Origin of the sequence: Paenibacillus sp. 481 (assembly GCF_021223605.1) — a bacterium.
Classification (GTDB): domain Bacteria; phylum Bacillota; class Bacilli; order Paenibacillales; family Paenibacillaceae; genus Paenibacillus_B.
This window is the reverse complement of the sequence record NZ_CP075175.1, coordinates 5078334-5309019: the sequence shown is the minus strand read 5'-3', so window position 1 is coordinate 5309019 and position 230686 is coordinate 5078334. Positions and strand designations below refer to the sequence as shown.

Annotated in this window: 169 protein-coding genes and 7 pseudogenes (2 of these 176 only partly in view); 122 read left to right on the top strand and 54 right to left on the bottom strand. The window is 42.9% G+C overall.

Annotated features, from left to right (window positions below):
• Both KIK04_RS22805 and KIK04_RS22800 read left to right on the top strand, forming a co-directional pair.
• On the top strand, nucleotides 1–1198 hold the 3' portion of the coding sequence (locus KIK04_RS22805) for an ABC transporter permease (RefSeq protein WP_232278866.1). The gene continues 1133 nt to the left of window position 1, outside the view; 1198 of the gene's 2331 nt are visible here — the last part of the coding sequence; its start codon lies off the left edge, out of view; the stop codon is at nucleotides 1196–1198.
• 328 nt (nucleotides 1199–1526) lie between these two features.
• Nucleotides 1527–2273: a GNAT family N-acetyltransferase gene (locus KIK04_RS22800; RefSeq protein ID WP_232276045.1), complete on the top strand. Its 747-nt coding sequence runs from the start codon at nucleotides 1527–1529 to the stop codon at nucleotides 2271–2273.
• Between the two features lie 280 nt (nucleotides 2274–2553).
• Here KIK04_RS22800 and KIK04_RS22795 read toward each other — a convergent pair whose 3' ends face one another.
• The 4 genes from KIK04_RS22795 to KIK04_RS22780 form a co-directional block, all read right to left on the bottom strand.
• Nucleotides 2554–3762: a cytochrome P450 family protein gene (locus KIK04_RS22795; protein WP_232276043.1), complete on the bottom strand. Its 1209-nt coding sequence runs from the start codon at nucleotides 3760–3762 to the stop codon at nucleotides 2554–2556.
• Nucleotides 3763–3775: 13 nt separating this feature from the next.
• A complete protein-coding gene (locus KIK04_RS22790; RefSeq protein WP_232276042.1) occupies nucleotides 3776–4639 on the bottom strand; it encodes a pentapeptide repeat-containing protein in 864 nt (287 codons plus the stop codon).
• A 14-nt stretch (nucleotides 4640–4653) separates the two neighbouring features.
• On the bottom strand, nucleotides 4654–4983 hold the full coding sequence (locus KIK04_RS22785; protein WP_232276040.1) for a PadR family transcriptional regulator: 330 nt from the start codon (nucleotides 4981–4983) through the stop codon (nucleotides 4654–4656).
• A gap of 625 nt (nucleotides 4984–5608) precedes the next feature.
• Nucleotides 5609–5980: a winged helix-turn-helix transcriptional regulator gene (locus KIK04_RS22780; RefSeq protein ID WP_232276039.1), complete on the bottom strand. Its 372-nt coding sequence runs from the start codon at nucleotides 5978–5980 to the stop codon at nucleotides 5609–5611.
• A gap of 210 nt (nucleotides 5981–6190) precedes the next feature.
• On the opposite strand from KIK04_RS22780, the gene KIK04_RS22775 reads away from it, so the two are divergent.
• The 13 genes from KIK04_RS22775 (at nucleotide 6191) to KIK04_RS22715 (ending at nucleotide 21331) form a co-directional block, all read left to right on the top strand.
• Nucleotides 6191–6751: an NAD(P)H oxidoreductase gene (locus KIK04_RS22775; protein WP_232276037.1), complete on the top strand. Its 561-nt coding sequence runs from the start codon at nucleotides 6191–6193 to the stop codon at nucleotides 6749–6751.
• 969 nt (nucleotides 6752–7720) lie between these two features.
• Nucleotides 7721–8602 carry an aminoglycoside phosphotransferase family protein gene (locus tag KIK04_RS22770; RefSeq protein ID WP_232276036.1) on the top strand — a complete coding sequence of 294 codons (882 nt, stop codon included), beginning with the start codon at nucleotides 7721–7723 and terminating at the stop codon, nucleotides 8600–8602.
• A 252-nt stretch (nucleotides 8603–8854) separates the two neighbouring features.
• Nucleotides 8855–9868, top strand: a complete 1014-nt coding sequence (locus KIK04_RS22765) for a thiamine pyrophosphate-dependent dehydrogenase E1 component subunit alpha (RefSeq protein WP_232276034.1) — start codon at nucleotides 8855–8857, stop codon at nucleotides 9866–9868.
• 12 nt (nucleotides 9869–9880) lie between these two features.
• Nucleotides 9881–10864: an alpha-ketoacid dehydrogenase subunit beta gene (locus KIK04_RS22760; RefSeq protein WP_232276033.1), complete on the top strand. Its 984-nt coding sequence runs from the start codon at nucleotides 9881–9883 to the stop codon at nucleotides 10862–10864.
• A gap of 18 nt (nucleotides 10865–10882) precedes the next feature.
• Nucleotides 10883–12205, top strand: coding sequence for a dihydrolipoamide acetyltransferase family protein (locus KIK04_RS22755; protein ID WP_232276031.1), 1323 nt, complete (start codon nucleotides 10883–10885; stop codon nucleotides 12203–12205).
• 43 nt (nucleotides 12206–12248) lie between these two features.
• A complete protein-coding gene (locus KIK04_RS22750) occupies nucleotides 12249–13388 on the top strand; it encodes an acyl-CoA dehydrogenase family protein (RefSeq protein WP_232278865.1) in 1140 nt (379 codons plus the stop codon).
• A 14-nt stretch (nucleotides 13389–13402) separates the two neighbouring features.
• Nucleotides 13403–14749, top strand: coding sequence for an acetyl-CoA carboxylase biotin carboxylase subunit (locus KIK04_RS22745; protein ID WP_232278864.1), 1347 nt, complete (start codon nucleotides 13403–13405; stop codon nucleotides 14747–14749).
• A gap of 76 nt (nucleotides 14750–14825) precedes the next feature.
• Nucleotides 14826–15047, top strand: a complete 222-nt coding sequence (locus tag KIK04_RS22740) for an acetyl-CoA carboxylase biotin carboxyl carrier protein subunit (RefSeq protein ID WP_232276029.1) — start codon at nucleotides 14826–14828, stop codon at nucleotides 15045–15047.
• A 22-nt stretch (nucleotides 15048–15069) separates the two neighbouring features.
• Nucleotides 15070–15972, top strand: a complete 903-nt coding sequence (locus tag KIK04_RS22735) for a hydroxymethylglutaryl-CoA lyase (RefSeq protein ID WP_232276028.1) — start codon at nucleotides 15070–15072, stop codon at nucleotides 15970–15972.
• A gap of 60 nt (nucleotides 15973–16032) precedes the next feature.
• Nucleotides 16033–16815 carry an enoyl-CoA hydratase gene (locus KIK04_RS22730; protein WP_232276027.1) on the top strand — a complete coding sequence of 261 codons (783 nt, stop codon included), beginning with the start codon at nucleotides 16033–16035 and terminating at the stop codon, nucleotides 16813–16815.
• Nucleotides 16816–16867: 52 nt separating this feature from the next.
• Nucleotides 16868–18406, top strand: coding sequence for an acyl-CoA carboxylase subunit beta (locus KIK04_RS22725; protein WP_232276025.1), 1539 nt, complete (start codon nucleotides 16868–16870; stop codon nucleotides 18404–18406).
• A 153-nt stretch (nucleotides 18407–18559) separates the two neighbouring features.
• The gene (locus KIK04_RS22720; protein ID WP_232276023.1) at nucleotides 18560–19453 is read left to right on the top strand and encodes a LysR family transcriptional regulator; all 894 of its coding nucleotides are present in this window, start codon (nucleotides 18560–18562) and stop codon (nucleotides 19451–19453) included.
• Between the two features lie 372 nt (nucleotides 19454–19825).
• Complete coding sequence (locus KIK04_RS22715) at nucleotides 19826–21331, top strand: thiol-activated cytolysin family protein (RefSeq protein WP_232276021.1); 1506 nt, start codon at nucleotides 19826–19828, stop codon at nucleotides 21329–21331.
• Between the two features lie 141 nt (nucleotides 21332–21472).
• Here the strand turns inward: KIK04_RS22715 and KIK04_RS22710 are convergent.
• A pseudogene (locus KIK04_RS22710) lies at nucleotides 21473–22628 on the bottom strand (IS1182 family transposase).
• Nucleotides 22629–23309: 681 nt separating this feature from the next.
• On the opposite strand from KIK04_RS22710, the gene KIK04_RS22705 reads away from it, so the two are divergent.
• The 6 genes from KIK04_RS22705 (at nucleotide 23310) to KIK04_RS22680 (ending at nucleotide 29002) form a co-directional block, all read left to right on the top strand.
• A complete protein-coding gene (locus KIK04_RS22705; protein ID WP_232278863.1) occupies nucleotides 23310–23963 on the top strand; it encodes a M48 family metallopeptidase in 654 nt (217 codons plus the stop codon).
• Between the two features lie 298 nt (nucleotides 23964–24261).
• A complete protein-coding gene (locus KIK04_RS22700; RefSeq protein ID WP_232276020.1) occupies nucleotides 24262–24591 on the top strand; it encodes an ArsR/SmtB family transcription factor in 330 nt (109 codons plus the stop codon).
• Nucleotides 24588–24980: an SRPBCC family protein gene (locus tag KIK04_RS22695; protein ID WP_232276018.1), complete on the top strand. Its 393-nt coding sequence runs from the start codon at nucleotides 24588–24590 to the stop codon at nucleotides 24978–24980. Before KIK04_RS22700 ends, KIK04_RS22695 begins: the two co-directional genes overlap by 4 nt.
• 142 nt (nucleotides 24981–25122) lie before the next feature.
• Nucleotides 25123–27378 carry an ATP-binding cassette domain-containing protein gene (locus KIK04_RS22690; RefSeq protein ID WP_232276016.1) on the top strand — a complete coding sequence of 752 codons (2256 nt, stop codon included), beginning with the start codon at nucleotides 25123–25125 and terminating at the stop codon, nucleotides 27376–27378.
• 181 nt (nucleotides 27379–27559) lie between these two features.
• The gene (locus tag KIK04_RS22685; protein ID WP_232278862.1) at nucleotides 27560–28153 is read left to right on the top strand and encodes a YdeI/OmpD-associated family protein; all 594 of its coding nucleotides are present in this window, start codon (nucleotides 27560–27562) and stop codon (nucleotides 28151–28153) included.
• A gap of 57 nt (nucleotides 28154–28210) precedes the next feature.
• Nucleotides 28211–29002 carry a phosphotransferase gene (locus KIK04_RS22680; protein WP_232276014.1) on the top strand — a complete coding sequence of 264 codons (792 nt, stop codon included), beginning with the start codon at nucleotides 28211–28213 and terminating at the stop codon, nucleotides 29000–29002.
• A gap of 94 nt (nucleotides 29003–29096) precedes the next feature.
• On the opposite strand, the gene KIK04_RS22675 is transcribed toward KIK04_RS22680, so the two are convergent.
• Nucleotides 29097–30143 carry a hypothetical protein gene (locus KIK04_RS22675; protein ID WP_232276013.1) on the bottom strand — a complete coding sequence of 349 codons (1047 nt, stop codon included), beginning with the start codon at nucleotides 30141–30143 and terminating at the stop codon, nucleotides 29097–29099.
• Nucleotides 30133–30708 (bottom strand): sigma-70 family RNA polymerase sigma factor, encoded by a 576-nt coding sequence (locus tag KIK04_RS22670; protein WP_232276011.1) that lies wholly within the window; start codon nucleotides 30706–30708, stop codon nucleotides 30133–30135. Before KIK04_RS22670 ends, KIK04_RS22675 begins: the two co-directional genes overlap by 11 nt.
• Before the next feature lie 425 nt (nucleotides 30709–31133).
• On the opposite strand from KIK04_RS22670, the gene KIK04_RS22665 reads away from it, so the two are divergent.
• The 39 genes from KIK04_RS22665 (at nucleotide 31134) to KIK04_RS22475 (ending at nucleotide 106625) form a co-directional block, all read left to right on the top strand.
• Nucleotides 31134–32894, top strand: coding sequence for an amidohydrolase (locus KIK04_RS22665; RefSeq protein ID WP_232276009.1), 1761 nt, complete (start codon nucleotides 31134–31136; stop codon nucleotides 32892–32894).
• 149 nt (nucleotides 32895–33043) lie between these two features.
• A complete protein-coding gene (locus tag KIK04_RS22660) occupies nucleotides 33044–33232 on the top strand; it encodes an ArsR/SmtB family transcription factor (protein ID WP_232276007.1) in 189 nt (62 codons plus the stop codon).
• A 163-nt stretch (nucleotides 33233–33395) separates the two neighbouring features.
• On the top strand, nucleotides 33396–34112 hold the full coding sequence (locus KIK04_RS22655; RefSeq protein WP_232276006.1) for a lipoprotein BA_5634 family protein: 717 nt from the start codon (nucleotides 33396–33398) through the stop codon (nucleotides 34110–34112).
• Nucleotides 34113–34137: 25 nt separating this feature from the next.
• Complete coding sequence (locus KIK04_RS22650) at nucleotides 34138–34845, top strand: ABC transporter ATP-binding protein (RefSeq protein WP_232276004.1); 708 nt, start codon at nucleotides 34138–34140, stop codon at nucleotides 34843–34845.
• 2 nt (nucleotides 34846–34847) lie between these two features.
• Nucleotides 34848–36839, top strand: a complete 1992-nt coding sequence (locus KIK04_RS22645; RefSeq protein ID WP_232276002.1) for an ABC transporter permease — start codon at nucleotides 34848–34850, stop codon at nucleotides 36837–36839.
• 86 nt (nucleotides 36840–36925) lie between these two features.
• A complete protein-coding gene (locus KIK04_RS22640) occupies nucleotides 36926–37621 on the top strand; it encodes a response regulator transcription factor (protein ID WP_232276001.1) in 696 nt (231 codons plus the stop codon).
• Nucleotides 37622–37625: 4 nt separating this feature from the next.
• A complete protein-coding gene (locus tag KIK04_RS22635; RefSeq protein ID WP_232278861.1) occupies nucleotides 37626–38861 on the top strand; it encodes a sensor histidine kinase in 1236 nt (411 codons plus the stop codon).
• A 435-nt stretch (nucleotides 38862–39296) separates the two neighbouring features.
• A complete protein-coding gene (locus KIK04_RS22630; RefSeq protein WP_232275999.1) occupies nucleotides 39297–39845 on the top strand; it encodes an RNA polymerase sigma factor in 549 nt (182 codons plus the stop codon).
• Complete coding sequence (locus KIK04_RS22625) at nucleotides 39793–41526, top strand: DUF4179 domain-containing protein (RefSeq protein ID WP_232275998.1); 1734 nt, start codon at nucleotides 39793–39795, stop codon at nucleotides 41524–41526. Before KIK04_RS22630 ends, KIK04_RS22625 begins: the two co-directional genes overlap by 53 nt.
• A gap of 194 nt (nucleotides 41527–41720) precedes the next feature.
• The gene (locus tag KIK04_RS22620) at nucleotides 41721–42485 is read left to right on the top strand and encodes a hypothetical protein (protein ID WP_232275996.1); all 765 of its coding nucleotides are present in this window, start codon (nucleotides 41721–41723) and stop codon (nucleotides 42483–42485) included.
• A 223-nt stretch (nucleotides 42486–42708) separates the two neighbouring features.
• Complete coding sequence (locus KIK04_RS22615; RefSeq protein ID WP_232275995.1) at nucleotides 42709–43359, top strand: GNAT family N-acetyltransferase; 651 nt, start codon at nucleotides 42709–42711, stop codon at nucleotides 43357–43359.
• Nucleotides 43360–43666: 307 nt separating this feature from the next.
• Complete coding sequence (ppsA, locus tag KIK04_RS22610; protein ID WP_232275993.1) at nucleotides 43667–46282, top strand: phosphoenolpyruvate synthase; 2616 nt, start codon at nucleotides 43667–43669, stop codon at nucleotides 46280–46282.
• Nucleotides 46283–46362: 80 nt separating this feature from the next.
• Nucleotides 46363–47742 carry an AraC family transcriptional regulator gene (locus KIK04_RS22605; protein ID WP_232275991.1) on the top strand — a complete coding sequence of 460 codons (1380 nt, stop codon included), beginning with the start codon at nucleotides 46363–46365 and terminating at the stop codon, nucleotides 47740–47742.
• A gap of 84 nt (nucleotides 47743–47826) precedes the next feature.
• The gene (locus KIK04_RS22600; protein WP_232275989.1) at nucleotides 47827–48216 is read left to right on the top strand and encodes a BlaI/MecI/CopY family transcriptional regulator; all 390 of its coding nucleotides are present in this window, start codon (nucleotides 47827–47829) and stop codon (nucleotides 48214–48216) included.
• Between the two features lie 17 nt (nucleotides 48217–48233).
• Nucleotides 48234–50078: a M56 family metallopeptidase gene (locus KIK04_RS22595; protein ID WP_232275987.1), complete on the top strand. Its 1845-nt coding sequence runs from the start codon at nucleotides 48234–48236 to the stop codon at nucleotides 50076–50078.
• A 238-nt stretch (nucleotides 50079–50316) separates the two neighbouring features.
• Nucleotides 50317–51123, top strand: coding sequence for a hypothetical protein (locus KIK04_RS22590; protein ID WP_232275986.1), 807 nt, complete (start codon nucleotides 50317–50319; stop codon nucleotides 51121–51123).
• A gap of 59 nt (nucleotides 51124–51182) precedes the next feature.
• Nucleotides 51183–52007: a hypothetical protein gene (locus KIK04_RS22585; protein WP_232275984.1), complete on the top strand. Its 825-nt coding sequence runs from the start codon at nucleotides 51183–51185 to the stop codon at nucleotides 52005–52007.
• 421 nt (nucleotides 52008–52428) lie between these two features.
• On the top strand, nucleotides 52429–52794 hold the full coding sequence (locus tag KIK04_RS22580) for a TraB/GumN family protein (RefSeq protein ID WP_232275982.1): 366 nt from the start codon (nucleotides 52429–52431) through the stop codon (nucleotides 52792–52794).
• Entirely contained in the window at nucleotides 52730–53134 is a 405-nt protein-coding gene (locus tag KIK04_RS22575) for an erythromycin esterase family protein (protein ID WP_232275980.1), read from the top strand. The genes KIK04_RS22580 and KIK04_RS22575 overlap by 65 nt, the downstream gene beginning before the upstream one ends.
• A gap of 649 nt (nucleotides 53135–53783) precedes the next feature.
• On the top strand, nucleotides 53784–54389 hold the full coding sequence (locus KIK04_RS22570; RefSeq protein ID WP_232275979.1) for an anthranilate synthase component II: 606 nt from the start codon (nucleotides 53784–53786) through the stop codon (nucleotides 54387–54389).
• Nucleotides 54390–54416: 27 nt separating this feature from the next.
• Entirely contained in the window at nucleotides 54417–56216 is a 1800-nt protein-coding gene (pabB, locus tag KIK04_RS22565) for an aminodeoxychorismate synthase component I (protein WP_232275977.1), read from the top strand.
• Nucleotides 56217–56238: 22 nt separating this feature from the next.
• Entirely contained in the window at nucleotides 56239–60015 is a 3777-nt protein-coding gene (locus KIK04_RS22560) for a condensation domain-containing protein (protein WP_232275975.1), read from the top strand.
• A gap of 16 nt (nucleotides 60016–60031) precedes the next feature.
• Nucleotides 60032–62506 (top strand): non-ribosomal peptide synthetase, encoded by a 2475-nt coding sequence (locus KIK04_RS22555; RefSeq protein WP_232275973.1) that lies wholly within the window; start codon nucleotides 60032–60034, stop codon nucleotides 62504–62506.
• The gene (locus KIK04_RS22550; RefSeq protein WP_232275972.1) at nucleotides 62499–76109 is read left to right on the top strand and encodes a non-ribosomal peptide synthetase; all 13611 of its coding nucleotides are present in this window, start codon (nucleotides 62499–62501) and stop codon (nucleotides 76107–76109) included. The genes KIK04_RS22555 and KIK04_RS22550 overlap by 8 nt, the downstream gene beginning before the upstream one ends.
• Before the next feature lie 93 nt (nucleotides 76110–76202).
• On the top strand, nucleotides 76203–90314 hold the full coding sequence (locus tag KIK04_RS22545) for a non-ribosomal peptide synthetase (RefSeq protein ID WP_232275971.1): 14112 nt from the start codon (nucleotides 76203–76205) through the stop codon (nucleotides 90312–90314).
• Between the two features lie 44 nt (nucleotides 90315–90358).
• Complete coding sequence (locus KIK04_RS22540) at nucleotides 90359–90508, top strand: hypothetical protein (RefSeq protein ID WP_232275969.1); 150 nt, start codon at nucleotides 90359–90361, stop codon at nucleotides 90506–90508.
• Between the two features lie 223 nt (nucleotides 90509–90731).
• The gene (locus KIK04_RS22535) at nucleotides 90732–91952 is read left to right on the top strand and encodes an MFS transporter (protein WP_232275968.1); all 1221 of its coding nucleotides are present in this window, start codon (nucleotides 90732–90734) and stop codon (nucleotides 91950–91952) included.
• 635 nt (nucleotides 91953–92587) lie between these two features.
• Nucleotides 92588–95068, top strand: a complete 2481-nt coding sequence (locus KIK04_RS22530; protein ID WP_232275966.1) for a peptidase G2 autoproteolytic cleavage domain-containing protein — start codon at nucleotides 92588–92590, stop codon at nucleotides 95066–95068.
• Nucleotides 95069–96255: 1187 nt separating this feature from the next.
• Nucleotides 96256–96441: a hypothetical protein gene (locus KIK04_RS22525; protein WP_232275964.1), complete on the top strand. Its 186-nt coding sequence runs from the start codon at nucleotides 96256–96258 to the stop codon at nucleotides 96439–96441.
• A 223-nt stretch (nucleotides 96442–96664) separates the two neighbouring features.
• On the top strand, nucleotides 96665–98986 hold the full coding sequence (locus KIK04_RS22520; RefSeq protein ID WP_332329986.1) for a glycosyltransferase family 4 protein: 2322 nt from the start codon (nucleotides 96665–96667) through the stop codon (nucleotides 98984–98986).
• 511 nt (nucleotides 98987–99497) lie between these two features.
• Complete coding sequence (locus KIK04_RS22515) at nucleotides 99498–100343, top strand: STM4015 family protein (protein WP_232275961.1); 846 nt, start codon at nucleotides 99498–99500, stop codon at nucleotides 100341–100343.
• A gap of 10 nt (nucleotides 100344–100353) precedes the next feature.
• Entirely contained in the window at nucleotides 100354–101625 is a 1272-nt protein-coding gene (locus KIK04_RS22510) for an STM4014 family protein (protein WP_232275960.1), read from the top strand.
• Nucleotides 101618–102403 (top strand): STM4013/SEN3800 family hydrolase, encoded by a 786-nt coding sequence (locus tag KIK04_RS22505; protein ID WP_232275959.1) that lies wholly within the window; start codon nucleotides 101618–101620, stop codon nucleotides 102401–102403. Before KIK04_RS22510 ends, KIK04_RS22505 begins: the two co-directional genes overlap by 8 nt.
• Before the next feature lie 19 nt (nucleotides 102404–102422).
• Nucleotides 102423–103799 carry an STM4012 family radical SAM protein gene (locus KIK04_RS22500; protein WP_232275957.1) on the top strand — a complete coding sequence of 459 codons (1377 nt, stop codon included), beginning with the start codon at nucleotides 102423–102425 and terminating at the stop codon, nucleotides 103797–103799.
• The gene (locus tag KIK04_RS22495; RefSeq protein ID WP_232275956.1) at nucleotides 103796–104653 is read left to right on the top strand and encodes an STM4011 family radical SAM protein; all 858 of its coding nucleotides are present in this window, start codon (nucleotides 103796–103798) and stop codon (nucleotides 104651–104653) included. Before KIK04_RS22500 ends, KIK04_RS22495 begins: the two co-directional genes overlap by 4 nt.
• Before the next feature lie 14 nt (nucleotides 104654–104667).
• Nucleotides 104668–105177, top strand: a complete 510-nt coding sequence (cysC, locus tag KIK04_RS22490) for an adenylyl-sulfate kinase (RefSeq protein ID WP_232275954.1) — start codon at nucleotides 104668–104670, stop codon at nucleotides 105175–105177.
• 286 nt (nucleotides 105178–105463) lie between these two features.
• A complete protein-coding gene (locus KIK04_RS22485; protein WP_232275953.1) occupies nucleotides 105464–105829 on the top strand; it encodes a DUF2089 domain-containing protein in 366 nt (121 codons plus the stop codon).
• Between the two features lie 13 nt (nucleotides 105830–105842).
• The gene (locus tag KIK04_RS22480) at nucleotides 105843–106274 is read left to right on the top strand and encodes an SHOCT-like domain-containing protein (RefSeq protein ID WP_232275951.1); all 432 of its coding nucleotides are present in this window, start codon (nucleotides 105843–105845) and stop codon (nucleotides 106272–106274) included.
• Nucleotides 106275–106280: 6 nt separating this feature from the next.
• Nucleotides 106281–106625, top strand: a complete 345-nt coding sequence (locus KIK04_RS22475) for a hypothetical protein (RefSeq protein WP_232275949.1) — start codon at nucleotides 106281–106283, stop codon at nucleotides 106623–106625.
• A 381-nt stretch (nucleotides 106626–107006) separates the two neighbouring features.
• Here the strand turns inward: KIK04_RS22475 and KIK04_RS22470 are convergent, their stop codons facing one another.
• A complete protein-coding gene (locus KIK04_RS22470; RefSeq protein ID WP_232275947.1) occupies nucleotides 107007–107609 on the bottom strand; it encodes a cysteine hydrolase family protein in 603 nt (200 codons plus the stop codon).
• A 1130-nt stretch (nucleotides 107610–108739) separates the two neighbouring features.
• On the opposite strand from KIK04_RS22470, the gene KIK04_RS22465 reads away from it, so the two are divergent.
• Both KIK04_RS22465 and KIK04_RS22460 read left to right on the top strand, forming a co-directional pair.
• Entirely contained in the window at nucleotides 108740–110179 is a 1440-nt protein-coding gene (locus KIK04_RS22465) for an NAD(P)-binding domain-containing protein (RefSeq protein ID WP_232275945.1), read from the top strand.
• Nucleotides 110180–110251: 72 nt separating this feature from the next.
• Nucleotides 110252–111175, top strand: coding sequence for a DMT family transporter (locus tag KIK04_RS22460; protein ID WP_232275944.1), 924 nt, complete (start codon nucleotides 110252–110254; stop codon nucleotides 111173–111175).
• An 88-nt stretch (nucleotides 111176–111263) separates the two neighbouring features.
• Here KIK04_RS22460 and arsC (KIK04_RS22455) read toward each other — a convergent pair whose 3' ends face one another.
• Genes arsC (KIK04_RS22455) through KIK04_RS22445 form a run of 3 tightly spaced genes read right to left on the bottom strand, consistent with a single transcriptional unit; the run spans nucleotide 111264 to nucleotide 113302 of the window.
• Nucleotides 111264–111686 (bottom strand): arsenate reductase (thioredoxin), encoded by a 423-nt coding sequence (gene arsC, locus KIK04_RS22455; RefSeq protein ID WP_232275942.1) that lies wholly within the window; start codon nucleotides 111684–111686, stop codon nucleotides 111264–111266.
• 20 nt (nucleotides 111687–111706) lie between these two features.
• The gene (locus tag KIK04_RS22450) at nucleotides 111707–113002 is read right to left on the bottom strand and encodes an arsenic transporter (RefSeq protein WP_232275941.1); all 1296 of its coding nucleotides are present in this window, start codon (nucleotides 113000–113002) and stop codon (nucleotides 111707–111709) included.
• Between the two features lie 15 nt (nucleotides 113003–113017).
• On the bottom strand, nucleotides 113018–113302 hold the full coding sequence (locus tag KIK04_RS22445) for an ArsR/SmtB family transcription factor (RefSeq protein WP_232278860.1): 285 nt from the start codon (nucleotides 113300–113302) through the stop codon (nucleotides 113018–113020).
• Between the two features lie 420 nt (nucleotides 113303–113722).
• Here KIK04_RS22445 and KIK04_RS22440 point away from each other — a divergent pair, with 420 nt between their 5' ends.
• The 4 genes from KIK04_RS22440 (at nucleotide 113723) to KIK04_RS22425 (ending at nucleotide 116776) form a co-directional block, all read left to right on the top strand.
• The gene (locus KIK04_RS22440) at nucleotides 113723–114070 is read left to right on the top strand and encodes an ArsR/SmtB family transcription factor (protein ID WP_232275940.1); all 348 of its coding nucleotides are present in this window, start codon (nucleotides 113723–113725) and stop codon (nucleotides 114068–114070) included.
• 104 nt (nucleotides 114071–114174) lie between these two features.
• Complete coding sequence (locus KIK04_RS22435) at nucleotides 114175–115554, top strand: NAD(P)-binding domain-containing protein (protein WP_232275938.1); 1380 nt, start codon at nucleotides 114175–114177, stop codon at nucleotides 115552–115554.
• A gap of 116 nt (nucleotides 115555–115670) precedes the next feature.
• Nucleotides 115671–116384 carry an alpha/beta hydrolase gene (locus KIK04_RS22430; protein WP_232275937.1) on the top strand — a complete coding sequence of 238 codons (714 nt, stop codon included), beginning with the start codon at nucleotides 115671–115673 and terminating at the stop codon, nucleotides 116382–116384.
• Nucleotides 116385–116551: 167 nt separating this feature from the next.
• A complete protein-coding gene (locus tag KIK04_RS22425) occupies nucleotides 116552–116776 on the top strand; it encodes a hypothetical protein (protein ID WP_232275935.1) in 225 nt (74 codons plus the stop codon).
• Nucleotides 116777–117024: 248 nt separating this feature from the next.
• Here KIK04_RS22425 and KIK04_RS22420 read toward each other — a convergent pair whose 3' ends face one another.
• The gene (locus KIK04_RS22420; RefSeq protein WP_232275934.1) at nucleotides 117025–117663 is read right to left on the bottom strand and encodes a Crp/Fnr family transcriptional regulator; all 639 of its coding nucleotides are present in this window, start codon (nucleotides 117661–117663) and stop codon (nucleotides 117025–117027) included.
• A 180-nt stretch (nucleotides 117664–117843) separates the two neighbouring features.
• On the opposite strand from KIK04_RS22420, the gene KIK04_RS22415 reads away from it, so the two are divergent.
• The 6 genes from KIK04_RS22415 to KIK04_RS22390 all read left to right on the top strand — a co-directional run bounded on the left by KIK04_RS22415 (nucleotide 117844) and on the right by KIK04_RS22390 (nucleotide 122755).
• Nucleotides 117844–118269: a DMT family transporter gene (locus tag KIK04_RS22415; protein WP_232275932.1), complete on the top strand. Its 426-nt coding sequence runs from the start codon at nucleotides 117844–117846 to the stop codon at nucleotides 118267–118269.
• 43 nt (nucleotides 118270–118312) lie between these two features.
• Nucleotides 118313–118783, top strand: coding sequence for a DMT family transporter (locus tag KIK04_RS22410; RefSeq protein WP_232275931.1), 471 nt, complete (start codon nucleotides 118313–118315; stop codon nucleotides 118781–118783).
• A 534-nt stretch (nucleotides 118784–119317) separates the two neighbouring features.
• On the top strand, nucleotides 119318–119872 hold the full coding sequence (locus KIK04_RS22405; RefSeq protein WP_332330022.1) for a TetR/AcrR family transcriptional regulator: 555 nt from the start codon (nucleotides 119318–119320) through the stop codon (nucleotides 119870–119872).
• A 26-nt stretch (nucleotides 119873–119898) separates the two neighbouring features.
• Nucleotides 119899–120222 (top strand): DUF2834 domain-containing protein, encoded by a 324-nt coding sequence (locus KIK04_RS22400; protein WP_232275927.1) that lies wholly within the window; start codon nucleotides 119899–119901, stop codon nucleotides 120220–120222.
• A 332-nt stretch (nucleotides 120223–120554) separates the two neighbouring features.
• The gene (locus KIK04_RS22395) at nucleotides 120555–121397 is read left to right on the top strand and encodes a hypothetical protein (protein ID WP_232275926.1); all 843 of its coding nucleotides are present in this window, start codon (nucleotides 120555–120557) and stop codon (nucleotides 121395–121397) included.
• A 344-nt stretch (nucleotides 121398–121741) separates the two neighbouring features.
• Complete coding sequence (locus tag KIK04_RS22390; RefSeq protein WP_232275924.1) at nucleotides 121742–122755, top strand: hypothetical protein; 1014 nt, start codon at nucleotides 121742–121744, stop codon at nucleotides 122753–122755.
• Between the two features lie 237 nt (nucleotides 122756–122992).
• Here the strand turns inward: KIK04_RS22390 and KIK04_RS22385 are convergent, their stop codons facing one another.
• Nucleotides 122993–124333: an alpha/beta hydrolase family protein gene (locus tag KIK04_RS22385; RefSeq protein WP_232275922.1), complete on the bottom strand. Its 1341-nt coding sequence runs from the start codon at nucleotides 124331–124333 to the stop codon at nucleotides 122993–122995.
• A gap of 998 nt (nucleotides 124334–125331) precedes the next feature.
• On the bottom strand, nucleotides 125332–126159 hold the full coding sequence (locus tag KIK04_RS22380) for a MerR family transcriptional regulator (protein ID WP_232275921.1): 828 nt from the start codon (nucleotides 126157–126159) through the stop codon (nucleotides 125332–125334).
• 127 nt (nucleotides 126160–126286) lie between these two features.
• Here KIK04_RS22380 and KIK04_RS22375 point away from each other — a divergent pair, with 127 nt between their 5' ends.
• The 10 genes from KIK04_RS22375 (at nucleotide 126287) to KIK04_RS22330 (ending at nucleotide 137631) form a co-directional block, all read left to right on the top strand.
• Complete coding sequence (locus KIK04_RS22375) at nucleotides 126287–127786, top strand: MFS transporter (RefSeq protein ID WP_232275920.1); 1500 nt, start codon at nucleotides 126287–126289, stop codon at nucleotides 127784–127786.
• Nucleotides 127787–127917: 131 nt separating this feature from the next.
• Nucleotides 127918–128070, top strand: a complete 153-nt coding sequence (locus tag KIK04_RS22370) for a hypothetical protein (RefSeq protein WP_232275918.1) — start codon at nucleotides 127918–127920, stop codon at nucleotides 128068–128070.
• 148 nt (nucleotides 128071–128218) lie between these two features.
• Nucleotides 128219–129838 (top strand): ABC-F family ATP-binding cassette domain-containing protein, encoded by a 1620-nt coding sequence (locus tag KIK04_RS22365; protein ID WP_232275916.1) that lies wholly within the window; start codon nucleotides 128219–128221, stop codon nucleotides 129836–129838.
• A 188-nt stretch (nucleotides 129839–130026) separates the two neighbouring features.
• Nucleotides 130027–131244, top strand: a complete 1218-nt coding sequence (locus tag KIK04_RS22360) for a DUF418 domain-containing protein (protein WP_232275914.1) — start codon at nucleotides 130027–130029, stop codon at nucleotides 131242–131244.
• Nucleotides 131245–131572: 328 nt separating this feature from the next.
• Nucleotides 131573–132271, top strand: coding sequence for a response regulator transcription factor (locus KIK04_RS22355; protein WP_232275913.1), 699 nt, complete (start codon nucleotides 131573–131575; stop codon nucleotides 132269–132271).
• A 3-nt stretch (nucleotides 132272–132274) separates the two neighbouring features.
• Nucleotides 132275–133738 carry a HAMP domain-containing sensor histidine kinase gene (locus tag KIK04_RS22350; RefSeq protein ID WP_232275911.1) on the top strand — a complete coding sequence of 488 codons (1464 nt, stop codon included), beginning with the start codon at nucleotides 132275–132277 and terminating at the stop codon, nucleotides 133736–133738.
• Nucleotides 133735–134847 (top strand): hypothetical protein, encoded by a 1113-nt coding sequence (locus tag KIK04_RS22345; RefSeq protein WP_232275909.1) that lies wholly within the window; start codon nucleotides 133735–133737, stop codon nucleotides 134845–134847. The genes KIK04_RS22350 and KIK04_RS22345 overlap by 4 nt, the downstream gene beginning before the upstream one ends.
• 181 nt (nucleotides 134848–135028) lie before the next feature.
• Nucleotides 135029–135889, top strand: a complete 861-nt coding sequence (locus KIK04_RS22340) for a polysaccharide deacetylase family protein (protein ID WP_232275908.1) — start codon at nucleotides 135029–135031, stop codon at nucleotides 135887–135889.
• 475 nt (nucleotides 135890–136364) lie between these two features.
• Nucleotides 136365–137072, top strand: coding sequence for a nicotinamide riboside transporter PnuC (gene pnuC, locus KIK04_RS22335; RefSeq protein WP_232275906.1), 708 nt, complete (start codon nucleotides 136365–136367; stop codon nucleotides 137070–137072).
• Nucleotide 137073: 1 nt separating this feature from the next.
• Nucleotides 137074–137631, top strand: a complete 558-nt coding sequence (locus KIK04_RS22330) for a CGNR zinc finger domain-containing protein (RefSeq protein WP_232275904.1) — start codon at nucleotides 137074–137076, stop codon at nucleotides 137629–137631.
• Between the two features lie 641 nt (nucleotides 137632–138272).
• Here KIK04_RS22330 and arsC (KIK04_RS22325) read toward each other — a convergent pair.
• Nucleotides 138273–138695: pseudogene (gene arsC / locus KIK04_RS22325) on the bottom strand (arsenate reductase (thioredoxin)).
• Between the two features lie 23 nt (nucleotides 138696–138718).
• A pseudogene (gene arsB, locus KIK04_RS22320) lies at nucleotides 138719–139598 on the bottom strand (arsenite/antimonite efflux transporter); the annotation flags it as partial.
• A 124-nt stretch (nucleotides 139599–139722) separates the two neighbouring features.
• Here arsB and KIK04_RS22315 point away from each other — a divergent pair.
• From KIK04_RS22315 to KIK04_RS22250, 15 genes are all read left to right on the top strand, one after another.
• Nucleotides 139723–143661 carry an ATP-binding protein gene (locus KIK04_RS22315; RefSeq protein WP_232275903.1) on the top strand — a complete coding sequence of 1313 codons (3939 nt, stop codon included), beginning with the start codon at nucleotides 139723–139725 and terminating at the stop codon, nucleotides 143659–143661.
• A 745-nt stretch (nucleotides 143662–144406) separates the two neighbouring features.
• Nucleotides 144407–146995, top strand: a complete 2589-nt coding sequence (locus KIK04_RS22310; RefSeq protein WP_232275901.1) for a zinc-ribbon domain-containing protein — start codon at nucleotides 144407–144409, stop codon at nucleotides 146993–146995.
• A gap of 34 nt (nucleotides 146996–147029) precedes the next feature.
• Nucleotides 147030–147806, top strand: a complete 777-nt coding sequence (locus tag KIK04_RS22305) for an HNH endonuclease (RefSeq protein WP_232275900.1) — start codon at nucleotides 147030–147032, stop codon at nucleotides 147804–147806.
• Between the two features lie 106 nt (nucleotides 147807–147912).
• Nucleotides 147913–148215, top strand: a complete 303-nt coding sequence (locus KIK04_RS22300; protein ID WP_232275898.1) for a hypothetical protein — start codon at nucleotides 147913–147915, stop codon at nucleotides 148213–148215.
• Between the two features lie 33 nt (nucleotides 148216–148248).
• Nucleotides 148249–149532 (top strand): hypothetical protein, encoded by a 1284-nt coding sequence (locus tag KIK04_RS22295; protein ID WP_232275896.1) that lies wholly within the window; start codon nucleotides 148249–148251, stop codon nucleotides 149530–149532.
• Between the two features lie 24 nt (nucleotides 149533–149556).
• On the top strand, nucleotides 149557–149787 hold the full coding sequence (locus KIK04_RS22290; protein WP_232275894.1) for a hypothetical protein: 231 nt from the start codon (nucleotides 149557–149559) through the stop codon (nucleotides 149785–149787).
• Between the two features lie 207 nt (nucleotides 149788–149994).
• Nucleotides 149995–150798: a Shedu anti-phage system protein SduA domain-containing protein gene (locus KIK04_RS22285; protein WP_232275893.1), complete on the top strand. Its 804-nt coding sequence runs from the start codon at nucleotides 149995–149997 to the stop codon at nucleotides 150796–150798.
• Between the two features lie 258 nt (nucleotides 150799–151056).
• A complete protein-coding gene (locus KIK04_RS22280) occupies nucleotides 151057–151329 on the top strand; it encodes a hypothetical protein (protein WP_232275891.1) in 273 nt (90 codons plus the stop codon).
• Between the two features lie 726 nt (nucleotides 151330–152055).
• Nucleotides 152056–152268 (top strand): hypothetical protein, encoded by a 213-nt coding sequence (locus KIK04_RS22275; protein WP_232275889.1) that lies wholly within the window; start codon nucleotides 152056–152058, stop codon nucleotides 152266–152268.
• Nucleotides 152268–153221 (top strand): hypothetical protein, encoded by a 954-nt coding sequence (locus tag KIK04_RS22270; RefSeq protein WP_232275888.1) that lies wholly within the window; start codon nucleotides 152268–152270, stop codon nucleotides 153219–153221. The genes KIK04_RS22275 and KIK04_RS22270 overlap by 1 nt, the downstream gene beginning before the upstream one ends.
• 4 nt (nucleotides 153222–153225) lie before the next feature.
• Complete coding sequence (locus KIK04_RS22265) at nucleotides 153226–153711, top strand: hypothetical protein (protein ID WP_232275887.1); 486 nt, start codon at nucleotides 153226–153228, stop codon at nucleotides 153709–153711.
• Nucleotides 153695–155722: a hypothetical protein gene (locus KIK04_RS22260; RefSeq protein WP_232275885.1), complete on the top strand. Its 2028-nt coding sequence runs from the start codon at nucleotides 153695–153697 to the stop codon at nucleotides 155720–155722. Before KIK04_RS22265 ends, KIK04_RS22260 begins: the two co-directional genes overlap by 17 nt.
• Nucleotides 155723–155760: 38 nt before the next feature.
• The gene (locus KIK04_RS24280) at nucleotides 155761–156066 is read left to right on the top strand and encodes a 5-methylcytosine restriction system specificity protein McrC (protein ID WP_442951194.1); all 306 of its coding nucleotides are present in this window, start codon (nucleotides 155761–155763) and stop codon (nucleotides 156064–156066) included.
• Nucleotides 156060–156761 carry a 5-methylcytosine restriction system specificity protein McrC gene (locus tag KIK04_RS22255; RefSeq protein ID WP_269670974.1) on the top strand — a complete coding sequence of 234 codons (702 nt, stop codon included), beginning with the start codon at nucleotides 156060–156062 and terminating at the stop codon, nucleotides 156759–156761. Before KIK04_RS24280 ends, KIK04_RS22255 begins: the two co-directional genes overlap by 7 nt.
• Nucleotides 156762–157220: 459 nt before the next feature.
• Nucleotides 157221–158600 (top strand): hypothetical protein, encoded by a 1380-nt coding sequence (locus KIK04_RS22250; RefSeq protein ID WP_232275884.1) that lies wholly within the window; start codon nucleotides 157221–157223, stop codon nucleotides 158598–158600.
• Between the two features lie 249 nt (nucleotides 158601–158849).
• On the opposite strand, the gene KIK04_RS22245 is transcribed toward KIK04_RS22250, so the two are convergent.
• Together KIK04_RS22245 and KIK04_RS22240 are read right to left on the bottom strand one after the other, a co-directional pair.
• On the bottom strand, nucleotides 158850–158987 hold the full coding sequence (locus tag KIK04_RS22245) for a fibronectin type III domain-containing protein (protein WP_232275883.1): 138 nt from the start codon (nucleotides 158985–158987) through the stop codon (nucleotides 158850–158852).
• Nucleotides 158984–160087: an OmpL47-type beta-barrel domain-containing protein gene (locus KIK04_RS22240; RefSeq protein ID WP_232275881.1), complete on the bottom strand. Its 1104-nt coding sequence runs from the start codon at nucleotides 160085–160087 to the stop codon at nucleotides 158984–158986. Before KIK04_RS22240 ends, KIK04_RS22245 begins: the two co-directional genes overlap by 4 nt.
• Before the next feature lie 698 nt (nucleotides 160088–160785).
• On the opposite strand from KIK04_RS22240, the gene KIK04_RS22235 reads away from it, so the two are divergent.
• From KIK04_RS22235 to KIK04_RS22220, 4 genes are all read left to right on the top strand, one after another.
• Nucleotides 160786–161901, top strand: coding sequence for a hypothetical protein (locus KIK04_RS22235; protein WP_232275880.1), 1116 nt, complete (start codon nucleotides 160786–160788; stop codon nucleotides 161899–161901).
• A gap of 1634 nt (nucleotides 161902–163535) precedes the next feature.
• Nucleotides 163536–167933: an ATP-binding protein gene (locus KIK04_RS22230; protein WP_232275878.1), complete on the top strand. Its 4398-nt coding sequence runs from the start codon at nucleotides 163536–163538 to the stop codon at nucleotides 167931–167933.
• A gap of 188 nt (nucleotides 167934–168121) precedes the next feature.
• Entirely contained in the window at nucleotides 168122–169552 is a 1431-nt protein-coding gene (locus KIK04_RS22225; protein WP_232275876.1) for a hypothetical protein, read from the top strand.
• 229 nt (nucleotides 169553–169781) lie between these two features.
• On the top strand, nucleotides 169782–170810 hold the full coding sequence (locus tag KIK04_RS22220; RefSeq protein WP_232275875.1) for a 3'-5' exonuclease: 1029 nt from the start codon (nucleotides 169782–169784) through the stop codon (nucleotides 170808–170810).
• Nucleotides 170811–171068: 258 nt separating this feature from the next.
• Here KIK04_RS22220 and KIK04_RS22215 read toward each other — a convergent pair whose 3' ends face one another.
• A complete protein-coding gene (locus KIK04_RS22215) occupies nucleotides 171069–171413 on the bottom strand; it encodes a helix-turn-helix domain-containing protein (RefSeq protein WP_232275874.1) in 345 nt (114 codons plus the stop codon).
• Between the two features lie 136 nt (nucleotides 171414–171549).
• Between KIK04_RS22215 and KIK04_RS22210 the strand changes: the two genes are divergently transcribed.
• Complete coding sequence (locus tag KIK04_RS22210) at nucleotides 171550–171843, top strand: hypothetical protein (protein WP_232275872.1); 294 nt, start codon at nucleotides 171550–171552, stop codon at nucleotides 171841–171843.
• 2 nt (nucleotides 171844–171845) lie between these two features.
• On the opposite strand, the gene KIK04_RS22205 is transcribed toward KIK04_RS22210, so the two are convergent.
• Complete coding sequence (locus tag KIK04_RS22205; RefSeq protein ID WP_232275871.1) at nucleotides 171846–172061, bottom strand: helix-turn-helix domain-containing protein; 216 nt, start codon at nucleotides 172059–172061, stop codon at nucleotides 171846–171848.
• A gap of 160 nt (nucleotides 172062–172221) precedes the next feature.
• On the opposite strand from KIK04_RS22205, the gene KIK04_RS22200 reads away from it, so the two are divergent.
• The 5 genes from KIK04_RS22200 to KIK04_RS24500 all read left to right on the top strand — a co-directional run bounded on the left by KIK04_RS22200 (nucleotide 172222) and on the right by KIK04_RS24500 (nucleotide 177987).
• On the top strand, nucleotides 172222–172878 hold the full coding sequence (locus tag KIK04_RS22200) for a TnsA endonuclease N-terminal domain-containing protein (RefSeq protein ID WP_232275869.1): 657 nt from the start codon (nucleotides 172222–172224) through the stop codon (nucleotides 172876–172878).
• Nucleotides 172871–174829, top strand: a complete 1959-nt coding sequence (locus KIK04_RS22195) for a hypothetical protein (RefSeq protein WP_232275868.1) — start codon at nucleotides 172871–172873, stop codon at nucleotides 174827–174829. Before KIK04_RS22200 ends, KIK04_RS22195 begins: the two co-directional genes overlap by 8 nt.
• Before the next feature lie 17 nt (nucleotides 174830–174846).
• On the top strand, nucleotides 174847–175803 hold the full coding sequence (locus tag KIK04_RS22190; RefSeq protein ID WP_232275867.1) for an ATP-binding protein: 957 nt from the start codon (nucleotides 174847–174849) through the stop codon (nucleotides 175801–175803).
• 25 nt (nucleotides 175804–175828) lie between these two features.
• The gene (locus tag KIK04_RS22185) at nucleotides 175829–177307 is read left to right on the top strand and encodes a hypothetical protein (protein ID WP_232275865.1); all 1479 of its coding nucleotides are present in this window, start codon (nucleotides 175829–175831) and stop codon (nucleotides 177305–177307) included.
• Nucleotides 177308–177768: 461 nt separating this feature from the next.
• A complete protein-coding gene (locus tag KIK04_RS24500) occupies nucleotides 177769–177987 on the top strand; it encodes a hypothetical protein (protein WP_442951193.1) in 219 nt (72 codons plus the stop codon).
• A 194-nt stretch (nucleotides 177988–178181) separates the two neighbouring features.
• On the opposite strand, the gene KIK04_RS22180 is transcribed toward KIK04_RS24500, so the two are convergent.
• From KIK04_RS22180 to KIK04_RS22170, 3 genes are read right to left on the bottom strand one after another with little or no spacing between them, the layout of a single operon-like run.
• Nucleotides 178182–178592 carry a hypothetical protein gene (locus KIK04_RS22180; RefSeq protein ID WP_232275863.1) on the bottom strand — a complete coding sequence of 137 codons (411 nt, stop codon included), beginning with the start codon at nucleotides 178590–178592 and terminating at the stop codon, nucleotides 178182–178184.
• 53 nt (nucleotides 178593–178645) lie between these two features.
• Complete coding sequence (locus tag KIK04_RS22175) at nucleotides 178646–179548, bottom strand: hypothetical protein (protein ID WP_232275862.1); 903 nt, start codon at nucleotides 179546–179548, stop codon at nucleotides 178646–178648.
• Between the two features lie 4 nt (nucleotides 179549–179552).
• Nucleotides 179553–180137, bottom strand: coding sequence for a hypothetical protein (locus KIK04_RS22170; RefSeq protein ID WP_232275860.1), 585 nt, complete (start codon nucleotides 180135–180137; stop codon nucleotides 179553–179555).
• Between the two features lie 633 nt (nucleotides 180138–180770).
• Between KIK04_RS22170 and KIK04_RS22165 the strand changes: the two genes are divergently transcribed.
• On the top strand, nucleotides 180771–181898 hold the full coding sequence (locus tag KIK04_RS22165) for a PLL family lectin (protein WP_232275858.1): 1128 nt from the start codon (nucleotides 180771–180773) through the stop codon (nucleotides 181896–181898).
• Nucleotides 181899–182255: 357 nt separating this feature from the next.
• Here the strand turns inward: KIK04_RS22165 and KIK04_RS22160 are convergent, their stop codons facing one another.
• The gene (locus KIK04_RS22160; protein WP_232275856.1) at nucleotides 182256–183125 is read right to left on the bottom strand and encodes an ATP-dependent DNA ligase; all 870 of its coding nucleotides are present in this window, start codon (nucleotides 183123–183125) and stop codon (nucleotides 182256–182258) included.
• A 153-nt stretch (nucleotides 183126–183278) separates the two neighbouring features.
• Here KIK04_RS22160 and ku point away from each other — a divergent pair.
• A pseudogene (ku, locus tag KIK04_RS22155) lies at nucleotides 183279–184105 on the top strand (non-homologous end joining protein Ku).
• Between the two features lie 1265 nt (nucleotides 184106–185370).
• On the opposite strand, the gene KIK04_RS22150 reads toward ku, so the two are convergent.
• Nucleotides 185371–185787 (bottom strand): hypothetical protein, encoded by a 417-nt coding sequence (locus KIK04_RS22150; RefSeq protein WP_232275855.1) that lies wholly within the window; start codon nucleotides 185785–185787, stop codon nucleotides 185371–185373.
• 619 nt (nucleotides 185788–186406) lie between these two features.
• Here KIK04_RS22150 and KIK04_RS22145 point away from each other — a divergent pair.
• Entirely contained in the window at nucleotides 186407–187006 is a 600-nt protein-coding gene (locus KIK04_RS22145; protein WP_332330021.1) for an acetylglutamate kinase, read from the top strand.
• Between the two features lie 290 nt (nucleotides 187007–187296).
• On the opposite strand, the gene thrC is transcribed toward KIK04_RS22145, so the two are convergent.
• Together thrC and uvrA are read right to left on the bottom strand one after the other, a co-directional pair.
• Nucleotides 187297–188553 (bottom strand): threonine synthase, encoded by a 1257-nt coding sequence (thrC, locus tag KIK04_RS22140; RefSeq protein ID WP_232275854.1) that lies wholly within the window; start codon nucleotides 188551–188553, stop codon nucleotides 187297–187299.
• Between the two features lie 233 nt (nucleotides 188554–188786).
• A complete protein-coding gene (uvrA, locus tag KIK04_RS22135) occupies nucleotides 188787–191291 on the bottom strand; it encodes an excinuclease ABC subunit UvrA (protein ID WP_232275852.1) in 2505 nt (834 codons plus the stop codon).
• Nucleotides 191292–191589: 298 nt separating this feature from the next.
• On the opposite strand from uvrA, the gene KIK04_RS22130 reads away from it, so the two are divergent.
• Together KIK04_RS22130 and KIK04_RS22125 are read left to right on the top strand one after the other, a co-directional pair.
• Nucleotides 191590–192117 carry a TlpA family protein disulfide reductase gene (locus KIK04_RS22130; RefSeq protein ID WP_232275850.1) on the top strand — a complete coding sequence of 176 codons (528 nt, stop codon included), beginning with the start codon at nucleotides 191590–191592 and terminating at the stop codon, nucleotides 192115–192117.
• 52 nt (nucleotides 192118–192169) lie between these two features.
• Entirely contained in the window at nucleotides 192170–192688 is a 519-nt protein-coding gene (locus KIK04_RS22125) for a DUF3841 domain-containing protein (protein WP_232275849.1), read from the top strand.
• A 177-nt stretch (nucleotides 192689–192865) separates the two neighbouring features.
• Here KIK04_RS22125 and KIK04_RS22120 read toward each other — a convergent pair whose 3' ends face one another.
• From KIK04_RS22120 to KIK04_RS22095, 6 genes are all read right to left on the bottom strand, one after another.
• The gene (locus KIK04_RS22120; RefSeq protein WP_232275847.1) at nucleotides 192866–193285 is read right to left on the bottom strand and encodes a thiol-disulfide oxidoreductase DCC family protein; all 420 of its coding nucleotides are present in this window, start codon (nucleotides 193283–193285) and stop codon (nucleotides 192866–192868) included.
• 152 nt (nucleotides 193286–193437) lie between these two features.
• The gene (locus KIK04_RS22115) at nucleotides 193438–194931 is read right to left on the bottom strand and encodes a serine hydrolase domain-containing protein (RefSeq protein ID WP_232275845.1); all 1494 of its coding nucleotides are present in this window, start codon (nucleotides 194929–194931) and stop codon (nucleotides 193438–193440) included.
• A 7-nt stretch (nucleotides 194932–194938) separates the two neighbouring features.
• Nucleotides 194939–195625 (bottom strand): ABC transporter permease, encoded by a 687-nt coding sequence (locus tag KIK04_RS22110; RefSeq protein WP_232275844.1) that lies wholly within the window; start codon nucleotides 195623–195625, stop codon nucleotides 194939–194941.
• Complete coding sequence (locus tag KIK04_RS22105; RefSeq protein ID WP_232275843.1) at nucleotides 195618–196541, bottom strand: ATP-binding cassette domain-containing protein; 924 nt, start codon at nucleotides 196539–196541, stop codon at nucleotides 195618–195620. Before KIK04_RS22105 ends, KIK04_RS22110 begins: the two co-directional genes overlap by 8 nt.
• A gap of 153 nt (nucleotides 196542–196694) precedes the next feature.
• Complete coding sequence (locus KIK04_RS22100; RefSeq protein WP_232275841.1) at nucleotides 196695–197630, bottom strand: sensor histidine kinase; 936 nt, start codon at nucleotides 197628–197630, stop codon at nucleotides 196695–196697.
• Between the two features lies 1 nt (nucleotide 197631).
• A complete protein-coding gene (locus tag KIK04_RS22095) occupies nucleotides 197632–198330 on the bottom strand; it encodes a response regulator transcription factor (RefSeq protein ID WP_232275840.1) in 699 nt (232 codons plus the stop codon).
• 271 nt (nucleotides 198331–198601) lie between these two features.
• Here KIK04_RS22095 and KIK04_RS22090 point away from each other — a divergent pair, with 271 nt between their 5' ends.
• From KIK04_RS22090 to pdxR, 3 genes are all read left to right on the top strand, one after another.
• A complete protein-coding gene (locus KIK04_RS22090) occupies nucleotides 198602–199531 on the top strand; it encodes a DUF2268 domain-containing putative Zn-dependent protease (protein WP_232275839.1) in 930 nt (309 codons plus the stop codon).
• On the top strand, nucleotides 199506–200276 hold the full coding sequence (locus tag KIK04_RS22085) for a MerR family transcriptional regulator (protein ID WP_232275837.1): 771 nt from the start codon (nucleotides 199506–199508) through the stop codon (nucleotides 200274–200276). Before KIK04_RS22090 ends, KIK04_RS22085 begins: the two co-directional genes overlap by 26 nt.
• Nucleotides 200277–200434: 158 nt before the next feature.
• Nucleotides 200435–202105, top strand: coding sequence for a MocR-like pyridoxine biosynthesis transcription factor PdxR (gene pdxR, locus KIK04_RS22080; RefSeq protein WP_232275835.1), 1671 nt, complete (start codon nucleotides 200435–200437; stop codon nucleotides 202103–202105).
• A 23-nt stretch (nucleotides 202106–202128) separates the two neighbouring features.
• On the opposite strand, the gene KIK04_RS22075 is transcribed toward pdxR, so the two are convergent.
• The 7 genes from KIK04_RS22075 to KIK04_RS22045 all read right to left on the bottom strand — a co-directional run bounded on the left by KIK04_RS22075 (nucleotide 202129) and on the right by KIK04_RS22045 (nucleotide 209599).
• Nucleotides 202129–203022 (bottom strand): alpha/beta fold hydrolase, encoded by an 894-nt coding sequence (locus tag KIK04_RS22075; protein WP_232275834.1) that lies wholly within the window; start codon nucleotides 203020–203022, stop codon nucleotides 202129–202131.
• Between the two features lie 183 nt (nucleotides 203023–203205).
• Nucleotides 203206–203838: a DUF2306 domain-containing protein gene (locus tag KIK04_RS22070; protein ID WP_232275832.1), complete on the bottom strand. Its 633-nt coding sequence runs from the start codon at nucleotides 203836–203838 to the stop codon at nucleotides 203206–203208.
• A gap of 230 nt (nucleotides 203839–204068) precedes the next feature.
• Nucleotides 204069–204662 carry a TetR/AcrR family transcriptional regulator gene (locus KIK04_RS22065; protein ID WP_232278858.1) on the bottom strand — a complete coding sequence of 198 codons (594 nt, stop codon included), beginning with the start codon at nucleotides 204660–204662 and terminating at the stop codon, nucleotides 204069–204071.
• 23 nt (nucleotides 204663–204685) lie between these two features.
• On the bottom strand, nucleotides 204686–205378 hold the full coding sequence (locus KIK04_RS22060; RefSeq protein WP_232275830.1) for an LrgB family protein: 693 nt from the start codon (nucleotides 205376–205378) through the stop codon (nucleotides 204686–204688).
• Complete coding sequence (locus tag KIK04_RS22055; protein ID WP_232275829.1) at nucleotides 205375–205758, bottom strand: CidA/LrgA family protein; 384 nt, start codon at nucleotides 205756–205758, stop codon at nucleotides 205375–205377. Before KIK04_RS22055 ends, KIK04_RS22060 begins: the two co-directional genes overlap by 4 nt.
• Before the next feature lie 108 nt (nucleotides 205759–205866).
• The gene (locus tag KIK04_RS22050; RefSeq protein WP_232275827.1) at nucleotides 205867–208461 is read right to left on the bottom strand and encodes a flippase-like domain-containing protein; all 2595 of its coding nucleotides are present in this window, start codon (nucleotides 208459–208461) and stop codon (nucleotides 205867–205869) included.
• A 211-nt stretch (nucleotides 208462–208672) separates the two neighbouring features.
• Nucleotides 208673–209599: a tyrosine-type recombinase/integrase gene (locus KIK04_RS22045; RefSeq protein WP_232275826.1), complete on the bottom strand. Its 927-nt coding sequence runs from the start codon at nucleotides 209597–209599 to the stop codon at nucleotides 208673–208675.
• Nucleotides 209600–210095: 496 nt separating this feature from the next.
• Between KIK04_RS22045 and KIK04_RS22040 the strand changes: the two genes are divergently transcribed.
• Nucleotides 210096–210881: an alpha/beta fold hydrolase gene (locus tag KIK04_RS22040; protein WP_232275825.1), complete on the top strand. Its 786-nt coding sequence runs from the start codon at nucleotides 210096–210098 to the stop codon at nucleotides 210879–210881.
• 263 nt (nucleotides 210882–211144) lie between these two features.
• Here the strand turns inward: KIK04_RS22040 and KIK04_RS22035 are convergent, their stop codons facing one another.
• The 9 genes and pseudogenes from KIK04_RS22035 to KIK04_RS22000 all read right to left on the bottom strand — a co-directional run bounded on the left by KIK04_RS22035 (nucleotide 211145) and on the right by KIK04_RS22000 (nucleotide 222502).
• Nucleotides 211145–211924 carry a formate/nitrite transporter family protein gene (locus tag KIK04_RS22035; protein ID WP_232275823.1) on the bottom strand — a complete coding sequence of 260 codons (780 nt, stop codon included), beginning with the start codon at nucleotides 211922–211924 and terminating at the stop codon, nucleotides 211145–211147.
• A 63-nt stretch (nucleotides 211925–211987) separates the two neighbouring features.
• On the bottom strand, nucleotides 211988–212326 hold the full coding sequence (nirD, locus tag KIK04_RS22030; RefSeq protein ID WP_232275822.1) for a nitrite reductase small subunit NirD: 339 nt from the start codon (nucleotides 212324–212326) through the stop codon (nucleotides 211988–211990).
• A gap of 33 nt (nucleotides 212327–212359) precedes the next feature.
• Complete coding sequence (gene nirB / locus KIK04_RS22025) at nucleotides 212360–214801, bottom strand: nitrite reductase large subunit NirB (protein ID WP_232275820.1); 2442 nt, start codon at nucleotides 214799–214801, stop codon at nucleotides 212360–212362.
• A 266-nt stretch (nucleotides 214802–215067) separates the two neighbouring features.
• Nucleotides 215068–215319 (bottom strand): annotated as a pseudogene (locus KIK04_RS22020) (ATP-grasp domain-containing protein); the annotation flags it as partial.
• Nucleotides 215303–215428, bottom strand: a pseudogene (locus KIK04_RS24275) (MFS transporter); the annotation flags it as partial. The pseudogenes KIK04_RS22020 and KIK04_RS24275, both read right to left, overlap by 17 nt.
• Before the next feature lie 67 nt (nucleotides 215429–215495).
• Nucleotides 215496–215771, bottom strand: a pseudogene (locus tag KIK04_RS22015) (methylated-DNA--[protein]-cysteine S-methyltransferase); the annotation flags it as partial.
• A gap of 254 nt (nucleotides 215772–216025) precedes the next feature.
• On the bottom strand, nucleotides 216026–218122 hold the full coding sequence (locus KIK04_RS22010; RefSeq protein WP_232275818.1) for a sigma-70 family RNA polymerase sigma factor: 2097 nt from the start codon (nucleotides 218120–218122) through the stop codon (nucleotides 216026–216028).
• A gap of 249 nt (nucleotides 218123–218371) precedes the next feature.
• Nucleotides 218372–220879 carry a heavy metal translocating P-type ATPase gene (locus KIK04_RS22005; RefSeq protein WP_442951192.1) on the bottom strand — a complete coding sequence of 836 codons (2508 nt, stop codon included), beginning with the start codon at nucleotides 220877–220879 and terminating at the stop codon, nucleotides 218372–218374.
• A gap of 678 nt (nucleotides 220880–221557) precedes the next feature.
• Entirely contained in the window at nucleotides 221558–222502 is a 945-nt protein-coding gene (locus tag KIK04_RS22000; RefSeq protein WP_232275815.1) for a hypothetical protein, read from the bottom strand.
• 395 nt (nucleotides 222503–222897) lie between these two features.
• On the opposite strand from KIK04_RS22000, the gene KIK04_RS21995 reads away from it, so the two are divergent.
• Nucleotides 222898–223176 (top strand): CD3324 family protein, encoded by a 279-nt coding sequence (locus KIK04_RS21995; RefSeq protein WP_232275814.1) that lies wholly within the window; start codon nucleotides 222898–222900, stop codon nucleotides 223174–223176.
• An 80-nt stretch (nucleotides 223177–223256) separates the two neighbouring features.
• Entirely contained in the window at nucleotides 223257–223994 is a 738-nt protein-coding gene (locus KIK04_RS21990) for an MBL fold metallo-hydrolase (RefSeq protein WP_232275812.1), read from the top strand.
• Between the two features lie 131 nt (nucleotides 223995–224125).
• Here the strand turns inward: KIK04_RS21990 and KIK04_RS21985 are convergent, their stop codons facing one another.
• Nucleotides 224126–224710, bottom strand: coding sequence for a LysE family transporter (locus KIK04_RS21985; protein ID WP_232275811.1), 585 nt, complete (start codon nucleotides 224708–224710; stop codon nucleotides 224126–224128).
• Nucleotides 224711–224824: 114 nt separating this feature from the next.
• On the opposite strand from KIK04_RS21985, the gene KIK04_RS21980 reads away from it, so the two are divergent.
• Nucleotides 224825–225382, top strand: a complete 558-nt coding sequence (locus KIK04_RS21980) for a helix-turn-helix domain-containing protein (RefSeq protein ID WP_232275810.1) — start codon at nucleotides 224825–224827, stop codon at nucleotides 225380–225382.
• Nucleotides 225383–225915: 533 nt separating this feature from the next.
• Here KIK04_RS21980 and KIK04_RS21975 read toward each other — a convergent pair.
• Both KIK04_RS21975 and KIK04_RS21970 read right to left on the bottom strand, forming a co-directional pair.
• Nucleotides 225916–226359: a MarR family winged helix-turn-helix transcriptional regulator gene (locus KIK04_RS21975; protein ID WP_232275808.1), complete on the bottom strand. Its 444-nt coding sequence runs from the start codon at nucleotides 226357–226359 to the stop codon at nucleotides 225916–225918.
• A 224-nt stretch (nucleotides 226360–226583) separates the two neighbouring features.
• Nucleotides 226584–227633, bottom strand: a complete 1050-nt coding sequence (locus tag KIK04_RS21970) for an NADH:flavin oxidoreductase/NADH oxidase (RefSeq protein ID WP_232275806.1) — start codon at nucleotides 227631–227633, stop codon at nucleotides 226584–226586.
• A gap of 324 nt (nucleotides 227634–227957) precedes the next feature.
• On the opposite strand from KIK04_RS21970, the gene KIK04_RS21965 reads away from it, so the two are divergent.
• Both KIK04_RS21965 and KIK04_RS21960 read left to right on the top strand, forming a co-directional pair.
• Nucleotides 227958–228359 carry a hypothetical protein gene (locus tag KIK04_RS21965; RefSeq protein ID WP_232275804.1) on the top strand — a complete coding sequence of 134 codons (402 nt, stop codon included), beginning with the start codon at nucleotides 227958–227960 and terminating at the stop codon, nucleotides 228357–228359.
• Between the two features lie 93 nt (nucleotides 228360–228452).
• Nucleotides 228453–228923: a GNAT family N-acetyltransferase gene (locus KIK04_RS21960; protein ID WP_232275803.1), complete on the top strand. Its 471-nt coding sequence runs from the start codon at nucleotides 228453–228455 to the stop codon at nucleotides 228921–228923.
• 120 nt (nucleotides 228924–229043) lie between these two features.
• Here KIK04_RS21960 and KIK04_RS21955 read toward each other — a convergent pair whose 3' ends face one another.
• Complete coding sequence (locus KIK04_RS21955; RefSeq protein WP_332329985.1) at nucleotides 229044–229841, bottom strand: alpha/beta fold hydrolase; 798 nt, start codon at nucleotides 229839–229841, stop codon at nucleotides 229044–229046.
• Between the two features lie 198 nt (nucleotides 229842–230039).
• On the opposite strand from KIK04_RS21955, the gene KIK04_RS21950 reads away from it, so the two are divergent.
• Nucleotides 230040–230537 (top strand): GNAT family N-acetyltransferase, encoded by a 498-nt coding sequence (locus KIK04_RS21950; RefSeq protein WP_232275801.1) that lies wholly within the window; start codon nucleotides 230040–230042, stop codon nucleotides 230535–230537.
• A 34-nt stretch (nucleotides 230538–230571) separates the two neighbouring features.
• Here the strand turns inward: KIK04_RS21950 and KIK04_RS21945 are convergent, their stop codons facing one another.
• On the bottom strand, nucleotides 230572–230686 hold the 3' portion of the coding sequence (locus KIK04_RS21945) for an FAD-dependent oxidoreductase (protein WP_442951118.1). It continues 1430 nt past the right edge of the window; 115 of the gene's 1545 nt are visible here — the last part of the coding sequence; the start codon falls outside the window, past its right edge — the gene reads right to left on this strand; its stop codon occupies nucleotides 230572–230574.

Genomic DNA, 230686 nt, shown 5'->3' with positions numbered 1-230686 from the left:
GGCTCAGGCGATGCGTCCCAAACCACCTAAGAAGATGAAGAAGCTGCTCATCGAACGAATTCCGGGCATTTGGAGTCATATTTCCTACAGCTACAAAATCATTTTAAGAAATATATTTTTAAATAAATCAAAAGCGATAGCAAGCTCCATTGGGGTTGTGGTGAGCACGGTTTTATTGATTACTGCTTTTGGTACTCAAATGGCTTTGCAAAAAGTAGCTGATCAGATTGAAGAGGTGAATACGTATGATTTAAGAGTCGATTATAAGAGAGGAACTGCTCCGGATACGTTACAGCTACTCGATGGTATTAAAAGCAATTATGATTTATCCACCTTTCCCGTGGAATTTATCAAAGGTGATGATAACAAAAATGCCACGTTAGTTGTGACGAAGAAAGAAAACAATCTCATTCATTTCTTCGACGAAGATGACAAGCGGATTGCTTTGGAAGACAGTGGGGTGCTGGTACCCAAATCGTATGCCGACCACTATCAGATTGCAGAAGGGGATATCGTCCAAATCAAGTTCACCGCGCCTGAGTTTGCGAATAAAACGGTCGATATGAAGGTTTTACACCTATCCAACCAGTATTCGAATCCGTCGTTCTATATTACGCCAACGTATCTAGCGAGCTTTGGCATCAAGTACAATCCGACATCGCTGTTAGTGGAAGCGAATAGCGCCACAGATACAGGCCTTACAAGTGTTCGTAAATACTTCGAACAAGATAAACAGATAGAAGCAATCTCAGATAAGAATGATTTAAAGAAATCCGCAGAATATATGTTAAAGCAAAATCAATTTATCTTTATCATGTTTATTATTAGTGCGGTTGTGCTTTCCTTTGGTGCGATCTATACGATATCTTCCATAAACATATATGAAAGAAATCGTGAGCTAGCCACACTAAAAGTATTAGGCTATCCCAAGCATAAAATAAGCCGGCTTATCTTCTTTGAGAATATCATTCTCACCACCTTTGCGGTTCTTGTAGCGTTACCGATCAGTGGCTATATGTATGCCTTAGTTGTCAAGGCATTGTCGAGCACCCATCAGCAAATTCCGAATCAATTAAGTCTGTTTGTCATACTGATAGCTGTTATTCTTGCATACGTGCTCACCATTTTCTCGAACTTACTGCTTCAAAGAAAAGTGTCACGAATCAACATGATAGAATCCTTGAAAAGTGTAGAATAGTGGAAGATATTTAGGAATTACAAGTTGTGGATTAAAAAGTTGAACCATCACCAAGACATTGATACGATAAGAAAAAGTGTATTCGATAGGAGCGAATGTGTCATGATTTTTGTTGTTCTTAATCCGTTGACTTTTTTGCACGAAAACCGTATATGATCGATCTCTTGATGACAAGGTAAGCAGCATACATCATTTAGTTAATATCGTTAAAAATTATCGATAGTTTCAGAGGGTTGTTTACCAAACACCTAAAATTTTCTATTATTAATAAGTAAGCGCCCACATGTATGTAGGAGATTATAAGGTTCAAATGAAGGGGGTAAGAAGTATGCCTTTATTTTCACACACGATAACTGACTTTTGGCAGGCACCATTTTTGAGCGGAGACGTCCTCTATAGCAGTGAAGACTTTACTGTCGCGACTAACCCTCACCTGAGCGAAGAACGTCGAGTCATGGTGCTGGAAACCGCCGAAGGCCGGGTTATGGCGGTCCTGACGCCTGCGCTGGCAGATAGGTTAGGCCTTTATCAACGAAAAGAGCTGTCTGAGCTGGCCTTTCGTCAGCAATTACATGAAGCGGGCGTCACTCTGCATGGCGCAGATTATCTTTTTTATTTTTCAGAAGCCGATAAGAACGTATTGCTGCAAGAACATGTGGAAGGCGTCTTGCGTCGGTTAACCGAGCAAGATAAGGCGGTGTTCTCCGAGTTCCAGTCCTCCGCTTCCGAACAAGACTTGGATGACGCTTATGTGGAATTGGATCACTGGGCAGTGTTCGGCTCTTTTGAGCAACACAGCCTGGTCAGCGCCGCCAGCATGTATCCCTGGGGAAATGCGCAAATTGCGGATCTCGGCGTACTGACGCTGGCTACCTGTAGAGGAAAAGGCCACGCCCGCAAAGTGGTGCGTTCCATCTGCAAGTATGCCTGTGATCAGGGATACGAACCCCAGTACCGATGCCAGCTCGATAATCAGGCGTCTACGTCACTCGCTAGAGCGGCGGGTTTGACGCTGTTTGGAAAGTGGGAAGTGATTTCTCCTGACTCCACTGACTTAGATTCCGACTCCAAATAAATGTGAGGGTGTATTCAAGTATCGATTTATATATCAAGCGTAGTTGAAGTAACGTTTGGAAAATAAGTTAGAGGAGACCGATTGAAGTGGTCTATAGATATGTGTGAATGACTCTCTCTTAGTCTCATATTGCGAAAATAAACGCCAAGCCTATGATTCTATCCACCGGCTTGGCGTTTTCCACACAAACAATACCTAAGTTATAGTCATAGAAGTAGAAATAGCAGCAGCTAACCAGGCGAAAAGCCGTGTAAGATACACAACCACATACCATCGAAGGTTAGAAAATCATTGGGATACTAGCGATGTGACGTATTACAGCATTGTTGTTATAAATCAACTCATCTGGATCATGCGCCAATTTTAAATCTGGGAAGCGTGTCAGCAAAGTGCGAAAGGCAACTTTTGCTTCTAATCTTGCAAGTGGCGCACCTAGACAGTGATGAATACCTTTGCCGAAGGCAAGATGAGCATTTTCACTTCTCGTAATATCGAAACCTTCAGGATGGGAAAACTTTGTTGGATCAAGGTTCGCAGTGCCAAGCGAGAATAGAACCATTTCCCCTTTACGGATGTTTTTCCCATGCATCGTGATATCTTCACCTGCAAAACGCCAGCTGATCATGATCGGTCCAGCATAGCGAAGCAGCTCTTCGATAGCATGAGGTAGCAACGAAAGATTACTACGCAACAAAGCTAATTGTTCGGGATGTTTCTGCAAAGCAACCATACCATTTCCAATCAAATTTGTTGTGGTCTCATGTCCAGCAGTAATGAGTAATTGGACAGTAGAGAGCAGTTCGGGTTCACTCAGTTTATCCTCTTGATCGTGCGCGTGTATAAGGGAGCTGATTACATCTTCTGTTGGATGTTTTCGTTTTTCTTCCAATGTTGCTTGGATGCATGAGTAATACGCTTTGATCCATGCATGGTGGTCTTGAGTAGGATCTGTCTTTATGCTCACCCACAAATCATGAATTTTATGTTGATATAAAGTAGGTATTCCTAACATCTCGGCAATAACCCGAAATGGAAAGGGGAAAGCAAAGTCTGAAATAAGATCCATCTTTCCTTGTTCCTGTACGGCATCTAATAATTCATCTGCAATCTGTTGAATACGAGGTTCTAGATTCGCGATCATTTGTGGGGTAAAAGCCTTAGCTGTTAACCTGCGTAAACGAGTATGATCAGGTGGATCAGAGTCTAGCATATTCGGGAAATTTATCGACCATTCCCACTGCTCAGATCGATCTTCTATATCTGGTTGATCTTGGGTAGGCAGTAGCCTTCGCACATCTCTAATAAACCGAGAATCTTTGAGAATAGCTACCACATCCTCATGGTGAATCGCAAGCCAGGCTGGCCCCAATCCATAATAATCATCTAAACGGATAAGCGGCTCTTGTTGTTCCGTTAGTTTTTTATAGAAGCCAACAACATCCTTCATATTTTCTGGCGATCTAAAATCTTCTGTTGTAATGCTTTGCATCTGATTCACCTCCTTATCGAACAGTAACCTTGGACAAATCGGCTTCCATACCTTTAAGCGCAGCGTAGGTCAACTTATCCATGATTGCACCGTCAAAGCAGATGGTTTTGATGGCACGGTAATACTTCTTGGACAATGAAAATGCTTGAAAAGACACATTTTTGAGGGTAGCACCCCTAAACGAAACTTCGTTTAGTCCCGCTTTGTCAAACTTGACGCCGATAAAGGTTTGCCCGTCAAAACAGAGACCTGTCAGATCGGAATATTTGAAGTCCACGCCGTCAAAGATACAACTTTCAAAGATTGTTTTTCTGAGGTCGGTCGTATTCAGCTTGACGTCGGTCAGTTTAACACCTATGAATTTTGCACCATCTAGCCCTGATGAGCTGTAGTTGGTGCGCACGAGGATTGATTTATTGAAGCTTGCGTGCGATAGGTCATTGCCGGATAGGTTGCAGTCGGTCAGGTTTGCACCATCAAAATTGGCTTCACGTACATCGCTGCCCGCGAACGTGCTGCCGGTCAAGTCAGCGTTCGCAAAGTCGGAGCCTCGCAGTGCGCTCCCTGAAAATTTCCCTTTATGCGCAACCACACCAGCAAAGTCGCTCTTAGCCAGATTACTTCCGCTAAAGTTTGTCACCACATGCCGCTCCAGCGAACGGGAGAGGTTAGCGACCTCTAGTACCGTTTGCTCAATGTCGCCGATGCTATCAATGGTCATCTCAAAAGCGGTTTCATCGTCCTTGCCCTCGGATTTGAGATCACGGAACCGCTCCTGCAAATCGGAGAGCAGGTCAGTCTTTAGTTCGGTAACGCTTTTTACCCCATCGTATGGTGCGAACACGCCGTTCAAATAGTTGGTCAATTTCTCATTCATAATCTCATCTCTCCCTATAATAAGTTTTCAAGCACGCGCTTGGCGTACTCCCAATTGCTTTTGTTGCGGGCGTAAGTCGTCTTGCCCTTTTCGGTAATCCTAAAATATTTACGCCGTCCACCCTGAGATTCGTCGCCCCAATACCACTCGATATCACCGTCCACCTCAAGCCGACGGACGCTGGAGTACATCGTGGCTTCCTTTAATTCATACTTTCCGCCCGAGCGCTCGGCAATCAACTTGACTATCTCGTAACCATAGCGGTCAGCTTCGGATAAGAGTCGCAATATCATCGTATCCGTATGTCCGCGCAGCAGGTCGGATGTAATTTTGTTCTCGCTCATATAATCACCTCCGCATTTGTATAATACGACATACTACTATGACTGTCAAGGTAATATCTTTGATGTAATACCTTGTTGGAAAAATAAATCATTCCAATCGGTATCTAATGTCTTGTTTCCATGCATGTTAGGAACTTTCCTCAGAGGGGACCATGTAAAGCGAAATGGGGAGCTGAATGAATAAAGCGAATATGTAACGTTTCTTCCAAATGAAATGTAGCAAGTCGGGAGCAAATCAGGGGAAACTCGATTGGGGTTTACGGTACTCCCTTCATCCGAAATTGCTGCTACGATAGGGGAGTACTGCGTCATTGTACGGAAATGGCTGTACCGAGATGGAAGTTGAGAAGAAAGATGTGGATTCGTATGGCAGATAGAGATAGCGGTTACCGCAACCAACCGGGTAGAGGATCAAGAGCTGGCCATGGAGGCCGATCTAGGCTACGCGTGATTTGAAAAGGAAGAGGACAATATCCAAGAGGCCACAAGCCATAGTGATCAGACTTGTGGCCAACCAGTCAACAAAGACACTCATAATGATAGCCCGTGCACAATCTACCATCCGTCCAGAGATGCAACCACGATATATGCGATCTTGGCTTACGATCACCACAAGGAGCGCTTATTACAAGCGCTCATAGGTATCGTCCGGACAGTACACCTCCAGAACGGCCGACCTGTCTCCGTACACTTTTTCCAAGTGCCTTTCTCCCCATAAGCACAAGCTGTCCAGCACCGTTCTCAAGCTCAAACCGTATTCGCTAAGCTCATACTCCACTTTGGGTGGGATTTCATGGTAGATGATCCGGTTGATAATGCCATCCTTTTCGAGCTCGCGAAGTTGCTGCGTCAGCATTTTTTGAGTAATGTCGGGAATTAACCTTCTCAGCTCATTGGTACGCTTTTTCCCGGTTGTCAAATGATATAGGATGATGCTTTTCCATTTTCCGCCGACGACTTCCAGCGCGGCCTCCATGCCACTGGGATATTTCTTCATAGTAACACTCCTCCTACCTTTCGAAGGTAATATAGTCAGTATAAAAATGATACTACGAAACTTAAAAGTACCTACAGCACTTTTAAGTGCGTACTTAACAATATGTTTTGTAACATTCATAATAGCATCAGGAACCGGCCATTTACTACCACTTCGAATAGTATCAATAGATGCCGCCGGAAATACAGAACAAAGGAAGGTCGATATCCGATGAAAACGCTTGTGACCGTCACTCATCCTCGACAAAATTCGCTTACGCACGCTGTAATGAACCGTTTTGTCGAAGGTTTGAAGCAAAATAACCACGAAGTCGATCTATTGGACTTGCACCACGACGGATTCAATCCTGTATATACGGTTGAAGATGAAGAAGATTGGATAAATCCGAACAAAAACTACTCTCCCGTAGTTCGCAAGGAGATGGACCGGATTCTTGCAGCAGACACGCTCGTGTTCGTGTTCCCGTTATGGCAATACAACGTCCCTGCGATGCTTAAAGGCTACTTGGACAAAGTATGGAACATGGGGCTGTTCGGGAAATTTGAGGAGAAAAAAGTACTGTGGATCTGCCTGGCTGGCGGGGATCAAGAGCATATGACCAAATACAAGCGTGACGAGACGCTGTCACACTATCTCAATATACTACTTGCTGGCTACGCCCGCTTGAAAGAATCCCGGGTTGAACTGCTATGCGATACCCTTTCGGAATCCAAGGAGCATATTGAGAGTTTGCTGGAACGAGCGTATCAGCTCGGGCGCGAGTACAATTAATAAGCAGGCCCCGCCCCGCAAAATCGATTCGTTTGGCAGCTCGTTGCACGAACGGTAGGTTGCGTGGGGGGGGCTTTCTCTCAACCTTAAAAAGGTTGAAGCGCTTCCAAAGCTCTGATATGATAATAAAAAGTGTATTCAATAGGAGTGAATGGTGACATGATTTTTGTTGTTCTTAATCAGTTGATTAAATAACTGAATAGGTGAGGCCTAAGGGGAGTTAACTACAGTTATGATCTGTGTACCTTCTTTTAGTCGTGCTCATATCTTTAAGAACAACAGCGATATCATACCCACATTCTCCACCGCGCCTTGTGTACTCGGTATTTGTATGCTTTTTCAGGTATACACATCATTATTACCTGCTAATAGGGATAATCCAGGAGATTTGAGGCTACAGATGAAGCTACGTTCATTTGTGGTCTTTTTTGTTGTTCTCAGGTTTCCTAAGAGAGGACATAAACCATTTGAAAAAATGGTATTCCATTCACTTTCAATGCTCCACGAGGAAACTCTTTTTGGATCTATAAAGGTGAATCCAAAATAGGTGGGGTAAGGATAGCACCCAATACGATCTATCATTTATTTTACATACCCCCATTCAATGATTCATTTGAAGTACTTAAGCTGCTTAAACATATTTTAATACAGTGGTCTGATCGAACGAAACCTATAGTGACCTATGAAATACTGCCAGACCAAGTTCATTTATATACGAGGGCAGGATTTTGGCCAGATGAGTTCAGATGTCGTTGGATGCAGCGCCCTACAGATTATTTCGAAGTTGTTTGGGAACCTGATTATATCATTAAGAGTCCTGACTGCGCTTAAAGATAAGTATCCACTGCTAAGGTTGTATGTCATGGAGGGCAATGATGCGGAGTCTGTCTATCTTAATCTCAGGTTTGTTCCAGGAGTGCAGGAAATACAAAGTATGTATATTCCTAAGATTCAAGAGGGAGGTTAACAATGATGGAAATCAATAAAGACTTAGTAAGTAGACTTATACAAGGTCAATTTCCACAATGGTCTGAATTACCCGTTTCTCCAGTAGAGAAATCGGGACATGACAATAGAACCTTTCATCTAGGTTCTGAAATGAGCATCAGGCTACCTAGTAAGGAATGCTATGTTCCACAAGTTGAAAAGGAATTGTTTTGGTTGCCGAAGCTAAAACCGCATCTTACTTTGCCGATATCAGTTCCATTAGAAAAAGGAGAACCAGCCGAAGGATATCCATGGTCATGGACGATTAATAAATGGATTGAGGGCGAAACAGTAAGCCATGAGAATGTGTTAAGTCTGAATCAGCTTGCAATTGATTTAGCACATTTTCTAAAGGAGCTTCAGGCCATAGATTCTTCTGATGGACCAATCGCCGGAGTGCATAATTTTTATAGGGGTGGCTCACTATCCATATACGATGAAGAAACGAAGTGTGCCCTAAATCATCTACAGCCGTTATTAGAAACAGATAAGTTTCAAACCGTATGGGATGTAGCGTTGCAGTCGAAATGGACAAAAGATCCCGTTTGGGTTCACGGGGATGTTGCGCCAGGAAATCTTTTGGTCAATGGCGGGAGACTGTGCGCTGTTATTGACTTTGGTATACTGGGTACCGGAGATCCTGCCTGTGATTATGCAATGGCTTGGACTTTTTTTGACGATGAAAGTAGAAAGACGTTATTTGCTGAAGTGGAATGTGATGAAGCAACTTGGAATCGAGCGCGTGGCTGGGCGCTGTGGAAGGCGCTTATAACCTATGATAGCAGCGAAAAAAATTCAAGAATGGCATTAGATGCTAAGCATACACTCAACATCATTTTGCAAGAGTATGAACAAGCAAAATGAGGACACGGATACGGGTGTCTGGAGACAAGAAAGTGGAATAAACGTAAAAGAACTCGGTCGTGTGATCGAGTTCTTTTTGTTTTTATTTGACAAGCAGGTGAGAATATTTCCCGGAAATCTTATCGCAAATAAATGGGCTATATTTTTTTTGCATAGTTTCCATGCACAATATATATTTCACGATTGGAATGAAGATATGTAAAGTAAAGACAACCGCAGTATGCAGCGGCACAATTGTCGGAGGGATACGCTATGAATAGAACCGGAAATGGTCGAGTCAAGAACCGGCACCAAGCATTAGGTTTATCGGATGAACAGGTTCTTGAAATGTATCAGAATATGGTTATGGCGCGTAAAGTAGATGAACGGATGTGGCTTCTAAATCGTGCGGGAAAAATCCCTTTTCTCGTTTCTTGCCAAGGTCATGAAGCAGCACAAGTAGGAGCGGCTTATGCGTTGGATCAAACGAAAGATTATCTGTGCCCGTATTATCGGGATATGGGAATGGTCATTGTGTTCGGGATGACGGCAAAGGAATTGATGCTTTCCGCTTTTGCCAAAGCGGGAGATCCCAACAGTGGCGGACGCCAAATGCCAGGGCATTATGGGAGTAAAAGACTAAATATTCTTTCGGGTTCTAGTGTCGTAACGAGTCAAGTGCCGCATGGAGTTGGAATCGCTTTATCTGGAAAAATGCAGGATGAAAACCTTGTCGTGTTAACGGCCTTTGGAGAAGGTGGCAGCAATCAAGGGGAATTTCACGAAGCGGCGAACTTTGCGGGGGTACACAAGCTGCCTGTCATTTTCTTGTGCGAAAATAACAAGTATGCCATTTCAGTCCCCTATTCCAAGCAAGTGGCTTGTGCAAGTATCGCGGATCGAGCAATAGGTTATGGGTTTCCTGGCATCAGTGTGGATGGCAATGATCCCTTAGAAGTATACAAGGTTACGAAAGAGGCAGCCGATCGCGCAAAAAGAGGAGAAGGACCGACGCTTATTGAGGCGGTCGTCTATCGTTTAGTTCCTCATTCCAGCGATGACGACGATCGAACTTATCGTTCCCGTGAAGAAGTGGAAGAAGCGAGGAAGAAGGATCCGCTAGTCACTTTCAGCAATTATCTTAAAGGTTTAGGAATATTAGATGAACTTAAAGAGAAGGACATCCACGACCGGATGCTCATGGAAATTGATGAGGCCACGGAGTATGCGGAGAATGCCCCGAATTCGGCTCCGGAAGATGCCCTTAAGCACGTGTATGCAGAATAGGGGGAGTGAAAAATGGCCGTGATTTCTTATCTTGAAGCAGTGTCACAAGCTCTTCGAGAAGAAATGCAGCGAGATAAAAGGGTATTTGTACTAGGGGAAGATGTCGGAGTGCGCGGTGGTGTGTTTCGGGTTACGCAGGGATTGTATGAGGAATTTGGCGAACAACGGGTTATAGATACGCCCCTATCAGAAGCGGCCATTGCAGGTGTATCGATTGGGGCAGCTGCTCATGGCATGAGGCCTGTTGCAGAAATTCAATTTGCTGAGTATATCATGCCTGCCGTAAACCAAATTGTGAATGAAGCAGCCAAAATGAGGTATCGCTCGAACGGAGATTGGAACTGTCCCTTGGTCATTCGTGCGCCTTATGGGGGTGGAGTTCGTGGTGCCCTCTATCATTCGCAATGCGTGGAAGCGATGTTCTGCAATATTCCCGGTTTAAAAGTAGTCACACCTTCTACGCCCTATGATGCCAAAGGACTGCTAAAAGCAGCTATCCGTAATGAAGACCCTGTACTGTTCTTTGAGCATAAGCGATGTTATCGCTCGATCAAAGGAGAAGTGCCGGACTCGGATTACATTGTGCCCATAGGGAAGGCGGATATTAAGCGGCAAGGAGAACACTTCACGGTTATTACGTACGGGCTTGCCTTGCATTTTGCGCTGGAAGCGGCGGAGAAACTTGCCCGCGAAGGATATAGCGCTCATATTTTGGATTTGCGTACCCTCTATCCTCTGGATAAGGAGTCTATTGTAGAGGCTGCTCGTAAAACGGGTAAAGTGCTTATTGTTCATGAGGACAACAAAGAGGGAGGCGTTGGCGCCGAAGTAGCAGCTGTGCTTGCAGAGGAATGCATGTTTGAATTGGATGCTCCGATCAAACGCCTTTGCGGTCCGGACGTTCCTGCTATGCCGTATAGTTTACCAATGGAGAAATTTTTCATGCTCAATGCGGATAAAGTATATCAGGCCATGAAACAATTGGCCCAATTTTGAGCCGAGCGGGAGGAGAATATGGCTGAGAAAATCGTTATGCCCCAGCTAGGGGAAAGTGTAACGGAAGGAACCATTTCTAAGTGGCTCGTAAACATCGGGGATAAAGTCAACAAATATGATCCGGTATGCGAAGTGATTACAGATAAAGTGAATGCGGAGGTTCCTTCTACGGTTAGCGGCACGATAACCGAAATTGTCGTGCCAGAAGACGAAACGGTAGCGGTAGGAACTTTGATTTGCTGGATCGTGGTGGAAGACCAAGCGGTCACGCCGGTTGAAGCAAAGATGTCAGACCTCGCTCATAATGAGTGCGCCCATGGTGTGACTAATGATGTGACCAATGATATGACAACGCAAGCAGCCATGCAGCCACGCTATTCACCGGCCGTGCTTAAACTGGCTCAAGAACACAACCTAGATCTTTCCCAAGTTCAGGGATCTGGCATTGCCGGACGCATCACCAGACATGACGTCTTGGAAATGTTACAAGGACAAAGGCAGGCCGTGGCCACCTCTGTGCCAACAAGTGAACTTCCATCTAAGCCATCCCAACCGATAAAATCAGCTCGTGAAATGCCGAAACCGTCCATTTCCGTTGATGCCTTGTCAACCACCGCCAATGCTCCGTTACATCAAGCCGACGAGACGATCCCGATTACCGCTATTCACAAAACGACTGCCAAACGTATGGTTAAAAGCAAGGAGGAGATTCCTCATGCTTGGCTTATGGTGGAATGCGATGTCACGAATCTGGTCCGATATCGAGGCCAGATCAAAGAGGAGTTTAAGAGAAAAGAAGGAGTCCATTTAACGTATTTACCGTTTTTTATAAAGTCGGTTGTAGAAGCCTTGAAGGAATTCCCTGCCTTAAATTCGCAGTGGGCCGATGATCACATGATCGTCAAAAAATCGGTTCATATCTCGATTGCCGTGGCCAACGATGTAGCGTTATTCGTTCCCGTCATTAAGGACGCCGACCAAAAAAACATACTCGGACTTGCAAAAGCAGTCGATGACTTGGTCAAGAAGACGAAGGATGGCCGGCTCACGCTAGAGGATATAACGGGCGGAACGTTTACCATTAATAACACAGGCTCTTTCGGCTCCATTCTTTCAGCGCCCATCATCAATCCACCGCAAGTGGCCATTTTAAGTGTTGAAGCGATCGTCAAACGTCCGATCGTCATCGATAACATGATCGCCATCCGCGATATGATGAACATCTGTCTCTCCTTGGATCACCGGGTGTTGAATGGTCTTGTGTGTGGTCGCTTCTTGAAGAGCGTCAAGCAAAAGATTGAAAGTTATGGCACCGACACCGATACCGGACTCTATTCATGATTCAGCATGTCTTCATGTTCAACAGGAAAGGGGCGAGAACATCATGCACTTTGATTTAACCGAGGAACAAACGTTAATCAAGAGGATGATGCGTGATTTTGCGGAAGGCGAGGTTGCACCGGGGGCAGATGAACGGGATCGTACAAAGCAATTTCCGGAGGATGTGTTCGATAAATTAACGAAGCTGGGCGTCATGGGGCTGCCTTTTCCTGAACAATATGGCGGCGGGGGAGCAGATACAATAAGCTTTGTTATCGTGGTAGAGGAACTAAGTCGGGTATGCGCTTCTACAGGTATTACTTACTCTGCCCATATTTCGTTAGGCGGGGCACCCATCCATTTATTCGGCACAGATGAGCAAAAGGAAAAATACTTAACCCCTCTTTGTATGGGAGAGTACTTGGGTGCGTTTGGGCTGACGGAATCGAATGCAGGTTCTGATGCAGGGGGTACCCGTACGACAGCGACACCGCATGAGGAGCAGTGGATCATTTCCGGTTCCAAGTGCTTTATTACGAATGCAAGCTTTGCCAAAAGCTTGGCGCTCACGGCCGTAACGGATCGAAGCAAAGGGACGGACGGAATTAGTGCGTTTATCGTGCCTACAGATGCGTCAGGATTTACGGTCATTAACAATTATGAAAAGATGGGGCTGCACGCTTCGAATACAACCGAATTGGTCTTAGAAAATGTAACCGTTCCCAAAGAAAATCTCCTTGGGAAAGAAGGACATGGATACAAGCAATTTTTAGCTACGCTTGATGGCGGAAGAATCGGAATCGCGGCTATGGCGGTCGGAATTGCTCAAGGCGCTTATGAAAAATCACTTGAATATGCCAAAGTAAGAAAACAATTTGGCCACAGCTTATCGACCTTTCAAGCGATCCAATTTAAACTGGCCGACATGGCCATGAACATTGAAATCGCACGCAACATGGTTTATAAAGCGGCATGGCTGAAGGAGCACGGAAGAAAATTCAAGAAGGAAGCCGCGATGGCCAAATTATTTGCATCGGAAATGTGTATGAAGGTTTGCGATCAAGCCGTTCAGATCCATGGCGGGTACGGTTATATGAAGGAATATCAGGTGGAGCGGTTCTTCCGGGATGCCAAACTGTTAGAAATCGGCGAAGGTACTTCGGAAGTGCAACGAATGGTGATTGCACGCCAGATCGGTTGTTAAAGGGGATCGGTATGATGTTCAAAAAGGTTCTAATTGCGAACCGGGGGGAAATTGCGGTACGAGTGATCCGGACTTGCAAATTACTGGGCATTGCCACCGTCGGCATATACTCCGAAGCGGATAAGCAAGCCCCACATGTCATGCAGGCGGATGAGGCTTACGGGGTAGGAAATCCGAGAGTAGCAGAAAGCTACTTGAATATCGATAAAGTGTTGGAAATCGCCCGTCTCACTAAAGCGGACGCCATTCACCCCGGATATGGCCTTCTCTCGGAAAATGCCGAATTTGCTCGCCGCTGCGAGGAAGCCGGAATCGTATTCATCGGCCCCTCAGCGGATGTCATCGCCCGCATGGGCAGTAAAATTGAAGCCCGTAACATCATGGAACAGGCTGGTGTGCCTGTGGTACCTGGCATTTCTTATCCGTTAGCGGATGCGGAAGCAGCAGCGCGGGCGGCCAGCGATATCGGCTATCCGGTTATGCTCAAGGCTTCGGCTGGCGGTGGCGGGATCGGTATGCAGATCGTGTACAGCGAAGCGGAAATGCAAGACGCCTTTGCAGGGAACCGGAAACGTGCCGCTAATTTCTTCGGAGACGGGGCCATGTATATCGAGAAAGTTGTGGAAAATCCCCGACATATCGAAATTCAGATTTTGGCCGATACGCATGGGAATACCGTCTACTTATGGGAACGGGAGTGTTCCATTCAACGCCGCCATCAAAAAGTGGTGGAGGAAGCTCCTTCACCTTTTTTGGATGAACACACTCGAAGTCAAATGGGAGAAGCCGCGGTAAGGGCGGCTCAATCTATCGGGTACCAGAATGCAGGAACGATCGAGTTTTTAGTTGACGAGAACAAAAATTTCTATTTCCTTGAAATGAATACCCGTCTACAGGTGGAGCATACGATTACAGAAGAGATTACCAGCTTGGACTTAGTTGCAGAGCAACTGCGAATTGCGGCCGGACATTCCTTGAATTTCGGGCAATCCGATGTGACACGCGACGGTCATGCGATTGAAGTGCGCATTTATGCGGAAGATCCGAAGACATTTTTCCCATCTCCGGGAACGATTACGAAGTTTGCCATACCTGAAGGAGAGGGAATCCGCCATGAGTTGGCTGTACATGAGGGCTCGGTGGTCACTCCTTTTTATGATCCGATGATTGCGAAGCTTGTGGTCAAAGGTCAGGATCGAGACGAGGCGATTGACCGACTTCATGAGGCGTTAGCCCATTATCAAGTTCAAGGGATCAAGACAAATATCCCGATGCTGCAAGAAGTAATTGCGCATCCCGCATTCCGTTCAGGCGATACAACAACGAGTTTCGTTACTACGTATTTGTTAGAGCAGACATAACAGGTTAGAGCCTCGGCCAGTGCCCGAAAGGCTTATAGTTATATGAAGGCTATTCGTAGAACAGGAGGTCATTCAGGTGAGCAAAGTAGTGGCGGTTATGGCGGGGAATGTGTACAAAATTCTAGTCAAGCCTGGGGATCAAGTCGAAGCAGGCCAAACCGTGGCCGTGTTGGAATCGATGAAAATGGAGATCACGATCACGAGTGGTTCCGGCGGGAAGGTAGCAGCAGTAAACGTGAGCGAAGGCGATTTTGTTAATGAAGGAGATCTATTGATGGAATTGAGCGAGCTGGATTAAACGGATGCTGGGGGATGGAGAGATGAACTGGCCAGCGAGCGTGACGATCAAAGAGGTTGGTCCGCGGGATGGATTACAAAATGAGCAGGTGTTCGTTTCAACAGCAGATAAAATAGCTTGGATCAACCAATTGTCCGGCACCGGAGTCACATCGATTGAAATCACTTCATTTGTAAATCCCAAGTGGATTCCGGCGCTGGCAGATGCCGCTGAAGTTGCGAAAGGAATTGAACGGATGCCCGGCATCACCTATTCAGCTCTCGTTCCGAATCGTCAAGGTTTGGAGCGCGCGTTGGCTGTCGATATGGATGAAGTAGCCGTTTTTATGTCTGTCAGCGAATCCCATAATCAAAGGAACATTAACAAGTCTAGTAGCGCTGCCTTTCCTATTTTAAGAGAAGTGGTGCAAGAAGCACTGTCAGCAGGCAAATCTGTCCGCGGTTATGTGTCAACCGTGTTCGGTTGTCCCTATGAAGGTCCTGTTTCCATCGACGAGGTGATACGGGTATCGGAGACGTTGTTCGACATGGGCATTGGCGAGTTATCTCTCGGGGATACGATTGGTATTGCAAATCCACAGCAGGTGCAACGTGTGTTGGATATTCTTTTAAAGCGTTTTGATGCTAACAAGCTAGCCCTGCATTTTCACGATACGCGTGGGACGGCTCTGGCTAATATTGTAGTGTCCATGGATATGGGGATCACGACGTTTGATGCTTCAGTCGGCGGCCTAGGCGGTTGCCCGTATGCGCTTGGAGCCTCGGGTAATGTAGCTTCGGACGATTTGCTTTACATGCTGGAGGCGATGGGGATTCAAACGGGGGTAGATCAGGAGAAGCTGCTCGCTGCGGCTATTTTTATTCAGGAGAAGATAGGAAGAGATTTACCAAGCCGGAATCTTCAGGTCAGCAGATCGAATGGATAGGCAAACGAACGGCTTGGGTTAGGCAGGTTCATGACTCGGCGCAGGGAAGGAGGAGGGGACATGGAAAAAGCAGTATTGGTGTCCAATATTGGAAATGGAATGGTACTCATCACTTTAAATCGGCCGGAAGCCGCCAATGCGCTGTCGGTGCAGTTGCTTGAACAATTGCGGGATGTGGCTGCAACATGTAAATTTGATCGCGCTATTCGCTGTATCGTGATCACAGGGGCTGGCGAGAAAGCTTTTTGCGCAGGTGCCGATTTAAAAGAGCGTGCAGGAATGGATGCGAACCAAGTGCGAAGAACGGTTTCTTTGATTCGCGCGTGCATCAATGATTTAGCAGCCTTGCCCCAGCCGATTATTGCCGCCGTGAACGGAGCAGCAATTGGCGGGGGAGCGGAATTGGCGTTGGCATGTGACATTCGGATCGCCTCCGCAACGGCCACATTCGCGCTTACGGAGACTTCGCTCGGGATTATTCCTGGCGCAGGCGGCACGCAGCGGTTGCCGCGGCTGATTGGGAAGGGGCGTGCCAAAGAGCTCATTTTCACGGCCCGAAAAATCGATGCCAAAGAGGCAAAGGACATCGGGTTGATAGAGGTTGTGACACCACCTGAATTCCTGCTCGATAAAGCATTAGAAATAGCGGGTCAAATTGTTCGAAATGCTCCGATCGCCGTGGCACAAGCCAAGTTCGCCATCGATAAGGGATGTGAAGTCGATCTAAGCACTGGGCTTGCGATCGAGAAAAATGCGTATGAAGTCACGATCCCGACAATGGATCGCTCGGAAGGGCTGCAGGCGTTCAAAGATAAGCGTCCCCCTAAATTTAATGGTGAATAACATATACGTAATGGCGAGTAACGAGCATGTTGGAGATAAGGAGGAATAGGGGATGGCTATGGAAATCAATCCAGATAAGCAGCAGGAACGTATTTCACGAATCCTCAAGGGGGGGACGCAGGCTTATCATCAAAAAAATGCGGAGCAAGGAAAACGATTTGTTCGCGACCGTTTAAAGCTCTTGTTTGATCCAGGGTTCGAGCTGGAGGATGGGTTATTTGCTAACTGCGCAGAAGAAGGCCTTCCGGCAGATGGCGTGGTTACGGGCATTGGAAAAATAAATGGAAGAATCGTTTGTGTGATGGCCAATGATTCGACCGTTAAAGCTGGCTCGTGGGGAGCGCGTACGGTAGAGAAGATCATTCGCATCCAAGAGACGGCCGACAAAATGAGAGTGCCGTTAATTTACCTCGTGGATTCAGCAGGTGCTCGCATTACGGATCAAGTTGAGATGTTCCCCGGTAGACGAGGGGCTGGTCGTATTTTTTACAATCAGGTCAAATTGTCGGGTAAAATCCCTCAAATCTGCCTGCTTTTTGGCCCTTCAGCTGCTGGCGGGGCGTACATTCCGGCATTTTGCGATATCGTTATTATGGTGGATGGAAATGCATCCATGTATCTCGGCTCCCCGCGGATGGCGGAGATGGTTATCGGGGAAAAAGTTACGTTAGAAGAAATGGGTGGCGCGCGCATGCATTGCTCGGTATCCGGATGCGGGGATGTGCTGGCGAACAACGAAGAAGAAGCCATTTCGATGGCACGACGATATCTCTCCTATTTTCCAGCCAACTTTTCTGAAAAACCACCCGTCGTGGCAGCTGCGGAGCCGCAATCTTTTGAGAAATCTTTAGAAGAACTTATTCCAACTAATCAGAATGCCCCGTTTAGCATGTATGACCTTATTGACCGGATTATTGACCAAGGGTCATTCTTTGAGATTAAGAAGTTGTTTGCTGGCGAACTGATTACGGGATTTGCCCGAATGAACGGCAGCCCGATTGGGATCATTGCCAATCAGCCGCGGATTAAAGGCGGCGTGCTGTTTCATGATTCGGCGGACAAGGCAGCCCGCTTTATTACCCTTTGCGACGCATTCCATATCCCGCTGCTATTTCTCGCCGACGTGCCCGGTTTTATGATCGGCACGAAGGTGGAACGAGCAGGCATTATCCGCCATGGCGCGAAAATGATTTCGGCCATGTCCGAAGCGAGTGTACCTAAAATCTCGGTCATCGTCCGCAAAGCATACGGAGCAGGACTTTATGCGATGGCGGGTCCGGCGTTTGAACCGGATTGCTGTCTTGCATTGCCTACGGCTCAAATTGCGGTGATGGGGCCAGAAGCTGCGGTCAACGCCGTCTATGCCAATAAAATTGCACAACTGCCTGAGCACGAGCGGGCCGCTTTTATCGAACAAAAGCGGGAGGAATATAAGCAGGATATTGATATTTACCGGCTAGCCTCCGAAATGATAATTGACGGGATCATTCCGGCCAATTCGTTACGTGACGAGTTAGTGAATCGATTCGAGGCTTACTCCTCCAAGGTTGTCGTCTTTTCTGAACGGAAGCACCCGGTATATCCGGTGTAATTTGCTGACATTCTGGCATTTTCGAACAGCACCAAGCGTGTAGCTGCGCACGGTGCTGTTTTTTGTATGGCGGGCATATTATAATCTTGATTAAGTGGATGAATGGTGTGGATACCGCTTTGCCTATAAGGGAAGGAGGCAGATCCGGCTCAAATGGATATTAAACAGCTTCATTATTTTGCAGAAGTAGCCAAGCACAAAAATTTTACAAAAGCTTCGCAGGTCCTGTTTGTTTCTCAGCCCTCTATTAGCAAGATGATCAAAAGCCTCGAAGACGAATTGGGAGTTACTTTGCTTGACCGTTCCGAGAGGGAAGTTATACTTACCGATACAGGACAACTTGTTTATGAGAAGACTTTAAAAATTTTGCAACTGCTAGAGGAGATACCTTCATCTGTTAATGAGCTCGTTCATGTACAAAGAGGAAAAGTGAAGATGGGCATATTGCCTACAATCAGCGCATTGCTGTTCCCGAAAATAGTTGCCGGATTCAAGAAGACATATCCGATGATTGAGATTCAAATGGTAGAATACACTGCGAAACAGGTAGAGATGCAAATCGAGCAAGGAAATATCGATTTTGGGGTTACGGTGTTGCCGGTAAACACACGGCTGTATCAACCGGTGTCATTGTTAGCTGAAGAGTTGGTTGTCATTGTAAGCGCTCACCACTGGCTGGCCGGAAAAACATCTGTCAGTTTAGTTGAATTACAGCATGAGCCGTTTATTTTGTTCACCAAGGAATTCGTTCTGCATGATATCGTTTGGCAAGCATGCTCGCAAGCTGGGTTCCAACCGAAGGTGGCACATATGACCTCCCTGTGGGATTTTTGCTGCGAGATGGTGGCGTCTCAATTAGGAGTTTCATTGATCCCTAGATCGATGGCGAACCGTTTGCATCATCTTTCCGTTCATATTGTTTCGATTTCGAACCCCAAGATTGCTTGGGAACTGGCGCTTATTTTTCCCCGGGATAAATACTTATCTTATGCATCCCGGGAGCTGATTGCCTACATCCTCGCCAATCCGCCGCATCAAGCGGGATGATGAACAACGGCTGTAGCGGGATACACTTCAGCAAGCGGAAAATGTGGAAAATGACCAACCTCTAAAAACGATATGACATCTAAGTATATACCTCACCAAAAATCTGTATCTTGAACGAAAAGGCGAGAGGGCTGCGACATCAGAACGAACGCACGAATAGCTAGCACGGGCGGTATTTACAAGTCCCAGATTTGAGGGATGCGCTCATGCTAGCTATTATTACTATTACTGATAATAACTTATGACTGATTAGCCAGACGTCAATTGGAGCTCTTATAATCTGTTATTTTTCTTGAAATATAATATTTTCATATCAAAATACCGATATATTTAATATAGCACTATTATTTTACAATAAAGGAGGGTTTCTTTATGAAACTTTTTAAACAGGGTAAAGGAACAAAAGTGCTTGTAAGTCTACTAGTTAGTTTAAATGTGTTTACGTATTCTAGTATTTCCTACGCTGCAACAAACGAACTGAATGATATTGATACTGGTATCGCAAACCTAGACTATGATCGCAATGAAGTTTTGGCCGTAGATGGAGAGAAAATCAGTAGTTTTGTTCCCAAGGAAGGCCTCCATTCGAATGGTAAATTTATTGTGGTTGAACGTGAGAAAAAATCACTCGCAACCTCACCAGTAGATATATCCATTATTGATTCGATGACGAGCCGCAGTTATCCAGGTGCCATACAGCTTGCAAATCAGGCGTTTTCGGATAATCAGCCTGATCTCATTATGAGCCCAAGAAAACCTATAAATATCAGTGTAGATTTACCTGGGTTGAAAAATGAAAATACAATTACGGTTCAAAATCCAAATCACAGCAGTGTGTCTGGTGCCGTTGATCAGTTAGTATCGACTTGGGTTGACAAATACTCGGCCACTCATACATTGCCTGCAAGGTTACAATATGCAGAATCTATGGTTTACAGTAAGAATCAAATTTCCAGCGCACTTAATGTGAACGCTCAAGTTCTTAACAATACGCTCGGAATCGACTTTAATGCAGTTGCAAACGGAGAGAAAAAAGTGATGGTAGCTGCTTATAAGCAAATTTTTTATACGGTAAGTGCAGCTCTTCCTTATAATCCATCGGACCTTTTTGATGAAAGCGTAACGTATAGTGAATTAGTCCGTAAAGGGGTAAGCCAAGAGGCTCCGCCACTTATGGTATCCAATGTAGCTTATGGCAGAACGATGTATGTGAAATTGGAGACAACTTCGAAGAGCAGTGATGTACAAGCTGCATTTAAAGCATTGCTAAAGAATGCGGACATACAATCTAGCGGACAGTACAAAGATATTTATGAAAACAGTTCGTTTACTGCCGTTGTATTAGGTGGCGATGCACAGACACATAACCAAGTAGTCACGAAAGACTTTACTGTCATCCAAAATATCATTAAAGACAATGCACAATTTAGCACGAAAAATCCAGCATACCCAATCTCTTATACAAGTGTCTTTTTGAAAGATAATTCAATAGCTGCTGTTCGCAACAACACGGAATATATCGAGACTAAATCTACAGAATTTTCTAAAGGTAAAATAACACTTGATCATCATGGTGCATATGTAGCTCAGTTTGAAGTGTCTTGGGACGAAGTTACATATGATGCAAATGGACAAGAAATCATTACTCATAGAACTTGGGTAGGAAACGGTCAGAATAAAACAGCTCATTTCTCGACTGTGATTCCACTTCCACCTAACGCCAAGAACATTAAGATTTTTGCAAAAGAATGCACTGGTCTTGCATGGGAGTGGTGGAGAACAATTATTGACGAGACAAACGTTCCGTTAACTAGCAATATAAAAGTTTATATTGGAGGAACTACGTTACACCCGTCAGCATCCATTAGTCACGAGTAAGTAAACGAATAAGTGGAAATACAATTACAAGAGAAGGCGATCGTTATACAACGATCGCCTTTTCTCAGCTTGTCGAGAAACCGAGTCATTTTAATGACATCGGGTTTCTCTTTTTGTTTTGGTAGATGTAAAATCGGGAAATTAGGGGGTTACCCCCCTGTTCTCCAGGCGATCCAGATGGATCGCCATCTTCTTCATATTCTGCACGGCTGCCGTCATCAGCGCTTGTTCCCTGACGTTTGTTAGCCCTCTCGCAAACGGCAATAGCGAAACCAAGGGAGCTCTTTAGCATCCGCGAAGCTTCGCTCAATCGCTTCTTTTCGTTTACGGTATAACTGTTTTCCTGACTTGCTGAGCCGGTTATTCCATACCCAGTCCTTGCTGTCTTCTCAGACATGTCGGGTTACAACCTTCTGGTGGCTTCGGGATCGCGTACATTGGTCCAGCAAGGGACAATTCTTGCAATGCTCTGGATCGGACGCATACTGCCGATAACCCTTGCGGTCTGTGGTTCGGTAACCCAGTTCATGGCTTGATAGCAGACGTAAATATTTCGCTCTGCTTCAAATGTGAATTTCCATTTGGGAAACAAACCTTGCTTGGGATGAAATCGTCGGTGAGCAATTACTGCGAAAATCTTTCTGCTTTGTAAACCTCGACAAATTGGCGTGGTTAAATAACCTGAATCTAATGCAACAGCCTCGACCTCAAATTCAAAACGTTCTCGCTGACGGTCTAAGCGGGACAAATAGGGAACAGAATCATGGACATTTCCCGGCGTGACATGCACGTCTGTAATGAAATTGTACTTCGCATCCATCGTGCGGTGATCCAGATAAAAGAAGCCCTCTGGTTTACCATCTCGGATCATATATCCGCTGTCCGGATCCGTCTTACTCACTTTAATTTCTTTGTCCCCAGTCACTTCCTCTCTAGGTTCTAGGGCTTTTTTCCGTGAGCTTTCCGGTCCTCTGTAACGGCGGCGTTTAACTCATCCACGTAATCTCTGGTGTTTTGCAGCACTTGCTGTTTCGTGTACTGGTGTTTATTCGCATTTGCTTTCACATGGGTGGAGTCGCTCACCAGAAAACGTCCGCCAACTATCCGGTGGGAAATGCCCTGTAAGACAATCTCGTCGAAAATATCCTGAAAATGTTCGTATCTTTAAACCGAGTTCACCGATAAAGGAAAAGTCGATATGTTTATCCACTTTGCGCAGCAAATGATCTTGCGGGACCAAATCTTCTATGGAAACAAACTCGTAGGCCTGTTGTTTTTCTCGGTTGGAACGTAGCATGCAAAACACCATCCGTTCTATGAATAGTTACCTATATTATACAACATTAACGTGGTGTCGTCTTAAATGATTAAGTCATAAAGAAGGCTGTCGAGAAAGCAACGTTAGTTCTTAACGGTTGCCACAGTGGCTATATCGCCAGATTTGCCTCGTTTTGATTTCTAACGGTTATAAGTGAGCTTATTTCTCCAATTTCATTCAACATCCAGCTGTTTTCAGCGTAATAAGCGCCCTCATAACCGTTACATTTGGAATTGTTACATATTCGCTGAAATAACAACTGTGGCGACCGTTAGGAATGGAGGCACAGTGAATCAGTTGATCACTATCAGCTGACCACCAATGGTTAGGGCACAAGGGATCAACTCACTACCAACCGATAAGTGCGAAGCTGCTTGCCGTTATTTCAATAAAGAGAAACCCTCGTCGTAACAAACAGAGGTTTCTCGACAAGTTGCAGCCTTAAGTTCAAAAGAACTTAAGGCTATTATTTTAATAGAAGAAGAGTGGGTCAAGCTATGAGTACTCGCAAAAAAGAATAGAAAGGAATTTTGATGGAGAAAAGATGCCTTGTAGTGAGAAGTGGAAGGCTTTTTAGCGATACTTTTTTACCACACTCTTAAGATGTTCGGTTCAATTCTGTTACAATAGTCATAAAACCTTATAGAAATGATGTTGATGATGAAAATCGAACTAGGACAACAACAAATTGAGATTCATATAGCATACGGCCCGCGCAAAAAGTTAGCGATTCAAGTCCACCCTTCAGGCCTCGTTACGGTGAAGGCGCCTAATCACACAAGTGATGAAGTGGTGATGAACGCCGTGAAGCAGCATGAGAGTCAGATTTTGAAGCAATTGCAGGCGATTGAGGCCGCTCGCACCGTTCCAAAGGTCAGAGAATACGAAGAGGAAGGGAAGTTCCTTCATTTGGGCAAGTATTATTCGCTTCATGAGTTGATCGAGACGAATGGACGTACGGAAGAAGAACTGCAACACGATCTGAAGAAGTTCTATTTTGCAAGCTGTAAAAAGATAATCGGGGAACGCATCAAGATCTATGCGAAGCAGCTCAAAGTCACGCCAAAATCCTTCCTAATCGAGGAGTCACGAACGAAGTGGGGCAGCTGTAGCTCGGCTAAGCATCTCACCTTTAATTATCGTCTCGCGATGGCACCCATCGAGGTCATTGATTATGTGGTCATTCATGAATTATGTCATCTCTTGCATATGAATCATGATCGCTCTTTTTGGCGGCGCGTCGGAAGCGTGATGCAGGATTATAAAGAGAAGGAAGCGTTCCTCGCAAGGTATGGACAAGCCATGACATTGTAACGGAAAAGTAACATAATACTCTTATTAGATCCGCTTATATAGCGGATTTTTCCACCTGAATGGGCCTCTTTTGATTCGATAAGTTTCAATTGAGAGTAGTAGTTATCTAGAACCATAATGAGATTAATCAAGAACAGTTGACATGACACCAAATGGTGACCTATTATTAAAGAGACACCAAATGGTGTCCAATTATTGTTCTCGCCTCATATGCGCTACTTCCAAAGAGTTGCATACTTCAATGAGGTTGTGAAATGAATAGCAGTCCCTTTGGTAATAATATTTAGGAGCGAGTGTTGTGAGCGAGAACAACCAGAAGCGGGATGTGTATGACGCGCTTGCAGATCCAACGAGGCGCCGACTGATTCGTCTGTTAGCAGAGTCAAAGGAGATACCACTTCATGAATTAACGGCACAGTTTCAAATGGGCCGGACAGCGGTATCCAAGCATTTGACAATTCTCAAAGAGGCCGGACTGGTTCTTGATCGAAAAGTTGGCAGAGAAACGCGATTTCGACTAGATGCCTCCCCACTTAGAGAAATTCAAGATTGGGTAGCTTTTTACAGCAAATTTTGGAGTGCGAATATGTTGCGTTTGAACGAACTATTAGAGGAGGAAGAAGAATGAGTTTATCATTATCTTTGGATTTTCAATATACGACATCGATCGAGAAGGCTTGGTCCGCCTTAACCGATTCCAATAAGTTAGCAAAGTGGATCACGGAAAATGATTTTAAGCCCGTTGTGGGACATCGTTTTCAGTTTCGTCATCAGCCGTCCGAATACTGGGATGGAATTGTTGACGGCGAAGTGCTGATCGTGGAAGAACCAACCCGCTTGTCCTATTCTTGGGCTACCGGAGACGAGCGACATACGGTCACATGGACGCTGCAGGATTTAGGGGAAGGAAAGGTTAACCTTCATCTCGAACAGACTGGATTCTCAAATGTTCATGGACTCGAAGGCGCCAAGTACGGCTGGAGTGCATGGTTCGGTAAGTTTGAGCAGGTGTTATAACCATAAGTAAGAAAGTTGAACCTTGCTTGACTAAAATGAACATAAACCGGCTGCATGTCGTGTGCAGCCGGTTTATGTCTACTTCGGACAATCTGAGCAGTTGAATATCATAATTCTTAACAAGACCGGAAGGATGTTAGGCATGAGCGAATCAAATCAGGAGCATATCGTAATCTCGGGTGCGCGGGAAAACAATCTTAAGAACGTATCCTTGCACATTCCGAAGCGGAAGATCACGATCTTCACCGGAGTATCTGGGTCCGGTAAGTCATCGATCGTCTTCGATACGATTGCCGCAGAATCCACGCGCTTGCTGAATGAGAACTTCAGCATGTTCGTGCGTAATTTCCTGCCTAGCTATCCGCAGCCAGATGCGGACGCGATTGAGAACCTGAGTATGGCTGTCATTGTGGATCAGAAGCGGCTGGGCGGAGGTTCCCATTCCACGATGGGTACGATTACCGATATTTCTCCCATTCTCCGACTTCTCTTCTCGCGAGTGGGCCAGCCCTATGTTGGACAAGCGAGCATGTTCTCGTTTAACGATCCGCAAGGTATGTGTCCAGAATGCAACGGGATCGGACGTAAATTAGGCGTGGACATGAGCAAGGCGCTGGACATGTCCAAGTCGTTGAATGAAGGGGCAATCATGCTGCCGGACTATGCGGTGGACAGCTGGGATTGGTCGATCATCGTGCAGGCAGGGTCTTTTGATCCCGATAAGAAGCTGAACGAATATTCAGATGAGGATTTAGAGCAACTGTTGTATGGCAAGGCGAGAAAGGTGAAGATGGATTTCGCTGGAAAGGCTACGAATATAACAGTTGAAGGCGCCATCGAGAAGTTCACCAATAAATACATCAGGCAAGATGTAAAGACGAAGTCTGAGCGCACACAAAAGACTGTTGCACCGTTCATCACCGAGAGCTCGTGCCCCAGCTGCCATGGCGCGCGACTCAGTCAGGCCGCGCTAAACTGCAAGATCAATGGACTCAACATTGCGGAAATGTCCGCTATGGAGGTCGAACAACTCATTCTCGTCATGCAGGAGATTGACGCTCCCGCTGCGGCGCCAGTCGTGAAGTCGCTGACGGAGCGGTTGCAGCATCTGGTGGATATCGGACTTGACTACTTGACGCTGGACCGTGAGACGGCTACATTGTCCGGCGGCGAATCGCAACGCGTCAAGATGGTGAAGCATCTGAGCGGCAGTCTGGTCGATGTCACTTACATCTTCGATGAGCCTAGTGTTGGCTTGCATCCCCGTGATGTACATCAGTTAAATGAGCTGCTGCAGAAGCTGCGCGACAAAGGCAATACCGTGATTGTCGTCGAGCATGATCCCGATGTCATCAAGGTGGCGGATCATATCGTCGATGTCGGGCCTCACGCTGGCAGCCGCGGCGGTACTATCGTGTACGAAGGAAGCTACGAAGGTCTGCTGGAGTCCAATACGCTGACAGGCAACTATATGAAGCGGCCTCTGCAACTGAAGCATGATTGCAGACAGCCATCCGGCAAACTGTCCATCAAGGATGCCACTCTGCACAACCTACAGCATGTAAGTGTAGATATTCCAGTCGGAGTGCTAACAGTCGTTACGGGTGTCGCTGGCTCGGGCAAGAGTACGCTGATTAACGAAATATTCCTTAGCCAGCATCCCGATGCGATTGTCATTGACCAATCGGCGATAGGCGTATCAACACGCTCGAATCCCGCGACCTACACGGGCATTATGGATGATGTGCGCAAGGCGTTTGCTTCCGCGAATAAGGTCAATCAAGGTTTATTCAGCTTCAACTCCAAGGGGGCTTGCGAGAACTGTCAAGGTCTAGGTGTTGTGTATACAGACCTTGCATTCCTTGAAAGCGTGAAGCTACCCTGTGAAGTATGTGGTGGTAGACGGTTCAAAGAAGAGGTACTCGCGTACAAGTTGAACGGCAAGTCGATTGCAGAAGTGCTGGAGATGACGGTTGAGCAGGCATTATCATTTTTCGAACTCAAAGAGGTTGTGCGGAAGCTCCAAGCGCTGAGTGATGTGGGGCTGAACTATATTACACTTGGTCAGCCGCTCAGTACGCTTTCAGGCGGGGAATGCCAGCGAATTAAGCTGGCAAGTGAGCTGCATAAGCAGGGCAGCATCTACGTGATGGACGAGCCGACGACCGGCCTGCATATGTCAGATATCGGTCACCTGCTGGAAATCATGAACCGACTCGTGGATGCCGGTAATACAGTGATCGTTATCGAGCACAACCTTGATGTGATCAGCCAAGCGGATTGGATCATCGATATGGGACCAGACGGAGGCAGCAAGGGCGGTCAGGTGGTGTTTGAGGGAACATCACCGCAGATCATTCACGCGGAGCAGTCGATCACGGGAAAATACTTGATGTAATACAGCCAATCAACGCTAGTATGAGATGGGATTCGTAGTTTCTTAGCATGAAGAGGAGAACATTCCTCCTAGTAAAGGTTAAACCTACGTAGAAGCAACTAGGCTGCCAGTAGAATCGGCAGCCTTTTCCTTGAACAATTACTAATTTTGATAACACAATGATAAAGAGGTAGGTTTCTTGATGACAAAGAGTAGAATGAATCCTAAAGTTGATGAATATTTAAGCAAAGCTACAAAGTGGAAAGAAGAATCGGAGCACTTGCGAAATATCGTGCTTGCCTGTGAACTGACCGAACAATTTAAATGGATGCATCCTTGTTACACGTTTGAGGGAAAAAATATCGTGTTAATACATGGATTTAAAGAGTATTGTGCGCTTCTGTTTCACAAAGGTGCCTTGTTACAGGATACCCATGGAATTCTTATTCAACAAACGGAAAATGTACAGGCGGCACGCCAGATTCGGTTCACTAATGTTCAAGAAATCATTGAAATGGAAGCGATCTTGAAAGCGTATATTTATGAAGCCATTGAAGTTGAAAAATCCGGTTTGGAAGTGAATTTTAAAAAGAATACAGAAACTACCATTCCTGAAGAAGTTCAAACTAAATTCGATGAAACCCCTGCCTTGAAAACGGCTTTTGAAGCATTGACGCCCGGACGGCAAAGAGCGTACATGCTTTATTTTTCGGAACCCAAACAAGCCAAAACTCGAGCAGCAAGGGTTGAAAAATATATGCAGCAAATCCTCAATGGTAAGGGATTAAAAGACTAGGGCGTGTATGCAAACCGATGCAAGACAACTCATAATTGAAACAAGGGGAATTGTCAGATGTCAAACGACAAACAGGAAGAAATACTAACAGGTGGGAATGTCTCAAACGTATACCGTGCGGGCGATACGGTTCGACGAGAATTAAAGCCAGACAGTGCCAAGGTTCACAAGCTATTAAAGCATTTGGAAAGCAAAGGTTTCACTTACGCACCAAAGTTATTAGGCATTGATGAAAAAGGGAGAGAGGTTTTATCCTTTATAGAAGGCGAAGCTGGGAATTATCCTGTGAAAGCGTACATGTGGTCTAATGATGTGTTACAAGAAATAGCTAGGATACTCCGTCTCTATCACGATGCTGTGAGTGATTTTTCAATGGAAGACAGTTGGCAGTCCATAGATAACACTCCGCAACCTTTTGAGGTACTTTGTCATAATGATTTCGCCATATATAACATTATTTTTAATCAGCATAGACCAGTAGGCATGATTGATTTTGATGTTGCTGGTCCTGGGCCAAGACTGTGGGACATAGCTTATACGCTTTACACTTGCGTTCCCTTGAGTAGGGTTTATCATACTGAAACAGGCGAGGCTATTTATTACAATTCCTTACAAGATGCTAGTCGTATCAAACAAAGAGTAAAATTGTTTTTTGACTCCTACGGTGAGAAATTGGAAAAAGGATTTATGGAGATGGTTATTCGTCGATTAGAAGGGTTATGTCAAACAATTGACAGAAAAGCCAAAGAAGGCGATATGGCTTTTCAAAAAATGATAGCTGAAGGACATATGGAACATTATCTAAAAGATATTGCATTTATTCGTGAACATGGGGAAGAGTGGATTTAGAGGTTGAGAGTGGAGAGCATAACAAAGACCGACTGTTAATAGGTCGGTCTTTGTTATGCAATGCACTGTGATTATAATCGAGCTCTTTCGGTGTCTACCACGCCGTTTCCGTTTTATGTTCAATGACATGAACGACTTTTGGCTCAATGCCTTTTACCATTTTAACCATCAAATCTTCGCTAATCTGTACGCCTTTTTGTTCGGCTTTAAGTTGTCTTTCAACCTGTGTTTTTGCGATCACATCAATCACTTGTTGTTTAGTGATTTTTTTAGCAGCTGCAATCTCCACAACAGATTTACCTTTTGCTAATTCTTGTTTTAATTCTGTCGGGCTCATTTTTAGTAAAGTGAACAGTTTTTCATCGTTTAAAAAGGCATCAGCAGTAGGATCAGGCTTGCCATCTTTAGAGAAGAAACCTTCTACTTTAATATTTGAAGGTGTAGCATCATCACCTCCGACGAGAGAAAGGCTAATTGTATTTCCTTGTACAAAAACCTGATAGAAAGGTGTTTTTGATCCTTTTTTGCTGTAATTCAACAGCAACGTTTTTTGATTCGGATTGTCCATTTGCTCGATCGCAAACTCGTACGCTTCAATATTGCCGTACATTTTTTCAATAAGAGCATCTACCTTCGCCTTGATCTCCTCATTGGTTAACGAAATGAGTGGCTTCTCCTTTGGCTCCCAATTCACTTGATCCACATGTTCAATCTCACCCGTAGTACTGTTTGTATGAAGGGTGATCTTTTTGCCAGTTCCTTTTTCCTGCAGGGTGATGCTTGTTTGGACACCTTGAACCTTACTTGCATCGACAATCTCAAACGATTTTGTTTCGGGAAATGCGCTATGCAGCTTCTTAAGTGTTGCTTTACCAACCTCATCCAACTGGACTTGGTCCGAAGTCATTGGTGTTCTAGTCAGCATTTCAATCAGGGTAGGGGCCGCAAATGCTGCGGATGGAATCAAAATTGCAGTAGCAACTAAACCTGTAATCAATCGTTTTTTCATGGTTGTTTCGCTCCTTTTTCGTTGCAAATATTGAGAATAAGAGTGTTCAATACGTTTGGAAATGGCCGGCGGACACTCCATCGTTTCGGCCTCGTTGTGCAGTTGTTCACGAATTGTGCGTTCAATAGTCATTAATCATTTCCATCCTTTCCGGGGGGAGATTCCATACGTTTTTTCGAAGCGCCTGTAGGCCAGCATGGTATCTGGACTTGACTGTACCCAGCGGAATATCGAGCAAATTCGCAATTTCCTCCAACGTATAGTCGTGAAAAAATCGCAAAATAATGACAGTCCGCTGTTTGTCGGTCAATTTGCGTATGGACTGCGATAATATTCGGTTCGTTCCATCCATCAACGCCGTATGTTGATCCTGATAAGACTCTTCCCGAGCGAATGCACGGACGCGTTCAAAAATTCGGAATCTCCGCCAACCCTTGACCCGAAATCTCTGCACTTGACGGATTACTAAGCCGTGCAGCCAGAAGTGGAAAGGACGGTCTGTATCATAGTTAGCAAGTGAAGTCCACATTTGCATATAGATCTCATTCATGATATCTTCCCGATCCTGTTGATGATCCACCAGAAAAGAGACTGTGCGGTAGACGTCTCTATAGGTGGCCTCATACATCGTTTGAAACGCCTGTTGATCACCATCTTTCATTTTAAGGAGTAATTGGTACATGTCTTCGTTTGGCATTCAGTGGGCCCTCCTGAGTAAGCAGCTTACACACTATATTGTCGCTCTAGCGGAAAATGGTTCGGTGCTCTTCTTATTTTTTTGAAAAAAGGTCGTGCAAAAGGCTGTGCGCTGTAATCCACGTGTCACCATTTTAATTTTGACCACCCGATTTATCCAATCATTGAATCTTAGCAGCTATAAGGGTACATCGGTGGATGAGTTGCTGGGCCAAGTAAATGAGTACATGAAAAAATGAAAACTTATCTCAACATTTGGTTACCCTAAGGAGACCTTGAGAACGCAACTACAGCCATAACTGCTGCGAGGATTTGCTCCTATTCAAGGATTTTTAGCATGATGGAGATTTGATAGTTGACCTTGACACTATGTTAATGCTTATTCTATCTTCACGGGCAGTTTATATGAATAGAGGAGTAGAGAATATGAAATTATTTCCCAAAAAATCAGTAACGGCTATTTGTGTGATTGTTAGTATGTTATTCGTTTCAGCATGCACACCTAAAGTAGGAGAGGCTAAGCAAGCAAGTACAGTTCCTGTTAGCAAATTGTCTGACGATGTCGTGTTTAAAAACGGCACCATTTATACTTCTAATCAAAAACAAGATATGGCAGAAGCTGTTGCCATGAAAGATGGAAAAATTACATTTGTGGGTTCCAATAAAGATGTACAAAAATGGATTAATAAAGATACGCAAGTCATTGATTTACAAGGGCGTTTCGTCCTTCCTGGTTTTGTGGACAATCATAATCATCTATTTGAAGCCAAATCACCAGCGGCAGGGACTTGTAGTGTATCACCTGATGCTTCCTTACAAGACCAACGTTCGTACTTAGAAGAGTGTCAACAAGAGGTAGAGCCTGGGGAATGGATAAGCGGAACAGGATTTAGCTTGGAAAGCTTACTGAAGGATATGGACATGGACGGGGAATCCGAAGAACAAACTCCATTACAGCTTCTTGATGAGCTGTTTCCGAATAATCCTGTAGTCATTATGGAAAAAACATCGCATGCTGTATGGGTTAACTCCGAAGCACTGGAGGTAGCTGGCCTGTACAAAAATAGGAAAGATCCACAAGGTGGTAGAATTATTCGCGATCCAGAAACAGGCGAACCTTTTGGTATTCTTTATGACGCAGCTGGTGATATCGTAATGGAAAAGGCGTGGAACTCACAGCCAGATCTATTTAAGAAAAATGTTGAAGGTTTATTGGATAGCTTAGATGAAGTTGCGCAAAACGGGATTACAACGGTTGGTGATGGACGTCTATATTGGAAACGTGGTTGGTTAGACGTATGGGACAAGGTATACGATGATGGGAAGTTAACGTCACGGGTCGTACTTCGTCCGTGGGTGTACCCGAACTTAAATGAAGCAGAGCAACTCGAGTATTTCAAAAAGATTAAGCATGACGATTTATCGTCTAGAATGTTGATTAATCAAGTGAAAATGTATAGTGATGGCATTAGTATTAATAGCACAGCGAAAACATTGGACAAATATAAATTTGAGTGGTTCCCAGGAACTCCATATGGTCTGAATTATATTCCAGAACAAAAAATGAAATGGTGGTTGACGGAACTTAATAAGATTGGTTATGGTGCCTTTATTCATACGATTGGCGACGCTGGGGTAAGAGAGAGCTTGAATGCGATTGAAGCAGCCAAAAAAGATGGAGCAAATCATCCATATACACTCACTCATGTGGAGATGGTGGAAGAGAGCGATATTAAGCGTTTTGCTAAATTAGGTGTTAGCGCTGACTTTCAGGTAGGGCATGATTTTGCAGAAGATCCTAATCAAAGTTGGGCAAGTGAATATTTTTCAAATAAGCAGATGAAGCGCATGTTGCCGTTAGGGCCCATTTGGAGAACGGGTGCAAATGTATCCCTTAGTAGTGATTGGGATGTAAATGATCTTAACCCACTTGTCACGATTTCTAATTCATTAAGTCTTGGTAAAAAAGGTTTACCTGATGTATTTGCAGCTATTGATGCTTACACCATTAAGCCTGCCAAATCATTAGGCCTTGATAAGATAACAGGTTCGATTGAAGTCGGTAAATCTGCCGATATTGTCGTATTAAATGAAGATATTACGGAGATGAGTGAAGCGAAAATTGCTAATGCCAAAGTGTTAATGACGGTGTTACAAGGAGAAGTCGTTTACTACAAGCGGAAATAATCGTTCGGCCCACTTAGATTAAACAAGCAGCCTGAAATGTCGGCTGCTTGTTTTTTTGTACACTCAGAATGGGCGTCATTGATTAAGGGCTGCCCAACACGTCGTAATCGTGTACGCGATGCTGTTGTCATATATTTCAATGGGGTATATTGACAAGCGAACATGAGTGGCTGTTACTGTTTGAAGCGCTAGCCAATCCGATTCGACTGAAGATCATCGCTTCCTTGCACGGAAAGCGAAAGTATGTTAGCGAGCTTGCCAGAGAAGTGGGCATCAACATTTACATATATACAATGGAACCGCGTAGCTACGCGGCTTTTTGCTTTACACATCATTAACCAATGTCCTGCTGGCTGTTGTGGTTATATCAAACGAACATACTCAATTCTTACTAAAATGTAAGCGAACAGTTCAAGTTGGTTAGATTAAAGTCATTCAATTGCAAAGAGATGTCATTTATAATCCAGACATATCAATCATTTTTTATAAAGGAGCAGTCAGATGAAAAAGATTATAGGGTTCGTATTAGTAATCGTTATTTTTGCAGGCATAGGGTTCGGAGTAAAACGATTTGTACAAGGTCCGTCGCAATTGGTCGATGGAATTCTAGTTATCTCCACAGAAAAAGATGCGATTAAGGTCAAAGAGTTGTATAAAGATAACTCTAAACAAACGATCGACTATAAATTGAAATTGGTTACAACAACAAAATCGACTAAATTGTCAGAAGCAGATCAGAAAGAAACAGGTCAACAATTTGATATCCGATATATCCAATATTCGGTTGTTAATCGATCCACGGCTGAGCAACTTGTCAAGAAGGGAATAATCAGGGCTAGAAAAGATCCTAACAGCGCGTCCATTCTTTCAGAGCCTGTTACCAGCATAAAAGAATTATCTAGTGGTCAGAATTTGTACTACTCTATGCATGATGCAGAGATGATCAATAATCAAATCGATCTGAACGGTCAGATGATACCCGTACAGTATGTCGAACATCAGCAATGGATTGGGTATTCGCCAATGGATCTTGTTATTGTTGATGACAAAACCTACAACCAATTAACCGAACCAGAGTCAACGCTTTCCTTGATCCAGTTTCAGAATGGCCGTTTTGATTATAAAAATAAAGATAAGATAAACGAGGTGTTAAAGGAAATCGGAAACGTCTATGCGGATAGCGCAGACAAAGTAAATTTTGTAGATGTACAAGATTGAGTTTGAGTGGTGAAAAGGAGACTGTATGGAAATAATACGGATGGAAAATGTGGTGAAAAGTTACGGTGAAGGAGATAACAGGGTAGATGCGTTAAAAGGGATTCACCTTTCAATTCAGCAAGGAGAATTTGTCTCCATCGTAGGTGCTTCTGGCTCTGGAAAAAGTACACTGTTGCACATATTAGGTGGGTTGGATCGACCAAGTTCAGGGCAAGTATTCATTGGGGATAACAATATTTATGATTATACAGATAATGAGCTTTCGATATTCAGAAGAAGAAAAGTCGGGTTTATTTTTCAATTCTTTAATTTGATTCCTGTATTGAATGTTCAGGAAAATATCGCGTTACCCACGTTATTGGATGATGAAGCGGTAGATATGACGTATTTGGATGAAATTATTGAAATTCTGGGGCTTCATGAACGAAAGGATCACTTGCCTTCCGAATTATCTGGTGGTCAACAGCAACGGGTCTCCATCGGCAGGGCGCTTATCAATCGGCCACATTTGATTCTGGCCGATGAGCCTACAGGTAATTTAGATACGCGAAATACGAAGGAAGTCATGGACTTATTAAGGTTAACGGCCAAAAAATACAATCAAACCATCGTATTGATTACGCACGATCTTACGATTGCATCGGCTTCTGATCGGGTTATCACAATAGAAGACGGTAACATCATTTCAGATCAACGGCTAGTTGCGAATAAGCATACGGCTGGAGGAGAATGAAGGTGATCAGCAATTATAAACAATTAAGCAGTAAGTATTTAAAGGGGAACATCAAACGAACCATTTTAACCTTTGTTGGAATCGTACTCTCTGTAGCATTAATTTCAACGATCGGCCTTTTTATGAAAGGATCACAACTCGCCCAAATTGAAAATATTAAGAAGTCACATGGGGTTTCTTTTCACGTCGGTATATCAAAATACGATGAAGCGATATTAAATAAAATCAAGTATAATCCCCAGATTGCATCGTTTGGTTTGATGTCTCAGGGTGACATTGTTCCGTCTGGAGATATTTCAGTGCAAATGAATTTCGCTGATCATTCCGCCATGGAGTTTTTAACGTACAGTCTCGTTGATGGAAATTTACCAGCCAATGGTGATGAAGCTGTTGTCGATTCATGGGCGCTTCCTTATATGAAAGGGGATCTTCAGCTCGGTGACTCCTTTGAGTTGGCTGGAAAAACATATAAATTGGTTGGGATTTTGAATAATCGCGAATTTACACAGAAAAATAAAGTGGCCCGCCTATTAACATACAAACGTGATTTTGCTGTTGGAGAAGGCAGAATTTTAGTCGAAATTAACGAGCAAGCGAACTTTAACGAGGTATTAGATGAAATCAATTCACTAACAGATGACAAGCATATCGAGATCAATCAAGATTTGATCAATGTATTGAAACCGGGATCGAATGAAGCGATCTTGGCCATAGTTATCATCGTTGTCAGTATTGTTGTGATCGCGACGGCTGTAGTCATTTATAACGCTTTTCAGATCAGCGTCGTCGAACGGATGAAGCAATTCGGCTTGTTAAGAAGTATCGGCGCTACACGAAAGCAAATTAGACAAATCGTGTTGAGAGAAGCAGCTGTGCTGGCCGTCATCGCCATCCCGCTCGGGATTGTGTGCAGCATATTGGCTCTTGCTGCTCTCCAATTCATATTTTTAATGTTATTAGAAAATGGTGCAGGTGTATCGCTCTTCCATATCGATTGGAAGATTTTATTGATCAGTTCGATCATCACCATGATGGCCGTGCTCGCGTCAAGTTATTATCCGGCTTTTCGTGCAGGCAGAATATCTCCCTTGCTCGCAATCAGCAGCAGGTTAGCAATTAAAAAGGAAGCGATCAAAAAACAAAAGAATTCTGTGCTGAAAAAGCCGCTATCCTTTCCTTTGAGTCTAGCCTTGAAAAATGTAAAAAGAAATAAAAATCGTTATACCATTACAATCTTATCCATCATTATTAGCAGTGTATTGTTTATTACGTTCTCGTCTATTATGGAATTCGCATTCTCATCCAAATATGTGAAAGATTTATCTACGAAGTCGGATATAACGATTTATTTGCAACCTGATCATGATGATGCTTCAGTCAAAAGCCAGCAATTGCTGAAGCTATTGAATTCACTCGAGCCCCTTGAAAATGTATCAGGAGTGTACGAGCAGGACTCCAGTATTAGAATTCATTTAATGGATGCGAATCAATCTAACACGACCGTTGAGGACATTCAGCTGGCGGTTGGATCAAAACACTCGATTACAATCGTTAATCACGTGGATGAAAATAAAGCAAAGAAAGAAACAGAGCTCGTTATTAAAGTGCTTGTATATAGTTTTATTACGGTAGTTTCTTTAATTGGTAGTCTTAATATTATTAATACGATTACAATCAGTATCATCATTAGACGAAAAGAACTGGCTGCGTTAAAATCAATAGGCATGTCACAACGAGATTTGAAAAAAATGATCATCTACGAAGCGCTAATATACGGTTTTTCAGGAAGTTTGCAAGGGATCTTCTTCGGTTGTATACTTTCTTATATTATGTATTTGGCTGTTTCAGGCATCAGCACAATTGAATGGTCCATTCCCTACGGGGCTTGTCTTATAACGTTTGCTGCCGCTTTGTTGATCAGTTACGTTTCTGTGCTAATCCCGCTAAGGAAAATTCAAAAAGATAATATCATTGATGTGATCAGGGAACAATAATATCGAGGGCCCGGCTATTTTATAGTCGGGCTGTTCTTATTTGACGATCAATAACTGAAATGGTATGGAGAGAAGGAGAGACACCTTTGAATAAAATATTGCTTGTTGAAGATGATGAGGCACTTGGTTTAGCCATCGAGTTTTCGTTAAAAAATGAAGGTTATGAGGTTGTCAGAGCAACTAGTGTAAAAGAAGCAATACACCAGTTTGATACTCATCCTTTTAATTTGACTATTCTGGATATCGGTCTTCCAGATGGAAATGGCTATGATTTATGTCTTCATTTCAAACAACAAAACGATACATCGGTTATTTTCCTAACCGCGCTTGATGAAGAAGCAAATGTAGTCATGGGACTGGATATTGGAGGGGACGATTATATTACAAAGCCTTTTCGAGTCAAGGAACTTATGTCTAGAGTAAAAGTGCAATTGCGCAAACAAGCGCGACCGGGAACTTCTTCGACGATCTTAACATCTGAAAGTATAAAAATGGATATGAACCAAGTCAAAGTTTACAAAAATCAAGAAAGCATTCCAATCACGAATTTAGAATATAAGCTTTTGTTAGCTTTTATGACGAACGCCCACAAAGCACTAACAAGAGATGAACTCCTGCACAAAATAACGGATGGAGATGAGGTTTTTTTTGATGAGAACACGTTATCTGTATACATTAGGCGCTTAAGAGATAAAGTTGAAGATGACCCAAAAAATCCACAGTTTATCGTTACGATAAGAGGCTTGGGCTATCGTTGGAGTAAGGATGTGAGTCATGAGTAACATGATGAAAAATACCGAGTTGAAAAGCTACATGATGATACTGGCCGCTCTGTTATTTCTATATACAAGTTACCAGTTTATTTCACATCAGCTGTTCTATGATCGATTGAAGACCGATTCTATTACAACTTGGGGCGAAATTACGGCTAGATTAGTTGAACAGAATCCCGACAATGAAGCGGAAATTATGAAAGTGTTAACACGCCATTCTTCTGATTCGAGTGTGTATCAGGAAAAAGGAAGAGAGATCTTTAAGCAGTACGGAATCTATGAAGATTTGGAGTCAGAGCTGTTTCCCGTTTTAAATAGCCATATTACTGGGCATAATCAATCTATTTTTTGGGGACTTCTGATTCTCGCATTTATGTTGTTTGGGACAAGCTATTGGCAATACAAGCTTATCTTCCATCGCATTAAACAACTTACTTCGGCAGCAAAAAAAATAATCGCTGGGGATTACTCCGTGATCATAAATGAAAATAAAGAAGGGGAACTCGCCAAATTAGCGGTTTCCTTTCGATCCATGAAAGATATGATTCGAAAAAGTATGACGGATCTGCTTGCAGAAAAAAAGTTTTTAGGTCAAATGCTGCAAGATATTTCCCATCAATTAAAAACACCTCTTTCAACGATATCCATCTACAATGAAATGATGTTGAATGAAAACTTGCCCCGCCAGCAGCAAGTTCAATTATTAACCAATAATGATGTTCAAATTTCCAGGATGAATGTCTTGATTCAAAATTTGTTGAAGGTAGCGAAAATCGACGCCAGAGCCATTCAATTTGATAAAGAACGAGCAAATTTGGTGGAGACTATTGAGGAAGTTGTGGATCGATTGGCAAGCATGATCAGTGAGCATCATATGTCGATTGTCTGGGATGAGCCGAAGGAAATAGTCGTTGTGCACGATAAAATGTGGATGCAGGAAGCGGTGTTGAACCTGCTGAAGAATGCGATCGAACATTCCAAGCCCGGTGGTAAGATCATGATTCAATTCAAAGATACACCGATTTACACAGAATTAGTCATTCAAGACTTTGGAGAAGGAATTGAAGCCCATGAACTGCCGCATATCTTTGAACGATTCTACAAAACAAGCGGTTCTAAAAAACATGATTCTGCCGGAATTGGCTTGGCGCTTACCAAAGCCATTATCGAAGCACATGATGCCCTGATTAAAGTTGAGAGTGAGAAGTATGCCTATACAAAATTTACGATTACCTTTATTAAATTCTAAATTAGATACAAGGAGCGGGATCGAGAATCTGAGGATGGCTGCTATTGTGGATCAGAAGAGGCCGGTTTCCTGTACGCTAAGGATACCAGCCTCTTATTACTTTTCACCCATTTTTCATTTTGATGAGTAAGGGGTACATATCTTCAGTTTGCATTCAGAGGGCCCTCCAGAGTAAGCAGCTTACACTCTATACTGTCTCTCTATCGGAAAATGGTTCGGTTCGAGGTGCCGATGGAACCCGAATGGCACCATTTTAATTTTTTTCATCCCATTTATCCATTTATTGAACCTTTTGCAGGAGATAGTTGTTAATATAGTAATGCATGTTCAAGGGGGAGCAGCAGCTAGCGATATTTGGGAAAGGTGGGGAACCTGTTGACTGACAGGGAATTTTTCGAACGATACAACAAAGATGTATACAGGACCTGCTACTATATGCTGCGCAATGTCTCAGACGCGGAGGACATATGCCAAGAAGTGTTCATAAAGGCACTCGCCTCGGAATGGGAGCAGGTGGAACATTTAAAAACTTGGCTGATGAGGATAACGGTCAATCATTGCTTGAATCATTTGCGGAAGAACAAGTCGAGATGGGTGAAGGAGAAGCTGCTGCTCTTGTTTCAACGGGAGCAGGTGGAGCCTTCCGTCCTCGCCATTGCCGAACAAAACGAATCGGAGGAGGAGTGGAAGCAGCGCCTCGCGAAACTGCCGGATAAAATCCGAGTGGTCGTAACACTGCGCTATACGAACGATTTGCCGCTAGGCGACATTGCGGATATTTTACATATTCCGGTGGGGACCGTAAAATCTCGCTTGAACCGGGGGCTGAAAATGATGAGGGTCATATTGGACGAGTTAGAGGATGATTTGAAGCTAGCAGAGGAATATCCATGCAAGCAGAAGATATTGCAAGGAAAGGAAGGTGCGGCGCATGAAGAAGAGAGCCAACGAAATCGTAAATCTCTCTCAGCAGTTGGGCGATGACAGCAACCATTCCTATCCTGACTTCGATTCGATGTGGATGCGGATCGAGGCGGCCAGAAATGAGCAGGGCGAGCTAAAAACATCTGCCACATCGCTACACACGAGAGCGTTGTTCCGCGGACGTCGCTTAGCCGGACTCTCCGTAGCGGTATTTATCCTGTTGGCTACTCCGGCGCTTGCTTATATGACCGGGAACTGGGATTTCATTTATCATTCAGGCGTGAAGTCGGCGCTCCAACATGGATTTGGGCAGCAGCTCGATAAGACTGTTACGAATAACGACGTCACGTTCACAATCGATACGGCGGTGTCCGACGATAATGGAACTGCGTTATTATACAGCTTGGATACAGGGGATAAGAAAGAGCGAACGTGGATCTTTGATCATTTGGAATTGAAAGACAGCAAAGGGGATTCTATTGCACGGATAGGTGGTGTGGAGGCTATGACGAGTCGAATTAACTCGGATAGAAGTTCCTATTCGCATGCATGGGATGAAGGAAGCGGCACCTATAAAGGCATTCTCGAAACGCCCTGGACGTTTTCCGGCAATGAAGCGGACGTGCAATTGCAGGCACGCGGACTGAAGGCTTATGACTACGTTGGCATTCCAATCGCTCTGGATCCACATCAGACAGGGGTACAGAGCTTTCCGATCCATGCTGGTGGAATCAAGGAATTGAACGTACAATTCGTGCAAGGCGAAAAAGGGCATGTGCTGCTCAAATACTCCTTTTCATACACGGATGATTCGATTTTCAACATCGTCGCTCCTCAAATTCAAGTGAAAATGGGAGAAAAAACGGTAGAGCGAACAGGTTATAAGATGTCTCGACCGATTGTGATTGAAGGGGCTCAGGAATGGGGCACACAAGAAAGCTATAGTATGGACAAGTTGCTGCAAAGCGGCACTTCCTTCGAATTCGTCTATGGAGTAAAGGGAAGCCATATCGAGGGGGAATGGAACATCGGCACGCTCACTTTGAACAAGGAAAAGTCGTTGCAGGCATCCATAACCCGGGACTTGAACATGCCAATCCGCTCAGTGCAAGGGGACTCGATTATCCGCAAGTTGATCATCAGGCCGACAGCAGTAAAGCTGGAAGTAGAAAATAAGCAGGCATTTCGAAGACTTCCGTACCGGAAGATTTCGTTGTTGGTAAATGGGCAGAAGCTGCAGGGGGCGCAAACATTCGAGTATGCGAATACTCCGTCTCATGGATATAAGCAAGTATTTGCGTTCACGGTTCCACCTGATCTGCGTCTGACTGAAGACACGCCGATACAATTGCTGTTGGAACATGAGATCGAGGAGTATACAGACTACAAGAAGCCAATCAAGTTGAAAGACATTACTGATGAAAAGAAAGTAATGCGGGTGGACATAGAGGGATATCCATTGAATGTATCCTATTATACAAAAGACGGTGACCTTTATGTCGAAAACGAGAGCGAGAATCAAAAGTTCAGCGGTGTTACTCAGACATTCCTGAAACGGGGAAATGAGCGAGTATACGGGGATGTTCTGTTCTTCCAATGGGAGGAGAATTGGCTTGATTGGGAGAACTCCAACAAGTTCGTAAATGTGTATCGTGGATTTAAGGGAACCGAAACGGAGCTATATTTGTATAGCTTCGAAATTAGACACAGCGATCGGGAATGGAAAGTAAAGCTACAGTAGCATGACAAATGCTGTCCGCGTCATCAGATGACGTTTGGGCAGCATTTTTCATTTCTCACCAAATTAGTGAACCAAATTAAAACGGGATGTGTTAATAAGATAGAGGTTTGCACATAAGGGATCCCACTATTAAGGAAGTGCAGTCTGCCTGATGTCCATTCATAAATTATTTAACTAGAGAGGAACAATTACCTATGAAAAACAGATCAAAATTCGTAATCGCTACGCTAAGCACTATCTTACTGCTAGGTTCCGTGAATGTTGCCGCACAGGCAGTTTCAAGTCCATCGTTTGAAAGCAGTTTACTCAACACGGTCGCAGCTAAGGTGCTGACTGCTGCGGAGAAAAAGAAACTAATCAGAGCTGAACATGAAAAACTAGGGAAATTAACAAATAACAATCCAGGAGCCGTCTATCTGCTATATGTTAGCGATAAGGCATTGAATGGCGGTAGTGAATTTCAATATTATGTGAATTTCCCAACATTCAAAAAATACGAAGACTACGAGAAATGGGTGTCTAAATTAAATGGGCCTATTGTGGTTGAGCCAGAGGGGATGCCAGAAGGCTACGCCTTTATCAAAGGAGAAATCCAGAATCATTTAGACAATAAACCGTTTCAGGCGCAAGTAAAAGCCGAAGGCAAAGGCAAAGTCGTGTATTCCAAAAAGTTCGAATGGACGGAAGCCGGAAAGATCAAGCTGGAGTATACGAATGGAAGCGACAATATTATTTTTCAAATGCACACGAATTATTACCCTGTGAAAGATTCGACAACATACAAATACAAATCTGTAGATAGCTACAGTGAAGAGGATAAAAAGAAGTATGCCAAAACCCTCCGCAATCAGCTTTATTGGACGGAAAAAGGAATATCATACGAAATATCGACCAATCCCGGGAATCCATTAACGAAGGAGGAACTGATTGCGCTTGCGAACACGATGATTAAAAAATAAATCTGATGCATTCATTCGCAAGGCAGAACTGCCATAAACAAGCGATGTTACAAGCTGCCGGTACATGTTGTCGGCAGCTTGGACCGCGCAAGTACAGGAGATCGGTAAACGAAAACGGCAAATGCTGTTTTTTGAACAATTAATGTCTTGCTTGACCTTGACACTATGTCAAAGCTTATTCTAATGCTAAGAGTAGTGATCAAGAACATAAGGAGATTACGAAATGAATACAAACGTGATGAACTCACCGATCACGATTGAACCTATGCAGGCTAAGTATCATTCAGAGGTCAGCAGATTACTTGTGTACGTATTTCGCGGCAAGTTTCAACATCTTACAACGATGAGTGATGACGATCTTGCTCTTTTTTTCGAAAAGCAGTTTGAGCATTCTCCAGCTGATCCAGCCAATCAAAGAATGGTTGCTTTGCAAAATGGAGAAGTTATTGGAACGATATCCGTCAAATGGAAAGGCGAATCTGACAACAGGAGCAAACAGAAGCTGTCTTCGTGGAAAAGTTTCAATAGTTTTGGGAAGTGGAACCTGCTTAAGATGTTGATTGGATTATATTTGTTTAAGCATACGCCTGAGATAGGGGAATGTTATATTGAAGACGTTGTTGTTCATCCGGAACATCAGAGCAAGGGGGTTGGAAAGCTGTTATTACAGTGGGCATTTCATTTTGTACAAACGGAACCAACCCTGAACCACTTAAGTTTGTACGTCTCTGGTAAAAACCCGCGGGCTAAGCAGCTATATGAGCGGTTATCATTCCATACGGATTCGCAATCGAATAGTATCTTATGGCATTTTTTATTCAATGAAATGAAATGGGATTATATGGTACTTAAGATGAGTGATGAGATTGAGTAATAAGGAATACAAGCTGTGGACCATTGAATTCCCATTTCCGACAAATCTCGAATTGAAAGCGGACAGTACTCGCACCATAAGCGATGAAAAATTCAATTCAAAACAATATAGCGGGATATCAAAAAAGAACCTGGATAGTTGTATCAGGTTCTTAAACATTGCATATAAACAGACACAATGATATAATCAGGTCAAGTCTATAATTTTATTATTACACATAGTTAATGCATCTTATAATTTTATAATACCATGCAGGTGGACTCTTGTCAAATTTTTTCTCAATTTAATGGTTAGGAGTGATATTGTAATGAGTTCTTTGGTTCTCGGTTTTCAGGAGATAGAGAAAACGCAGCTTTTGCTCGTTGGCGGAAAAGGGTTCAATTTAGGGGAATTATCAAAAATGGAAGCAATACAAGTACCAGAAGGATTTTGTGTCACAACAGTGGGCTATCAAAAAGCCATCGAACAAAACGAAACATATCATGCTTTGTTGGATCGACTAACCATGCTAAAAGTAGAAAATCGAGACCAAATTGGTGAAATCAGCAGGAAGATTCGACAAACCATTATGAAAATTGAAATTCCTTCTGATGTTGTGAAAGCAGTTACTCACTATCTCTCCCTGTTTGGCGAGGAACATGCTTACGCAGTGCGTTCTAGTGCGACTGCTGAAGATTTGCCACATGCCTCTTTTGCAGGTCAACAAGACACCTTTTTAAATATCATCGGCAAAGAAGCCATCTTGCAGCATATCAGCAAATGTTGGGCATCCCTATTTACGGATCGTGCGGTAATCTACCGTATGCAAAAAGGATTCGACCACACTCAAGTTTATTTATCCGTTATCGTGCAAAGAATGGTTTTCCCACAGGCTTCAGGCATTTTATTTACCGCTGATCCCATTACTTGCAACCGGAAGCTACTATCCATAGATGCCAGCTTTGGACTTGGAGAAGCACTCGTCTCTGGTTTGGTATCTGCCGATTGTTATCAAGTACAGGAAGGGGAAATCGTAAATAAGAGGATAGCAACTAAAAAATTGGCTATCTACGGACGTAAAGAAGGCGGAACAGAGACAAAGCAGATCGATCCCGATCAGCAACAGACTCAAACCCTTACTGAACAACAGATTATACAACTGGCGCGTATCGGAAAACAGATCGAAGCTTATTTTGGTTGCCCACAAGATATCGAATGGTGTTTGGTTGATGATACCTTTTATATGGTCCAGAGTCGGCCAATCACGACTTTATATCCGATCCCTGAAGCGAATGATCAAGAAAATCACGTTTACGTATCTGTTGGTCATCAACAAATGATGACCGATCCCATGAAGCCACTAGGATTGTCTTTTTTCCTGTTAACGACTCCAGCGCCCATGCGTAAAGCTGGTGGAAGGTTGTTTGTTGATGTTACACCTATGCTGGCTTCACCTGTCAACAGAGAAACGATATTAAATACCTTGGGGCAATCCGATCCGCTCATCAAAGACGCACTTATGACCATAATGGAGCGAGGCAATTTTATAAAAACGTTACCCAATGATAAAAAAGAATCGAGCTCTAGTAACAGCAATAAAGATATGTCGTTTGCGGGTTTTGAAGCACAAATCGACAATGATCCGACAATCGTATCTGATTTGATTAAGAGTAGTCAAACATCAATCGAACAGTTAACACACAACATCCAGACGAAATCAGGCGCGGATTTATTTCATTTTATTCTAGAAGATATCCAGCAACTAAAGAAGATTTTATTTGACCCACAAAGTTTGGGTGTGATTATAGCTGCTATGGATGCTTCAACATGGATCAATGAAAAAATGAATGAGTGGCTAGGTGAAAAAACCGTAGCAGATACGCTTTCGCAATCTGTACCCAACAATATTACTTCGGAGATGGGTCTAGCGCTATTGGATGTCGCAGATGTGATTCGTCCTTACCCAGAAGTCATTAATTATTTACAACATGTAAAAGAAGATGCCTTTTTGGATAAACTGATTCAGTTTGATGGTGGACAGGAAACCAAAGACGCATTTTATGCTTATCTCAACAAATACGGAATGCGATGTGCTGGAGAAATCGATTTGACTAGAACTCGTTGGAGCGAAAAACCAATTACACTTGTACCGTTGATTCTTGGTAACATCAAAAACTTTGAGCCTAATGCTAGCAAACGGAAATTTGAGCAAGGGCGACAGGAAGCTTTGAACAAAGAACAAGAGTTATTAGATCGATTGAAGCAATTACCTGATGGTGAACAAAAAGCCAAAGAAACAAAGCGAATGATCGACCTCATCCGGAGCTTTATCGGTTATCGGGAATATCCAAAGTACGGCATGGTTAATCGCTACTTCGTTTATAAGCAGGCTTTACTGAAAGAAGCCGAACGACTCGTGCAAGCGGGTGTTATTCACGAAAAAGAAGATATATACGATCTCACTTTTGAAGAACTTCGCGAAGTCGTACGCACCAATAAACTAGATTACCCGATCATCAGCCAACGAAAAGACGAGTACAAATGTTATGAAAAACTAACTCCACCACGAGTTATCACGTCAGACGGTGAAATCATTGTAGGTAAGTATAAGCGAGAGAATCTCCCCGCTGAAGCTATTATAGGTCTACCTGTTTCTTCCGGAGTTATAGAGGGGCGAGCACGTGTCATCTTAAACATGGAAGATGCTGATCTAGAAGATGGAGATATATTAGTCACCTCCTTTACTGACCCTAGCTGGACACCATTGTTTGTATCCATAAAAGGTCTAGTCACCGAAGTGGGTGGACTGATGACCCACGGAGCAGTTATCGCACGTGAATATGGCTTACCAGCAGTTGTTGGAGCGGAGAATGCTACCAAACTAATAAAAGATGGACAACGAATTCGCGTGCATGGAACAGACGGGTATATCGAAATATTGTAATACACAGTAAGGAGACGAGAAAAAACATCGAGAAGCCTGTTATGCTTTATGCTACAATCGTGCCGTGGAGGTGCACATCCATGCCATATGAACGAAAAATTCAATCCGTACTCGATTATATCGAGACGCATGTGCAGGATGACATTGCATGTGAGTCGCTTGTAGAGTTAACTGGCTTCTCCAAGTCACATTTTCTGCGTGTATTCGAAGCATATACCGGTTATACCGTCATGTCGTATGTGCGGTTTCGCAAGCTACATCTGGCAGCCGAACAGGTTAGCCAAAGTAAGGATACCATCGCCAACATCGCATATGATTACGGCTTTGAGTCCCATGACGTGTTCGGAAGAGCTTTCAAACGCGCGTATGGCATAACGCCAGAAAACTATCGGAGGAGACGGTTCCTCCTGCCTGCGTTTCACGCTGTTAATCTTGCACAGCAGCGAAAAGGAGGCGTAACGTTGGTGAAAAACACTCCCGAAGTATCGATCGTAACGAAACTAGCTATGAAATTGATTGGCATCGAATGTCGAATAGAAGATGGCTCGGCATCGCCCACCGATTTATGGAAGCAATATTTCGATAATTGGAAGGCGATGTTCGGCAGTATCGAACATCTACGAGTAGAGCCGGAAAAAGAGATGGATTATGCGCTGTCGGTAGATCAAGACGAAAGCGGATTTACTTATTTTATCGGGATCGAAGTGACAAGTGTAGTCCATGTTCCCCCTGGGACAGTAGCACGGATCATACCAAAAACGAAATATGCAAGATTCACGGCAGTCGGACCAGTTGGGGAGTCGATAGGGCGAACGTATAACTATATTTTCAGAGATTGGTTTCCTAGCTCATCGTTTCAAACTGCTTCTGGTCCGATCATGGAACATTATGACTTGCGTTGCGCTACCCACCTCGGAATACCGCCAGAGCTACACGAAATGGATATTTATATTCCAATCGAATCGGTCATTACAGAAACCAAAGAGATTGTGGAACTGCAACCGTATCAGGCAGCTTATTACAAAGCTGCTGGTAGGAAGGGGAGGCGATGGTATCAGGTAAAGCAAGAAGCATTTGACGTGATGATCGCTTGGGCGCTATCTCAAGGCTTTGCCCCCTCCGATCTGCGTATTCGAGCGAATAATAACGGTGGTGCACCGGAAGAAGACTTCTTTTACGAAGTGCACATGGACGTTACAGGGCAAGATGTGTCGATAACGGTGGATTTGCGGATCAAGCTGATAGATTGCGACGGAGGATTGTACATCGTCACTCCTACGCTTCATCGTATGCTGGAACCGACAGGAAAAGCATTTTGCAAATGGTTTGAACAGCAGGAGACGTATATCAGGACGAGAAAAGGATTCGAGGAATTCATCATTCAAGATGGTAAAGTGAAGTTGGATACGCTCGTTCGGATTCATTTTGGCGCGAATTGTTGTGAAGATGTTCCTAGGTAATCAAGTTGACATTGCTCAATTACAATAGTAGCATCAATTTATAACTACATTCGTAGTTTAATTATAAATAGGGGAGGTGCATACATGAAACAACACATACACATTACGGATGCAGAGCTGGAAGTTATGCGCGTGTTGTGGGCAAAGCCGGATTGCCCTTCCAGTGAGGTCGTAAAGCAGCTGGAGGAGCGCATGGAGTGGAGTCCGAATACGAGCCGAACGCTGCTTACTCGATTGGTACAGAAGGAAGCGGCGGGGGCGAGGCTAGAAGATGGTTCGAAGCGCAACCAGCTATTTTATCCAGTCATCAGCGAGCAAGAATACTTGCGATCAGAAACCACATCTTTTATGAAAAAGCTGTATGGCGGGGCATTAAAGCCGATGCTAGCCCATTTTTTAGTGGATAAGAAGCTAAATAAGAAGGAAATCGAGGATCTCAAGTCTTTATTTGACGAAAACCACAGCGACGAATAGGAAAAGAGCGATTGATAATGAGTCCAACATGGTATGAATGTTTATTATCGTTTTTCGGCTGGGTGGTCCGCGGATCATTTATGGCTAGCATCCTGATCTTACTAGTCCTTATCCTGCAATTTATATTCAAAAAAAATCTTGAAGTCAGATGGAAGTATCTGCTGTGGATTCCTGTGGCGATTCGTCTGTTGCTGCCTTGGGCGCCGGAATCTTCGTTTAGTTTATACAATGTTTTTTCAGTGGAGGGCGTCGTTCCCGTTCATCAACTACAGACCCAAAGTTCATCAGCTTCGCACAACTTCTGGTTGGGTTCAGGGAGAAATAGCGAAGCGGCGGCACAAGTAGAGCATTCTTCTGACACTGAGACAAGCAACCTTATAAGAGAAACCGCAAGCGTATTGGGTCCTTCTCACCAATCAAGTACTGTATGGGACATACCTTTCTGGTGGAGCGGGTTTAAGCAAATCGGCTTCATTAATATGCTGATGTTGGTCTGGCTTTTGGGAGTCCTTATTTTTGCGGTGAAAATGGGTTGCGATCAGTTTCGGTTGAAGCAAGCACTGCGCGCGGGCAGAACGATTGATACACCTTATTTATCGGCCATGTTCCACGAAACGAAGGAGCTAATGGGTGTGAAGCGTGACGTGCAGTTTATAGCCAGTGAGCACATTCCCGGGCCTGCTTTAGTCGGTCTTCGCAAGCCTGCGATCGTTATTTCACCTAGTCTGCTCGTCACTCTGCAGCAGGATCAGCTTCAGTGTATTTTGGCACATGAGTTCGCGCATGTTCAGCGACGGGATGGAGTGGTCAATTGGATGATGCATATCCTCCTAATGCTCCATTGGTTTAATCCATTATTATGGCTTGCTGTACATAAAGCAAGACAGGATCAGGAGATGGCTTGTGACGCATTTGTATTGGATCGGCTGAGTCCGCAGCAAAGCCATACATACGGGAAAACCATCATCCATGTGCTTGAGCATTTTCATTATTCAGGCCAACAACTTCAGCCAGGGCTTGCCGGATTGTCCGCGACGCATAAACAAATGAAGCGAAGATTGTTAATGATCAAGCGATTTCATAAAAAATCGTATCATTTGTCGCTCTTGGGGATGGCGATTATTGCTGTACTTGGTAGCGTAACACTAGTAAATGCGGAGGGGAACGATGTTGAGGCAACTCCATCCCGTGCGGGAAGCGAGCTCGCCTTGAAATCGGAAGCCGTTAAACCAAAGGCTGCAAGTGTAGACGAGAATCCAGAGAAAGCGGAGATCGCGAGAATCTTCAAATTACTTGAAAAAAACCCGTATGATACGTATATGGTATATGTCAGCAATGAATTAATGAAACAAAAAGGCAGGCTAGAGGTTTCTCCCTTGGGGAACACTTCATTCGATACATACGAGGCTTACCTCAAAAAAGTAGCGCCCTTAAAAGAGGTGGTACCGCAACAACCTGTTCACTTGCCGGAAGGTTATACCTTTAACAAAGCAAAAGTATATTCTTCTTACACTTCTAAGGATTTCAAACCCATAATAGCCGAGGCTAAAAAGCTGGGCAAGCAGGTATATTCTAAGAAGATTAACGTGACAAAAAGTGACTATATCCATTTAACGTACACAAATGGAGAAGACTTTATCACCATTTCAAATTCTCATCTTGACGAGCATGAAATAAAGGGCAAAGAAAACGAATATCGCTATATATCGGCTAAAGACATGGCAAAGAAAGAACCGCAAGCTCCCAATGGCAACTATTTTAACTGGAGGGTAGGTAACAAAAGTTTTCAATTCGTAACGAACCCAGGCAATCCATTGACAAAGGAAGACCTGATTAAGTTAGCGAAAACAGCAGTAAAATAAAAATATAAGAGTGAGTCGTCTTCGCTCTTGTAAAAAGTCCGTGCAGTCTCAAAAAGGATGCAGGGGCTTTTTTTGCGTGCGATTCGAAAGTGATAAGATACCGCAACTTTTGTAGGATAATAAAATGGGAGATTTTACAGAGATACTGTTGACTTTAATAAACTACAGTTGTAGTATTTAAATATAAACTACAGTTGTAGTTATTTATTGCATTCAAAAGTGAGAGGAGTCCTATGACATGAAAGCAGCATCAACAGTAGCAATCACCGCACTAAGCAGTATTTTATTATTGGGTTCTTCGGTGAACCTCACGGCAGAGGCCGCGCAATCCCGCGCTGCAAATGACATCACCTCGAAGACGGCTACTGCTACAGCAAAGTTGTCAAGTGAAGGTGAGAAGCTAGAAAAAGAAGAGAAAGATAGAATTAACAAGCTATTGGAAGAAAACCCGTATGACACGTATGTCGTATATGTCAGCAATGAATTAAAAAAAGATAAGGGAAGCGTTCCAGCTGGGAGTATTTCCTTTTCAGACATATCTGTCTTGGGAGACCAATCTCCAAGCTTCGATAACTATGAGGCTTACATAAAAAGAGCATCGGCCTTGAAAGAGGCCGTACCGCAGCAACCTACTGGTTTGCCGGAGGGGTATACCATGAGCGAAGCGAATATTTATAGAGTGTTCACGCCTAAGGATTTAAAAGATATAAAAGCCGAGGCTAAAAAGCAGAGCAAACAAGTATATTCCAAGCCGTTTAAAAAAACGAGTGACCATATCCGGTTAACGTACACGTCTGGAGAAGACTATATCGTAATTTCGAGTGAGCATCCTGACGAGAAAGAAAAAAAGGGGAAAGAAAAACAATATCTTTATACATCGGCTATAGAAATGGAAAAGAAATATCCGAGTAGCAAGGGATCTAACTATTCCAATTATCTTACATGGGTTGAAAGTGGTAAAAATTTTGTAATCCAAACCAATTCAGCCAATCCATTGACGAAGGAAGACCTGATCAAGCTGGCGAAAACAGCAGTGAAAAAATAGCTTTGAAAATGGAATCATTTTAGAGCTAATCATTTTAAAAATATGAGGAGTCCTACAACATGAAAACAGCATCAACAGTAGCAATCACCGCACTAAGCAGTATTTTATTATTAGGTTCTTCGATGAACCTCACGGCAGAGGCCGCGCCATCCCGCGCTGCAAATGACATCACCTCGAAGATGGCTACCGCTACAGCAACGGCGTCAACTGAAGGTGAGAAGTTAGCACAAGAAGAGAAAGATAGAATCAATAAATTATTGGAACAAAACCCCTATGACACGTATGTCTTATATGTCAGCAACGAATTAAAGAAAGTTAAGGAACACGTTCCAACTGGGAGTGTCTCCTCTTCAGAAGTAACTGTCATGGGAGACCAATCTCCAAGCTTCGATACTTATGAGGCTTACATAAAAAGAGCATCGGCCTTGAAAGAGGCGGTACCGCAGCAGCCTACTGGCCTGCCGGAGGGTTATACTTTGAGCAAAGCGAGTATTTTTAGAGTGATCACGCCTAAGGAAATAGCAGCAATAAAAGCCGAGGCTAAAAAGCTGGGCAAACAGGTATATTCCAAGCCGTTTAAAAAAACGAGTATCCATATTCTATTGACGTACACGAATGGAGAAGACTATATCGCATTATCGAGTTACCAACATGACGAGAATGAAAAAATAGACAGAGGAAAGTCATATCGCTATAAATCCGCCAAAGATATGCAAAAGGAAAGGCCAAATCTCAAAGGTCAGATCGCGGAAGTAACGTATAGAAATTTTGTAAACTGGTATATGGATGGTAAAAGCTTTCAAATCGAAACAAATTCGGGCAATCCATTGACGAAAGAAGACCTCATCAAGCTGGCGAAAACAGCAGTAAAAAAACAGCTTTGAAAACGATCTGAGTTACCTGTTTATCCAGTAGAGTAATTTGGACATGACAATAGAACGATAGCAGTGAAAGAACTTGGTCATGTGACCGAGTTCTTTTTATTTTGAAATATTAATGATCTTTGCGAGAAAGAGGCTTATAACGCCTGGTTTCCAAGAAGGCTCTTTTTCGATAACTTCATCAAACCATGTAAGTGAATTATTGCGGGAATACATTTATACATAGAAACATAAGGAAAATAATTACAAAATAAAGTGGGATAACTAGGGAATAAGTAGGTGCAAGGAGTTAACTATTGAAGAATCATCATGAAGAACATACATAGAAGAGTATCAAAAATAAAGAGCGGTATAAAGAATAACAGAGATGAACGACGGCAGATCACACAATGTTCTCGCAACGTGGCGTTTTATTTTAGCGTTTATGGTCGCTATATCGATATTTCTTACTGCTTGTTCTAGTCAATCTAATGAGCAACCTAATGAACTAGAGAAGTATGCTGTACCCGTTAATCAATTGACGATACCCGATGGTGTTCAAATTATTGGTTTAGGCGAAGCATCTCATAACAATGCTGAATTTCAGTCTGTACGGCTTGATGTATTTAAGGTGCTTGTTGAAAAGTATGGAATACGCGCATTTGTATTGGAAGCGGAATTTGCTAGATCTAAATTAATGAACCGATATATTTCTGGAGAGGACATCGAGTTGCAAGCTGCGTGGCATGATTGGAATCCCATCTACCATACGAAAGAGATGGCAGCGTTATGCAATTGGAACATCCTTTAATGAAGGCGTATTAGCAGCCCCATCAAAAATAATAACTGTTAATAATCCGCCTACTTTAGAAGTTCGTAGTGACAACAGATTGCTTAATTCATTTATGCGATTGCCAGAGGATGTGTATTTCTTGGATTTGGATCATGCTAAGCAGGATAAGCAGTTAAAGCGATTAGTTTCAGAAAAGGAATTGAGAATGCCTTATATCGGCAGCATTGCTGTTAAGAATTTCGATGATCCTAACAGTCGTAACATGGACAATTATTATGTTGACATGAATGTAGATGGGGCATATGATGCATTGATTAATTTTCGAAAGGTAAATCTATATAAACCATATAAGCGATAAAATAATGGAGAGAAAACACAAACATGTTGACACTTAGAAACCGCGTAAATTGCGGTTTCTTTGTTTTATGTCACCGTGTAGTAACCGCACAGATCAAGTTGACATTGCTCAATTACAGCACATTTGTATAATGATGGAATGCACAAACGTGTAAAAAAGTAAAAAACACAATAATGATTTCATTAAAATCCATAATAAATCATTTCATGGTTTATTCATTAAATTTTCCATATAACAATATATTCTTATTACATTTATTTTAAATTCACATTAAAATTGTTGAAAATTGTTGTTTAATCCATTATAATCAGGTTGAAAATGTATTATTTTACCACGAATTTTGTAATAAAATGTTTTAATATTTAATTACCTTATATCTTGTATTTTTTTTGGTTTCCTCTTAATTTGATTTAACTAACCACTGTGAGTAACTTCCAAGAAAAAAATCCCTACAGCATGAGAAAATATGATTCGTCTGAATCATTAAACCCGTACTTCGAGTCCACAGCTTGATACTGCTTAATACAACTCCCGCTATCACATAAAGAAAAGAATAGGTCGAATTCAATTGTTAGATTGTATAAGTCGGTGTATCAAAATGGTACTGGCTTAATTGTTCACTATCAAAAAATGAGGTGGATAAATACCCATGATCGCAATCATTGACAATTTTGATTCATTTACGTACAACTTGGTGCAATACTTTTTGGAGCACGGAGAGGAAGTACAGGTGTACCGGAATGACGCCATTACGGTTCATGATTTGGAACGTCTAACACCAGACTATATCGTGATTTCACCTGGTCCTTCAAACCCAACCCAAGCAGGTGTCTCGCTACAAGTCATTCGTCATTTTGCTGGAAAAGTCCCCATTTTGGGTGTTTGCCTCGGACATCAGGCGATAGGTCAAGCTTTTGGAGGAACGGTTAATTCGGCCAAACAGCTTATGCACGGTAAAACTTCCGATATCGTCCATGATGGAAAAACATTGTTTCAAGGTTTACCGTTACCACTTACGGTCGCTAGATATCACTCTCTCATCGTAGACTCAGCTATACCAGATGAGCTTGAAGTGTCCGCTTGGTCAAGCGACGGAGAAATTATGGCACTTCGCCATAAGCATTTTGCAGTTGAAGGCGTCCAATTTCACCCTGAATCCATCATCACACCTTACGGAAAACGCATTATAGCTAACTTTTTACAGTGCTATGCAAGAAAAAAGACGGAAACTACTCTTCAATACGCTTCTCCATAAACAAAAATATAATAGTAGGTGGCCCAGATGAGTCAAATCCAATCAGCTCCTTACATTTTGTTTGATTTTGTCGATGAGAATAGGGTCAAGCAGCGTAAAATTTTTAAAGACCCTATTGAAATCGTTACAGCGCTAAGTCCTAGCGAAGTTAAGCCAGCGTTAAAGCGGATACAGGAGGCTGTCAAACGTGGATATTATGCTGTTGGATATTTATCCTACGAGGCTGCTCCCGCATTTGATTCGGCGTTTAACGTTCATCCGAATGTCGTTATGCCGCTTGTTTGGTTTGGTATTTTCGCACAGTATGAAACGGATCATGAATGTTCCGAAGGAAATTATCGAATTTCAGAATGGAAACCGACCCTTACTGAAGAGAGCTATCATGAGAGCATTCATCAGATTCACGAGGCGATTGCACGAGGAGATACTTATCAAGTTAACTATACAATGCGGCTTCGTTCTCATTTTGAAGGTGATTCATATGCTCTTTACACAAGATTGTGCGATGCGCAGCAAGCAGATTTTTCTGCCATGCTCCAGCTGGGGGACTTTAGCATCTTAAGTGCATCTCCAGAGCTTTTTTTTCGGAAAATTGGAAATCAGATCATTACCCGCCCGATGAAGGGAACAGTCAAACGTGGGTTATGGCAAGAGCAGGATGAATTATTGAGCAAATGGCTTCACCAATCGGTAAAAAATCGGGCTGAAAACGTGATGATTACCGATTTGCTTCGCAATGATCTTAGCTTGATCGCTGAAACGGGAAGTGTGCATGTCCCGAGTCTTTTTGATATTGAGAAGTACTACACCTTGTTTCAAATGACCTCTACCGTAACCGCCAATATACGTCCAGACGTGGAAATGAGCGATATTTTCGCTGCCTTGTTTCCATGTGGCTCTATAACTGGGGCACCAAAGATTAGCACGATGAATTTAATTCATGAACTTGAACATACACCGCGGGAAATTTATTGTGGCTCGATTGGGATGATGAGTCCCGATGGCTCTGCTATCTTTAATGTAGCGATTCGTACGGTATGGATCGATCATCGAAGTGGCCAGGCCGAATACGGTGTTGGGGGAGGCATAACTTGGGATTCTACAGCCTCGGACGAATATGAAGAGGCAAAAACGAAGGCGCTTTTATTAACGGAAGTAAAGCCGAAATTCGAATTGCTTGAGTCGTTGAGATTGGAAAATGGAACGTATACGATGCTTGATGAACACATCGCTCGGATGCTAGACTCCGCATTGTATTTAGATTTCAAAGCCAATAGCGAAGAAATTCGAAAAGCCCTCATACAGCACGCCCAGCATCATCCGGCTGGATTACGAAAAGTGCGGTTGCTATTATCCCGCTCGGGCAGCATTTCAGTTAATAGCGCAACTATAACAGATTTTGAAGGGAAGCTTACGGTATCTATTGCTGAGCATCCTGTTCCCTCTAATCATCGTTTCTTATATCACAAAACGACTCATCGCACGATGTATGACAAGCATCGTAATCAAAATGACCATGCCTATGACGTATTGCTCTGGAACGAGAAAGGCGAACTTACGGAATTTACGACAGGGAATGTCGTTGTGGAACTGGAGGGCAAGCGTTATACTCCGCGGCGAGAAAGCGGTCTGTTGGCAGGAGTATTGCGCAATCAGCTCCTTGCAGACGGAATCATAGCAGAGCGCGTACTTACACTTGATGATGTCACTCATGCTTCGCAAATATGGCTCATCAACAGTGTGAGGGGATGGTTGCCTGTACAGCTTACCGAAGATGGTATGCATGCTTCTGCACGAAATAACTTATTTAACTTAACAGTCGGTTAACTTAAGGAAGGAAGTATTCCGCATGACTATACAATCCCAACTTGAACAATACATTAAAAGCGTGCACCCCATTAAGGATGTTCGTGTCGAGATGCACATACAACATGTGTCAGCAGATGTTCCTTCCAGACCCGACGCATCGGCCATTCTGAATCAACAGCAGCACTTTCAATATACGAACTACCGAAGCTCACCTCGACGCTCTGCACAACACGGCGTAAAGGAAGCTCGCTTAATCGGTCCGCCCCTCGTGTGGGCAGATAACGAACCGAGGACACTTATCGATGCTTTTAGCAGGACGTTGCAAAAAGATGGGCACAAAAAGTTGCACTTCAGTCTCAAAGATGGTACAGACAGCTCGCTTAGCTACACGGAGTTAGATCAGCAGGCAGCGCGCATCTTACACGGTTTAATCCAGCTCGGATTAAAGCCGGGCGATGCGGTACTAATACAGGTCGAACGTATTGATTATTTTATAAGCCTCTTCTGGGCTTGCATTTTCGGAGGATTTTTGCCAGCACCATTAAAGCTGGCACTAAACCAACAACCAAATCATGCCGAGCGAAAAAAGGTTGAGCAGGTGTGGGAGTTTCTTAATCGCCCACTAATCGTAACGGACTGCAAGTTAGAAGATGTTGCGACCGAGCAGACAAATGGTGAACAGCGAATTGTAGGTGCGGAAGTGCTGCTTGGACAACGTGCGGCAGATCATCGTCATACCGCAAATCCTGAGGACGGGGCATTGTTCCTTTTTACGTCCGGAACGACAGGCATGCCCAAGTGCGTGCGCTATAATCATACGCACGTTCTAGCCAATATTTTCGGCATTCAGCGTTGCCTGGAGCTGACACAACATGAAGTTACTTTAAACTGGATGCCGCTCTACCACGCTGGAGGCTTACTAACGAACCATGTTCTTGGTGTTGTGCTTGGATGCGAACAGGTACTCCGCCCTGTAGAGCATTTTTTGACCACGCCGTGCTCGTGGTTACAAGATATCGAAGCTTATCGTGTCACTTTTACGTGGGCACCTAACTTTGCGTTTGCCCAGATTAATCAATTAAGTGCAGAAATAGAATCAAGTAGCTGGGATTTGAGCTCTGTGAGGACAATTCTAAATGTGGGCCAGCCGATTTCGGTTCGGACAGCCAAAACCTTTTTACAGACGCTATCTTCATCTGGTCTTTCATCGAAGTGTATCGTTCCCGCCTATGGTATGACTGAATTTTCAGGCAGCCTTTGCTTCAACAGGGAGTTCGATGCACACGAGGAAAGTGGAGTCCAGCATATATGGCAATCGTCCCTGAACGATGAACTGAGGTTTGCCGGACCCGATGATTCAAGTGAGGCTGTTGCCTTTGCTGAAATAGGACGGGTCATGCCAGGAGTAGATTTGCGCATTGTCGACGACATGGACAAAGCTCTACCGGAGGCTTGTGTAGGGAAAGTGCAGCTCAAGGGAGATACCATTATCGACGGTTACTATAACCATGAAGCTGCTACTTCTGCTGCTTTTACGGAGGATGGATGGTTCGAAACAGGCGATCTCGGCTTTGTTTACGATGGACGGCTTACGCTGACAGGTCGAGCAAAAGATGTTCTCATTATGAATGCCAAGAACGTGTACAACTTTGAAGTTGAGTCTGTAATGTCGCAAGCATACGGAATAGACCCTAATTTTGCCGCTGCGGCAGGTATTTCAGGTGGCGAGGATGGGAATGATCGGCTCCTATTGTTTTTTTCTCCTTTGGATGACGATATCATGCTGACATTGCTACTCATTCAAGAGCTGAGGGGATTAGTATCCCGACAATTCGGAGTGAATCCCTGTTACATTGTACCGGTCAGTAAGGCGAATTTCCCTCGCACACCAACAGGGAAAATTCAGCGGCTTCAACTGGTACACAACTTGCTGGATGGCCAATACGACACGATTTTGGCCACTGTAGATGATCTGCTACGGAACCGCTTCCAGCGCGACGAGCTATTTGCACACGCTGCAGTCGCTTCGACTGTAGAGTCACAAGCATTATTAAGTGAAACGATACATGGGGCAGAAGTAGTCGCGACGGAAATGAAGCATCAGGAGATTGTTGTAGTCTATTACTCGTCCGAATGTGATGATCTTAGCGATGCTGCTCTTTATATCAAGATACGAGATTATTTAAGTACACAGCACGAGAATTACGGACATATCGAAGTATGTAGACGCCATTCCATAAGTGAACACATGGAAGAGGATTATGAAGAAGAATTGCGCTTTTTAACGAATAGTTTTGAAAAATTGCTCAAACGTCCTGTGATCACTCGTAACCATGATTTTTTTCAGCTGGGCGGCGACTCTCTTAAAATGACAAAGCTACTTACCATGCTTATTTCAAATTACAACATCATGGTTACCCCACATCAGTTTTTTAAACAACCTACGATCCAAGGACTACTTCAGGAAATGATTCTTGCAAAGCAAAATAGTAGCAGTTCACACATCCCAACACACAGCCGTGACCAAAGTCGCATGCCACTGACGATCAAGCAAAAAAGCCAATGGATTTTACACATGATTGAACCAAACAGCGCATTTTATACGAACACGTTTACGCTACGCTTTCAAGGAGCTTGTGATCGAGAACATTTAACAGAACTCATGCGAATACTAATTGAACGTCATGAAGGATTGCGTATTCGTTTTGGTATGCAGTATAGCGAACCCTTTCAGTATGTTGAACCACCCTATTCTCCGTATATTCGTCATATGGATCTTAGTCTAATGGAGGGGGAACGAAGAAGGGATCGAGAGAGCGAGTTGGTTCGTCAAGAAGCGAACCACCGATTCGACCTTTTGCAGGAGCCATGCTTACGCCTTCTATTGCTTACGTGCGGGGAGAATGAGCATCGATTGGTCATTTCTATGCACCATATCATGTCTGACGGTTGGTCTGTGGAAGTATTCACGAATGAATTAATGGATCTGTACGGAAAAAGCCTGCAAGGGGAGAGACCTCATCTTACAGCGCTGCCTGTGTCATATTCCAATTATGTTTATTGGCAGTCTGAAAGGGAACAGGATCACTCGTCTTCATTATGGGCGCAGACTGATTACTGGAGACAATTACTTAACGGGCCATTACCGACAATTCAGGTACCACCTGATTTTGTTCGACCTGAAGTAAGGTCCTATAAAGGGGATACCATCGACCTAACAGTAAGTTCGAGTCTTGCTTCGCTTGCTCGGGCTAAGGCGAATCGGTCAGGAATTACGCTGTTTATGCTGATGTTTGCAGTATACGCTTATCTCATTCATCGCTTCTCGAAGCAGTCGTCCGTTCCGATCGGGACCGTGATGGCAAATAGAACTCGTCCTGAATTGGAGAAATTAATCGGCTTTGTTGCCAATACCGTCGTCCTACGCATCGAATTTGATGACGAAATGACTTTTAATGATTTGCTTGAGCAAGTCAAGACTTCTGCTGTAGGCGCTTACCAGCATCAGGAGGTGCCCTTCGAGATGGTGTTACCGCTCCTTTCTGACCGTGGGAAAGCAGGGTATACCCCTGGGTTTCAAGTTATGTTTACGTACCAAAATGAGTTTACGCACAACTATCAGTTTACTGATGCTTCCGTACGCCTCGAAATTGAAGCTGGGGATACGGCCAAGTTTGACCTCATTTTACACGTATACGAGGAAGCGGACACATTAAGGCTCCGAATGGAATATAACACCGATCTGTACAAAAAAGAGACCATCGAACGATTGCTTAACTTTTACACAACGATACTGGAAGGGGTTGTTGAACATTAAACTTTCGAGCCTGAACATGATGCCGGAAGTAGAGAGACGAAGGTTGCTGCATGAATTTAACGATACGGAAGCGTCTTTTCCACGGGAAGCAACACTTCAGCAACTATTTGAGCAGCAAGCAGATGTATTTCCTAATCGTGTCGCTTTGTCCTGCCTAAATAAGACTCTTACATATAGAGAATTGAACGAACGGGCAAATATGCTGGCAAAGGTGCTACGTGAGAAAGGCGTCATGCCGAACCAAATTATTGGTGTGCTATGCTCACGATCAGCAGAGATGGTCATTAGTATCCTGGCCGTACTAAAAGCAGGCGGAGCCTATATGCCAATTGATCCCGAGTATCCTGTGGATCGTATCGGATATATGCTCGAAGATAGCGGAACGGTACTATGCATCGTAGAAGAAACTTCGCTGATCCCACAACATACGACTGTTCAAGTGTTATCGCTCGACATGATCGAAATGCACGCATCGTCGGATGCGGAACATGTAAACTCGACGATGCCTAACGCTACCTGTATACACAATCTTGATCCCGTAAACAAGCCTGAAGATTTGGCTTATGTGATTTATACATCAGGCTCCACGGGGAAACCGAAGGGAGTTATGATCGAGCATCGTAACGTTGTCAGATTACTGTTCAATGATCGTAATTTATTTGACTTTAATGAAAATGATGTTTGGACACTTTTCCATTCGTTTTGTTTCGATTTTTCAGTTTGGGAAATGTACGGTGCGTTGTTATACGGCGGTAAGTTAGTCATTGTTCCTCAATCGATCGCGAGGGAACCAGAACGTTTCCTTGCTCTGCTGCGCGAAGAACAAGTAACGGTATTAAACCAGACGCCAACAGCCTTTTATCAGCTTGCAAAGCTTGAGGAGCAACTGGACATGCCTGTAGACTTGCAAGTTCGCAACGTCATTTTCGGAGGCGAGGCTCTGCTGCCGATTCAACTGTTAAGCTGGAAAAAGAAATACCCGAATACAAAGTTAATTAATATGTATGGGATAACCGAAACGACAGTTCATGTGACTTATAAAGAAATAGGCTTTGAAGAAATCCAATTAAGGACAAGCAATATCGGTAAACCGATTCCGACACTGCAAATATACATTCTAGATGAGCAGCGTGAGCTAAACCCGATTGGCGTTGAGGGGGAAATCTACGTTGGTGGTGAAGGCGTTGCGCGAGGTTACGTCAATCGACCTGAACTGACGAGCGAGCGATTTATCCCTCATCCGTTTGAACCGGGGAAACGATTGTATCGGACAGGTGATCTGGCTCGCTGGCTATCTAATGGTGAGTTGGAATACTTGGGGAGAATGGATCACCAAGTGAAAATCAGGGGATATCGGATCGAATTGGGGGAGATCGAGTTTAGACTCCTCGGCTGTGAAGGAATTCATGAAGCGGTTGCTGTCGTCAAAAAGGACGCAGCAGACGAAGATACGTTGTGTGCGTATTATGTGTCTGATCGACCGTATCAAACAGCTGAATTGCGGACCCAACTGTTGCAGCATTTGCCACAGTACATGCTGCCAGCACATTTTATTCCGCTGCAGAGCATACCTACAACACGAAATAACAAGGTGGATGTAACAGCTCTTCCTTCACCAGTTCAATACGCAATACCGGCTGAGGGCGTGAAATTGGTCGCGCCCGAAACAGAACTGCAATGGCAAATGCTTAACATCTGGAAGGAATCGCTTCACAATCCGAACATCGGTGTGACGAGTAATTATTTCGATTATGGCGGTGATTCCATTCGAGTTATTGAACTTATTAGCCGGATGAATAAGGAACTTGCCATGAATATTCAGATCGTGGATCTGTATAAGCACCCGACGATTAAGGGATTAATTGAGCAGAGCGTTACATATGACTCCATAGATAACACACGAGAGGAAGTCGAAGCAGAGCTTCAACAGATGCAGCTGGAATGGTTATCCAACCCCGCGTACCGTTCGTTCCTTCCAGCAGCTGTAGAAGATCTATTTCCAATGAGCGATATACAGCAAGGTATGGTATTCCATTACATGAAGCATGAAGGTGCTGGAGTGTACCATGACCAGTTCGTTTATCGAATTAATGATAATAGGATGAATGTGACAAGTCTGCAGGTGGTAATGACGGAATTAGTTAAAAAGCACCCTATGCTGAGGACTGGATTCAATATTGGTGATTTTCCAATACCTGTTCAGTACGTTTGCAAGCAAATAAATATCCCTATTGTAGAAGTGGAGTTGCGTTCAGGCACTCCCGAACAAATAAAAAATGAGATAACGGCATATATGGAACAGGATCGAGCCCATCCCTTTCCTATTCACGAAGCGCCATTGTGGCGGATGGTGTTGTTTACGTCGGCAAATGAGAAATACGTATGCTGGATTTTTCATCATGCTATTTTGGACGGTTGGAGCGTGGCTGTATTTATGTCAGAGTTGCTAAACCTCTATGGAGCGCTCAGGGGAGGAGAAATCAGTGCTTAGTTCATTAAACACAACGTATAAAGACTATGTTATTGAACAACTATGTATTTCTAGGAATGAGGAAATAAGTAATTATTGGCGAGAAGAACTGCTCGACTATAAAAAATTCGCATTTCCTGATCCGCCTGCGCTCACTTTAGATGAAATGCCAAATACAAGCGTAAACTCACTGTCACCGTTGCTGTATGCAAGCTTGAAAAAAGCAGCCAAGCAGCAACGAGTATCTATTAAATCCTTATGCTTGGCAGCATTCATAAGTACCCTTTATATGCATTCCTATGAGGAAGATATTTTAATTGGGCTTGTCGAAAATGGGCGCCCCCTTAGTAATGACGGCGCACGTATACTGGGCTGCTTTCTGAATACAGTGCCAATGCGCACCGTTTTTGAGTCAGCCATGCGTTGGGGAGATTTAACGCAAGCGGTCAATCGCAAGCAGACTGATCTGAAACGTTATGGCAGAATGTCGCTTGTCCAAATATTAAAAGCAATAGGGGAGCAAAGCAACCGTGCTAATCCGCTGTTTGACGTTGCCTTTAATTTTATCGACTTCCATGTGTATGAATCCGTCGAGCAAGGTCTGTTTGAATTTATGCCATACAGCTTTGAACGAACGAATACGATGCTTGATTTCAGCGTCTCAGTAACGCTTGGACAATTGTCAGTCAAAATGGTGTCCTCGTATGAGAAGGATTTCACTGATCGATTGTTAGAAGTATACGTCCGTGTGCTTCATCTCATCGCAGACAAGCCTGAACACGCGATCGACAAAGCTGAGGTAATGACTGCCGAGGAGGCGGAGTTACTCCGTTCATTTAACGACACATTTGCGGAATATCCTTCGGCTGCAACGATAGCAAGTTTGTTTGATTTACAAGTTATGAAGCGTCCTAACGCACCGGCTCTCGTCAGCAGTCAATGCGAGCTTACGTATCAAGAGCTTGATAGACGTGTGAATATTTTTGCGTTTGAGCTTATGGAGCTAGGAATCACCTCTGGTCAGCATGTTGGCTTAATTGCGGATCGGTCTTTTGACATGATTGTAGCGATCCTTGCTATTTTGAAGCTTGGATGTGCATATGTGCCACTGGACCCCGAGTTCCCAGCAGATCGGATGAGGGACATGCTTGCCGACAGCGGCGCTCGCTGGTTAATTACGACAAAGGGACTGTCCGTTACCGGTTATGAAGGCAAGGTCGTGTCTTTGTCTTTGTACGAGCAGCCAATTCGGGAGGAAATGGAGGAAGGTCAAGCCACCTCTCATTCTTCATTACAAGTATGTCAAGCTTTTTATCCTTCACCTGATGATATAGCTTATGTAATGTACACCTCTGGCTCGACTGGTAAGCCGAAAGGAGTTATGACTACCCACCGTAACATTATTAAAACGGTAATCAATAACGGCTTCGTTGAGATTTCAGAAGCGGATCGCATGCTCCAACTGTCCAACTATGCGTTTGACGGGTCAACTTACGAAATTTTCGGCGCATTGCTGAACGGGGCGACCCTTGTCCTTATTGCGAAAAAAGATATGCTCAATGTTTCTGAACTGACAAAAACGTTGGAACGGCAGCGGATAACGTCTGCTTTTATGACGGCAGCTTTGTTCAACATGGTTGTGGAGTGGGACATTAGCAGTCTTAAGCATGTACGGAGGTTGTTCTTTGGCGGTGAGGCGGCTTCTATGAAGCATGTGCTTAAAGCGTTGGATTATTTAGGTGAGAACCGGATCGCCAATGGATATGGCCCGACAGAAACGACAGTATTTGCGGCAACCTATCTGGTCAATGAGAGTGTTCGCAAGTATAGCAGTGTTCCGATCGGTCGCCCCATTCATAACACGAGAGCATACGTACTAAGCCAAAGAGGTCATCTACAGCCTATTGGAGTTCCAGGAGAGCTTTACATTGCAGGAGAAGGGCTCTCACAAGGGTATCTAGGTATGCCGGAGTTAACTAAGGAACGTTATGTACGACATCCTGTTGAGCAAAATGGCCGCATGTACCGCACGGGAGATTTGGTACGATGGCTGCCAAATGGTAATCTGGAGTATTTCGGAAGAATCGATCAACAAGTGAAGATTCGTGGGAATCGCATAGAGCTTGGCGAAATTGAGGGCAGGCTGCTTGAGATAAGTTCGATACAAGAAGCCGTAGTCATTGTGGCGCAGGATGAGCAGCAGCATTCTTATTTATGTGCCTATATCGTCCCTGCACAGTCTTGTATACTACCACCGATTTCCGAGTGGAAAAAAGCACTCCGGCAATCGCTGCCTGAGTATATGGTGCCGAGCGCTTTTGTCACGTTGACTTCCTTTCCGCTGACGCTAAATGGCAAGCTGGATCGTAAGGCATTACCGCAACCTACCCAAGTGCAGGACATAAATTATAAAGCTCCTTCCAATACGACAGAGGAGATGTTAGTTAGACTATGGGAAGATATTTTAGACATCCAAAGTGTGGGCACAGAACATCATTTCTTTGAAATAGGGGGGAATTCACTTAAATCCATGCTGCTCGTGGCGAAAATTCAGAAAGAAACGGGCGTAAAGCTATCGTTACAGGACGTTTTTACGATGCCGACTATTCGAGAATTAGCGAGCGGGATGATGAAGTTACAGCCACAGGAGTACGAAGCGAGAATTGTGCCAGCACCTATTCAGGAGACGTACCCTGCATCGTCTATCCAGAAACGAATGTATATCGTTCAACATTTCGAAAATGCAGGTACAAACTATAATATGCCGTTGATGTTTGAACTGCATGGCAAGCTTGACGAAGTTCGATTACAGACAGCTATTCGTTCACTTATTCAAAGACATGAAGCGCTGAGAAGCTCGTTTGAAATGGTAGATGGCGAGTTAAGACAGCGGGTTTATGATATGAATAGTTTGCCTCTTTTTTCATACCAGAGGGAGAACGTTACCGATGTGCAGGATGAGGGTGCAGCTCTAAACGCATACGCGAAATCATTTATTAAGCCATTCCAACTCGGTGAGGCACCACTTATCCGGGCGGGGCTGCTTACGTTTGCAGAGGAGCGTCACACTCTTTTTATAGATGTCCATCATATCGTGTCGGACGGTACGTCAACCCAAATTTTGTTCAATGAACTCATAAGCCTATATCAAGAACATGAGCTTCCTCCACTTCGTATACAGTACAAGGATTATGCGGTCTGGGAGCAACAGCATGGGCGAGAGGATGTTGAAAAAAATGAAACGTACTGGCTGGCACAATTTGAGCAGATGGTACCCATACTAGAGCTTCCAACCGACTTCCCACGCTCTGCCGTCCGCAGCTTCACAGGCAGCCGGAGCATGGTGAGCATGGATGCTTCCCTTGTTGCAAAGCTGATCTCTACCGCTGCTAAGAGACACGAAACGGTGTTCATGATTATGATGGCGGCGTATCAAGTTCTACTCTCAAAATATACGGGAGAAGAAGAAATCGTTGTCGGTACACCATTTACATGTAGAGGTTTGCTGCAAGATGACCCAATAGTCGGAATGTTTGCGAATACACTCGCGCTCCGAGGCAAGCCTTTAGCGGGGTTGACGGTTAGCGAATATTTAGATGATGTACGCAAGCGGACTTTATCGGCGTATGAGCATGGTACTTATCCGCTGCAAGAGCTGTTGAACCATTTATCACGTCCATTTGATTCAAGCCGTCAACCGTTGTTTGACACGATGTTTGTGGTGCAGGAGGCAGGAACTGACCGCGTTCACTTGCCAGAGCTTCAAGTCAGCTATACAGAATGGGACCATGGTACTTCAAAGTTTGATCTGACGTGGGTGTGTACGTTATCCGCTGGCAATATGCAGATAGCCGTCGAATATCGCAACGACTTGTGGAAGCCGGAGTCGATTCAAAGAATGATAGAACATTATCATCATGTCCTGACGCAAATAGTAGAAGCACCTCATCTACTACTCGGCGCGTTGGAACTGACAACAGAGGCAGAACTCCGGCAGCTCAATGCTTGGAACGATACAGAAGCGAACTACCCGCGCGATTCGTCGGTCGTGCAACTTTTCGAACATCAAGCTCGATTGAACGGTGAAGCAGATGCCGTCATCATGGACGGCAGCAAGCTTACGTATCAAGGCCTAGATGAATCTGCGAACCGATTTGCCCGGTATCTCGTGAGGAAAGGTGTAGTGGCCGGAGCGTCTGTCGGCATCCTTATGGACCGCTCCATTGAGATGATTGTAGCGATATTTGGTGTTATAAAAGCAGGTGGGGTCTACGTGCCGCTTGATCCAAGCTTTCCAGAAGAACGACTTATATTTATGCTGGGCAACAGCGAAGCTAAATGGCTCATCACATCTGAAAAGCATTACTTGCATGGATACGATGGAGAAGTCATTCAATTTGCCGAGAGATTATGGACAGACGAATCGGCATATCATTTGGAGCCTTCGACTGACGGCATGATTAAGCGACCAACTCCCGAAGATCCCATTTATATCATGTACACATCGGGATCGACCGGATTACCTAAGGGAGTTGTGACTACTCACCGAAACGTTGTGAAGACCAGCATGAACAATGGCTTCATGGAAGTCAGGTCAACAGACAGAATGCTGCAACTGTCCAATTACGCATTTGACGGATCGACATATGAAATTTTCGGCGCACTATTGAACGGTGCTGCACTCGTACTCATTCGTAAAGAGGACTTGTTGAGCACCACTGAGCTGGCAAACGTGTTCGAAGAGCAGCGCATCACATCTGCATTTATGACCGCAGCACTGTTTAATACGCTCGTGGACTGGGATGTGACATGCCTGAAGCACGTAAGCAAGCTATTCTTCGGGGGTGAAGCAGGCTCTAAGAAGCACGTCATAAAGGCTTTAGATTACTTAGGCCCGAATCGAATCGCGAATGGATACGGGCCGACAGAGACGACGGTGTTTGCCGCGACTTATTCCGTAGATGAGAGCATTAGAGCGCAAAGCTCGGTGCCTATCGGGCGTCCGATTAACAACACACGCGTTTATGTGCTGAATCGGTGGGGACAGCGGCAGCCCGTCGGCATTCCGGGCGAGCTATTTATTGGGGGCGAAGGGGTTGCTCGAGCCTATTTAGGTCAGGCGGAACTTTCTTCTGAAAAGTTTCTCCAAGATCCTTATTGTCCAAGTGAACAGATGTACAGAACCGGTGACCTCGTACGTTGGCTTCCTGATGGCAATCTCGAATTTATCGAGCGGCTGGATCATCAGGTGAAAATAAGAGGAAACCGTATCGAAATTAGTGAGGTAGAAGCACAACTTCAACAGCTCCCTGATATTAAGAAGGCAGTCGTAATTGCTGACAAGGACAATCAAGGATATTCGTATCTGTTCGCATACATTGTGCCTAACTCGAATGAAATTTCGTCGAATCGTTCTGATGAAGCTTCAGAACTCATTAGTCAATGGAAGAAAGAGCTGCGAGGAAAGTTGCCAGACTATATGGTTCCTACTATTTTTCTTCTGCTTGAAACGATCCCGTTGACAAGTAACGGAAAAGTGGACCGCAGAGCACTGCCAAAGCCAACACCTCAACGTAAAGATCAACATGCACCAGCGACTAATGTGACCGAAGAGCGATTGATTCAAATCTGGGAAGATGTGCTGGAGATCACAAGGATTGGTATCCATGACCATTTCTTCGAGTTAGGTGGACATTCTCTCACTGCGATGTTACTTCTCGGTAAAGTTCATCAAACGTTTAACGTCAAACTGACCTTTCAGGATGTCTTTAACAAGCCAACACTGGAAGAGATGGCGGATTGGATTCAACGTGCCGGTCATCAGGTGTACCAAGCGATTAAAGTTGCTCCTGTCCAGGACACGTATCCTGTGACCTCCATCCAGAAGCAAATATATTACACGCAACAGCTAGACAGTAATAACACGAGCTATAACATGCCCATTTTATTTGAATTGTCGGGATCACTCGATGTTGAACGAATTGAAGCTGCATTCAATCAGATTATTGCGGCTCATGAAGCGTTAAGAACTTCATTTCATATGGAGTCAGGCGAGCTAGTGCAGCGGGTGCAGACGCTGGAAAACGTTCGTTGGGAAATGACGAGTCAGGATGTATCAAGCATAGATGACTCCACATTTACAACTCCGCCTCATTTGGCGGCGGCAAAGGATAATGTAGACTTTTTATCGAGTTGGATGGACAATTTCGTTCGTCCGTTTGACTTGACGCAGGCACCACTTCTACGGGTGGGGCTATTAAAAATAAGTTCGAGCCAATCCTTTTTAGTGGTGGATATACATCACATTGTTTTTGATGGGGTGTCCATGAGCCTGCTTTATGATGAACTTATTCGCTTGTATGATGGAGCTTCGCTTGTTCCTAATCCAATCCAGTTCAAGGATTATTCCGTGTGGGAACAGCAACAACGAGAACATACAAACTATGCAGCGCACGAGGCGTATTGGCTGGGTCAATTTGCAGATTTCAACAGTGCGGCAGAGCTTCCTTTTGATCGATCACGTCCAGCTATACGAAATGATGTGGGAAAAACGTACAAGCTTACGCTTCATGAAAAGCGGGTCGAACAATTAAAACAAATGGCAGCAGCCCACGATGTTACGCTGTTTATGCTGCTGTTATCGATATACGGTTCTCTTATTTCCAAATATACAGGCGAAGAGCAGGTTATAATCGGTACTCCAGTGGCCGGACGCGATCACGCAGACATCCAATCCACAATGGGGATGTTTGTTAACACGTTGGCCCTTCGTCTCGCACCTAAAGCTGGGCTGCAAGTTCACGAATATATGGCCGACATCAAGGCGTACATGCTGTCTGCGTACGAGCACGGATCGTACCCCTTGAGCGAGCTTGTGGAGAAATTGCATATTCCGTTTGATGCAAGTAGGAATCCGCTGTTTGATACGCTGTTTGTCCTACAGGATATGTCACTTACGGCGAGGACGATTCAGGAAATTACCTTTAGCCCACGTACGTGGCAGGGAAGACAAGCTAAGTTTGATATGACATGGGCTTGGCACGAGGAAGAAACACAACTTGTAGCTGAAATTGAATATCGGACCGATTTATGGAACGAGGATACAATTGAGCGAATGGCTGGTCATTTTGAACAATTGATCGATCAATTTGTCCGAGATGCGGAAACAAGGCTGTGTGATATAGAGCTGCTCAGTTCTAAAGAGCGTAACTTACTAGCCGCATGGAACGATACATCAGCCGATTATCCGCGTGAGCAGACAGTTTCGGCACGATTTGAAGAGAAGGCGATGGAACAACCTGAGCATCCAGCGGTGTGCTTTGGGGATCAAACCCTGTCTTATGGGGAATTGAATGAGCGTGCGAACCATTTAGCTTCTTTACTTATAAGCAAAGGCATTCAGCGTGGGGAATTTGTCGGCTTGTTAACACAACCATCTTTGGAGATGATCGTAGCGATTTTGGCAATCTTGAAGGCTGGTGGCGCTTACGTTCCGCTGGACCCAAGCTTTCCAGAAGAGCGGTTGGCATTTGTACTAAAAGATAGTAATGCCAAATTGCTGTTAGCTGAAAAAGGCCATGCCATTCCTACTTACGCTGGTTCCGTCATGATACTTGGTGAACCGCACCTGTACGATGCAGCAGTCAAAATGCCCACGCAGTTGTCAGCATTAGCGTCAGATCCGGCATACATCATGTACACTTCAGGCTCCACGGGAACGCCAAAAGGTGTAGTTATCACGCATCAGAATGTTATCAAGACTAGCGTGAATAACGGGTTTATGGAGATTAAGCCAGCAGACAGAATGCTGCAACTGTCTAACTATGCGTTTGACGGATCGACGTATGAGATTTTCGGGGCATTGTTAAACGGCGCGACACTTGTCCTTATTCGGAAAGTGGATTTGCAGAACGTCGTTGAGCTGGCAAGAATGTTTGAGGAGCAGCGAATTACATCTGCATTTATGACCGCAGCGCTGTTTAACACACTCGTGGATTGGGACGTGACATGCCTAAAGCACGTAAGCAAGCTGTTCTTCGGGGGTGAAGCAGGCTCTAAGAAGCACGTCGTGAAAGCTTTAGATTACTTAGGGCCGGATCGAATCGCAAATGGGTATGGTCCTACGGAGACAACAGTGTTTGCCGCAACTTATAGTGTAGATGAAAGCATTCGAGAGAAAGGTACGGTGCCAATTGGGCGTCCGATTAACAACACACGCGTTTACGTGCTGAATCGATGGGGGCAGCAACAGCCAGTGGGCGTTCCAGGTGAACTGCATATTGGCGGAGAAGGACTGGCACATGCGTACTTAAACCAGCCTGGGCTGACCGCCGAACGGTTTATTGAACATCCATTCCATGCAGGTGAGAGGTTATACCGGACAGGCGATCTTGTCAGATGGATGGCGGATGGCAATCTGGAATATTTAGGGCGTATGGATCAACAAGTAAAAATACGTGGTAATCGGATTGAGCTTACTGAGGTTGAGGATGCTATTCGTTCCTTGCCGTCTGTGAGTGAAGCAATTGTTGTAGAACGTCGGGATGAGCAAGGACACTCCATGTTGGGGGCATATGTAGTTCCCAACGTCCTTCACAGCAAGGAGATGCACATAACAAGGGATGAAGAACTTATTACGGAGTGGAGAAAAGCATTAAAGAAACGACTCCCTGAGTATATGATCCCGTCTGTATTCGTTGTTATGCCGTCCATTCCGCTTACTCGAAACGGAAAAGTCGATCGCAATTCTTTACCGGAATTGGGACATACGGTGTCATCAACGTATATTGCGCCTTCCACCCCGGTGGAAAGAGAGCTTGCAAGCCTATGGAAAGACTTACTTAACGTGAAAGAAGTAGGCGTAAATGATCATTTCTTCGAACTCGGGGGGCATTCGCTGAAAGCGATGATGTTAGTTGCAAACATACACGAGCGCTGGGGCGTGAAGATTACACTGCCAGATCTGTTTAATACATCGAAGCTGCAGGAAATGGCCCGTCTAATTGAAGAAAGCAGTGTTCAGACCTACGCTGCAATTCCACGTGTGCAGGAACAGGACACGTATCCGGTATCTTCGGCACAAAAAAGGCTTTATTTAATCGAACAATTTGAGGAAACAAAAACGAGCTACAATATGCCAATGTTACTGAAATGTATAGGCAAACTGGATGAAGAACGTCTGCGACTCGCGTTTGTTGATCTCATTCATCGGCATGAATCGCTGCGAACGTCATTTTTAATGGTAGATGGCGAAATCAGACAGCGTGTGCATTCGATGCACGATGTCGATTGGCAGCTTGAGCGTGTATCTCCATTATGTATGCCGTTGGCTGATCAGACACTCCATGAAGCTGATCAGGATGAAACCGTTCAGGCCTACTTTGATTATTTTGTGCGACCGTTTAATCTCAATGAAGCACCGCTCATAAGAGCGGGACTGTATTCGATATCGGAGTCGGAGTACTTGCTTATGATCGATATTCATCACATCGTATCCGATGGTGTAACGACCGGCATTTTAGTTGAGGAGCTGTTCAAACGATATCAGGGCGAACAACTTGAACCGTTACGTATCCAATATAAAGATTATGCAGTCTGGCAGCATGCGGAGGCGACTAAACGAACCAGCGAATCGTATTGGCATGAGAAGTTCATGACAGAACGACCAGTACTAAATGTGCTGACAGAGGGTAGACGCCCATCCATTCGCCGCTTTGATGGTGAAACGTATTCCTTTGCGTTAGATCAACAATTAGGACGGACGTTGAAAATGGTTGCAGCACGTTCAGATGCCACATTGTTTATGGTATTACTTAGTGCATACAACGTGTTGCTCTCAAAGTACACCGGAGAAAAAGATATCGTCATTGGTATGCCGATTGCCGGCAGAAATCATATTGAAACGACTTCCGTCGTCGGCATGTTTGTTAACACACTTGCGCTGCGTCATAAGCTCCAAGGTGATATACAAGTGCAGGAATGGATTAGAGAGGTTCGCAACGAAACGCTGCAAGCCTATGAACATGGAGATTATTCACTTGATGAGTTAATTGAAAAGCTTCGTATACCGCGAGATCCGAGCCGTAATCCGTTGTTTGACACGATGTTCGTTCTGCAAGATGCGAAGTCTGTATCGATTCAGCTTCCTCATTTAGACATCGAGCCAATAAGCTGGCAGAACAAGAGCGCGAAGTTTGATATGACATGGGTCGTCGATGAAGCGGAGGATGCGCTTCGCATCACAATCGAGTACAGTACAGATTTGTACGAGGCATCACAAATGCAACGGATGGCGAAACATTACGAGCATGTACTACAGCAAATGGCGCTGCATCCCGAGATGAGCCTTAACGAAATCGAGTTAATTACTGAAGAGGAACGCCACGAAATTTTGTTCCAATTTAATGATACCGATGCAGATTATCCGCGGGATGCGACCATTGATCAGCTGTTTGACCAGCAAGTGTTACATCGCCCGCATCACCCAGCGATCCAATTCGCTGGTCAGACAATTACTTATGAGGAACTTACTCAACGAGCCAATCATATGGCCCGTAGATTGCGAAAAATAGGCGTCCAGCGCGGTGAACCTGTGGGGCTGTTAGCTGATCGATCCGTCGAGATGATTATTGCCATCATGGGCATTTTGAAAGCTGGTGGAGCTTACGTACCAATCGATCCGTCTTTTCCACGAGAGCGCATCGTGTTTATTTTGGACCATTGCGAAGCCCGCATACTTGTCTCGTCGAGTCAGATGGAATTCCCGACATTTAACGGTATTCATGTCCCGCTGCAAGAAGTGACACATTCTGATCCGAGTGAGCAACCTGAACATTATGATCAATCGGACAATGAAGCGGTTCTTCGACGCAGTTTTGAAACGCTAACGCTTGATGCAGCTGAATGCCCAGCGTATATCATGTATACATCCGGATCTACAGGTACACCGAAAGGCGTCGTCACGTCGCATCGCAACGTTGTAAAAACGTCCATAAACAACGGGTTTATGGAACTCGGAGAGCAAGATCGCGTGCTTCAGCTGTCCAACTATGCCTTTGATGGATCGACCTACGAGATTTTTGGTGCGCTGTTAAACGGTGCCACGCTTGTTCTAATCGCAAAAGACGATGTTCTGAGCGTAACAGAACTAGCGAAGAGCTTGGAAGAGTCACGGATTACATCTGCTTTTATGACATCCATGCTCTTTAATGCACTCGTAGATTATGACGTGACGTGCCTTCGTCATGTGCGCAGATTGTTTATTGGGGGGGAAGCGGTCTCCAAAGCCCACGCTTTGAAAGCTGTCGATTATTTGGGTGAACGTCGAATTGCAAATGGCTACGGGCCAACAGAAACGACTGTTTTTGCAACGACATATAATGTGGAGAAAGATCTGAAATCTTTCAATAGCGTGCCAATCGGACGCCCTATTCATAATACGAAGACGTATGTGCTTGATGAGGAAGGCCATTTATTGCCTGTTGGCATATCTGGTGAGCTATTCATTGCCGGAGAGGGCTTGGCGAAGCAATATTTAAACCAGCTTGCACTTACAGAAGAAAAATTTATAAGCGATCCCTTTTTAACTGGTGAACGAATGTATCGCACGGGTGACAAAGTCCGCTGGTTGCCAAACGGAAATTTGGAATTCGTGGAGCGGATCGACCAGCAGGTGAAAATTCGTGGTTACCGAATTGAGCCTGTCGAAATCGAAGAACGATTAACTTCGCATCCTACCGTCCAGCAGGCTGCTGTTATTGCTCGCAAAGGTGAGGGGAGCTCCTACCTGTGCGCTTATATCGTAGTTCAGGGTCCATTAAACGTACAGGAATTACGCAAGCATATTCAGGAAACGTTGCCGGATTATATGGTTCCTTCATATTTCGTTCCGATGACCGAGCTTCCATTGACTAGGAACGGAAAGTTGGATCGTCTTGCATTGCCAGAACCGGATGTTCATCTGGCTCAGGAAACATATATAGCTCCAACTACAGAGAACGAGCGTATTTTGGCACAGGTGTGGTCAGAAGTGCTTGGACTTGAGCGCATCGGCATCGACGATAATTACTTTTTGCTTGGTGGAGATTCAATTAAATCCATTCAAATTGTGTCCAAGCTTGCCCAACACCAGCGAAAGCTGCAAGTTAAGCATTTAATGCTCTACCCGACAGTTGGTGAATGCGCGCAGTATATGGAACATATGAGTCATAAAAAAGAACGGCAGCGCGTCGTTGCTGGAGAACTACCGTTGACACCGATTCAGCGCTGGTTTTTCGATCAAGCATTTGAAGTAGCGCATCATTGGAATCAGTCGATGATGGTGTACAACGAGCAAGGATGGGACCCCGCTATCGTGAATGAAGCATTTACAAAACTGGTAGAACATCATGATGCACTTCGAATGCGATTTATTCAGGATGGTGAATGGATAAGGCAGGTTAATCTCAGCGTGGAAGAAAGCGAGCACTTCACACTGGAAATATTTGAGGTCGGTGACGCAGAACAAGCGTCAGCACACATTGAACAAGTTGCAACCGAGCTACAAGCCCGTATCGTTCTAGACGGTGCGCTCGTAAAACTGGGCCTTTTTAAAACACATCAAGGCGACCACTTACTCATGGCAATCCATCATTTAGTCGTTGATGGTGTGTCGTGGCGAATTTTGCTTGAAGATTTTCAGAACGTGTATCAGTCCATTTTGACAGGAGATCGCCCCGTATTACCTGACAAAACAGATTCCTATTTGGCATGGAGCCACGAGCTTGTCCATTTTGCCAAACATGAGCAGCTTGCCCGTGAGATCCCTTACTGGGAAAGGGTAAATGAACAGGCTTCAAAGTTGTCATTTAAGGGAAAAAGGCCATGCACTATTGAACAAAGCAACACGGTCAGTATTCAAATTGAACAATCGGTCACACGCAAGCTTCTTACCGAAGTTCATCGTGCTTACCATACGGATATAAGTGATCTGCTGCTCACGGCACTTGCGCTCACTTATGCGGAACGTGACAAGGAAGGTGTAGTGGTGCACCTTGAAGGGCATGGAAGAGAAGACATCATCGAACATATAGACATCACAAGAACGGTTGGGTGGTTTACTTCGATGTTCCCTGTTGTGTTGCCTACGCACATTCAACATCTTGGCGAGGCTTTACGCAGTATCAAAGAGATGATTCGCAGCATACCGAACAAAGGGATAGGGTTTGGAATTTTGAAGCATCTAGCGGGAATGAGTGAGCATGCACACGAGTTGGACCATTGGCATCCGGAAGTCGTGTTCAATTATTTAGGTCAATTCGACGATTCGCCCACTACGGGTCAGCCATCAACATCGACGATGCCGATGGGGCATCTAATTAGTCCGATAAATCAAATGACCCATCTGGAGGAATGGAACAGTGTCGTAAGCGAAGGACAATTCCAGCTTACTTTCCGTTACGATCCTTACGCATTAGATAGCGATGCAGCACATCATATGGTAGAACGGTATTCCTATTATTTGCATGAATTAATCGAGCATTGTTTAACGCAACAATCGGAACAATTTACGCCTAGCGATTTTGGCGATTCCGATCTGACGCTGGACGAGCTTGATGAAATCTCAGACATGATTAGCAAGCTTTAAGATAAGACGGAAGCACCCCGCTGGGTGTTTCCGCTCTTACTGAGTGGGCTCCGTATACGATTGTTAAACTTACAATGGGGAAGGACGTCATAGATGATGAACAAAGCAGAAATTGCCGACATTTATCCATTATCTCCGATGCAGGAAGCTTTGCTCTTTCATTCGCTTTACGACCAAGGAGACGTATACTTCGAGCAGATGATTTTTACACTCGAAGGACATGTAGACGCTGAAGCGTTGGAACGAAGTTTAAACGCAGTCATTGCACGCTATGATATTTTTCGCACCCTTTTTATTTATGACAAGATAAGTAAGCCTAGACAGATTGTACTGAAAAAGCGCCTCCTTCACTTGGAACTCGTTAATATTTCAAACTTGAATGATAAGGAGCAGCATGACGTTATCAAAGAGATCGCTGAAGAAGATCGAAATCGCTCCTTTGATCTGTCCAAAGATATGCTGTTGCGCTTAAAGCTTATACAGACTCATGCTTCAGGCTATAAGCTGATTTGGAGCAACCATCACATTTTGCTAGACGGTTGGAGTCTGGCGATCGTCTTGCAAGAATGGTTTGCACGCTATAAGCAAGAGGTTCAGGGTATTACCGTTCAGCTTGATCGAGCCGTACCCTACAAAACCTATATGAAATGGCTAGAGTCACAAGATGACGCTGTCGCCCGCCAATACTGGAGAAACTATTTATCAGATTACGATGGCGTTACGAATTTACCTACAGACAGAACCATCAACCATACGCTGAACAGCTCACTTGATAGCTTCACCGCTCAAAAGGAAACCGGCTCGATACAGGACATCGTGTTTAAGATTGATCGCTCGCTTACTGATCGACTTGTATCCTTGGCAAGGGAGTATCAAGTTACAGTAAGTAGTCTTTTTCAGGCGATTTGGGGCGTCGTACTTCAATATTACAATAATACAGATGACGTTGTGTTCGGTTCTGTCGTTTCTGGCCGCTCCCCAACTATACCGAACGTAGATAAAATCGTGGGTTTGTTCATCAACGCTGTTCCAATAAGAATCAGGTCTTCTCGTCATGAACGATTTTCGGAGCTGCTTATTAGGACTCATCAAAATGCGGCCCTTTCAGAGGAACATAGTTTCATATCCCTTGCTGATATGCAGGTTGAAGCGGGTAAGTCTTCCTTGTTCAATCACCTACTGGTCTATGAGAACTATCCGTCCAATACTAGCATGTTTGATACGAATGCCTTCGGCCTCGATTTTCGAATTACTTCAATTGAGTCGTTTGAGCATACGAACTATGATTTAAACATTGCCATTGGCCCCGGCGAAGAAATGCTAATTAAGATGAATTATAACGAGCACATGTATTCGTCATCTTATATCGAGCGGCTTTATCGCCATTTGGAACAAGTATGTTTGTATGTTACTGGCGATCCGACAACAAAAGTGTCCGACATTGTCATCTTGACTTTGCAGGAAACCGAACTACTACATACGTTTAATCAGACATCTGCGCATTATGCACGGGAGTATCCATTAGACATATTGTTCGCAGAAAAAGCACTTCTGCAGCCCCATCATCCAGCCATTACGATGGGGAATGAACAATTGACGTATCAAGAGTTGAACGACAGAGCTAATCATTGGGCAAACGTATTACATCAAAAAGGAGTTCTTACGGGGGATGCAGTCGGTCTCATTGCAAATCGATCCATAGAGATGATCGTCGGTATTCTCGCTATTCTGAAAGCTGGTGCGGCATACGTTCCGATTGATCCATCTTATCCGACAGAGCGGATGACATTTATGCTGCACGATAGCGAATCACGCTTTTTGTTGGCATTGATCGATATTGACCTTCCTGAGTTCACAGGTCATACGATTACTTTTGACGATTTACATTCATCGATCCCCAATTCTTCAGCTAATTTCCGTAGAAAAGATGGAGCGGGATCATCTGCTACAAGCACAGCCTACATCATGTATACATCAGGATCGACGGGGACACCCAAAGGAGTTATGATCACTCACCGAAATGTAGCTAAAATAGCACTAAACAACGGATATATCGATCTCAATCGTGATGATCGTATTTTACAAATTTCCAATTATGCTTTTGACGGCGCGACTTTTGACATTTATGGTGCCCTATTAAACGGAGCGACGCTTGTACTTCTGGACAAGGAACAATTATTGAATGCAGAGTCACTTGCAGCGGCGTTTGAACATCAGGCGATATCTGTCGCTTTTTTGACAACGGCTTTGTTTAATACGCTTGTGGATTGGAATCCAGCTTGTTTCAAAAATATGCGCCATGTGCTAATTGGCGGGGAAAAGGCGTCTGTTAAGCATGTAAATAAAGCGTTAAGCGTATTGGGCAAAGGTCGTTTACTTAATATGTATGGGCCAACAGAAGCAACCGTGTTCACAACTTGTTATCCGGTCACACAGGAAGACGTTGTTCTGATTGGCCGTCCGATTCATAATTCGACGACTTACGTGCTTAATAAATATTTGAAACCTTTGCCAATCGGTGTTCCGGGTGAACTTTATATTGGTGGAGAAGGACTGGCACAGGCTTATTTGGGGCAACCAGAGCTTACTGCCGAGCGATTTATAGAACACCCATTTGCTTCGCATGAGCGCTTATATCGAACAGGAGATCTCGTTAAATGGCTTTCAGATGGCAATTTAGAGTTTTTGGATCGGTTGGACCATCAAGTTAAAATTCGCGGACATCGCATTGAGTTAGGTGAAGTGGAAGCGAAGCTAAATTCGCTTCCTGAAGTGCAGGACGGTTTAATTATGGCACTTCGTGACGAGCACGGCCATTCTTACTTATGTGCTTATATCGTGCCGCTCTCGCTATCGCACGTTATCTCGGAGGATAACGAAGACGATGCACGTGAATGGATGTCCGATCAGATTCAAACTTGGAAAAAGAAATTGAAAGCAGCACTTCCCGAATATATGGTGCCAACGGCCTTTGAGATTCTTCACGCGTTTCCTTTAACATCTAACGGAAAAGTGGACCGTAAAGCGTTGCCGAAACCACGCTTCTCCGCACAAAAAAGTAATGTTGCACCTTCGAGTGCTACAGAACAAACGTTGGCGAAGATTTGGGAAGAATTGCTGGACATTGCACAAATAGGCGCAGAGGATCATTTCTTTGAACTAGGGGGCCATTCGTTAAAAGCGATGATGCTTGTCTCTAAAATACATAAAGAGCTTAGCGTTAAACTCTCGATTCAGGACATATTCCAGTCTCCTGTTCTTCGGGAAATGGCTGAACATGTTGATGGTTCACAGCAATGTGTTTACACACCTATTGCGACAGCTCCTAAACAAGACACTTACCCTGCATCCTCAGCTCAAAAAAGAGTGTTTATTGCACAGCAACTTGCTCCATCACAAACGAGCTACAATATGCCGATCATTTTAGAAATTAAAGGGCGATTGGACAAAAATCGACTTGAACAGGCTTTCCTTCAATTAATAAGCCGACACGAAGCTCTACGCACCTCTTTCCTCTGGTCTGGGGAAGAGCTACGACAGCGGATTAAAGATGTAGAATGCATGAACTGGCAATTAGATAACTATGACCTTTTAAAGAATGGGGTAGGAAATCAAGATCATATTTCCCAACTTCTTCGTTCTTTTATAAGACCTTTTGATCTATATAGTGGACCGCTAGTTCGAGCAGCAATTGCTACGTGCAACGCAGACCGCACAATTTTGATGATCGATATCCATCACATCGTGTCTGACGGTGTTTCGACAGGCATTATTTATCAGGATCTCGTTCGTCTTTACCAAGGAGATGCATTACCTGCTGCTACGATCCATTACAAGGACTTTGCTGTGCAAGAACAAAAGAACCGCAGTAGTGAACGTTACAAAGCAAGCCGTGATTATTGGTACGATCAGTTCAAAGGCCAATTGCCAGAAGTAAACTTGATAACTGATCGTTCTCGACCTGCTATTCGGTCTTATGATGGGAACACCATTTCCTTTGAACTCGATGCAAACATGACTAACAAGTTAAGAGATCTTGCTTCTCGCCATGACGCCACCCTGTATATCGTCCTGCTTGCGGCTTATAATATTTTGCTCTCTAAATATAGCGCTCAAGAAGATATCGTGGTGGGGGCGCCAATTGCTGGCCGGAACCACGAGGATGTACAAGGAATCGTAGGCATGTTCGTAAATACATTAGCGCTTAGAAACGATGTGTCTGGCAAGTGCCGAATAACGGACTTTATCCATAATGTCAAATCACGAGTCATGAAAGCGTATGAACATGGGGACTATCCGCTGGAAGAGCTCCTTGAGCAGCTGGATCAGGCTAGAGATTTCAGCCGTCATCCTTTGTTCGACACCTTGTTCGTGTTACAGAACATGGATATCCGTCCGCTGGAGCTGCCAGGGACGACGTTCCAAGCCGTGGAGTGGGAATGGAATCATTCCAAATTCGACATGACGTGGGGTGGACGAGAATCTAGCCATGGAATGAATTGGACGGTAGAGTATGCAACTGCTCTATTTGATCCTACGACGATAACACGAATGATTGGACATTTTAAGGTCATTTTAGAGAGTATGGTCACAGCACCTGAAACGCTTCTTGAACACGTGCATATGCTCACGTTTGAAGAGAAAGAACAGTTAGCTCTTTATAACACGACGAACGCTACTTATCCGAGAGAAGCCTCGATAATGTCTATATTCGAGCAGCAGGTAGTTGCTCGGCCGAACCATATCGCGCTCGTGTATGACGATATCCATATGACTTATGCAGAACTTAACGAGCATGCAGAGCAACTTGCAAATGTCCTCCTACGTAGCGGAATTAACACTGGCGATAAAGTAGGCATTTTGGCGGAACGATCGATCGAAATGATAGTAGCTATTTGGGGAATTTTGAAAATCGGGGCCGCTTATGTTCCGATTGACCCTGCTTTCCCAGAAGAAAGAAAACGGTTTGTTCTCGAAAACAGCGAAGCAGCATGTCTCGTAACTACTGGCGAGGTATCGCTTTCAAGCTTTGGGGGTGCCACGCTCCGACTAGCAGAACTTATGCAAGATGTACAGAACGAGGCAGCTCACGATGCAGAAATGGTTGCGGCACGAGCGCGGATGAACATAAATCCTGAGGATACAGCTTATATCATGTATACTTCGGGTTCGACTGGTACGCCAAAAGGGGTCGTCACCACGCATCAGAACATTGTGAAGACGAGCATCAACAACGGCTTTATGGAAGTACGGCCAGCAGACAGGATGCTGCAACTGTCCAACTATGCGTTTGACGGATCGACGTATGACATCTTCGGCGCACTCTTGAACGGAGCGACACTTGTCCTTATACGGAAGGAGGATGTGTTGAACGCCGCCCAGCTGGCACGGACGTTTGAGGAACAGCGCATCACTTTCGCGTTTATGACCACAGCGCTGTTTAACACGCTCGTGGACTGGGACGTGACGTGCCTGAAGCATGTAAGCAAGCTGTTCTTTGGCGGTGAAGCAGCCTCCAAGAAGCATGTCATGAAGGCACTGGATTACTTGGGTCCAAACCGAATAGCGAATGCGTATGGGCCGACAGAGACGACCGTGTTTGCGACGACCTATACCGTGGATGAAAGCATTCGAGAACGTGAGACCGTGCCGATTGGACGGCCTATTCACAATACGCAGGTATACGTGCTGAACCGATGGGGCCAGCAACAACCGATCGGTGTTCCAGGTGAACTGCACATTGGCGGGGAAGGGCTGGCTCGCGAGTATTTAAACCAGCCTGAGCTGACGGCTGAACGATTTATCGCAAGTCCACTCGTAGATGGCGAAAGACTATACCGGACAGGGGACCTCGTTCGATGGCTGCCAAATGGCAACCTTGAGTTCCTTGAGCGGATGGATCGGCAGGTTAAAATTCGCGGGAACCGAATTGAGCTGGGCGAAGTCGAAGGTAAACTTCTTTCCTTGCCTGAAGTACGCGAGGTTGTCATCGTTCCTGGCAAGGACGAACAAGGGCATTCTTATTTAGCAGCCTATGTTGTTCCCGCTGTTCCTGTAGACTCAGCATTCTCTACAGGTTGCACCGAGACAGAACGCTGTACTGCACTCGAAATTATGCTTCGTGAGCTTCGTGAGCGGCTTAAACCGTTGCTGCCAGAATATATGATTCCATCAAGTTTTGTAATACTTGAATCGTTGCCTCTGACCTCTAACGGAAAAGTAGATCGTGGAGCACTGCCTGCATCTCAGGTACGCAGAGTAGAACAGTACACAGCCCCAACTAACCATATCGAACAAGCACTTGCGTCGATCTGGGCTGAAGTACTCGGCCATGAACGAGTAGGCATTTTTGATAATTTTTTCGCATTGGGTGGACATTCATTGAAAGCCATGCTGCTTATAGCCAAAGTACAGCACCACTTTAATGTGAAGCTTAACTTGCAGGACATTTTCAATTTTGCAACGATACAGGAACTTGCAGCAAGGATCAATGATGAGGCGGAGCACACTTTTCCATCTTCAATTCTATCTGCTCCATTTATGGATGCGTATCCTGCTTCTTCCGCCCAAAGAAGACTGTATGTCGTTCAACAATATGAAAATGTCGGCACAAGCTACAATATGCCAATGATTCTACGTATTGAAGGCGAATTGGATCTCTCTCGTTTAGAGCAAGCTTTCATCCTGCTTATAGAGCGACACGAATCTTTGCGTACTTCTTTTGCGATGGAAGAAGGGGAAATCTGGCAGCGAGTACACTCCGCTGAAGAGTTGAACTGGCATCTGGAAATCATGGATGAAAAGAATGAAATACAGGCTACTTCAAATGACAGCAGAACGGAGAGTAACAGGAACTGGATTGCTTCATGTATCCAGCCATTTCATTTATCCAATCATTCTTTGTTGCGAGCTGCCGTTCGGAGGCTTTCTACCGCTGAGCATCTGCTCTTCATTGATACTCATCATATCGTGTCTGACGGCATTTCTACCGCTATATTATTTGATGAGCTGTTCAGCTTGTATAACGGAGAGGTATTAGCACCACTTAGTATTCAATATAAAGACTATGCCGTGTGGGAACAGACGGCGCAGGCAAGCGAACGTTATTTAGCCGAGGAGTCTTACTGGCTCGCACAGTTTAAGGAAGAGATTCCTGTGCTCGATTTAAAATTGGACGGTATTCGACCTCGCGTCCAGCGCTACGAGGGGACGCAATATACTTTTCAACTTGATCGCGAACTGACCTCTCAGCTTAAACAAGCTACTGTAGCTAATAAAGTGACCCTATTTATGATACTTTTCTCGGCTTATCATATTTTACTTGCCAAATATTCAGGACAGGAGGATATCGTGGTTGGCACCCCGATTGCAGGCCGGGATCACGTGGAAACGAACACGCTTATCGGAATGTTTGTAAAGACGCTCGGATTGCGCTGCGCTCCAAAGGCAGAGTTGTCAATTGAACAATATATCGGGCAAGTAAGGGACAATGTGTTAGAAGCGTATAAGCACACCCTTTTTCCACTTGAAGCACTAATTGAAAAGTTAGATGTGCCAAGGGATTCAAGTCGTCATCCGTTGTTTGATACGCTTTTTGTCCTGCAAAATATGAACAAGGCGCAACTTGAGTTGCCAAGCATGCAAATTCATCAAGTGGAGACACCTGCGAATCGCTCGAAGTTTGATATGACGTGGGCAGGAGCTGAACATGAAGATATTATCATGATGACGATTGAGTATAGTACGGATTTGTTCAGTCATTCGACGATTGCACGTATGGCCGGGCATTTTGAGCGGATTGTGCAGCAGATGGTTGAGCGACCGGAACAGCAAATCAAGGAAATCGAATTAATGTCACAGGAGGAGCAACTTCAGCTGGCAAGCTTCGGTGGGGTGTCAGCACCTTATCCGCGGGAAGCAACGATTCCTCAGCTATTTACGGAAACGGTAGCGCGTCAGCCTGATCATCCAGCCGTTCGATTCGGAACAGATGAGATTACTTACAAAGAGCTGGATGTCCGCTCAACCTTTCTTGCAGCAGCGCTAAGACAGCAGGGGGTTCGGTCTGGTGATGCCGTAGGGCTACTTGCAGAGCGCTCGATGGAGATGATTGTATCGATTGTCGGCATTTTGAAGGCTGGTGCAGCGTATGTGCCACTTGACCCTGGATTCCCGCCGGAAAGGCTGGCCTTTATGCTTGCGGATAGTGGGGTGCGGTTGCTACTAGCAGAAGATGTACAGGTTGCTCCTAACTTCACAGGTAAAGTATTGCCTTTAGATGTGCAGCGCTGGAATAGCACGACAGATGCTCCTGCAACAGTAGCAACTGAAAGGGGAGCTGAAATGGTAGCGACCCGAGAACTGCGTTCCGAGGATATCGCTTACATCATGTATACTTCGGGTTCGACTGGTACGCCAAAAGGAGTCGTCACCACGCATCAGAACGTCGTGAAGACGAGCATCAACAACGGCTTTATGGACGTACGCCCAGCAGACAGGATGCTGCAACTGTCCAACTATGCGTTTGACGGATCGACGTATGAGATTTTTGGCGCACTCTTGAATGGAGCAACACTTGTCCTTATACGGAAGGAGGATATGTTGAACGCCGCCGAGCTGGCGCGGACGTTTGAGGAACAACGCATCACATCCGCGTTTATGACCGCAGCGCTGTTTAACACACTCGTGGATTGGGACGTGACGTGCCTGAAGCACGTAAGCAAGCTGTTCTTTGGCGGTGAAGCAGGCTCCAAGAAGCATGTCGTGAAAGCACTGGATTACTTGGGCCCGAATCGAATAGCAAATGGGTATGGGCCGACGGAAACGACCGTGTTTGCGGCAACTTATTCCGTGGATAATACCATTCGAGAATGTGGAACGGTGCCGATTGGGCGGCCAATTCATAATACGCAGGTATACGTGCTGAACCGGTGGGGCCAGCAACAACCGATCGGTGTTCCAGGTGAACTACACGTTGGAGGGGAAGGGCTGGCTCGCGAGTATTTAAACCAGCCTGAGCTGACAGCCGAACGATTTATCGCAAGTCCATTCGTAGCAGGCGAAAGACTATATCGGACAGGGGACCTCGTACGGTGGCTGCCAGATGGGAACCTTGAGTTCCTTGAACGGCTGGATCGGCAGGTCAAAATTCGTGGGAACCGGATTGAGCTGGGCGAAGTGGAAGATAAGCTGCTTTCCTTGCCAGAAGTGCGAGAGGTTGTCGTCGTTCCTGCTAAGGACGAGCAGGGGCATTCTTTTTTAGCAGCATACCTTGTTCCTACGGTTCCAACAGAACCTGAGCACTTCACTGCATTAGAAGCTTTACTTCGTACACAGCTTAAACCAATCGTGCCAGATTATATGGTACCATCTAGCTTTATCATACTCGACTCGATGCCATTGACCACGAATGGCAAAATAGATCGACGAGCATTGCCTGCACCACATGAACGTGTGACCATTCGGTATACGGCTCCTACAAATGAAGTGGAGCAGCAACTTGCATCGATTTGGGCCGAGGTGCTCGGCCTTGAACAAGTCGGCATTTATGATCATTTTTTTGAGCTGGGCGGTCATTCGTTAAAAGCTATGACTCTAATTGCCAAGGTTCATAAAATGCTTGATATACGGCTATCGCTTCATGATGTTTTTGCAAATACTTCAGTCTATGAGCAGGCTTTACTTATACAAAAGGAAGCGCGTGACGACCGACATGCACCATTGAGGCCAGCCCGAGTGCAAGCCACATATCCGGTTTCTTCTGCACAAAAGCGACTGTATATGGTTCAGCAAGTCGATCGAAGTGGAACCAGCTACAACATGCCGATGGTGTTCGAGTTTGAAAGCGAAATCGATAGGGAGCGCATGCAAGAGGCCTTCCTTGCCCTCTTAGATCGGCATGAATCCTTACGGACTTCCTTTAAGGTTGTTCAAGGTGAACTTAGGCAGCAGATTCATTCGGTATTGGAATTGAATTGGAATATGAAGCACGATATGTTTACTGGCGAACCGGATGATGCAGTTGCCGTGCAGGATCGAATAGACAACTACCTAATTTCATTTATTCGTCCATTCGATCTTACTGGACCTTCATTGCTCCGTGCCGGAATGTTAACCGTATCAAAAATGAGACATTTGCTTATCATTGACATTCATCATAGTGTCTCCGATGGCGTGTCGACTGGAATTATTTTTAGAGAGTTACTACAGCTATACAATGGAGTGGTATTTGAGCCGCTATCCGTTCAATACAAAGATTACGCGGTGCAGGAGCAGGAACAAAAGAATAGTGAAGCTTACAGGCAGAGCGAATGCTTCTGGTTAGAACAATTTAAGGGTGAGCTCCCCGTCCTGAATTTCCCTTATGATTTCACCCGTCAAAGCGGAAAGAAATGTGCAGGAGGGCAAAGTGAACTCCAGCTTAGCGCGGAGTTTACCGAACGATTAAACGAGCTGGCTGGAAGAAATGGTACAACGCTCTATACGTTACTGCTAACGGCTTATTCCATCTTGCTCTCCAAATATTCAGGAGACGAAGACATTATCATCGGGGCACCTATGGCTGGGAGAAAACATGCGGATACGGCTGACATCGTCGGTATGTTTGTTCACACAATGGCGCTTCGGCTTGCGCCACGGGGAGAGATACAGCTCCAGTCCTACATTAGTGAAGTAAGGGAACGACTGCTCCATGCCTTTGAGCATGAGTTATATCCATTAGAGGAATTGATTGAACAGTTGAATCTGTCGCGGGACCCGAATCGGCACCCGCTGTTCGATACGATGTTCGTGCTGCAAAATATGGAGCTCACTTCGTTTGAGCAATCCGATATGCGCATACGCCAGCTTCGGACTACAACCCAAGAACCCAAATTCGATATGACTTGGGGAGGACATGAGACGGAAAAAGGACTGTGCTTAACCGTGGAATATGACCGCGACTTGTTTGCGCCAGCTACCATTGAACGGATGCAGAGTCATTATTATTATATTCTTGAGCAGATGGTTGACCGACCCGAGCAGAACATCAAAAATATTGGGCTACTAACAGAAGAGGAACGCGTTCAGCTGGCAAGCTTCGGTGGGGTGTCAGCACCTTATCCGCGAGAAGCAACGATTCCTCAGCTATTTACCGAAACGGTAGCGCGTCAGCCTGATCATCCAGCCGTTCGATTCGGAACAGATGAGATTACTTACAAAGAGCTGGATGTCCGCTCAACCTTTCTTGCAGCAGCGCTAAGACAGCAGGGGGTTCGGTCTGGTGATGCCGTAGGGCTACTCGCAGAGCGTTCAATGGAGATGATTGTATCGATTGTCGGCATTTTGAAGGCTGGTGCAGCGTATGTGCCACTTGACCCTGGATTCCCGCCGGAAAGGCTGGCCTTTATGCTTGCGGATAGTGGGGCGCGGCTACTACTAGCGGAAGAGGACCAGGTCGCTCCTAACTTCTTAGGTAAAGTATTGCCTTTGGATGTGCAGCGCTGGAATAGCACGACAGATGCTCCTGCAACAGTAGCAACTGAAAGGGGAGCTGAAATGGTAGCGACCCGAGAACTGCGTTCCGTGGATGTCGCCTACATCATGTATACTTCGGGTTCGACTGGCACGCCAAAAGGAGTCGTCACCACGCATCAGAACGTCGTGAAGACGAGCATCAACAACGGCTTTATGGACGTACGCCCAGCAGACAGGATGCTACAACTGTCCAACTATGCGTTTGACGGATCGACGTATGAGATTTTTGGCGCGCTCTTGAACGGAGCGACACTTGTCCTTATACGGAAGGATGATGTGTTGAACGCCGCCGAGCTGGCGCGGACGTTTGAGGAACAACGCATCACATCCGCGTTTATGACCGCAGCGCTGTTTAACACGCTTGTGGATTGGGATGTGACGTGCCTGAAGTATGTAAGCAAGCTGTTCTTTGGCGGTGAAGCAGGCTCCAAGAAGCATGTCGTAAAGGCACTGGATTACTTAGGCCCGAATCGAATAGCAAATGGATATGGGCCGACAGAGACGACCGTGTTTACGGCGACTTATACCGTGGATGAAAGCATTCGAGAACAAGGAACGGTGCCGATTGGGCGGCCAATTCATAATACGCAGGTATATGTGCTGAACCGATGGGGCCAGCTACAACCGATCGGTGTTTCAGGTGAACTGTACGTTGGAGGGGAAGGGCTGGCTCGCGAGTATTTAAACCAGCCTGAGCTGACGGCCGAACGATTTATCGCAAGTCCATTCGTAGCAGGCGAAAGACTATACCGGACAGGGGACCTCGTTCGGTGGCTGCCAGATGGGAACCTTGAGTTCCTTGAGCGGCTAGATCGGCAGGTCAAAATTCGTGGGAACCGGATTGAGCTGAGCGAAGTAGAAGATAAGCTGCTTTCCTTGCCAGAAGTGCGAGAGGTTGTCGTCGTTCCTGCTAAGGACGAGCAGGAGTATTCATTTTTAGCCGCTTATATTGTTGTAAACGAGGATGGAAAAGATACTGGAAGCAGTATATTTAGAGAACACTTGAATGCGCTGTTGCCGAGATATATGGTGCCTTCCGTCTTTGTATTGTTGGACTCGCTGCCACTAACATCAAATGGAAAGGTTGATCGTAATTCTTTACCGCAACCAAGCAGAAAATCGGATCTTGAATATATGGCACCGACGAATTCGGTCGAAGTAGAATTGGTTCGAATCTGGGAAGAAGTGCTCAAAGTCGATTGTGTCGGCATTGAAGACCACTTTTTTGAACATGGGGGTCACTCTCTTAATGCTATGATGGTGACGACACTAATCCAGCAGAGGCTGCATGTTCGGATCGACTTGCAGGCTGTATTTGAGAACCCAACGGTAAAATCGTTGGCGGGTTATGTACAGTCAAACATGCAGTCCAATCCGCAGGACATCTATGCAGTCATATCACCTGCTGCAGAACAGGACGTTTATCCGGCGACCCCTTATCAAGCGTATGGTTACTTAGCTAGCGAAGGAAATACGCACTGGAATATGCCGATGGCGTTCCAAATCGACGGGGCACTCCATCCAGAGCGATTGCAACGCAGTTTTCAGCTATTAATAGCGCGTCATGAAGCCCTGCGTACATCACTTGAGATTCAGGCAAGGCAAGTTGTACAGAGAATACATCCTGTCGTTCACTTTGAACTGACGAGAGAACAAGCATATAGCGAGGCAGAAAGGGTACGCATCATGACGGCCTTTATAGAGCCATTTTCGAGCATTTCCCCACCGCTAATGCGAGCTAAGCTACTTGAAGTCGGATGGGAAAAAAATGTGCTTCTCTTGGACATGCATCACGCAGTATCAGATGGAACTTCGCTTGGCATTCTGCTTAGCGAGCTGTTCCAATTGTATGACGGTTTGGAGTTGCGGCCTGTACCTTTGCAATATAAAGATTATGCGGTATGGCAAAAAGATATCCTAGATCGTGGCGCGTTCGCGGAATCAGGTTCGTTCTGGCAGCAACAATTGGCCGGATATCAACCATTTAAGCTGCCAACCGATGGAACACAAATCGATTTGCAAAATTATGAAGGTGACAGTGTCGTTACAAAGATACCGAAGCAGTGGTTGTACAACATAAAAAATGAGCTGGGCGATCCAATGGTGACCGATTTTGCCGTTCTTTATTCCATATATCTGCTGTTGCTCCATCAGATAACGGACGAAACTGATCTTGTCGTCGGAACGTACGCCTTCGGTCGTCAACGCCCTGAACTTCAGGAGACGGTCGGTTTATTCATTAATACGATTCCACTTCGAAACCGAATTACGGTTGAGGATTCTTATGCTGAGTTCGTTCAGCAGGTTCAAAAACGACTAATTAAAGCTTTTGAGCATCAGCAATATCCATTCGAAAAGATGTTGGAGGATGCTGAAGTTCCTTTTGATATTGACAAGAAACCGTTGTTTGACACGATGTTTAATCTAAACAATTTCACCGTACGTCCTGTAGAGACTACGAGCTTGCAGGTGTCTCCTTATCCATATGATTGGAAATTCTCTGAATACGATCTTTATGTGACTGCTCAATATTTCGCAGACGAGTTTATCGTACAATTTGATTATCGTACGACGTTGTTCTTAACCAAAACCATGAACACATTTGCGAATCGGTACGTATCTCTTTTTGAACACATCGCACGAAATCCATATTCTCAAATATACACTTTGGATAATATGACCATTTCGTAGGATGGTGTGATATACTATCATAAATTGGATAAAGGAGGAGAAAAATGAAGAACAAATTTTTCAAATTCGGTATCGTGAAAGACGAAGAAGTACCTAAAGAACTCAATGAATTGACAGAAGAGCTAGAGAACTTGCCGGATACGATCGTTAAAGAGATAAGCGACGCCTTGAAAAAAGAAACCGATGACAAGTAAGAAATCCGTTTAAGAACAGAAGCTATCTTTATTAATTAGTTGTCCTCTTACCGAATCATAGCTCATGCAGTGATAGGTAAGAGGACATTAATTGTACGCAATCTGCTAGTTCTCAATGACGAATGTTAGACTGCACGGTCAGTCTATGAATAGGTGCGACATCCAGCGAGCTAACAAGAGAATATATATAAACCGGATAGTCGGTTTAATAGAGGGGATGGCTATGAATCATTTATTTAAAAATAAGGCATTTCTAATCGTCACAGGTTCTGATCTCCTACAGAACTTGGCCATATGGGTTCGCAACATGGCGATTTTGTATTTTATTATGGAACAAACACAGAGCAATCCTATTGCGATATCGCTCATCACCGTGCTTGAATATGTACCTATCTTTGTCTTTTCGTTCATTGGAGGCGCCTTGGCTGACCGCTGGAATCCTAAACGAACTATGATTGTCGGTGACATTTTGAGTACGTTGTCAATCGTACTTATTATCGTCGTGCTAGCTACAGGATACTGGCAGGTGCTATATCTAGCGACATTCGTTTCTTCCATCGTAAGTCAGTTCTCGCAGCCATCATCTATTAAAATTATTAAGCGTAATGTCGAGGATGAACATGTGCATTCAGCTATTGGCCTCACGCAAAGCTCGCAATCTCTATTTCTTATTCTCGGGCCGCTTGTAGGCACGTTCATCTACACGCAATTAGGTATTCAGGCATCGCTTTATTCACTGTTAGTTTTGTTTATTGCGTCTGCAGTACTACTTTCATTTTTACCGAAAGATGACACTGAAAAAGAAGTGGATACGTCACTGCTTTCCGACTTGAAGGAAGGATGGAATTACGTCATTCAATCAACATCCCTGCGCATGGTAGCCATCGTGTTTACACTGCTCGGCTTGTCCATGGGACTCGTTAATCCACTAGAAATATTTATTATTACCGAACAGTTGGGATTAGATAAAACTTCGTTGCCGTACTTATCTGGGGCATCCGGGCTTGGGCTTCTAGTCGGGGGAGCAATCGCAGCAGTCATTAATAGTAAATTAAATCAAAATGTGACGCTGATCGCAGGTGTCTGTTTTTTGGCTTTGGCAACTTTCGGAGAAGTGCTTTCAACTTGGTTGTGGCTGACGCTGATCATCAGTTTCCTTGGTTCTGTCAGTTTGGCGTTCGTAAACGTCGTCATCTCAACCTATATGGTTACACAAATTGATGAGCAGTTGATTGGTAGAGTGAACGGAACCATCACACCATTGTTTATCGGGGCGATGCTTCTTGGTTCTTCATTATCTGGAGTTCTTATGAAGAGTACTTCACTCATGATTGTGTATGCCATCTCTGCACTAGTTCTAGTCGTTAGTGTGCTGCCAGGATTACTCGTTAAATTCCGTCACGATCATGCAGCTACAGCAGCGGCACCTAGTCAGGAGTTATAATTATTGTAAGTGAACAAGAGGACTCAAGAGGAGATGTGAGACCTCATCCGGTTAACGTACACGAATGGAAACTATCTAAGCTGGGGGGTGGATAACAAAAGTTTTCAAATCGTAACGAACCCAGGCAATTCTTTGACAAAGGAAGAGTTGATCATGCTGGCGAAATCAGCAGTAAAAAAATAGCTTTGTAAACGGAATAACTTTAGCATTAATTATTTTACAAAAAATAAAAATCGAATGGGGAAGCGTCTTCGGCCTTGTAAAAAGCCCATGCATTCTGAAATAGGGTGCATGGGCTATCTTTTTGAGCGTGATCCATTGTCTAGGATCTTTGCAGCTTTCGATAACCGTTTTTGATAAGAACATATAGACATTACGGATTACTACTGATTATATGTTCCCCGACCTGAAAAAGAGTAAATATATATGCTTGTCTCTCTAGTAAAATAAGCCTTGATTCCTTATAACCAAACGGGGGAATCGAGGCTATCGTTTTATTAAAAGGGCCATAAATTAAGTAACTTAACTAAAGCATGCGTGAATATAAATCATAAAATATAGGAAACTAGTAAATTCATCTGAATGAGGCCTTTTCGTAACTAGATTATTTTTACATTAGAAAGGAGTGCTACGTTATGGCGGGCCCTTGTAATCAGAACCCTATCGGCTCTTGCTCTACATCCGAAGGAGTCAATACGACAGCTTCAGGAATAGCTTCTCATGCGGAAGGGAGTGGTACAACAGCCACTGGCAACGCTTCTCATGCAGAAGGCTTTACGACAATCTCTGTAGGTGTCGCATCGCACAGTGAAGGCAGTATGACGACGACGCTAGGGGACGCCTCCCATGCGGAAGGTATCAGCACGACAGCAATGGGACTAGCTGCCCATGCAGAAGGAGTCTCAACCACAGCATCGGGAGATGATTCCCATGCGGAAGGATTTGAGACCACAGCCAGCGGAAGTGCAGCTCACGCAGAAGGCTCGCAAACGAATGCGTCCGGCGATGACTCCCACGCTGAAGGATTAACGACGACGGCACTCTCGCTCGCCTCTCACGCGGAAGGATTAACTACGCTATCATCCGGCCTTGCTGCACACGCGGAAGGGAGTAATACGACCGCAGGTGGCGACGCAGCGCATGCCGAGGGCTTCTCCACATCAGCAAGTGGAGTGGCGGCACATTGCGAAGGCAGTTCGACGATAGCATCCGGTGATGTTTCCCATACAGAAGGTATCAACACAACAGCCATCGGAATTGCTGCCCATGCTGAAGGCAGTGGTACAACTGCTTCTGGGGATGTCTCACATTCTGAAGGATTCGCGACAATAGCAAGCGGAAACATCTCGCATGCGGAAGGCTCCCAAACGACAGCCTCAGGTGAGGTCTCCCATGCTGAGGGAAGCGGTACAACAGCCAGCGCCTTTGCTTCTCATGCGGAAGGTAACAGTACGACAGCATCCGGTCTTACTGCACATGCTGAAGGATTCTCGACAACAGCTAGCGGGAATTCCTCACATGCTGAAGGTGCACTATCGATGGCGACCGGGGATGATTCTCATGCTGAAGGTTTGCAGACGTTAGCAAGCAATCTTGGTTCGCATGCGGAAGGTGGATTTTCCAATGCAAGCGGGCAATTTTCCCATGCAGAAGGATTTGGAGGAAACGCAAGTGGCACTAGCAGCCATGCTGAGGGATCCGATACAACAGCTGCAGGAAATAACTCTCACAGCGAAGGCAACTTATCTCAAGCAAATGGGCTTAATTCTCATGCGGAAGGCTTCGCTACAATGGCTAATGGTATAAACGCCCACGCTGAAGGTGACTTTAGCCAAGCTCTTGGGAACAGCTCACATGCGGAAGGAAACATGACAAGCGCCTTTGGTGATAATTCTCATACAGAGGGAACTTCATGCACCGCTCTTGGAAATAACGCTCATGCCGAAGGCAGCTCAAGTGGCGCGCATGGGGTTAATTCACACGCTGAGGGAAACAGTACGCTTGCTATCGGCCAAAATTCTCATGCGGAAGGCTTTGGCTCTGAGGCTAACGCTTTAAATTCTCATGCGGAAGGAAACATAACAGTTGCCAATGGAGAAAACTCCCATACTGAAGGCTCCAATACAGTCGCAAATGGAACGAGTTCTCATGCCGAAGGCCAGAGTTCGACCTCAAATGGCATAAATTCTCATGCAGAGGGATTCGGTACTCAGGCTAATGGTGCTAACTCGCATTCGGAAGGCGATCACACATTTGCCAATGGGACTGCTTCACATGCGGAAGGTCTAAATAGTGTCGCAAGTGGTGCAAATTCTCATTCAGAAGGGAATGGATGCGTAGCCAGCGGTGATAACAGCCATGCACAAGGGTCTATTACAAGGGCGAGCGGAATGAATTCCTTCACAACCGGCAGTAGTACAGCTGCCGATGCATTAAACTCTTTTGCAGGTGGACTAAATACAAACACCGGTGGATTAACCGGAGCATACATTATGGGCCAAAACGGCACTGCACGTTTCGCTAACTCATTTCATGTCGCAAATGGATTAGCTGTTGGTCCAACTTTAAATTCGGTCATCTTGGACGGTCCTGGCGGAAATTTATTTTTGGATGGAGTCGTAATGAGTCCTGCAGCAGCAGATTATGCCGAAATGTTTGAAACCCTGGACGGCAACCCAATAGAACCGGCATATTTTGTAGCGTTGGAAGGGGAAAAAATCAGACGTGCTACTATTAGTGACACGTATATTCTGGGGGTCACCAGTGCGACTCCTGCCATAATCGCAGACTCCTCAGACCTACGCTGGCATGCCCTGTTTGTCACAGACAAATATGGAAGGTTCGCCAAAGATGAGAACGGGGAACGAATATTGAACCCAAAATACAACCCTGATCTAACCTACGTACCGCGCAGAGAGCGTCCGGAATGGGTCGTCGTCGGAATGCTAGGCAAATTGATTGTTAATGACGACGGAAGCTGTGTTGTAAACGGGTATTGTAGGCCTAATGATCAAGGAATAGCTACTACAGCTAGAAATGGGTACCGAGTCTTGAAGCGAATTGATGAGTCAACGATACGTATTTTGCTTAATGGTTGTTTTACCTTTGGTTTCTAGTTATCGGAATAGTATGAGCAGATAAAAATGTGGGTGCTATTTATTGGGTATACCAATTGGCATGCCCTTTTTCTGTTTCTTGCAATCTACTCAAATGATAATACCTGAAACTATCCAATTAGGCTTTTCAAAATATGTTGATCTATACAATAAGGAGGCTTTTGATCTAGCAGGACCCTGTAATCAAAACCCCATCAAGGCATAGCTACGTCTGCGACTGAAGGATAGCGCGAGATAAAGAGAATCGATGAGTCAACAATTCGCATATTGCTCCATGGCTGTTTCATTGCCTACTAAGAGTGGGTGATGGTTAACATACATTATGAAGAAGAGCTCCTTGCAGCAGATGCAGAAATTGTTTGTCCGGGATTTGGTAATCAGATGGCAGGTTACCCGCGATGGTATCCCAAATATCTTTGTCGACCATCACGGAAGGGGTATCGGTCTGGTCAGCAAATAAGTGATTATAATTGCTGTTACAAATCAAATGGTTGTGCTGAGTTGTGAGTCGATTTCTCTTAGACCTATTGGATCGTTTTTTTCGTTCTTTCTCTATACGGTTGCGAGGCATTCTTTTTTTTAACTTTCGTGCGCTGGCCGACCGCCTTCTTTTTTTCGATGTGCAGGCACTATCCGACCTTTCACTTTTCTCCTTGGTAGCTGTGTCAGTCTTTCTTCGCTTTCGGCATAATGATTTACTTCCGTTTTGATCACTTTTGTTGCAGCTAGGTCTTGATATAAGCCTCTGATTTGTCTCCTCTTCATTCCCTATCACGGAAGTTTTGAGCTGAACCACTACGTTTAGTTGCAAGTTATTATTATAGATGTTACAAATCAAATGGTTGTGCCGAGTTGTGAGCCGCTTTCTCTTAGACCTACGGGATCGTTTTTTTCGTTCTTTCTCTACAAGTCTGCCAGGCCTTCTTTTTTTTAACTTTCGTGCGCTGACCGACCGCCTTCTTTTTTTCGGTGTGCAGGCACTAACTGACCTTCCGCTTTTTTCCTTGGTGGCTGTGTCAGTCTTTCTTCGCTTTCGGCATAATGATTTACTTCCGTTTTGATCACTTTTGTTGCAGCTACGTCTTGATATAGGCATCTGATTTGTCTCCTCTCCATTCTTTACCACGGAAGTTTTGAGTTGAACCACTACGTTTAGTTGCTACTGTGGCGTAAATCTGAAGACAGGGATGAGCCGATTGCTGGAGCGTCGCGAGCGGTTCCATATCGTTCGTGTCACTTTATCCTACGCGAGCCAGTTCGCGGAAGAAACAGATAGCAGCCTAGAGATTGAAGGTCAATCTAGACTGCTTCATGTCTCCAAATTGTGCGAATTTCCCGGTCAATACGTCGTGGCGTCCAACATGTGTAGCTAATAAATTGTACTACTTGAAGTCCCACACAACTAAAATGGATCGGCAGCCGTTCTAATTCAGAATGAATCTACAAAGTAATGACGATAAACCTTACCCATGCAAAAATCATTTTTACCAATGACATTAGCAATGTGATGGGACATAAATTCTCCTATCTCATTTTCAAACTCCTTCATATGTTATGGGATAACCAGAAATGACGGTGAAGAGATGAGGGGATGCATTGAAGATCTTGTTGGCCACCTATTGGCATGTTCCACACTTCGGTGGAGTTTGGCCGCTCATGTTAAAGATGAAAAAAAGGCTGGAAGAGCGCGGGCATCAGGTAGATATTTTCGGAAACAGTGAGGATGGCCGTACATTCCATATGCCTTTTTCCAACCGTACTTTTGAAAAAAAGCAGGTACTGCAGGTGATACGTTCCAAACTCACTCAGGAGCAATATCCTGCCCTGTATATGGAAGATGTGATGCTGAATACCGAAGTAAACATCATTTGCATGGAACTGGCTGCAAGCTATTTTGGACTGAACAATTATGATTTGATCCACGCGCAGGACATCTATTCAGCACGTGCGTTTCAACGAGTTAAACCGAAGCATACGCCTTTGGTTGTCAGTCTGCATGGCTCCGTTGCACATGAGATCAAACAGCATCTCCTTGATCTCAATGTTGATCTTGCTCATTCTCCATTTTGGAAGTTTATATCTTTGCATGAAAGGTTAGGAGCAACTAGTGGGGAGGTTACCATATCCTCTTCAAACTGGTTAAAAGGTCTGCTTAACAGCGAGTATGGTGTTCCCAGTGAGCAAGTGGAGGTATATCAGTATGGCTACGATACTCAAGCGTTCAGGCAAAAAATGACGGAAACCACTAATCCGATCCACAAGCCTTCTGGTAAAAAAGTGATTCTCTTTACTGGACGGCTTATTCATATTAAAGGCGTTTCATTTTTGATTACAGCACTGGGTATGCTGAGAAACATGCGTGATGATTTTGTTTGCTGGATTGCAGGAGTAGGAGAAGCTGAGGAATCTATGCGGCGCCAATGCAAGGAACTCGGTCTGGAGGAGACCGTACACTTTCTGGGCGTGCGCGATGATATACCATACCTGCTGGATCAGTCTGATATATTTGTACAGCCTAGTTTTATAGATAATCAACCACTTTCTTTAATTGAGGCACAATTGGCAGGAAAACCGTCGGTGGTAAGTGATGCGACTGGCGTTCCAGAAATGGTGGAACACGGTAAAACAGGCTTGGTTTATCCTCAACATGATCCATTACAGTTCTGCACTCATTTGAACACCTTACTGGAAAATGATCTTCTGCGAAACGAAATGGGTAGGGCAGCTCAGCAGCACGGACAGAGCCATTGGTCACTTGATTCGATGATTGATAGTCTCACTCAAACCTATGCGCGTGCCCAGTTCAAAATGGCACATAACATGGGGAAAAAAGCAGCGATGAAACTGGTTTTTCCTATTTTGACACTTAATTTGGGTGGAGCGCAGAGGATGCTCGTCGAAGTGACAAACGGTTTGGTTGATCGTGGATACGATGTTACGATTATTATGCCCGCTAAAGCAGTTGTTAATTATGACGTTCGGGCTCGGATCGTACGAGGACGGCATAACGACATACTAGATGCCGATGATCTTCCACGAGGTGATATTCTATTTTCCAATTTCTACTCGACAGTACCGATGTGTGTGCAAGCCAGTGCTAGAGACCAGTGCATCCACATTAGATTTAGTTTGTGCTACGAACCGACTTTTTTGCAAAATAGCCATCTGACTTTTCCGACGTACCATGCTACACCGTATGTAATCGTACTCTCAAACTGGCAAAAGCAACAAATTTCACTTAATCATGGAATCGAAGGTCATCTTGTACCTATCGGTGTTGATCCGTATATGAAAAACCTACATCTGCGGGATAACACATCACCAGCGGTACACATATCAACGATCATCCGCAATCCTGAAGGAGAGGCTTCTTGGCATCGTGACCAGAATTATTTATTAGAAAGCCTTGCGTATGTGAAAAAATTAATTCCTGCGACTGAGATTAGTCTTATCTGTCCTCCCGACGAATTCATCGCTTCCCCAACGCTGCAACGACTACAGCAATCGAACGAATTCCAAATCTGCCAGCCTGTAAACGATGAACAGCTTCGCTATCTATATAACAAAACAGATATTTACATCAGTTCTACATTGTACGATTCGGGTTCGTTGCCTGGATTAGAAGCAATGCGCTGTGGAGCTGCCCTAGTCACCACCTATTCCGGCGGAAATATCGATTATGCCAAGCATGATCATAATTGTCTGCTCTCCTGCCGATACCAATATCAGCTTGCAAACAATATCATTCGTTTGATTAATGATTGCCCTTTACGCAACAGATTGGCTGCTCAAGGGGAGTCAGACTCTAACCAATGGACTTGGAAGCGAAGCGTGGATGTATTTGAGCAAGCAATATGGAACATTTGGAAGAATGCACATGGTAACCATTCAGATGATTTATCATCAAATAATCCATGAGTAGGATTGGAAGTCTTCATACTCATTCAATTTGTGTTAGATAGCTCCTATAAGATTTAACGCCTAAGATTGCCGAACCAAGAAACGAAAGGAAGAGCAAAATAGCATGATATCGTAAACAAAAAAGTAGGGCAGTGATAAAAAGTAGTCCTGCTTCTGCATGAACATTAAATAAAGTGGAAGCGAAGCTAAAAATAGGAGACCTCTTAAAGCCTACCAATTTCGTTGCCTAAATTTCGAAGGTAGGTTATTTGCTGTGTAATCTTCATTAAACATGAATGAATCATTATTTTTACATGAGAGAAACTAGGAATGCTATGTTCATTTTAAAAGCAGGTTTGACGCACTCATAATGCTACGTGCAATTTTGACTTTCACAGAAAAGATACGGCTGTCTGGCCCCCATCCACAAGGTAATGATGTAAGAGAGGTTTATTCTATTGGAAACATTTGATGCTTGTAAGTGTGGCTATTATAATAAAGATAGTATTCATTTTTAGGAGGTATTGTTATGTCCGAATGTAAATTATTTGTCGATTATGATCAATACGAGAATGGTGTCAAAATCGTAGATTTAATAAAGGAGCTTTCAGACAAGGATGAGAGTCTTCAACTTGAAAGTCTCACAATCGGTGACTGGGGCGGCGCCTACGAAAATGATTCCAGTGATATTGTCGAAGCTCTTGTTCAGTTGAAAGACCGCTTTCCGCAGCTGCGGAGCTTATTTATTGGCGATATGTCCTATGAAGAATGCGAGGTCTCTTGGATTAATCAATCTAACATCGGGCCGATTTTATCTGCTTATCCCGAGCTTAGATCGCTCACCATTAAAGGAAGCACAGGTCTCAGCCTAGTTCCGGCTCACCACGACAAACTGGAGGAGCTTACTATTATTTGCGGTGGGCTTGGAAAAGACGTCATTACGAGCATAAGTGAAGGCAGTTTCAAAAATTTAAAGAAGCTGGAGCTTTATTTAGGGGTCGAGGATTATGGATTTGACGCAAGTCTCGCAGATGTGCTCCAGTTGATTGAACCTGGAAAGTTCCCTCTGCTTTCCTATCTTGGGCTCAAAGACAGTGGAATTCAAGATGAAATCGCTATTGCAGTAGCGATTGCACCAATTGTTGATCAACTACATACGCTGGATCTCTCTTTGGGAACATTGACTGATGATGGGGCTGAAGCATTGATCAATAGTGAAAAGATTATGAAACTGAAGCTGCTTGATCTAAATTATCATTACATGTCGGATGAAATGATGAATCGTTGGAAGCAGTCCGGTCTCCATGTAGATATTAGCGATCAACAAGAGTCTGATGATGACGAAGATTATCGCTATCCTTCATTGACGGAATAATGGAATAACGATGAAATCGATGATTATTATTGGCAATTCCGGCAATAGAAGAACAACCGGGCTACAAGCGGCAAGAGCTCGGCTCGGGTTACCCCCAGCTCTTGTGCTGAATTATATGGATGTGTTGCAGGGAAAGGCATCCTTGAGTTCGTGTGTACAAAGCTTGGGGCAATCGTTGGGTAAGTTGGATAAGTTGGATAAGTTGGATGACCCTCCATTGCTGCGGCTTGACGCGCCCGGGGAACATTTTGAAGTGGAACGTGAGCTCATTGCACTTGGCGCCCCCGATGCGGCAAACAGCCATCTAGACGAGCGTTGGCTTAGATATAACAAGAGCGTTGTTCAGCCTATCTCGGCAAGGACGGCCAAGGGATTGAAGGAAATCAAGGGAAAGCTCTATCATCCTTCCCAGTGGTTTCGTGGTTACTGTAAGCTGTTATCTCGACTGGATAGGGAGGCCACACAGCTGTGGAACTCGCCACGATGGATGAATGCGCCTGAGGACATAGCCGTAATGTTCGATAAAAGGGTTACTCACGAGATCTTATCATCAGTTGGATTGCCGGTGCCTAGAAGATTAGCTGCACCCGAAGCCATACCGAATTACGATACACTTCGGGATGCTATGGTAACAGCGCGAACATATCGTTTATTTATTAAGCTAGCGACTGGTTCCGGTGCATGTGGTGTAATCGCTTATCAGGTAAACCCCGTTACAGGGGCAGAATCGGCTGTGACTACAATAGGTGTGGAGAACTATCAACGTAGACCTCCTTTATTTTATAACGTAAAGAAGCTCTTCCACTATAAAGAACATCAAGTCATTCGCCAAATCATCAACTGGTTATTGGGACATGGTGCTCATGTAGAACAATGGATTCCAAAAGCGTCTTATCGGGATCGCACCTTCGATATCCGGCAACTTGTCGTAGCAGGTAAAGCCTGTCACAGTATTGCAAGGGTAAGTAGAACACCTATAACGAATCTGCATCTCGATAGTGATCGAATGAGCTTGGGGGAGGTTGGCATGACTGACAATCTTCAAGCTACCGTACAACAATGCGCTGAACAAACGATGTCGGTATTTCCACGTTCTACTGTCGCAGGCATAGATGTATGTTTGAGCAGCGGTTCCAATAGACCTTATATATTGGATGTGAATCCGTTCGGAGATTTACTGTACCATAGTCATTATGAAGGACATGACCCCTATGAATGGGAGATGAGAATGGTCTCACTCGCTACGACTAACGAAATGGAAGAGGATTACCACGATGTTTAACATGAACGAAATTGTAGGTAGTCATGATATTTTGATGATTACGCTGGATACGCTGCGATATGACGCAGCTGTGTTGGAACAAGAAAACTGCCCGAATTTGTGCGGGGACGGGCAGTGGGAAAAGCGGCATACGCCAGGCAGCTTCACTTATGCAGCCCATCATGCTTTCTTTGGCGGATTTCTACCGACCCCGGCTACGACAAGTAAGGCAGAGCATGTTCGATTGTTTCATTCGAAAAATACAGGACTAAAAACACATCCGTATACATGGCAATTTGATTCAACGGATATCGTTTCTGGATTGCAGGCAGTGGGCTATCGTACGATTTGCATAGGCGGAGTCATCTTTTTCACCAAAAAAGTACCGCTCGCCAAAGTTCTTCCCAGCTACTTCCAAGAAAGCTATTGGCGGATGACTTTTGGGGTTACGAATCAACGCTCGACAGAGCATCAGGTGAACCATGCGATCAAGCTGCTACAACACTCAGATCGGACAGAACGCCTGTTTTTGTTTATGAATGTATCCGCGATTCATGGACCCAATCATTATTTTGTACCAGGCGCAAAAAAAGACTCCATAGAGGCACAGCGCGCAGCACTTCGATATGTTGACGGAGAGCTTGGTCGATTATTTCAGGCATTCAGAGAACGAGAGCGACCTGTATTTTGCATGGTGTTCTCTGATCATGGTACCGCCTTCGGTGAAGATGGCTACATCGGCCATCGACTAGCGCATGAGGTCGTGTGGAACGTGCCTTATCGCGAATTTATGTTGTAAGGTGAGAGGAGGGAACATAGTGAGCCATACGGTCTACCCTAATTACACGGACATCATCCAGAATTCGGAGGCTCTGCGCAGCTGGAAGGAACACCTCACATCAGAGCCTTACCGGTCTTATTTATACGCTTATCCCCACAAAACCTCCTATCGAGAATTGGAGCGGAAGCTACCGCTTTCCGAATTGTGGAGTCAGGAATTAGCAGAAACGTTGTTTTTATATATGCATATCCCGTTTTGTGGCGCACGCTGCGGCTTTTGTAACTTATTCACGTTGCCTGACAAGAGAGCCGACGTACATACGAATTATGTGGATGCCTTGGAAAGACAAGCAGCACAATGGGCTCCGCTCATGCCGAATAAGCCGATTGCCAGATTTGCGATCGGAGGCGGTACACCGACTTTACTGCAACCTGCCCAGTTGGATCGGTTGTTTCATATTGCTCAACATGTGATGGGCATGGATCCAGCCCAAGCTTCCATCTCGGTAGAGACATCGCCTGAGACGATAACGACCGAACGCTTGGACATTTTAAAAAGCAGGCAAGTGGATCGGGTCAGCATGGGCATTCAAAGCTTCGTACAATTTGAAGCGGATGCGATCTATCGTCCGCAAAAGCCGAAGGAAGTCGAAAGAGCGCTGCGAGATCTTAAGCTGTATCAATTTCCGATCCTTAATCTGGATTTGATTTATGGTCTTCCCGGTCAAACCCTTGATTCATGGAACTATTCGCTGGATAAGGTGTTGTCTTATGATCCAGAGGAGATATTTATTTATCCGCTGTATACTCGTGAACACACGATTGTAAAGCCAGAGCAGATAAAGCAGAGTGGCGAGGATCAGAGGGTAAGGTTATATATCGCGGCGCGGGATCGTTTGCTTGCAAATGGATATACCCAGTACTCGATGCGCAGATTTGCCAAAGCGGATGCGATTTCGAAGAAATCGTTGCTGCCGTATGGTTGTCAGGAGGAGGGCATGATTGGACTTGGCTGTGGTGCACGATCTTACACGAGAACGGTCCATTACTCCTCGCGATATAGTGTAGGTCGTGCAGCTACAGCAAGCATCATTGCTGACTATGTGGCTTCAGCCGACTACACCCATGCAGATTATGGCCTTGTGTTAAGCAAGGATGACCAGCAGAGACGATTTATACTAAAAGCACTGCTTCATACAGAAGGCTTGGCATTGAGCAGCTACACGGAACGGTTCGCAACGTCTGCTCTCGTCGATTATCCCGAGTTGAATCTGCTTATGCATACGGAGCTTGCTGCTATAGAGCAGGAGGTGCTGCGTCTGACGGATGAAGGGCTTATGTACTCCGATTCCATAGGTGATTGGTTCATCTCACCGGAAATACGGGCGCGGATGGAAAGCAGTGTACTGCTATGAAAGCGACGATTTATTTCCGCGGGAGCTTGAGCTCGTGCAATTATGACTGTCCTTACTGTCCTTTTAGCAAGAACACAGATAGTCAAGAGACATTGGCGCTGGATCGACTTCAAGTGCAGACATTCGTCGACTGGGTAGAGCAACAAGAAGCCAACGAGCATCAGTTGTCCGTGTTTTTTAATCCATATGGTGAAGGACTTACACATCGTTGGTACAGGGAAGCGCTGGTTAAGCTGTCCCATATGCAGCACGTGAATAAGGTCGCTATCCAAACGAACTTATCCGCTAAGCTCGATTGGACGGCCGATTTGAATCCGGCTACTGCTGCATTCTGGGTAACCTACCATCCTGGTCAGACAGAGGAAAAGCGATTTTTACAGCAATGCGGCAAGCTTTATGAACAAAAAATACCGTTCAGTGTAGGCTCTGTCGGTGTTAAGAGCGCGTTTAATTCCATTTCTTCATTAAGGAATGCACTACCTGATGATGTGTATATGTGGGTGAACGCCTACAAAGATAAACAAAAATACTATTCTGCCGAGGATACCGCATTTTTGGCCGATATGGACCCTTATTTTGTTCTTAACGCCAAGGATTACGACAGTATGGACAAGCCGTGCCGTGCCGGAAAAAATGTGTTCTACGTCCAAGGAGACGGGCGCGTAAAGCGTTGCTATAAGGATCGGCAAGTAATCGGGAATTTGTATAAAGACGGGCTGCATGGAATCTCTCAAGAACGCCCCTGTCGTATGAGAAAATGTGATTGTTATATAGGCTATATCCATATGGAGGAGCAATCGTTCGATTCTATTTACGGAGAACGCGCACTCGAGCGGATCGCTATATTATCGTAAAGGGGAAGCGGGCATTGGTCGGGACGGCAATATGGTTAACAGGGCTTCCAAGCTCAGGTAAAACGACAACAGCGTTAGCTTTGTCAGCGGCACTTCAGGAAAGAGGAGTCCGAGTCGAATGCTTGGACGGCGATGAACTGAGACACAAGGTAGGACGAGGGCTTGGATTCAGCAAAGAAGACCGACTCGAGAATATTCGTCGTGCCGTCTATATTAGCAAGCTACTGAATCGCAATGGTGTGACGACGATCATCTCTATGATCGCACCGTATTTGGAAATGCGGGACTATGCACGAGCGGAGCTTGCGTCATACGTTGAAGTGTATGTGCATTGTCCATTGGATGAATGCGAGCGCAGAGATGTGAAAGGCTTATATGCAAAAGCAAGAAAAGGGGAGATAACCGCATTTACCGGTATTTCTGATGTGTATGAACCGCCGGTGCATCCCGAAATCACGATACATACGCACATAAACAGTGTGGAGTCTAACGTGCGTCAAATTGTGGAGTGCTTGATGAAATAATCAGAAGCATTCACCGGTAATGTATGATGTATGGGCATAATAAAGCATTATAAAGCAGGCCAAAATGAAAAAGTCTCATCGAGTCGATAGGGATGGAGTGGGTTGAAACTGGACTCCACCCCGATGGATTCGTTGAGGCTTTCTTTTTTAAATGAATAATTCAAAAATGTTTATAATAATAAACTTTAAAATCAATAATATAAATCTCATAATTAAAATAATTAATTTTATTGATTTACAAATTGAATGTATTGATCTATAATTTGAAAAAAGAAAGGAGTTGCGCATGAAATATCCGATTATCACACAGTGTCCTGTATGCGACCATACGCTACACGCCGTCAAGCTGGAATGCGGACAGTGCCAGACGAAGATTGAGAACAGATTTGAATTATCAAAGCTGGCTCTACTTTCGCCCGAACAGCTCCATTTTGTAATCACCTTTCTAGTGAACAGGGGCAACATCAAGGAAGTGGAGAAAGAGCTCGGCATTTCTTACCCGACAGTACGCGGTAAGCTCAATGATATCATTACATCCCTCGGATACGATACGCGGAAGAAGCCGGAAGTCGATGAGAAGAAGGTCATTTCCATGCTGGAGAATGGCGAAATCACCGCAGATGAAGCGGTCAAAATGTTGAAGGGTGAATAAGGAGGAATAAACGATGAAAGAAGAAATCAGTAAAGTGCTATCCATGTTGCAGGAAGGCAAAATTGATTCTGACAAGGCCTCGGAGTTGATTGACGCGCTAAAGGAGAAGCAGACGGCTCCTTCATCGCATGCCGTACAGGTACTGGGGAAATCCGACTATCCACAAAAACGGTCATCGGCATCCAACGGTTATTTAGACAAAACGTTGAAAATACGAGTAACATCCCAAGAAAACGATAATGTCAACATCAATTTACCGATTAAACTGGTAAAGGTTGTTCTCGGAGCGGGGCACAGCATCGCGTCCAATATTCCGCAGGCTGCGCAATATGTGAAGGATATTGATATCAATCTGTTGATCGATGCAATCGAGAACGAGCTTGACGGGCAAATCATTGACGTCCGCTCCGGTGCAGGGGATACCGTCACTGTAGTGATTGAGTGACGGGTCATGATGACGGTTAAGGTTAAGAGCAAAGAGCATGCTTTTACGATACCAGTCCCTTATGCCTTATTGCGTATGGGAAGCGGCATCCTAACTTCTCATTTAGTCCAGCGATTCATGAAAAGTTGGCTCCACAAGCACGGCGCACATGAGGGTGCGCACTTGAGCCGGAAGCTTGATTTTGATTCAGACAGTAGCCGGTTCTGGCTTGAACTCGTGCTGTCAACTCTCGAACACCAAAGCACGAAGCAAGCCCTCAGGCAGCTCATCAAGGAGTTGCAACGTTGCAAAGGGACGGTTCTAGTCGATGTCAAGGCTCAGGACGGCACGGAAGTGTTGATTACATTGTAGGCGAAGCTTATACTACAGCATCAATGCTTTTTCTGAAAAGATATGATGGGATGTAGGGAGACACGCAAATATATTAGCGGAGAAGAAGAACTTAAATATATAATTGCCAGATGACAATTAATGAGAGACACTTCAAACCGCGTTCATTGCGGTTTTTTTGTTTTAAGTCATCAACAGCGTTTGTAGGAAAGGTTAGGAGAGACGTAATGCATTGCAATAGAAAAAAAACCTCAGGTCAAGGGCTTTTTAGGATTCCGTACTCCATAGCAAAACCAAGTTGACCATTCTCCAAGTTGTTCGTTATCTGAAGCTGCTTTCATAGACACAGGCTTCCTCACTCCAGTTGTTGATTCTAGTATAAATCTGTGTCTACTTTTCAGTCTAACTGCAAGGAATATACTTCTCAATGAATTGATCGACTGTAATCGATTTTCCGTAATGATGAACTACGTGTTCGAGGACATGCTTTCTTTGTTCTTGTTTAAAAGCGGATGTCGCGTCTTCGACAATCGTCACTTCATAACCAAGGTCGTGTCCGTGTCTAAGAGTAGATTCTACGCAAACGTGAAGCGCATAACCTGCGATGTATATTTTATTGATCCCCTGATTTCGAAGGAAGCTATCTAAATTTGATCCCGCAAACCCGCTGGCCCCAGTTCTGCCCGACACAACAAACTCTCCGGATTCAGGAGTGAACGCTTCTCCGAATTGGCTTCCTGGTGAGCCTTTAATGAATGTTTTAAATGTGGAAATGGCAGCGCGCAAACCATACGTTGTATTGCCTAGTTCAAAATGGTTTTCCTCAAAGAACAGACCGCAGTGAATAATTTGGATATCGGTTTTCCTTGCTGCCTCTAGTAATTTTTTAGAGCTTTCAATCGAATCAGCAAATTGTTGATGATCTTTGATCAAATGATGAATTTTACCGTCTTCTGAGAGCCATTCATTCTGGTATTCAATTAAAAACAAGAGCTTCTTTTTCACGGATCGATACGTGGGAAGGATGTTGTTGCATGGACATTTGCGTTCCTCCTTATATGTGTATCTGAAGTTTTCAATACAGTAGGTTTCTGCTTGAATGGGGTCAACGCATTTACTTTTGTTCCACCGGCGTGACTCTAAATGTACTTGCAAAAACGGACACCATCGGCATGCAATATATAAATGTGACACTACAACTAGGGCGAACTAAATGAGTATGATCGACATTAATGGATAATTTGTGGGGGGAGGATAGCTTGACTTTGCCAACGATTTCTGTCAACCTGCAACATCCTAATTCTAGTCTAAGAGGCATTGTGTTTCATTTCCCCAGTAAACCCTTCCTACAGTTGTAATCGTTGATTTATTGGCGTGGCATCATCTCCTCGAGCAAACTGAATTGCGTGAGTTTTTCGTATTATTTTCGTCTTAATTGTAACATTCCTGCAATGGGTGTCAATAATATGTATTTATTGTAATAATAATACTTGGGATATAAAGGTTATTATTTAACCATTTAAAAAAGGCGAAGGGATGACTGCTTGCTGAGAGAAATGCTTAACTTCCTGACGGGGCTTTTCGAATAACAAAAGGTAAGTTGAAGGAATATGCAGTAATTTTTGAGCCTCCATTCGCTGAAGAACTGCAATACAGTTACAGGTAAACGATATATGTATTTGTCATTCTACGTCTTGTGTCGGGTGACAAGAACATTAGCTCATTAGTAGCCGCGAAAATCGCGGTTTTTTATTTTAATTGTACAAGTTCTTGTCCTAACTCAACGACAAGAACTTGCATACTTAGCCGATCAGATGAGTGTCAAATTAGAAAACCTGTTTATAAACTTCTAATAAAAGCCCTTTACATACTATAGGGGGGTATGGTATATTGGTGGAAAATTAAGGGGGTGAGGCAATGACGATGAGTTCAGAAAGTCTTACTAAAACTGTTGAAATCGATCCATGCTGCTCATAAGACGGTGCGAGTAAAAGCCACCATTCAAATAACGACTTTAAACGTAAAAGGTATGTCATGTGGACATTGTACTCATTCAATTGAAAGCAGTGTAGGCAAACGGACTTAACGATTCGTTCAGAAGATAATAAATCGTATATGGAAAGGAATGAAAAGTGATGAGTTTAGAAGCTTTAAATGAACAAGTAAAAAGGGATCTCTCTTATCTTGCATTTGGGGGAGAGGACTGGGTATGCCCAACCCACCATCCTGAGGGTCATGTCTACGATACAGTGATTATAGGAGGCGGCCAGTGTGGCTTAGGTGTGGCATTTGGCCTGTTACGTGAAAGAATATCTAATATCCTTATCATCGACGAAAACGTAGAAGGATATGAAGGGCCATGGGTAACTTACGCTCGTATGATGACATTGCGTACGCCTAAACATTTGATATCCATTGATCTTGGAGTGCCTTCTCTGACTTTTCGCTCCTGGTGGGAAGCGCAATTTGGACCACAAAGTTGGGAGGACATCGATAAGATTCCACGTACCGATTGGATGAACTATCTACGTTGGTATCGAAAGGTTCTTCATTTACCTGTTGTTAATGAGGTAAAGCTGAAGCTTATTGAGCCTACAGGGGAAGATGTTTATCGACTACATATTGAAGGAGCAGGAGCGTCTTCTCAACCATTACTGGCCCGCAAGGTTATCTTAGCCACTGGTATTCAAGGCGGAGGGGAATGGCACGTACCATCTATGATTTCCACAACATTACCTCGTCACCTTTATGCACACACCTCAGAAGACATTGACTTTGAGGCCCTTAAAGGCAAGAAGGTGGCCATTTTAGGCGGCGGGGCCTCAGCTTTTGATAATGCCAACTTTGCACTATCTGAAGGCGTGGATTCGGCTCATGTGTTTGTTCGCCGCACGGAGATGCCGAGCATTAACCCCATTCGACAAATGGGGGTGTCAGGTATAATTGAACGTTTTAATGTTCTATCTGATGCTGATAAATATGCCGTTATGGCCCATTACTTTAAGCATCAACCTCCTACAAATGACACATTTGAACGTGCAGCTTCACATCCTGGCTTTACATTACACTTAGGTGCACCATGGCTTGACGTACAGCATGAAGCTGAGAAGGCTGTCGTCACTACTCCACAAGGTAATTTCACTTTTGATTTTCTTATCATTTCCACTGGTCTTGCGACTGATCATTCGCTACGTCCAGAGCTAAAGTTGTTCGAACACCATATTGCACGTTGGAACGACTATTATCATGCACCTGCAGAGATCGCCAACCATAAGCTTGATTCGTATCCTTACCTTGGCCCTGACTTTACTTTCACATGCCGAGACAAAAAGGATACAAAGCTACTTCACGGGCTTTTTGTTTTTAACTATTCAGCTGTAGTTAGCTGTGGCATCTCAGCCTCTTCGCTTCCGGGAATGAGATATGGGATACCGAGACTCGTTTCAGCTGTGGCAGATCAGCTGTTCTCTGATAATCGTGAGGAGATTCTGAACAACTTCTATGCTTATCATGAAGCTGATTTTGTTGGAGAGTGGACAAAGAGTGGTTCTGAATCTATGAGTTGTTATGAGTAGTGCGTAGAGTTCAAGCCTAATTCGAAATATAAACTTCGTTTACTGTTCAACTATTGAAGGGAAGATACACAATTGGGGAAGGTATTTACAAAATCGACGTGTGCATTACTATTATTAGTCTTTGTTTGGGGTGGAAGTTGGCCAATCTATAAAATGGCTGTGCCTTATACGCCACCGTTATTATTTGCAGGCATGCGTGCATTGATAGGGGGCCTTATACTTGCAGCACTCCTATATAAAATGAGGAACAAGATCAAATGGCGTGAAAATTGGTCGAAATATTGCATTTCAGCTTTCTTTAATACGATTCTCTTTTTTGGCTTACAGACAGTAGGACTCATTTATTTACCAGGTGGACTGCTTTCAGTGCTTGTCTATTTTCAGCCCGTTCTACTTGGAGTGTTTGCTTGGATTTGGCTTGGAGAGTACATGTCGCCTTTAAAAATCATGGGTTTGATTAGCGGATTCCTTGGAATTGCAGTTGTCAGTATGGACGGACTAACTGTCCATGTATCGATCATTGGTGTTGTTGTAGGGTTGCTTACGGCATTTAGCTGGGCCCTAGGTGTCGTATATGTAAAGAAGGTGAGCAACGAAGTAAATGCTTACTGGATGGTGTCTTTGCAGTGTATTATTGGTGGAGTTATTCTAATAGGTACTGGAAGCATTATTGAAAGCTGGTCAGCTATTGAATGGAATGGCAAGTACCTTTTGGGACTCGGATACGGCTCCACCTTTGGCATTCCACTGGCATACATCATTTACTATAAACTTATTAATGCGGGAGAGGCAAGCAAAGTGGGTACATTCACGTTTCTTGTACCGATCATTGCCGTATTCATCGGTACGGTGTTTTTGGATGAACCGGTAACTCACCGCCTTGTCGTAGGGCTGTTATTAGTAGGTGTCAGTATTTATTTCGTGAACTATCGCGGAAAAAAGGGGAATGCTTCATTATTTAATAGAGTGCAGGCGAAATTTAATACGGAAAAGTAAAATTCGCTTAGCTGAATAAAGAAAAGGCGGTTGTTAAATAACAGCCGCCTTTGTCTTTATTTTGCATAGCATAGATTTCCAAAGTAGATTATTGACCTTCTTCAACAAATCTTTTAATACGCGTGTTTATAGCATCACGAACGCTTCTGAAATGTGCCATGATCTCTTCTTCAGTACCCGTTGTTTTTGCAGGATCTTCGAAGCCCCAATGCCATTTCACCACATTCGTATTTGGAATGACCGGACAATGGTCATCCGCATGTCCACAGAGCGTTACAACGTAATCAGCACGGTTTAAAATCTCTGGATCAATGACATCAGATGTATGGCTACTTATATCTACGCCAGCTTCTTGCATCACTTGAATGGCTCTTGGGTTTAAACCATGGGCTTCAAGACCTGCGCTTTTCACTTCATATTGATCGTCACCAAGTTCCTTCATAAAACCGTCTGCCATCTGACTTCGGCATGAATTGCCTGTACATAAAAAGTAAATAAGTTTCTTTTCCATCTTGTATTTCTCCTGTTCATTTAGTAGTGAATAAGGCTGAGCCACAAATAAAGTCCGGTCAGTGTAATGAACAATACGGGTAAGGTCAGCACAATTCCAATTTTGAAGTAATAACCCCATGTAATTTTGACATTTTTCTTCGTGAGTACATGGAGCCATAAGAGAGTTGCAAGCGAGCCAATCGGCGTGATTTTGGGACCAAGATCAGAGCCGATAACATTGGCATAAATAAGCGCTTCGCGAAGCACACCTTGAGTAGCTGTGCCCTGAATCGCTAGCGCATCGATCATAACCGTTGGCATGTTATTCATGACAGAAGAGAGTAGAGCGGCAATAAATCCGGTCCCCAGCGTTGCGATAAAGAGCCCTTGATCTGCCATCCATTGAAACACTTTGCCAAGCTCATCCGTGAGACCTACGTTACGCAGTCCATACACGACCACGTACATCCCGATAGAAAAGACGACTACCGACCATGGAGCTCCTTTGATGACAGCTCCCGTATGGATAACCTTACTGCCTCGGGCAAAGAAGATGAATACGATCGCTGCTAGACCAGCGATAATAGACACTGGAATGTGTATGAGCTCACTAACCATGTAAGCAATCAACAATACAGCTAATACAATCCAGGAAAGCTTAAACATCCGCATATCTTTGATTGCTTCCCGAGGTTGTTTCAACTGACTAACATCATACGTTTTCGGGATACTTTTTCGAAACACAAAGAACAGAACGAGCAAGCTTCCAGCAATAGAAAAGAAATTAGGAACAATCATTCGACTCGCATATTCCACAAAACCAATCCCAAAGAAGTCAGCCGAGACGATGTTAACTAAATTACTAACGATTAGCGGCAGGGAAGCCGTATCCGATATAAATCCGCTAGCCATAATAAACGGCAGAATCATTCGATCATCAAATTTTAATGCCCGAACCATAGCAAGCACAATCGGAGTCAAAATAAGAGCGGCTCCGTCATTTGCAAAAAAGGCAGCTACAGCAGCTCCTAGTAACACGACATAAATGAACATGAGCGTTCCGTTCCCTTTAGCAAAACGAGCCATATGCAGGGCTGCCCATTCAAAAAAGCCTATCTCGTCAAGAATTAATGAAATTAAAATAATCGCTACAAAGGTAAGGGTTGCATTCCATACGATGCCGGTAACATCCCATACATCCTGAAAGTTTACGACCCCGAAGAGAAGGGCCAAGATAGCACCTCCAGCAGCAGAATAACCGATGTTTAACCCTTTAGGCTGCCAGATGACGAAAATAAGGGTCACAATAAAAATAATAGATGCAATAGCTAACATGTACTCCTCCTTGTGCTATTTACAGCATTCTGGATTTAACTTATTAAGTTGATCTTTCATGGAAGGCAGTTCTTCAAGAATTCCTTTTAAGTAAGGCTTATCATCCATATTCAACGAATAATAAATCCATTGACTTCGCCTTGTCTCAAGGACAAGACCACCTTTTTTAAGTTTTTTCAAATGTTGACTGATGTTAGGTTGGGTCGTTTGTAAAATATCGACGATATCACAGACACACATTTCTTTCTCTTTTAGAAGAGCAAGAATAGTCAGTCTAGTTCTATCAGCTAATAATTTCATCGTTTCCACAAGGGACTCTGTTGTGTGCGTCAAAAAATACACTCCCATCAAACTCGAAATTGGATTTTGAAGAAATTCTACTAACACTAAGATTTCCATGCAGTGTTTATTATACACAACTCCTTATATAAGTAAATAATTATATTAGTGTTTGATTATATACGACTTAATTATAAAGCAATTTGCAAATTACAAATGGTAAAGGTAAAGGTAAAGGTATTCACAACATTGAGTTGAAGCGGGATGAAATATACTTTGCGTGATTGATCGTCAACACCATTTAAAACGAAATAAAAACGGTATATGCTAAATCAAAACATTTTGATTTAAGATTGACTTTCATAAAAAATGGATGATAATATACAATCATTAATCAAATTAGTTTGATTAATTGCAGATTAAAAGACAGGAGGGAAGAGGATGTTTAAAAAACTTCCCGTCGCACAACAAGATTCATCCCAAGTTGATTTCGCTACATATGAGGCGAAGTTCAAAGCATTGGCCGATCAAAAACGGCTGCAAATTATGTATGAGCTCACGCAAAGAGGAAATACATGCGTATGTGATCTCGCTGATATTTTTGATATGCAGCAGTCTAAACTGTCATACCATTTGAAAATATTACTGGATGCAGGTTTAATTCGGAGAGAAACGAAAGGTACCTGGAGTTACTACGAACTTAACCCAGAGGAAGTTAACAATCTTCTTTCACCAGAGCTATGCTGTATTTTCCGTTTGAATGATGCTAAAACAGGCGATTGTTGCTAATCGCTTTTGTTTTACACTATTAATCAAAATAATTTGATTAATAGTGTATGGAAGTTAAATACGTGATTCGAAATATATCAATAATAAAATGGAGGTTATTAATCATGAGTAAATGCTGTGTTGCATTACCAGTAGCGATAATTGGTGGAGGTCCTGTAGGCTTAGCGGCAGCAGCCCATTTGGTTTCTAAAGGGGAGTCTTTCATTCTTTTTGAGGCAGCTAATGAGATAGCAGGGAATATCAACCGCTGGGAACATGTACGTCTGTTCTCTCCATGGCAATTCAATATAGATAAAGTAGCTAAGCAGTTACTCGAGGAAAGTGGTTGGAAGGCACCCGTTCCTACTGATATTCCTACTGGTGAAGAGTTAGTCGAGCAATATCTTGCTCCACTTTCAAGTCTGCCATCATTGAAACCACATATCCACGTTAACGCAAAAGTTACTGCAGTAAGTCGTAAAGGCTTAAGCAAAGTTAAGACAGCCGGACGTGAACAGCTGCCATTTGTACTGTATGTCATCGAAAATGGTGAAAGAAAATGGTTCGAGGCAAAGGCTGTCATTGATGCATCTGGCACTTGGGCAACTCCTAACCCTGCGGCATCTAATGGGATATGGACGGAGAACGAGCTCACATTGAAGGAACAAATTACTTACGGAATCCCTGATGTAGTCGGTCAGCAGAGAGAACGTTACGCTGGTAAACATGTACTTGTTGTTGGAAGTGGACATTCTGCTATCCATGCACTATTAGATCTTGAAAAGCTTAAGGAACAGGAACCAGATACAACCATCTCTTGGGTCATTCGCAAATCAAAAGTAAAAGAGGTATACGGAGGACAAGAAAAGGACAGTCTTCGTGAACGTGGACAGCTGGGTATTCGTTTGGAGAATCTTGTACTCTCTGGCAAAGTACAAGTGTACCCATCCTTCATGATTGAGAACTTCGAAAGATCAGGAAGCCAGATTCATGTAATTGGATATAGCAACGGTCAGACCATTCAGATTGATTCAATAGATGAGGTTATTAGTAATACGGGATCTCGCCCAGATATGAGCTTTCTTCGTGAAGTCAGAACGGACATCGATTCTGCGATCGAGAGTGTAGGCGCGTTAGCCCCATTGATTGATCCTAATCTTCATAGTTGTGGTACCGTAAGGCCACATGGAGAGAAGGAATTGCGTCAGCCTGAACAAGACTTTTACATCGTTGGATCGAAAAGCTATGGTCGTGCGCCCACGTTTTTAATGGCAACCGGATATGAGCAAGTTAGATCTATTGTGGCGGCTCTGGCAGGTGATTGGGAAGCTGCTGAAAAGGTTGAATTAGCGCTTCCAGAAACGGGGGTGTGTAACATAAGTCTCTCCCGTGAAGAAGACTGCTGTGAGACAGAGGAAGCTTCCCAAGAAAAGATGGCTGAAAGTACTTGCTGTACAGTTCATTCAATTGGAAGCAAGTACTCTTCATCATCCTGCTGCGGATAATTCTAAGGGAAGCTATTAGGAAGATAGAGAGACGCAGAGTCACGATAGATGACATAGCCGTGACATGATATAATCATTCAGTTTAGAATGTAATCATTTTGGGGAGGTCATATAGGTTGAAAAAATGGCTGAAAGTTTCTACGTACTCTGTACTAAGTATATTACTTGTGGGAATTATTATTTTTATCGTTTGGTCCCAGTTTACTTATAAACCAACCGAGGAGGCTTCCTCATTAGTCGAACATAGTAAAGATGACGGTAATTTAGTGTTTGAACAGAAAGAAGCTAAAATAGGGGTTATTTTTTATCAAGGAGCAAAGGTAGAAGTAGAGTCTTATAGTTATTTGGGGAAAGATCTTAAGAACAATGGATATTTTGTTGTCATGCCTAAATTACCATTAAATTTGGCGGTACTTGGAACGAATGCAGCGGACAGTATAATTGAAAAATACCCTGAAATTCAAAAATGGTATGTTGTTGGGCATTCACTGGGTGGATCCATGATTTCTAGGTATGCATTTCACCATGAAAAAAAGGTAGACGGTATTATTTTTTTAGCTTCTTATCCAGCAGATGATTTCTCTACAAAATCAATTCCAATGTTATCAATTTATGGTGAAGTAGATGGCTTAGCCACTGTAGAAGAAATACAAAATAAAGAAAACTTAATGTCAACGAATACAACCATGCACATGATAAAGGGAGGGAATCACGCTAATTTTGGTATGTATGGTAAGCAAAATGGGGACAATGCTAGTTTAATCACTCCTGAGGCTCAACAAGATGAAACAGTAAAAGTAATACTGGACTGGTTAAAAAAACAAAAATAAATGACCACGCATGAGAATTGTATAAGACAGATAGATTGATGGATCGAGGTAGACAAGTATCTATATAAGTTCTACTAAATCGGATAAAATTCTAGAAAGGCAATGATAGATCGCCTTATTGTGAACTAATCTTCATTTATCTTAATTGGAAAAGAGGTTTTGAATCAATGAATAGCAATATTATTTGGGGGATAGGATTATTAGTGCTGAGTTTGTTTCTTAAGCCATTAATGGCGATTGTGGGGCTGAATGAAAGGTTGTTCGGATTGCACTGGCAAGGTGAAACTTTGTTTACATTGAGTCCATTAGTAGTCCGGATTATTCTAGCAGTAATTGGGGTTATTATGCTGATCATCGGCGGTATGCAAGTTACAAAGCAGAAGAATAAATAGTTGAGAGAATAGAGTGTACAACAATTGATCTTGCTACAACATTGAACATTTATAACCAAGGTATTGAAGACCGCAAAAAATGATTATAATCCCCAGACGGGGATTTTTTATTGTTCATTGGAGTGCAGTTCAATTTTTGTTTTGAGTAATTGTGAAAATAGCGGCTCTTAAATAAGAGAGTTTTTTGTTTTAATTGAATGGTAGCATACTAGACATGAGACTTTTTCGATTAAGAAATGTTCCCCATTTTAACTTAGCAACAATTCTTTAAGGTTTCTTTCGATCTCTTCAATTGAATGTATAGAGAATTTTTTATCTTTATAATTTATTAAACCCTCATTTATGCACTGAGCTATTGAACGATTTAAACTTCTAATTGGTGCACAGACCTCACTTGATAACATTTGCTTTGTAAGGTTATCTAATTCACCGACTTTATAGTGATTATGAATACTTAATAAAATACGGTCTTTAGCTGTAAGCAGAGATAACCTTGCCGCGGTATCTGAACTTAACACTAATTTTGAGGCAAGTTGTTTAATCAAGTAAAAATTAAAATTAAAATCGATTTTCATCCATTCGTAAACCTTTGTTTTATGGATAGCTATCGTTTCACAATTTTGTTTTGCAATAACACCGAATGTTTTAATGCTTTCATTAAAAATTTCTATCTCCCCAAAACAACTATATGAATCATAAATAGATAAGGAAAGCGTCGTTCCCACATAACTTTGTCTATACACTTCTGCTCTACCTGTAGTCAAAATGTAAAGATAATTATTTTGTTCATGTGCATGAATGATAAGGCTGCCTTTTTTATGTGTTTTATGAATAAATTCTTTCTTAATATGTTCTGGTGCATTATTAACAATATCTTTTAAATTCATCTTTCCACCTTCTTTTTACGTTTTGGTCATTTGACCTATTTTCATTATAATTTCACTTATATAATAAAGCCAATTAGGAATTGGAGGTCTGGCCAATCCTCTTGAGAGAAGGAAGGACATATGTCCTTTAATGTAAAACGCGATGTATATCTTAATAAAAAAGGATGAGGTGAATTTAAAATGAAGGGGATTATTTATGCTTTTCTTGGAGGAATATGTATTACACTGCAAGGGGTCGTTAATTCTAGAATTAGCCAAGATATAGGAATTCTTCAGACGATCACCATTACTCATTTTACTGCATTTATCCTAGCATCGTTCATCTTATTATTCGTAAGAGACGGCAGTTATACCCAGATTAAGAAAGTGAAATTACCTTATTTATTCGCAGGAGCGTTTGGGCTTGTCATCATTATTAACGAAGTTACGGCCATACAAAGTATTGGTGTCACATTAACGATGGCGGTACTTTTAACTGTCCAAATCGTTATGGCATTTCTGATTGACGCCAAGGGATTATTTGGATTGAAAAAACAGAAGCTGTACGTGCCCCAGTTCATAGGGATAGGGATGATGATAACAGGGATCCTCATCATGCAATGGTAAACATATTGCTATAGGGTGAGATGATTTAGGGGAGGGATATATCGTGGTGATAGGCATTTTATTAGCTGCTGCTGCAGGTGCAGCAATCAGCTTACAAACCGTATTTAATAATAAAATAAATGAAAAAACCGGTTCTTGGACAACGACCGTAATTTCATTGTTTATGGGGTTTATTTTCTCATTGACGGTAAGCTTACTCATAGGAGGATTAAGCAGCTTTCAACTCGATCAATTGGAAACTTGGTACTGGTTTGGTGGAGTTATTGGCGTAGGCGTTGTATTTTTTCTTGTGCAAGCCATAAAGAGACTTGGGCCTACTCTCACAATATCAATTGTGCTAACTGCTCAGCTTGGTACAGCTCTTTTTTGGGACTCGATGGGCTGGTTGGGATTAGAACAAGTTCCATTTAGTTATAATAAACTTGCAGGAATTAGTATCATTTTATGCGGGGTTTTAGTGTTTAAATATAAAAGCCCTAGGTCCGAAAATGAGACAAGCCATTATGCAAGTTGATGAAATGCTGCAATCGCGACAGACTTCCTCCGTTAATTCTAATAAAGTCACGTTTAATCTCTTTGGGCTACAAAAGATCCTTTGGTAAAGCCATAGCGTGGAGCGTGGCTCACTGATAAATGTATTGGTGAATTAAGGACACATCAAAAATATGGCTCGAGTTATACGGTAGACGATGGACATTTTTGTATCATAGATATAGCTAAGGTATTGAAGAACGTAAGAAGTTATTATAATCCCCAAACGGGGATTTTTTAATGTTCGTAGAACAAAAGGTGCCAGTGGGACTCTTTTTGTTTGTGATTATCACGATTTACGAAATATGAACGATCGGCCCGCATTCTGTTAGGTATGTTGTCGATCTAATTATATCATTACGTTTCGCTGACAGCGATGCGCTCTACCGGAGTGTTAGTTGTATTTTCATTTCACTTGAAATCAAATTTATTAATGTAAACCACTTATTTATATCGAACGTTTGTTATATAATAATTAAAAAAAACAGTCAGTAACTATAAATGGAGGTGTGCAACAATTCCAAAAGTAATTGATCATGAACAATTTCGAACGGAACTGCTAGAACGCTGCTTCGACCTATTTGCCAACAAAGCTATATCTTCATTGACCATGCGGGAAATTTCCAAGCAACTGGGTGTTTCAACAGGAAAAATCTATCATTATTTTCCTGATAAGCAACAATTGTTCGAGCAGATGGTTCGTCATCTAACAACAAAGGATATCTTTCAAAGTAATTTTGATATTTCGGGCAATACATTGGAGGAACGGCTTAGACATTTGTTCCAGTATGTGCTGGAGCAGGAGAACAATTATACTCAAAAATTTTTATTCATCATCGATTATTACCGAAGCACCGATCTTGCAGCGGAATATAGGAACATATTGCATGAAGCGGTAGAACAGTATATTACCATGCTTCAGCGGATTGTCCCGAATCGGGAAGACGCTTCTTTTCTCCTTGTTATCATTCACGGTTTGCTGCTTCTAAGATATTTTGACGGAGGAGAGACGTTATTTGAGTTGCATGCCAAGCAAGCTATTGAATGGGTAATTAGTCGAGAAGGCAAGTGAATTTCAAAAGACGAGGGTGAACTTGTATGAAGAGAGAACATGGTTATTTATTATTAGCTATTCTAGGAACCGTACTACCTTATTCGTACTTTATTCCGTTCCTCCAAACGCACGGATTCGATGTAAAAGAGTTTCTAAACCAATTATTTGCGAACAAAATATCCGGTTTTTTTGCTATGGATGTCATCGTATCGTCTGCCGTACTATGGTACTTCATTTTGATCGAGGAAAAAAAGCTTAGTATGAAACGCCTCTGGGTGTACGTAATCGCAAATTTGGCTGTTGGTGTCTCGCTCGCGTTGCCCTTATTTTTGTATATGAGGGAGCGCCAGAAAAACATAAGAATTTAATTGAATGCCTTCTATATTTAATGGTCTAGATGCTCTAGAAAAAAGAGATGTGAATATGTTTTATTCCTTTTACGTTTTAGTCAAATCCGATCAGTACTACTCAAAGGAAAGCAACTACTAAGTACACTTTAATATGTGTAAGCAAAAAGTAAACCCATATCAAGGACTACGTCAGCCGATGAAAAATTACCAACTGACTCTGTTCAAATAAATTAACTGAACCAACTACTATCTAAAGGCTTATATTATTTATATGTACCTGCAAGGAATATTGTATCTTTAACGCCAACTAAATCAACTAATTTCGCAGTCACTATGAACGGAGGGAAAGCTTGCTTAAGTGGAATAGCGATATATGGGGAAAGCTGACAGGACCGTACAGTTCTGCAGAAAACGTTTCTATTTTATTGCAGCAGCTAATGCGGCAATATAGTCAGGAGACTTTTGATGAAATGTTTCAAGAGTACTTGTACCATCAAAATACGATATATACGGCTACATATGCAGCGATGCCGTTTTTGGCACAAATAGCATGTTCTACATCTGATGCTGAAGTGCGCAATGATCTGTTTATAAATTGCGGTATAATCGAGGCAAGCCGTGATGGGCACGATGAGGAGCCATTTCCAGAATCTTGGGCTGAATTGGCTGAAGATGTAGGCAGCTCTGTCTGCACTGAAATGTATCGTGAATATTTAGAGGCCATTGGGAAACTCAAGGCGCTTACAAAGGAAGTATTCACTTATACAGCCCGTCATTCCATCGATGAGACGGAGAAACGTTATATTCTTGTTGCGGATGCCGCTTTTCGAGGTTCGTATATGCTTGCCGATATGTTGATGACTTTTATTGACGGTGATGAGTATGTGGCCGTGTGTCCGGCCTGCGAAAATGATGTATTCATCTGGCCTCATGAAGATAATTCTTTAGAAATCGAAGCACTTAAAGCCTATGAACAAGATCCCGTCTTTCACACTGATCAGGAATCCCATGTGATCGTCCCGGTCACATCATTCGCAGATGAAGAAATACGAACATTAGTGGAGCGGGCGGAAGTGATCGGGGAGCAAACATTGGTTAGGCATCTGTATTATTTAGCGGGGGAAACATTATGTCCATCCTGCCATGAGAAAATTTCCGTATGGCCGTCTTTACTTAGCACCTTTTCAAAATAGAGCGCAAGTATAGAAACTATACTAGATTAGAGTAGAGTAACTTGAAAGTAGGTCTATCAAATTACGAAAATGTTCAGACGCGGAAGTAGTTTTATAATCAGCTATATCAATCGGAGCGGGAACATTCTACCATCGTGATCCCTCCTAGGATAGCAGTCCCTGATTCCTATCATCGACGCATTTATTATAACAGGTCGAAAACCAAGTTCAATGTCGTAAAGCGTCATAGTCAAGTGGAGAGCCATGGGCATGATTTCCCGTAAATAATGTATGATGCTCATCTGTAGAAGTGCTCGATGCGGAAGTGGGCGTATCAAATATAGACAACAAGAGGGGAGAAAATCGTGATAAAGGATCGAGCGACTTGGAATAAACATACAAGTGAATGTAAGGAGAAGTTGTTGCGCAAGTTGAATGCACGTCTGCCTGCAGGCTTCGCGTTTCTGAAAATGGAACGCTTCGAGCGGTTCGGCCTTGGGCTGGAAACGGGTATATTTATGTATGAAGGCTGCGAGTTCGTATATGTGCCTGGTGACCGGGTCACACTCGGCTGGGCGCAATGGGAAATCGGACCGGATGAAGAGTCGAAAGGAGAGCTCGAGAGCGGCCTGAAGGATTTAGACCGAGAGTCTACGGATTTGGAGCTGGAGCATGTGCTTCGACAGCAAATGTCGCCTGTGAGAGAGGTTGATATCGGCCCGTTGTTGATTGAGCGCCAAACCCGCCCTGTCGCCTGGTATGAGGTGGAACTAGCTGACTTGGATCCGGCAGAAGACGGCGATGTGCTGGAGGCGATTGAACGCATCAAGACCTCGAATTACGGCTCCTATGAGCAGCATCAGTCTTTCCGATTGGACAAAGAGGACGGGCGTATCCGCATCTGGTTATTTGCTGACAGTCCCAGCCAGCAGGCGTGGGCGAAAGATGAACTGCCCGATGGCATTGATGTGTTAACAGAAGATGAATGGGAATATGTGTACGGTGGAGGTTGTCGAACAATATTTCCTTGGGGCGACAGCTTTGACTATCGCATAAAGGTTAGGCACTTCGGAGAACCAGATCGTGAGCAGAAAGAGCAGGGCGAACCGGTAGTGAGCGATAGACCTTTTGATCTGGAGAAGAGTAGCGGCATGGGGCTGCACTTCCTTGGCGATCCGTACAAACAGGAGCTGACCGTATCGCTTGAAGGACTCGTGCGTGGCAAAGGCGGGGACGGTGGTGTGCTTATCTGCGGCGGAATGGGCGTCACATGGGGCTATCTTCCTGTAGCTACCTATTATCGCGACCCCTATGAGGAAGAACTGCAATGGGAGGACCGTACCGAATACTTGCATTATCGTCGCGTAGTTCGCCTCTAATCAACCATGTACAGAGTCTAAGTACCACATTGATGAAAAAGCAATTCGAAATTTTACGTAATTTTTGTAAGTTAGATTGGTTTGATGTTCGACATGGCGACAGTATAGGGGATGCGACATATGTTTTGCGGGGTATGTACCCCTTGGAGCTTATGATCCTTGGGCGATGTGTACTTTTTATGAACCTAACTGGAACCTTCCCGGTCATTTACCGAGAAGGTTCCAGTTAGATTTATGTTATTTGGAAGATGCAGGTTTGGTTTTGACATGCTCTCCAATCTCTACCTTTACATCTTCGATCTTGTTTTTACCATTGAGCAGCTTACTTGGCTTACCCTTTAGGAAATAGTCAAAGAAATCCAATGTATATGCATTAATACTGCTGTGAGTACGATACACGGCCTGTAATCTGGCAGCATCATTCGGTGCAGATGGAAAGGTAATTAACGGAGTGTCTGAAAATGTACTATGGTCTGCATGACGGAATGATACGGAATAACTAGAGCGTACTGCCTGCTTATAGCGAGAAATCACATGTTTCAACATCTCGGTCATCTTTTTTTCATCCAATCCCTGTGCTTGTGCAGCCTGCTTAGGATCAATACTTTCTAAATTTTTCAATCCATCGTAGCCAGCATTCATCATCATAAATGGACCTGGTATTCCGGTCTCAGGAATCAATTTGCCAAAAAAGCCACCGTCCATATTGATGCCAGCTTTTACACGATCATCCTGCAGCATCACTTGAGCAGCTGTAGCACCGCCGAATGAATGACCGAGCATTCCAAATCGATTCAGATCAGCCTGCTTCCAAATATGATAGCTATTCTTCTCTGAAAGTTGTTCTAGGCGATCTAATACAAATTGAATATCTTTCACCCATACTTTGGTAATTAATCGATCTAAGTAAGAGGTATTGTCGCCATTAGCGCCGTTGAAATTGACAACTTTTCCGTTAGGAAATGTAGTTACTAACGAATTATACGTATGCTGAACACTTACAACGATGTAACCTTGGCTTGCTAGTGGCTCTGCAATAAATCGATATGTATCTTTAAGCATCCCCAAGCCATGTGATAAGATGAGTACCGGATATTTTTGGTTCGATTCAGCAATAGGTGCCTTGATCAAAGAATGAGTAGTAGATGAAAGCAAGGGTAAAAATTGAGCAGCAGGAATTTTAGAGTAGCCTTCATATGCTTTTGCCAATGATGTTGGATCCGTTGCATAAGGTTCGCGCTTATGAGAGGCGCTTGATGCGTTAGTAGGATACCAGACTTGAATCATCAGCTCGCGATGATCCGACTTGTCTGCCGTAAATGTTTCCGGACGAGATTTGTCTACCCAATGAAAATGTTCTGTCCCCACTTTATATGGGCCTTTAAGGGCAGGGAATGTTACAACTGTCTGCTTAGACGAAGTCGTCAGATCCTTAGATTGCTGGGAAGCAACTGCTGATTGTTGCTCTTGCTGGGAAGGGCTGCTTCCAAACGCGTTTATTACGCTATTCCCGATAAACAATGAACATATCATAATGGTCACTAAAAATTTACGTTTCCCGATAAGCTTTACTTCCATAATGCAACTCTCCATTTCAACGATAGGTTTGTGTGAGCAAATACTTGCTTCCAATACATTAGACTCTACTACAGCAAATCCCCCTTCATTGGCAGGTAAATGTGCAGGAAGTCGAGGGGGTTCTACTCCTATTTCGACATGGACAGTCAGCTAGTTAGAAATAGAGGGGAGCATGGAGCGGGTCTAGGGCTAGGGCTATCGACCGCGCGTTGGATCGTCGATCAACATCAAGATTGTTACAAGATTCTAAGTGTAGTAATAGAAGAACGAGAGATGTTAAGTATAGACCATTCATACCTCAACACGTGGCAATGATGATTTATAGTGATCCAGATAATCAGTGACTTCAAGAAGAAGCAAAATATGTTGAATGCTATGTGCGTCGACTTATGTAGGGCATTTGAAGTAGCAGCAAGAATAAAGGATGGTCTTCAATGTTCTGAAGTCCATCCTTTATTGCATGTAGGGGAAAATGGGAAGCTAATCGGCAAACCATACAAGTTCTTGTTTTTTAACCAATTAAATAATGAAAACAATCATTCACTGCTATGTCTCTTTGGACCTTATATTATAGTCATCAGTTTAGGACTTACTTTTCATGAGTTAACGATTTTCTGTCTCCAAAAGCCTACTACATCAGCAATCAATGCCTAAAACTTTATTTTCAAAACTGGAGTCAATTCCTAGAAGGGTGTACAAAAGAGGTTTCAAATTCGCTGCGCAATCACATTGAGAACTAAGGCATTCATGAAGCTATACTGGGAACGAAAAAACAGTTGGGCTAACACAAATTGAATTAAAAGAACGTCAAGTATGGCATCAACAACTACAATCTCACCTGACCGAGACGTTCTTTTTTTGCAAAGATCGAATTATTCTCTCTACAGGAATTCAAACAGACAGGTTAGTGCAATCTATGAAAATACCATTTAGAGGGGAGTACTATCAGTCTAAGTCTTTTGATATCATTATTGCTCAGTTTATTCTAAAGTAGCGTTTTACACTCTAGTAACCTCAACCGATATTTGTATGACATAGTCGTTTGGATTTTTTTCTGTGAAATAGCTGAGCAAATCCACTGTGTACGCATTTCCGTATATAGCCATCCCGTTATTCTTTATAAATTTTTTGATAGTGGAATATGTTTCGGACATTGTTTCATATGAGCCTTTATGATTCATGACAACATAGAGTCCCTTGGATTTACTGATTATTCGATCTCCCAAAATCCGAGACTTTAGTTTATTTGCAGTATAATCCGCCGCATTATATTCACCTGACTCCAAGCGATCCTTACATAAAATTGTCCAGATCGGAAATTCGTAATCAATCAAGTTTTTTTCACAATAATCCCGATGTTCGGTTAATTTGTGAGCAAATTCTTTATCACCATCGCCTTGTTCCAATTGGGTGGCAATGAAATACTCCTCCTCACATTCCTCCAGCCATGGCCCATCGTGCAACTCTCCCTTGGCAAACTCCGTCATTTCAATGGCGCCTTTCAATAGGCTTAGCATACGTTCTATTCTAATCTTCTCCACTTCCAGATCATACTGTTTCTGTTTGAGTAGCTCTATAAACAGAGGCGTGTTCTGATTATTAATAAATCTTTTGATCTCTTTTAAAGAGCTTCCCGCCTTCTTCATCACATTAATAATATCAAGCACATAGCACTGCTGAATGGAGTAAAAACGATAGCCTTTTGAGTTTATAAATTCTGGTTTCAATAGTCCAATCTCATCGTAGTGGAAAAGGGTATGCTTGGTAACCCCACAAGTTTTAGCGAGCTCACTGGTAGTAAAGTACTGCGTATGAAATTTTGACATTTTCATTCCTCCGTTACAATTCTTAGGAAGTATTTTACCACTTGATTAAATGCTTGACTATAGGGTTACCCGATAGTTTATTGTCTTACATACAATGTATTTTAAACTGCATAAACGGAGGAACAACATGTCTAAATTCAAACGCTGGCTCATTCTGGCTATTGTATCAAGTGGACTTTTACTTATTGTGATGGATATGACCATCTTGTATACAGCATTGCCAAGCTTAACCCATGATCTTGGTGCATCCGCGTCAGAGAAATTATGGATTTTGAATGGCTACTCGCTCGTCATGGCGGGTCTGCTTCCAGCAATGGGAACCCTTGGGGACCGCTTGGGGTATAAAAAAATCTTTACACTAGGTTTGCTCGTTTTTGCTATTGCTTCCGTAATTGCAGCCTTTTCTCCCGTACCCGTTGTATTGGTGGTGGCAAGAGTTCTTCTTGCAGTAGGTGCATCCATGATGATGCCTGCTACATTGTCCATCATTAGGGTTACATTTACAAACGAGCGCGAACTTGCATTGGCAATCGGTATTTGGGGCTCCGTTTCCTCCGGAGGCGCTGGACTAGGTCCTATCGTTGGTGGACTTCTTCTGGAACGTTTCTGGTGGGGCTCTGTGTTTTTAATTAACCTTCCCATTGCGATCTTAGCAATTGCATTGACCCTAATTTATGTTCCAAAACATGCGGGAAATAAAGACAAGAAATGGGATTTAATCGGCTCTGTACAGATCATGATTGCTATGGTGGGAATTATCTACTCAATCAAAGAGTTTGCTCGACGTGAAGGAACCCTAACATTCGCCATAATAGGTGCTGTCATCGGCGTCTTGGCACTGATTATATTCATCCGTCGCCAAAACAATAGCACCAACCCCCTTATTGATCTTTCTTTATTTAAAATAACTAGATTCTCCACTGGATTCATCACCGCCTTAGTGGGTACATTTGCACAGATGGGGATTCAGTATATGGTGATCCAGCGTCTTCAACTTGTAGAAGGTCTGAGCCCTCTCCAAGCCGGATTGTTTACGATAAGTTTACCGTTAGCAGCGCTCATTGTTGGTCCACTGGCCGGAACTATTTTGCATCGCTTTGATGTTATCCGTATTAAGAGCGTCTCACTTCTGATTGCCGCTCTGGGAATGAGCATCTTTCTTATGCAGTTTGAATCAAGCAGTAACGGGCAGATTCTTGGGCTAGCTCTCCTTGGTGCAGGCTTGGGGGCAGGTATGACAGCAGCATCTCATTCCATTATGAACTACGCCCCTCCTCACAAAGCAGGTATGGCTGCGTCTATTGAGGAAGTTGCCTATGAGATTGGGGGAGCATCGGGGATTGCGATCATCGGAAGCATGTCAACCCTAGTGTATACCTTGTCTATGAAAATTCCCGCCGGACTCCAAGTTCCTCCTATTGTGAGTGACAGCTTGGATGAAGCTCTTTTAGTTGCAGAGGGTTTGCCTATACAGGCTGCAGAAACGTTGAAAGAGGTAGGCCGTGCTGCTTTTGAGCAATCCTTTCTTGTTATTATTGCAGGCGTAACCGCATTTTTGGTGGTGGCTTCGTTAATCATTCACTTGGCTGGAGCCCGCTCAAAGAAAAGAGAATCTGCTGAGGTATAGTCAATAAACGCATTATTTTGGTCGAAAGGATGATTCTTTACTCTCAAATGATATGATAAAAGTTGCACTATTGATAAACATGTAGTGTATTGCTTAACAATATAATCAAGTATGAAAGGAGGCAAAAAGAGATGGAAGCTGTATTCAGAAATGTAATGTTGGAAAAAGAAGTAATACTATTTGTAGATTTCCTTGTAAAGGGACCAGTCTGTCCTTTTTTAGGAAAACATCAGGAAGCTTTTTGCATCCTTATTTCAGCAAAGTCTGCTGAAATGATTTTGTAAGATTTGATTATAGAACGATATAATGACTAGGCGCCGGGCTCTGCTTGGCGCCTTTTTTGTGTTTTAAAGGAGGAAAAGTTGAGATGTATTTGTGGATTCCTAGCCAACAGCATGTACTAAAAATAAATATTAAGAAAGAGTGATAGACATGTTACTACAATTAAATGGTATTAGTAAAAGCTATTCAGGTGAATTTGTTCTTTCAAATATATCCATGAAAATTGAAGCAGGTGAACGAATTGGCTTAGTAGGAGTTAATGGTGCTGGAAAATCAACCCTGTTAAAAATTATTGCCGGAGACATTCCTTACAATAGTGGCGAACTTTATATAGGAAAAGAAATAAAAGTTGGTTACTTGCGTCAAGATAGTGGTCTACAAGTGGATAATACAATCTGGAGCGAATTGTTAAGTGTCTTTTCTAATCTTATACAAGTCGAGAAAGAGCTCAGAGAGTTAGAGAAGAGAATGGGTGAACCTTCTTTAATTGATAATACTGAGGAATATGAAAGAACTTTAAATCGTTATGCAGATAAATCTGATTGGTTCATACAACATGGAGGCTATGAAATTGAAACGAAGATTCGTGGTATTTTACACGGAATGGGGTTCGGAGATATTCCATCGGATACACTGATTCAGAAATTGAGCGGTGGTCAGAAAACAAGACTTGCTCTAGCTAAAATACTGTTAGAACAACCCGATTTGCTTATGTTGGATGAGCCTACAAATCATTTGGATTTTGCTACTTTATCTTGGTTAGAAGGTTATTTGCAATCATATCCTGGTACTGTTCTCGTTGTTTCCCATGATCGTTACTTTTTAGATTCACTTGTAACAGTTATTTATGAAATTGAACGAACGATAGCTCGACGATACACAGGTAATTATTCGAAATATGTTGAGACTAAAGAAAAAGACCGAGAACTTCATGCTAAGAAATATGCAATGCAACAAACTCAAATTGCAGGAATGGAAGACTATATTCAACGTAATATTGCTAGGGCAACGTCCGCCAAAAGTGCAAAAAATAAGCGAAAACAACTTGAAAAGATTCAATGCATAGATAAGCCACTCCAAGATCTAAAGCGAACGCAAATGTCATTTTCAATACAAAAATCATCACATAAAGAAGTATTACAAGTTAAAGATGTAAGTATCTATATCGATGTAGAAAACAACCGAAGGCCGTTATTGAAAAATATTAATTTTCACTTATATCGCGGTGAGAAGGTGGCCTTAATTGGTTCAAATGGCATTGGGAAATCGACGTTACTTAAGACATTACTGGGCGACTATACATTAGAGAGTGGAACGATAAATTGGGGGAATGGCGTTACTATTGGTTATTATGATCAGGAACAAGCTACTTTATCTCCTAATAACACTATACTAGAAGAGGTATGGAATGCTTTTCCTCATATAGAGGAGGCTAGAGTGCGTGCCGTACTTGGAAATTTCTTATTTACTGGTGAAGATGTGTTCAAAAGAATTTCCTCTCTTAGTGGTGGTGAAAAAGCACGTGTTGCATTATCTAAGCTTATGTTACAACAAGCCAATGTTCTAGTAATAGACGAGCCTACAAATCACCTCGATTTATTCAGTAAAGGTGTGTTGGAAACAGCGCTTATGGGTTATGAGGGTACCATGTTATTTATTTCTCATGACCGTTATTTTCTTAATAAGTTAACTGATAAATTGTTAGAGCTCACTCCAGCGGGGGCTAATTTATATAACGGTAACTATGATGATTATATTGAAGTTAAATAAAATGTTGTACAGAAATTAGGGTCTACCATTATCGATTTTTATTTTCACATTCAAATAGAAGCGATGTTCCTCGTTGTGACATTTCGTTTACATCTTGATCAAACTTTAGCGACATCTCCTCTCTATAGTGAGATATGCATGGTGGCACACACACCTAAAGAAATAGCCATTTAGAGGAGGAATACTGATTGTCAGCTAGTAGCAAGCTGCTGGACGAGTCTGGTAGTGAATATGGAACGGAAACACACAACGAGAATGTAGTGTCTTCCCAAAATAACAGACTGAGAAATAATAAGGTTGCAGGTAAATCAATGGGACGTCTTGTAGCGCTTGATGCAGCGCGGGGGTTGGCAGTCATAGGGATGTATTTGCAGCACTTCGGGCAAAACGAGAGAATTGGAGATATCGTCTCTGGGAACACAACGCTACTTTTTGTACTCTGTGGCGGCATTTCCTACTCGATCATGGCGCAACGCTTGAAGGATCGAGAAACGGAGACGACCTCGTTCCGAGCAAAAATGCTTGCTCGCGCGGTGTTCATCGATGTGATTGGGTATCTGCTCATTATGCTGAATACCTCGTTCGGGGTGATTTTGCCCGCCTATGCGGCAATATTTGTGCTGGCACTGATTCTGGTTAATCGTTCAACACGTGTGCTTGTCACGACAGCAGTCGCTTTGACCGTAATAGCCCCACCGTTGATGATTCTTGGTATGAGTCTCTTATCCGAAGCGTACCTTTTTGCTGATATTGCGGGCGGCCCAATGTCTGCGCTCGCACTTGCCCCTGCTTTCGTCGCAGGTATGGCGATCGGGCGCCTTGATCTCACCAAGATACGTACTGCATTCTCGCTTGCGGTCGGTGGTGTTGTTATGTTCGTAAGTGGTAAGGCACTGGACGCTTTCGTTCTTCCTGAACTACGCCCTTCCTTTGAGGCGTGGCTCGTTCGTATTCAAGGTGCCGGAACTACCGGCTACCAGCCGCCTGACCTGTATGCCATTTGGCCGCTCAACACGGAACCACCGCTGTGGCACATGCTTCTCTATGCAGCTCCGCACACTGCGACGACATTTCAAACGCTGATTGGGCTAGGGTTCGCCCTTCTCGTATTAGGACTGATCTGCCTCGTGCCGAAGAACATCACTTCCGTGCTAGTGCCTTTCGCAGCAGTTGGACGAGTGGCGTTGACGATGTATGCGGCACAGTTCATCGTGAAGTGGTCTCTCGGACACGCAGGGATCGAAAATGGTCTTAAGGGAGTACCTTTCAGTGACCTGCTCATTGTGGTGGCAACGCTAGCGACTGGGTGGTTGATCGCACGGCTGCCCAATGGTCCACTTGAGTCATTGATGCGACATTTTGACCAGGCATTCAGTGCTTCCCGAACAGTACAAGCCTCCAAGTAAGTAGACGGTCGTCCTCGCGAGGGCTCAAAACTTTACAGGAAGACACCAAGAAGACACTCTTCCTCAAACTTGGGAGGCACTTGTAATACTTTACCCCACGGATCTCCAAGCTAAGTGGATTCGATTGAGAGGAGCTGTGTATGGACAGCTCCTCTTTGCTGTTCATTGAAGGAAACAGGTGGAAGAGTTTGCAGTACGGGACACTTCACTTGCTGCCATCCATTGGAATTGCATATAAATAGACAAATCTTTAACATTAGTAGCAGTATCATGGAATATATCACGCATTCGTACAATAATTCGTACAAGCAAAGAGATAGGAGCTATTATGAATAACGCCAAAATTCTCATTATCGAAGACGATACTCCGATTGCGGATCTACTGGCATACGGACTTTCAAAAGAGGGATTTCTAACGCGTGTCGCGACAAATGGAGCAGCAGGAATGAGAGAACTCGAGCTGTTTCAACCCGATTTATTGTTGCTTGATTGGATGCTACCTGACTTTAGCGGTTTGGATATTTGCAAGAAGGTGACCGCAGAATATAATATTCCGATCTTTATGATTACAGCGAAATCAGATATAACAGATAAAGTCCTAGGTCTTGAATTCGGTGCGGATGATTACATTACAAAACCTTTCGATCTTCGTGAAGTGCTTGCACGTATCCGAACGATTCTGCGCCGAGTTGACCAAGCAAACAGTGGTCCTAAAGACGAGCTAAAACAAGACGTCATTTGTGTTCAAGATATTGAAATCTATGCAGATGAACGACTCGTCCAGAAAAACAAGCAAACCGTCGAATTAACGCCTAAAGAATTTGATTTGCTGATGATATTAATTAGGTATCAAGGAAAAACCTTCACTCGCTCGGAATTGCTTGACATCGTATGGGGATACCATTTTGTCGGAGACACCCGTACTGTTGATACTCACATACAAAGACTTCGTAAAAAGCTGGATGCTTCCGAATTCATTACTACTGTATTCGGAATTGGATACAAGTTCAAAAAAACGGGTGGATAAGTAATGCATAAAATCAGCATTAAATTTCTTGTAGGATTTATTCTCATTTTTTCTGTTTCTTTTCTTGTGCTTAATCACACCGTTAAAGAGCTCATTCGGACAAATAATCAAAATATCGTTACATCAGAATTAGAAGGACTTAAAAGCAATAGCAATGTGTACGTACGTCAAGCGTTCCTCATTAATCATTTTACGAGTGATGAACTATACTTTGGCGAGATGGCTGAAGAAATGGGAAACACCCTGAATCATGCCACTGGTAGTATCGTCGGCGTTTATACAGTCGATGGGGAATTACTATATGCTTCGGACAAATCCAAGTTTACACAGTCAAATAAAAATGATTTACAAGAGGCGATTCATGGAAAGACAGCCTACAGTATTACTTATGATGATAATAGCACTTCCGTCCTTTTTTCTTATCCCGTTGTCATTGATGGATCAAAAGTCGGTATATTACGCTTTTTTAAAGATTTCAGCCTGCTTTATCAACAAAGCGGTCAAATCTTGGAACTCATTTTATACATTACGTTTGCGATTTTCGCGGCTGCCTTTTTGTTTTCGTATATTCTTTCAAGACACATTACGCTCCCGCTTGGCAAACTTACTCAGGCTTCCAACGACGTGAAAAATGGAAATCTGGATATTCGTATCCAGTTTAAAAGAAAAGATGAGATTGGTCGACTAGCTGATAATTTTAATGACATGATCGATCAAATCAGTAGACAGATCCATATTATTAAAAAGGATCGGGATCATCTCGAGGAGCTCCATAAGAAGGAGAAACTTTTCTTCGACAATATCACCCATGAACTCAAGACGCCTTTAACCTCGATTCTAGGATATGCCGAATTAATTCGAGCAAACGGTGAGAGTGACCCAATTTTTTTTGATAAGGGTATCAATCATATCATCGAAGAAAGCAGGCGCCTGCATGCGATGGTATTGAAATTACTAGAAGCTTCACGTAACAATATCTCGAACAATGAGTTAGACAAAGTCGATGCAGGACTTATTCTTCAGGACGTCTGTGAATCGATGACCATTCGAGCACAGCGATACAGAAAAAGGTTAACGTATGACATCGATACACAATTAATCATATTGGCTCAAGGAGACAGGATACGCCAGCTCTTTATTAACTTGCTTGATAACGCCATCAAATACAGTTTAAACTTCTCGACATTAACAGTGAAGGGACTACATGTTGACGGGAAAATCCGTTTTATTTTTGAAAATCCAAGCGATTCGATCGAGACTGAGCAACTGTCCAGACTTTTTCAACCCTTCTATTTAGCTCACTCAAAGGACTTGGAAAAGGGCAGCATAGGGCTTGGACTAAGCATTGTCAAATCCATTGTTGATGAATGTAAGGGGACGATTTCGATGGTTAGTGAACATGAACGTACGATTGTTACGGTGGAATTTGACTGTGTGAACACGATGGAAGTGGAGAAGAGCTTATGACGAATAAACATTTTATATTATGGTCAGTGATTCTACCTTTGTTAGTTACGCTGCTGTCAGGATGTAGTTCAGGACCACAAACAGAAACGATTATTATTCCTAGCAAAGAGCAAATAAATAGGGTGGATCAGACTTCTAGTCCATTTCAAGTCAAAAATATTTATCGGCTTCCTCATGAATTTACAAGTTCAGGTCAATTGTTAGGTTGGTCCTCATCTGATTCGGTCGTTGCTTCATTCAAGACAGAAAGCAAGCCAGAACAACTACAGTTGAAACGATTGACTTATCCATTTGAGCACAGCCAGATCATGTCCGAGATTAAAATGGATGACCCGCAAATGATTCTTTCTCCAGATGGTAAACATCTCGCAATGAGATCCTCGTTCATTAGGGGTGACAGCTTGAAGGTGCTTTCATTGAAGGACGGGAAAGCAACGAAGATAGCCAAATTCAGTAACCAGATATACGTGCAAGATATATCTTGGTCTAATAATAGCAGGTACCTAGGGTACTTAACGATAGACCCTTCTGGAAGGGAGAACAACAGTCTCCGACTATATGATATGGAGTCTCGAACTTCCAAAATAATTGAATTAAAGGATTTTGCTAGCGGAGATTCACCCGTAAGTATTAAGGTTTCGGATGATGGCCGCAGCGTATTGTTTACCATGTTTCCTGAACATACTTTTCAAAGTGGAGAAAGAACGATTCTATTGGGAGCAATAACTGATAACAAGATTGAGGAACAGTTCACTCGTCCGGCCGTAGGAGAGCAGAATGCATGGACTAGTAACGATCAGTTTATATTCCTTGGAAGCGATAGGAAGTTATACGAATATGATCGGAGAAATGGCGCACTATCCGTGATTTTGGAAAGAGTGTCTTCATTTAGCCTTTCCCACGACAAAAAGAACATTGCTTACTCATTGTATGGTGAAAATATAATATATGTAGGAGCATTGCGGGGAAGAAATGTTTTGTCTAATGAACCTGTTTACCGTGGGATTGTGCCGACAACTATGTACTGGAGCCTCGACAGTAAAAAACTATTAATTCAGGGGCAAAATGATTCCACGGCAAAGCAGTCATTTATCTTACAATTTGAATAACCTCCATTCACTCCAAACAACCTTATTTCGGATCATTATCCGGATAAGGTTGTTTTGTTATCAAAGCCACTCATTTGGTGTGACAACTTGTTTACATCTCTATCAAACTTTATCTACATCTAGTCATTATATTTGGAAGGGAGAGACACAAAGAAGTTTAGTAGAGGAAGTGTTAGGCACCATGGAGAGAAGAAGCAATGTATCAGGACAACGCCGACGCAAATTAAATAAGAAGAAATTGATTGGGCGCACGTTTCTACTATTTATTATAGTGATGATTGGTATTGGCATATATAAGGGTGGCCAACTTTTACTAGGAACGAATAGTCACATTCAATCCGAGCAATCCCCACAAGTATCACATGTCATAACAGATGTGGCACCGAGTATGAGCGGGAATCAAGATCTCCCTAAGCAGAACAACGACAATCGCAAAGTTGCATATTTGACATTCGATGACGGACCTAACAAGTATACAGACGATATATTAGATGTGTTGAGCGCAAATAACGTTAAAGCGACGTTTTTTATGTTAGGTGATAAGGTCATGGCCAACCGTGATATCGTAAAACGAATGAGTGAGGAAGGGCATTACCCAGCGCTTCATAGCATGTCGCATGATTATAATAAGTTGTACAAGAGCGGTGGCAGCAGCAATTTTATTGATGAGTTTACAGAAGCACAGCGCTTTGTGGAAGAAGTAACGGGCATTAAACCGACGCTAATTCGTGCTCCATACGGCAGCTCGCCACAAATTAACGAAACGTTTCGTGGAGACATAGCGGAAGCGGGATTTAAGATGTGGGACTGGACGATCGATTCGCTCGATTGGAAATACGCGAGTAACCCACCAAGCATTGTACAAGAGATAACAGGTGCTTTGGCAGAACAAACCGAAGTTATTCTTATGCACGACCGTAAACAGACCGCTGATCAATTGCAGAACATTATAGATGAATTGAAAGCGCAAGGGTATGAATTTGAAGCATATGATCCAAATAACCATTTTGTATCCAACTTTTATAAAGATGAGAGATTGTAGGGATTCTATAAAAACATGGTCAAATTATGCAGATCATTTATCACGATGTTGTTATTTAATCGAAATGAACATCTTTGTAGGAGTATGAAATAAATTTGTTTGAGTCGCGGTTGCGGCTCTTTTTTTCTGTATTAGAGTGAGGGGATTATACGTTGCGATTACACGATCTGAAAGTAAAGAACATAGTGGCATTCCCAACGCTTTGCAAGGGATTGTAACCACAAAGGCCAACATTGACCATCTGCTCAGGCTGACGGACGCGCAGGAAAATAAGGAAATGGAGCAATAGCGACATAACGTAACTTGAGGTGAGAAGTTGCAGGGTTTGGGACAGCTTGCCGTTTAGCGAAAACACCATCATGTAACCATCAAAATTGACAATGGTGGTTACATGTATTATAGTACCTTTATAACCAGGTAAATCCTCTTTAATAACTGATTAATTTTCTCTGTGGAAAATTGAATAGGGGGCTACATGATGTTTGTAAATAAAATTGTGCGCATAATAAAAAGCAAAAAGGAGATGGCAATCACAACTTCATGTATTGTGTTTTCCATCATTTTTGGTTTTTTATCCAATGATTTATGGATTGGGGGCACGATACTTGCTACAGGTTTGATAGGTGCATTTTATGCAAGTGAAGGAAAACGAATTAACTACATTTTAGGCTTAATCAATTACCTTTTGATGGCTTATGTAGCGTACAAAAATCATTTGCATGGAATTTTATTTTTTTACACAATAATATTTGCGCCGCTTCAAATAATAGGTTTTTTTTCATGGAAGAAGCAATTGAACGCTGATAACACGGTTAACGCAAGAAGGTTTACTTTGAAAACATCACTTTTTATAATTGTTTTAAGTATTGGTTGTAGCTTTATTCTTGGCTATCTGTTGAGTTTAATTCCGAATCAGCAGCTATCTTACTTGGATGCAAGTACAAACTGTATCAATTTATTTGGCGTAATTTTGATGATCATGCGATACCAAGAAGCGTTTTGGTTGTGGCTAGTCAATAACATTTTAGATTTAATCATATGGACTCTGATTTTGCTTAGCAATGGAGAAGGAGCATTTATGATGGTTTGCGCTTCGATGGGCTTCCTTTTAATAAATATCTACGGAATTATCAAATGGCAGACAAAATCAGCAAACAACGATTTGCAAAAATCAGAAGGGTGAGATGATGGAGTTTCTTTGTATAGACATTATGAATAGTGACCGGGTAGACTGGCAGAATGCAGATATTAAAAGGGATATGTTGGAAGATGAGAAATGGTTAAATGAACTTTTAGAGAAATGGGAGTTAGAAGCTTCTTCACCAATAGATACTGTTTCTCTAAAAAAGCTAAAGGCACTGCGCAAGCAAATGTACGCGATCGTATCCACACTGAGTAACGGTGATGAACTACAGAGAGACCAACTCAATGAGGTGAACAACATACTGGAAGACATGTCCACGCATGTCCGGATGGATTATAAAAACAACGAATTTACCCTTGAGTACAGCTATAGTGGACAAAGGTGGTTTTTGGTTATTTGGCATGTCGCCAAGTCTTTTGCAGACAAGTTATGTAATTACGGCACTACACGGTTTAAGGTATGTGATAATGAGGATTGTGGCTGGGTATTTTATGACCAAAGTAAAAATAAATCACGAAGATGGTGCGATGATAAAGTATGTGGAAACATTATGAAGGTGCGCCGTTTCCGTTCCCGAAAAAAAGAGAATGAAAATTAATAATGAAGTTAGACAATGATTACAAACAATAAAGTTTAGCTGTGCGTTATTAAAAAGAGATTGTACACAGGTATGCAGTCAACTTCTTGTCATCCGTGTCCGACATGTCGGATGACAAGAACATAGGGACATTACACACCGCATAAAATGCAGTTTTTTTGTTTTATGTCAACAACTTCTTGTCATTTTCATTTGACAAGAAGTTGTTGACATTTCCATTTTTGACAAGAAAATAAGGACATTACCGCATAGCATTGTTTAATAAGACGTTTTGGGGTTAACACACAGTTTTAACATTTTAAAAGAAATTAAAAAACCGTTCGTTAAATAACGGCCACCTTGACTTGTAGTTTTTATAAGTATACATGCTAACGCAGGTGACTTGCGGGATAATAATTATGTATGATGTACATTAACATAAAAGTACGAACTTTTGCGTTTTGTAACATACAATACAAACTAAATACGGTTTCGTAACACTAAAGTATGTATTTTAATGTTACTGGACATCATTGGACAATTAATTATGAGAGAAAAGATCTACACATGTAAAACGACACAAAGTTACCCTTTTGCTTTGAGAAAACTGTCCTCCAAGAATGGCGGTAATCAAGTTTCATTACAAATAGATATACAATAGATTATTGACCTTCTTCAACAAACTTAACAATACGAGCTTTAATAGCATCACGAACGCTTCTGAAGTGTGCCATAATTTCCTCTTCAGTACCTGTTGTTTTAGCAGGATCTTCAAATCCCCTATGCCATTTCACAACATTAGAATTTGAGATGGTTGGACAGTGATCATCAGCATGTCCGCAAAGCGTTACAACTTAATCAGCACGATTTAAAATCTCAGGATCAATGACATCTGATGTATTACCGCTAATATCAACGCCTGCTTCTTTCATTACTTGAATGGCCCTAGGATTCAAACCATGCGCTTCAAGACCTGCACTTTTTACCTCATATTGTTCTCCACCCAGTTTCTTCATAAATCCGTCTGCCATTTGACTGCGACCTGAGTTACCTGTACATAAAAAGTATATGTGTTTCTTCTCCATTTTGTATTTCTCCTTTATATTTATTAGTGAATGATGCTAAGCCACAAATATAGTCCCGTTAGGGTTATAAATAACACCGGAACAGTCAACACGATGCCTACTTTGAAGTAATATCCCCACGTAATTCTGACGTTCTTCTTAGCAAGCACATGAAGCCATAGTAGAGTAGCGAGTGAACCAATAGGTGTAATCTTTGGACCAAGATCAGAGCCTACGACATTAGCATAAATTAGAGCTTCACGAAGTACTCCTTGCGTATCCGTCCCCTGAATAGCAAGTGCATCGATCATAACTGTTGGCATGTTATTCATAATAGAGGAGAGCTGCAACAAATCCAGAACCTACTGCCGCGATAAACAGCCCTTGATCGGCCATCCACTGAAAGACCTTACCAAGTTCTTCTGTGAGTCCTACATCGCGTAGGCCATATACGACGACATACATACCAATTGAAAACACGACAACTGACCAAGGGGCACCTTTGATAACAGCACCTATATGGACGACCTTACTGTTTTGAGCAAATACCAGAAAGATGATAGCAGCTATGCCAGCAATGATTGATACTGGAATCTGTATGAGCCCACTGACCATGTACGCAATCAACAATACGGAAAGTACGATCCAAGAAAGCTTAAACATTCGCATATCTTTTATTGCTTCCTTAGGTTGTTTTAGTTGACTGAGATCATAGTTTCTTGGGATGCTTTTTCGAAATACAAGATACAACATGAGCAAGCTTCCAGCTATAGAAAAGAAAGTTGGAACGAGCATTCGACTCGCATATTCAGCAAAACCAATGCCAAAGAAATCAGCCGAAACGATGTTGACAAAATTGCTCACGATAAGTGGCAGGGAGGCTGTATCTGAAATAAATCCACTCGCCATAATAAACGGCAAAACTGAAAAATTGCCGCTTACAAGAGGGAAATAAAGGACAGGGATAGAATTACTTTGATAGGGAACAAAACCATAAGAGCTGCAATATGGCTTTATGTTTGTTCATGCTGACTGGATGAGAGGTGACATGATGACCGTTGAAATCGCAGGAGTTCGAGGCTACGAGTACCAGTATCTCGTTTCTGCTTATGTGGCGCTGAAGCTGCTAGATCAAGAAAACGTTGGCATCTATATCGAATGTGCGGATGGAGAAGATTCGCGGATTACCTTTCATGTCGCGGGCAAGCCTTATATTTTGGACGTGCAAGTGAAGGATCGCTCCGGTCAAATTGATTTAGCGGAGTTTTCGAGTTGGATTAGCCATTTTGACAAGCATAGCCGGGAAATGAACTTACTGGAGAAATTAAAGCAGGACGCCAATCGCTTTGTATTATTTGTAACGAATGCCCGCTGCCGGGACGACGTGAGCCTGTTTGTAGATTCGAATGAGGTTTATTTACCGTTAACGGCAGGGATGGACAACGACTTATTGGCTCGGGTCAAAACAAATGTGTTGGCACACTACAAGGATACGACTCCTGCTGGGCAGGGACGTCGTCGTTTTTTGGAGCAGTTTTTTAGAGATAACTCAAACAATCAGCTTAGGACGATTTTGAAAAAAAATCGCGTCTGGGAGTCTATGGACTGGGATACCGTTTATGAACGGCTAGCGCGGTTGCTCAATAGAAAATACGCCGTTCCGCAAAGCGAAACAGATGACGTCATTAGCAAGCTGGATGAGCTAGTTCGGCATGGCCGCGATTCTGGGCAATCCATCACGGAAGATGTCGTTAGACTGCTTGCTGCTTACAACGGCAATCGAATATTCCCTTATGATGAGAAGCTCGTTCCGCGAGCTGAAATGTCCCTCTGCAGCGAAGTTTTGGAAGCTTCCCATGTGCTACTGCTGACAGGGGTATCCTTCTGTGGAAAAACGTATTTGGCGAAGGAGATTGCCCAACGTTATCAGGAGTCTGGCTTTAGAGTAAAAATAACAAGTGAGCTAGATGGGGACAGCGGTGCGCTCGCTTTTTTGCGGCATGTGAGCCATGAGGAGAGGCTGCTCGTACTGGAAGACCCATTTGGCTCGATGACGGCTCATCCACAAAGGGCCGAGCTTATTGCAAAAGTGGAACGGCTACTGGACGCCTGCGGCCGACATCGCAAACTGATCGTGACGACCCGCAGCGATATTTTGCTTCATGCTTTGCGTCGCGACTCGATTGCAAAATGCCGCATGAAGGCACATGTATGGCATGATTTGACGGCTGATGAAGCTGCAATCGGAGAAAAAATTTGGATGCGCTATTATGGTGTGTCGGCTTCGTCTGCAGCATTGTTTCAGCGGCTGAGGGGCTGGCTGGAGCGTAATGAACGTACGAGCGTCCTGCAGCCCGGACAAATCGTGCACCTCCATTATGCGCATCCTGATCTGGGTGTGCTGGAGCAATGGGAGGAGTCGGCGATCATTAATGAAGCACGGATCGACTCTAATCGCTTAGCACGGCAGATTGACGATCAGGGGCAGAACAGCAAGCGTGTGTTTATGGCGCTTAGTTTAAGCTGCAACACCTATCGAGCGGCAAAGATCGACGATTTGGCGTTTCTGTTAAGTGAATCGACGGAGGAGCCAGCGCTTAACTCCCAGCATGACGAGCCTGTTGCCTATCATATCGGGGGCAAAGGAGCGGAGACGCCGCCATATCCAGCCTACCAGGCAACGTATGAGATTACGGGCGACGATAAGGCAGCGCTTCGAGATTTACGCGACCGCGGCTATATCAAAGTTGATTCGGTTTATAAAACGATTGTGTTTACTCATCCGATTTACTACCACGCGAGCAAAATCTTATTCCAAACGAATCTGGAGGACGTTTTTGCCGACAAGGAGGGCATCTTCCGCTTGTTAGGCCGAAGTTTGGCTTCACCATCTAAAGAAGGAAACCTATGTGCGCTTATGATGGCAGAGTGGCAGTATGCCGAGACACAAGATGCCACGCTTAAACAGCGAGTCAAGGTATTAATGCTAAGAAGTCTACATTCGTTGTTTCCGTCTGTGAAGGATCGGGTCATTATGTATTTCAATAATCGGCTGAATGAGCTGGACGATCAAGAACAGAAGGCATTTGTGAGTGCTGTAAAAGTTCAAAACTCGATGATCGAAGATGATATTTTGTGGCATAAGGGTGAGCCGTATTTTAATACAGCAACGGAGCGTCGGTCCAGTTTCCGCTGGCTTGACTGGGATGAGGACAGATATGCAGCAAGTCTACAAAAATTAGCGGTAAGCGAGCCACTTACTGCTGAAGAAATACGGGATATGCTAGCAGTTCGCATTGCAGCCAAAATGGAGCCCGCTGATCTGCTACACGTTATTCGGCTGGCGCTAGCTTATGATGAAAGCTTTATTCGAGCGAAAGCGGTGAAACTGCTGTTTCAACAGTTCGCTTATACGTTCGAGGATATTGCAGGCTACTTGGAGCCGCAAGAGCATCCGGACTATATTTATCAGCTGTTTCGCGGCGCTTTGTCCAGTTGGAGCAGCTATACACCACAAGCGAAGTCTGCGATTTTAGATTATGTTCGGAACTCGCTGTCGATTATGTCCGTTGCGCTGCGCTCCAAACGTTTTTTGGAAAATTTCGAGGATCAGTATACGCTGGATGGCCTAGATTGGGATGAACTCACAGACGAGGAGGCCCGAGAGCTATGGCTTGTTTGGTACGATGTGTTTATTGCGCTACTAAACCATTTTCCGTCCCAATATATACGGATGAATGAAGCTCATATGGTGAAAGTAGCGAGAGAGTCTCTAGCTCATGTTGATGATTTGGAGCGGATTGTCCAATTGGCAAGCTCTTGGCATCGTTGGCTGCATCATTATAGCGAGCATCATTTGCCGGAGGATTATGGTATGAATGTTGCGGATTATTTGCTGAAAGGAACAGGACAGGCTGCTGGCGTTAGAGCAGAGCTTTTCCAAGAACTGCTGGCGATCCGGCAAACTAGTCTGCTCACAGTTACGATCGGCACATTGGTAGACCATTGGCCCTCGTTGTCAAGTGGTGAACGGGCCGAGCTAATAGCGGTGTTGCAAGCCGAACGAGAGGGTGTCCGCTGGCTGCGTGGAGTGGCGCTGAACCGCCGTGCTGTTCCTGATGAAGTACAAATTGCGATTATGGGTGAGGTTTTATTTGAACAAGAGATTGATGTTGTAGTGGATCGGCTGTTAGCGGAAGGACTGCTGGAATACTGCCTCAACGTCCATTGCGGTTACCCGCAGCCGTTATGGTGGAATGGCTATCATCATCATAACGCAAAGGTATGGAATTGTGTTATTGTGGAAGTGTTGGGGCGACCACCAGAGGGGCGCTGCTTCGATATTGCGTTACGGGAGTTTATAGATGCGCTTTACAATTATGATACGCGCCGATTTGGGGACGGTATGGCCGTGTATACAAGGTTGGTCGCTAATCCCGCTCAACGACAGGCGTTATTTCGTCAGTTGCTGACGGTTACAGCAACAAACAACCAAAGTAATAAACAAATGTGGGATTTGCTGCTTGCCCATAGCTCCGAAGAGGAGCGGCAGCAATTTTTCACGATCATCGCAGAGAATATTGAAGCTGTGCAATACCAGTGTGACGATTTGTTGGAGCTATTTGAGTGGGAGGTTGTATTTGGACAGTTGTGCTCTAGACTGGGCATCGACCATACGGTTGTAGTTTTTTGCTTCCGACATATAGATTATGCTGAGCAGCAAGCAACGGCCTCGCTTGCCGACGACGAGGAGCATTGGCGACTGCTCGGCAAATTTAAAGCATATATTAGCTTGGTATATGAGCATAATCCACCAAAAATGACGTTAACAGACCGGATTGTTGGTAACACGCTGCGCAAATTGCGTATTGCCGATGACGTAATTGATCGGCTGCTTGAAGCTAATCGACAGCAGCTTATCGAGTCGGGCTCCAAGCAAGCGCAATCGTTTGACGATCATTACGAGTTGGAGAATTGGGTGCAGTAATTCGTTAAGACAATAGTAAGGGAGATAAGCCTGCATTTTACGAACTACATAAATCTCGTGAAAAAGATCGATCTATGCAGTTCAGCAGCGAGGTAGTAGCTACTCATGAAGTCAATGCTATAAACCATTATTTAGTAATGTGCGCATGATAGTTTACTTGTTACTAACAAATAAAAGCACCCATTTGTGGTGCTTTTTCTTTTGCTCTCATACGTCAAGAAGAGAGCCGATTTAGGCCCGTTTTAGTTATTGAAGTAGACTTAGCCTTACATGTCGAGGGACAAGAACATAGTCCTATTGCCGTTTAGATGTGTGCCTGTTCCCATAGGTTCAGCAAAGTCAAAAAATTTATACATAACAATCATCACAATTTTAGTCTATATAATATACTTAAATTATAAAATAAATCTCATATAACAAGTAGAAACCATTTGAGTTAAGCCACAATAATAACTTTACTTTAAATGAAGGTTTTGTAATTCATAGTTAATTATTATTTTTATCATATTCTTTATCTCATTATCATTAGTATCAATTTTAATATTTGTTTGATTTTTTGCACTAATTTTTCTTTATCCACTTCTTCATACATTTACTCCAGACAATTTGGCCAGTTTCCGTGTTGTAAATATAAACATTATCATCAGAAGAGTATTTGGAATCTTCTCTAAGTTTGGAAGTCAAGACTGCTGCAGCATAATCACTTGCTAAAATAAGTTATTGTTACGACTGGTGACGAGTAATTATGAGTTTTCATAGTTTACCAATAATGATCATCAAGTTTGAACCTTTCATATCAATTAAATTCGGGTTATTTCAGTTTATTTTTCGGAATAAAGATGATGAAGAGAAAGGTGATAAGATGGCGGCTAAAGGATCGATACATGAAATGAAAGATTTGGCTATAAAGAGAGAAGGATTATGCTTATCCATTGAATATAAGAATAGTAATACGAAACTTAAGTGGAGATGTAATTGTGGTTATGAATGGGAAGCGACCCCGAATAATATTAAAAGAGGAAAATGGTGCCCGTCGTGTGCTCATACCAAAAATGCCAACTCTAAAAGGAAAACAATTCAAGACATGCAAGTTATAGCAGAACGAAATCATGGTAGATGTATATTCAGCAAATACTCAAATATGAATTCAAAGCTAGTATGGGAATGTTCTAAGGGGCACCAGTGGGAAGCATACCCCAGTAATATATACTCGGGGAAATGGTGCCCCACATGTGCGGGTAGAAATAAGAGTTTAATGGATATGCAGGCTTTTGCAAAGGAGCATAACGGTAAATGTCTATCCACTCAATTTTTTACAATGACTAGAAAGCTTAAATGGCAATGTAAAGAAGGTCATGTATGGGATGCAACCCCAAATAGTGTTTTAAACAAAAAATCTTGGTGTCCCGTTTGTGCTGGAAACAATAAAAAATCAATTAAAGATATGAAACAATTAGCAGGTAGGAGAGGAGGGAAATGTCTTTCTAAAAAGTACATTAATGTTGATTATCCACTTTTATGGAAATGTACTAATGGCCACGATTTTATATCCACAGCTTATTCAATTGAAAAAGGTAGTTGCTGTCCAAAATGCAATAATAACTCAGTGTTCTTCAATGAAGAGAAGTGCAGATTTGTTTTGGAATCTCTTACACAGAAAAAGTTTCTTAAAACAAGGAAAGAATTTAGAAACGGTTATGAACTTGATGGATATAATGAGGAGCTTAGATTAGCTTTTGAATACCATGGAAGACAACACTATTCATATATTCCCTATTTTCACAATCAAAGTGAGGAACTTTTTTTTGAACAACAGTTAAGGGATCTAAAAAAGGAAAAGCTTTGTAAGGAGAACGCTATACATCTAATAGTGATTCCATATAATGTTGTAAGTGATACGGATAAAGTAGAATTTCTTCAGAAGAAATTATGGGAATTAGGATATGATAGTTTGGATACTGACGTAGATTGGAGAAGTTTTTATAAAGGGTTTAATCCATTAAATGAGTTACATGCTCTAGCTGGTTTGAAAAATGGGATTTGTTTTTCAAATGAGTACAACGGGAGTGATGAGAAATTAAAATGGGAATGTTCAGAAGGACATGTGTGGGAGGCCTCTCCATACTACATAAGAAAAGGCTCATGGTGTCCCCAGTGCTTAGGTCGAGGGAGAACTATCGAAGATATGAAAATGCTCGCACAAGAAAAAAGGGGGGAATGCTTATCAAACTCATATACAAATAACAGTACAAAGTTAACATGGAAGTGTGAAAGTGGTCATGTTTGGGATGCAACACCTTCAAGTATTACAAATGGAGCATGGTGTCCTAGGTGTTCTGGTAGATCGATTACCATTAAAGATATGCATTTATTGGCCAAAAGTAAGAATGGTAAGTGCCTGTCCACCCAATATAGTAATAATAAAACACCATTATTGTGGGAATGTCATATGGGACACCAGTGGGAAGCAGCTACTAGAAGTATTCAGCAAGGTTCGTGGTGTCCATCATGTAATTCAAAAACAATAAATGACATGAAACAAATTGCAGCAAAATATGATGGGGAGTGTCTTTCTGTAATATATAGTGGGAATGATAGTAAATTAGTTTGGAAATGTGATCTTGGACATCAATGGGAGTCGTCTCCTAATTATGTCCAAAGAGGAAGATGGTGTCCCCAGTGTAAGGAAGATCAAAAAAAACGTAAAACTATTGACAAACTAGAAGTATTAAAAGAATTAGCTCAACAAAGAGAAGGTAGATGCCTATCCCGAATTTATTATAATGTTGACACTAAACTTAGGTGGGAATGCAGGGAGGGCCACCAATGGGAGTCTACACCCTATAGTGTGAAAAACGGAACTTGGTGCCCTACATGTGCTTCTAAAAATTCTGGTATGTATAGAAGAAATAATATTAAAGATATGAAGAGGCTAGCGGAGAAAAATGATGGAATATGTATATCCGATACCTACGTAAACAGTCAAACAAAATTACGTTGGAAATGTAAAGAAGGTCATGAATGGTTCGCCAATCCTAATAACATTCAGCAAGGATCTTGGTGCCCGATATGTAGAAGAAATGAAAGTTCAATTAAGCAGAGAAAATCCATTGAGGATATGATTGAACTAGCCAGAAAAAGAAATGGAGAGTGTTTATCTACGGAATATATTAATGCACACACCAAGCTAATGTGGAAATGTGTTCATGGGCACGAGTGGGAAGCTAAGCCAAATAATATACAACAAGGCAAATGGTGTCCTAGGTGTGTTAATTTATATCCGTTATCTTGTGAAGATGACTATCTCAATATTAAAGGTGAGGAATATGTCTAAGCATTTTTCGTTCGCGTATCTGGAGTCATATTGGTTGGCCGGAGCCACAATCGCGGAATTCTATGAAAATAGTAATTTGCTTCTACCCGAATTTTGGAGAGATTCAAGACATCAAATACTACCTAGGATATTTAGACCACATAAATGGACTATTATGCATGAATGGATATTTTATGTATTCAACTTTCATCACTGGTATGCGGATAGACACTTTGATCAAAGAGATGTTTTTAGTATAGAGTCGACGATCGTGGAGGATGCGGGGTTTCTATTATCAGAACATCCAGACTTTGAATTGTTGAATGAATGTAATTTCTGTGGTGAATGTGCAGAGTGCTCTAAATATCTAGAAATTAATGAAGAGATTAGATATGCTTGGGATGATTCTGTGCTCGCTCTTGTACACACAGTCTTTCATCTGTTTATGAGTAATAAAAAGTTTCTAAGGGATTTCAATGAATACATATCAGGATGTATCGAATCAGACATTGATTTATTGATAGAAAATCCTGAACATTTTGTTAATGGGAAAATTCGTAGAGTCTCTTGGCCCAAATGGCTTGAGAGAGCTATAATTTATCGTGATAAGGGCGTGTGCTCCATTTGTAGAAAAGACGTTTCAGGGACAATTAATCTAGAAAATAAGTACGCAATAGATCACATTGTACCAATTTCAAATTATGGAAATAATGACCCCACAAATTTACAATTACTGTGCTGGACGTGCAACGGAATAAAAAGTAATAAAACTAGTGAAACAAATAATATAGATATTCCCTTATGGAATGTTGAATCTGATATGCTAATTTAGCACACACACTAATTGGAACGGCAATTTCAGAATTGCTATGCCAGTGGCAAGAGTAAGGACTTCGTATTAAGCAAGGATCAGCTTTGTGTTAGAAGGGTCGTACGTTATGTTATCTCTGCAAAAATCCAAATCATTTAACTCCGGGGAATGTGCACTGCCAAGGTTCGGTCAAATCAAAACGGGCTCCCGAATGGGGATGTATAGTTACAAACCTAATTGGCGCGATGATGCATCAGGCGCTGGTCATGTCGTTACTTTTCAAGAGATGTATGCATTCAATCGGAAAGCTTTAGACCTTCTAATTGCTTGGAGTGATCACAATGAGAATACGCTTGGTGATCTTGTTAAATATATACAAAACATACCGGAAGAAGATCGAATTAACGTTTGGAATTTAGTCGATCAATAGTTTGCATATGCAGATGAACTCTCTAAAGCAAAGTTGCGTGAACGTATTCGCCAGTTTTGCCTTACCTGCCGTAGAGAACACCGAAAAATCAATGAATTATCTCGTGACTGTGCTGGTGAAGCTTATGAAAAGCTTCGTCCTCAGAATCCAGTTATTCGTCACGCTTGGCAATTTGCTAATCAATGGGTGGAAGATTCGCTATATGAGATCGAAGAAGATATCGATTATCAATTACTTATGAATAGAATAAATGATAAGCGTATAGAAGCCATGCATGAGATATGGACTGAGCTTGGCTTCGAAGGAGTGAAAAAGTTAATCACCAGTAGTAATGAAGCAGAGATTGTTGGTAATTATGTTTCATCTTGTCTACCTGAAGTAATAGATAAAATTAATTTCATTTATCAATGTCTTACTGTTGATGAGCACCTTCTGGGTGAGACTAATCGATGTTTACAAGGTTTTGTTTTAACTATTAAAGATGAGTCTCGCACTGAAGTACTGCGCGCGACGGCCAATATGTTGTCTACCGACGAGCAAATACGGCTTTTTCTATGTGCACCATTCCAAGTTCCCACTTGGCGGCTTTTGAGTGAATATAGCGAGAATCATAGATCAGAATACTGGAAGAACGTAGTACCTACATGGGAGCTTCGTAATCCTGATGAACTAGCCGAAATAGTTGATAATCTCTTAAAAGTTCGACGTCCTCGTGCAGCTTTCCATGCTGTGCGAAGGAGTTTTCATGAACTTGAAACATCCCGTCTTAAACAGTTACTATACGAAGTTGCAACAGTAGATTCAGAATCAACATCTTATTGGGGACTTGAAAGCTACTATATTTCAAAAGCACTGAATTCGCTTGATGGTCGCACTGATGTTAGTTTAGAGGAAATGGCTCGACTTAAATTTTTCTTTATTCATGTAATCGATCTCGATGATAACGAGCACGGGATCCGGAATCTTGAATCTCTAGTAGCTAAGTCACCAACTTTATTTGCTCAAATGGTTGCCACTGTATATAAACGAAATGATGACGGAGAGGATCCTACAGAATTAAAGTTTCTAAATCAAGTACAACAAACTTCATTAAAGTCTGCAGCATATCGTCTTTTAGATCACATTTCAATTATCCCTGGGACAAATAATAACGGAAAAATTGATATAGTAACACTCACCGATTGGCTCATTGAAACAAGACATTTATGCCAAAAATACGGGCGCAGTGTAATAGGGGATCAATGTTTAGGTCAACTTTGGCTAGGGCTCCTCTCGATAAAAATGGTTTGTGGCCTTGCAGAGAAGTTTGTGAAGTAATGGATAGAATAGCATCCCCAGAAATTGCAAAAGGATTTACAAAAAAAGGGGTATAACTCCCGTGGTACTCATTCGCGAGGAGAAGGCGGAGAACAAGAGCGTGAACTTGCAAAAAAATATCGCGCTTGGGCCAAGGTATTACACTTTGAGTATCCTTATACGGGTTCTGTTCTTGAAGAAACTTCTAGTTACTATGATAGAGATGCTCAGCGGGAAGATTCTAGAGCGAGTATTAAAAAGAGACTTTGGGATTAAGAAGCTTCAGACGGGGACGCTACAATTCGATTGAAGTACCAATATGGAAACTGCACAATATAAAAAATCAACATCCTACTGGTCTACAAGAATCTTAGCGCAACAATGCACTATTTAAAATGACCAGGCTATCAAAATAAAACGGTCATTGTATCTGCAGAAGAAATTACAGTTCTGGATTTTATAGAAAGAGAGGAAATAGCATTCATGAGCATTGGTGAACGAGACTATATGAAACTAACTAAAAATGAATTGAAAATTTGGGGGGAATTAAAGGATCAGGAAATTGTACATGGGCTGGGAGAATTTAAAGTGCGCAAGAGCTTATTTAGAGAATACCCGAAAGCAGTTCGGCATCATATTAGTCTGTTCCCTAATCATTACATGGATATAGTAGACTTGAAAAATGAAGTAGAACTTAACGAACTATCTAATAGGTACCATGAAATGCTAGATAGTCCGGGAACTCCGGAGCGTACTGTATTAAACTGGATACGTAAAAATAAAGCATATTTTATAATCGCCTCTATATTGAGGAATTACAACTTCGGACATCATGATGCATACATCTTTCCAGAGCTCAAGTTAGGAACAACACTCCAAATTGACTTCTTAATCATTGGTAAAAATTCAAGTGGTTACGAATTTTTATTTGTTGAGCTTGAGGCACGATACGGTAAAATAACAATGGCTGATGGGCAACTAGGCGATGCATTTAGGAAGGGGATTAAACAAGTAAGGGATTGGGATGATTGGCTCGAAACATACTTTACAGCCTTCCATGAAACGTTACTAAAGTACAAAAACCCAGAACAACAACTTCCGATAGAGTTTATGAAGCCTGACAGGACACGATTGCATTATGCTGTTGTCGCAGGGCGTCGGGAAGATTTTAATGAACAAACATATCGTATTAAGCGACGAATGATGAGTGAACAAAAGATTGAGCTGCTTCATTATGATAACCTCTATGACACGGCTAAATCTCTTATAGGAGAACGAACATATTAATAAATTAAATAAATATTACATCGAAAAGGTAAATACCATTTGAAATAGGTAGGAAGGGGGATTGTGACCAAAATTATAAAAACACTATCCTATGGTTAGTGTTTTTATCCCCTTGAGCTGTAAGGATAGAAAGGTTACACAATTTTTTTTGTAAAATTTCTTTTAAGGTGGAGAGACATGAAAAATTCAATGAAGATAGCCGCACTTATTTAATTTGGAATTATTGGTGTTTATATTGTTTGTATCTTGTTCCTATATTTGGGGTTTGATGAATGGGATAAGACGGGAACCTATGGAAATTCTTTCGCAATAATAAATACGCTATTTTCAGGACTTGCTTTATCAGGTGTTATATACACGTTCATGCTTCAAGCAAAAACATTAGAATTACAGAGGCAGGATCATGAGTTAAGTATTCGACCATTAATAGCACTAGAAGTTTATAAAGATGAGGAAAAGCATTTTATATTTAGAGCCACGAATGTTGGTAATGGAACTGCATTATATGTGGATTTGATGCCTTTATGTTAAGTGATTGCTTCTTCACAACTGATACTATAGTTAGTCTAAGAGCTGGTGAAACAAAAGAATTTAATTTATCTATTTACGATAAAAGCATGTTTCGTTTCGAAGGTAATTGGAGAGATATTTTATTATATATAATCGAAGAAGCGGAGAAAGCAAATACAGCACAGAACGCGATTGTAATTAATTTAAGAGTTAGCTATTATAATATCTTAAACACAGCACATAGTCAAAAATTCATCTATAGCATCGTATCTGACCAAATAACTATGTATAAGCGCAATGATTAACATTAACCTCATGTTAGTGTTTTTTTGCATTCTCCAGTACATTCAAAAACTTTATTTTCACCCAACAGTCGATTAATGACGTTCAAGGCGATGCACGATGGCACTCTTTGACCAACCCCACCGGTGTAAGGTCTCTAGTTGTCATTGTTTCAATTATACTAAGATCGGAGTAGCTCATGCTGGGTTCTCGTATAGAAATGGTATGTTGTGAAAACTTCCATTCTACACGAATCCATTCATGGGCATCTTTGTTTTTAGCTACAGCACATCATATTGAAATCCGTCAAGTCAAAAAGTCCACAAATTTTTTGTCATTTTTAGGTTTCGTTAATTACCGTCTGCAATTAAAATAGGTAGTAAGCCTGAGTAAAAATTCCCCATATGGAAAATTGAACTCGACAAATTTCGTTTACCCAAAATGTATTTCAGAGGAGGATTAATTATGAATATTAATGCTGCATCCCCTCGGGGTAACGATCGAATTTTCTTCGGTAATGAGGAAGTCGTAATTCTAAAAACTTATGATCTATTTCAATTGGCGAAAGTTAAATATAACTCGTCTTCCTCGATATTTATGGTGGACATTTCAGCCTTACAATACCAACCTGATTCAAGCAGTTCGATTTCCATTTCAATATTGGGCGAGGTGCCTTAATGTTAGATTTTATTGATAGCTACTTAACTGGTGACGCATGGGAAGAACTGTGCAAATCATGTTTCAGAATGAAGTATCATGAGGAACATTTTACTGATATCCCAGCAGTTCATGGTGGAGATGGTGGGATTGAGGGGTTTACTCGAACTGGAAGGGTTTATCAATGCTATTGTCCAGAACGGGAGTATTCAGATGATGAATTATATAATCATCTAAGAGACAAAATGACAAAGGATATTAATAAATTAGTCTCTTTGCAATATGCAAAGCGCTTAAAAGATCTAGGAGTACTGAATATTAAGGAGTGGCACTTTGTTATTCCGAAATATAAAGATTCACGGATAGTGGCACATGCGGAGACGAAAAGGAAAGAAGTACTTGCTATGAAGAAAAACAACCCAAAAGATTATGATTATATTGATGACGGTTTTGCTATCTTAATTAAGACAGCTGAAGACTTCAAGGTTGAAATTACTCGGATTATTAGAACTACAATCACAGATGTTAAGCTGAATTTTGCGATATATCATGTGAACAAACCTGATTGGTCCAAATGTGATTCGGAAAAGGCAGCAAACATTAAAAGAAAAGTAAAGGCTGTAATGGGAGAAGTTGATGAATCGGATGAAGATTTTAATGACCTCGTGAGTATGTATATTGAAGCGTACATTAAAGGACTAGAGATTCTTAGAGTTCTTCGTGAAGGATATCCGGAAGTTTTCGAAGATATACATATGCTAGAGCAGTCTTATAAGAAACAAGTAAAAATGACAACTAGACTGAATTTAGACAGTTCAATGAATTCAAATGTGTTCAACGACATTCTTAATGATTTTCAGAAAACGCTTGAGCAGCAATTTAAATATCTCAATGCAGCTTCAATCATGGAATTAAAGTTGGACCTAATAAGCGGCTGGTTAGCTGACTGCTCCATGCAATTCAAAGGTAGGTGAGAATGTGGACAAAAGTTATGTACTCTCTGAAGAGATTATTTTTGATGCTAAGCCTGATGCTGTTCCATTTAATTACCGTATTAGCTATAAGCTAGCTAAGCTTAGTCTTATTTTGGAATTAAACGCACGCGGTGGATGTTCATTAATGAAATTGCAAATGGTATCAACTGCTTTGAGTACGACGAGCGATAGGGGAAAGCTGTGGGACTTTGTAAATAATAGCTCAAATAACTATTCCGTAGTAAGGTTTGATCCTGCGGTAAACCGTGCAATAAAATACGCAATTGCTGAAGGGTTGTTCAATCAACAGAAGAATGGTTTGTTTCGCCTTACAAAGAAGGGAAAGGAATTCACTAAAGTAATTATGAAGGATTCAAGCCTTTTGAGTTCTGAAAAGAAATATTTATTTTTGCTGTCCAATAAACTAACAGAAGAAAGAATAAAAGAGCTCACAACATTCTGGAGGTACACCAATGTTGAAGATAAATAGATTAAGAATTGAAATAAAGACAAAAGAAAAGATTTTTGGTTTTGACGAAAGGTTCTATTCTGGACTAAATCTTATTGCTAGCGATGATAATACTCGTGGTAAAAGTTCGATCATTGCAATGATTTATTATTGCTTAGGATTTGAGGAGATTATTGGTGGGCGTGGTGAAAAAGTACTAACTGCAGCTTTTAAATCAGTTATAGAAGAAGATGAGAATGTCTGGCCAGTACTTGAATCGGGGGCATATTTGGAGATCTTTAATGGTATAGAAGTTATTACTATTTTCAGAGCAGCTAAAATAGAAAATAGGGATAACAGATTGATTAGTGTATACTACTCAGACATGGAGAATATTCACCGCCAGGATACACTGTTGGATGATATGTATGTTCATATGCCTAACGCTGCTACCAATAAAAAGGGTTTCCATAACTTTTTAGAAACATTCTTACATATTGAATTACCTATGGTACCTGCTTCAGATGAAGCCATTAGAAAATTGTACCTCCAGCTAATATTCTCAGGGATGTTTATTGAACAAAAGCATGGTTGGGCGAATATTCTTTCTGGGATGCCGATACTTGGAATAAAAGAGTCTAAGAAACGCGTAATAGAATTCATTTTAGACTTGGATACTCTAGATAATGATAGAAAAAAAGATCAACTACGAGCTGAAGAAGATCATATTAAAAAAAGTTGGACCACAGTAGTAAGAGAAATAATCCTTTTAGTTGAAAGGGAGTCCTGTACAATCACTGGGCTACCACCTTCCCCAAAAATATTAACTGATGTAGATTATTCAAAAATAATAATTCAAAAGAATAACGACCACATTGGTGAATACATCAATGACTTAACCAAAGATTACGAGGATTTAAATGCTTTAAAACCTAAAATTATTGATAACTTTGACGAGCTTCAAATTGAACTTAGCGAGACTGAGAAGACAATACGTGAATATGAATGGGATATAGTTAAACTTAGTGATCTTTTAGATAAAGAACACATTAGTATCAGACGATTAGAAAATAATCTCGAGATAATTGAGACAGACATTAGTAATAATAAGGATGCTGCTCGTCTCCGGGATCTTGGATCAGAGATAGACCTCTATACATCGAAAGATTTATGCCCAACTTGCCATCAAGAAATCGCAGATACATTACTTCCGCTTCCGAATGACATGCCCATTATGAATATAGACGATAACATAAGGCATCTAAATGCTCAGAGGGACATGCTTAAGTTTGCAAAGTTAAGTCATGGAAGTAATTTAGATAAAATTCAAAACAGCATTAATCATATGGAAGAGAGTTTATATAAACTGCGGAGTTTGGCTAAATCATTAAGGAGTGATCTATACCAGACTAATGATAGTCTCTCAGAGGCGATTGTCTACAAACGTTTAAGTATCGAATCCGAGATAAATAATCTAAAAAGATTAATTGATTTCTATTCAAATCATAAAGTTACCTTTGAAAAATTATCAGAGAGATGGAAGGATTATCTAGAGAAGAAAGCCGCATTACCCGAGAATAAATATTCTGAAAAAGATAAAGTTAAATTAAAGCATTTACAAGAATGCTTAGTAGATAACTTAAAAAAGTTCGGATATAGAAGTATTAAGAATTTAAATCAGGTAGAGATTTCAAAAGAAAATTATTTGCCGGCAATAGAAGGATTTGATATGAAATTTGATTCATCGGCAAGTGATAACATTCGAGCGATTTGGGCTTTTACTCTGTCTCTATTGCAGACATCATTGATGGATTCAGGAAATCATCCAGGTACATTAATTTTTGATGAACCAGCACAACACAGTATCATCGTAAGTGACATGAAAGAGTTCTTCAATAGTATCGTAAATAATTTAAGTAACAGTCAAGTAATTATAGGGATCACAGTTAAGGATAGCGATACTCGAAAAGTAGTTAATGAACTCCCAGAAGGAAAGTACAATTTGATTATGGTACCAAATAAAGCATTCCAAAAAATCGACAAAAGTCTATAAAGTAATTGTTGTCCCTGCACAAGTTGGCCCTTCTTAATATGCTTGGTGTATGCGGCTATATCCCATACAAGATGGGGCCAGCCGTGGCGGCTGTTCAAGTGGTAGCCGCGGATTTGTTGAGCTGGATCGCGGCCGCCTTCTGCATGGAGCTACAGAGGCAGTTAAAGCGGGGATTAGCGGCCGGTTATGTCGATCTGGAGGAAAACTCCCAACACCTGAAGGGACGGCTTATGGTGACGAAGCACCTGCAGTATAATGCAACTGATAAGTCACGGGCTTATTGCAGTTTCAATGAAAGGACTCCTGCGATCCCTTTAAATTTTGTTTTTTTAAAACCTTGGTAATCCTTAAGCGGAAGGTGTTGGATCCTTCAATCCGGAAAAAGTTGCTGCACCTATGCGGGTGTTTTGAGGAATTGGACGGTCCAGGGGATGTGAAAGAGTTGCTCAATCAGGTGCATTTTGACCGACAAACCTCCAGATTTGAACCAGCCTTCCGGTTAGCAAAATTGATTCTATCCCACATGTTGGTACTACACAGGGGAGCGAAAGAGGAATGTTTTTCCTTCTTGTTCGAAGTGCATTCGCTCTATGAGATGTATGTCGGCCGTGTCCTACAGCAGATGACATTAGGAAGAGAAGCGGTAATTCGGATTCAGCATAAAGAGGTTAAGCTACTCAGAAATAAGGACTCTGGTCTGGATAATATTCAGCTGATCCCCGATATTGTCTTGGGAGAGCGGCAAGTGAATGGGGAATTTGTCTGGACTTTAATAATGGATACGAAATGGAAGGATATTACCAAGTATCAGCAGGGTGATATCTATCAGATGTACGCCTACGTGACGGGATGCCCAGATGCTAGAAGAGCCGTTTTACTGTACCCTGCAATGGATGGAGCGGCTTCCGGCCGGAATTGGACCTTGGCAGCCAACTCAAGGAAGCGAATTTGTGTACGGATGGTACGAATTACACATTGGTTAGAGACCCAAGAGGACTTACGAGGGATCATAGCTGAATCTGGATGGGACGGAAAATAAATTTAAGGGAAGAAATGAGAATTGGATCATTTGGAGTTATTAAGCTAACGACAGTTTACGATAATGGAATCTCTTAATTAAATTCAGCTTAATCCAATGTTCTACCTGATGTATTGAGATTTGCGGTGACACAACGCTTCCTCGCGCTTTACCGGCGGCTTTCAAACGTACTGTCCAGACATCACTAGTAATATGAAACAAGTGGACGCATTCGCTGACGACACAGTACTCATCGAGGGCACGCGGGACTGACCCCAATAATGGAAACAGCGGTAGCCATGAACGAGAAAAAAAAGTCATAGACTGCCGCTATTTAATTAAACTATCATACCTCGTTAGAATAACAAATACTTTCGATATATATCGTCAGCATTGATCAAGAAGTCTGCGCACTATTCCCGTTATTGTCTTATGCTATTATATAGTTGTATCTTATCCTAGCAACGGGGGTTACTATGTATGAATAGTCAGGATGAATTGATCCAATATCTTCAGAAAAGATTACAGGATGGGCAAACGACTATTAATGAACTATGTAAAGCAGCATACGAGTTGCATAAGCAACTTCACAGGAAAAAGAATAGTCCTCCAATAAAATCAAAGAATTCGGTAATCGGTATATTGGATGAGCATGGAGCAATTAAATCTGATTGTGAGCTACTACCAGAGTATTATAAAGAGAAAAAAAGAATTGAATTTTTATTACTCTGGGTCACTCAAGTTTTACCTATTCTCCAGTTGTTAAGAGGCGTTGGAAAGCTGCCGTTATTCCGAAACTCAAGGGTTGAAAAAGAAGCCGATTATGAAACCTATGTCACCAATAAGCTAAAATCCTATATGGATGTATTAAGCTCTCTGAAGACGGGTATGTTTCTTTCAGAAGATGATATAAAAACAACTGGAGATAATTGTAACGACTTATTAGCTGCGATAGGTAGATATCTTGAAGGTTTTCCCGAGGCAGCATTTAATAAGCTGAAATGTTGCACGGAACGCATCGAAGGATTAAACCTCAATCCGTTGACCAATAGATCGAACGAGCCAGGTCTGAAGCTGTTTAAAATGAGGTTGGGTAGTTCCAATCGTACGTATTCTTCAAAAGATATGTTTCATATTCCATTTGAGGAAAGGGGGTTAGTAAAAACCAATCGCTATAGCATCCCTGGTCTTCCTTGTGTTTATTTAGGTTCTACACCGTTGACCTGTTGGGAGGAAATGGGGAAGCCTGATCTCAACACAACGCATACATCTTTATTCTTGCCTATGGAAACACTTAGTTTCTTCGATATTTCTATACCTCCAACAGCGATGGCGGATCACCTTACATATCATGTTGAGCGATCTTACGGAGTAAAGGATTTGACCGAAGTGTATGATATGGTGCGAACGTACTTGATTCTTTGGCCATTGATCGCTTGTTGTTCCATCCAAGTAATGAATCCAAACGATACATTCAAGCCGGAATATATTGTATCCCAGCTTCTGCTTCAATGGGTACAACAGTCGGGCAAATATGATGGTGTACGCTACTTTTCAACCAAAATCGACAACTATACACACTTGAACTTCCAAATGTATAGAAATTTTGCTTTTCCTGTGAAAGAGAGAAAAAACAAGGGGCATTGTGACAAGTTGTATGCAAAATTTATTCATATTACCAACGCTGCTCCGTGGCAAGTGTTTCAGTTGCATAAAGGTCGCGGAGAAACAGCAATGAGTGAGCAGGGGACAGAGTTGGAATTCATGCCTGGAATATCGTTTAGATATAATTTATCGGATTTTGGCAGGCTCGAGACATTTCTGTTGAGTGTAATGGAAGCTGAGATGCGAAAGGGGTAAAGAAGTGCCGATAGTCGTCAATGAGCCGATTATGTTATTAAAGCGCCTATTTTCCAGTCGCTTTAGGTTGTATCCAAAGCTGGAGCACCTAAAGGAGGTAAGCCGATTTCTTATGAATAATGGCAAACAACTCAGAAAACATACTGGGCTAGTAGTAGCACGTGATCCTGTTTCTATCTATCTGGTCCGACGCTGCATCTATGCATTGCAACGGCGGACCGAATGATCACTCTACTACTTTAGAGTCAATTAATCTGTCGTGGTCGTTACCGGATTGCCAGCAGTTAGGTTGCCCGCACCGTCTCGGGCTTCCACAGTAAACGTGTAAGTCGTTTTGCTTGATAATCCTGTTACAACGTAGTTTGAATCAGCTGTATATCCAATCAAAATGTTCCTCTATAAATATCGTATCCTTTTACGAAAGACACTCTGTCAGTGGCTGCTCCCCAAGATATCGTTACACGGTTAGCAGCTTTGTCAGCTATGCTCATCCGAATTGGAGGGGTTGGAGCAGTTTTGTCAATTTTGATAATTTCCGTGCTTTCTCTACTGACATTACCTAACTTATCTAGTGTTCGCGCGAAAATCGGGGTCTGACCTTCATTAATGATAGGTACAGTTAGTGTATAGTCGTACCAAGCCCCCTGAGCTCCAATTTTGTACTGATTTTTTGCCACATCGCTACCAGTTTCGGTTCCAGCAGTAATATAAAATGTTACTTTTCCGTTATACCATTCTCTCGCACTAGGTACAATGCTAGGCGGATAAGGTGCGGTACGGTCAATTTGTGTAACTTCCGATATTTCAGTACTAGGGTTTCCCGCACGGTCTACGGTACGGACAATGATATTCGTCACCCCGTCTTTACTTATGGTTACCGAGTTCAAATAAGGGATCCAATCTCCCGCATCTAGCTTATACTCAGTTCTGGACACACCACTTAATAAATCTTTGCCTGATATAACAGTGAACAGAACATTAGAAGTCGTCCATTGTTTATGGCTAACTTGTATTGTCGGTTTTGTGGGAGCGGTCTTATCAATTTTGACCATAGTCGTACCTATACCTCCGACATGTCCTATGCGTTCTACACTTCTTGCGTATATTTGGGTTTCTCCCTCTACGGTAAATGTCAGTGGTACTGTATAATCAGTCCAACTTCCGTTAACGCCAAGTTTATATTGTGATTTCAGTATTCCACTGCCTATATCGTCGCCAGGATTGATAGTTAGTGCTACGTTCTTATGACTCCACTTGCCGACACCCGTTAACGACGTAGGCTCACCAGGCGCCGTCCGATCGATTCGAGCTGAAGTGGACGACTCCGTGCTAATATTGCCAGCACGATCAACGGTACGGGCATATACCCATGTCTCTCCTTCAGCAGTAATGACAATCGGGATTGTATAGTCGGTCCATATGCCTCCCGCTCCGTCTTTATACTGGGTGCCACTAACGCTACTCTCTTTATCAATGCCCGAGGTCATTGAAATAGAAACGTTGTTTTCCGTCTAGTCTGTAATACTACGCTGCAGCGAAGGTGAGGTAGGGTGCTTCTTATCGATGCTAACAGTTACTACAAGCGTTTATTATAAAGATAGACCAGAGGATCTAGAAAAGCGAAGAATGTATGCTCAGCGTAGATACCATGCTTTAATTCTTGCTCTTGATGAAATTGATCGTGAATTTGACAGAGCTCAACGGCGGGAACTCAAATGATTGGCTATGTTATCAGGGGGAAAAGAAAGCTGCTGAGTATCTAGGACTCTCTAAATACTTAATTCTAAAAATGGTAAAATAAAACAAAACTTCTTGCACTAAGAGTTACAGGGACATTTCTTTTCATAAAGCGATCCTTGATTCATGGATGCGTGGCGATTTTATTCCAGGTAGAGTTGCTCTAATTCTTGATGATGAATGTATAGAATTTGACCATAGGGACGCACTTAATGAACATTATCGAAGATACCCTGAGTTAGTTAAAATGAAATACGAGGTATCGCCAACTTTTCAAAATGACGATTATCATATTGAAGTTCGTGATGACGGGGTAACTATTTCAATTAAATCAGCATCAGGTTCGGTATCCTCGCGAATGTTTCTCAACAATCACGTTGTTGATCATCTTATACACATTGTAAAGACACAGAGGTCACCTGAATAAGTAGGAAAGAGGTTCAATGTTATGAACTTATACATACTCGATAGCTCCTTGCTTGAGGAGTTCAAACAAGCCGTAAGTGATCATGACGATTTCCTGATTAACACATACAACAACTACAATGGAAAGAACCTTTGGAGCCTAATTTGCTCTGCGAAGGATTGGCTCTCCGTCAGCGTGAACGGTTTACCATACATCGACTTGAATCACTCTCATGACGATGTTCGCTCATTGAATGTTCTGCAGCTGATCACGACATACGATATTGTCCTTCAATCCATCGAGCAGCTCCATCGTGTTTTCGAGATGGAACACTCGCTAAAGAAGGACGATTCGGTATTTAATGCGGCAGTTCCCGACGATGCGTATTTTTCGCAAATCCGGGCATGCTTCGGGGCGCATCCAGTTGATTTAAGAAGTGCTGACGGCACGAAGAGTACGGATAAGTACTTCGCTTCTTGGTCTAGCGATGTCGGGGGTAACGGAGATTATTCGGTTTATCTCTACAGCAACAATCCCGATGTGGCTCAACCTATTCGCTTCTCAATGAGCTTCATCAAAATTCATGAGTATACGGTTAAACGATACTCCCTTTTATCGAACGTAATAAACGTAATTGAGAAAAAGAATGGTTTCTTTGTCGAGGAGCAGCGGCGGCGGGAGATCGGGCGCAGTTCCGATGTTGTTGAGATGCTCCATATCCTCTTAAAGGAGAACAGTATTCGAATTCGTGAGCATGATGGGTATCATCATGACATCCAGACACTGATCGAGCTGTTCACTGCTCCGCAGGACTTCCCCGAGCAGGAACGGCAAAAAGTAGCGAAATACCTGAATTCACTGCATGTATTGGTCGATGAGCTATACGAAGCATTCCAGAGCATGACGTTTGATGAAAATGGTATGGCTCATGGACACCTTCTGCATTCGAGATCCTCTAAGTTCGAAGGGCTACACTACGATTTGGAGAAAGTCTTCGAGTATCTGAATAATCCGTATTTCAGAGCTGAACGGGTCGACTATCACCTAAGACGTCTCATCAGTGAAGGGGTTCTACCTCCCTATGTTAATCGGCAGATGGACAAGCTCGACTTGCAGCTCCTGCTTTTGTCGAGACTTGTAGATCTTCATGAGACATAAATATTATATCAATGTTAAAATCAGCTTGAACTAGACTTCGTTTTTCCAAGGGGCTTCGCACACATTTCTATCTGCTTGTCAAGTCATATCTTCTCTTTTCGTGTAAAAAAAGAGCGGGCTATCTTTTCGATAACCTGCTCTTGATCTTGATTTTTGGCCTTGCGCCTTAACTTAATGACATTGCGGGTCCAAATCTCCTTTTCCTCGGCCATTTTATCAACTCGCTTCATTAAACCTTAGAGGTACATCTTATTGCTTCGAAGAAGCCCGTTTTGATTTTTGATAGATATATGTGTATTTAGATCTAAGGAATCATTCTCCCAAAAGATCTACTTGAGTTTCGCATATAGCTTATCTAAATCTAAATGGTCATTTCGCTTTTGTATGGCCTCTCTAAGGTTTTCATAGCGTATTCCAAGAATTTGAAGCATTGAATCTCTTCGGTCGAGGAGAGATTCGGAGAATAGGTGATACAGCAGTTTCTCTGTATCCGCTTGCTTAAAGCATTCTTAAGCTAAGAAACCGATGTATGCCCTCTTTGATGGATGCTTCATCATCGCCAGAAACGTAGTAAACAAATTCACTACTATCTCCGACCCTTCAATGAGGAACGGATTTTTTTGTTATCTAGGAGGTCGGTCCGATCTTCAACAGTCAATTCCTCAATGCAATTCAGAATCTGGACTTGCCTGATCATGTCTTTTGGTATTGGTTCTATTGGGTCTTTCTTTTTAAGCTTTAAATCTGTCTATAGTGGTTTCATTAGGATAATCCTTTCCAGTGTTTTGATCGATGGTAGCACGATATTAATCGAAAATTTTTGAGTTGTTAGAACATAGGAAATATACAACATTTTTTCGGGAATTTAAATGAATAATATTATGAGTCAAAAGAAATGGAAGGTATGAATGGGGTCGGTGACTGAGACAGTTGCAAACAGCTTCCGACGGATTGCATAGGGAAATACCTACAGAATAAGTTAGGTAAGTCAAAGTTCTCGGATCCGAGCTGGACGATGGGGCCGGTTTCGGCTATGCGCTACACGATTTTAGACAAAAATAATGAACGATTACATGTACAACACGCCAAAAATAAAATTAATTTTATTATTTAGTTTAAGGTTTGTAGTAGGAGGTTGGTCACACAAACCCATCTTACAATTCTAATGACACAAACATGTCTCATAAGACGTGAGTCATTTACATAAATTTCTGATGATGATAAAATTTTAGAAGAATACTGTCGATTGAAGGTGTTTTTATGTACGATCCTGTTCCTATTAAACGTAACGAGCAGTAGGCAGTAGTTGTGGGATGTTTATAGATATAAGTTACTAAGAGATGTCTATTTATTCCGGGATTTTAATACTAGCATTGATTAAGTAAAATGAAGAAACATGGAAATCGGTAGAGGATTATTTCTGATAGTTCTTCTTTTTTGTCTTTTCTCCTTATAACGTGTAAGTCTACATCTTCTTGCTCGCAGAAAATGGGGCAAAAATATGAATTGATTATATTTTGTTGTTGAGGTTGTTTACAATGTAGCGATGCGAGTAAGAACTAAACACCTTATTGTCTCGATATCCTTATATTCCATGTATTTACAACTTTGAAAAAAATGCAAGGAGGGGTCTTATGACAACACATGACAAAAATCCTACAGCTGGTATTGGTGATCCCTACTGGTACGAGTGGACTATTGGGCAAAAATATGTGGTCGACATGCTTAATACGGATAATAGAATCGAATACGTTATTTTGCAAGCGACTGAAGCGCAAGGGTTAGATGATGTCGTAATTGTGTATGCCGACGGAACCTCGGAGTATGTGCAAGTCAAACATACTCGTGCAGAGGACACAATAACTTTCGGAAATATGTTGTCTCTTTTGAAAAGTATGTCCAAAGCATGGGCAACACTAAAAAGCAAATGGATGAAATGCTCACCAGTACTTTTCTCCAATAGGAAAATTAGTACTAAATCAACTACAATGAAGGATTCCAATACTGTAGAGTACCATAGACCCGCACTCGATCAGTTCCTTTTACATCTCCAGTCAGAACTCACTACAGCTTTTAAACTTACTGATGTTCGGATGCCAGTCCAATGGCTGGTTGCATGGAACGAATGGAATGACCAACTAAGTGGGCTCTCAAGTGACGATGAGAAATTAGAATTCCTCAAACTGCTAGTTATAAAGGCTGAACAGCCCGATTTGGAAGAACTAACAAGCCAAGTAACGCAGAAGATCTCTACCACATTTGGGATATCAACTGAGAAAGCAAGGTCTATATTCAGCCAACTCGATCATGCTCTGCGTAAATGGGTGACAACGTCTCGCGGCCAAAAAGAATCAATACATCGCGAGGAAGTATATGAAGTACTAAGCATGCGTTCACAAGAACTTGTAGGGGAACACATGCTATTGCCTCCCGCACCATTCTTTCCAAGCAGGTTAAAGTTTCTGGAGGATTTGTCTAATCATTTGTTGTCAGGCTCTCATCCAATTACATTCTTGACTGGCATGCCTGGTCAAGGTAAAACAAGTGTCGTAAGTGCATTGGCAAACCGACGTGATCCAATTATTGATCTACGGTATCATGCATTTAAACCAATAACACCTCAGACGGAGAGGTTGCCTGCCGATTCAGGCGTAACGACGAAGGCCGAGGTATTGTGGGGAGACTTGCTGATTGAACTTCGTAGCTTCTTCTTCAAAGGACGCCTAGCAAGATATAATGTTCCCATTAGAAACGATTTTTTGACCCTAGTTCAGCTAATTTCTGAGGTTTTGAGACTAGCAAACATTTTAGGAGAAGAGCGGGGTCGACCAACGATCATCGCAATAGATGGTATTGATCATGCAGCTCGTGCTGGTGTCGATCAACACTCCTTCCTAGAAACATTGATACCACCTGATGCAGTTCCGAAGCATGTACATTTCTTAATTGTGGGACAACCTGCTAATTCCTACGACAAATACCCATTTTGGCTAAAGGGAAGCTCGTATGGAGTTTCCCGCTGGATCGTTGAAGGTATTCAAGAAGAGGATATTTCACAGCTTCTTGCTACCGAGATCCCTGAGTTGCCCGTGGATCAATTTCAGGCAACGGTTAGATTAATTAATTACGTTTCAAAGGAAAATACGCTGGCTGCCATTTTTGCTATTGAAGAGGCCAAGTCGCTTCTCGATGTAGATGAGTTACAAATTAAATTAACAAACCGAAGGTTGACGAATAGTATCTCTGAGTACTATGAAAACATTTGGTTGGCAGCAGTTGCTCGTCTTGATGACAGATTTCCCTTTGTCGGGCAACGTTTGGCCAGCTGTCTTTCTCTGGCAAACGAGAGAGTGACAGGTAAGGATTTGGCAATAATATTCGCGGAAGTGATGAATATATCACCCATTGACTGGACAGAGGCTCTGCGTGCTCTTCGGCCATTGGTAATTGAAGAGAATGATGGCTTTCGAGTGACTCACAACGATGTTAGGGTTCACCTTACAAAACAAGTACATGCTCAACCAGAAAGGCTTCGTGAGGTAGCAAGCCTAATTGCGAATTACTATTGGAAGGTTCCAGACAAGGGGATTGCAAGACATGCCAGCTTGTTTGATTTATTAAGAAAGAGTGATCGTCATTCGGATCAAGCACGAGTATTTATGCCAGAATACGTCATGGAAGGCATTGCTTTAGAACGACCGATAAGGGAATTGCACGAACAATGCCAACAAGCTTTGCTACACGTTGCTGAAACAAGAGATTGGGATTGTGTCCATGCCGTATCGTGCGCTGCGGCAACACTCGTGCAATTACATAAGTCAGTTGACTGGACGGGTAGTAGCTTCGAGTATGTACCGGATGTACCACCGCTTCTTTTTTCCGAAGGTAGGGTTCCTAACAAGGAAGCATGGACGCTAGATGGAGTACATCTCACGATGGTTGACGCTTATCGTCTAATCCAGGTACATGAAAGGGAACGAGCATATAGTTTAATACGTCGTTGGTTCTTCGATATGACACCGATTGATCTTGTAAGCATACTGAAGGACAATGTGTTTGATCAAATAACTGACTACGAACATTTGAATGAGACCTTCCAGGCAACTTTACGTGTGTGGGGGCAAGTAAGTTATCATGTCGGTTTGCTCTGGACTGAATCGAAAGAATCTTATATGACAGAAGATGTATTGAATCGTCAAGCATGGGCTCATTTCTCCAATGGAGTAATGAGTGAATCATTAGAATATGGTGATCTGAGAGATTGGATTTGGTCTAGGCAAGTTTCGGTTTATACTTTTTTTAGTGACATGGAAGAGAACCTGTTGCAGCTAGCATCAAAAAGAAGATGGCCTGAAATTGCATATACCCTAAAAGAATGGGGAGGAAAACGTGACAGGCTCCCAGATACATTTCAAATTAAAGCCGCTGCACTTAGCCTTTTCACGGAACGGAAAGACCTATTCGATTTCTGGGTTCAGCCAATAGTAGACGAGGGATTTAAGTGTCTCGAAAATATCGATTCGAGTCGTCACTTGGAGGATCACGTGCTTCTTTACTGTATGGTAAGTTTTGTTTTGGGTTGGACGCAGCCTTCTCGTGAAAATAGTGGAATTGGAGAGGAAGGTGTCGCCGCTTACTATGTGAAAAGGAGAGATAGCCGCACAAAAGGACATTTATCGGCACTGCTTCGCGGTAGTGCTCTTGCAGGGAAATGGCTAGGTACCTATAGGAGGAGAGGAGAAGAAGCAGCCGGACGAATCGTTTCATCGCATGAGGTCAAGCTAGTCCTTAAAGCATTAGTAATCAAAAAAAGAAACTTCAATGAAACTGCTTACAAAGATCAACCAGCGACAAAATGGATTGTTGAGGTTATTATCGAATGTGCCTCACTAATTGGTGGTGAAGCTGATCGTACAGTTTATCAGTTCATGAAGGAATATAGCCAGTCCTACCCTGTCAATTATATGATGGAAATTGCATGGCGCTATCTATGGGATCGGGGAGAAGAAGAATTATTGGAGCATTGGTTCCTTCACTGGTGTGCTGATGAAGGAAGGGCTTGGCATCACGATGTAGCAGAGCGTGTAGACATCGTGAATCGAATTTCTGATCTTGCTGCTGAAATTGGATTTCAACAAGAAGCCAAGCGAGCACGACAGCTACTAAAATGGGGCATGATCGGCTACACAGGTCACAAAGAGTACGTACTGGAGAGCCCGCAAGATTGGTATAAGGAACTTGCTAAACTGGAACCAGAAATCTGGGAAAATGAAGGGAAGCAACTACTCGAAATTTGCCAGGTTGCATCAGAGCTAGGAGACAATCGACTTGCAATATTTGTAGAAGCTGTTGTGGCTGGTTCTGTAGTTTATGAAGGACCTACGGCTATGTGGCGTTTACTGAATGCCCAAAACGTAAGAGAATCGTTTTTGGAAAACATCAACATGATATTCGATGGCTTGATCTCTGTACTTGAAACTATAGAGACTTCCGAGACCGATCTTCTTACGATCTGGTCCTTTGGAATAGGTGCTCTAAACTGGCACGACGGTTATGAACGTTGCTATCTTCAGGATTTGAAAAAAGCACTGTGCCTTGCTGCTCAACGGAATGGCATCAATTCTATAAGTGATAAGCTAGAGGGGCTAGGCCCTGCAGAATATAACGTGCAGGGAAATCGAGATCGTTATCGTATTCCAAATAGGTGGTACGAAGACACGGAGAGCGGTGTGTTAAGCAGTGATGAGGAGAAAAATGAATTTTATCAAACATTGAAAAACCTTTCTGTTGAAGAGGCAATTGAGCAGTTAACAGAACCAACCAAATTTGATGTTAACTTGGAGGTTTTGTGTTCAGGAATTTATGTTATTGCCAACAGGCTAGAAGCTGAAAAACCAACTGGGTATCCAAAACATCTTCAGCGTCTAATTGGGCTATTATTGGAGCGAAATTATGGAGCGATTACAGCATTCGCTCGGCGCACCAAGCACTTGTGCCTCTCGTACGCGATAACGTGCGGTTCGAACTACTGAAAAAAGTAATTGCTAATTTAGATTTTGACACTGAAGAACGATTTTGGCTCCACAGTGCGGCGGGAAAACTGGATGAATTTTGTAGATTTCGCGCTCTTTCCACAGGTAGCGAGGATCTAAAAGCAGGCCTATGTCGGCATCTTAAACTACATGAAATGTGGATTCAAGGTAATGGATATCTTTCAGACATGCAGCGTATCGAACTTCCTGATGTACACCAACTTGATTCAGTTCCTCGATCATGGTCAGAATTTGCTGTGAGGTATTTCTTTAGAATCTTAAAATCAAATAACCTTACGAGGATTGAGCTCGCGCTACGTGGACTTTGGAGTCTTGCTCAAATTGTGCCAGGAGATCTCAGATATATTGCGGAAAATTGGCCGTGTCTGAGTTCCAGTGCTAAAGAAAAGGTTTTATTGCTCGTCGAGAGTGCCGCGGCAAGTGCTCCATTAGCATATGAACCATTCTCAGAAATCGTTCGGACATGTTACGAGGGAGTAGACTTGGGCCTGAAATTGCAGGCTTGGGTGATTTTAAAGGCGCTCGAGCGCAGAACAGGAGAAGTTTGCCCTGAGTGGCAAGTCCCTATGCCTCTGGAACAGGAAACTTATCTGTCGATATTCCCAGCCAAAAGAGGAGTTTTAGATATTCCAAGTATTCCTCGTGGTCTTTCATTTGAGTTACACGGCAATGACATTGTTCAAACTCTTCTACGTAGACTGAAAGGAGCTACTATTGAAGGAGTGGAAGACATTGAACGCAAATATGTGGCATATTCCGATGCCAACCCACATGAAACGGAACACGTTGAGCGACTTGCGATTAATCAAGGTCAAATGGAGGTTCGTAATTTGCCCCATAGGACTCATTTATTGAAAGTTATTTACCATGAGTTATGCATAGGTAGGTGGAAAGATACGCCTCTAGTTGCACTTTCCCAAGCTCTCTTAAAATCAGATGAGCCGTTCGTTTTCCTTCAAAGTCCCTCTCCTGCTGTAGATTCTGAAGAGTGGGTCATAGATCATGATTTGGACCAGATATCGGGCGATAAGAGATCTCTCAAGGATCGTATTCTGCCGCATATTCAAGCTGGGGTGTCAGATGATGAAGTTGTGCTTGGTGCAGTGCTACACACATATTCAAGGTCGACAGATGTTGAAGTGGTCTTCAATACGCTTCTTCGGAACAGAGGTTTTGAGTTGATGGAGACAAATGAAGTGACGACCATGAATGGTCGTACATTTGCTTTGTACAGCGATGAACGCTTTGATCCGCAAGATGCAAGTGAGCCAGTTTTAAGAATGACGTATACCGTCGGTGGTATCGGTGAATTTAATAATCAGAGTGTCTTATGCTATCCATCTCTGATATGGACTGACGTATTCAGATGGTATCCATCGGATAACAATCCGTTTGTTTGGCTTGAGGATGGAAAGCGTATAATCAGATTTGAGCATCTTCATGGTCCAGTTCGGGATATCACTCAGGATCAATTGCATCGACAACCCTTTTTACAAAGATGGGTGTGCTCAAAGGAGACGTTTGAAAAAATAAAGTCTGAGTTGGATATCACTATATCACAAGAGTTGTATGTAAATATTGGAAATGTGCGATATTAGTTTTTAAACGACTACAAGACATGCGATTCTTGAGAAGATGATGCAAACCTCTCGTTTGATGGATCGCTTGTCTTGAATTACTTAAGATTAAAGAAGGTAATAAACATGTGCTTGAAAAGGTCCTTCAAATCTTTTTAAGAACTCTGAGGTCAAAATGTAAATGTGAAGGGTAATAGAACATTAATTTATAGGACTAATTTTTCTAATAATATAAATAGTTTATATTACTATGAAAGAAGGAAAACTGTATATGGAAATTACTCTGGCTTTAGAATTATTCCAAATGGAGCGACGCTTCTCGACCGCCATTTTTTGCAAAATAAAGGGGATTAAACAAGGTTACATTTACATAAATCATGGGGCATCTAAGCCTGAAAAAGCTTTCGGAGAGGGGCTAATTTTAATTTTACAAAAGCTGAAGGCAGTATATCATGATTATTCTATATTACTTGCATTCTCAGAAGGATACCTCAGCATAACATATCCTTCAATACGTACAGAAATTTTCTGGATTTTAGGACAATTTAGGACTTTCACATTTGTTAAAGAGCGATATACTGAGACACTTAATATAGTAAACCAAATGGGGCAAATAGATACAATAAGAGAAGGGCATTTGCATGGATATACATTTGAACAAGTCAAAAATAAGACGGACTGCTTGACACAAAAAACTAAAGTTTTAAAAAAACAATCTAGACTGTTAGATTACAATGAACTATTCTTACCAACTCACGGTGTAATAATTGACTTCGAAACTAACTCACCTTATGTAAAATTTGCACGAATTTTTGAAGTAGGTGCAGTAAAGTTTGAGAACGGAGTGATAGTTGATCGATTTCAAAGCTTTACGAATCCAGGTATTAAAATACCTCCATCAATAAGCGAATTAACGGGCATTAAGCAATCAGACATTGATTCAGCACCAAAAAATTATGTTGTTATGAAGCAACTTGTTAAGTTTATTGGTAACACGCCAGTTTTAGTTGGTCATAACCTACATACATTTGATTTTGAATTACTCCGAAAATTTATGGATAAGTTTCATTTTCCGCCATTTTTAGGTACATTACTCTGCACTCGAAAGCTATCTAAAAAAATTCAGATTATTTCAAAAGATTATAAGTTAGAAACTCTTTGTGAATTGTTTGATATTAAAAACAAATCAGCACATAGAGCTTTAAGTGATTGCGAAGCAACCTTTGAGTTACTTATTGCGCTTTATAACCACACATTATTAGGTGGCAAAGTTACATAATTACATCAATTCTAAATGGTACTTTTTTAAAATATTTAACCCTATACTCCGTTACGATGTATGGCACTGATGATAAAGTTCAGCAACGTATGATTAATCCATGAAAAAGACTCTCATTTGTTTATAAAAAAGGGCCGGCAGGAAGCCAACTATTACGGTCTTTCTGCCACTTAAAAATGTGAACAGCAAATAATCAATAAGTTGAAAGAACGATATAAGAGAAAATGGACAACAAATAGGCCCATTACATGAACGGGCCTATTTGTTGTCCATTATTTCAGTTATAAATAACAACATTTTTTTAAGGTCTTTAGAATTCATTTTTACTGTTAGTTGTTGAACCTTCACCAATAAATGTTCTTTCTCTGAACGTGGTGGTTTCGTATTTACTTCATATTTAAGCAGTTCGTACACAGGTACACTAAGCGCCTCAGCGATTTTTTGAAGGTTTAATAATGACACGTTCTTCTCTCCACGCTCGATTCCACCTATATATGAAAAATGAAATCCTGCGATTTCTCCTAATTGCTCTTGAGAGAGTTTACGCTCTTTTCTTATTTCTCTGACTCGAAAACCTACACTTGCTAAAATGGAATTATCCATGACTACACCTCAGAAACTAGTGTAAGCAACATATAGTCATGGATACATATGCACTTGAATATCATTATTAATAAATGATACATATATGTATTAAATCGAGTCTTTTTGTCAACTTTAATTAAAAAGGGGGCTAATTATGGCAGCTTACAAGGATATAGCCAGAATGACTATAAAGGGATTAAAGTATCGTAATCATTATTATGTAAGTAATGTGATGACAAAAGGTAGGTGGTACGACAAAGTAAGGACAGAAGGAGGATGGTACTTACCGATCATGTATAATCCATCAAAGCCTGGTGAAATACTAATTTTAAAACACCAAATCACTGCTCGTGCCATTCACAAGGATTCTTTAATTTCTCAAGCAACTATTGATAGTTACCATCAAGCTATTCAAGAAATTCTAAGCAAAATACATAAGAAGACATAAAGCTATTTTGTTATCAATTCTTGAGGAGGTATTTCTAAGATATATGCCAGTCGAAACAATAAATGCAAGCTAATATGATGTCTTCCAGCCTCTATATTCGAGATTGATGGACGAGACATGTTTAACTTTTCTCCTAACTGCTCTTGAGTCAGATTCTTTATTGAACGCCATTCACGTATTTTATAACCAACAAATACATATATCTCCTGTTCGTTCATTCAGACACACCTCTCCATTTCTAGCAAGCTATAATTCTAGTGTTTCCTATTAATCAATAAACTATAATCATATTTTTCAAAAAAATGAAGGGAATATGTTTAAGATATAAACGTTTTGGAAATACGTCATTAGTAAACACATTCAAAGAGGAAGATAGCAATGTTTAATCCTATCGTCATGTCTCGTAGTAAAAAATACGGGAATAACTACTGGACTGCAAATGGCCCTAAAGTGGGTCGTAAAGTGGTGCTATACAATGATTTGGAATTTGATCATTTTGTTCGAGTTGATACTGATCCTAATGTAATAGCCTATTGTGAACAGCCATTAGAAATTAGTTATGTTTGTGGCGAGAAGATTCATACGAGCATATTTGATATGTGGATTAAGTATCGCAACGGTGAAGAAGTATTCGTAGAAATTAAATATTTAATTGAACTAAACCCTGATCATCATAGATTCTCACGCACGATGAGACAGATTAGCGCCCAACAGAAATGGTGTGAAGAAAACGGATATAAACATATTGTAATGACTGAAGCATCAATACGCGAGAGTAGGATCGAGAGGGAGAATCGAATTAAAATGTTGTCCATTGTTTCCAATATACAGAAGCCCGAGAATCTGGAGGAGATTTTATGTGTTATAAAGCAGGGACGATGCACTGTTCAAGAGCTGCTTCGAAAATTAGAAAGTGAGTTTACAATCAATAAAATTATTAATATTTGCGCATGGCTCATGTATACAGGTGTTGTATGCACTAACATAACAGAAATCTTATGGGGAAACAGTACGGAGGTTTGGATTGATGACTAGGAGCAAGTTCATCTATAAAGAAACACTACTACCTGAACAAGTAAATTTAGAATTATGGCCACTAGTTGACCCAATGCAGTTACATCCTCCAGAACGAGAAATATTTCTATCGAGAAAGAAAGCTGTCGATATGTATGTCACAGAAAGAGTCAGTATGAAGGAAATATATGCTCAGACTCAGATTCAAAGAAAGAATCTTCACCGGTTAATTACTAGATGCTTATCATTTGACGTAAATGGAGAGGTATTGGGATATAGAGCCTTAATTCCTAATAAAAGAGTTAAGCAATATGAGTTAAATCCTACAAGCAGGAAGAGAAACCTTGAAAAAAAAACTGGCGAGTTTAAATTACTTTTGGAGAAACACCCTGATATAGAAGAGTTAATTGTAGATCTCTATTTTAATCGAAATAGAAGAGGTATGGAGCCCGTAATGCGACCAAAATACATACATAAGAAATTTGTGGAGGCCTGTAGAGATAAGAATATACCGTTACACGCTTACCCATTTAATACGGAACATATGGCTTATCGATCTATATACAGATATCTAAAGAATCTACAGCACGCTCATATCCACAGTGTAGCAAAACGTTTTGGACAAGATGCAAGTCAAAAAATACGTCATTCTGGAATCGGAGAAGCAAATCATCCGAGTACCATGACGCCATACCAAATCGTTCAATTTGATGGTCATCGTATTGATGCTATATTTGCTATTCGACTGATGACTCCAGATGGAGATGAAGTTGTACGTGTGCTCGAACGGTTCTGGATTCTGTGTATAATCGATGTCGCAACACACAATATAATTGGCTACTCCATATCTCTAAACAAAGAATATAGCGCTAGCGATGTTATGACCTGTATCAGAAATGCTGTCATACCACATGAAAGAAAAACATTATCGATAGACAATTTATCATACCAAGAGACAGGTGGATTTCCTTCAGAAGTATCACCAGAAATGGAGTGGGCTGTCTGGGATATTATATCATTTGATAACGCGAAATCTCACCTTGCAAATCTGGTGCAAGATCGACTGTACCATCTACTTGGTTGCACAACTTCTTTAGGCCCGGTTTCACTTCCAATGCGTCGAGGAACTATCGAACGATTCTTTGAATCACTTGCTGAACAAATTCATCGTCTCCCGAACACTACTGGTAGCCATCCCAAAGATCCACGAAGGCAGGAGCCAGATGAAAAAGCTATCAAGTTTTCGATAACATACAGTCATTTAGAGGAGCTTGTTGAAATACTAATATCGAACTATAACGGGACACCTCATAAGAGTATCTTTCACCAATCACCACTCGAATTGTTAGAAAAACGTGTATCAAGTGGAATATCTCCTCGTATTCTTGATGAAAATAAAAGATCGGAGATGTTATTTATGCAAACAACAATGAAACGAACGGTTAGAGGGAGTATAGGGACCGGAAAAAGACCTTACATTCAATATGAAGGGGTCGAATATAGGAATGATAAGCTAGCTAATTCAGCTCATTTAATTGGTACTGAACTAAGCTTGCAGGTAAATATCGATGATTTACGAACAATTCGAGCTTTTTTGCCAGATGGTAGTGAGCTTGGTATTTTAGTTGCCGTGGGTAAGTGGTCTTTAAGCCCGCATAATTTACAGATGAGAAAAGAGATCAACAAACTTGTAATTAATAAGCTAATTCACTATACAAGTTGGGACGATCCTGTGTTTGTGTATACGGATTATTTGACACGACAAGCTAAAGCAGGACCAAAACGTGATGCTAACAAGATTACTAAGGTGAAAAAATACATTCGAGAGAAGACAAAAGACACTTCACAACAACAAGAAATTGACACTATTAATCCTCTAGAAAATGCTCGTCAGCTCAATAGTCAAATAGATACTACCAATTTCCAAGATCTCGAGGAAATTCTAACGCAATACAAGACCATTACATATTAAGTTAGGAGTAAATAGTAATGAAAAGACCTAATATTCCAAGTGGTGTCCATCCTGTTGAACAAGGTCACTATGTATTACCAACAAGAGAAGTTTTGAAATTGATGGAAACGTTAATGAAAACAGTATCAAATCGAAGTCCTGGCATAATCGTATATGGACGACCGAGAATAGGAAAAAGCAGCTCTATTCAATTTGCTATGAGGTATATTCCTGAGAAACTAGGGGCACCTATACCCATATTCTCAACAAGTTGTAACTTGTATCGAGTGCCTAGTGAAGAAAAGTTTTTTCTCGATATATTAAGTGATTTCAAATTTCCTTTTCCATCGAAAAGAAAACCCTCCAACATGAGAAGTCAGATTGTCAACTTGCTTATTGAACAAGGAGAGAAATCGAAATTACGTAGAGTCGTCCTCATTATTGATGAGGCACATCGTTTAACAGAGTTACATTACAATTGGCTGATTGATATCTATAATGAGCTCGATCGTGCAAAGATTAGTCTAACTGTCATTTCAGTTGGACAAGAAGAGTTATTGTCGCGCAGGACATTTTTCTTAGAACAGAAAAAATCTCAAATCATTGGTCGATTTATGACAAAAGAGCATCAATTCTATGGTATTCGTACACTTGAAGATATTAAGTTTTGCTTAAAGTGCTATGATCAGGTTTCCGAATATCCTGAAGGGAGCGGGTGGAGTTTCACGCGATATTATTTCCCAAAAGCTTTCGAAGAAGGACATAGATTAGAAAAATGCGCAGCCGATTTACACAGTCATTTTAAAGACATTCGGCGAGAATATGGTTTATCAAAAAGTTTAGAAATTCCCATGGAGTACTTTGCATATACGGTTGAGAATGCAATGAAACAAGGTTATGCAAATGATATATACTGGCCGACACAAGATGATTGGAGAAATGCTATTAAAGACTCCGGGTATATTGAATCTGAAATATATATGGCTTTGGCTTAGTTTAAATAAAGGATGATTGATACTGATGAATGTTGTTTGGAGGAGAGAGTGGATTCATCCATTTGAATCTGCATGGTCCATTCTAGAAAAATTCGCTTTTGCCAATGTTCTAAGTCATAAAGAACTCGTAAGTGTAATCGGTAGAAGAGCAGGTTCAAATGTGGCTCCTTCATTTGCTAAATCTATGCGTAATTTAATTTCTTTGCATGGTCTAGATTGCGATACTCTCTCTAGATTTTTGAACTATAACCTCCATGCTCATAATAGCGCATATCTAGATTTACTTATTAAATGTGTAAGGACGGACATCAATAACGAACAATATTGGTTAAAAGATAACCTACATTGGTGCGTAGAATGCATGGAGGTCGGTCACCATAGCCTTTTTCATCAGTTTTTACTTATTGACCACTGCCCGTATCACAACAAGCAGTTAATTAATGTATGTCATAGCTGCAAGCAGCCGATTCCGTATTTGTTAGGTGAAGGTATGTCAGGTGCCTTTATTTGTATATGTGGTCATCCTTTGTTAGATCTTAGTATGAAATGGAGCCACTGGAGCCAAGAATTTACGATTCAAAACAAATCACTTACTAAGTGGATATTAAACAACACAGAAGATGCTGTTCAGACACATGGTTTGAATTGGCTGATTATTAACGATCTCAGTAAAAGAAGACTAAATTTCGACTTTGAACAATTATTACTACCAAGTGATGTAGAAAAGCAGATTCGATATGAATATTACATGGGGGAAGAATCGTTTCAATCTTTCGACTTTAATACCAACTGGATATACAAGCAAATCTATGACATCACTAGAGACATATTTAAGTCAATCGATAAACATTTACGTCGTACCTATTTACATAAACATAGGTCATGCATTAAAAGATTAAATTGTTTATTAAAAGAACCTGGTGAATCATTTCCAGAGATTTGTCCGTACGCATATGCTTATGTCTTTTGGAAACAATCTTTACTGAAATATCAGCCATTTTACGAGAAATTTTGTGGTGCTCGTAGATTGAATACTGTAAATGACTTCACAGTATCTACACCACTGTATGAAGAGGTAATTAGAGGGTTTTACGATAAGACGATTATACACAGTAATTACTTTAAAAACTATAGCTTTGAAGTATTTAAGTGGATGCTCGCCAAATCTATTGGGATGATGTACTTAGATTTATTTTATATTTGGTATGCTTCAGCCGAAAAAGGAGCTAAGGGAGTCTATTTACAAAATACTCCTCAAAACCACTTTGTTGCATTTGGATTCACTACAAAAAACAAAAAAGTTCATTTCCGAAAGATAAAAATCTCTGAACATAAGCTAGACAAGGATTTAGTATGTCCTTTCAATACTAAAAGCAAAAGGAAGGTCAGTCCTTCCGCATGCGAACATCCCCCGTTAGCTTTAACAATGTTAAATCGCACAAATGAAACCGAACAACTTAAATACGTGAATGATTATATTAAACGTTTAAGTTTGATTCAATAAACGTGAGTGAGCATAATGTAAAGCAGCAAATGGGGTTTCTAAGAACAGCATGCCAAATAACTGAGTACAAGAAGCTCAGTTATTTTTTCGTTACAAAGACTTTTTAGTTCCATCTGGTTAATATAAGTGTCCAAAGAAAATTAAAGTGTTAGACTGATAACGCCCCATTAAGCGAACGGGTAGGTTAGTGTAAACGGGATGAATTTTGAGAAATACGTCATTATTTTTCGGTATAATGTTCCTGTTTGAAGTCGACAAGGGAGATTAGTTATCTTCCTAAAGGAGCATTCAGAATAAATCTGTTTATACTGGTCGTTAAAACCGTACACGCACATGTTCTTTGCATTAAATTAGATAGAAGGAGAGCTGCTCGATGAAGAACTACGAGTTCTCAACGCCAACTCAACTGAGATGGGACGCCTGTTTTTGGTGGCCACCTTCCGGCCCAAAAGAAAGAGCATATCTTTAATTCGTGCTGGACAGGAAAACATAAGACTGGTGCTTTAATCTGCGATGAATGCAATGCTTCCTTTGGTTCTGAGGTGGATCTTGCATTTAAATCTTATACGAAATACCAAATGAATGTATGGTCTCTAAAAGGTGAACCATTTTCACTGGAATACCAACCAATTTCATTTCGATTGCTTTCACTTTTGATTCTTTTGGATAACTCACTCTAGTTGCCCATGCAGAAACACCTCCAAGATTGTCTCTATATCTTACGACATAGTAGATTTCACTTGAAGGTGTTTTGATTTGTCTCACGTTACGGGGTCAGTTCCAACCGAGCTGAGAAAAATAACTCAACTACTCAGACGACATTTTCTAATTCACTAATTATTAAATTGATTATCGTAATTTATAGTTAATAACGTTACTGATAAAAATATCTTTCTTTAGCTACTTGAATACCTTTCGCAAAGACATCCAACGCTTCTATTGTTTTTTTAACCTCAGGCACGGTGGGCTTGTAAGGATTTAATGTAATACTTTGATCAGCCGTATCAAAAGTTGATCGTACCTCCACGAAAAGGGACTCATCTTTGTTTAGAAGACAGAGTAATTCCAATGGTTTGATAATATTGCGAAATTCTTCAAGAAGGTAAGCTAAATCTATTGCCTCGTTTTCATTTATTTGCTTATCAGAGATAACCACAGAGAAGCGATACTTCATGCTGGCAGCTTGTTTGCTAATTAAAGTTAAGTTTGATTTTTGAAGATTTGCTATATCTTCAATCAATTCTTTGTGTTTACTAGCTGAAACAATCATATAAAGCCAGATCACGAATGTCAGACCAACAATTGAAATTATATATATTATCTTCTTCATAGCACCTCTTATTTACCTGTAATTGTAAAGTAGTGAGTGGCTGGTCTTGTATAAACGGAGACCCGATACGCAGAACTAAGTTCATTGTTCATAACGATGTCGTAGTACGCTTTTGCTTCTGCTTTCAAATTTCTGATTTGTCCAGCTGGAATGTAATAATTGTATAGAAAATGTGATACAGCTCCAATAGATTTAGGCTCATACCCCGGCTTGTATGAACCAGTAGTTTTATCATATACACCTGCAGTATACTTATCAGCATTTGCAACTCCAACACTTGGTGGAATCTCTGTCTTGTTGGAAGCGACATTTCTGAGATAAATTGTCGCTGACGAATTACTAGCATCAATGACATGCTCAACGGAACCTGGTCCAGATTGAATGATGGATAACGTAAGATCAACAAATGCCCCCAAATAAGGCACTTTCAGCCCTTCAACTAACCACCCTAACGCTGGAATAGCGGTAGTAGAAGATACTTTAGGCAATACAGCACTAGGAGTAATAAAATTGGTGACAGGAGACTGCGATGTAAATGTTGTTGCGATTTTTTCATTGCGAACTATTGTTGCGTAATGAGTATAAAGGTCTCCTTTCCCAGGTCCTTTGTAATTCCGACTATACCACTGTTGAACTATTCCATTTCGAGTATATGTTTTAATTCTTGCCTTTCCGGAACTCCCCCCATAATTAACAGAACTCGATACTGCGATAGTCGCAGCCCCATTCTCTTGAATAGCAGGATTTCCACAGCATAGTTCACTGATACCGGTTGCATATTCAATACCTTTATAATAGTATTTTTCTGAATCCATAGAAACCGCATAAGAAAAATTGTTATTAAAAGTCATTACTAGGGAACTCAAAATGGCAACAGAGGATATTATTTTGAATAGTTTCCGTTTAATCATTGTTTTACTCCTTGTACTTAATCGCATCAATTTTTTCCCAATCTTCTGAAGATAAAAATGCTTCACCAAAAGGAATGAATGCAGTTTCTCCAATCTCACCAGATGTTAGTGCGACGTCAATTTTTTTTGTTTCAGGTTCAAATCTGATACCCAAAATCGCTTCCTCGCCATTCGTTGCTTTCTTATTTTTCATAAGAACCGATACGCTTCCAATATAAACTGTTTTATTATTAATATTGTATGCTTCGAAGAGATCAGAACCAGTAAAGTTATAGCTGATTTTCTCATCCTTTAGCTTTAAATTTCCAGAAATAGTACCATCAAACACTTCTTTTTCAGTGGTGGACATTTCTACATTCTTTTTAAGATCAATATCCAATTTAAGTTTGGCTACTTTACCACCTTTAAACTTTTTATCGTTTTCAACCGTAAGATTATTATTTTTAAATTGTTCTAACAGTTGATCATTCGACTTAATATTATTAAACTTGTAAGATTGGTCTGCAGTAGATTTGAAGCCTACAGAGATAAGCATGACCACAACAAGGATGGCAGTAGAACTTAATAGTAATATTTTCTTCTTCTTCATTACTAACCCTTCTTTGCATTGAATTATATTTTGTTGTCCGGACGAATACCATTATAGATCACAAGTCAGTTTATTGTTACTTCAAATTATTACCTCTTCGCTTTATGATCGTTGTATTGTTCCTTACCTAGCTAAGTTTAATCAGGAACAATTATTATCTTTACTTGATGCAATGAATTCTAATGACCAAATATATCTCAGAAGGCAATCTGTAAGTAATAACAAAGTTGTAGCGATACATGCAAACAGATTACTACCGGATGATGAATATAAAAAAAAGGTTCCCCCACCTGAAATTCGAATAAGTGTTAACAGGGAGTAACAAAAGGTAATAAAGGCTGCATTTGCAGCCTCTTTAACGTTACATATAGGAGTGTTACAGGTCCTTACATAGACAATATTTCAGGAGTATCGGTTGAGTTTTATTAACACAGAATGACATTTTAGTATTCTAAATTTCATCTTAAGCGCTACACTACATTGTAGACTGGCGGGCGCTTCCTTAAGCTAACGGGCAGTTTAGTTGTAAAAGGAGACTAAAGACTACTGAAATGTTAGTGTTATTTATTGTTCACATATACAGAACATTTGTTTAATAATTATAAGTTAGAAAATTTATTAGGAGGTATAGGGATGGCAAGAGTGGTGGCACCTTCAGGCGCGGGCATCGCAGCCTCTTATCAGGGTGTTCAGTCTGGTGGTCTTCAGGTCGACACGTTTTTTATTGGGGATGATGGCGCTCTATATGTTGCTTGGGTGTTAGGCACGGGTACTTGGAATCGACCAGTAGGCATTAGCAGGCCGAATATTGCACTGCCAGGCGCGAGGGTTGCGGTTGGATGGCGAGGCGGCATCCCATTGGCGGTATATCCAGGTGCGGAGGCCGGAACGGATGCTGTGTACTATACGTCTCAAGTTAATGTCTTTTTCATCGGAACGGATGGTGCTCTCTACGTCGCCTCGGTGATCGGTCTCGGTACATGGAACGAACCCGTCCGTATAAGCCCTCCGAATATCGCACCGCCGGGTGGAAGCGTGGCAATAGGTTATCAGACTTCCAGACAGTTAGACGTCTTCTTTTTTGATAACAATGGCGTACTCAATGTTGCATGGGCAAGCACGTCTGGCATAAGCGCCCAAGATTGGAATGGTCCCGTCGGTATTAGTCCACGGAATACTGCGCCACCGGGAGCAAGATTCGCTACTGGCGGTCAGGGATCCAATCAGTTAGTTGTAGTGTATTTTGGAAATAATGGCGCACTTCATATTTCTTGGGTGGTCGGCCGCGGTACGTGGCAAGATCCTGTCGGTATTAGTCCACCGGATATTGCGCCGCCAGGGGCTGGCGTCAGCACCGCAATACAGACAAGAAATCAATTGAATGTCTTTTTTATAGGGAAGAATGGCGCACTCAATGTTGCATGGGTGGCCGGCGGCGGTACATGGCAAGGTCCCGTCGGTATTAGTCTGCCGAATATTGCACCGCCAGGCGGGAACGTTATCTCGGCACCCCAGACCAGCAATCAGTTGGACGCGTTCTTTATAGGTAATAACGGCGCTCTTCATGTTTCTTGGGTGGTCGGCGGCGGTATGTGGCAAGGTCCTGTTGGTATTAGTCCACCGGATATTGCGCCGCCGGGAGCACCCCTGGCTTGGATCTTTCAAACAAATACACAGCTTGATGTATTCGTGAACGGACGTGAGCGCTGGGTATTTTGGACAGGACCGAATAAATGGGAAAGTTTCGCTCTGGCAAGTTAACGCGAAGTAGCGTTCTTCCGGATTCGAACGATCCTTTTGCATGGGCTTGTTCAGGTTGGTAAGGAACTTTAAAATGTCATTCGAAATCTGAATGAAATGTAATGTCCGGTACCTGAGTTTAATAAACTCCTAATTCAACATTTTATCGGACCCAAGAATACACTAGACAATTTTAGAAAATCAGAACTATTTACGACTAATTGGTGAGTCAGGAAATAAAGAAAAAATAAAAAAAGGTCTATTTCGAAAGCAACCGATTGATGTATTTACGCTAACGGGAAACGTTAGTGTATTAATAACAGCGGCAGTCTAAGACTTTATTTTCTATGCACAACAAAGTATAAAAATGGAGCTAGCTTATACAAAATCAATAAAAATCGGTACTCTCAACATCCCGTGACTTGTCCAATTTCTTATCTTCACTTTAGCTTGAATTCTCGGTTCAATATATACATATTCGTTGTCTTCCTTCAATAGGTTGGATTTACAATATTCCTCGTAGAATTTTCTATGGACATTAGTCATACCGCATTGAACTATACCTGTTTGTTTATATTGACCACTATCTAAACATACGGAAGTTAGCCACCCTAAACCTAGTTTATGATATCCAACTAAATAAACGGTAGTAATCGTCCAATTAATGATTTTTAACCAAGAACTCGATCGTTTTCCTATATAGCAGCTATCTTTTAATTTAGCAACCATTCCCTCCATACTTTGTTTTTGAATATATTCAAAGAGAGCAACTCCTGTATTTTCAAGCACTGGAATAGTAGTGATACCATCTAGGCCTTTCATACATATTTGTGAGAGTATATATTTCCGCTGAATCAAGGGTAAACGCCGAAGATCCTGATTCTTATACCACAATATATCAAAAGCAATGAAGGTAGCGGGTAGATTTGAAGATAATATTTTTATCCTCATACTGTTTTCGGTTTTAAGACGCTGCATTACCGATTCATATTCGATTTTACCAGAGTTAACGCAAGCTATTTCCCCATCTAACACAATATTATGCTTCCAAGTCAGTCTATGTAGTTCAGGATATTGACGGGTAACATTATTACCGTAACGAGTATATATGTTAGTTTTCTGATCAAAATACGTTAATATCGCTCGATGACCGTCGATTTTAGGCTCAAATATGTACTTGTCATCATCGAATGGGTGTTCGTACATTTCAAGTAGCATTGGTGGAAAACGAAAAGTAATCTTACTCACTCCTTATATTGACTATTAAAATTCTTAACGTCCTCGACCAGCAATATACATGAAATCCCGGACAAAAGTGATGTATTTAAAGAGATTTTATAGTTTAAATCTTAGCCAAAGTGGGAATAATAATGTATATAAAAAGGGAAGGGTAGATAGGTTATGCATACATTGTGGAAAGGTGCGCTAAGTTTCGGTCTCGTTCATCTCCCCGTAAAAATGCACGCAGCAACTGAGGATAAGGACATATCGATGAAACAAATTCATAGAGCTTGTGGTGCACCTATTTCAATGCTTAAAACGTGCAATCAGTGTAATAGAGAACAGACCTTGTAAAGGGATTTGAATTTCAAAAAAATCAATATGTATATTTTGAAAAAGAAGAATTAGATGAGCTTCTGCCAGAAGTAAATAAAGAAATAAGAATTATGGATTTTGTGAGTATCGAAGAAATTGACCCCATATACTTTCAAAAAACATATTATCTATCTCCTGATGGCCGAGCTGATAGAGGTTATACGCTTTTGATGGAGGCATTAAAAACTACTGGGAAAATTGGGATATGTCAAGTATCAATTCGTACGAAAACGAGTCTAGGTGCAGTCAGAGTTCTAAATAACTGTCTTGTCTTAGAAACACTGTATTACTTTGACGAAGTTAGATCAATTGAAGAAGTTCCTAATGTACAGACAAATCCCGTTGTTGATCCTAGCGAGTTAAAAATGGCGCAATCTATTGTTCAGCATCTTTCAGTTTCTTTTGAGCCTACCAAGTACCAGGATGACTATAGGAAACGGCTACAACAAGTGATTACGAAAAAGATTCAGGGGGAAGAAATACTACAAAATGAGGTTGCTCATCCAAAAAGCAATGTTCTCGATTTAATGTCTGCACTTCAGGCTAGTCTAGATGCTTTAGATAAGAGCAGCTCTAAGTCAATAAAACCAAAGGGGAAACGAAAAAAAGAACAAAATAGCATGATATCGTAAACTAAAAGTAGGAGAGTGATAAAAAGCAATCCTGCTTTTACATTAAATAGAGTAGAAGTGAACCTAATATATATTAATCCTCTTAAACCTACTTATTTCGTTGGATAAATTCCGAAAGTAGGTTATTTGTTATGCAGTCACCATGTACATTGAAGAAAATATTGTTCATTGAGAAATGTCTTATGATTGTATTAACTATTTTTGGGGGAAATTTGATTAAGCATAATGTGGTTGACTGAACAATGAAGTTTAATTTTAACTAAGATTCCTACACAGGAATGTCGTCAACTTCTTGTCACTAATGTCATCAACTTCTTGTCATCCGACACGACAAGAGGGCATGCTGTATAAGGCATAATCTTTTATTATATACATATGTACAAAATACGGGTTTTGTGAAAAAGTAATGCACATATGTATGGAACTAAGCTGGATTCCAACTGATTCTTGCTGAGTCTTGTCATTTTACGTTCCAGCTTACCGTGACTAACTCTGTACTTAAGTTCCGCTTTTACTGTTCAACTTTATTCGTTAATGTTTCTTTGTAACAAAAAAACAAGCTGCTCAATTTTTTTGAACAACTTGCTTTAATCATTCGTTTATCCATTAACATTTGAATATTTCTAATGCCGCTCATTGATTATTGATTGCATCCTCATTAAGGTTTAATCAATTGTTTGCTTTAATCACAAAATTTACAATAATGCCTAATTCCACTTCCAACTATACTTAGCAACTTAATATGTAACGTTCTAATCTAGAATGCTCAGCCTTCCTACGATTGGTGATTACAATCAATTTTAAAGGCCCTAGACAACAATTTAGGATGCAACGGCATAAAACATCAATCTACTCCGAAATGATCGTTAAACGCCCAATCTGACCACTCTAATCAGCGAACCACACGTCACCAGATTGATCGGAAATGATAGCCATTGGAGCTGTATCCGGAGTCGGAATAATAACTAAGCTCATTTCCCCGTTCCCTACGATTCGTCCTATTCGATTCCCTCACTGTACTATGTAGCACAGTGCTCCATCTTTTCCGGTGGTTATTCCATAAGGACCTATATCTGATCCAGCGGTCATATACTCGATTTTCGTGTTCATCATCAGCTTCCCTCCTACTTTTAAATACTGTTGGCTGGTTCCCATTCTCTAACGCATTCCACATTCCAGCCTTCCATTAAAGACCGACGCCACATCATCGCATCTACTCTATATAAAAAAGCTGTTGAGAAACACTCAACAGCTTTATCGTTATACTAAATTAGATTCATAAGCAAATAAGTATTTGATGGATTTGCACCCATAATGGTGGCGTGACTAGAACCTATTGTGTTTAGGTTTTGATCAAGAGCTCGAACAGAAATATGATAGTTATGTCCCGGCTCTAGCGTAGCCGTATGATTAATAGATGAACGATCAAAACGAGATGATTCAGACAATTGGTTAGTAGTCATATCGAATACCGAGATTTCATAATAGCGTGCTCCTGGGAAAGCGTTCCATGCCACGAAACATCTAATGTAGGATGAAAAAGTTGACTCATTTTGGCCAATTTGAATACTCGTATTAATCGTTTTGGCAGCAGGTGCTTGTTGAACATCTTGCGCCAACGCTGGAACAGCAGAAGCTAAAAACAGAAGTGTCGAGAAACCGATAACATATTTTTTCATCATTAAAACGCTCCTTTTTATACATATTTGATGTTAGGTTCATTGTGTCGAATCTATCATGAATTATATCAAATAAACCCCTTAGATTCCATAATATTCTTTATATAAGAAAAATATAACTTTTAAGTAGCCTATTAAAAAGTTTTATAGTTAATAACGTAAAAATTCATAAATATGAAAGGAATAACTCCTTGCAAACCTTATTATTTCTAATGATATATGATAAGGTTTTGATATAAAATGCGGGTTTTAATCACAAAACCTTATCATATGTTCAATCATTTGTTGAATGTATGAATAACGAATGACTCCCTACAAAATCCACATACACCCGCTCCAACCACAGCCTTATCAATCACGATTGATGTATCTTAAAATGCATGACGCGTTATAAGCGCGGAGGAAGTCTGTATTGTCTGTATTTTTACAGGAACACGTTAGGCATTTGCCTCATATGATGAGCTAACAATCGAGAGTCGTATAAAGGAGCGTAATGACAATGTATCCATACTCCTATTATGGAACGCCTTCTTTTATTTGTCGGGAGGAAAATGATTTGCCCAGATGGAATTCGTACTATCCTCAAGCTGGCCCAATGGCATATATGCCTTGTGTACCTTATATGGTTGTAAATCCGGTAGCTTCTACACCTGCCTGTCCCAACACACAAGGTGGACCTTGCATTAGTAAGGAAGTATTAGCGTTAAACAATCAGATGCGCTCGCTTTGGGAGCAGCACGTCGCATGGACGCGAATGACGATTTTAAGTATCGCTTTCAATTTGCCTGACTTGAACTTCACTACTGCACGTCTTCTACAAAACGCCCCCGATATGGGAAATGCACTTAAGCCCTATTATGGCGAACAAATAGCTACAACTTACGGTAATTTAATAAGGGATCATTTAGTGATAGCTGCGGATCTGGTCAAAGCAGCCAAGGCAGGCGATCAGCAAGCTGCGGATGCTGCGGAGAGAAAATGGTACGCGAACGGAGACGAAATCGCTCATTTTTTAAGTAAAATTAATCCTTATATTAGCTACGAATCATTTAGAAACATGTTCTATGAACATCTAGCCTTAACGAAAGCAGAAGCAGTAGCCATTTTAACGAAACATTTTCAAGCGAGCATTAATCTTTACGATCAGATCGAAAAAGAAGCTTTAGAAATGGCAGATATCATTACGAATGCAATCATTCAGCAGTTTCCGTCAAAGTTTTAATAAAAACAGGTTTCGTACTCCGTTTATGTACACAACAAGAGGGTTTCGTTCGTAGTGACGAAAGCCTTTTTTGTGTTTTACGAATACTCCCTCTAATAAATCAATACCTTTATTAATTGAAAAGAATGATTCACTATTCGATTATTTGTTTTAAAGCGAGGACTGTCGCAAATAAGCCCAATATCAGTAAGGAACGCCGCAAAAAAGCGGAGTACCCTTGCTGATATTGGGCAGGAACTATTTTGTATGCATCACTTTTTATATCATTTAATACCCTTCATTTAATTTCATCATTTACGCATCGCCTCGAACACAGTAGCAACACTCAACTCCGCATGAATCAATGAATTCGAATACGGCATCTGTCGCTCCAAATGATAGTTACGCAGTACATCCGTGTCCTTCAGCATGTTCCCTGTCAAAATACACGCAATGGATTCGTCCTTGTCTATCACGTACTGCGCCACAAGCTTCTTCACCCCTGCGATCGTCGCAGCCGATGCTGGCTCACAACCGATACCAGACGCATCAATAATTGCCTTTGCGTTCAAAATTTCTTCATCCGTCACCGCGATAGCGATACCATTCGTCTCTTCCAGTGTACGTTTCGCCTTGCGCCAGCTTGGCGGATTCCCGATATTCAAAGCCGAAGCGACTGTATATGGTTCTAGCTCCGCTTCAAGCTGAGGACTGTTATTGACGATCATGTTGTAAAAAGGGCTAGTCCCTTCCGCTTGCACGACGACAACCCGTGGCAACTTGTCGATGAAGCCTAGTGTATACAAGTCAGATAATCCCTTGCCAAGTGCAGATACATTGCTCAGTGCCCCACCAGGGACGACGATCCACTCTGGCAAGTTCCAATTCAGCATGTGAGCGATTTCGTACACAATACTCTTCTGTCCCTCAATCCGAAATGGATTAATCGAATTGCAAATGTACAGACCAAGCTCTTCACTATGTTGTTCAAGAAACGTTATACCATCGTCATAAGTGCCGTCAAAGGAGAAAATATGCGCGCCAAAGGCGAGCGTTTGCAGCACCTTGTTGAGTGAGATGTTCTTATTTGGGACAAATACATAAGAGTGAGCTTGAGCTAGTGCCGCATACATGGCAAGTGAAGATGAGGTATTTCCAGTGGAAGAGCAAGTGAATCGCGTATAACCAAGTGATTTACCATGTGTAAGGGCAACGGTCATTCCATTGTCTTTAAAGGAACCACTCGGATTCTCGCTTTGCGCCTTCAACCATACGTTTCGTACGCCAGCATAACGTGCAATGGATTCATGTTGATACAACCCTGTGTTACCTTCATATTTTGAAACGATATGCGATTCATCTACTTCTGGGAAGATCAATTCCTTATAACGCCAAACGCCGCTTGCATAAGGCCCCATACGTTCAGACAGTCTGCTATTAAAACGATCTTTCAGAAAATCACCGTCAATCTCGGAGAAATCGTGTCGAATGTCAAGCATTCCATGACACGTGCATTCATAGCGAAATGATACATATTGTTGCTGACAATCTACACATACATATTTCATGATTTTGTGATAGGCAAGATGCCCATCGTCCCCCCCTGCTTTATCGTGTTAGGTGAAAAATCATCCTGACAAATAGCATCTGAATATAGATTCATGTTGGAGTATATTGGATTTTTATTAATATAAATGAAGAGGTGTGCGATGTCCACTCGAAATGTGTAGCGAAAATAAAAGGAAACAGCCTAGATCCGAGCATTCTAGGCTGTTTATGAACATTAGACATCCGGTAAGCGCTATTTGAGCGCTTCTTGCAAAAACATGCCCGTATACGAGTCTTCTACAGCGGCAACTTGTTCGGGTGTTCCTTGAGCCATAATCGTGCCACCCGCTTCTCCCCCTTCTGGGCCGATATCGACGATCCAATCGGATTCACGAATGAGATCCATATTATGCTCGACAAGGATAACAGTATTACCTGCATCGACCAATTTATTTAATAGGATTAATAGTTGCTTCGTATCGTTAGGATGTAATCCCGTAGACGGCTCGTCTAGCAAATATAGTGTTTGCGTCTTCGTTTTCTTGCTTAATTCTTTCGCGAGCTTCATACGCTGGCCTTCGCCACCGGACAACGTTCGTACGGATTGACCCCATTGCAAATAGCCGAGCCCTACTTCACATAGCAGTTCAATCACACCCGCGAGCTTCCGTTGATCTGCGAGTACAGGTAAGCTCTCTTGCACGGTCATGTCCAATATGTCGGAAATGGAATAACCGTTGTACGTAATACGAAGAATTTCCTCTTGGAAACGTCGGCCTTTGCAAGCCGAGCAGCGCACTTCGAGATCGGGAATGAAATGCATATCGAGCGAAATGACCCCTAGCCCTTGGCACGATTCACAGCGTCCACCAGGTGTATTAAAGGAGAAATGTTTCGATGTGAGCTTGTTATGTTTGGCTTCTGGTAAGCTGGCAAAAAGATTGCGGATCAACGTAAATACATCCGTATACGTGGCGATATTGGAACGTTGCATGCGCCCGATCGGGGATTGGTCCACGGTAATCATATTTCCGATGTCGTTTAACCCCGTTATGCGATCGCAGCCTTCTCGCTGCTGCTCATCGGTGCCGCCTTCTGCGAGGATATCAAACAGTAGCGTCGATTTCCCTGAACCGGATACACCGGTAACCGAGATCAAGCAGCCTAGTGGTAATGAAGCCGTAATATGCTTCAAATTACGTGCAAATGCGTTGTGAATCGTCACCACATTGCCGTTACCTCGTCTTCTGCGACGCGCTGGAGCGGGAAGGCTTTCCGCTTTCAAATACGCGCCCGTTACGGAGTCTGGACTTTCCATTAATTGCTCTAAGGTTCCCGTACCGACAACGGTTCCTCCAAGGTAGCCCGCGCCTGGTCCCATATCAATGATATGATCCGCTGCACGCATAACTTCCACATCGTGCTCAATGACGAGCACCGTATTTCCCAGATCACGTAACTGCTTCAGCACGTGAATTAAACCTTTCGTGTCGCGTGGGTGTAGTCCGGCGGTTGGCTCATCCAAGATATACAACACGCCGGTTAGACCCGAACCTAATAAGGAAGCGAGACGAAGACGCTGGGCTTCCCCTCCAGAGAGCGACACCGCCTGTCGATTCAGCGACAAGTAGCCGAGACCGACATCGATGACCCGCTTCAACCTGACGGGCAAGTCATTTAATACGGCCTCCAAAATAGGCATGCCCTCGGGCGCTAGGCTGTCCGAAATCGCTTGTATCCAAGCCAGCACGTCATCAAGCGGCCATGAAGCAACTTCGGAAATCGTCGCTTCATTGACCTTAACCGCGCGACTTTCCTGATTGAGCCTTGCACCACGACAATCGCTACACGTCTGTTGTCGAAATAAGTCTTGATAACTATCGCCTTCTTTTTCCTTGTATCTTCTCCACAGTCCGGTAACGATGCCTTCGAATTTACCGCGTCCAACCGTCTTGGGTGGGACAATATGAGGAAAGTGCTCCATAAACGCTTCGCTTTCCACGCCATAGAACAACAAGTCACGCTGCTGTTGATTGTATGCTTTCAGGGGCTGATCAAGGTCGAAGTTCATGCCATAATGCTTAGCGGCAACCTCAATTAAACTTGAAAAGTACTCGATCATGCTGTCGTACCAAATCGTGACGCCTCCACCGCGGATACTCTTTTCTTCATCAAACACGGCCTCCATCTTTAAGGTGGCCACATTTCCGAGTCCACTGCACGTCTGACATGCCCCTTCAGGCTTGTTGAATGAAAAGTGAGACATACTTAATGCGGGCAGCATATGATTACATTGCGGGCATGATAGGAAGTGTGCGGAGAAGCTATCATCTTCGTCTAGTTCGTTTAGTGTTGCGCTACTAGTCATGCCTTCGACTGGTGGAACTACTTTTGTGCCGCAGGATGGGCAAGAACGCTCGCCACATTTCGCGTATATGACGCGCAAATACGTGTACATATCTGTCACCGTGCCAACTGTCGATCTTGGATTGCGGTTGGTGACATGTTGACCTACACTAATAGATGGGGAAAGCCCGATCATAGAGTCGACTCGCGGCTTACTAATGGAGTCTGATACCATCCCCATTGACTCCATGTACTGACGCTGACACTCTCTTTGCAGCGTATCCATCGCCAATGTCGATTTTCCAGAACCAGAGGGGCCTGTAAGCACAACCAGTTTATGTTTCGGAATTTCCAGCGAAACATTTTTCAAATTATTTTCACGCGCACCTTTAATAACAATATTATCGCTCAAATAATCTACCTCCAATTTTTATCGGTAACCTTATCGTACAACACTTATGCAAATGCTAAGGTTTTACTAAATTTTGCGGGGTTTATAACCAAAACATTGTCACGCATCTTTAATGTTTTATTTCACCCCTAATCCATGAAGTTAAGACATAGATTCACGTGGTTAACAAAAAAAGATCACGTGATCGAGTATCGTATCGGCCCTAAATCAAAGGATACACTTCCTTCGCATACAGCTAACATTTTTACGAAATTAACCTTATAATGTAATCAACTCAACGAATGAAAGGAAATGTTAGATGAAAAAAATTGTGAGCGCGAGTACGTATTTCATTCTCATACTTGCGGTATGTACCATTCTTTTTATTATTGGAAATCAAATGCTTATCCCATCAGAATCGGATAAACAGCCTATCAATACGGCTATCACCTTAAAAGATGTTGCAGCTGTCAATCATACGATCCAATTTTCGGAGAAGCCTACAGTACTGCAAGTTTTCACTTCATGGTGCCCTTATTGCAACGATGATGCGCCGAAGATCGTCTCTCTGCATGAACAATACAAAGATAAAGTAAACATTTACGGGATTAATCTGATCCAGCGCGATGAAATGGACGCCGTTAAAGATTTTATCAGGAATTATAAAATAAAATATCCAGTCTTGCTTGATGAAGAGGGAAAAGTACATAAGTTACTAGGCGGAACAGGATTCCCTGCCCTATTCTTCTTCAATTCCCAGGGAGAAATCGTGGACCAAATTATAGGCTCCTCTGAAATGGAGTATATTGAACAATCATTCAGTCAATTTATTACCAATTATGAATAAGCATGTGATCAACTGTACGAACCGTTTTATTTTACAGTAATGAGGGATTAGTATGAAATTATGGACAATTCAATCGCTACAAGCATGGGAAAAGGCTCTCGAACAAGGTGAGCTTGCGGGCCATTCCAAATATGTATGGGAATCCTTTATTCATCCGTACCATTGGATGATGGAGCAAATGAAACTCCGGATAGCCAACTACACTGGTGAGTACCCGATCTGGCTCTGGACAATAAGACCGGATTTAAGGTGCAGTGGCCACCTTGAACGAGGGTTGGACGGTGTGTTGCTGGAAGTTGAATTACGGAGCGAAGATGTTCTAATATCTGATTTTCAAGCTTGGCATATGGTACTCAATGATTCGTTTCTGGCGTTTGATGAGGAAGAAGAAGCGTTATTCAACAATGGCAAGTTGTCGATTACCAAAGAACAAAGCTGGGAGCGTATATTTGATTATTCCACGCTTTACAAGCATGAATATTGGTGCGATGCGGAATATGATTTACAAGTGGTGACAGGGCGTATTTCGCTGGAACAAGTAAAATTACTTAAGACATTTAAAGCTCGCTAATGAGATGGGTTAAAAAAATGATGTACGGCCTCTTTAATTCGTTTACATCGTAAATGTTAAGTGTCATTAAATTTCACGTCATACCAAACGTCAAACCTAACGCCATACCAAAAACGCTGATTGCCCCTAGCGAGCAATCAGCGTTATATGTCTAGCCATTTCGTCTGCAATGCTCACCTAACCCTTCGGTCGGTGGCTATTGAGCGGGCAAGCATCGTCCTGACAGGCGCCTGCGGGGACAATTTTGCGGCGTGCGGCAATCCAGTCGTATACTTTGTCTCCGATACCTAACCAAGTAGCTAGCTTTAGAGGCAGCCACCACGGCATGAGCAGCGGAACAACGCCGCAAATGGCCGTTACCGCGTCGATACCACTATACACACGTCCATCGGCTAAACGTCGCACATGCATACGTGCCTCAAGCTCCGCTACTGGTGCGGGCGCTGGACTTTTTTCATTCACTTCACGGATCGAATGGAACGTTAGCCGCTTCATCCAATCCCAACGTTCCAAACGTTGGCGAATACCTTGGCATAACGGGCACCAACCGTCATACCATACTTCAATTTTATTACTATTTTGGTCAAGGCCACTCATCTCATACCCCTCCAACTCTAAACGCACGATGACTATATAATGTTATACTTATATTACATCATACAGGATACGATGCCTATTAGAGAGTCCGAAACATCCTTATGTAAAAAGGACGAAGGGTACAAATCAAAATGATACAACTCAGATCAGCGCTATGCACCCTTCCCCATCTTGTACATCCTTGCACATCGACATATCACGACGACCACGCTAAATACGGCAGCTAGCACTAGCCAAATGAAAATGCTTGGCATGGCTAAAATAATTCGCTCCCAACTTAATACCCGTCCCGCAGCAATGAATGTTAGCACTTGCGGAAAGAACATCAACAAGAGCAGCGGGATGAGCGTAACCAAATGGAAGAACCAAGTCACCCATTTGGCACGCTTGTGATAGGTCTGTTCCCATTGATTCAAACGTAATAACCGCCGAATCCCTATGCCGACGGTCACGACTGTGATCAAGGCGATAATGATTTCAACTATTTGCACATGAAGGGCAGGTTGTTCGGGCTCTTGCCCGCTCAGGATATCAGATATCCCTTGTGTAAAGGACGAATAGTTTACAAGTGGATTGAAGCCACTATTGTACAGTACGACAATGCCATAACCGCTTTTAGGGAGCAGTACTTGCTCGGCATAGTACGTCCAAAGGAGCCCGTTGTGAAAGATTTTCTCCTTCTCCCCAGCGATGCTCCACCCCATCCCGTAAGGGATATCCACTCCCGCAGGCGAGTGCATCGATTTGACCCCTTCGCTGCTAAACAACTGAACACCGTTATGTTTCCCTCCGTTAAGCTGCATCTTAAGCCAATGCGCCATATCCTCTACCGTTGACACCGTTCCCGCTGATCCATCTACGAACCATTCAGGCTCTTTTGTGACAACAGGCTTGCCATATACGAGAATATGTCCCTTAGAGAAAGGCTTATCGCCCTCAACAAATTGCTCCGTATTTGCAATATCAAACGTGTGCTTCATCTGAAGAGGCTGAAAAATATGCTTCTGCAAATAGTCTGGAAAGCGCTCTTGACCGACCACTTCCACAAGACGGGCTAAGATCAAATAGTTCGGATTATGATAATGAAACTGCTGGCCAGGATGACTCGCAAGCTTGACGTCTTGCATGCGGGTGATCGACTGTTCCAGTGTACTCGGCTGCGTATCAAACGTCATCTCAGGAAAATGCGTGTCTTTTAAGCCGCTCGTGTGGTTCAACAACTGCCTTACCGTTATGTTTCCCCCGCGTGGATCAGCCAACTTGAAGGAAGGGATATATGTCGCTATGGGGGCATCAAGGTTTATCTTGCCCGCTTCCACCAATTGCATGACGGCTAGAGCTGTGATTGACTTACTTAATGACGCGATGGCAAACGGTGTTTTTGTCGTCACCGGTAGACCTTCACCCGTGATTCCAAATCCTTTGGCATAAATCGTCCTATCCCTATGGACCACGGCAACGGCCAGTCCAGGTATTTGATTATGATCCATCTGCGACTGAATAAAGCGATCGATCTTGGCTGTTTCGATGCTCGGTTCTGCGTATGCATACTTGGAAGGGAGGCCAAGCCAACCACTTATTAGGGTAATGATAGTGATCCCGATCAGACCTCTTATAAGTGATGCCGTTCTTCGTTTATGATTCATAGCGATGTTATACCTCAGCTCTCTCCGCGTTTTTGATCGCTAACAAGGCTAACACACCGCCAGCAGCTAACCATGCACCTGATAACAAAACGGCCTTCCACACGTTATCGTGCACGCTTTGGCTAAACATTTCACTGCTGGACATCGTCATCAAGCAGGAGGATACGAGCATTGCGGCTGCTGATTTTCTAATCATTCCGATAAAAAATAAAACGAACCCCATCCCGACGGCAGCAAAGGCGAAAATGATCACGTTCAACGCCTCATGCGTCACCATTTCTAAGACCATCGCTTGCGATATCGATGAGTTGTATAGGTACGTTGAGACCACTACAACGGCAACAAGCAGATGGGAGCAAACCATCGTCACAAAAGTCATCACGCTTACGAGTGCCAGCTTGGAAATAAGCAGATTGGTTCTGCTGACAGGATACACAAACAAAATGGTAATCGTCCGCGTACGATATTCGTCGAGCACGACTCTAGCCGTAAGAAGTGATGCGAAAATAACGACGACCGTTCTAGTATAAAAGGCAATCTCCTTGAACAAGTCTTCATAGGAATTGAAACCGTCAGGATGTCCAGCTTTAAAAGCGATCAGCCACAAGATGATGATCCCGTTGGCACTCAGGATGGTCCGTAGCAAGCCTTTGAGCCTCATTTTTCGCCAATCCAGCCACATTAGCTTAAGCATCTAGTTCACTCCCCTGCAGGAGCATCATCACATACGCTTCGAGCGTCATTTTTTTCGTACTTAATGCTTCAATCCCCACTTCATGACCGATTAACGTCTTAGACAGTTCCACCGCAGAAATACGAGCTTCGTAAATGCGAATCGTGTGATCGTCCATCACTTTATAGTTGGAAATGTGCAGCTTTTCTTCCAACACGAATGTGGCTTTCTTGCTGTCCGTCGTCCATACTTCGATATACTCACTTAATTTGCTCCGAATGAACGCCATTGGAATCTCTTTAATGAGCTTTCCACGTTGCATAACGCCAATCGTATCTGCCAACTGCTCAATCACTTGCAAGATGTGACTCGAAATGAGTATCGTCATGCCGGACTCTTTATTCAGCTTACGAAGCAACTCACGCAGCTCGCGGATTCCTAGCGGGTCCAAACCGTTTAAAGGTTCATCCAGTATGAGAAATTCCGGTCTGCATACAATCGCTCTGGCAATGCCGAGCCGCTGCTTCATCCCTAGTGAGAAATCCTGTACGCATCGCTCACCGACACCTTCTAATCCGACCAGCAGCAAGGCTTCGTCGATCGCTTCCTTGTCGTAGAACCCCATATATTCGCAATGAATCTCTAGATTGGCTTTGGCCGTCAAATGATCGTAGAAGATTGGCTGCTCGATCATGCTTCCCAGCCGCTTCAAAGGCTCCAACACCCCCGTCGCTATGGACTCGCCAAATATTTCGATTGTACCGCCATCTGGCCTTGCCAGACCGGTAATCATTCGCATAATCGTGGTCTTCCCAGCGCCGTTTAGGCCTAGTAAACCGTATATTTCTCCTTTTTTAATGTTCATACTGACCGCGGAAACGGCTTCTTTGTCGTTATATATTTTTGTTAACTGACTTGTTCGCAGCGCATCGCTCATGACCCTTTCTCCTTCAACGATTGGTGTTGATTAGCTCATTAGCCTCCGAAAATGATTCTAGCTCAAAATATTATCATTCCCCTTGCGAAAAGCTTAAGAAATTCTTTCAATACGATTGAGAGGTAAGAAATTAGGGGGAAGATCTTCAATTTTTCAGTGGGAAATCGTTTTGAAGCGGGCGGTAAAGGACGTTTTTTCATGCGGGACGCTATGGAGAGTGAGAGTCCCGTTTAGTTTTTCCACGAGTGTTTTCGTAATCGCTAGCCCCAGACCACTTCCTTGAAAACGACGGTTTCGAGAGTCTTCCAGCGTATATAACCGTTCAAAAATGTGGGCTTGATGCCATTCGTCTATCCCTTTGCCACGATCCCATACTTCGATATCTACATAGTCGTGTTCCACACGTACAGCAAGGCCCACGACTTGACCGTCGCTTCCATATTGAATTGCGTTAGCTATTAAATTTTGTAAGATTCGATTTAACGCGTCCGCATGGCCTAACATATACACGGGGGTCTCTGGCAGCTCGATGGTGACCTCAAGACCTTGCGACGTAATGCTTTCGTAAAAAAAGAGCATATTCGCAGCCCCTATTTCATTGACTTGAATGGTCGAAAGGGGCAGTTCTTTGTCACCCGCTTCCAGCTTAGCTAAATCGAAAAATTCATTGATCAGGCTCACCATTTCCTGTGCTTTATCATGCACCTTTCCTAGCAAGCGTTTGCGCGAACTATCATCTACATGTTGATCGTACACGATCGTCTCTGTAAGCCCCAGAATGACCGTTAACGGTGTTTTTAAATCGTGGGACATGTTAGCTAGTAGTCGCTTAATAGATAGCTCCAGACTGGCGTAGTGGCCTTTCGTCTTCCGATTATGATCGAGCAGCCGATTTAACGTTATTAAGAGCGACTGCAGCTCGCGATCGTCTGTCGCGAGGAGAATCTGCTCCGCAGTGTCCTCTGTTATAATCCTTTGTAGCTTCTGCCGTACATAAGACAACTGCCAGCTTCTCATTCGTCGCGCACGAAATTGGAGGCCATTCATCAGGAGCAGAGCCGTAATAACGCATAATAAGAACGTAACCACGTCAAAATGCCCCCACCTTGTAGCCGATTCCCCATACCGTTTTGATGTACTGCGGCGAAGCGGGATCGGTTTCGATTTTTTCCCTTAGTCGACTTATATGTACCTGAATCGCGTTTTCGTCTGCATAGTATTCGTCATTCCACACCGCACGGTAAATTTGCTCCTTCGAAAAAGCTCTTCTCGGATTTTCCATAAGCAGCTTTAAGATGTGCCATTCCTTCGGCGTAAGCTTGATTTCTTCCCCCTTCTTACGAGCAGAAAAATGGTCTAAATCTAAGGTCAGCTCATGTATGTGGAGCATGTTCGACGCCTCCGCTTGGACAGTCTGCGTATAATGTGTGGCACGGCGCAGCACAGCCTTAACTCTGGCCGTAAGCTCGATGAGTGAGAACGGCTTCGCGATATAATCATCCGCGCCAAATCCAAGACCCAATGCTTTATCTACATCGCTGTCCTTCGCTGACATAATGAGGACCGGAATGTAGCTGCTTGCTCGGATACGCTGCAAAAACTCTAATCCGTCCATATCCGGAAGCATCAGATCTAATACAATCAAGTCAAATGCCTTTTCTTTAAAAAGGTGAACGGCCTGCTCGCCGTCAGAAGCATGTCTAATCGTAAATCCGTCTTTTTTCAGGTGGTCTTTAACCATTTCTGCAATATAGGGATCATCTTCAACAAGTAAGATTTGTTTATTCATGTCACACCGCCGCTATAAAATGTAAGTGAAAATGTATGTGGAGTGGAAACTATTTTTCGGCCAAACAACAAACTGCTCATTAAGATTAGCGGCCAACATGAATAGAAGTCAAGATTTGGGTTGATACCATTTTCATAGTACGAACGATGGTCAACATCATTGATACATAACATTTATTATGTAAACTTAATATATGAGCGTAAAAATGAATTGACAGTAACGTAACGTCATAGTGCATAATCTAAACGAAACGATATGAAGAGGTGAAAAAATGAATATTCAATCATTACGCTCCGATCAAGTATATCGAAACGTGTTACAAGCGCCACATGAGGAAAAAGTGGAACTATTCAGACAAGAAATGATGGCCCCATTTATGAGAAAATGGGAAATACAACATATTCCCTTTAAAGCTGAGGAGCCCGATGGTTTTGATGTAATTACGCTGAATAATATGATGGCCATCTCACCTACTCAGATCACCGACGAAATCTCAATACCATTAGCATCCATTTCGTCCGATTCCTTTTGGAAGGAGTGTGAAGAAGCCGTAAAGAAGAGCCTTAACCTATTTACAGAGCACGGCGTGAATCTTCCTGTATCCGATTATTTATTCACAATTTTATTAGGGAATCCAAGTAGCCCCTCCTTAATGTTAAACGAAGGCTATACGGGTGACGGGGGTATTCCTGGTTATATTTTTTGTACACTCGTGCCCAACGCATACACAATACCTCGAATGAAAGCGACACTAGCTCATGAATGTAACCATAATGTTCGCTATCAATTTATTCAATGGGATCATTCCGCCGTTACATTAGGTGAATTAATCGTGAGTGAAGGGTTAGCAGAGAACTATGCGACTTCACTTTTCGGGGAGGAACTAATCGGCCCTTGGGTATCGAACACAAATATGGAAACGCTGAATAAGCGTATTAAACCTGTGCTCAAGGATCAATTACAACTCACAGGCTTTGCGAACATTGCACCGTATTTGTACGGTGATGAATTAGCTCAACTCCAACACTTTAAACCGGTCAGTATGCCATATTGCGCTGGTTACGCCTGCGGATATTATTTAATTAAAGCTTATTTAGAACAGACAGGGAAAACGATCTTTGAAGCCACTATTACACCAGCCAACCTAATACTAGATGAATTGAGAGATTTTTGGGATGAAGAAACATTTATTAGCGGTTAAAGATATCGTTCAAATTACAGGCATAACAAAAAGAACCTTGCATTATTACGATAAAATCAATTTATTAAAGCCAACTTACATCACAGACAATGGCTATCGTTTGTATGATAGAGATCGGTTAGCACAACTGCAAATGATCTTATTTTTAAAGGAAATGGACTTTTCCCTCAAAGAAATTGAGGATATATTAAAGCTTACGAGACCAGAGCAGCAGCAATTATTAACACAGCATAGCCAAACGTTATGGTTAAAAAAGCAACGCTTAGAATCGATCATTGCTGCGCTGGATGAGTATGTATCAGGCAAGGATATTTACAACTTACATATTTTTAGTGATTCATCCATTTTACCCTTACAAGAACAATATGCTCATGAAGCAAAACTCATCTATGGAGAAACGGGCCAATACAAACAATTCGAGGAGAAACTGGGGGCAATCCCGCCTAGTGAAAAGGCGAACTACTTTTCTACATTTGAACAGAACATGGAAAACGTGTTTAGAAAAGTGGCAACCTGTATGAACCAATCCCCTGCTTCCGATGAGGTACAGCAATTCATTACAGAATGGAAAAGGGTTCTCGAGCAATCTGTTCGTTGTGACGCTGAAATGTTAACATGTATTGCGAATACGTATAAATATGATCATCGATTTAACAATTATATTAATCAATTTAGCAATGAAGACTTAGCCGCATTTTTATATGACGCTATTACCCATTATATTAATCAAATGCAAGGGAATTAACAACACATCATCCTTGCCGTATCCCGAATATTACTTTGTATGGTCGTTTTTTATAGTAGCGAAGAGTTAAAAGAGTTAATCGCCAAGGCTGTTGTTGTCAAGGTTGAGCATTTCACACTTTTCGTCAGCGGTGACGTTATGAAGAGGAGGATGTTACGTTGCATTTGTTCTGGCTTCACATCGATAAATCCCGTCCTACCCCCTATATTCGGCAAATTACCGAACAAATTCGCGCTCTCATCACGACAGGCGAATGGCCTGCTGGAACAAGGCTGCCGGCAACACGGGTGATAGCAGCGCAGTTGGGTGTCTCACGCAATATTGTCATTGAGTCGTACGATCTCCTTATCGCAGAGGGATATTTGCAAAGCCAGCGAGGTGCTGGGACGTATGTGGCGGATCGTATTTACGAGCTGCACGTACAACTCAACGAAGCGAAAAAATGTCGTGAATCGTGGCGGGAGGAAGAGCATGGTATAGGTCATGGTATAGGGCGTACGGGACGTACTGAGGCTATGGAGGGGAATAGCTGTCATACAGGCTCCATGCCTCAAGTGCCGTACGATGCTGAACACGATACTGAACGTTTCCCCGAATATGGGCAACATTTTACCGTCCATCCTGCACATTTGCTAACCGAGCAATCGGAACACATTGATTTTCGTTCAGGCGTGCCTGCGTTGGACTTGTTTCCGCGCCAACGGTGGCAAGCAGCGTATAAGCAAGCTTGCATGGAAGCTCCGACAATGATGTTCGGCTATCATACACCGGAAGGAACGAAGCGTTTGCGGCAAGCAATAGCCGACTACGTGCGACGTGTTCGGGGCGTTTACTGTGAGCCAGAGCATATTATTTTGACGAACGGCGCTACGCAAGCCTATGGGATGCTTGCCCGCCTATTGCTGTCCGAAGGCGCGCGAGTCATCGTTGAAGACCCCATTACACGTGATATTCAACGCATGATGCAGCATGTCGGCGCACAAATCGTAGGTGTCCCTGTTGATGAATACGGCCTCATCACGGCCCATTTGTCAGCAGCAGCTACCTTGAACGAAGTCACTACTACACATGAGCGGGCTCGTTCCACACGACCAAGCCTTATTATTGTTACCCCGTCGCATCAGTTCCCGCTCGGGGGGACGTTACCTATCCAGCGACGCTTGGAGCTGCTCGCCTATGCAGAGCAGCAGCAATGCTACGTACTTGAGGATGATTATGACAGCGAATTCCGCTATGATTCATCCCCGATCAGCGCCTTGCAGCATCTTAATCCCGAGCGCGTCATTTATGTCGGCTCCTTCAGCAAAATACTGTCCCCCGCGCTGCGCATCGGGTATATCGTGGCACCGCCTGCGTTAGTTAGCGCTTGTCGAGAGACGAAATGGTACACCGATTTACATACGGCGACATTAGAGCAGCTTGCCCTTGCCCGCTTCATCGAAACCGGTGAGCTGGACAAGCATATCCATCAGATGCGCAAAGTGTACCGCAAGCGGCGCGATACGATGGTTGCGGCATTACGGCTCCACTTTGGAGAGAAGTTGACGGTTATGGGTTACAGCACGGGACTGCATCTCGTCGTAGAGCTTGATGAGCCTTGTACTCCTGCGCTGCTGCAACAGTTGTACGATGCAGGAGTTATCGTGTATCCGGTTGCTGTACATAGCATTCAGACGGATCAGAGCCATCGTATTATTCTTGGCTACGGTAATGTGTCAGAAGAGCGCATTGCGCTCGGGGTAGCAAAGTTGGCCCACGTGCTACAATCGTCTAAGAGAGTAAACGCACAAGAACGAACGTTACAATCTAATCATGCTGAGTACGATTAGTAGGGGGCTGTCCTGTGGCAGCCCTAACGGTTAACCCCTTTTTCAGCCTGTTTACGTATAAATCGCTTCGCTACCTCACCTACTGCCAACGGAAGCTGCATCCAGACATAAGCGTGAAGCGCATGATTGATATGCTCAATTTCATATTCGCGTAATAGACTAGAGAACATCTTTAGACTATTTCTAATGCTCTCATTTTCCCACTCATCCTCACTCGGAAGAAATAATATCGGGCACTGTACTTTTTTGTAATAATGCTCAAACTTCACATCCCAATATTTTTGAATATATTCGGTTCGAACACGGTTTAAATAGCAGTATGTAAATCGACCATCTTCCATTTGTTGCAAGTTATTTTCATAGAAGGCTAAGAAATATTCATTCCATACACCTTGTTCTACTAATTTTGCTTTCTCCTCTTCGATATAAGCTGCTTTTGTTGTGAAAATGCGTTCTTCTCGTTCGGCTAATTGAGCTCGCAACGTTTCCTTTCTCTGCTCAATCTGTACCTCTGTTCCATTAAATAACCCGTGTTCGCCAAACTCATTATATAAAGCCCCTTCACAGATAAGGGAGAGAACCAGCTCTGGATGTGACGCGGCTAAACTTAGACCGACCTCTGCACCCATTGAGCTGCCTACGACATGACAGTGTGATACGTTTAAACGCTGCAACAACTTATATATATCATTGGCCATATCATCAATGTGGTAGCCACTTTCGGGCTTATTGGATTGGCCATGCCCACGAAAATCAGGAGCAATGATACAATAGTCGGCTTCGAATTGCGGTATAATTCCATCCCACATCCGCGAATTTCCGCCACTAAAATGAAGAAATAACACAACTGGTTTCTTATTTAATGAATATTTCACATGAATGCCGACACCATCTAGCATAATCATTTCTTCAATCATATTCTTTACCCCCATTTATCCTATTTTCTAGCAGATCATAAGGTCTTCTTGAAAAATGGCATACATTTCATCTACCACTTTGTATTATACCTAACCTTTGTTGTAACGCCATGAATGATATGTAAAAAAAGGGAAATCACTTTTTTTGTATTCATAATATTTATTATGTAAACTAATAACTGTTTATCGCTTTTTTAACGTTGATCTTGATGTTAGGATGACTAGCTCTGCGATGAATAAACTAACCGCAATACTCGCCCACACTGCAATCGTGTATGCGAGATCAGCGTTCATATCCAGCCCGCTTTTGAAAATGGTCTTCAACACATACAGTTCCAAATTCGCTAATGTGATCGCAAAGCTGCGTATCATCCATCTGCGATGCGCCTCTACCTGCCTATTTTTGATCGTGAAATAAGCCTTAAAGGTCGCGTAAAGCCACACTGCATTTAAACAAATAAACCCGGCCGTACTGACCCAACCTCCTGTAGCGTACGCGGCTAAATAGAAGGAAGGTATCCCATTTAATAGAATGGATAGCACGTACATTTTACCTATTAGTCGGTGAATATGGGGCCGCTGTGTTCGAATACGTGTTACGAAGCCAAACGGGCCCGTCAGCATGGAAATCATGGCTAAGGCAATATGGATTTTAACTGCGAGTAGCCACGGCTGCGCATCGATGGGCGTCGTTTTGGTGGATAGAAATGCGGTTAAGTTCGGGTCAACTATCACATTTTTAGAAAATGTATGGAGTACCCACATCAAAGAGATTACAAACACGAGCATACAGCTAAACCAACTTGTTTTTTTCAACGATTGCTTTCTCCCCTAACGAATCATTTTTCATCCTCATTTTGTTGATTGTATGGACTGTTGAGTACTTGCAACAAATGAAGATGGAGTCCGCTTCTTCTCTATCATACTACAAAAGAGACCGATCGGTATCTTTTTTGGTGAAAAAATGACCCTGTAGCGCGCTCATCCAACCAATCCAGCTGTTCCGCCGATTGAACTTGTTAGCCGCTACAGAGTCACTTTCTTACTTAGTTTTGTTGTAAGCTACGTAGAAAATAAGTTAATTGCTGCTTACTGTACGCCATATGCTCATTGCTCATCGCAAGCTTGCTCGCCATAATGCTCCCCTCAAGTAAAGATACAATAAACGAGGATAAAGAAACGACGTCAATCTCAGCTTTTAATTCCTTATTCGCGATTCCTTGCTGTAAAATGTCTTGAATATCCGCTAAAAATAAATGCATGGATTGTAGCGCTTTGTTACGCAGCTCGGGATGTGTATCGTCGCTTTCAACCGCGGTATTGAGCAGCGGGCAGCCACCTACTAATGGTGGATTATGAACGACATCCTGGTAGACGTCAAACAGCGCAATCATTTTGTCGATGGCTGTATTGGCGCCGCCAAGCGCTTCTGTAAATCGTTCAGCTACCCGTTCTAATGCGTAATCCAACGCTTCGATAGCAAGTTCATCTTTACTGGAAAATGTACGATAAATGCCGCCTTTTTTCAAGCCTGTAGCATCCATAATGTCATTCATAGAGCAGCCAGCAAATCCTTTTTGATTAAATAATTCAGCCGACTTTTTAATGATATGTTGTCGTGTTTGCTCCCCTTTTCGCATCACAAGTCTGCAATCTCCTCTCCTTACAACCAAAAATAGAACGGCGTAAATAGAATGGATGTCATGATTCCCGTTAACCCCATCGCCAAGCCACTAAATGTGCCCTGAACCTCCGAATCAGCTAGAACTTTAGCCGTACCGACACCGTGCGCGGCCGTGCCCATCGCAATCCCTAACGAGATATCATCGCGAATGCCCGTCCATCGCAAAAATGCAGACCCACACAGCGCGCCCATCACACCTGTAAGCACCGTGAAGACGGCCGCCATCTCAGGCAAAGTTCCGAGCGATTTTGCAATTTCGATGGCAATTGGCGAGCTTACAGACTTGGGTAGCATGCTTAAAATGACATCTTTAGAGCCATGCATACTGAGCATCAGGGCGGCTACGCTTATGATCGCGACGAATGCACCGCATGTGATAGACACAATAATAGCTTTGAATTGTCTGCGAATAAGCTGGCGATGCTTATAAATCGGGACACCCAGTGCGACAGTCGCCGGACCTAGTACGAGTGACAAGATGTCCGCACCGCTCTGGTAATGTTCAAGAGGAATATTCCCTATCTGAAGCATTCCAATCAGGACAATCGCGCAAAAGACAATCGGATGCAGCCATTTGTAGCGCGCATGCAAAGTGCGGGCAAGTGCATAGACGATGATAGTAGCTGATAGGCCAAACAGCGGATCTTGTGTCCACGCTAGCAGCATATTCATAGGCCTCCCTCTTTTCGAACAGAGTTAACGGCATCATTCGTGTGGTTTACATTCACTTGCAGCTTACTTGCGACAACCCCCGTCACCCATAACACAAGCAACGTGCTACCAATTAACGTGATTCCGATACTGACCCAATGGGTCTGCAATATCGGGAGAAACGCGATCACACCAACGACATACGGAACAAAAAATAGCAGCATATGCTGCATTAAAAATTGAGCAGACCGTTCAACCCACTCTAATTTAATCCATTTAAGCCCGAGTGCCATTAAAAATAAGATGAGACCGATCACGTTGCCTGGAAGTGGAATATGAAGCATGTTGTGCAGCCCAACGCCTAAGACGTTAAAGCCCAGCAGGATGGCAAAGCCAATCATCGGTAGACCACCTTTTTGTTCATGATTTCATACGTATATGCTACCTTATTTATTGTAACATTAACGCTGAAATACGCCTATAAGTGGTATATGCCGGAACGGATGCTTCTAAGGACTCGTTCGTCTTATTTTGCGTAGTTTGCGTAGCATTTTCGTCACTTTCCATACGGTCCAATTCAATTGTCGTTGCTTCGGAAAGGACATATATTGGGGCTCCCAGCTGGTGTTGAACATCGTTTCCCACCAGTTGCGCTGGCCGTCTAAAGGGTACAGATCGCGCACGCGGCGGAAGATAGCGATGGCTGTCCGCTCCGACCATAAGTGCGGCGCTACATACGTCCCCACATGCGATAACGGCAACAAGCCTGTGACCAATTCCGTGCAGCGCTCGGTTTTTGCCCGCCAAATGAGACAGTCGCGAAGATGACTCATGGCAGTCGCATATTCAGGAGTTCCGGCTTCATACGCGCAATGCACATCTTCGATCGTCAGCTTAGCTTGTGCGCGCAGCGTATCATGCACCTTATGCACGACTGCATAGGCAACGTACCGTTCATGCGCATTGTGAACGACGATCAGTTGCAACTGATCGCTATGGACAGAAAGCAATTGCTTCAACGTTTGGCTGTAAGCAGGCGCAATATGTGCCCAATGCCTAACGACCTGCTCTAGTCCATGCACGAATTCCGCGGTCAGCGGAAAAGGCAGCAGCTCATAGCGACACAGCGGTGGACGCAATTTATCCGCAGCGACCTCGATGCGTGCGATCTCCCCGACCCTAATAAAGTCGTTGCCATAGTCGTGCAGCAGCGGCATTGCCTTACTCCCGACTGGGAAAAAGAGCACATCTAGCCCATGCTGATCCGCTTGTTTGTACAGTTCTTGCAACGCTGCATGTGCTTTTTTTAACGCTTGTGAAGCTAGCAGCAAAGAAGGTACATCCAACACAATAACCTTGCGTCCGCTTAACATGCACGGAAATTGAACCTCTCCGTGATGAACGGTAATGAGACGCTTATTGGGTGAATGGTCGTATATCCAACCACTAACCGTGTACAGCAGCCTATCGCTGCCTTGGTTGCCTTGCTCCCAATCGATACCAAAACGAGCAAGACTATGCCGCTCATATCGAAAATACCCCACTACAAACAATAGCAGCGCCATCATAAATCCTGTAATGATCGTGATTGTAAATTGCGCGCCACTAAGCGTGTAAGAGATATATTCCTCCGTACGATGAAGCGCAGCAAACGTGTAGCCGATCCATGTATAGACGAAAATAATGGCTCCTATTGCAACCATGCTGACGATGAAAGTCCCCTTCATCAAGGGGTACCGATAACGTGTATACTGCCTACGCAGCAAAAATAGAAATAGCAACATACCAGCTAACCATAACGTATGCCGCACGCTCGTTCCGATAAGAAACGTAGCAATCGCGCACAGGATAAGGGCGGCAGACGTTACGGAATAGGCACGAATCGTCCGCTCAAACAACCCTTTTAATTGCAACAGAATGAGCAACGCACCGCCAAACACGATCCCATTTGCATACGGGTATACGGTTGGCCCTAATATGTGAACTGTTAAGGCAACTTGCTTCAATTCAGGGGTAAAGAGCGTATAAATGAACAAAAAGACAGACGTCATAAACAACAAGATGACGACCGACCATGATGCTAACGATTCCCAAATCGCCTGTTGAATAAACCAAATGATGCTGCCCGTTTCAATATACGCACCTAATGTAGGATGAGCCTCATACCGCTTAACGGCAACGCCTCCAAATTCAAAGGCAGCAAAAATAAGTCCGAGCGCGAACGGAATGATGTAATACACGAGTCGATACAGCAGCAGCGCTGTAAATACAATCTGATCAGGGACTCCAATCGCGGTAACACCGAGTAACAAGGTGATATCAAACGTACCGAATCCTCCAGGAACCATACTAATAATGCCCGCAATCGCACTGACTGTAAAAATCCCAATGGCAGCAGCATAGCTAATTTGAGCATCCAGCAAGCGCAAAATGATGTACATCACCGAGCCGGCGGCTAGCCATTCAACAAAAGAAACGACCGTATATCCGAACGTCAAGCGCCAATTGGCGCTGCGTCTTCCCTTCCAGTGTGAAAAAGCTAAGTAGGCTGGAAAAAACAGCGTTACACCGATTAGCACGACCCATAGCCAGCCTTTGATATGAAGTAATACGTAAGCGGGGCATAAGCCGATGATGACGAGCAGCCCTAATAAAGATAGTCCGCTTATCATCGCGGGAGCCATCCAAGCAAGCGAGATGAGTAAGCGACTAGGCTCAGGGACGAGTTCTCGATACAATCCCGCCCGAATACCAACACCTGCTATACCGCCAAACCCGACGATCCCATTAAACGTATTCGCGATCCAAGAGACACGAAACGTCTTCCCTAATTTGACTGGAATATGTAGCGAACGGAGCAATAGCATATCGTAAAAATACATCGTGGCCACGGCCACTGCGCCGAGCACAATTAATGCCGTAAAATACTCATTTGAAATAAGACGTATCGCTTGCAGCGATTCTTTGATGGAGAAGCGGGAAATTTCTTTTTTCCCTTGGTAAATGACGAATATGCTGACCGCAATTGGGATCACAATTTTAAGGGCTTTGATGAGAGGTCTATGTTTCAATAATGCTTGCAGTCTCATTTTCAACGCATTCATGCCTAACACGCTCCTCCCTCTTGCCATGGATACATTTAGTGTGCAAAGAGGAAGGAATCATTATGCGTAATGGTTGAAAAAGTTGCTAGCACTTATTTAGCATAGGTGCTTATAGAAATGGCTGGCCGGGGAATTAAGTTTACATAATATTAATTATGTCTATATAATTCAAGCTTCATTTTCCTTGTTTCACTCCTTGTTATATTTCGCGTTACATAAAGGACAGTAAACGTTGCGCCGCCTCTTCTTTTTGCTTATCCGAAACGTGCGTATACACGGTTGTTGTCTGGATGGACGAGTGACCGAGCATTTCTTGCACGGTGCGAATATCTGCTCCGCTGCGCAGCAACAATGTCGCAAAGGAGTGGCGCAGCTTATGGCATGAATATGCCCGCCCGCGGCCAGACCGATTGCGCTCATCTTGCGATTGCAGCGTACTGAACGCTTGCTCGGCGATAAGCTGAATATTGCGCACCGATAGACGACGTCCCTTTTGCGAAATAAACATCGCGTCCTCACCAGGCCGCCATGGCGTTAAGCGGTCAGCTATCGCCAGCTCTAGCTGCGCTGCTACAGGTTCAGCTAACGGAACGGTCCGCCATTTGCGGCCTTTACCTAGTACTTCAATCGTGCGCCGCTCGCGATGGTAGTCGGATAAACTTAGCCGATGAACCTCGCCCACCCGCAATCCCGCATAAGCCATGAGCATCAGAATCGCAATGTTGCGGCTGCGGTATTTGCCATCCGAACTAGTCAGCAGCGTCCTCACTTGCTCTGGTTCCAAATAGACCGGAGCACGATTCGTCTCCGTCTTCGACTTTTTTACGCCGACTGCCGGATTTACATCCGTCCACTCCAACTCATTAAGTGCTTTGTAAAAACTTGTTAACGCACAATGTTTCCTGTTTCGCGTTGCATCACTTACCCCTGACGACTTTACACCTGCCAAAAAAGAAAGCACGTGAAACTTTTTCACCTCTTCCACGGGCTTCTGATTTAACGTCCTCAAAAATTGACAGACGTCCCCGATATAATTTCGTTGCGTATAAGAGGTATATCCCGCATTCGTCATCCAAAGGCGAAATGCTTCTATCGGCTCTTCATAGAGTTCCAACTCACTCTCAAGTGCGTAATTCATTCTATTATCCCCCTTCAGGCGATTTTGTTATGTAATCGAATCCTTATATCTATTTATCGCTCATAAGCCGCGTGGTTACGGCATTTTAACCGCTTTTTCATCGTGTTATGACAGCCTAAAAACAGCCCCAAATAACTGCGTATAATGAATATTATATGCAGTTATTGATTAGAAGTCCAAACAAAAAATGTGTCGCGTCTACAGTCACGTTGTAGAGCGACAAAAAAGTTGTTCCATACGGAAATTTGCGACACAATCATTGTTTTTTTAAAAAAAGTAAATACATCCCTATTTCCAGAAAGTCAGTTCAAATTTTAAAAAGCTAACTAGCACATTTGACCCTTCCGACTACAGATGTACCGCATCTGATCCCGAATGATCTTTTTCCCGGTTGAACTTTTTTGCGTGTTTCCTTTCGGAAGTGATTTCGTTATTATAGTTACATGCATGCAGTCAGGCGATAATCGTTAAAAAACAGCGGGATGGAGGAGATCGGATGGCGATATTTACGTCAAACGGCATATCGATTTATTATGAAACCGAAGGAAAAGGCTTTCCTTTGATCGGCATTCAAGGAAAGGACAGCAATCTGGATTGGTGGCATCCAGCAACGAGAAGCGCGCTGGCGGACAGGTACCGCTTCATTATGCTGGACAACCGGGGTTCGGGACGCAGCGGACATCCGGCGGAGGAGTACGGGATTGCGGACATGGCTACGGATGTCGTGGGGTTAATGAATGAGCTGCAAATAGAGAAAGCCTACGTACTCGGCCAATCGATGGGAGGTATGATCGCTCAAGAGGTCGCGCTTCAGAGCCCGGATCGCGTGGAAAAGCTGGTGCTGGTGTGCACGACTTCTGGCGTAACGCGCGCCGCGCTTTCTTCACAGATGCTCGAGCTGATAAATGGTGAATTCGTCCTTAATTCTCCTCAAGATTCGCTACGTCTTCTGTTCCCGGAGTTGTTCATTCGAGATAACCCAGCATTGATGGAACAATTGGCGAAGCTCATGCAGACTTATCCCGTCGAGCAGCGAACCGCATCCATTCATAACGCTGCCTATCAAAGCTTCGATTCTTATGACCGTTTGCCTACCATCTCCGTTCCAACGCTGGTCATTCACGGAGAAGCGGACTGGATCTTCACCCCCGCCCACGCAGAAATTTTGGCTCAACGCATCCCGGATGCCCAGCTCTTAATGGTGCCGGACGCTGGACATGGAGTATTTTTGCAAGCACATGATCGGATCATCGAGCGATTGGCTCGTTTTCTGCCCGCCTAGACCGAAACAGCCGGAAACCCGATTGTGACTGGGCATACAACGAACCCTTTATGGCGAACAGCTACAAAGTGGTTTCTCATCACTCTAATATTGGTCCCTAAGTAGAAAGGGCTGTCCCAAAAGTGTTCGTACGACATGAGACCATCCCAGTTGTTTGTGTTTAACAAAAGAATGGGTTGCTCCATAGTGAAGCAACCCATTCTAAAATTTGTAAGCATAATTCCTAGTTGCAGGCACTATGTTTACATAATATATATTATGTATCACTTGCTTCGTACTGGTGATATAAACCAATACGCTAAAGCAACGAATACTCCACCGCCAACGATGTTCCCAAGCGTGACAGGTATCATGTTCTGAAACCAGCCAGCAAGTGTGATTGATTCTGGATGCTGCGGGAGCAGGTAAGCTAAGCTGAGCAGCGTCATATTCGCTACGCTGTGTTCATAGCCGCTGGCGATAAATGCATACAAGCACCACCAGATAAGTACGATCTTGGCGATGTCTTCCTTCGCTCTGGCTGCCATCCATAGGGCCAAGCATACGAGCCAGTTGCACAAAATGCCGCGGAAAAACAATTCAACGAACGGCAGCTCCATTTTTTTGGCGGCAGCGGTGAAGAGCAGGTGATCTGGCCCTGCTTCTTTGAATAGGCCTGTACCCACGATTAGCAAGCTGAGCAATACGGCGCCAGCCAAGTTGCCGACGAACACGATCACCCAGTTTTTCAACGTATCGGCTACTGTTGTTCTGCGGGCCAACGTGCTCATGGTAAAAAACATATTATTTCCCGTAAACAACTCCGAGCCTGCGAAGACAACAAGCGTCAGCGCCAGTCCGAAGGACATCCCCATGAGCATCGGCTGAAACGGGGATTTTATTGCTGCAAGCGGCGCCCCTATCGAGTAAATCAGGATAATGCCGAGTCCCACATAGGCCCCCGCCAGCAAAGCAGACACCGCATAGCGCGCAGTGCTTTTGTTCATCTTCTCTTTCTTTTTAACAGCCGCTTCTATCGTCGTTTCAACGCTTGACGTAAACATAGATCAGTCCTCCCGGATACACTTCGATGGATTAGAATTCGCCTGAAATACATGGCTCAACATTTATACCGAGTGGATTGCGGGCGCAGCGATGTAAACGCGGCCTCCCTCTACCTTTAACGGGAACGAAAGAACTTGCCCCTCATCAGGAGATTGGACGAGTCCTGTCGTTAGATCGATCTTCCAATCATAAAGCGGATCGTATATGTAGCATCCCGCAACGATTCCTTCAACAAGCGGCCCACCTTTCGGATGCGGGTTGCGATTTTCCAAAGCATACACCTTATCGGTTGAAGTACGAAAAACAGCGACCTCCCATCCATTCCATTCTACTGTGCGCCCCATCTGCGGCAAGAACTGGTCAAGTGTCCCTATCGGATAAAAAACACCCTGCTCTTTCATGCATTCGTCCCCCTTCCCTATTTACGAAAAAACTTAGTTGATGGATTGGGCAGCAGGCGCCAATCTTTGGAACAGAGCCGTACACGTATCCTTGTCGTTCAGCAGTTTCCTCCACGGTTCTTCAACCTGCTGCAAAGCAAACTCGATACGTTCCACCAATGCTTTACGGTTGTCCACATCGTCAACAACTGCCTTGCGAATCGCATCCACTCCCATGCGCTCCACCCATTCCGATGTCCGTTCCAAATAGTTTCCTGTCTCTCTGTAATGCTGCATAATTGCCGCACAAAGATCGATCAACTCCTGATCCGTTTTCACTTTGCACAGTAAATCTGCCAAGCGCGCTTTAATGCCACCGTTGCCACCGATAAATATTTCCCAACCACCGTCATTGCCGACAATGCCAATATCTTTGGTGCATGCTTCGGCGCAGTTTCGCGGGCAGCCGTTGACTGCGTATTTGAATTTTGCCGGCAAATCGAGACGTTCAAACTTGCGCTCCAGCAATTCACCCATACCCATCGAATCCTGAGTGCCGAAGCGACAAAATGTCGAGCCGACGCACGTTTTGACGGTCCGAAGCGATTTGGCATATGCATAGCCGGACGGCATATCCAGCTCTTCCCATACTTTTGGAACGTCCTCTTTTTTCAATCCCATAAGGCCAATCCGCTGCCCGCCCGTCACTTTTACGCACTTCACATCGTATTTTAGCGAAACGTCAACGAGCTTTTTCAAATCTTCCGGCGTAGTGACGCCGCCATACATCCGCGGAATGATCGTATACGTTCCGTCCTTCTGGATATTCGCGTTCAAACGTTCGTTCACGAAACGCGATTGTTTCTCGTCTTCATAGGTGTCCGGATAGAGCATGCCCAAATAGTAATTCAGCGCGGGACGGCACTTGGAGCAGCCTTCCGGTTGGCTCCAATCCAGTACGTTCATCACTTCCTTGGTCGATGTTAGCCCTTTCGCTTTGATCTCAGCCACAATCTCGTCGCGGCTAAGCGTTGTGCAGCCACAAATGCCTTGTTTGATGGTGGCTTTAAACCCATCGCCTAGAACGTATTGCAGTATTTGCTCGACAACAGGTTTACAGCCCCCACAGGAACGCGTTGCACCTGTGTACACTTTGATTTCATCCAGCGTCGAAAATCCTTTTTCGGCAACCGCATCCACGATGTTCTTCTTGGTCACACCGTTGCAGCCGCACACAATTTCTTCGTCGGCCATCGCTTCTACGGAAGCTGAATTTTTGGCTCCACTGCCGCAGCAGCCAGTACCCATCAAGAAACTATAAATTTCGTCGGTCATGACTGTTTTTTGCTTAATGAGCTTTTGCAATTGAGCGGAATCGGTGATGTCCCCGAACAACACCGCGCCTACCATCACATCGTCTTTCAGCAATATTTTTTTGTACGTCCGCTTCCATTCATCCTTGTGAGCAATGACAACATGATCCGGTCCCTCGATGAATTCGCCTGTTGAAAAAACGTCCACGCCCGATATTTTCAGCTTCGTCGATAAGACGGAGCCTTCATAGGGGAGCGTATCTACACCGCACAAATGTTTTGCCAGTACCATCCCCTGCTCAAAAAGCGGAGCAACGAGCCCATAGCAGACACCGCGGTGTTCGTTGCATTCTCCAACCGCATAGACTTCTGGCATTGAAGTTTGCATGTAGTCGTTCACAAGTATGCCGCGATTCGTTTCGATCCCGCTACCTAACGCAACGGCGACATTCGGCTTAATGCCTACGGCCATAACGACGAACTCGGCTTCCAGCATCGTCCCGTCCGCGAATCTTAGACCGGAAACACGCTCGTCTCCGAGCAGTTCGACCGTTTGCTTGCCCATCGCAAATTGGATGCCTTGGCTCTCCAGCTCAGCCTTTAGCATCAACGCTGCCTGATGATCGAGCTGACGCTCCATCAAATCTTCCATCAGATGGACTACGGTTACGCTCATCCCGAGATGTACCAAACCTTTAGCTGCTTCCAGCCCCAGCAGCCCTCCGCCAATAACGGCTGCTTTCTTGTACGTTTTGGCCGCTTTCAACATCTGCTGGCAGTCGGAAATGTCCCTAAAGCCGATAACGCCTTGTTTCTTACTGCCAGGTATGGGCAACATAAACGGATTCGACCCTGTTGCAATAATGGCTTTATCGTAACACACGCGCTTTCCGCTGTCCGTCACTATTTCTTGATTCGTTTCGTCAATATGAGATACTGACATCTCGGTATGTAGCGTAATGCCGTTCTCTTTGTACCAATCCCATCCATTCAATACAATATCGTCGATCGTTTTGCTGCCATCTAACACGTAGGACAGCAAAATGCGGTTATAGTTAGGATGAGGCTCGTTGCCAAATACGGTAATATCGAAACGCGAAGTCAGTTTCAATATTTGTTCCACGGTACTGATGCCAGCCATTCCGTTACCAATGACTACAAGCTTTTCTTTATTAGGCGTCATGTTGGGAGCCTCCTCGATAGATCTCAAGTTTGTATGTCGATAAGTAAAGTTTACAGGGAAATGGCCGAAACGTTTGTGATAAACTTCACATTATTTTGATCACGCTTTACGAAAATGCAAGTGAATCGAAAGCTAAATCACGCGCAGCTTGTACACGATAGCTAAAAGATGGATGTACCGTACAATTGGGAACTCGCTAGTAGGGTACCGCCAGCATTTCGAATAAAAACCACCAGACACAAAGTCCAGTGGTTCTATGAATTCGGCTACTTTTTAAATATTTTGTTAAATGAAGGTTTCCATTCTGACAAATCCTCATAAACAAACGTTATATTGTCGCATATTTTATCTGCAACTTCGTGCAAATGTTTTATATCATTAGCCGTAAACACTATATATCCTTTGCGCCCAGTACCGTCTACAATAGTTGGTATCGTGTCGCCTTCTTTTACTAATCGATCAACTAAAACGACCTTGGATATGTTAGCTAGCCCTTTATACTTGATTTCTTTTAAGCACCTCTAATGCAAACAGAGGCAAAGCTACTATTGTAAACTGGGTACCTAATAAACTTATAGACTGCCCTAGCCAAAGTTTGTAAAAATTATAATATTTTTTATTTTCCATATTACACCTCCATTAATTCACATTTATAGATGACCAATTTTACGATGTAAGTAAGCTCAGACGAAACCTAGCCTTGTTCAAGTTCCAACAGTTGCGTTTTCATGTCCATTCCGCCGCGATAACCCGTCAGCGATCCATTTTTATCGATAACACGATGGCATGGAACCGTAATCAGGATCGGATTGGCTCCAATGGCCCTCCCTATTGCCCGAACCGCAGTCGGTTTTTGAATTTGTCGAGCAATATCCGAGTAGGACCTGGCTTGACCATACGGAATATCACATAGTGCCTTCCATACGGCTTCCTGAAAAGGTATGCCGTGATAAAAGATTGGGCTGGTGAACCGATTGAAAAACAAGTTGTTGTACGCATTTTGGAATGTAACAGCAAGATAACGAAATTACAATGACGAGTTGTTATGTAATCATACGTAGTCAGATTCACATGATTGGAGAAGTTGAACAATCTAACGATTAATAACATGAAAAAGGGCGAGGATCGCCCCCACCCATTTTCACTTCAGCATTTTCGCTATATGAGCCGATTCCCACAGCTTCGTGCAATCACGATACGAGATTTTTTTAAAGTCGAATGTGTTTAATGGTTCCGTGAACAAATCAACTTTCCGGTGTGTGCGTCAACAAAACGTATCTCCATCTGACGATCCCTATGCACCTGTCGATACATGAGTCGGTAGCGACGTTTTTTGCTTCGTCTCGAATAATCAATCTGCCATTCTAGTTTCAGATCAAGTGCATCTGAGTATACTTGACATGCCTTTCGCTCATCTACGAGCGTCGTCGATTGGACAGCTTCCAACTGAGCCGGATCAATAAATGGACCGTCCATACGTTCGAGACGCCCCGTCGTTTTGTTGACGAAAATTCGAATATGATCCATTCCGAGCCAGACATTTTGCTTGCCTATGCGGAACTCGAATTGTTCGATATCAGAATCTTTCGCTTCCTCCTGCTGCCGTAGCTGTAAATACGGAATCAGTCTAGGGCGCGCACGGACCAACAGTCGAAGTGCGATGTCCTGACATTCGTCTCGAGATAGTCGTATTCCACCTGACAAGCGGTCTTCAAAGCGCATAAACGACACCAAACTACGGCTTGCTAAATCGATTTTCGCCTTCACGGTGTCTTGCGATCGCTCACGTAAAAAAGCATCTAGCGAACGGTCCTTAGGATTCTTAGGATTCTTAGGATTCTGAGCATTCTCAGAACTCCAATCGCCCCGTCGCCACACGACGCCGGAAATTTGACCGTCCATATCGACTTCCCGCAAAAGTGCATACTGCTCAGGATCGTTTACAAGCACTTCCAGAACATCCTCCACTGTACGGATGGTACGGATAGCTGCCTCCTCCGGCAGTATCGGAAGCGACAGCCACACGGCTTGCTCTGCCGCTTCTTCCGCTTCATCGTCTCTACTAATCGCCTCTTCTTTATCATCGGCGCGAAATTTCATCCACAGATTGTCCGGCTCGTATACGATCCGCAGCTCATTGTTCTCTACATCACAAACTTCTTTATTCACGTAAGCTAATTGCAGGTTCAGCCTCACGGTACTCGCAATATGCTGCATAAGCAGTTCCTTTGCAACCAAGGCCTCCGGAGTCTTAGGCTTTGTCTGTCGTCCGAAATAAATGAAATGACTAACCAACCCACTCCGGTGAACAGCCACTCGAACACCCGATAATGGAAGCGGCAATTCCATAACAACCTGCTCATAACAAAATGTCGTCATTGAACCACTTGTCTTGATACGTGTTAAATCAAAGTGCTTCAGCGCGGTAGGATAGTGATCGCGAATAAATGTCTCGGCCTCCATGCGCAATTCATTGATTGATAACTCTGGCAAGTCACCGGCAGCTTCCTCCACGTCGATCGTGTATTTGAGCAAATCCCCTTGATCGCTTAACTCTACAGATATACTCGTATCTTTGCCAGGTTTGTCCCACAATGGGTCCTCTCCGACTTTCGTCCACACGAGTACCGCTCTTCCGCCTTCTCGTTTGTCTTCATGATAGTCTTCAATCGTTAGTTCATACGATTGTGGAATATCAAAGAGCTCCTCACTTCGCTGCTTCAACTCAGCCAGCTTTTGCTGCAATCGCTCTTGTTCGGATACGTCCGTAGCTTCACAGAGCACGTTCTGTTCCGAGCGTGTCGATTTCTCGGCGTTCGCATAATGTTGACGCAACGACTTCAACCCCCTATGTAAAATCGTTTTAATTGTACCGGATGGCATACGGAGTAAGCGTGCAATCTCCTCGATCGTCATATCATGCCAATATTTGAACGCGATCACTTGTCTTTGATTAGTGTCCAGTTGCCTAACCGCCTCGAGCAGATCAAGGCGGTCGTCGGTTCGCGGCATGGAAGCTTGCTGAAGCTCAGCGGCACGGCAATCGTCTAGCACCAGCCGCTGACGCTTGTGCAGTGCAGTCAACGCGCAGTTAATAACAATGCGGGTCAGCCAAGTCGTGAAATACTGCGGCTGTTTTAGCTTCGGCAGTCCGGACAGCGCTTTGTAAATGGCTTCGTGGACGACATCCTCCGCATCAATTTTTTGACGTACGTAATAATAAGCTATACGGTACATTCGGTCCTGCTGTGCTTCGATCAAAGCGAGAAACGCAGCGCGATTTCCCGCCTGAGCTGCTCGGACTCGATCGTTTTGATTCATGTCGCTCCCCCCTGTACATCTTTTAGACTAGCGAAAGTGCACTTTGGTTTCAATCGTTTCATAAAAATATGTTGGCTAGCCTTCCCGACCCAGAAGAAAGATGTAAGAATGCAGGCTTCTCCGCCCGTTGCATAGCTAACAAGAGATGTACAATTAAAAATAAACGCAAACAACGCGCGCCGAGTAAGTATCGACACGCGCTGGCTGCATAACTTTTATTCATCCGTCTATTTGGTAAGCATATACGAATTAACTATCCGATTTCATTTTCAACAATCGCATACTATTTAAAATGACAAGAATTGCAGCACCTGTATCACTTAACACCGCGAGCCACAACGTAAGCCAGCCTGGAAAAATGAGCATGAGTGCAACAAGTTTCACCGCAATGGAAAACCAAATATTTTGTTTAATAATACGTAGTGCTTTTCGGCTCAACTCAACCGTATGAGGGAGCTTTTCTAAATTATCCGCCATGAGGACAATATCTGCTGTTTCCATCGCCGTATCTGTTCCGGCACCACCCATTGCAATGCCAAGATCCGCTGTTGCCAGAGCAGGTGCATCGTTGATTCCGTCACCAACCATAGCGATTTTGTAGCCTTCCTGTTGCATTTTTTTGACGGCCTCCACTTTGTTTTCCGGAAGTAAATCGGCAAAGTAACGATCGATCCCAGATTGAGTGGATATTTTTCGAGCTGCGCCTTCATTATCCCCTGTAAGCATGACGACTTGCTGAATGCCAGCGTCTTTTAATTTAGAGATCGTACCCAACGTCGCAGGGCGAATCGCATCCGCTACTGCAATTAAGCCAAGTACGTGATGACGTGTACCTATTAAGACGAGCGTATTACCCTCTTGTTGCAATTCGCGTGCATAATTTGTAATGTTGTTGAGTGGCACGTTCATGTCTTGAAACAGTTTCAAATTACCAGCAAAATAGTCCGTTCCTTCGATTGTCGCTTGGGCGCCTTTGCCCACAATAGTCTGAAACGACTCCCCTTTCCGAGGAGCGATATGTTGCGCCGCGGCGTACGATAGGATCGCTTGAGCAATGGGATGCTTAGAATGTTCCTCGATCGTGCGTGCAATCGAAAGAATGCTTTCTTTCGATTCACCCCAAGTTTCGATATGGGACACCTTAGGTTTTCCTTCAGTTAACGTACCTGTCTTATCAAAAGCAATGGCATTAACCGCTCCGGCTATTTCCAAGAACGCCCCGCCTTTTATAAGTACACCATTTTTTGCTGCATTACCAATCGCTGAAACGATAGCAACTGGGGTGGAAATGACCAATGCACACGGGCAAGCAACGACAAGCAGTTCTAAGCCCTTATAATACCACTCCGCCCATGTCCCCCAACCAAACAACGGCGGAAACACAATCATCGCCATCGCTACAGCAAACACAATCGGGGTGTAAATGTGCGCGAAACGGTCGATAAACGCTTGAGTCGGCGCCTTCTTCTCCTGTGCTTCTTCCACCAAATGAATAATTTTAGCTACGGTCGTGTCCTCGACTAACTTGGTCACTTTAACTTCTAGCGAGCCGCTTTCATTAATCGTCCCTGCGTACACTACATCCCCCGGCTCTTTATCCACGGGTACAGATTCACCCGTTATCGGAGCCTGATTCACGCTGGAAACTCCTACTACAATATCGCCGTCCAATGGGATTTTTTCGCCCGGTTTAATAATAATAATTTGTCCAACAGCGATTTCTTCAACTGGTGTGCGCGAGATCGTCTCGCCACTTTTAAGCCACGCTTCCGACGGAGTCAGATCCATTAGCCCGCGGATCGAATTCCTCGTTTTTTCAATGGCGCGAGTTTGTAGCGCATTTCCGATGGCAAACAGCCACACGACAGTAGCTCCTTCAAGCCATTCTCCAATTAATCCCGCTCCGATAGCTGCTATGCTCATCAACACGTTCATATCTAATGAACGGCTTTTAATCGCGTAAAAAGCGCTTTTAGCTGGTTTATATCCGCCCGTAATCATCGCTAAAATGAAGAGAGCCGTGCTTATGTTCGAAGACACGTCAGTTAAAGTACCGATAAAGCCCAGAGCAAGCATCGCTCCGGAAAAGATCGTTAGCGACAAATCTACTTTTCCCTTATTCTGCGGACGCTGTCCACCTTGTCCAGCCTGTCCGCCTTGCTCGCGCTGCCTGGTTGCCAAAGTTGCAGTGAACCCCACTTTAGCGACTTCATCCATAATCGTTTGCACATCGTTGTCATGTACGATATGCATTTTCCCTGTCGAAAAATTCACTTTGATTGATGTAACAGCAGGTTGACTCTTTAAATGATTTTCAAGTGTTAACGCACAGGAACTGCAATCCATTCCCTCGATAAGATACGTTCTTTTATTTTTATCTGTATCTATCGTTTCGGCTGTAAAACCTAGCTTCTTCAAAGCTACAGGAATCTGTTCCAACGCAGTCGGATCTGTGGATACGATTTGCATTTTGGCCGTGTTGTAATTGACTACAACTTGTTGGATATGATCCAATTGTTTTAGGCTCTTTTCGATTGTAATCCCACAAGCGGGGCAATCCATTCCGTGAATTCGGAAGCTTGCTTGAAAGCCTGAAGCGACACGTTCCTCCGCCTGACCTTGACTAGGGGCAGAGTTGCAATCATTTTTATCGCTGCAGCAAGACGTATGTTGCTTCGTTTCGATGTTGACAGTACTACCACATTCGTCATCCGCGCAACACGAACCATTTGCTTCGTGAGCTGGCTTCGTTTGAATCACAGCGACATTGAAGTTCTTTTTAGACACTTTCTTTTTGAGAGCTGTTGAGCCTGTTTGCGTCTCTTTCACGGGATGTCTCTCCTTTGGTTCAGATGGTTAAGATCAAGGCCAAGTGTTACGCTCCATTACGAACAACACCTTGGGCATACATCTTGGATGAAGTACGTTCTATGCGTGGCTTCCATCATGGTTGTCTTGCGGCTGGGCATCGAATACGACTTTATAGATACGGCCCAAAAGCTTAGGGATCTTGAGCAAAACGGGCTACGTTGTAATGGAGAAAAAAGTGCTCGTCCCCTACTTTGTAGGAGGAACATGTATAATCGCCTAATCCAACGAAGGTAACCGGATCCTTATCACTGGCCATTGTAGGTTGATTTCCAATAGAAGGCTGCTCGCTATACCGGACAGGTTGCTTGCTTTGTCGCCTTCGCTATTTGTAGTTTGTTTTAAAGTTAAAATAACACATAAACGCATAACATTCAAATAATCATTTAAATATTTTAATGAAATAAAAAATAAAAAGCGCCTAATTGGCGCTCGGACTGGTATCTCCTATTTTTTGATCCACTACTTGATCGGCTGTTTTGAGCAGAACCGTCTAGTTAGTGCCGCCAGCGTGTATCCGTGGGAAAATGTATAGTTACCGTATCATCCTCCTCATTTCATGTTCATTTATCCAAACTTCGCTTGGATGAACTTATCTACTTCCGACGTCCGCTTGTACTTGTTTTTTTTCACAAGATTCATAAATTTCTGTAATTGGGTTAAGAACGGACTATGTACGGCTTCTTTATTTGCCAATATCTCGTGATATGCTTTTACTGCTTCAGGTTGCATGATCTTGGTATTGTAATCGAATAGTGGAGTGTGGTTCATGCCATAGTAAATGGTGAATTCATAGCCATCGAATTTCTGCTTGATCGTAGATGTGCGTTGTGATTTCGGATAGTCTTTTGTAAAATTCTCCATTGCTAATGCTCGAGTTACTAGTCCTTCATGTAGTCTGGCGTTTCCCTCATCTGGTATCATCATTCGATCCGTTTCGGCAGCCATAATTTCAATATATTCTTTAATGTCCGGACTGACGCTACTGCTAAAAGGTATCAGAACAGCGTAATCCATGAACGGAACAATATAAGCATCAGACATGACCAATTGATAGCCGCTCGCGTACACTTCCTTAAGTAACTTTTTCAAACTTGCATCTTTTGTCAAGGCAATCGTCTGCTCTATTCGTTGTCCATCGCGATGCACTTTTCCAAGCGCTGTTTGGACTTTGTGGTTACCTAAACGTTTTTCTATCAACTCTTCCTGAACGAGAATGGCATTTTCCAGCTTAAGAACCATTGCTGTCGCTTGATCTTTCGATAGTTTATTCAGATTTGCTTTAAAGTACGTGATCGCTTGCGGAATCTGGTTCGCCTTCTTCAGCATCGTCTCGAACGTAGCGGCGATCGAAGATGGCGATCGGTCAATTGTTGTGGCCGTCCTTTTAAGATGATCTGCGGGTGATGGATGCGAAGAATGAGCCGCTGCAACGCTTGCGATTTGCACAGATAAAGAGAGCACCGCGATAGTTGCCACCATGACATTCAGCTTACGGGATCTAAGGAACATTGTTATTCTCCTAACCCAAATATGTATTTTTGTTAATACCGTACTTTGTTAATACCGTATATAGCCTGCATGCTCGTTGTATGTTTAACGAACCCAGTTGCTTCAAAGTTGCAAAATTGATAATACGTATTTCCATCTCAGCAATTTGTTTTGTGGACAGCTCGACCAGAATCAAGCGAAATGAATAGCTGTTTACGCTGCAACACGAAAGTGAGTATGATATGTTGTATATAAAAGGAGTTGATCGCATGGTCCCCCTGTTTGTACGCATCGATGGATGTGGCTCTAAGCAAAGAGTTCCACAAAATCTTTGTTTAGGGCCTCTATCATACTAAAGGTGGAACTCTTTGCTTCTCTATATACCGAATCATGCTATATAGATAGGAGCAAAGCTGATGAAATACCAAAATGCACAAACGATATTACCAGAAGAACTGGTTCGCCATATTCAACAATATGTACAAGGAAGCTACTTGTACATTCCCATTAGACAAGAACGTAAGAAGCAATGGGGTGAGTCTTCCGGGTCTAGGCAGATGCTTCAAGACCGTAACGCTGCGATTGTGCAAGCTTATCATTCAGGAATCGCTGTCAACATTCTCGCACAACGCTACTTTTTGACTGAGCATAGTATTAGAAGAATTATCCGTGAACAACGGCGCGTACAACTTTGAATCTGTACCATGATTGTCCTTTCTCCTTCCACTATCCTTGTATTAAGATCATCACAAGGACTTGTGATTAGGAGGTACGTATGTACGACTATCATCTACTCGATATCGAGTTTGAGTATGACGCTCAAACACAAGTCATCACCCCAATCATACTTCGTGATGCACGCGAAACGATTCTTGTCGACTGCGGGTATCCAAACTTTGCGCGTCTCCTTAAAGAGGCGGCTATCCGTTACGACGTCACACTCGAATCGATCACCAAATTGATCGTGACGCATCACGATATGGATCATATCGGTTCGCTCGCTGCGTTGAAGCGGGCGTACCCTCACATCGTCATCATCGCGCACGAGTTGGAAGCTCCGCACATTGATGGGACGAAAAAGTCACTTCGACTTGAACAAGTGGAAGCAACGTTTGACGTGTTGCCGGATGAAGCAAAGCCGCATGCGGAACAGTTCATGAACCTCCTACAATCGATCGAGCCAATTGCTGTTGATCGGATCGTCACCAATAATGAGCAGCTGCCTTGGTGCGGCGGCATCGAAATCGTTCACACACCTGGCCATATGCCTGGTCATATGTCGTTGTATCTCCCTGCCAGCAACACGTTGATCGCAGGAGACGCTGTTGTCATCGAGCAAGGGCAGCTCAATATTGCCAATCCTCAATTTACATTGGATTTGGATGAGGCTATCCGTTCCGTTCAACGATTGCTTGACTATGACATTGAGCAAATCATTTGCTATCACGGTGGTTTATTTCGCGGCGATGTAAAGCAAGCGCTTAAGCAACTCATTCATGCATATACGTCGTAATGCACATGTGCTATAGAAAACATAATAAGAGGACGCCACCCAAACGAAGGCATGGGAGCGTCCTCTTGTTGTACTACCGGGCAGGATCGTTAAATAGCACACACATTTAAATAAACATGCTACTTTTCACTTCATTTTAACAAAATGGAGATCGAACTATACACCAATAACATGGCCATAATGATATTAAACGCTTGTCTGTACTGTGATAAAAATGTTTGGAACATAGAACCAAATAAACTCCAACAACATGTACTCATCAAGCCAACAATCCCCAAAAAAAGCGAGAAAACCAAGTAGCTGAAATAGGAGGAGTAATAAGGAAGAATGAAGGTGGCTACTACTGTCATGCCAAAAAGAATCCCCTTTGGATTAACAAACTGCAACAACGCACCTATTAAGAAAAAGTGTGTATGGCCGCCATCCTTGTTGTCAGAACTGTCTTTACTAGTAAGTATACTAAAAGCTAAATATAACATATAACCGACTCCCAACATGGTCAAAGGAAATTCAATAATTGGCATAAGGTTTGTAAGCCACAGATTTAAAAAAATACAGGCTAATGTGACAACAAAAAAGCCAACACCGACTCCTAAACAAAATCGTATCGTTTTTTTAAATCCATGTGTGTTCGCAAACGCCATCGCCATAATATTGTTGGGACCTGGAGTAAAACTGGTAATTAACACAAATAACAAGAATGATAATAAAGGCACTTTTGAACCACCCCTCCACACTGTATGTTATAATGTCTGAAACGGACAATATAACGTAATTCTTTATATCGTACATAATGGACGTTATATTGTAAACAAGGAAGGAGTGATTTTATGGAAGAAATTCAGCTTATTCTTGCAAAAAATTTAAAGGCGATTCGAGAGAAGGAAAAATTAAGTTTAGAAAAGGTCGCTGAACGAAGTGGGGTAAGCAAAACCATGATCGGGCAAATTGAAAGAGGAGAATCAAGCCCCACGCTGACAACGATTTGGAAAATAGCGAATGGATTAAAGGTTTCGTTTACTTCGCTTATTAATCATCCGCAGCCTGATACTAAAGTGGTATTGAGAAACGAGATGCATGTATGGTCTGAGGACAATGGAAGGTATCGCGTGTATCCCAGCTTCCCTTTTCAAGAGGATAGACGATTTGAAGTTTACGCGGTTGAAATCGAAAAAGAGGGAGTACTAAGTTCGGATTCCCACAGAGGAGGTACAGAGGAATTTATCACCGTATTTGATGGAGAAGTCACGATACGTGTCAATGAATGCGAATATATATTACGAAATGGGGATTCAATCCGATTTAAGGCGGACAGACCTCATACCTATTATAATTCTGGAGAAACATTAACTCGTTTAAGTATGACGATCTATTACCCAGCTAACTGAGAAATATATCGCCTTGATGAGTATGGTCCTCCGCGTGTATTTTACCAGTAATATAAGTTTTCCAGTAATGTAAGTCTTTCAGTCGTTTGAATCATACCAACACGCGTGTTTATGTAGATTATTGTGCCTAACAAAAAAAGCCCATGTATGGGCTTTCAGGCTGTCGAGAAAGTATAATTAGTTCTTAACGGTTACCATAGTGGCTATATCGCCAGATTTACCTCGTTTTGATTTCTAACGGTTATAGGTGAGCTTATTTCGCCAATTCCATTCAAAATCCAGCTGTTTCATCGTAATAAGCGCCCTCATAACCGTTACATGTTGAATGGGTTCATATTCGCTGACATAACAACTGTGGCGACCGTTAGGAGAGCAGTCACAGTGATTCAACTGACTACCAACGGTTAGGACACAAGGGATCAACTGACTACCAACCGATAAATGCGAAGCTGCTTGCCATTATCTCAATGAAGAGAGACCCTCGTCGTAACAAAAAGGGGGTGCTCGACAAGCTGAAAGCCCATGTATGGGCTTTACTTGGGCTCGGCCTGTTTGATACGGAGCATTTGTTGCAGCAGCTTCGCTACTTCCTGCTCTGGGAAAGCTGCTAAAAGAACTTCCTCAAATGTGACGAGTGCCCGATCAAGCTTATGTTGGCCAATTGGCGTTAGCGAGGTATAAATGCTTCTTCGATCATCCCTGCAAGCCATTCGTTCCAAAGCACCACAACCTTTGGCCTCAAAACGGTTGACGAGTCTGGAGACCGCACTCTGACTTAAACCAACCATAGACTCTAGTTGCTGTAGCTTTAATTTCTGTTCTGGAGCTTCAGACAAAAACAAAAGTAAATAAAACTCTTTTAAAGACAGGCCATAATTCTCTTGCAACTTCGCTTCCAATTCAATCGTTATTTTCATTTGTATTTGTGTTAAGTTCAACCAATTTGCGATAAAGTCGTTATTAAGAACGTTACCCATCTCCCAGTTCCTTCCTAAGCATCAAACTATTCTTTCCAAGCATTCATTTTCCCGCTCAATTTCAATATTATAACATCAATCGTCAAGTAGACGCGATGGCTCTACTTCCATGCGGGAAAGCAATCTACAATGGATTCCACATCCTCAACACAGGGCCCCACTTTGTACAAAAAGAGACCGCTACGTGAATAGGTCGGCCTCTACAATTATACGTCTTTCTCTATTTATTTTTTACTAGGATAACTAGCTCTATATTGTACTGGAACGTCTGTCTCCTTCTGAAGCTGGTCAGCCGCCTCTAGTGTCCAATAAGGATTTCTTAGCATTCCTCGACCTACTGCAACGAGATCAGCCTCTTCGTTGCCGATTATCGCGTCAGCAAGCGCTGGCTCATCTAATCTTCCGACTGCAATCACAGGAACACCGAGATTATGCTTAATGGCTCGAGCCAGCGGCACTTGATAAGCGGCATGCGCACCAGGTTTGTCTTTCGTTCCCAGCGGCCCAACCCCAACAGGGCTTTCGCCCCCAGTGCTAATATGGAACATGTCTACTCCGGCTTCCTTATAGGCTTGGCTAAACGCGATACTCTCTTGAATGCCATATCCGCCTTCGACATATTCTTTCGCCGAGATACGCATAATTAATGGCATTCCTGCTGGCATTTCGCTTTTGGCTGCACGAATCACTTCTGTTCCGAACAGAGTCAGATCGTGTCCATACTCATCTGTTCTTTGGTTCGTTAACGGCGAATGGAACTGATGAATCAGATAGCCGTGCGCGCCATGAAGCTCGATTACATCGAATCCAGCTTTGATAGCCCGCGCCACACCTTGCCGGAATTTTTCAACCATGTCTTTTACTTCAGCCGTCGATAATGCTCTAGGTGTTTTAGATCCATTGTCAAAAGGAATTGCGGATGGCGCCACAGGCACTGCCGCATGTTCGGCTTTACGTCCAGCGTGCGCAATTTGAATACCTACCTTGGCGCCGTATGTATGACAAGCCTCAACAATTCTCGCCAACGGCGCAATATGATCGTCAGACCAGATACCGAGGTCGTAGTCAGAAATTCGACCATCTGGCTCAACATCGGTCATTTCGATAATAATTAATCCCGCCCCACCAATAGCGCGGCTCACATAATGCGTATAGTGCCAATCGGTTGCGATTCCATCTTTGTTACTAACCGAATATTGGCACATTGGAGGCATAACTACACGGTTTTTCAACTTCAAGTCCATCATTTCGTAAGGGCTAAATAAATGTGTCATCAGAAATCTCCTTCCGGATCGTACAGGATTTGAATGAGAATGAATATGTTTAATGGTTTTGTAATTTACATGCATGTGCATGCATTTAATATAAGGAATTCAGAAAATTCTGTCAACCTTAAATTTCAAGTTAGGCATGAATACCTTTGCGGATGGTGTCAGCTTCGTTGGTACTATCCCTTGTAGCATAAAGCGTATCTAGTCGGATTTAAGCAGAAATAGCTTTGGGATGTTACGACAACAGCGTTACAATAGTATAAGCAAAGGGCACTTCGGGCTATTCAAATGGTTGCGTAATGGGTCTTATCGATTGGAGGAATAAGATTGAACATCGGAATGGCAAGAAAAAATGCTGCTGAATGGGTTAACCATTTTGCTAGAAATGAAGCAACGGGAGTCACCACCCACCTACTTCTCGTAGCGGCACAACATAATCCTACAATAAGGCTGCGGTACGTTGCTGTAAGGAAGATTTTGTTGCAGTATGGACTCATGAATCGATACTCCGAATTGTTAACGTTGCTTGGTTGCGCTGCAATAACACCTCAACGTGTAACTCATCACCTGAAAGATATCAATCCTTTATCCCTGCATTTGAAGATATCATCGCTGACCAAGGGATTTGTTCGATTCCTGATATCAAGTGCTGAGTTGAAGAAGTTCATCAATATTTGCCTACACTTTGGCACACTGCCGAGGATATCCTTGCAAGAAGCTGAATGTTGATATGGCTTGCCGAGAAATTTTTGGATATGACTAAGCAGCAGCACTGTATTGAAAGCGATAAAATAATTAAAAAGCTGGAAAGATGGTAGAAAAATGGAGATCAGAACATTTCTTGATTCAGATATTCGTCAAATTGTCTCCCTGTTTTACGAAACCGTACATTCGATAAACAAACGTGATTATTCGCACGCGCAACTTCATGCATGGGCACCCAAAGATGAAGAAACGCTCAAGCTGATAACTTGGAATGACTCTCTGCGTAATAACATCACCTATGTTGCCGAAATCAACGGGACAATCGTTGGTTTTGCTGACATGACTCATCATGGTTATTTAGATAGACTTTACGTTCACAAAAATGCTCAGAGACAAGGAATTGCTTCAGCTTTGGTGAACACACTTGAACATGAAGCCAGAAAGTTAGGACTTATCGAAATGGTTACAGATGCAAGTATTACGGCTAAACCATTTTTTGAACGACGTGGTTATCATATCGTGAAGTCGCAGATTATGGAACGAAGAAATGTTACATTAGCTAATTTCAAGATGATTAAGAACATCTGAATCACTGACTAAGATTGTCCCTTTGACTTTCGTAGCTATTAAATAAAACCAGTCCAAAACACGAAAATAACGTGTTAGACTGGTTTTTCACGTTGTTGCTCTAATAACGGCTGCTCAACTTTATCGCAAGCTGATTTCAATTCTTTCCAACCATTCGTTCATCAGTGATTCAAAGACATCCTGCCGCTCGATCTGGAGGTAGTGACCGGCCATATCCACCACGGCGAACGTCCCCCTTGGATAATTGTCCATCAAGCGAAGTGCATCTTTGAAACCGGCACCGGCATCTTGTCGCCCCGTAATCACTAGTGCTGGATATTCGTATGGTTGCACATTGTCCACATCAAATGTGAGCGCGTAACCATTTTCGCGTATGTATTGTATAAATTTAACGTTCATCTTTTGAGATGGGATGATGACATCATCCCGATATCTTTCCCATTCACGCTCCCCATGTACAACGGCAGCTTGTGCATAATGAGTCGCATCTTCAGGCGATAACCGTAACATGAGATCCGGATCTGCCTTAAGAACACGGTGTTCTGGCAAACAGCGGTCAGCATAGTTTGGAAACATCAACGGACATAGGAGCATAATCCCACGAATTTGTTCCCTACGCAAATAAGCAGCACCACGAGCAAGATAACCACCGTACGACTGGCCAACGACTAAGAATGGTTCGTCCGGAATGAGTTGATCCAGAAGTTCCAACACCTTTTTTAAAATATCATCTGAATTTAAAATGTCATCCGCTGGAGCGGAATCACCCATTCCAGGTAAGTCGATATAGATTCGCTTCCATCCCTCACGGTTGCTGAATACGGGTTCCATACTACGTAACAACACTTGGTGATCTAATGTCCAGCCGTGCAGGAATACAATAGGAAATCCTTCTCCGATAATCTTATAGTTGATCATGATAGTCTCCCCTTCTCAGAGCCTTTGCTCGATTTGATTATACTTCCAATTTTTAAATAAGTCATTATTGATTGTTCCTAGATTTGTAAGCGAAAGGTTGTAATAACAACAATGTGCGTTGCATCATACATGTATCAACTATATGATAAAGGGAAATTCAGGATATTGTTAGACATATAAATGAAAGGGGCGTAGCAAATGGAGTATGTCGTTCGTAACATGACAAAAGATGACTGGGAACAAGTTAAATCGATTTATGAAGCGGGCATTGCCACAGGAAATGCCACATTGGAGACGCAAGCGCCTACGTATGAAAAATGGATAGCAAGTGCTCATGCGGAGTGCTGCTACGTCGTTGAAGACGGATCACATATTGTAGGATGGTGCAAAATAGGTCCGGTATCTACGCGTCATGTATATGCTGGTGTAGGAGAAGTAAGCATTTATGTGCACCCCGATGCGAAAGGAAAAGGTATCGGTAACCTTCTGCTTCACGCGCTCATTGAGGGCTCGGAACAACAAGGATTTTGGACTTTACAAGCAGGAATATTCCCCGAGAACAGCTCCAGTATCCATTTACATAAAAAGCATGGCTTTAGAGAATTAGGCACTCGTGAGCGTATCGGAAAGCGCAATGGAGTATGGCACGATGTTCTCCTCTTAGAAAGAAGAAGCAGCGTCGTGGGAATAGATTAAAGAAGAAATCATACAACCCTGAACGTTACACGATTCAGGATTGTATGATTTTTTTTAGTGGCTTACTTGCAGGCCCTTCTAACACAGACCCATCAATCGAAAATCTAGAGCCATGACAAGGGCAATCCCAGCTTCGATCACCTACGTTC

Bases quoted from the DNA above. Each gene is read 5' to 3' on its own strand.
- KIK04_RS22055 (WP_232275829.1), bottom strand. From the start codon at position 205,758: ATGATTGGCTTTGCCATCCTGCTGGGCTTTAACGTCTTAGGCGTTGGG.
- KIK04_RS22110 (WP_232275844.1), bottom strand. From the start codon at position 195,625: ATGCTTAAGCTAATGTGGCTGGATTGGCGAAAAATGAGGCTCAAAGGC.
- KIK04_RS22720 (WP_232276023.1), top strand. From the start codon at position 18,560: ATGGATATTAAACAGCTTCATTATTTTGCAGAAGTAGCCAAGCACAAA.
- KIK04_RS22165 (WP_232275858.1), top strand. From the start codon at position 180,771: ATGGCAAGAGTGGTGGCACCTTCAGGCGCGGGCATCGCAGCCTCTTAT.
- KIK04_RS22115 (WP_232275845.1), bottom strand. From the start codon at position 194,931: ATGAATCATAAACGAAGAACGGCATCACTTATAAGAGGTCTGATCGGG.
- KIK04_RS22725 (WP_232276025.1), top strand. From the start codon at position 16,868: ATGGCTATGGAAATCAATCCAGATAAGCAGCAGGAACGTATTTCACGA.
- KIK04_RS22260 (WP_232275885.1), top strand. From the start codon at position 153,695: ATGTTGAAGATAAATAGATTAAGAATTGAAATAAAGACAAAAGAAAAG.
- KIK04_RS22300 (WP_232275898.1), top strand. From the start codon at position 147,913: ATGTTATCTCTGCAAAAATCCAAATCATTTAACTCCGGGGAATGTGCA.
- KIK04_RS22475 (WP_232275949.1), top strand. From the start codon at position 106,281: ATGATGACGGTTAAGGTTAAGAGCAAAGAGCATGCTTTTACGATACCA.
- KIK04_RS22670 (WP_232276011.1), bottom strand. From the start codon at position 30,708: ATGCCAAACGAAGACATGTACCAATTACTCCTTAAAATGAAAGATGGT.
- KIK04_RS22560 (WP_232275975.1), top strand. From the start codon at position 56,239: ATGACTATACAATCCCAACTTGAACAATACATTAAAAGCGTGCACCCC.
- KIK04_RS22370 (WP_232275918.1), top strand. From the start codon at position 127,918: ATGGAAGCTGTATTCAGAAATGTAATGTTGGAAAAAGAAGTAATACTA.
- KIK04_RS21960 (WP_232275803.1), top strand. From the start codon at position 228,453: ATGGAGATCAGAACATTTCTTGATTCAGATATTCGTCAAATTGTCTCC.
- KIK04_RS22525 (WP_232275964.1), top strand. From the start codon at position 96,256: ATGAGCCGATTGCTGGAGCGTCGCGAGCGGTTCCATATCGTTCGTGTC.
- KIK04_RS22035 (WP_232275823.1), bottom strand. From the start codon at position 211,924: ATGTTTACGTCAAGCGTTGAAACGACGATAGAAGCGGCTGTTAAAAAG.
- KIK04_RS22635 (WP_232278861.1), top strand. From the start codon at position 37,626: ATGAAAAATACCGAGTTGAAAAGCTACATGATGATACTGGCCGCTCTG.
- KIK04_RS22200 (WP_232275869.1), top strand. From the start codon at position 172,222: ATGTTTAATCCTATCGTCATGTCTCGTAGTAAAAAATACGGGAATAAC.
- KIK04_RS22770 (WP_232276036.1), top strand. From the start codon at position 7,721: ATGATGGAAATCAATAAAGACTTAGTAAGTAGACTTATACAAGGTCAA.
- KIK04_RS22375 (WP_232275920.1), top strand. From the start codon at position 126,287: ATGTCTAAATTCAAACGCTGGCTCATTCTGGCTATTGTATCAAGTGGA.
- KIK04_RS22050 (WP_232275827.1), bottom strand. From the start codon at position 208,461: ATGAATGCGTTGAAAATGAGACTGCAAGCATTATTGAAACATAGACCT.
- KIK04_RS22530 (WP_232275966.1), top strand. From the start codon at position 92,588: ATGGCGGGCCCTTGTAATCAGAACCCTATCGGCTCTTGCTCTACATCC.
- KIK04_RS22685 (WP_232278862.1), top strand. From the start codon at position 27,560: ATGACAAAGAGTAGAATGAATCCTAAAGTTGATGAATATTTAAGCAAA.
- arsC (WP_232275942.1), bottom strand. From the start codon at position 111,686: ATGGAAAAGAAACTTATTTACTTTTTATGTACAGGCAATTCATGCCGA.
- KIK04_RS22170 (WP_232275860.1), bottom strand. From the start codon at position 180,137: ATGAAGAAGAAGAAAATATTACTATTAAGTTCTACTGCCATCCTTGTT.
- KIK04_RS22545 (WP_232275971.1), top strand. From the start codon at position 76,203: ATGATGAACAAAGCAGAAATTGCCGACATTTATCCATTATCTCCGATG.
- KIK04_RS22425 (WP_232275935.1), top strand. From the start codon at position 116,552: ATGAATAGCAATATTATTTGGGGGATAGGATTATTAGTGCTGAGTTTG.
- KIK04_RS22790 (WP_232276042.1), bottom strand. From the start codon at position 4,639: ATGAATGAGAAATTGACCAACTATTTGAACGGCGTGTTCGCACCATAC.
- KIK04_RS22275 (WP_232275889.1), top strand. From the start codon at position 152,056: ATGAATATTAATGCTGCATCCCCTCGGGGTAACGATCGAATTTTCTTC.
- KIK04_RS22235 (WP_232275880.1), top strand. From the start codon at position 160,786: ATGAACTTATACATACTCGATAGCTCCTTGCTTGAGGAGTTCAAACAA.
- KIK04_RS22225 (WP_232275876.1), top strand. From the start codon at position 168,122: ATGCAGCGTATCGAACTTCCTGATGTACACCAACTTGATTCAGTTCCT.
- KIK04_RS22780 (WP_232276039.1), bottom strand. From the start codon at position 5,980: ATGAAGAAATATCCCAGTGGCATGGAGGCCGCGCTGGAAGTCGTCGGC.
- KIK04_RS22665 (WP_232276009.1), top strand. From the start codon at position 31,134: ATGAAATTATTTCCCAAAAAATCAGTAACGGCTATTTGTGTGATTGTT.
- KIK04_RS22105 (WP_232275843.1), bottom strand. From the start codon at position 196,541: ATGAGCGATGCGCTGCGAACAAGTCAGTTAACAAAAATATATAACGAC.
- KIK04_RS22340 (WP_232275908.1), top strand. From the start codon at position 135,029: ATGGAGAGAAGAAGCAATGTATCAGGACAACGCCGACGCAAATTAAAT.
- KIK04_RS22415 (WP_232275932.1), top strand. From the start codon at position 117,844: ATGAAGGGGATTATTTATGCTTTTCTTGGAGGAATATGTATTACACTG.
- KIK04_RS22385 (WP_232275922.1), bottom strand. From the start codon at position 124,333: ATGGAAGTAAAGCTTATCGGGAAACGTAAATTTTTAGTGACCATTATG.
- KIK04_RS22765 (WP_232276034.1), top strand. From the start codon at position 8,855: ATGAATAGAACCGGAAATGGTCGAGTCAAGAACCGGCACCAAGCATTA.
- KIK04_RS22575 (WP_232275980.1), top strand. From the start codon at position 52,730: ATGATTGGAATCCCATCTACCATACGAAAGAGATGGCAGCGTTATGCA.
- KIK04_RS22730 (WP_232276027.1), top strand. From the start codon at position 16,033: ATGGAAAAAGCAGTATTGGTGTCCAATATTGGAAATGGAATGGTACTC.
- KIK04_RS22625 (WP_232275998.1), top strand. From the start codon at position 39,793: ATGAAGAAGAGAGCCAACGAAATCGTAAATCTCTCTCAGCAGTTGGGC.
- KIK04_RS22480 (WP_232275951.1), top strand. From the start codon at position 105,843: ATGAAAGAAGAAATCAGTAAAGTGCTATCCATGTTGCAGGAAGGCAAA.
- KIK04_RS22485 (WP_232275953.1), top strand. From the start codon at position 105,464: ATGAAATATCCGATTATCACACAGTGTCCTGTATGCGACCATACGCTA.
- KIK04_RS22535 (WP_232275968.1), top strand. From the start codon at position 90,732: ATGAATCATTTATTTAAAAATAAGGCATTTCTAATCGTCACAGGTTCT.
- KIK04_RS22680 (WP_232276014.1), top strand. From the start codon at position 28,211: ATGTCAAACGACAAACAGGAAGAAATACTAACAGGTGGGAATGTCTCA.
- KIK04_RS22600 (WP_232275989.1), top strand. From the start codon at position 47,827: ATGAAACAACACATACACATTACGGATGCAGAGCTGGAAGTTATGCGC.
- KIK04_RS22315 (WP_232275903.1), top strand. From the start codon at position 139,723: ATGATGACCGTTGAAATCGCAGGAGTTCGAGGCTACGAGTACCAGTAT.
- KIK04_RS21990 (WP_232275812.1), top strand. From the start codon at position 223,257: ATGTACGACTATCATCTACTCGATATCGAGTTTGAGTATGACGCTCAA.
- KIK04_RS22440 (WP_232275940.1), top strand. From the start codon at position 113,723: ATGTTTAAAAAACTTCCCGTCGCACAACAAGATTCATCCCAAGTTGAT.
- KIK04_RS21980 (WP_232275810.1), top strand. From the start codon at position 224,825: ATGGAAGAAATTCAGCTTATTCTTGCAAAAAATTTAAAGGCGATTCGA.
- KIK04_RS22365 (WP_232275916.1), top strand. From the start codon at position 128,219: ATGTTACTACAATTAAATGGTATTAGTAAAAGCTATTCAGGTGAATTT.
- KIK04_RS21995 (WP_232275814.1), top strand. From the start codon at position 222,898: ATGAAATACCAAAATGCACAAACGATATTACCAGAAGAACTGGTTCGC.
- nirD (WP_232275822.1), bottom strand. From the start codon at position 212,326: ATGAAAGAGCAGGGTGTTTTTTATCCGATAGGGACACTTGACCAGTTC.
- KIK04_RS22310 (WP_232275901.1), top strand. From the start codon at position 144,407: ATGAGTTTTCATAGTTTACCAATAATGATCATCAAGTTTGAACCTTTC.
- KIK04_RS21955 (WP_332329985.1), bottom strand. From the start codon at position 229,841: ATGATCAACTATAAGATTATCGGAGAAGGATTTCCTATTGTATTCCTG.
- pnuC (WP_232275906.1), top strand. From the start codon at position 136,365: ATGATGTTTGTAAATAAAATTGTGCGCATAATAAAAAGCAAAAAGGAG.
- KIK04_RS22350 (WP_232275911.1), top strand. From the start codon at position 132,275: ATGCATAAAATCAGCATTAAATTTCTTGTAGGATTTATTCTCATTTTT.
- KIK04_RS22630 (WP_232275999.1), top strand. From the start codon at position 39,297: ATGCTGCGCAATGTCTCAGACGCGGAGGACATATGCCAAGAAGTGTTC.
- KIK04_RS22465 (WP_232275945.1), top strand. From the start codon at position 108,740: ATGAGTTTAGAAGCTTTAAATGAACAAGTAAAAAGGGATCTCTCTTAT.
- KIK04_RS22690 (WP_232276016.1), top strand. From the start codon at position 25,123: ATGAGCGAATCAAATCAGGAGCATATCGTAATCTCGGGTGCGCGGGAA.
- KIK04_RS21950 (WP_232275801.1), top strand. From the start codon at position 230,040: ATGGAGTATGTCGTTCGTAACATGACAAAAGATGACTGGGAACAAGTT.
- KIK04_RS22570 (WP_232275979.1), top strand. From the start codon at position 53,784: ATGATCGCAATCATTGACAATTTTGATTCATTTACGTACAACTTGGTG.
- KIK04_RS22445 (WP_232278860.1), bottom strand. From the start codon at position 113,302: ATGAAATTATTAGCTGATAGAACTAGACTGACTATTCTTGCTCTTCTA.
- KIK04_RS22615 (WP_232275995.1), top strand. From the start codon at position 42,709: ATGAATACAAACGTGATGAACTCACCGATCACGATTGAACCTATGCAG.
- KIK04_RS22195 (WP_232275868.1), top strand. From the start codon at position 172,871: ATGACTAGGAGCAAGTTCATCTATAAAGAAACACTACTACCTGAACAA.
- KIK04_RS22240 (WP_232275881.1), bottom strand. From the start codon at position 160,087: ATGACCTCGGGCATTGATAAAGAGAGTAGCGTTAGTGGCACCCAGTAT.
- KIK04_RS22345 (WP_232275909.1), top strand. From the start codon at position 133,735: ATGACGAATAAACATTTTATATTATGGTCAGTGATTCTACCTTTGTTA.
- KIK04_RS22270 (WP_232275888.1), top strand. From the start codon at position 152,268: ATGTTAGATTTTATTGATAGCTACTTAACTGGTGACGCATGGGAAGAA.
- KIK04_RS22000 (WP_232275815.1), bottom strand. From the start codon at position 222,502: ATGTTCCTTAGATCCCGTAAGCTGAATGTCATGGTGGCAACTATCGCG.
- KIK04_RS22175 (WP_232275862.1), bottom strand. From the start codon at position 179,548: ATGATTAAACGGAAACTATTCAAAATAATATCCTCTGTTGCCATTTTG.
- KIK04_RS22285 (WP_232275893.1), top strand. From the start codon at position 149,995: ATGAGCATTGGTGAACGAGACTATATGAAACTAACTAAAAATGAATTG.
- KIK04_RS22505 (WP_232275959.1), top strand. From the start codon at position 101,618: ATGTTTAACATGAACGAAATTGTAGGTAGTCATGATATTTTGATGATT.
- KIK04_RS22605 (WP_232275991.1), top strand. From the start codon at position 46,363: ATGCCATATGAACGAAAAATTCAATCCGTACTCGATTATATCGAGACG.
- nirB (WP_232275820.1), bottom strand. From the start codon at position 214,801: ATGACGCCTAATAAAGAAAAGCTTGTAGTCATTGGTAACGGAATGGCT.
- KIK04_RS22045 (WP_232275826.1), bottom strand. From the start codon at position 209,599: ATGAATTACGCACTTGAGAGTGAGTTGGAACTCTATGAAGAGCCGATA.
- KIK04_RS22755 (WP_232276031.1), top strand. From the start codon at position 10,883: ATGGCTGAGAAAATCGTTATGCCCCAGCTAGGGGAAAGTGTAACGGAA.
- KIK04_RS22205 (WP_232275871.1), bottom strand. From the start codon at position 172,061: ATGAACGAACAGGAGATATATGTATTTGTTGGTTATAAAATACGTGAA.
- KIK04_RS22230 (WP_232275878.1), top strand. From the start codon at position 163,536: ATGACAACACATGACAAAAATCCTACAGCTGGTATTGGTGATCCCTAC.
- KIK04_RS22695 (WP_232276018.1), top strand. From the start codon at position 24,588: ATGAGTTTATCATTATCTTTGGATTTTCAATATACGACATCGATCGAG.
- KIK04_RS22095 (WP_232275840.1), bottom strand. From the start codon at position 198,330: ATGAATAAACAAATCTTACTTGTTGAAGATGATCCCTATATTGCAGAA.
- KIK04_RS22145 (WP_332330021.1), top strand. From the start codon at position 186,407: ATGGTTGTAAATCCGGTAGCTTCTACACCTGCCTGTCCCAACACACAA.
- KIK04_RS22450 (WP_232275941.1), bottom strand. From the start codon at position 113,002: ATGTTAGCTATTGCATCTATTATTTTTATTGTGACCCTTATTTTCGTC.
- KIK04_RS22150 (WP_232275855.1), bottom strand. From the start codon at position 185,787: ATGATGAAAAAATATGTTATCGGTTTCTCGACACTTCTGTTTTTAGCT.
- KIK04_RS22060 (WP_232275830.1), bottom strand. From the start codon at position 205,378: ATGAATATGCTGCTAGCGTGGACACAAGATCCGCTGTTTGGCCTATCA.
- KIK04_RS22590 (WP_232275986.1), top strand. From the start codon at position 50,317: ATGAAAGCAGCATCAACAGTAGCAATCACCGCACTAAGCAGTATTTTA.
- thrC (WP_232275854.1), bottom strand. From the start codon at position 188,553: ATGAAATATGTATGTGTAGATTGTCAGCAACAATATGTATCATTTCGC.
- KIK04_RS22065 (WP_232278858.1), bottom strand. From the start codon at position 204,662: ATGCGAAAAGGGGAGCAAACACGACAACATATCATTAAAAAGTCGGCT.
- KIK04_RS22510 (WP_232275960.1), top strand. From the start codon at position 100,354: ATGAAATCGATGATTATTATTGGCAATTCCGGCAATAGAAGAACAACC.
- KIK04_RS22435 (WP_232275938.1), top strand. From the start codon at position 114,175: ATGAGTAAATGCTGTGTTGCATTACCAGTAGCGATAATTGGTGGAGGT.
- KIK04_RS22515 (WP_232275961.1), top strand. From the start codon at position 99,498: ATGTCCGAATGTAAATTATTTGTCGATTATGATCAATACGAGAATGGT.
- KIK04_RS22040 (WP_232275825.1), top strand. From the start codon at position 210,096: ATGGCGATATTTACGTCAAACGGCATATCGATTTATTATGAAACCGAA.
- KIK04_RS21975 (WP_232275808.1), bottom strand. From the start codon at position 226,359: ATGGGTAACGTTCTTAATAACGACTTTATCGCAAATTGGTTGAACTTA.
- KIK04_RS22085 (WP_232275837.1), top strand. From the start codon at position 199,506: ATGAAGAAACATTTATTAGCGGTTAAAGATATCGTTCAAATTACAGGC.
- KIK04_RS22675 (WP_232276013.1), bottom strand. From the start codon at position 30,143: ATGACTATTGAACGCACAATTCGTGAACAACTGCACAACGAGGCCGAA.
- KIK04_RS22655 (WP_232276006.1), top strand. From the start codon at position 33,396: ATGAAAAAGATTATAGGGTTCGTATTAGTAATCGTTATTTTTGCAGGC.
- KIK04_RS22800 (WP_232276045.1), top strand. From the start codon at position 1,527: ATGCCTTTATTTTCACACACGATAACTGACTTTTGGCAGGCACCATTT.
- KIK04_RS22620 (WP_232275996.1), top strand. From the start codon at position 41,721: ATGAAAAACAGATCAAAATTCGTAATCGCTACGCTAAGCACTATCTTA.
- KIK04_RS22750 (WP_232278865.1), top strand. From the start codon at position 12,249: ATGCACTTTGATTTAACCGAGGAACAAACGTTAATCAAGAGGATGATG.
- KIK04_RS22540 (WP_232275969.1), top strand. From the start codon at position 90,359: ATGAAGAACAAATTTTTCAAATTCGGTATCGTGAAAGACGAAGAAGTA.
- KIK04_RS22400 (WP_232275927.1), top strand. From the start codon at position 119,899: ATGAAGAGAGAACATGGTTATTTATTATTAGCTATTCTAGGAACCGTA.
- KIK04_RS22215 (WP_232275874.1), bottom strand. From the start codon at position 171,413: ATGGATAATTCCATTTTAGCAAGTGTAGGTTTTCGAGTCAGAGAAATA.
- KIK04_RS22580 (WP_232275982.1), top strand. From the start codon at position 52,429: ATGGTCGCTATATCGATATTTCTTACTGCTTGTTCTAGTCAATCTAAT.
- KIK04_RS22130 (WP_232275850.1), top strand. From the start codon at position 191,590: ATGAAAAAAATTGTGAGCGCGAGTACGTATTTCATTCTCATACTTGCG.
- pabB (WP_232275977.1), top strand. From the start codon at position 54,417: ATGAGTCAAATCCAATCAGCTCCTTACATTTTGTTTGATTTTGTCGAT.
- KIK04_RS22010 (WP_232275818.1), bottom strand. From the start codon at position 218,122: ATGAATCAAAACGATCGAGTCCGAGCAGCTCAGGCGGGAAATCGCGCT.
- KIK04_RS22210 (WP_232275872.1), top strand. From the start codon at position 171,550: ATGGCAGCTTACAAGGATATAGCCAGAATGACTATAAAGGGATTAAAG.
- KIK04_RS22075 (WP_232275834.1), bottom strand. From the start codon at position 203,022: ATGATTGAAGAAATGATTATGCTAGATGGTGTCGGCATTCATGTGAAA.
- KIK04_RS22595 (WP_232275987.1), top strand. From the start codon at position 48,234: ATGAGTCCAACATGGTATGAATGTTTATTATCGTTTTTCGGCTGGGTG.
- KIK04_RS22715 (WP_232276021.1), top strand. From the start codon at position 19,826: ATGAAACTTTTTAAACAGGGTAAAGGAACAAAAGTGCTTGTAAGTCTA.
- KIK04_RS22585 (WP_232275984.1), top strand. From the start codon at position 51,183: ATGAAAACAGCATCAACAGTAGCAATCACCGCACTAAGCAGTATTTTA.
- KIK04_RS22705 (WP_232278863.1), top strand. From the start codon at position 23,310: ATGAAAATCGAACTAGGACAACAACAAATTGAGATTCATATAGCATAC.
- KIK04_RS22555 (WP_232275973.1), top strand. From the start codon at position 60,032: ATGATGCCGGAAGTAGAGAGACGAAGGTTGCTGCATGAATTTAACGAT.
- KIK04_RS22220 (WP_232275875.1), top strand. From the start codon at position 169,782: ATGAAAGAAGGAAAACTGTATATGGAAATTACTCTGGCTTTAGAATTA.
- KIK04_RS22495 (WP_232275956.1), top strand. From the start codon at position 103,796: ATGAAAGCGACGATTTATTTCCGCGGGAGCTTGAGCTCGTGCAATTAT.
- KIK04_RS22330 (WP_232275904.1), top strand. From the start codon at position 137,074: ATGATGGAGTTTCTTTGTATAGACATTATGAATAGTGACCGGGTAGAC.
- KIK04_RS22735 (WP_232276028.1), top strand. From the start codon at position 15,070: ATGAACTGGCCAGCGAGCGTGACGATCAAAGAGGTTGGTCCGCGGGAT.
- KIK04_RS21970 (WP_232275806.1), bottom strand. From the start codon at position 227,633: ATGACACATTTATTTAGCCCTTACGAAATGATGGACTTGAAGTTGAAA.
- KIK04_RS22785 (WP_232276040.1), bottom strand. From the start codon at position 4,983: ATGAGCGAGAACAAAATTACATCCGACCTGCTGCGCGGACATACGGAT.
- KIK04_RS22380 (WP_232275921.1), bottom strand. From the start codon at position 126,159: ATGTCAAAATTTCATACGCAGTACTTTACTACCAGTGAGCTCGCTAAA.
- KIK04_RS22090 (WP_232275839.1), top strand. From the start codon at position 198,602: ATGAATATTCAATCATTACGCTCCGATCAAGTATATCGAAACGTGTTA.
- KIK04_RS22775 (WP_232276037.1), top strand. From the start codon at position 6,191: ATGAAAACGCTTGTGACCGTCACTCATCCTCGACAAAATTCGCTTACG.
- KIK04_RS22250 (WP_232275884.1), top strand. From the start codon at position 157,221: ATGAATAGTCAGGATGAATTGATCCAATATCTTCAGAAAAGATTACAG.
- KIK04_RS22650 (WP_232276004.1), top strand. From the start codon at position 34,138: ATGGAAATAATACGGATGGAAAATGTGGTGAAAAGTTACGGTGAAGGA.
- KIK04_RS22420 (WP_232275934.1), bottom strand. From the start codon at position 117,663: ATGAATTTAAAAGATATTGTTAATAATGCACCAGAACATATTAAGAAA.
- KIK04_RS22760 (WP_232276033.1), top strand. From the start codon at position 9,881: ATGGCCGTGATTTCTTATCTTGAAGCAGTGTCACAAGCTCTTCGAGAA.
- KIK04_RS22190 (WP_232275867.1), top strand. From the start codon at position 174,847: ATGAAAAGACCTAATATTCCAAGTGGTGTCCATCCTGTTGAACAAGGT.
- KIK04_RS24280 (WP_442951194.1), top strand. From the start codon at position 155,761: ATGCTTGGTGTATGCGGCTATATCCCATACAAGATGGGGCCAGCCGTG.
- ppsA (WP_232275993.1), top strand. From the start codon at position 43,667: ATGAGTTCTTTGGTTCTCGGTTTTCAGGAGATAGAGAAAACGCAGCTT.
- KIK04_RS22355 (WP_232275913.1), top strand. From the start codon at position 131,573: ATGAATAACGCCAAAATTCTCATTATCGAAGACGATACTCCGATTGCG.
- KIK04_RS22125 (WP_232275849.1), top strand. From the start codon at position 192,170: ATGAAATTATGGACAATTCAATCGCTACAAGCATGGGAAAAGGCTCTC.
- KIK04_RS22120 (WP_232275847.1), bottom strand. From the start codon at position 193,285: ATGAGTGGCCTTGACCAAAATAGTAATAAAATTGAAGTATGGTATGAC.
- KIK04_RS22795 (WP_232276043.1), bottom strand. From the start codon at position 3,762: ATGCAAAGCATTACAACAGAAGATTTTAGATCGCCAGAAAATATGAAG.
- KIK04_RS22185 (WP_232275865.1), top strand. From the start codon at position 175,829: ATGAATGTTGTTTGGAGGAGAGAGTGGATTCATCCATTTGAATCTGCA.
- KIK04_RS22745 (WP_232278864.1), top strand. From the start codon at position 13,403: ATGTTCAAAAAGGTTCTAATTGCGAACCGGGGGGAAATTGCGGTACGA.